The 205,266-nt window shown below is 73.6% G+C and carries 200 protein-coding genes, 3 pseudogenes and 2 riboswitches (1 of these 205 running past the window's edge); of the genes and pseudogenes, 120 read left to right on the top strand and 83 right to left on the bottom strand.

Annotation, left to right across the window (positions count from 1 at the left end; translation table 11 throughout):
* Positions 1-1,037, top strand: a 1,037-nt coding sequence (locus AB0H28_RS02930) for an SRPBCC family protein (RefSeq protein WP_358033259.1), incomplete at its 5' end; no start/stop codon positions are given.
* Positions 1,038-1,104: 67 nt separating this feature from the next.
* On the opposite strand, the gene AB0H28_RS02925 is transcribed toward AB0H28_RS02930, so the two are convergent.
* Genes AB0H28_RS02925 through AB0H28_RS02900 form a run of 6 tightly spaced genes read right to left on the bottom strand, consistent with a single transcriptional unit; the run spans position 1,105 to position 7,376 of the window.
* A complete protein-coding gene (locus AB0H28_RS02925) occupies positions 1,105-1,635 on the bottom strand; it encodes a hypothetical protein (RefSeq protein ID WP_358033257.1) in 531 nt (176 codons plus the stop codon).
* Between the two features lie 44 nt (positions 1,636-1,679).
* On the bottom strand, positions 1,680-2,441 hold the full coding sequence (locus AB0H28_RS02920) for an ATP/GTP-binding protein (RefSeq protein WP_358033254.1): 762 nt from the start codon (positions 2,439-2,441) through the stop codon (positions 1,680-1,682).
* Positions 2,419-2,868: a DUF742 domain-containing protein gene (locus tag AB0H28_RS02915; RefSeq protein WP_358033252.1), complete on the bottom strand. Its 450-nt coding sequence runs from the start codon at positions 2,866-2,868 to the stop codon at positions 2,419-2,421. Before AB0H28_RS02915 ends, AB0H28_RS02920 begins: the two co-directional genes overlap by 23 nt.
* Entirely contained in the window at positions 2,865-3,329 is a 465-nt protein-coding gene (locus tag AB0H28_RS02910; RefSeq protein ID WP_358033249.1) for a roadblock/LC7 domain-containing protein, read from the bottom strand. Before AB0H28_RS02910 ends, AB0H28_RS02915 begins: the two co-directional genes overlap by 4 nt.
* Positions 3,326-6,238, bottom strand: coding sequence for an ATP-binding protein (locus tag AB0H28_RS02905; RefSeq protein ID WP_358033246.1), 2,913 nt, complete (start codon positions 6,236-6,238; stop codon positions 3,326-3,328). Before AB0H28_RS02905 ends, AB0H28_RS02910 begins: the two co-directional genes overlap by 4 nt.
* Positions 6,225-7,376: a hypothetical protein gene (locus tag AB0H28_RS02900; protein WP_358033243.1), complete on the bottom strand. Its 1,152-nt coding sequence runs from the start codon at positions 7,374-7,376 to the stop codon at positions 6,225-6,227. The genes AB0H28_RS02905 and AB0H28_RS02900 overlap by 14 nt, the downstream gene beginning before the upstream one ends.
* 373 nt (positions 7,377-7,749) lie before the next feature.
* Here AB0H28_RS02900 and AB0H28_RS02895 point away from each other — a divergent pair, with 373 nt between their 5' ends.
* From AB0H28_RS02895 to AB0H28_RS02885, 3 genes are all read left to right on the top strand, one after another.
* The gene (locus AB0H28_RS02895; RefSeq protein WP_358033241.1) at positions 7,750-10,620 is read left to right on the top strand and encodes an alpha/beta fold hydrolase; all 2,871 of its coding nucleotides are present in this window, start codon (positions 7,750-7,752) and stop codon (positions 10,618-10,620) included.
* Positions 10,620-11,504: an ABC transporter permease subunit gene (locus AB0H28_RS02890; protein ID WP_358033237.1), complete on the top strand. Its 885-nt coding sequence runs from the start codon at positions 10,620-10,622 to the stop codon at positions 11,502-11,504. The genes AB0H28_RS02895 and AB0H28_RS02890 overlap by 1 nt, the downstream gene beginning before the upstream one ends.
* Positions 11,505-11,681: 177 nt before the next feature.
* Positions 11,682-12,131 carry a DoxX family protein gene (locus tag AB0H28_RS02885; RefSeq protein ID WP_358033233.1) on the top strand — a complete coding sequence of 150 codons (450 nt, stop codon included), beginning with the start codon at positions 11,682-11,684 and terminating at the stop codon, positions 12,129-12,131.
* 56 nt (positions 12,132-12,187) lie between these two features.
* Here the strand turns inward: AB0H28_RS02885 and AB0H28_RS02880 are convergent, their stop codons facing one another.
* Positions 12,188-12,829: a hypothetical protein gene (locus tag AB0H28_RS02880; protein WP_358033231.1), complete on the bottom strand. Its 642-nt coding sequence runs from the start codon at positions 12,827-12,829 to the stop codon at positions 12,188-12,190.
* 598 nt (positions 12,830-13,427) lie between these two features.
* Positions 13,428-13,561, top strand: a riboswitch (SAM riboswitch).
* Between the two features lie 12 nt (positions 13,562-13,573).
* Here AB0H28_RS02880 and thrC point away from each other — a divergent pair.
* The 3 genes from thrC to paaN all read left to right on the top strand — a co-directional run bounded on the left by thrC (position 13,574) and on the right by paaN (position 17,859).
* Entirely contained in the window at positions 13,574-14,863 is a 1,290-nt protein-coding gene (gene thrC, locus AB0H28_RS02875) for a threonine synthase (RefSeq protein WP_358033228.1), read from the top strand.
* 97 nt (positions 14,864-14,960) lie between these two features.
* Entirely contained in the window at positions 14,961-16,133 is a 1,173-nt protein-coding gene (locus tag AB0H28_RS02870; protein ID WP_358033225.1) for a GNAT family N-acetyltransferase, read from the top strand.
* Positions 16,134-16,185: 52 nt separating this feature from the next.
* Positions 16,186-17,859: a phenylacetic acid degradation protein PaaN gene (gene paaN / locus AB0H28_RS02865; RefSeq protein ID WP_358033223.1), complete on the top strand. Its 1,674-nt coding sequence runs from the start codon at positions 16,186-16,188 to the stop codon at positions 17,857-17,859.
* 63 nt (positions 17,860-17,922) lie between these two features.
* Here paaN and AB0H28_RS02860 read toward each other — a convergent pair whose 3' ends face one another.
* Positions 17,923-18,438 carry a GNAT family N-acetyltransferase gene (locus AB0H28_RS02860; RefSeq protein ID WP_358033220.1) on the bottom strand — a complete coding sequence of 172 codons (516 nt, stop codon included), beginning with the start codon at positions 18,436-18,438 and terminating at the stop codon, positions 17,923-17,925.
* 223 nt (positions 18,439-18,661) lie between these two features.
* Between AB0H28_RS02860 and AB0H28_RS02855 the strand changes: the two genes are divergently transcribed.
* From AB0H28_RS02855 to groL, 3 genes are all read left to right on the top strand, one after another.
* Positions 18,662-18,865, top strand: a complete 204-nt coding sequence (locus tag AB0H28_RS02855; RefSeq protein WP_013288855.1) for a cold-shock protein — start codon at positions 18,662-18,664, stop codon at positions 18,863-18,865.
* Positions 18,866-18,973: 108 nt separating this feature from the next.
* Positions 18,974-20,113, top strand: a complete 1,140-nt coding sequence (locus AB0H28_RS02850; RefSeq protein ID WP_358033218.1) for a hypothetical protein — start codon at positions 18,974-18,976, stop codon at positions 20,111-20,113.
* Between the two features lie 275 nt (positions 20,114-20,388).
* Entirely contained in the window at positions 20,389-22,011 is a 1,623-nt protein-coding gene (groL, locus tag AB0H28_RS02845) for a chaperonin GroEL (protein ID WP_358033215.1), read from the top strand.
* A 68-nt stretch (positions 22,012-22,079) separates the two neighbouring features.
* On the opposite strand, the gene AB0H28_RS02840 is transcribed toward groL, so the two are convergent.
* The 3 genes from AB0H28_RS02840 to AB0H28_RS02830 form a co-directional block, all read right to left on the bottom strand.
* Positions 22,080-22,286, bottom strand: coding sequence for a hypothetical protein (locus tag AB0H28_RS02840; RefSeq protein ID WP_358033211.1), 207 nt, complete (start codon positions 22,284-22,286; stop codon positions 22,080-22,082).
* Positions 22,287-22,347: 61 nt separating this feature from the next.
* Entirely contained in the window at positions 22,348-23,268 is a 921-nt protein-coding gene (locus tag AB0H28_RS02835) for a GNAT family N-acetyltransferase (protein ID WP_358033208.1), read from the bottom strand.
* Positions 23,269-23,301: 33 nt separating this feature from the next.
* Positions 23,302-25,716 carry a S8 family serine peptidase gene (locus AB0H28_RS02830; RefSeq protein WP_358033205.1) on the bottom strand — a complete coding sequence of 805 codons (2,415 nt, stop codon included), beginning with the start codon at positions 25,714-25,716 and terminating at the stop codon, positions 23,302-23,304.
* Between the two features lie 53 nt (positions 25,717-25,769).
* Between AB0H28_RS02830 and AB0H28_RS02825 the strand changes: the two genes are divergently transcribed.
* Together AB0H28_RS02825 and AB0H28_RS02820 are read left to right on the top strand one after the other, a co-directional pair.
* Positions 25,770-27,587 (top strand): glycerol-3-phosphate dehydrogenase/oxidase, encoded by a 1,818-nt coding sequence (locus AB0H28_RS02825; protein ID WP_358033202.1) that lies wholly within the window; start codon positions 25,770-25,772, stop codon positions 27,585-27,587.
* A gap of 68 nt (positions 27,588-27,655) precedes the next feature.
* Entirely contained in the window at positions 27,656-28,165 is a 510-nt protein-coding gene (locus tag AB0H28_RS02820) for a hypothetical protein (RefSeq protein ID WP_358033199.1), read from the top strand.
* A gap of 1 nt (position 28,166) precedes the next feature.
* Here AB0H28_RS02820 and AB0H28_RS02815 read toward each other — a convergent pair whose 3' ends face one another.
* The gene (locus AB0H28_RS02815) at positions 28,167-29,567 is read right to left on the bottom strand and encodes an FAD-linked oxidase C-terminal domain-containing protein (RefSeq protein ID WP_358033196.1); all 1,401 of its coding nucleotides are present in this window, start codon (positions 29,565-29,567) and stop codon (positions 28,167-28,169) included.
* A 33-nt stretch (positions 29,568-29,600) separates the two neighbouring features.
* Here AB0H28_RS02815 and AB0H28_RS02810 point away from each other — a divergent pair, with 33 nt between their 5' ends.
* Positions 29,601-29,933 (top strand): DUF4031 domain-containing protein, encoded by a 333-nt coding sequence (locus AB0H28_RS02810; protein ID WP_358033194.1) that lies wholly within the window; start codon positions 29,601-29,603, stop codon positions 29,931-29,933.
* On the opposite strand, the gene AB0H28_RS02805 is transcribed toward AB0H28_RS02810, so the two are convergent.
* Positions 29,859-30,494 carry a metal-dependent phosphohydrolase gene (locus AB0H28_RS02805; protein ID WP_358033191.1) on the bottom strand — a complete coding sequence of 212 codons (636 nt, stop codon included), beginning with the start codon at positions 30,492-30,494 and terminating at the stop codon, positions 29,859-29,861. The two genes, AB0H28_RS02810 and AB0H28_RS02805, sit on opposite strands and share 75 nt — an antisense overlap.
* A 69-nt stretch (positions 30,495-30,563) precedes the next feature.
* On the opposite strand from AB0H28_RS02805, the gene AB0H28_RS02800 reads away from it, so the two are divergent.
* Positions 30,564-31,778, top strand: coding sequence for an FUSC family protein (locus tag AB0H28_RS02800; protein WP_358033189.1), 1,215 nt, complete (start codon positions 30,564-30,566; stop codon positions 31,776-31,778).
* A 96-nt stretch (positions 31,779-31,874) separates the two neighbouring features.
* On the opposite strand, the gene AB0H28_RS02795 is transcribed toward AB0H28_RS02800, so the two are convergent.
* On the bottom strand, positions 31,875-33,167 hold the full coding sequence (locus tag AB0H28_RS02795; protein WP_358033186.1) for an aminotransferase class V-fold PLP-dependent enzyme: 1,293 nt from the start codon (positions 33,165-33,167) through the stop codon (positions 31,875-31,877).
* Positions 33,168-33,213: 46 nt separating this feature from the next.
* A riboswitch (SAM riboswitch) is annotated at positions 33,214-33,336 on the bottom strand.
* A 23-nt stretch (positions 33,337-33,359) separates the two neighbouring features.
* Here AB0H28_RS02795 and AB0H28_RS02790 point away from each other — a divergent pair.
* Positions 33,360-34,799: a PrsW family intramembrane metalloprotease gene (locus AB0H28_RS02790; protein ID WP_358033846.1), complete on the top strand. Its 1,440-nt coding sequence runs from the start codon at positions 33,360-33,362 to the stop codon at positions 34,797-34,799.
* A gap of 4 nt (positions 34,800-34,803) precedes the next feature.
* On the opposite strand, the gene AB0H28_RS02785 is transcribed toward AB0H28_RS02790, so the two are convergent.
* Positions 34,804-34,971, bottom strand: coding sequence for a hypothetical protein (locus AB0H28_RS02785; protein ID WP_358033183.1), 168 nt, complete (start codon positions 34,969-34,971; stop codon positions 34,804-34,806).
* Between the two features lie 80 nt (positions 34,972-35,051).
* On the bottom strand, positions 35,052-35,399 hold the full coding sequence (locus AB0H28_RS02780; RefSeq protein ID WP_358033181.1) for a co-chaperone GroES: 348 nt from the start codon (positions 35,397-35,399) through the stop codon (positions 35,052-35,054).
* Between the two features lie 154 nt (positions 35,400-35,553).
* On the opposite strand from AB0H28_RS02780, the gene AB0H28_RS02775 reads away from it, so the two are divergent.
* Entirely contained in the window at positions 35,554-36,855 is a 1,302-nt protein-coding gene (locus tag AB0H28_RS02775; RefSeq protein ID WP_358033178.1) for an AI-2E family transporter, read from the top strand.
* A 54-nt stretch (positions 36,856-36,909) separates the two neighbouring features.
* Here AB0H28_RS02775 and AB0H28_RS02770 read toward each other — a convergent pair whose 3' ends face one another.
* Positions 36,910-39,045: an ATP-dependent DNA helicase gene (locus AB0H28_RS02770; RefSeq protein ID WP_358033175.1), complete on the bottom strand. Its 2,136-nt coding sequence runs from the start codon at positions 39,043-39,045 to the stop codon at positions 36,910-36,912.
* Positions 39,046-39,168: 123 nt separating this feature from the next.
* Between AB0H28_RS02770 and AB0H28_RS02765 the strand changes: the two genes are divergently transcribed.
* From AB0H28_RS02765 to AB0H28_RS02750, 4 genes are all read left to right on the top strand, one after another.
* Positions 39,169-39,675: a DUF402 domain-containing protein gene (locus tag AB0H28_RS02765; protein ID WP_358033173.1), complete on the top strand. Its 507-nt coding sequence runs from the start codon at positions 39,169-39,171 to the stop codon at positions 39,673-39,675.
* Between the two features lie 126 nt (positions 39,676-39,801).
* On the top strand, positions 39,802-40,782 hold the full coding sequence (locus tag AB0H28_RS02760) for a PPK2 family polyphosphate kinase (protein ID WP_358033170.1): 981 nt from the start codon (positions 39,802-39,804) through the stop codon (positions 40,780-40,782).
* A 121-nt stretch (positions 40,783-40,903) separates the two neighbouring features.
* Positions 40,904-41,530 carry a DUF47 family protein gene (locus AB0H28_RS02755; RefSeq protein WP_089157475.1) on the top strand — a complete coding sequence of 209 codons (627 nt, stop codon included), beginning with the start codon at positions 40,904-40,906 and terminating at the stop codon, positions 41,528-41,530.
* A 4-nt stretch (positions 41,531-41,534) separates the two neighbouring features.
* Positions 41,535-42,539 (top strand): inorganic phosphate transporter, encoded by a 1,005-nt coding sequence (locus tag AB0H28_RS02750; RefSeq protein WP_358033167.1) that lies wholly within the window; start codon positions 41,535-41,537, stop codon positions 42,537-42,539.
* A gap of 76 nt (positions 42,540-42,615) precedes the next feature.
* Here the strand turns inward: AB0H28_RS02750 and AB0H28_RS02745 are convergent, their stop codons facing one another.
* From AB0H28_RS02745 to AB0H28_RS02735, 3 genes are read right to left on the bottom strand one after another with little or no spacing between them, the layout of a single operon-like run.
* On the bottom strand, positions 42,616-43,587 hold the full coding sequence (locus tag AB0H28_RS02745) for a Gfo/Idh/MocA family oxidoreductase (protein ID WP_358033164.1): 972 nt from the start codon (positions 43,585-43,587) through the stop codon (positions 42,616-42,618).
* A gap of 58 nt (positions 43,588-43,645) precedes the next feature.
* Entirely contained in the window at positions 43,646-43,837 is a 192-nt protein-coding gene (locus tag AB0H28_RS02740) for a DUF397 domain-containing protein (protein WP_358033161.1), read from the bottom strand.
* Complete coding sequence (locus AB0H28_RS02735; RefSeq protein WP_358033158.1) at positions 43,828-44,595, bottom strand: helix-turn-helix transcriptional regulator; 768 nt, start codon at positions 44,593-44,595, stop codon at positions 43,828-43,830. The genes AB0H28_RS02740 and AB0H28_RS02735 overlap by 10 nt, the downstream gene beginning before the upstream one ends.
* Positions 44,596-45,001: 406 nt before the next feature.
* Here AB0H28_RS02735 and AB0H28_RS02730 point away from each other — a divergent pair, with 406 nt between their 5' ends.
* Genes AB0H28_RS02730 through AB0H28_RS02720 form a run of 3 tightly spaced genes read left to right on the top strand, consistent with a single transcriptional unit; the run spans position 45,002 to position 46,267 of the window.
* Positions 45,002-45,187: a hypothetical protein gene (locus tag AB0H28_RS02730; RefSeq protein ID WP_358033155.1), complete on the top strand. Its 186-nt coding sequence runs from the start codon at positions 45,002-45,004 to the stop codon at positions 45,185-45,187.
* A gap of 55 nt (positions 45,188-45,242) precedes the next feature.
* The gene (locus AB0H28_RS02725) at positions 45,243-45,443 is read left to right on the top strand and encodes a hypothetical protein (protein ID WP_358033153.1); all 201 of its coding nucleotides are present in this window, start codon (positions 45,243-45,245) and stop codon (positions 45,441-45,443) included.
* Entirely contained in the window at positions 45,440-46,267 is an 828-nt protein-coding gene (locus AB0H28_RS02720; RefSeq protein WP_358033151.1) for an NUDIX hydrolase, read from the top strand. Before AB0H28_RS02725 ends, AB0H28_RS02720 begins: the two co-directional genes overlap by 4 nt.
* A 60-nt stretch (positions 46,268-46,327) precedes the next feature.
* Here the strand turns inward: AB0H28_RS02720 and pstB are convergent, their stop codons facing one another.
* The 7 genes from pstB to AB0H28_RS02685 form a co-directional block, all read right to left on the bottom strand.
* The gene (gene pstB, locus AB0H28_RS02715; RefSeq protein WP_358033148.1) at positions 46,328-47,104 is read right to left on the bottom strand and encodes a phosphate ABC transporter ATP-binding protein PstB; all 777 of its coding nucleotides are present in this window, start codon (positions 47,102-47,104) and stop codon (positions 46,328-46,330) included.
* Between the two features lie 20 nt (positions 47,105-47,124).
* The gene (gene pstA / locus AB0H28_RS02710) at positions 47,125-48,213 is read right to left on the bottom strand and encodes a phosphate ABC transporter permease PstA (RefSeq protein ID WP_358033145.1); all 1,089 of its coding nucleotides are present in this window, start codon (positions 48,211-48,213) and stop codon (positions 47,125-47,127) included.
* A complete protein-coding gene (gene pstC / locus AB0H28_RS02705) occupies positions 48,210-49,301 on the bottom strand; it encodes a phosphate ABC transporter permease subunit PstC (protein WP_358033142.1) in 1,092 nt (363 codons plus the stop codon). The genes pstA and pstC overlap by 4 nt, the downstream gene beginning before the upstream one ends.
* A 48-nt stretch (positions 49,302-49,349) precedes the next feature.
* The gene (pstS, locus tag AB0H28_RS02700; protein ID WP_358033138.1) at positions 49,350-50,450 is read right to left on the bottom strand and encodes a phosphate ABC transporter substrate-binding protein PstS; all 1,101 of its coding nucleotides are present in this window, start codon (positions 50,448-50,450) and stop codon (positions 49,350-49,352) included.
* 287 nt (positions 50,451-50,737) lie between these two features.
* Positions 50,738-51,682, bottom strand: coding sequence for a mycothiol synthase (gene mshD / locus AB0H28_RS02695; protein WP_358033135.1), 945 nt, complete (start codon positions 51,680-51,682; stop codon positions 50,738-50,740).
* Between the two features lie 67 nt (positions 51,683-51,749).
* A complete protein-coding gene (locus tag AB0H28_RS02690; RefSeq protein WP_358033133.1) occupies positions 51,750-52,607 on the bottom strand; it encodes a polysaccharide deacetylase family protein in 858 nt (285 codons plus the stop codon).
* Positions 52,608-52,756: 149 nt separating this feature from the next.
* Positions 52,757-53,476: a response regulator transcription factor gene (locus AB0H28_RS02685; RefSeq protein WP_358033129.1), complete on the bottom strand. Its 720-nt coding sequence runs from the start codon at positions 53,474-53,476 to the stop codon at positions 52,757-52,759.
* Between the two features lie 246 nt (positions 53,477-53,722).
* Here AB0H28_RS02685 and AB0H28_RS02680 point away from each other — a divergent pair, with 246 nt between their 5' ends.
* The 6 genes from AB0H28_RS02680 (at position 53,723) to AB0H28_RS02655 (ending at position 58,313) form a co-directional block, all read left to right on the top strand.
* Entirely contained in the window at positions 53,723-54,772 is a 1,050-nt protein-coding gene (locus tag AB0H28_RS02680; protein ID WP_358033127.1) for a hypothetical protein, read from the top strand.
* An 82-nt stretch (positions 54,773-54,854) separates the two neighbouring features.
* A complete protein-coding gene (locus AB0H28_RS02675; RefSeq protein ID WP_358033124.1) occupies positions 54,855-55,637 on the top strand; it encodes a DUF2993 domain-containing protein in 783 nt (260 codons plus the stop codon).
* A gap of 72 nt (positions 55,638-55,709) precedes the next feature.
* Positions 55,710-55,817, top strand: a complete 108-nt coding sequence (locus AB0H28_RS02670; RefSeq protein ID WP_358033121.1) for an Ms5788A family Cys-rich leader peptide — start codon at positions 55,710-55,712, stop codon at positions 55,815-55,817.
* 193 nt (positions 55,818-56,010) lie between these two features.
* Positions 56,011-56,859: a sulfurtransferase gene (locus AB0H28_RS02665; RefSeq protein ID WP_358033119.1), complete on the top strand. Its 849-nt coding sequence runs from the start codon at positions 56,011-56,013 to the stop codon at positions 56,857-56,859.
* 2 nt (positions 56,860-56,861) lie between these two features.
* The gene (locus tag AB0H28_RS02660) at positions 56,862-57,194 is read left to right on the top strand and encodes a DUF1416 domain-containing protein (RefSeq protein WP_358033116.1); all 333 of its coding nucleotides are present in this window, start codon (positions 56,862-56,864) and stop codon (positions 57,192-57,194) included.
* Between the two features lie 267 nt (positions 57,195-57,461).
* Entirely contained in the window at positions 57,462-58,313 is an 852-nt protein-coding gene (locus AB0H28_RS02655; protein ID WP_358033113.1) for a hypothetical protein, read from the top strand.
* 11 nt (positions 58,314-58,324) lie between these two features.
* Here the strand turns inward: AB0H28_RS02655 and AB0H28_RS02650 are convergent, their stop codons facing one another.
* From AB0H28_RS02650 to AB0H28_RS02640, 3 genes are all read right to left on the bottom strand, one after another.
* Complete coding sequence (locus AB0H28_RS02650; protein ID WP_358033110.1) at positions 58,325-60,379, bottom strand: glycogen debranching N-terminal domain-containing protein; 2,055 nt, start codon at positions 60,377-60,379, stop codon at positions 58,325-58,327.
* Positions 60,376-60,759, bottom strand: coding sequence for an SCP2 sterol-binding domain-containing protein (locus AB0H28_RS02645; RefSeq protein WP_358033107.1), 384 nt, complete (start codon positions 60,757-60,759; stop codon positions 60,376-60,378). The genes AB0H28_RS02650 and AB0H28_RS02645 overlap by 4 nt, the downstream gene beginning before the upstream one ends.
* Positions 60,760-60,840: 81 nt before the next feature.
* Positions 60,841-61,215: a DsrE family protein gene (locus AB0H28_RS02640; RefSeq protein WP_358033105.1), complete on the bottom strand. Its 375-nt coding sequence runs from the start codon at positions 61,213-61,215 to the stop codon at positions 60,841-60,843.
* Positions 61,216-61,227: 12 nt separating this feature from the next.
* Here AB0H28_RS02640 and mtfM point away from each other — a divergent pair, with 12 nt between their 5' ends.
* The 6 genes from mtfM to AB0H28_RS02610 all read left to right on the top strand — a co-directional run bounded on the left by mtfM (position 61,228) and on the right by AB0H28_RS02610 (position 65,479).
* Positions 61,228-61,332: a small membrane protein MtfM gene (gene mtfM, locus AB0H28_RS02635; RefSeq protein WP_013288813.1), complete on the top strand. Its 105-nt coding sequence runs from the start codon at positions 61,228-61,230 to the stop codon at positions 61,330-61,332.
* 4 nt (positions 61,333-61,336) lie between these two features.
* On the top strand, positions 61,337-61,924 hold the full coding sequence (locus tag AB0H28_RS02630) for an FABP family protein (protein ID WP_358033103.1): 588 nt from the start codon (positions 61,337-61,339) through the stop codon (positions 61,922-61,924).
* A gap of 59 nt (positions 61,925-61,983) precedes the next feature.
* A complete protein-coding gene (locus AB0H28_RS02625; RefSeq protein ID WP_358033843.1) occupies positions 61,984-62,391 on the top strand; it encodes a Fur family transcriptional regulator in 408 nt (135 codons plus the stop codon).
* Positions 62,388-63,497, top strand: a complete 1,110-nt coding sequence (locus AB0H28_RS02620) for a folate-binding protein (RefSeq protein WP_358033101.1) — start codon at positions 62,388-62,390, stop codon at positions 63,495-63,497. Before AB0H28_RS02625 ends, AB0H28_RS02620 begins: the two co-directional genes overlap by 4 nt.
* 100 nt (positions 63,498-63,597) lie before the next feature.
* Positions 63,598-64,425 (top strand): 3-keto-5-aminohexanoate cleavage protein, encoded by an 828-nt coding sequence (locus AB0H28_RS02615; protein WP_358033099.1) that lies wholly within the window; start codon positions 63,598-63,600, stop codon positions 64,423-64,425.
* Positions 64,426-64,519: 94 nt separating this feature from the next.
* The gene (locus AB0H28_RS02610; protein ID WP_358033096.1) at positions 64,520-65,479 is read left to right on the top strand and encodes an asparaginase; all 960 of its coding nucleotides are present in this window, start codon (positions 64,520-64,522) and stop codon (positions 65,477-65,479) included.
* Between the two features lie 27 nt (positions 65,480-65,506).
* On the opposite strand, the gene AB0H28_RS02605 is transcribed toward AB0H28_RS02610, so the two are convergent.
* Complete coding sequence (locus tag AB0H28_RS02605; RefSeq protein WP_358033841.1) at positions 65,507-66,298, bottom strand: alpha/beta hydrolase; 792 nt, start codon at positions 66,296-66,298, stop codon at positions 65,507-65,509.
* 118 nt (positions 66,299-66,416) lie between these two features.
* Here AB0H28_RS02605 and AB0H28_RS02600 point away from each other — a divergent pair, with 118 nt between their 5' ends.
* From AB0H28_RS02600 to AB0H28_RS02580, 5 genes are all read left to right on the top strand, one after another.
* Positions 66,417-67,037 (top strand): helix-turn-helix transcriptional regulator, encoded by a 621-nt coding sequence (locus AB0H28_RS02600; protein WP_358033094.1) that lies wholly within the window; start codon positions 66,417-66,419, stop codon positions 67,035-67,037.
* Positions 67,034-67,672 carry a hypothetical protein gene (locus AB0H28_RS02595; protein WP_358033092.1) on the top strand — a complete coding sequence of 213 codons (639 nt, stop codon included), beginning with the start codon at positions 67,034-67,036 and terminating at the stop codon, positions 67,670-67,672. The genes AB0H28_RS02600 and AB0H28_RS02595 overlap by 4 nt, the downstream gene beginning before the upstream one ends.
* 72 nt (positions 67,673-67,744) lie before the next feature.
* Positions 67,745-68,059: a DUF2516 family protein gene (locus AB0H28_RS02590; protein WP_181570570.1), complete on the top strand. Its 315-nt coding sequence runs from the start codon at positions 67,745-67,747 to the stop codon at positions 68,057-68,059.
* On the top strand, positions 68,056-68,943 hold the full coding sequence (locus AB0H28_RS02585; protein WP_358033089.1) for an alpha/beta hydrolase: 888 nt from the start codon (positions 68,056-68,058) through the stop codon (positions 68,941-68,943). The genes AB0H28_RS02590 and AB0H28_RS02585 overlap by 4 nt, the downstream gene beginning before the upstream one ends.
* An 11-nt stretch (positions 68,944-68,954) precedes the next feature.
* The gene (locus tag AB0H28_RS02580) at positions 68,955-69,692 is read left to right on the top strand and encodes an alanyl-tRNA editing protein (protein ID WP_358033087.1); all 738 of its coding nucleotides are present in this window, start codon (positions 68,955-68,957) and stop codon (positions 69,690-69,692) included.
* A gap of 1 nt (position 69,693) precedes the next feature.
* Here AB0H28_RS02580 and AB0H28_RS02575 read toward each other — a convergent pair whose 3' ends face one another.
* Positions 69,694-70,383, bottom strand: coding sequence for a nucleotidyltransferase domain-containing protein (locus tag AB0H28_RS02575; protein ID WP_358033839.1), 690 nt, complete (start codon positions 70,381-70,383; stop codon positions 69,694-69,696).
* A 57-nt stretch (positions 70,384-70,440) separates the two neighbouring features.
* Between AB0H28_RS02575 and AB0H28_RS02570 the strand changes: the two genes are divergently transcribed.
* Positions 70,441-71,355: an SDR family oxidoreductase gene (locus tag AB0H28_RS02570; RefSeq protein ID WP_358033085.1), complete on the top strand. Its 915-nt coding sequence runs from the start codon at positions 70,441-70,443 to the stop codon at positions 71,353-71,355.
* 101 nt (positions 71,356-71,456) lie between these two features.
* On the opposite strand, the pseudogene AB0H28_RS02565 reads toward AB0H28_RS02570, so the two are convergent.
* Positions 71,457-71,939, bottom strand: a pseudogene (locus tag AB0H28_RS02565) (HTH domain-containing protein); the annotation flags it as partial.
* Positions 71,940-72,093: 154 nt separating this feature from the next.
* On the opposite strand from AB0H28_RS02565, the gene AB0H28_RS02560 reads away from it, so the two are divergent.
* Both AB0H28_RS02560 and AB0H28_RS02555 read left to right on the top strand, forming a co-directional pair.
* Positions 72,094-72,885 (top strand): EI24 domain-containing protein, encoded by a 792-nt coding sequence (locus tag AB0H28_RS02560; RefSeq protein ID WP_358033082.1) that lies wholly within the window; start codon positions 72,094-72,096, stop codon positions 72,883-72,885.
* A 1-nt stretch (position 72,886) separates the two neighbouring features.
* Complete coding sequence (locus tag AB0H28_RS02555; RefSeq protein WP_358033079.1) at positions 72,887-73,408, top strand: O-acetyl-ADP-ribose deacetylase; 522 nt, start codon at positions 72,887-72,889, stop codon at positions 73,406-73,408.
* Here the strand turns inward: AB0H28_RS02555 and AB0H28_RS02550 are convergent.
* The 7 genes from AB0H28_RS02550 to AB0H28_RS02520 form a co-directional block, all read right to left on the bottom strand.
* Entirely contained in the window at positions 73,401-74,306 is a 906-nt protein-coding gene (locus AB0H28_RS02550) for a GNAT family N-acetyltransferase (RefSeq protein ID WP_358033076.1), read from the bottom strand. The two genes, AB0H28_RS02555 and AB0H28_RS02550, sit on opposite strands and share 8 nt — an antisense overlap.
* Before the next feature lie 93 nt (positions 74,307-74,399).
* A complete protein-coding gene (locus AB0H28_RS02545) occupies positions 74,400-75,407 on the bottom strand; it encodes a LacI family DNA-binding transcriptional regulator (protein WP_358033074.1) in 1,008 nt (335 codons plus the stop codon).
* 19 nt (positions 75,408-75,426) lie between these two features.
* Complete coding sequence (locus AB0H28_RS02540) at positions 75,427-76,794, bottom strand: GH1 family beta-glucosidase (RefSeq protein ID WP_358033072.1); 1,368 nt, start codon at positions 76,792-76,794, stop codon at positions 75,427-75,429.
* Positions 76,791-77,624 (bottom strand): carbohydrate ABC transporter permease, encoded by an 834-nt coding sequence (locus AB0H28_RS02535; protein ID WP_358033069.1) that lies wholly within the window; start codon positions 77,622-77,624, stop codon positions 76,791-76,793. Before AB0H28_RS02535 ends, AB0H28_RS02540 begins: the two co-directional genes overlap by 4 nt.
* The gene (locus AB0H28_RS02530; protein ID WP_358033067.1) at positions 77,621-78,610 is read right to left on the bottom strand and encodes a sugar ABC transporter permease; all 990 of its coding nucleotides are present in this window, start codon (positions 78,608-78,610) and stop codon (positions 77,621-77,623) included. Before AB0H28_RS02530 ends, AB0H28_RS02535 begins: the two co-directional genes overlap by 4 nt.
* Before the next feature lie 69 nt (positions 78,611-78,679).
* The gene (locus AB0H28_RS02525; protein WP_358033064.1) at positions 78,680-79,987 is read right to left on the bottom strand and encodes an extracellular solute-binding protein; all 1,308 of its coding nucleotides are present in this window, start codon (positions 79,985-79,987) and stop codon (positions 78,680-78,682) included.
* Between the two features lie 179 nt (positions 79,988-80,166).
* Positions 80,167-80,922 carry a maleylpyruvate isomerase family mycothiol-dependent enzyme gene (locus tag AB0H28_RS02520; RefSeq protein WP_358033062.1) on the bottom strand — a complete coding sequence of 252 codons (756 nt, stop codon included), beginning with the start codon at positions 80,920-80,922 and terminating at the stop codon, positions 80,167-80,169.
* Between the two features lie 70 nt (positions 80,923-80,992).
* Between AB0H28_RS02520 and AB0H28_RS02515 the strand changes: the two genes are divergently transcribed.
* Positions 80,993-82,084, top strand: a complete 1,092-nt coding sequence (locus AB0H28_RS02515; RefSeq protein ID WP_358033059.1) for a UDP-N-acetylmuramate dehydrogenase — start codon at positions 80,993-80,995, stop codon at positions 82,082-82,084.
* Positions 82,085-82,243: 159 nt separating this feature from the next.
* Here the strand turns inward: AB0H28_RS02515 and AB0H28_RS02510 are convergent, their stop codons facing one another.
* Together AB0H28_RS02510 and AB0H28_RS02505 are read right to left on the bottom strand one after the other, a co-directional pair.
* Positions 82,244-83,023 (bottom strand): class I SAM-dependent methyltransferase, encoded by a 780-nt coding sequence (locus tag AB0H28_RS02510; protein ID WP_358033056.1) that lies wholly within the window; start codon positions 83,021-83,023, stop codon positions 82,244-82,246.
* Positions 83,023-83,787, bottom strand: coding sequence for an SDR family oxidoreductase (locus tag AB0H28_RS02505; protein ID WP_358033052.1), 765 nt, complete (start codon positions 83,785-83,787; stop codon positions 83,023-83,025). The genes AB0H28_RS02510 and AB0H28_RS02505 overlap by 1 nt, the downstream gene beginning before the upstream one ends.
* A 169-nt stretch (positions 83,788-83,956) precedes the next feature.
* Between AB0H28_RS02505 and mshA the strand changes: the two genes are divergently transcribed.
* The 3 genes from mshA to AB0H28_RS02490 all read left to right on the top strand — a co-directional run bounded on the left by mshA (position 83,957) and on the right by AB0H28_RS02490 (position 87,000).
* Positions 83,957-85,318 (top strand): D-inositol-3-phosphate glycosyltransferase, encoded by a 1,362-nt coding sequence (mshA, locus tag AB0H28_RS02500; RefSeq protein ID WP_358033049.1) that lies wholly within the window; start codon positions 83,957-83,959, stop codon positions 85,316-85,318.
* Between the two features lie 45 nt (positions 85,319-85,363).
* The gene (locus tag AB0H28_RS02495; RefSeq protein ID WP_358033047.1) at positions 85,364-85,885 is read left to right on the top strand and encodes a YbjN domain-containing protein; all 522 of its coding nucleotides are present in this window, start codon (positions 85,364-85,366) and stop codon (positions 85,883-85,885) included.
* A gap of 161 nt (positions 85,886-86,046) precedes the next feature.
* Positions 86,047-87,000 (top strand): hypothetical protein, encoded by a 954-nt coding sequence (locus tag AB0H28_RS02490; RefSeq protein WP_358033836.1) that lies wholly within the window; start codon positions 86,047-86,049, stop codon positions 86,998-87,000.
* A 368-nt stretch (positions 87,001-87,368) separates the two neighbouring features.
* Here the strand turns inward: AB0H28_RS02490 and AB0H28_RS02485 are convergent, their stop codons facing one another.
* Positions 87,369-88,616: an MFS transporter gene (locus AB0H28_RS02485; protein ID WP_358033044.1), complete on the bottom strand. Its 1,248-nt coding sequence runs from the start codon at positions 88,614-88,616 to the stop codon at positions 87,369-87,371.
* Positions 88,617-88,675: 59 nt separating this feature from the next.
* A complete protein-coding gene (locus AB0H28_RS02480; RefSeq protein ID WP_358033042.1) occupies positions 88,676-89,992 on the bottom strand; it encodes an MFS transporter in 1,317 nt (438 codons plus the stop codon).
* 150 nt (positions 89,993-90,142) lie between these two features.
* Here AB0H28_RS02480 and AB0H28_RS02475 point away from each other — a divergent pair, with 150 nt between their 5' ends.
* Positions 90,143-90,910, top strand: coding sequence for a phosphoglyceromutase (locus AB0H28_RS02475; protein ID WP_358033039.1), 768 nt, complete (start codon positions 90,143-90,145; stop codon positions 90,908-90,910).
* Positions 90,911-91,008: 98 nt separating this feature from the next.
* Here the strand turns inward: AB0H28_RS02475 and phoU are convergent, their stop codons facing one another.
* Positions 91,009-91,653 (bottom strand): phosphate signaling complex protein PhoU, encoded by a 645-nt coding sequence (phoU, locus tag AB0H28_RS02470; RefSeq protein ID WP_358033036.1) that lies wholly within the window; start codon positions 91,651-91,653, stop codon positions 91,009-91,011.
* A gap of 201 nt (positions 91,654-91,854) precedes the next feature.
* Here phoU and AB0H28_RS02465 point away from each other — a divergent pair, with 201 nt between their 5' ends.
* The 3 genes from AB0H28_RS02465 to AB0H28_RS02455 all read left to right on the top strand — a co-directional run bounded on the left by AB0H28_RS02465 (position 91,855) and on the right by AB0H28_RS02455 (position 94,135).
* Positions 91,855-93,147 (top strand): ATP-binding protein, encoded by a 1,293-nt coding sequence (locus tag AB0H28_RS02465; protein WP_358033033.1) that lies wholly within the window; start codon positions 91,855-91,857, stop codon positions 93,145-93,147.
* 22 nt (positions 93,148-93,169) lie between these two features.
* Entirely contained in the window at positions 93,170-93,853 is a 684-nt protein-coding gene (locus tag AB0H28_RS02460) for a response regulator transcription factor (protein WP_358033031.1), read from the top strand.
* Positions 93,854-93,994: 141 nt separating this feature from the next.
* Positions 93,995-94,135, top strand: a complete 141-nt coding sequence (locus tag AB0H28_RS02455; protein ID WP_358033029.1) for a hypothetical protein — start codon at positions 93,995-93,997, stop codon at positions 94,133-94,135.
* A 47-nt stretch (positions 94,136-94,182) separates the two neighbouring features.
* Here the strand turns inward: AB0H28_RS02455 and AB0H28_RS02450 are convergent, their stop codons facing one another.
* Complete coding sequence (locus AB0H28_RS02450) at positions 94,183-94,836, bottom strand: NAD(P)-binding domain-containing protein (RefSeq protein ID WP_358033026.1); 654 nt, start codon at positions 94,834-94,836, stop codon at positions 94,183-94,185.
* Positions 94,837-94,974: 138 nt separating this feature from the next.
* On the opposite strand from AB0H28_RS02450, the gene AB0H28_RS02445 reads away from it, so the two are divergent.
* A complete protein-coding gene (locus AB0H28_RS02445; protein WP_358033023.1) occupies positions 94,975-95,553 on the top strand; it encodes a TetR/AcrR family transcriptional regulator in 579 nt (192 codons plus the stop codon).
* A 45-nt stretch (positions 95,554-95,598) separates the two neighbouring features.
* Here AB0H28_RS02445 and AB0H28_RS02440 read toward each other — a convergent pair whose 3' ends face one another.
* Positions 95,599-96,405 (bottom strand): hypothetical protein, encoded by an 807-nt coding sequence (locus AB0H28_RS02440; RefSeq protein ID WP_358033021.1) that lies wholly within the window; start codon positions 96,403-96,405, stop codon positions 95,599-95,601.
* A gap of 73 nt (positions 96,406-96,478) precedes the next feature.
* On the opposite strand from AB0H28_RS02440, the gene AB0H28_RS02435 reads away from it, so the two are divergent.
* Together AB0H28_RS02435 and AB0H28_RS02430 are read left to right on the top strand one after the other, a co-directional pair.
* Entirely contained in the window at positions 96,479-97,423 is a 945-nt protein-coding gene (locus AB0H28_RS02435; protein ID WP_358033018.1) for a Ppx/GppA phosphatase family protein, read from the top strand.
* Positions 97,424-97,498: 75 nt separating this feature from the next.
* The gene (locus AB0H28_RS02430) at positions 97,499-98,305 is read left to right on the top strand and encodes a sugar phosphate isomerase/epimerase (protein WP_358033014.1); all 807 of its coding nucleotides are present in this window, start codon (positions 97,499-97,501) and stop codon (positions 98,303-98,305) included.
* 16 nt (positions 98,306-98,321) lie between these two features.
* On the opposite strand, the gene AB0H28_RS02425 is transcribed toward AB0H28_RS02430, so the two are convergent.
* Positions 98,322-98,888: a CGNR zinc finger domain-containing protein gene (locus AB0H28_RS02425; RefSeq protein ID WP_358033011.1), complete on the bottom strand. Its 567-nt coding sequence runs from the start codon at positions 98,886-98,888 to the stop codon at positions 98,322-98,324.
* A 102-nt stretch (positions 98,889-98,990) separates the two neighbouring features.
* Between AB0H28_RS02425 and AB0H28_RS02420 the strand changes: the two genes are divergently transcribed.
* From AB0H28_RS02420 to AB0H28_RS02365, 12 genes are all read left to right on the top strand, one after another.
* A complete protein-coding gene (locus AB0H28_RS02420; protein WP_358033009.1) occupies positions 98,991-99,911 on the top strand; it encodes a proline dehydrogenase family protein in 921 nt (306 codons plus the stop codon).
* Positions 99,912-99,983: 72 nt separating this feature from the next.
* Positions 99,984-100,532, top strand: a complete 549-nt coding sequence (locus tag AB0H28_RS02415) for an alpha/beta fold hydrolase (RefSeq protein WP_358033006.1) — start codon at positions 99,984-99,986, stop codon at positions 100,530-100,532.
* Positions 100,511-100,777, top strand: a complete 267-nt coding sequence (locus tag AB0H28_RS02410) for an alpha/beta hydrolase (protein ID WP_358033004.1) — start codon at positions 100,511-100,513, stop codon at positions 100,775-100,777. Before AB0H28_RS02415 ends, AB0H28_RS02410 begins: the two co-directional genes overlap by 22 nt.
* Positions 100,770-101,339 (top strand): WHG domain-containing protein, encoded by a 570-nt coding sequence (locus tag AB0H28_RS02405; RefSeq protein WP_358033002.1) that lies wholly within the window; start codon positions 100,770-100,772, stop codon positions 101,337-101,339. The genes AB0H28_RS02410 and AB0H28_RS02405 overlap by 8 nt, the downstream gene beginning before the upstream one ends.
* Before the next feature lie 414 nt (positions 101,340-101,753).
* Positions 101,754-103,445 carry a hypothetical protein gene (locus AB0H28_RS02400; RefSeq protein WP_358032999.1) on the top strand — a complete coding sequence of 564 codons (1,692 nt, stop codon included), beginning with the start codon at positions 101,754-101,756 and terminating at the stop codon, positions 103,443-103,445.
* A 50-nt stretch (positions 103,446-103,495) separates the two neighbouring features.
* Positions 103,496-104,893 carry an efflux RND transporter periplasmic adaptor subunit gene (locus AB0H28_RS02395; protein WP_358032997.1) on the top strand — a complete coding sequence of 466 codons (1,398 nt, stop codon included), beginning with the start codon at positions 103,496-103,498 and terminating at the stop codon, positions 104,891-104,893.
* On the top strand, positions 104,890-105,669 hold the full coding sequence (locus AB0H28_RS02390) for an ABC transporter ATP-binding protein (RefSeq protein ID WP_358032995.1): 780 nt from the start codon (positions 104,890-104,892) through the stop codon (positions 105,667-105,669). The genes AB0H28_RS02395 and AB0H28_RS02390 overlap by 4 nt, the downstream gene beginning before the upstream one ends.
* Complete coding sequence (locus tag AB0H28_RS02385; protein ID WP_358032992.1) at positions 105,666-106,850, top strand: ABC transporter permease; 1,185 nt, start codon at positions 105,666-105,668, stop codon at positions 106,848-106,850. The genes AB0H28_RS02390 and AB0H28_RS02385 overlap by 4 nt, the downstream gene beginning before the upstream one ends.
* A 215-nt stretch (positions 106,851-107,065) precedes the next feature.
* Positions 107,066-107,275, top strand: coding sequence for a helix-turn-helix domain-containing protein (locus tag AB0H28_RS02380; protein ID WP_013288759.1), 210 nt, complete (start codon positions 107,066-107,068; stop codon positions 107,273-107,275).
* Positions 107,276-107,494: 219 nt separating this feature from the next.
* A complete protein-coding gene (locus AB0H28_RS02375) occupies positions 107,495-107,596 on the top strand; it encodes an AURKAIP1/COX24 domain-containing protein (protein WP_007465623.1) in 102 nt (33 codons plus the stop codon).
* Between the two features lie 119 nt (positions 107,597-107,715).
* The gene (locus tag AB0H28_RS02370; protein ID WP_358032990.1) at positions 107,716-108,789 is read left to right on the top strand and encodes an NAD-dependent epimerase/dehydratase family protein; all 1,074 of its coding nucleotides are present in this window, start codon (positions 107,716-107,718) and stop codon (positions 108,787-108,789) included.
* A gap of 356 nt (positions 108,790-109,145) precedes the next feature.
* Positions 109,146-109,946: a lysophospholipid acyltransferase family protein gene (locus tag AB0H28_RS02365; RefSeq protein ID WP_358033833.1), complete on the top strand. Its 801-nt coding sequence runs from the start codon at positions 109,146-109,148 to the stop codon at positions 109,944-109,946.
* Positions 109,947-109,953: 7 nt separating this feature from the next.
* Here the strand turns inward: AB0H28_RS02365 and AB0H28_RS02360 are convergent, their stop codons facing one another.
* From AB0H28_RS02360 to AB0H28_RS02345, 4 genes are all read right to left on the bottom strand, one after another.
* Positions 109,954-110,832, bottom strand: a complete 879-nt coding sequence (locus AB0H28_RS02360; protein WP_358032987.1) for an HAD-IB family hydrolase — start codon at positions 110,830-110,832, stop codon at positions 109,954-109,956.
* 100 nt (positions 110,833-110,932) lie between these two features.
* On the bottom strand, positions 110,933-111,781 hold the full coding sequence (locus AB0H28_RS02355; protein ID WP_358032984.1) for a DUF5667 domain-containing protein: 849 nt from the start codon (positions 111,779-111,781) through the stop codon (positions 110,933-110,935).
* 279 nt (positions 111,782-112,060) lie between these two features.
* Complete coding sequence (locus tag AB0H28_RS02350; protein ID WP_358032982.1) at positions 112,061-113,032, bottom strand: ECF subfamily RNA polymerase sigma factor, BldN family; 972 nt, start codon at positions 113,030-113,032, stop codon at positions 112,061-112,063.
* Entirely contained in the window at positions 113,029-113,166 is a 138-nt protein-coding gene (locus tag AB0H28_RS02345) for a hypothetical protein (RefSeq protein WP_358032980.1), read from the bottom strand. Before AB0H28_RS02345 ends, AB0H28_RS02350 begins: the two co-directional genes overlap by 4 nt.
* 493 nt (positions 113,167-113,659) lie before the next feature.
* On the opposite strand from AB0H28_RS02345, the gene AB0H28_RS02340 reads away from it, so the two are divergent.
* Both AB0H28_RS02340 and AB0H28_RS02335 read left to right on the top strand, forming a co-directional pair.
* Positions 113,660-113,914 carry a glutaredoxin family protein gene (locus AB0H28_RS02340; protein ID WP_358032978.1) on the top strand — a complete coding sequence of 85 codons (255 nt, stop codon included), beginning with the start codon at positions 113,660-113,662 and terminating at the stop codon, positions 113,912-113,914.
* Positions 113,915-113,936: 22 nt separating this feature from the next.
* Complete coding sequence (locus AB0H28_RS02335) at positions 113,937-114,575, top strand: HAD hydrolase-like protein (protein WP_358033830.1); 639 nt, start codon at positions 113,937-113,939, stop codon at positions 114,573-114,575.
* Positions 114,576-114,688: 113 nt separating this feature from the next.
* On the opposite strand, the gene AB0H28_RS02330 is transcribed toward AB0H28_RS02335, so the two are convergent.
* Positions 114,689-115,345 carry a response regulator transcription factor gene (locus AB0H28_RS02330; RefSeq protein WP_358033827.1) on the bottom strand — a complete coding sequence of 219 codons (657 nt, stop codon included), beginning with the start codon at positions 115,343-115,345 and terminating at the stop codon, positions 114,689-114,691.
* Between the two features lie 83 nt (positions 115,346-115,428).
* Positions 115,429-116,718 (bottom strand): sensor histidine kinase, encoded by a 1,290-nt coding sequence (locus tag AB0H28_RS02325; RefSeq protein WP_358032975.1) that lies wholly within the window; start codon positions 116,716-116,718, stop codon positions 115,429-115,431.
* Between the two features lie 391 nt (positions 116,719-117,109).
* On the opposite strand from AB0H28_RS02325, the gene AB0H28_RS02320 reads away from it, so the two are divergent.
* The 5 genes from AB0H28_RS02320 to hemB are packed head-to-tail and all read left to right on the top strand — an operon-like array spanning position 117,110 to position 122,774.
* Complete coding sequence (locus AB0H28_RS02320) at positions 117,110-117,865, top strand: redox-sensing transcriptional repressor Rex (protein WP_358032973.1); 756 nt, start codon at positions 117,110-117,112, stop codon at positions 117,863-117,865.
* Complete coding sequence (locus tag AB0H28_RS02315; protein ID WP_358032971.1) at positions 117,862-119,235, top strand: glutamyl-tRNA reductase; 1,374 nt, start codon at positions 117,862-117,864, stop codon at positions 119,233-119,235. Before AB0H28_RS02320 ends, AB0H28_RS02315 begins: the two co-directional genes overlap by 4 nt.
* A complete protein-coding gene (gene hemC, locus AB0H28_RS02310) occupies positions 119,232-120,200 on the top strand; it encodes a hydroxymethylbilane synthase (RefSeq protein WP_358032969.1) in 969 nt (322 codons plus the stop codon). The genes AB0H28_RS02315 and hemC overlap by 4 nt, the downstream gene beginning before the upstream one ends.
* The gene (locus AB0H28_RS02305) at positions 120,197-121,777 is read left to right on the top strand and encodes a uroporphyrinogen-III synthase (protein ID WP_358032966.1); all 1,581 of its coding nucleotides are present in this window, start codon (positions 120,197-120,199) and stop codon (positions 121,775-121,777) included. Before hemC ends, AB0H28_RS02305 begins: the two co-directional genes overlap by 4 nt.
* Before the next feature lie 13 nt (positions 121,778-121,790).
* Positions 121,791-122,774 (top strand): porphobilinogen synthase, encoded by a 984-nt coding sequence (gene hemB, locus AB0H28_RS02300; protein ID WP_358032963.1) that lies wholly within the window; start codon positions 121,791-121,793, stop codon positions 122,772-122,774.
* Here the strand turns inward: hemB and AB0H28_RS02295 are convergent.
* Complete coding sequence (locus AB0H28_RS02295; RefSeq protein WP_358032960.1) at positions 122,719-123,072, bottom strand: hypothetical protein; 354 nt, start codon at positions 123,070-123,072, stop codon at positions 122,719-122,721. The two genes, hemB and AB0H28_RS02295, sit on opposite strands and share 56 nt — an antisense overlap.
* Before the next feature lie 10 nt (positions 123,073-123,082).
* Between AB0H28_RS02295 and AB0H28_RS02290 the strand changes: the two genes are divergently transcribed.
* Entirely contained in the window at positions 123,083-123,286 is a 204-nt protein-coding gene (locus tag AB0H28_RS02290) for a MerR family DNA-binding protein (protein WP_358032958.1), read from the top strand.
* A gap of 871 nt (positions 123,287-124,157) precedes the next feature.
* Here AB0H28_RS02290 and AB0H28_RS02285 read toward each other — a convergent pair.
* The 3 genes from AB0H28_RS02285 to AB0H28_RS02275 all read right to left on the bottom strand — a co-directional run bounded on the left by AB0H28_RS02285 (position 124,158) and on the right by AB0H28_RS02275 (position 129,912).
* A complete protein-coding gene (locus tag AB0H28_RS02285) occupies positions 124,158-127,430 on the bottom strand; it encodes a lamin tail domain-containing protein (protein WP_358032956.1) in 3,273 nt (1,090 codons plus the stop codon).
* A gap of 94 nt (positions 127,431-127,524) precedes the next feature.
* A complete protein-coding gene (locus AB0H28_RS02280; protein WP_358033825.1) occupies positions 127,525-128,541 on the bottom strand; it encodes a GNAT family N-acetyltransferase in 1,017 nt (338 codons plus the stop codon).
* A gap of 72 nt (positions 128,542-128,613) precedes the next feature.
* The gene (locus tag AB0H28_RS02275) at positions 128,614-129,912 is read right to left on the bottom strand and encodes a lytic murein transglycosylase (protein ID WP_358033823.1); all 1,299 of its coding nucleotides are present in this window, start codon (positions 129,910-129,912) and stop codon (positions 128,614-128,616) included.
* A gap of 56 nt (positions 129,913-129,968) precedes the next feature.
* On the opposite strand from AB0H28_RS02275, the gene AB0H28_RS02270 reads away from it, so the two are divergent.
* Both AB0H28_RS02270 and AB0H28_RS02265 read left to right on the top strand, forming a co-directional pair.
* Complete coding sequence (locus AB0H28_RS02270) at positions 129,969-130,190, top strand: zinc ribbon domain-containing protein (RefSeq protein WP_358032953.1); 222 nt, start codon at positions 129,969-129,971, stop codon at positions 130,188-130,190.
* Between the two features lie 127 nt (positions 130,191-130,317).
* Positions 130,318-133,128: an adenylate/guanylate cyclase domain-containing protein gene (locus tag AB0H28_RS02265; protein WP_358032951.1), complete on the top strand. Its 2,811-nt coding sequence runs from the start codon at positions 130,318-130,320 to the stop codon at positions 133,126-133,128.
* Positions 133,129-133,278: 150 nt separating this feature from the next.
* Here AB0H28_RS02265 and AB0H28_RS02260 read toward each other — a convergent pair whose 3' ends face one another.
* The 3 genes from AB0H28_RS02260 to AB0H28_RS02250 all read right to left on the bottom strand — a co-directional run bounded on the left by AB0H28_RS02260 (position 133,279) and on the right by AB0H28_RS02250 (position 137,454).
* On the bottom strand, positions 133,279-133,821 hold the full coding sequence (locus AB0H28_RS02260) for a phospholipase (protein ID WP_358032949.1): 543 nt from the start codon (positions 133,819-133,821) through the stop codon (positions 133,279-133,281).
* Between the two features lie 173 nt (positions 133,822-133,994).
* Positions 133,995-135,653 carry a family 10 glycosylhydrolase gene (locus AB0H28_RS02255; protein ID WP_358032947.1) on the bottom strand — a complete coding sequence of 553 codons (1,659 nt, stop codon included), beginning with the start codon at positions 135,651-135,653 and terminating at the stop codon, positions 133,995-133,997.
* Positions 135,654-135,945: 292 nt separating this feature from the next.
* On the bottom strand, positions 135,946-137,454 hold the full coding sequence (locus AB0H28_RS02250) for an alpha-N-arabinofuranosidase (protein WP_358032945.1): 1,509 nt from the start codon (positions 137,452-137,454) through the stop codon (positions 135,946-135,948).
* A gap of 149 nt (positions 137,455-137,603) precedes the next feature.
* Here AB0H28_RS02250 and AB0H28_RS02245 point away from each other — a divergent pair, with 149 nt between their 5' ends.
* Positions 137,604-138,611 (top strand): LacI family DNA-binding transcriptional regulator, encoded by a 1,008-nt coding sequence (locus tag AB0H28_RS02245; protein WP_358032943.1) that lies wholly within the window; start codon positions 137,604-137,606, stop codon positions 138,609-138,611.
* Between the two features lie 36 nt (positions 138,612-138,647).
* Here the strand turns inward: AB0H28_RS02245 and AB0H28_RS02240 are convergent, their stop codons facing one another.
* The 3 genes from AB0H28_RS02240 to AB0H28_RS02230 form a co-directional block, all read right to left on the bottom strand.
* Positions 138,648-139,373: a methyltransferase domain-containing protein gene (locus AB0H28_RS02240; RefSeq protein WP_358032940.1), complete on the bottom strand. Its 726-nt coding sequence runs from the start codon at positions 139,371-139,373 to the stop codon at positions 138,648-138,650.
* A gap of 406 nt (positions 139,374-139,779) precedes the next feature.
* Positions 139,780-140,097, bottom strand: a complete 318-nt coding sequence (locus AB0H28_RS02235; RefSeq protein ID WP_358032938.1) for a hypothetical protein — start codon at positions 140,095-140,097, stop codon at positions 139,780-139,782.
* Positions 140,098-140,135: 38 nt separating this feature from the next.
* Positions 140,136-141,773 (bottom strand): ABC-F family ATP-binding cassette domain-containing protein, encoded by a 1,638-nt coding sequence (locus AB0H28_RS02230; protein WP_358032936.1) that lies wholly within the window; start codon positions 141,771-141,773, stop codon positions 140,136-140,138.
* A gap of 38 nt (positions 141,774-141,811) precedes the next feature.
* On the opposite strand from AB0H28_RS02230, the gene AB0H28_RS02225 reads away from it, so the two are divergent.
* The 3 genes from AB0H28_RS02225 (at position 141,812) to AB0H28_RS02215 (ending at position 143,341) form a co-directional block, all read left to right on the top strand.
* A complete protein-coding gene (locus AB0H28_RS02225) occupies positions 141,812-142,582 on the top strand; it encodes an ROK family protein (protein WP_358032933.1) in 771 nt (256 codons plus the stop codon).
* 85 nt (positions 142,583-142,667) lie between these two features.
* A complete protein-coding gene (locus AB0H28_RS02220; protein ID WP_091065485.1) occupies positions 142,668-143,030 on the top strand; it encodes a tetratricopeptide repeat protein in 363 nt (120 codons plus the stop codon).
* 56 nt (positions 143,031-143,086) lie between these two features.
* The gene (locus AB0H28_RS02215; protein ID WP_013288724.1) at positions 143,087-143,341 is read left to right on the top strand and encodes a Smr/MutS family protein; all 255 of its coding nucleotides are present in this window, start codon (positions 143,087-143,089) and stop codon (positions 143,339-143,341) included.
* 131 nt (positions 143,342-143,472) lie between these two features.
* Here AB0H28_RS02215 and AB0H28_RS02210 read toward each other — a convergent pair whose 3' ends face one another.
* Together AB0H28_RS02210 and AB0H28_RS02205 are read right to left on the bottom strand one after the other, a co-directional pair.
* Positions 143,473-143,922, bottom strand: a complete 450-nt coding sequence (locus AB0H28_RS02210) for a GNAT family N-acetyltransferase (RefSeq protein WP_358032930.1) — start codon at positions 143,920-143,922, stop codon at positions 143,473-143,475.
* Between the two features lie 44 nt (positions 143,923-143,966).
* Positions 143,967-144,698, bottom strand: coding sequence for a hypothetical protein (locus tag AB0H28_RS02205; protein ID WP_358032928.1), 732 nt, complete (start codon positions 144,696-144,698; stop codon positions 143,967-143,969).
* A gap of 138 nt (positions 144,699-144,836) precedes the next feature.
* On the opposite strand from AB0H28_RS02205, the gene AB0H28_RS02200 reads away from it, so the two are divergent.
* Positions 144,837-145,076 carry a hypothetical protein gene (locus tag AB0H28_RS02200; protein ID WP_358032925.1) on the top strand — a complete coding sequence of 80 codons (240 nt, stop codon included), beginning with the start codon at positions 144,837-144,839 and terminating at the stop codon, positions 145,074-145,076.
* A gap of 49 nt (positions 145,077-145,125) precedes the next feature.
* Here AB0H28_RS02200 and AB0H28_RS02195 read toward each other — a convergent pair whose 3' ends face one another.
* Positions 145,126-145,332, bottom strand: coding sequence for a hypothetical protein (locus AB0H28_RS02195; RefSeq protein ID WP_278109326.1), 207 nt, complete (start codon positions 145,330-145,332; stop codon positions 145,126-145,128).
* 471 nt (positions 145,333-145,803) lie between these two features.
* On the opposite strand from AB0H28_RS02195, the gene AB0H28_RS02190 reads away from it, so the two are divergent.
* On the top strand, positions 145,804-146,097 hold the full coding sequence (locus AB0H28_RS02190; protein WP_358032921.1) for a hypothetical protein: 294 nt from the start codon (positions 145,804-145,806) through the stop codon (positions 146,095-146,097).
* Here AB0H28_RS02190 and AB0H28_RS02185 read toward each other — a convergent pair.
* Both AB0H28_RS02185 and AB0H28_RS02180 read right to left on the bottom strand, forming a co-directional pair.
* On the bottom strand, positions 146,060-146,662 hold the full coding sequence (locus AB0H28_RS02185; protein WP_358032919.1) for a dihydrofolate reductase family protein: 603 nt from the start codon (positions 146,660-146,662) through the stop codon (positions 146,060-146,062). The genes AB0H28_RS02190 and AB0H28_RS02185 overlap by 38 nt on opposite strands.
* An 84-nt stretch (positions 146,663-146,746) precedes the next feature.
* Positions 146,747-149,125: a M28 family peptidase gene (locus tag AB0H28_RS02180; protein ID WP_358032917.1), complete on the bottom strand. Its 2,379-nt coding sequence runs from the start codon at positions 149,123-149,125 to the stop codon at positions 146,747-146,749.
* Between the two features lie 309 nt (positions 149,126-149,434).
* Here AB0H28_RS02180 and AB0H28_RS02175 point away from each other — a divergent pair, with 309 nt between their 5' ends.
* The 7 genes from AB0H28_RS02175 (at position 149,435) to AB0H28_RS02145 (ending at position 158,097) form a co-directional block, all read left to right on the top strand.
* On the top strand, positions 149,435-150,631 hold the full coding sequence (locus AB0H28_RS02175; protein ID WP_358033820.1) for a fused response regulator/phosphatase: 1,197 nt from the start codon (positions 149,435-149,437) through the stop codon (positions 150,629-150,631).
* 22 nt (positions 150,632-150,653) lie between these two features.
* On the top strand, positions 150,654-152,372 hold the full coding sequence (locus AB0H28_RS02170) for an ATP-binding protein (RefSeq protein ID WP_358032914.1): 1,719 nt from the start codon (positions 150,654-150,656) through the stop codon (positions 152,370-152,372).
* Positions 152,369-152,821: a response regulator gene (locus tag AB0H28_RS02165; protein WP_358032911.1), complete on the top strand. Its 453-nt coding sequence runs from the start codon at positions 152,369-152,371 to the stop codon at positions 152,819-152,821. Before AB0H28_RS02170 ends, AB0H28_RS02165 begins: the two co-directional genes overlap by 4 nt.
* Positions 152,814-153,623 carry an inositol monophosphatase family protein gene (locus AB0H28_RS02160; protein WP_358032908.1) on the top strand — a complete coding sequence of 270 codons (810 nt, stop codon included), beginning with the start codon at positions 152,814-152,816 and terminating at the stop codon, positions 153,621-153,623. Before AB0H28_RS02165 ends, AB0H28_RS02160 begins: the two co-directional genes overlap by 8 nt.
* A gap of 191 nt (positions 153,624-153,814) precedes the next feature.
* Positions 153,815-154,783, top strand: a complete 969-nt coding sequence (locus AB0H28_RS02155) for a hypothetical protein (protein WP_358033818.1) — start codon at positions 153,815-153,817, stop codon at positions 154,781-154,783.
* A gap of 36 nt (positions 154,784-154,819) precedes the next feature.
* Positions 154,820-156,373: a fused MFS/spermidine synthase gene (locus AB0H28_RS02150; protein WP_358032905.1), complete on the top strand. Its 1,554-nt coding sequence runs from the start codon at positions 154,820-154,822 to the stop codon at positions 156,371-156,373.
* Positions 156,374-156,444: 71 nt separating this feature from the next.
* Complete coding sequence (locus tag AB0H28_RS02145; protein ID WP_358032903.1) at positions 156,445-158,097, top strand: serine/threonine-protein kinase; 1,653 nt, start codon at positions 156,445-156,447, stop codon at positions 158,095-158,097.
* Between the two features lie 59 nt (positions 158,098-158,156).
* On the opposite strand, the gene AB0H28_RS02140 is transcribed toward AB0H28_RS02145, so the two are convergent.
* The gene (locus AB0H28_RS02140; RefSeq protein WP_358032901.1) at positions 158,157-158,825 is read right to left on the bottom strand and encodes a TrkA family potassium uptake protein; all 669 of its coding nucleotides are present in this window, start codon (positions 158,823-158,825) and stop codon (positions 158,157-158,159) included.
* Positions 158,815-160,149 carry a potassium transporter TrkG gene (locus tag AB0H28_RS02135; protein ID WP_358032898.1) on the bottom strand — a complete coding sequence of 445 codons (1,335 nt, stop codon included), beginning with the start codon at positions 160,147-160,149 and terminating at the stop codon, positions 158,815-158,817. The genes AB0H28_RS02140 and AB0H28_RS02135 overlap by 11 nt, the downstream gene beginning before the upstream one ends.
* A gap of 106 nt (positions 160,150-160,255) precedes the next feature.
* Here AB0H28_RS02135 and AB0H28_RS02130 point away from each other — a divergent pair, with 106 nt between their 5' ends.
* The 9 genes from AB0H28_RS02130 (at position 160,256) to AB0H28_RS02090 (ending at position 170,350) form a co-directional block, all read left to right on the top strand.
* Positions 160,256-161,371 (top strand): glycerophosphodiester phosphodiesterase, encoded by a 1,116-nt coding sequence (locus tag AB0H28_RS02130; RefSeq protein ID WP_358032895.1) that lies wholly within the window; start codon positions 160,256-160,258, stop codon positions 161,369-161,371.
* A gap of 748 nt (positions 161,372-162,119) precedes the next feature.
* Entirely contained in the window at positions 162,120-163,322 is a 1,203-nt protein-coding gene (locus AB0H28_RS02125) for a substrate-binding domain-containing protein (RefSeq protein WP_358032892.1), read from the top strand.
* A gap of 3 nt (positions 163,323-163,325) precedes the next feature.
* On the top strand, positions 163,326-164,069 hold the full coding sequence (locus AB0H28_RS02120; protein WP_358032889.1) for an ABC transporter ATP-binding protein: 744 nt from the start codon (positions 163,326-163,328) through the stop codon (positions 164,067-164,069).
* The gene (locus AB0H28_RS02115; protein ID WP_358032887.1) at positions 164,066-164,794 is read left to right on the top strand and encodes an ABC transporter ATP-binding protein; all 729 of its coding nucleotides are present in this window, start codon (positions 164,066-164,068) and stop codon (positions 164,792-164,794) included. The genes AB0H28_RS02120 and AB0H28_RS02115 overlap by 4 nt, the downstream gene beginning before the upstream one ends.
* Entirely contained in the window at positions 164,794-165,684 is an 891-nt protein-coding gene (locus tag AB0H28_RS02110; protein ID WP_358032885.1) for a branched-chain amino acid ABC transporter permease, read from the top strand. The genes AB0H28_RS02115 and AB0H28_RS02110 overlap by 1 nt, the downstream gene beginning before the upstream one ends.
* Positions 165,681-166,799 (top strand): branched-chain amino acid ABC transporter permease, encoded by a 1,119-nt coding sequence (locus tag AB0H28_RS02105; protein WP_358032882.1) that lies wholly within the window; start codon positions 165,681-165,683, stop codon positions 166,797-166,799. The genes AB0H28_RS02110 and AB0H28_RS02105 overlap by 4 nt, the downstream gene beginning before the upstream one ends.
* A 111-nt stretch (positions 166,800-166,910) precedes the next feature.
* Positions 166,911-169,028 (top strand): DEAD/DEAH box helicase, encoded by a 2,118-nt coding sequence (locus AB0H28_RS02100; protein ID WP_358032879.1) that lies wholly within the window; start codon positions 166,911-166,913, stop codon positions 169,026-169,028.
* Positions 169,029-169,155: 127 nt separating this feature from the next.
* Positions 169,156-169,386 carry a heavy-metal-associated domain-containing protein gene (locus AB0H28_RS02095; RefSeq protein ID WP_358032876.1) on the top strand — a complete coding sequence of 77 codons (231 nt, stop codon included), beginning with the start codon at positions 169,156-169,158 and terminating at the stop codon, positions 169,384-169,386.
* The gene (locus AB0H28_RS02090) at positions 169,373-170,350 is read left to right on the top strand and encodes a hypothetical protein (RefSeq protein ID WP_358032874.1); all 978 of its coding nucleotides are present in this window, start codon (positions 169,373-169,375) and stop codon (positions 170,348-170,350) included. Before AB0H28_RS02095 ends, AB0H28_RS02090 begins: the two co-directional genes overlap by 14 nt.
* A 30-nt stretch (positions 170,351-170,380) precedes the next feature.
* On the opposite strand, the gene AB0H28_RS02085 is transcribed toward AB0H28_RS02090, so the two are convergent.
* On the bottom strand, positions 170,381-170,800 hold the full coding sequence (locus tag AB0H28_RS02085; protein WP_278109355.1) for a helix-turn-helix transcriptional regulator: 420 nt from the start codon (positions 170,798-170,800) through the stop codon (positions 170,381-170,383).
* A 187-nt stretch (positions 170,801-170,987) separates the two neighbouring features.
* Here AB0H28_RS02085 and AB0H28_RS02080 point away from each other — a divergent pair, with 187 nt between their 5' ends.
* Positions 170,988-171,419, top strand: a complete 432-nt coding sequence (locus tag AB0H28_RS02080; protein WP_358032871.1) for a hypothetical protein — start codon at positions 170,988-170,990, stop codon at positions 171,417-171,419.
* Here AB0H28_RS02080 and AB0H28_RS02075 read toward each other — a convergent pair.
* The 4 genes from AB0H28_RS02075 to AB0H28_RS02060 all read right to left on the bottom strand — a co-directional run bounded on the left by AB0H28_RS02075 (position 171,416) and on the right by AB0H28_RS02060 (position 175,761).
* Positions 171,416-172,570 carry an SAM-dependent methyltransferase gene (locus tag AB0H28_RS02075; RefSeq protein ID WP_358032869.1) on the bottom strand — a complete coding sequence of 385 codons (1,155 nt, stop codon included), beginning with the start codon at positions 172,568-172,570 and terminating at the stop codon, positions 171,416-171,418. The genes AB0H28_RS02080 and AB0H28_RS02075 overlap by 4 nt on opposite strands.
* A 162-nt stretch (positions 172,571-172,732) precedes the next feature.
* On the bottom strand, positions 172,733-174,394 hold the full coding sequence (locus AB0H28_RS02070) for a DEAD/DEAH box helicase (RefSeq protein WP_358032867.1): 1,662 nt from the start codon (positions 174,392-174,394) through the stop codon (positions 172,733-172,735).
* 435 nt (positions 174,395-174,829) lie between these two features.
* Entirely contained in the window at positions 174,830-175,057 is a 228-nt protein-coding gene (locus AB0H28_RS02065; RefSeq protein WP_030502928.1) for a DUF3107 domain-containing protein, read from the bottom strand.
* 65 nt (positions 175,058-175,122) lie between these two features.
* Positions 175,123-175,761, bottom strand: coding sequence for a TetR/AcrR family transcriptional regulator (locus AB0H28_RS02060; RefSeq protein WP_358032864.1), 639 nt, complete (start codon positions 175,759-175,761; stop codon positions 175,123-175,125).
* Positions 175,762-176,683: 922 nt separating this feature from the next.
* Between AB0H28_RS02060 and AB0H28_RS02055 the strand changes: the two genes are divergently transcribed.
* The 6 genes and pseudogenes from AB0H28_RS02055 to AB0H28_RS02030 all read left to right on the top strand — a co-directional run.
* A complete protein-coding gene (locus AB0H28_RS02055; protein ID WP_358033815.1) occupies positions 176,684-178,714 on the top strand; it encodes a hypothetical protein in 2,031 nt (676 codons plus the stop codon).
* Between the two features lie 40 nt (positions 178,715-178,754).
* Positions 178,755-179,819 carry an alpha/beta hydrolase gene (locus AB0H28_RS02050; RefSeq protein ID WP_358032860.1) on the top strand — a complete coding sequence of 355 codons (1,065 nt, stop codon included), beginning with the start codon at positions 178,755-178,757 and terminating at the stop codon, positions 179,817-179,819.
* Between the two features lie 5 nt (positions 179,820-179,824).
* The gene (locus tag AB0H28_RS02045; RefSeq protein WP_358032857.1) at positions 179,825-180,679 is read left to right on the top strand and encodes a DUF3152 domain-containing protein; all 855 of its coding nucleotides are present in this window, start codon (positions 179,825-179,827) and stop codon (positions 180,677-180,679) included.
* A gap of 75 nt (positions 180,680-180,754) precedes the next feature.
* On the top strand, positions 180,755-181,558 hold the full coding sequence (locus AB0H28_RS02040) for a DUF3152 domain-containing protein (protein WP_358032854.1): 804 nt from the start codon (positions 180,755-180,757) through the stop codon (positions 181,556-181,558).
* A 41-nt stretch (positions 181,559-181,599) separates the two neighbouring features.
* Positions 181,600-182,847 (top strand): adenylyltransferase/sulfurtransferase MoeZ, encoded by a 1,248-nt coding sequence (moeZ, locus tag AB0H28_RS02035; RefSeq protein ID WP_358032851.1) that lies wholly within the window; start codon positions 181,600-181,602, stop codon positions 182,845-182,847.
* Between the two features lie 105 nt (positions 182,848-182,952).
* Positions 182,953-183,822: pseudogene (locus AB0H28_RS02030) on the top strand (hypothetical protein); the annotation flags it as partial.
* Between the two features lie 433 nt (positions 183,823-184,255).
* On the opposite strand, the gene AB0H28_RS02025 reads toward AB0H28_RS02030, so the two are convergent.
* On the bottom strand, positions 184,256-185,497 hold the full coding sequence (locus tag AB0H28_RS02025) for a glutamate-5-semialdehyde dehydrogenase (protein ID WP_358032848.1): 1,242 nt from the start codon (positions 185,495-185,497) through the stop codon (positions 184,256-184,258).
* Positions 185,498-185,571: 74 nt separating this feature from the next.
* Complete coding sequence (gene proB, locus AB0H28_RS02020; protein WP_358032845.1) at positions 185,572-186,681, bottom strand: glutamate 5-kinase; 1,110 nt, start codon at positions 186,679-186,681, stop codon at positions 185,572-185,574.
* A gap of 61 nt (positions 186,682-186,742) precedes the next feature.
* Between proB and AB0H28_RS02015 the strand changes: the two genes are divergently transcribed.
* The 3 genes from AB0H28_RS02015 to AB0H28_RS02005 are packed head-to-tail and all read left to right on the top strand — an operon-like array spanning position 186,743 to position 189,964.
* Positions 186,743-187,057 carry an MGMT family protein gene (locus tag AB0H28_RS02015; protein ID WP_358032842.1) on the top strand — a complete coding sequence of 105 codons (315 nt, stop codon included), beginning with the start codon at positions 186,743-186,745 and terminating at the stop codon, positions 187,055-187,057.
* Between the two features lie 32 nt (positions 187,058-187,089).
* A complete protein-coding gene (locus tag AB0H28_RS02010; RefSeq protein ID WP_358032839.1) occupies positions 187,090-188,439 on the top strand; it encodes an MFS transporter in 1,350 nt (449 codons plus the stop codon).
* A 46-nt stretch (positions 188,440-188,485) separates the two neighbouring features.
* Positions 188,486-189,964, top strand: coding sequence for an aminotransferase class V-fold PLP-dependent enzyme (locus tag AB0H28_RS02005; RefSeq protein ID WP_358032836.1), 1,479 nt, complete (start codon positions 188,486-188,488; stop codon positions 189,962-189,964).
* Between the two features lie 40 nt (positions 189,965-190,004).
* On the opposite strand, the gene AB0H28_RS02000 is transcribed toward AB0H28_RS02005, so the two are convergent.
* Both AB0H28_RS02000 and AB0H28_RS01995 read right to left on the bottom strand, forming a co-directional pair.
* A complete protein-coding gene (locus AB0H28_RS02000) occupies positions 190,005-191,207 on the bottom strand; it encodes a hypothetical protein (protein WP_358032833.1) in 1,203 nt (400 codons plus the stop codon).
* Positions 191,200-191,769: pseudogene (locus tag AB0H28_RS01995) on the bottom strand (SigE family RNA polymerase sigma factor). Before AB0H28_RS01995 ends, AB0H28_RS02000 begins: the two are co-directional and overlap by 8 nt.
* Positions 191,770-191,903: 134 nt before the next feature.
* Here AB0H28_RS01995 and AB0H28_RS01990 point away from each other — a divergent pair.
* On the top strand, positions 191,904-192,464 hold the full coding sequence (locus AB0H28_RS01990) for an NADH-quinone oxidoreductase subunit B family protein (protein WP_358032830.1): 561 nt from the start codon (positions 191,904-191,906) through the stop codon (positions 192,462-192,464).
* A 36-nt stretch (positions 192,465-192,500) separates the two neighbouring features.
* Positions 192,501-193,817 (top strand): DUF2252 domain-containing protein, encoded by a 1,317-nt coding sequence (locus AB0H28_RS01985; RefSeq protein WP_358032828.1) that lies wholly within the window; start codon positions 192,501-192,503, stop codon positions 193,815-193,817.
* A gap of 13 nt (positions 193,818-193,830) precedes the next feature.
* On the opposite strand, the gene AB0H28_RS01980 is transcribed toward AB0H28_RS01985, so the two are convergent.
* A complete protein-coding gene (locus tag AB0H28_RS01980; RefSeq protein ID WP_358032825.1) occupies positions 193,831-194,877 on the bottom strand; it encodes a glucose 1-dehydrogenase in 1,047 nt (348 codons plus the stop codon).
* Between the two features lie 103 nt (positions 194,878-194,980).
* Between AB0H28_RS01980 and AB0H28_RS01975 the strand changes: the two genes are divergently transcribed.
* Positions 194,981-195,724 carry an NADH-quinone oxidoreductase subunit C gene (locus tag AB0H28_RS01975; RefSeq protein ID WP_358032823.1) on the top strand — a complete coding sequence of 248 codons (744 nt, stop codon included), beginning with the start codon at positions 194,981-194,983 and terminating at the stop codon, positions 195,722-195,724.
* Complete coding sequence (locus AB0H28_RS01970) at positions 195,724-196,686, top strand: complex I subunit 1 family protein (RefSeq protein WP_358032820.1); 963 nt, start codon at positions 195,724-195,726, stop codon at positions 196,684-196,686. The genes AB0H28_RS01975 and AB0H28_RS01970 overlap by 1 nt, the downstream gene beginning before the upstream one ends.
* 135 nt (positions 196,687-196,821) lie before the next feature.
* On the opposite strand, the gene AB0H28_RS01965 is transcribed toward AB0H28_RS01970, so the two are convergent.
* Positions 196,822-197,865, bottom strand: a complete 1,044-nt coding sequence (locus tag AB0H28_RS01965) for a glutathione S-transferase C-terminal domain-containing protein (RefSeq protein WP_358032818.1) — start codon at positions 197,863-197,865, stop codon at positions 196,822-196,824.
* 95 nt (positions 197,866-197,960) lie between these two features.
* Between AB0H28_RS01965 and AB0H28_RS01960 the strand changes: the two genes are divergently transcribed.
* Positions 197,961-198,383: an ester cyclase gene (locus AB0H28_RS01960; protein WP_358032815.1), complete on the top strand. Its 423-nt coding sequence runs from the start codon at positions 197,961-197,963 to the stop codon at positions 198,381-198,383.
* Here AB0H28_RS01960 and AB0H28_RS01955 read toward each other — a convergent pair.
* Complete coding sequence (locus tag AB0H28_RS01955; RefSeq protein WP_358032813.1) at positions 198,364-198,552, bottom strand: hypothetical protein; 189 nt, start codon at positions 198,550-198,552, stop codon at positions 198,364-198,366. The genes AB0H28_RS01960 and AB0H28_RS01955 overlap by 20 nt on opposite strands.
* 104 nt (positions 198,553-198,656) lie before the next feature.
* Between AB0H28_RS01955 and AB0H28_RS01950 the strand changes: the two genes are divergently transcribed.
* The 7 genes from AB0H28_RS01950 to htpX form a co-directional block, all read left to right on the top strand.
* Positions 198,657-199,238: an NADH-quinone oxidoreductase subunit I gene (locus AB0H28_RS01950; RefSeq protein ID WP_358032810.1), complete on the top strand. Its 582-nt coding sequence runs from the start codon at positions 198,657-198,659 to the stop codon at positions 199,236-199,238.
* The gene (locus tag AB0H28_RS01945) at positions 199,235-199,768 is read left to right on the top strand and encodes an NADH-quinone oxidoreductase subunit J (protein WP_358032808.1); all 534 of its coding nucleotides are present in this window, start codon (positions 199,235-199,237) and stop codon (positions 199,766-199,768) included. The genes AB0H28_RS01950 and AB0H28_RS01945 overlap by 4 nt, the downstream gene beginning before the upstream one ends.
* Positions 199,765-200,133 (top strand): NADH-quinone oxidoreductase subunit NuoK, encoded by a 369-nt coding sequence (nuoK, locus tag AB0H28_RS01940; protein WP_358032805.1) that lies wholly within the window; start codon positions 199,765-199,767, stop codon positions 200,131-200,133. The genes AB0H28_RS01945 and nuoK overlap by 4 nt, the downstream gene beginning before the upstream one ends.
* Positions 200,130-202,055, top strand: a complete 1,926-nt coding sequence (locus tag AB0H28_RS01935) for an NADH-quinone oxidoreductase subunit L (protein WP_358032802.1) — start codon at positions 200,130-200,132, stop codon at positions 202,053-202,055. Before nuoK ends, AB0H28_RS01935 begins: the two co-directional genes overlap by 4 nt.
* Positions 202,052-203,557: an NADH-quinone oxidoreductase subunit M gene (locus AB0H28_RS01930; protein WP_358032800.1), complete on the top strand. Its 1,506-nt coding sequence runs from the start codon at positions 202,052-202,054 to the stop codon at positions 203,555-203,557. The genes AB0H28_RS01935 and AB0H28_RS01930 overlap by 4 nt, the downstream gene beginning before the upstream one ends.
* Entirely contained in the window at positions 203,554-205,017 is a 1,464-nt protein-coding gene (locus AB0H28_RS01925; protein WP_358032797.1) for a proton-conducting transporter membrane subunit, read from the top strand. The genes AB0H28_RS01930 and AB0H28_RS01925 overlap by 4 nt, the downstream gene beginning before the upstream one ends.
* Before the next feature lie 149 nt (positions 205,018-205,166).
* Positions 205,167-205,266 carry the beginning of a zinc metalloprotease HtpX gene (gene htpX / locus AB0H28_RS01920; RefSeq protein ID WP_358032794.1) on the top strand. Its footprint extends 779 nt past the window's final position, so only the first 100 of its 879 coding nucleotides appear in the window; the start codon lies at positions 205,167-205,169; its stop codon lies beyond the right edge, outside the window.

The raw sequence follows: 205,266 nt of genomic DNA, 5'->3' as shown, positions 1-205,266 counted from the left end.
GGCACCGGGCAGCCGTCGCCCGTGCGTCGGCTGCGGGGGCGGTGACCATGCCCACCGGCAGCCTCACCGACCGGGCGCGCGCCCAGATCGGCGGCGAGCTGCGCAACCTGGCCACCGCGATCGGCGACCGCGCCGTCCAGGTGGTGACCGAGCGGGTCACCGCCGCCACCGGTCGACTCAGCGAGTACGCGAAGCGGGGCGGCGGGCCCGGCCTGGTCGCCGCGGCCACCGGCGCGCAGAAGCTCGCCGACGGGCACTCCCCGCTGAAGGCGATGTTCCATGCCGGCCTGGCCGGCGGTAAGGAGAAGCTGATGTCGGCGTTCGGCGGTGGCAAGGGCGGTAAGGGCGGCGGCAAGAAGCTCAAGGTCACCAACATCGTCGAGACCATCGAGGTCGGCGTGCCGGTGCGGGTGGCCTACGACCAGTGGACCACCTTCGGTGACTTCCCGAGCTTCATGCAGAAGGTCGAGCGGGCCGACAACGACTCCGACGAGAGGATGACCTGGAAGGCGCAGGTTCTCTGGTCGCACCGCAGTTGGCAGTCGACGATCGTCCGGCAGATCCCGGACCGGCTCGTCCACTGGCGCTCCAGGGGCGACAAGGGTTCGGTCGACGGCACGGTCAGCTTCCACGAGGTCGGCCCGGAGCTGACCCGGATCCTGGTCGTCCTGGAATATCACCCGCAGGGCTTCTTCGAGCACACCGGCAATCTCTGGCGGGCGCAGGGCCGCCGGGTCCGGCTGGAGCTGAAGCACTTCGTCCGGCACGTCATGACCGAGACCGTGCTCGACCCGGAGTCGGTGGTGGGCTGGCGGGGCGAGATCCGGGACTCCCAGGTGGTCAAGGACCACCAGACCGCGTTGCGCGAGGAGCGGGAGGGTGCCGAGCCGGGGCGTGACGAGGAGCGCCCGCCTGCCGGTCGCGGCCGGCCGCCGCCGCGCCGCCCGCAGCCCGAAAAGCGCCCGACCCGCGACGAGCGCCCCCGTCGTACCCCCGATTTCCCCCGCCGGCCGACAACCCGCCGCCGGGGCGACTGACCCGCCCCGCCCACTGCGTCGATCATGAAGTTGGCGGCGATGTGGATCTCCGCTGGGATCGCCAACTTCATGATCGACCGGATTGGGGCGGGGTGGGATCGGTCAGCAGCGAGGGGTCGCGTCGGATCAGCTCGGCGAGCCGGGCCGCCGGATCGGCCGTCAGCGGGTCGTGGCCGGGCGCGGCCACCGTCTTCACCGACATCGGCCAGGCCGGCGGCGGCGTCGGCGCGGGCACCGGACCCACCGTCACCGCCGGACCCGACCAGGAGACGCGCATCGGGTACGCCTGGCCGCCCAACTCCACCCGCAGCGTCACGGCGAGCCCGGGGTGCTCGGCCACCACCCGCCGGACCGCCTCGGCGACCTCCTCTACCGGGTCGCGTCGCGGTGGTGCGGCACCGCCCCGCAGCGCCACGCCACCCCGCAGCCGGTACGCGCCGTGCCCGGACCGCTGCTCCGCCGGCTCGACCGGCTCCGGGTCGGCGGGCGTCCCCCGGTCGATCTCCCCGGCCGGTTCGTCGGGCAGCGGCACCCGGCGGCGCTGCGCCTCCTCGCGCCGCGCCAGCCGGGCCAGTGTCTCGTCCAGATCACCTCGCATCGCGTTCACCCCTTCGCAGATCACCTACCGAACCGGCGGGCGGTTCAGCGTTCCCGGGCCCGGGTCGCCCGGTCCAGCGCCCGGTCGAGGACGACCAGCAGGGCGTCCCGTACGGAGAGCCGGTCCCGGGCGTCGAACTGCACCAGCGGTACGTGTTCGGCGATCGCCAGTGCCCAGCGGATCGACGGCAGGTCCAGCGCCAGCCGTCCGTCGAAGGCGTTGACGCCCACGGCGAACGGCAGCCCGGCCCGCTCGAAGAAGTCGATCGCCGGATAGCAGTCGTCGAGCCGGGCGCTGTCCACCACCACCAGCGCGCCGAGCGCACCCCGGGCCAGGTCTTCCCACATGAAGCCGAACCGGGCCTGGCCGGGCGTGCCGAAGAGGTAGAGCTTCAGGCTGCGGTCGATGGTGACGCAGCCGAAGTCCATGGCGACCGTGGTGGTGGTCTTCCCGGCCACCCCGCCCGGGTCGTCGACGCCGATCCCGGCGGTGGTCATCTCCGCCTCGGTGGTCAGCGGCGCGATCTCGGAGATCGCGCCTACCGTGGTGGTCTTGCCGACGCCGAAACCGCCGGCGATGAGGATCTTCACCGGGATCGGCGGCCGGGGCGCGGGCACCCGGCTGACGATCGGGGCGGGTTCACCGGGCCCGCTCGGTGGTTGGTACGGCAACGGCGGCCCGGCCGGCGGGGGCGGCGTGGCCCGGCCGATCAGCGGGGCCGGGTTGCCGTAGCGGGCGGGGGCGCTGTTCGCGGCCGGCCCGCCCTGGCCGGCCGCCCGCCATTCAGGAGATCGCACGAAGTCCATCAATCACTCGCAGGATGAGGTCGGGATCGAGGGCGTCGTCGACGTCCGCGACGTGCACGTCGAGGTGGCCGGCGGCGCGCAGGTCGCCGACCAGCACCCGGGTCACCCCGAACTGCATCCGGGTCCGGGCGGAGATCTCGGCGACCGACACCGGCTCGGCGCAGATCGCGACGATCGTGGCCAGCTCCGGCGCCAGTCGGGCGGTCACCGCCCACGAACCGCTGCCCGGGCGGGCGGTCACCTGGGTTTCCAGGCCGATCGACGGGTCGCCGTCCACCCGTCCGGCGGTGAGCACGAACGGGCGTAGGCCGGGCGGCTCCTCGTCACCGTCGTCCGCTGTCGGTGCCGGGGCGGACGCGCGCAGGAAGGGGCGGATCCGGACGCCGGGTTCCGGCTCCGGGTCCCCACCGGCGGCCCCCGGGATCATTGCTGGACGGCGTTCTTCAGTTCGGCGATCAGGCGGGGGCTCAGGGCGCCACCGGCACGGCCGGCGAAGAGCGTCATCTCGTACGCCACGGTGCCCAGGTTTGCCGAGCGGTCGGCGACCACGCCCAGGACCGAGCCGCTGCTGATCGAGCTGATCAGCAGGTAGCCCTCGGCCATGTCGACGATCACGCGGTTGAGCGCGCCCAGCGCGTACCAGCTCGCGGCGCCACCGGCCAGGCTGGTCATGCCGGAGACCACGGCGGCGAGCCGTTCCGCGTTGGACCGGTCCTTGATCGCGGACATGGCCATCAGCAGCCCGTCCGAGGAGACCGCGATCGCCTCCATCACCCCGGCCGTGCTGGAGGTGAACGAGTCCAGCAGCCAGTTGAAGGTGCGCGCCTCGGGGCTGAGGTCGCCGGTGGCGCTCTGGTCGATGTTGTCGTGCAGGAACGGGCTGGTCACCGTGATGGATCCTCTTCGTAGCGGCGGTCGGGACTGACTTCGCGCAGCGCGCGGGCGACGCCCTCCTCGAACTCGGTGATGAGGTTGCGCACCTCGACGGGGTCACCGGGATCCGAGCTGGTGGGAGGTGCGGGCGGCACCGGCGAGACGGACAGGTTCGCCCCGGGCACCCGCCGGCTGAGTCGGGGTCGCTCCGGCGCCGGCGTGACATCGTCCTCGGCCCGGCGTACCCCGTCCTGGAACGCCTCCACCAGCGCGCGGACCTTGGCCGGGTCGTCGGGGATGCCGATCAGCGGCCCGATCACCGGCCCGGCGGGTGCGGCCGGCGGGCCGGCCGGCAGGTTCGCCCCGGGCACCCGCTTGCGGATCGGCCGGTTCCCGGCCGGCCCGGCCGGCGCGCCGACGGGCCCGGGGGAGGCGGGCCGGGCGGCCGGCGCGGGAGGTGACCCGGCCGGCGGGAAGCCGGCGGGCGGAATCGGCCGGGTGGGGCCGGCGGGTGGGGCCGATCGGTTCGGGCCGGCGGGTGGGGTCGACCGGGTGGGGCCGGCGGGTGGGGCCGATCGGTTCGGGCCGGTGGGTGGGGTCGACCGGGTGGGGCCGGCGGGTGGCGGGACGACGGTGGGGCCGGTCGTCGGCCCGGCGGCCGGGGGAGCGGCCGGTGCCGGGCCGACGACCGGTGTCGGCGGGGCGGTGCTCGCGGGCGGCGCCGATGGGCCGGCCGGCAGTGCGGTGGGTGCCAGGGCCGCGGGCGGCCAGGCGGGCGGCGGGCCGCCGGTGGGGAAGCGGAAGTCCTCGACCGGCGACGTGCCGGCGGCCGGTGCCGGCGGACCGGCCGGCGCGGCGTCCTGGGTGTCGTCCGGCGCGTCGGCCTGGTTGCCGAAGGCGTTCCACGAGTCACCGCTGGAGAGGCTGCGGGTCGCCCGGCTCAGCAGTTCGGCGTCGAAGCCGGCGGCCTCGGCGGACGCCGGCGCGGCGACGGCCGCGCGTTCCAGGGGCGTCGGTTCCGGCCGCCGCCCGACCGCGGGTACGGTGGCCCGCGCCACGGTCGCGCCCGCCGGGTCCGGCCGGCGGATCACCAGCGAACCGGTCGGGATCTCCACCCCGGCGGTGACGCCGCCGCCCAGCGTCGCCGACAGCTTCACGCGCCAGCCGTGCCGACGGGCCAACCGGCCCACCACGAAGAGGCCGAGCACCTCGGTCGGGGCGAGGTCGAGCCGCTCCCGTCGGGTGAGCCGGGCGTTCTCCTCGACGAGCCGCTCCTCGGTGAGGCCGATGCCGTGGTCCACCACGCTCAGCCGGGCGCCGCCGTCGGTCAGCTCGCCGGCCACCACCACCCGGGTGTGCGGTGGGGAGAAGGTGGTCGCGTTCTCCATCAGCTCGGCCAGGGCCAGCACCAGGTCGCCGGCGATCGCGGGCGCCGCCGAGACGCCGGGCGGCACCTCCACGTCGACCCGGGTGTAATCCTCGATCTCACCGAGCGCGAGGCGGACCACGTCGGCCAGCGGGACCGGTGCCACGTGGCCGTCGGAGCCGGTGGCGCCGGAGAGCACCACCAGGCTGCCGGCGTTGCGGCGCAGTCGGCTGGAGATGTGGTCCAGCCGGTAGAGGTGCTCCAGCCGCCCCGGGTCGGCCTCCTGGCGCTCCAGCCGGTCGATCAGCGCGATCTGGCGGCCGACCAGGTTCTGCGTACGCCGGCCGACGTGACCGAACATCTGCGCCACGTTGCGCCGGCCGGCCACCTGCCGCTCGACCAGCCGGGCGGCGGTGTGCTGCACCCGGTCGAAGGCACGGGCCAGGTCGCCGATCTCGTCCCGGGCGCCCACGTCCACCGGGTCGAGGCGCACCGGCGGCACCGACTCGGTCTCGTCGTCGGCCACCCGGGTCAGCTCCGCCTCGGTGACCCGGGCGACGCGCTCGGCGGAACGGGTGAGCCGGCTCAGCGGGCGGGACACCGTGCGGGCCACCGTCATGCTGAGCAGCACGACCACCAGCAGGATGACGGCCGCCGCCCCGGCGACCAGCCAGGCCGCGAAGAGCGCGTCCCGCTCCTCGGTCCGGGTCTCCGCGATGACGTCCGCGACGACCTTCTTCTCCACGAACTGACCCAGCGTGATCATCGAGCGGACCGAGGGGAAGAGCGCGTCCAGCGGCACCTGGGCGATCGCGCCGACCGGATCCCGGACACTGTCCTGGAGGAAGGTCCGGCTGGTCCGGGCCGCCACCGCCGCGTCGTCCAGCAGCGCCAGCTTCAACTGCTCCGGCGTGATCAGCTTGCGGAACCGCCGGTTGTCCACGTTCAGCGCGGCCATGCAGGCGATGTACGAGCCGGACACCCGCGGGTCGCCGGTCGCCCGGACCAGCACGATCTGGGTGGCGCAGGAACTCAACGCCTCGTCGGTGCGCAGCAGCGCGTCCAGGGCGAGCACCTGCCGCCCCGCCGAGGTGTCGGTGTCCACCCGGAACGGCAGCCGCAGCGCGTCGATCAACGCCACGTCGACCTTGGCGAAGGTGTTCAGGATCTGCTCCGGCGTGGCCCGGCCGGCGAGCGTCGCGGTGCGGACGTCGGCCAGTTGGCGTACCCCGTCGAGGGACTCCCGGACCGGCGTCGGCAGCGAGTCGGCGCGCAGGTCGGCGACCCGGTCGTCGACGGTGGCGGACTTCTGGATCAGCTCGGTGCGGGTCACCCGGCCGAGCATCAGCCCGATGGAGAGCAGGCGTTCCTGTTGGAGGTCCTGGACCAGGCTGCCGAGCCGGCTGGCCACGCGGACGGTCTCGGCGGTGTCGGCGGCCCGCTGCGCGGTGGCCACCCGGTCGAGGACCACCGGCACGGCCAGCCCCACCATGCTGAGCAGCGGGATGATGACCAGCAGGGCGAGTTTGCCCCGGATCCGCAACCTAGCGAGCAGCATCGAACGGCCTCCACCGCTCGGCCTCGACGCCCGGACCGACCCCGACGGGCAGGCGGTCGGCGTCGCGGGCGGCGGCCGGTGGGTCCGGGCGGACCGCCGGGGGCAGCGCGGCCTCGGCCGGCTTCGGGCGCGTCGTGCCGACCGCGCGCCGGACCAGCGTCACGGCCAGCCCGATGAGCAGCGCGGCGGCCATGCCGGCCGCGACCCGGGCCAGCAGCCGGTCCCGGTCGAGTGCGTCGAGCCGTTCGGTCAGCAGCGCGTCGAGCTGGTCGAGGATGACGGTGCGGAGCTGCTTGGCGGCGGCCTGAGCGGCGAGCCCGGCGGCGGTGAGCTGGTCGGGGTTGGGCGCGGCCCGACCACCGCCGGCGGCGGTGAACGCTTCGAGGGACCGCTGGTAGGCGTCCAGCGGGGTGAGCACGTTGGCCCCGAGGTCGGTGCTCTCCGAGCTGTCCACCGCCGCGCGCAGGTCGGCGACCAGATCGTTGGCCGGGCCGAACGCGGCGGCCCGCAGCTCGGCCAGTTCCAGGCCGGTCTCGGCGCGCTGGGCGGCGGGTCGGGCCGGGGCCAGCCGGACCAGGTCGGCGAGCCGGGCGGCCAGCACCGTCGCGGTGGGCAGATCCCCGCCGATGGCGTCCTGGAGGAAGAACGAATCCATCTCCGGGTCGCGGATCAGGCCGGAGCTTTCCCGTACCTTCCGGTAGAGGGCCAGCAGCAGGTCGTTCGCCTCGCCGTACGCCTGGTAGGCGGCCTCCGGGTCGGCGAGCCCGCGGTCCGGCAGCCCTTCCAGCTTCGCCCGCAGCCCGGCCCAGCGTTCGTGGCTGCGCAACTCGTCGCCGACCGCGTCGTCCACCCCGGCCACCTGTTCGATCGCGGCGTTGAGCGCGGTGCGGGAGACCGGCGCCCCGGCGACGGCGGTGGACTGGGCCTCCACCAGGGCGTCGGTCACCGGCCCGAGGACGCGCAGGTAGCGGACGCCGAGTCGTTCCCGGGTGGTCAGGTCGTGGTCGTCCGAGGTGTTCCCCTCGGCCAGCGCGAAGAGCAGACCGAGCGGGGCGACCAGCGCCAGCGCCAGCAGCAGGGGCAGCACGCGGCCCGGTACGGAGGGCCGTCGACGGACCCGCGGCGCGGGAACGGTCATGGTCTGTCTCCTCCGGCGACGGCGGGGCGGTCGGTGCGCGGAAGGTCGCCGTACGCAGTCCCGTGCACCGGACCGGAAAATTAGTCGAACCGCGCGGGGCTGGAGCCGTGGTCGTGGAGTCGGCTTCACGTCAGTTCGTCCGGGGTCACCGAACGTCGAGCTGAGAGACACCGAGCGTCCGATCGGGCCGCCGAGACGCGGCATCGAGGGTAATTTGCGACTGTAGATGTGAATGCACGTGATCCGAATACATCCCGCTGGGACGCTCTGGACCTTCTGCGGATGACTGGCGGCACGCGCCGAACGGCGCAACCGGACGGACGTACGGCGGATCTCAGGGAACGCTCAGCCGGTGGGCCGTAGCGTGTGCCGCATGAGATCACCGCTGTCCGTCGCGCGGGTCCGACGCGCCCTGTCCGGCCACCCGCGCCGGAGCGTCGCCGCCGTGGTGGTGGTCGTCCTGGTCGCCGGCGCGCTGGTCTGGGCGGCCCGCCCGCAGGGCCGGGACTTCCGGACCGAGTCGGCGCTGGTGAGCGTCCGCTCCGGACCGGCCGGCGACGAGCCGGTCGACCTGGACACCACGCTCTACCTGCCGGCCGACGCCTCCGCCGACAACCGGGTGCCGGCGGTGCTGCTGGCGCACGGCTTCGGCGGCACCAAGGAGTCGGTGCGTTCCGACGCGGAGGACCTGGTCGCCCGGGGCTACGCGGTGCTCACCTGGACCGCCCGCGGCTTCGGCCGCAGCGGCGGCCGGATCCACCTGGACAGCCCCGACTACGAGGTGCGCGACGCGCAGCGGCTGCTGGACCGGCTCGCCGCCCGCCCGGACGTCCGCCTCGACTCGGCCGGTGACCCGCGCGTCGGCGTGGTCGGCGGCTCGTACGGTGGCGGCCTGGCCCTGCTGCTCGCCGCGCAGGACCCCCGGGTCGACGCGATCGTTCCGATGATCACCTGGAACGACCTGTCCCGAGCGTTCCTGCCGGAGAACACCGGCAAGCCGCCCACCGAGGGCGTGTTCAAGAAGGGGTGGGCCGGCATCTTCTTCGGTGGCGGCGGCAGCGCCGGCTCCGGCCCGGCCGGCCTCTCCGGCACCACCGCCGCCGCGCCGGAGGGTGCGCCCGCCTCGGCCGGTCCGGCCAGCCCGGCGCCCGGCGCCGGGCCGGGCAGCGGTTCCGGCCGGGCGCCGGGTGCCGCCGCCGACCCGTCCTGCGGCCGGTTCGCCGCCGACGTCTGCGCCGCGTACCTGCGCATCGCCACCACCGGGCGGGCCGACGCCGCCGCGGTCGAGCTGCTGCGCCGCTCGTCGCCGGCCGGCGTGCTCGACCGGATCAAGGCCCCCACCCTGCTGGTGCAGGGCGAGGCGGACACGCTCTTCCCGCTCACCGAGGCGGATGCCAACGCCCGCGGCGTCGCCGCCGCCGGCACCCCGGTGCGGGTCGCCTGGTTCACCGGCGGCCACGACGGCGGCGCCGGGCCGACCTCCGACTCCGACCGGGTGAGGTTCCTGACCGCGCAGTGGCTCGACCACTACGTCAAGGGTGACGGCCCGGCGCCGGGCGAATCGTTCACGTTCTCCCGGATCGCCGGCTTCGACGCGCTCGACCGTGGCCTGGTGGCCACCGGCTACCGCACCGACGACTACCCGGGCGTGACCGGGCAGCAGCGACGCGACGTCACGCTGACCGGCCCGGCCCAGCCGGTCGCCGTGCCGCCCGGCGGCAACCCGGCGGCGATCTCCGCGGTGCCGTTCGCCGGTGCGCTCGGTTCGCTGCTGGACGGCGTGGCCGGTGACATCCCCGGCCAGCACGCCCGCTTCGAGTCGGCGCCGCTGGACGACCCGGTCGACGTGGTGGGCGCGCCGACCGTGCGGATCCGGGCCGCCTCGGCGACCGGCGAGGCGGTGCTCTTCGTCAAGCTCTACGACGTCGACCCGCAGGGCGCGTCCACGCTGCCGTCCGGCCTGGTCGCGCCGGTGCGGCTGACCGGCCTGCCGGCCAGCATCGACGCCGCGACGCCGGTGACGGTGACGTTGCCGGCGATCGTCCGCCGGGTCGAGGCCGGGCACCGGCTGCGGCTCGTGGTGGCCACGTCGGACCAGGCGTACGCCACGCCTGCCGAACCGGCGGTGCACACGGTGGCGCTCGGCGACGGCCCGCTGGTGCTGCCCACCGTGGACGCCGCGCCGATCCCCACGTCGGCCGCGATCTGGCGCTGGGTGCTTGTCGGCCTGCTCGCCGCAATCGTGGTCGGGCTCGTCGTGGTCGTCCTGCTCGCCCGCCGCCGGCACCGCCGCCAGGACCGCTCCGTGCACCCGGAGTACGCGGGCGTGCCGCTCGCCGTGCGCAACCTGCGCAAGGAGTACGCGGACGGCTTCGTCGCCGTCTCCGACGTCGACTTCGAGGTGCACCCCGGCCAGGTGGTCGGCCTGCTCGGGCCGAACGGCGCCGGCAAGACCACCACGCTGCGGGTGCTGATGGGGCTGACCCAGCCCACCGCCGGGGAGATCCACGTGTTCGGCCACCGGCTGGTGCCCGGCTCGCCGGTGCTCTCCCGGATCGGCGCGCTTGTCGAGGGGCCGGGCTTCCTGCCGCACCTGTCCGGGCTGGACAACCTGAAGGCGTACTGGCGGGCCACCGGGCGACCGTGGGCGGACGCGCACTTCGACGAGGCGCTGGAGATCGCCGGCCTGGGTGACTCGGTGCACCGGCGGACGAAGAAGTACAGCCACGGCATGCGGCAGCGGCTCGCCATCGCCCAGGCCATGCTCGGCCTGCCCGAGCTGCTGGTGCTCGACGAGCCGACGGACGGGCTCGACCCGCCGCAGATCGCCGAGATGCGCCGGGTGCTCCAGCGCTACGCCACGGACGGCCGGGCGGTGCTTGTCTCCAGCCACCTGCTGGCCGAGGTGGAGCAGACCTGCACCCACGCGGTGGTGGTGAACAAGGGGCGGATCGTGGCGTCCGGCCCGGTCGGGGAGATCGTCGGTGAGTCGCCGAGCGTGCTGTTCGAGGTGAGCGACCCGGATGCCGCGCGTACGGTGCTCGACCGGCTCGACGGCGTGCGGGTGCTGCCCGACGACGACGGCGGGCTGGTGGTCGACACCAACGGCACCGCCCGCCGCGAGGTGGTGGCCGAACTGGTCCGGGCCGGCATCGGGGTGGACCGGGTGGTGCCCCGGCGTCGCCTGGAGGACGCGTTCCTCGCCCTGGTCGGCGAGAACTCTCGGGGAAGCGGTGACCGGTGATGGCGGGTTCTCAGGTGGCGTCGAAAGGCAGTGGTGGGGCGGCGGCCGGCTACCGGCCCTCGGCCACGCTGCCGTTCGGGGCGGAGTTCCGGCGGCAGGCGTCGCGTCGGCGTACCCAGTTGGCGCTGGGGTTCATGGTGCTGCTGCCGCTGATCATCCTGATCGCGTTCCAGTTCGACTCCGGGAACGACGACGGCGGCGGGCGGGGCGAGTTCGCCAGCCTGGCCGACCTGGCCACCGCGGGCGGGCTCAACTTCACCCTGTTCTCGATCCTGGTGTCCGCGTCGTTCCTGCTGGTCGTGGTGGTAGCGCTGTTCTGCGGTGACACGGTGGCCAGCGAGGCGAGCTGGGGCAGCCTGCGCTACCTGCTGGCGGTGCCGGTGCCCCGGGCCCGGCTGCTCGCGGTGAAGCTGGTGGTCGCGCTCGCGTACTCCGGGTTGGCGTTGCTGCTCCTGGCCGGCACCGCGCTGGTCGCCGGCACGCTGCGCTACGGCTGGGAGCCGCTGAGCAGCCAGGTCTCCGCCGAACTGGCGCCCGCCGAGGGGCTGCTGCGGCTGCTCGGGGTGCTCGGCTACCTGGCGGTGGTGCTGCTGGTGGTGGCCGGCTTGGCGTTCCTGCTCTCGGTGACCACCGACGCCGCGCTCGGCGCGGTCGGCGGGGCGGTGCTGCTCTGGATCCTGTCCAGCATCCTCGACCAGATCACCGCCCTGGGCGGGCTGCGCAACCTGCTTCCGACCCACTACAGCAGCGCCTGGCTGGGGCTGCTGTCGTCGCCGACGCAGACCGACGACGTGGTCAAGGGGGCGATCTCGGCGATCGCCTACGCCACCCTGTTCTGGGGCCTGGCCTTCTGGCGCTTCACCCGCAAGGACATCACGAGCTGAGGAAAGGAGGGGCCCCCTCTTAACGCCTCCGGTAGAGGAGGGGTCCCTTGTTAACATCTCAGCTCATATCATGGGAGCGTTCCCACGTAACTGTCCCGCCAGCAAGGAATTGATTAACTTAGATCTCTTAGGCCGCCATCCTGGACGTCGTCCGTAACCCGACCCAGGAGGTACCTCATGGCCCCGGCACAGCTGAGCGGTCCCGTGCTGTCCCTGTTCCGCATCGTCGTCGGCGCGCTCTTCGTGTGCCACGGCGCAGCGTCGATCTTCGGCATCCTCGGGGGGAACCCGACCACCGGCGCCGCCATCCCGCTCGGCACCTGGCCCGGCTGGTGGGCCGCGCTGATCCAACTGGTCTGCGGCGCGCTGGTGCTCGTCGGCCTGGGCACCCGGCCGGCCGCGCTGCTCGCGTCCGGCTCGATGGCTTACGCGTACTTCGTCGTGCACCAGCAGCACGGTCTGCTGCCCATCAGCAACGGCGGCGAGGCGGCCGCCATGTTCTGCTGGTCTTTCCTGCTGGTCGCGGTGCTCGGCCCCGGCCCGTGGGCGCTGGACGTTCTGCTGTCCCGCCGCCGGACCGCCTCCGCCGAGACCCTGTCCGCCCCTCGCACGTCCGTCGCCGCCTGACTCCTGTAGATCCTGGTACGGCGTCGCCCCCGAAGGGCGGCTCCGTACCAGGATCTTCAGTGCTCGGCGGTCCCGAACAGCCCCCTCTGCCGCGGGGACCAGAATCCCCAATCACCGGGCTCGGCTCCCGTGCCTCCGAGCGCGACTCGGGAGGACTCCTCTGCCGCGTACATCAGCGCCTCCGCCGTGCCGTCGCCGTGGATGACATTGATGATCCGACACAGTTCGTACGCGGCGAATGCCCATACCAACGTCTCCGTCGGGGACACCTCAATCGGGATCTGAAGCCGGTGGCTGATGGCACTGCCGTTCTGGGCGGCCCATATGCTGCCGGCGACGACGGGAAAGCAGTCCAGGGGGAAATTCTGGATGTCCGGGTTGCCGTAGAGTTTCCGCACCAGAATGTCCGCGACGAGCTTGGTCTCGACCACTTCTCCGCGGTCGTCCGTCACCTGCAACCTGCCTCCGTTGAGAATGGCGTTGGGCAACATGATGTCGACCAACGTGATAAACGCTCCAGTCAGTTCGTGCCGCTTCGCGCGCAGTGAGCTCACGTCCGGCTGGCACTGCTCGTCCTCCTCCAGCAACAGCTCTATCAGCGTGATGGCCCCTGCCAGGTCACCGGGGATGGCCGGCCCGCCCTCGCCGACGACCAGGAGAAGCTTCTGGGCGACATCGGGACTGACGATGGCCGCCACGCGCTCTCCCCGTCTGGTCACGTGGATCATTCGGTTTCCCGACGCGACGGAGGTCAGCAACTCGGGCAACATCCCCCGTGCTTGGCGAACACCCGTGGTGCTCTCTGACACGGGCCTCAGGAAGCGAATCACCGGGCGAAGCTACCACCCTGGGCCGCCGTGTCCGTGATCCCATGTGTACACCTCGTTGTTTCCCCGTTCCGGACCACGCTGGCACCATGACGCAGCATCGTTGGGAAGGGGTTTGTGATGCCGAAAGCAGAACGGTCTTCGGCTGGCTGGGCGCGCAGGCTGCGCGTGGCATGGAACGAGAAGGGTGTGCGGGTGGATGGACTTTCCGTCTTGATCGGAGCGGCGACGTTGATCGTCGCCATATTGGCCTGGCTCTTTCCCGTCGAATAGGTCGAGCTGCCACGGGAACCCGAAGGCGGCGCCTACCGCCGGTTGTCGGGCGTGGTGGCCGTCGACGGTGGGCCGTCCGGCACGGCGGGTTCCGTGGTCGGTTCGGGGCTGCGGCGGCGGGCGCGTCGGCCCACTGCGTGGGAACCCCGGGTGGCGACGCCGTGAGCGGCGCATAGACTCGACGGCACAACTGCATACCTCATCCAGAGGGGCTGAGGGATACGGCCCGACGACGCCCCGGCAACCACCCGCACGCTCGATGGCGAGCGCCCTGCGGGCAGGTGCCAATTCCGTCCCCGCCGCACCCGGCGATGCGGGGAAAGATGAGAGGAAATCCTCGACATGACGTCGACGCTTCCCGCCGTCTCCGGCATCGACACCACCCGCAGCCCGGCCCGCGCCCTGGTCTGTCGCGCCTGTTCCGCGCGCTACCCGCTGGCCGCCCAGCACGCCTGCTACGAGTGTTTCGGCCCGCTGGAGGTCGACTACGACGCCGCCGCGCTGGCCTCCGTCACCCGGGAGCAGATCGAGGCCGGCCCGGACAGCATCTGGCGCTACGCCGCCCTGCTCCCGGCCGGTCAGGACCCGGCCACCCGGGTCACCCTCGACCCGGGGCTGACCCCGCTGGTCGCCGCCGGGGACCTCGCCGCCGAGCTGGGGATCACCGGCCCGCTCTGGGTCAAGGACGACAGCGCCAACCCCACCCACTCGTTCAAGGACCGGGTCGTGTCGGTGGCGTTGACCGCCGCCCGGGCGCTCGGCTTCACCCGCTACGCCTGCGCGTCCACCGGCAACCTGGCCAACTCCGTCGCCGCGCACGCGGCCCGCGCGGGCGTGCCGTCGGTGGTGTTCATCCCCAGCGACCTGGAGCAGGGCAAGGTCGTCACCACCGCGGTCTACGGCGGCGACCTGGTCGCCATCGACGGCTCCTACGACGACGTGAACCGGCTCTGCGGCGAGCTGGTCGAGACCGACGAGTTCGAGGACACCGCGTTCGTCAACGTGAACGTCCGGCCGTTCTACGCCGAGGGCTCCAAGACGCTCGGCTACGAGGTGGCCGAGCAACTCGGTTGGCGCATCCCGGCCCAGGTGGTCGTCCCGATGGCCTCCGGCGAGCTGCTCACCAAGATCGACAAGGCATTCACCGAGCTGGTCGAGATCGGTCTGGTCGAGGCGCCGGCCGGCGGTTGGACGGTGTTCGGCGCGCAGTCCGCCGGCTGCAACCCGATCGCCACCGCGCTGCACGACGACCGCGACACCATCGTCCCGGTCAAGCCCACCGGCATCGCCAAATCGCTGAACATCGGCGACCCGGCCGCCGGCGTCTACGCGCTGGAGGCGGTCCGCCGCACGGGCGGCTGGATGGAGTACGCCGCCGACGACGAGATCCGCGCCGGCATCCGGCTGCTGGCCCGGACCACGGGCGTGTTCGCCGAGACCGCAGGCGGCGTGACGGTGGCGGTGCTGCGCAAGCTGGTGGAGTCGGGCCGGCTCGACCCGACCGCCGAGACCGTGGTGTTCAACACCGGCGAGGGCCTCAAGACGCTGGACGCCGTCTCCGCCGAGTCCGGCCCGACCCACCGCATCAAGCCCAGCCTCCGCGCCGCCCGGGACGCCGGCCTCCTCTCCTGACCCGCCGCCGCTTCCGGGCGCTGGGTAGTCGGCGAATCGCGGTGGGTGGCAGAAAGCCGCCGGCGAGGACTTGACGGCAGGAACCGGACGGCGCAAGATGCTCGGTGCGGGAGGGCATCCGCCGGAGACTTTTCAAAGTTTTGCGACCCAACGCCGGAGGCGTTGTGCGGACGTCCCTCCCGACCAACCTCGCGCAGGGCCAGCGGAAATCCGCTGGCCCTGTCGCCGTTCCCGGGCCAGGATCGCCGCCATGGGCCTGACCGTCACTCCGCTCGATCCCGCCGACCGACCCACGCTCGACGCGGCCTACCGGATCGCGCAAGCGGCCCGGACCGTCGACGAGCCGGACCTGCCGCCCCCCTGCCGCCGGCGGTTCGAGGCGCTGCTCCGGCACCCGATGCCGGGCATCGAGGGCCGCTGGCTCGTCGCCCGCGTCGACGGGCAGCCCGTCGGGTGGCTCCGACTCCACCTGCACACGCTGGAGAACACCGACAACGCCAGCGTCGAGCTGGTGGTCGACCCGGCCCACCGCCGGCGCGGCATCGGGCGCGCGTTGCACGAGCACGGCGTGCGGCTGCTCCGGCAGCACGGCGGCAAGCGGCTGGTCGGCTCCACCGCCGCCGCGCTGCCCGGCGAGGAGCACCGGCAGGTCCCCGGTGCCGCGTTCGCCGCCGCCGTGGGCGCGAAGGCCGCGAACGCCGACGTGCGCCGCCGGCTCGACGTGACCGTGCTCGACCGGTCCCGGCTGGCCGTGCTGCTTGCCGACGCCCGCGCGGCGGCCACCGGCTACCGCCTCGTGCACTGGCGCGACCACACGCCCGACGAGTACGTCACGGACACCGCGCATCTGGAGGGCCGGCTGCTGCTCGACGCGCCGATGGGGGAGCTGGCCTGGGAACAGCAGAAGATGGACGCGCAGCGGAAGCGGGGGGTGGAGCGGGCGCTCGACGCCCGGGGCGTGCGCCGCTACAACACCGGCGCGGTGCACGGGGAGTCCGGCCGGCTGGTCGGCTGGAGCCAGCTCAGCCTCGACGCGAGCAGCACCGCGCACGCCTGGCAGCAGATCACCATCGTCGACCCCGGCCACCGCGGCCACCGGCTCGGCCTGCTCTGCAAGGCCGGCAACCTGGCGTACGCGCTGGGCCACGAGCCGGCGCTGCGGACCGTGGACACCTGGAACGCCGCCGCCAACGCCCACATGATCGCGATCAACGAGCAGCTCGGCTTCCGCCCGGCCGCCGGCTCCGTCGACTGGCAGCTGACCATCTGACTTGTGACACGCCCCTACTGATCTGGTGCCTTTCTGTTGCATGATGGCGGGCATGACGGAGACCCCGCACCCCCTGTACGACAGGCACGCCGAGACCCTCGACCGGGCGCTGACCGCGATCACGGAGCGCGGGTACTGGTCCGCCTATCCCGAGTCGCCCAGTCCCCGGGTGTACGGCGAGACCGCCGCCGCCGACGGCAAGGCCGCCTTCGAGGCGTACCTCAGCGGTGACTTCCCGCTCGACCAGGCCGGTGACGGCACCACCGTCGCCACCGAGGCCAGCCCGTTCGGCGTGCCGCTCGACGTGCGCTACCCGCACGCCACCGCCGACCAGCTCGTGGCCGCCGCCACCGCCGCGCTGCCGGCCTGGCGTGACGCCGGCCCGAAGGCCCGCGCCGGGGTGTGCCTGGAGATCCTCGACCGCCTCCACAAGAACATCTTCGAGCTGGCCAACGCGGTGCAGTTCACCAGCGGCCAGGCGTTCGTGATGGCGTTCCAGGCCGGCGGCGCGCACGCGCTGGACCGGGCCCTGGAGGCGGTCGCCTACGCGTATGCGGAGATGACCCGTCACCCGGGGACGGCCGGCTGGGAGAAGGCCGCCGGCAAGGGCGACCCGCTGCGGATGACCAAGACGTTCCACGTGGTGCCGCGCGGGGTGGCGCTGGTCGTCGGCTGCAACACGTTCCCGACCTGGAACTCGTACCCCGGGTTGTTCGCCTCGCTGGTCACCGGCAACCCGGTGGTGGTGAAGCCGCACCCGCGCGCCGTGCTGCCGCTGGCGATCACCGTGAAGTACGCCCGCCAGGTGCTCGCCGAGGCCGGCTTCGATGCGAACCTGGTGCAGCTCGCGCCCGAGGCGACCGGTGAGAAGCTCGCCTCGACGCTCGCCCTGCACCCGGCCGTGAAGATCGTCGACTTCACCGGCTCGACCGAGTACGGCGACTGGCTGGAGGCGAACGCCCGGCAGGCCGCCGTCTACACCGAGAAGGCCGGCCTGAACACGGTGGTGATCGACTCCACCGACGACTTCGCCGGGCTCTGCCGCAACCTGGGCTTCACGCTCACCCTCTACAGCGGCCAGATGTGCACCACGTCACAGAATCTGCTGATCCCCCGCGACGGCATCGACACCGACCAGGGGCACAAGAGCTTCGACGAGGTGGCCGCCGGGATCGCCGGCGCGGTCGCCAAGCTGACCGCCGACCCGGCCCGGGGCGTGGAGCTGACCGGCGCGATCGTCAACGACGGGGTGCTGGAGCGCCTCGACGAGGTCACCAAGGTCGGCGAGCCGGTGCTGGAATCCCGCACCGTCGAGCACCCGTCCTTCCCGGGCGCCGTGGTGCGTACGCCGACCGTGGTCAAGCTGGACGCCGGCGACACCGCGACCTACGCGCGGGAGTGGTTCGGGCCGATCTCGTTCGCCATCGCGACCGACTCGACCGAGCACAGCCTGCGCATCCTGCGCGAGACGGTGGGGGAGAAGGGCGCGTTGACCGCGGCCGTCTACTCCACCGACGAGGCGGTGCTGGACGCGGCCGAGGCGGCGGCGGTCGACGCCGGGGTGCACCTGTCCTGCAACCTGACCGGCGGCGTGTTCGTCAACCAGTCGGCGGCGTTCTCCGACTTCCACGGCTCCGGCGCGAACCCGGCGGCCAACTCCGCCCTGACCGACGGCGCCTACGTGGCGAACCGCTTCCGCGTCGTGCAGTCCCGCCGCCCCGCGTGAAAGGAGGGGCCCCTTCTTAACGCATCCGGTAGAGAAGGGGCCCCTTCTCAACAACGCGGCAGGTCAGGCCGGGCGGCGCATCTGGAGTTCGCGCAGGGCGGGGACCCGCGGGTGCCGGACCCGTACGCCGGTGTCGGTGAAGCCCAGCTTCTGGTAGGCCCGGTAGGCGCGGTCGTTGCCGACCACCACCTCCATCATCAGTTCGGACCGACCGCAGGCGCGGGACCAGGCCGCCACCGCCTCCACCAGCGCGGCGAGCAGCCCGCTGCCCCGCCGGGCCGGCGTCACGTAGACCGCGTACACGAGCGTCAGCCCGGGCTCGTCCGGTGCGGCCGTGCCCCCGGCGTGACCGACCAGACGACCGCCCGGGTCGGCGACGAACTGGGCGGTGTGGTCGCCCCGGGAGACCGTCGTCACCCGGGCCGCGAAGTCCGCGTGCGGCCGAGCGGCGGCCTCGGCGACGGTCTCCAGGAAGGCCAGCGGGGCGTCCGCCAGCATCTCCAGCCGGAGCGCCCGCATCCGGGCGGCGTCCTCGGGCCGGATCCGGCGGACCGTGGTCGGGATGGGCGCGCTGGTCATGCCGCATGCATACCGGACCGCTCTCCGAGCGCGCTCCAGCGGGGCCGCGGACTGCCCGGATTATGCCCGATTTGTGGTCGTGCGCCGTCGTCACGCCTCGTGTAGCGTGCGATTTCGGTCACCGAATTCAGCGGCCGTCGCCGATCGCCGAACCGGTGCGCCGCCGGTGCCGGTCCGCCGGTCCCCGGGTCTTGGAACGCCGCGCAGAGTGAGGAAGTGCACCGTGGCACAGGGCACCGTGAAGTGGTTCAACGCCGAAAAGGGCTACGGCTTCATCGCCGTCGACGGCGGGCAGGACGTCTTCGTCCACTTCTCCGCGATCGAGATGGACGGCTACAAGGCGCTGGACGACGGCCAGCGGGTCGAGTTCGAGATCGCCCAGGGGCAGAAGGGTCCGCAGGCCGAGCGGGTCCGCGTCATCGCCTGATCCCCGGCGCCGCCGGGCGTGGCCGAACCACCCCGACCGGGTCTGCGCCGGCGCCCCGCACCGTGGAAGATCATGAGCCGTTCCAGCCGTCGCCGCTGAGGAGGGCTCATGTCCGACCTGCCCCCGTCGGGTTCCGCCGAACCGGTCCCCCCGGCCGACCCGCCCAGCGCCGGTCAGCCGCCCGCCGATCCGTGGGCCGGACCGGACGCCGGCCCGTCCGGCTTCGGACCGGCAGCCGCCGGCCCGCCCAGCTTCGGGCCGGGCGGTCCGACCCAGCCCGGGTACGGCCCGCCGCCGTCCGGCTGGGGCTGGCCCGCCGGTCCGGCGTACCCCGGTCAGCCGTTCCCCGGCGCGACCTATCCCGCGCCGCCGGCGCCCGGCGGTCCGTACGGCTGGTATCCGGGCCTCGACCCGAACGATCCGCTGGTCAACCCGCCCCACGCGGGCGTCGGCGGCTGGTTCGCGCGATGTGTGGACGCGGTACGCCGGGGTTGGCGGCAACTCCTGCCGATCCTGCTGCTCACCCAGGGTGTCCCGGCGGCGGCGATCTCCGTCCTCGCGATCTTCCTCGTCCCCACCGACCAGTTCGTGACCGGCTCGGACGGCGCGCCGGTGCTGCCGGACGGCTACCTGGAGCAGATGCTGACGTTCTACGGCGCGGTCCTGCTCGCCGCCCTGGTCCTCAGCCCGCTGCAGGCCGTCGGTTGGGGCGCGGGCACCTGGGTGGTCGCCCGGCAGGCGGCCGGTGAGCCGGCGGGGGCGGGCGCCGCGCTGCGGTACGGGCTGCGCCGCTCGCCCGGTCTCTGGGGCTGGACGATCGTCGTCTCGCTGCTGATCACGGTCGGCGCCTGTCTCTGCCTGCTGCCCGGCATCTACGCCGGGTTCGTGCTCGCGCTGTTCGGGCCGGTCCAACTGTTCGAGCGGCAGGATCCGATCGGGCGGGCCTGGCGGATGTTCCACCGGCGGTTCGGCACGGTGCTGGGCCGGGTGGCGCTGGTCGTCTGCGCGCTGGTCGCGGCGAGCCTGCTGGACTTCGTGCTGAGCGCGGTGAGCGGTGCGCTGTTCGGCACCGATCCGACGGCGACGGCGGGCACCACGGCCGGTGCGGTGACGCTTGCGGTGCTCGCCGCCGTGCTGGCCGTGCCGGCCTACCTCGCGCAACTCGTCGGGCTGGTCGTCGCGTACGCCGAGCAGCGGGCCCACGAAGGCCCGGTGAACGCGGCCCGACTGGCTGCGGAACTCGGCTGAGCGGCGGCATCGTGCTTGCACTCGGCTAGGGAGAGTGCTAAACAAGTCATTGGCACTCGCGTACGGTGAGTGCCAATGGTCGGGGCGGTAGGGCCACGGCCGCGCCGGCGTCGCAGGAGGCGTCGGAGCGGAACGGGGCCGGTCGTCGCGGGCTGTCCGGCCCGACCGAGGAGGACGTCGTCGTCGCCAGGTGGCGACGTCCCCAAGGTGCGTACACCAGACGGCCCATCCGGGCATCCCGGGTGGCCCGTGAGTGTCCAGGAGGACAACGCCGTATGGCCAAGATGATCGCGTTCGACGAAGAGGCGCGCCGCGGCCTCGAGCGGGGCATGAACCAGCTCGCCGACGCCGTGAAGGTGACGCTCGGCCCGAAGGGCCGCAACGTCGTGCTCGAGAAGAAGTGGGGTGCCCCCACCATCACCAACGATGGTGTGAGCATCGCCAAGGAGATCGAGCTCGAGGACCCGTACGAGAAGATCGGCGCCGAGCTGGTCAAGGAGGTCGCGAAGAAGACCGACGACGTCGCCGGTGACGGCACGACGACGGCGACCGTCCTGGCCCAGGCCCTGGTTCGCGAGGGTCTGCGCAACGTGGCCGCCGGCGCCAACCCGATGGCCCTGAAGCGGGGCATCGAGGCCGCCGTGGCCAACGTCTCGGAGGAGCTGCTCAAGCTCGCCAAGGACGTGGAGACCAAGGAGCAGATCGCCTCCACCGCCTCCATCTCCGCCGCTGACCCCAGCGTCGGTGAGATCATCGCCGAGGCGATGGACAAGGTGGGCAAGGAAGGCGTCATCACCGTCGAGGAGAGCAACACCTTCGGCCTGGAGCTTGAGCTCACCGAGGGCATGCGCTTCGACAAGGGCTACATCTCCGCCTACTTCATGACCGACCCGGAGCGTATGGAGGCCGTCTTCGACGACCCCTACATCCTGATCGTCAACAGCAAGATCTCGTCGGTGAAGGACCTGCTCCCGATCCTGGAGAAGGTCATGCAGTCGGGCAAGCCGCTGCTGATCATCGCCGAGGACCTGGAGGGCGAGGCCCTGGCGACCCTGGTGGTCAACAAGGTCCGTGGCACCTTCAAGTCGGTCGCCGTCAAGGCTCCGGGCTTCGGTGACCGCCGCAAGGCCATGCTGACCGACATCGCCATCCTCACCGGTGGCCAGGTCATCAGCGAGGAGGTCGGCCTCAAGCTGGACGCCGTCAACCTCGACATGCTGGGCCGCGCCCGCAAGGTCGTGGTGACCAAGGACGAGACCACCGTGGTCGACGGCGCCGGTGACGCCGAGCAGATCCAGGGCCGGGTCAACCAGATCCGGGCCGAGATCGACAAGAGCGACTCCGACTACGACCGGGAGAAGCTGCAGGAGCGGCTGGCCAAGCTGGCCGGCGGTGTTGCGGTGATCAAGGTCGGCGCGGCCACCGAGGTCGAGCTGAAGGAGCGCAAGCACCGCATCGAGGACGCCGTCCGCAACGCGAAGGCCGCCGTCGAGGAGGGCATCGTCCCGGGTGGTGGCGTCGCGCTGGTGCAGGCCGGCAAGACCGCCTTCGACAAGCTGGACCTGGCCGGCGACGAGGCGACCGGCGCGCAGATCGTCAAGATCGCGCTGGACGCGCCGCTGCGGCAGATCGCCGTCAACGCCGGCCTCGAGGGTGGCGTGGTCGTCGAGCGGGTGCGCAACCTCGACCCGGGTCACGGCCTCAACGCCGCCACCGGCGATTACGTGGACCTGCTGGCCGCCGGCATCATCGACCCGGCCAAGGTGACGCGGTCCGCGCTGCAGAACGCCGCCTCGATCGCCGCGCTGTTCCTCACCACCGAGGCCGTCGTGGCGGACAAGCCGGAGAAGACCCCGGCCGCCCCGGCTGGTCCGGGTGGCGGGGAGATGGACTTCTGAGTCCAGCTCCACCAGTACGCCGGAGGGGGGCGGGCCGCGTCAGCGGTCCGCCCCCCTCCGCGTGTGCGTCAGGTGGGCAGCGGCCGTTGGTTGCGCCGCTTGTGCGCCCGGTCGTACGGGGGCACGACTCGTCTCGGCTCGTCGGCCGGTTGGCGTGGCTCCTCCTCGGGTGGCTGGTCGGTGACGGCCTGCTCGGCGTCGCCGAGGTCGCGCCGGTCGGCGGCCAACTCGCCGGCCGCGGCCGGGTCGTGGCTGCGTTCGTCCTCCGTGGGCATGCGCCGCCTCCTCTGTGCTCGACCGTAGGGTTCGGTCGATCAGTACGGAGGGCTAATGGCGTTATGCCCGTTTGATGGCTTTCCGGTAGAGGAAGAAGACGCGCTCGATCCGGGCCCCCGCCGTGCCGGAGTAGAACGGCACCGGCCCCACCCAGCCGATCTGCGCCGCGGTGATCCCGGCCGCCGCCTGGTCCCGCAGGCAGCGGCGCAGCAGCACCCCGCCGATCCCGGAGCCCTCGGCCGCCGGTGCGGTGCCCATCGGCCCGAACCAGCTCGGCCGCGCCGACCCGTACGCGGCGACGCCGAGGATCTCGCCGGCCCGCTCGGCCAGGTGCGTGCCGGCGCCCGGGCGGCCCACCGAACCGGCCAGCTCGCCGTCCCAGGTGCCGCCGAACACCGACCGGACGAAGGCGGTAAGCGCCGGCAGGTCCGCCGGAATGGCCCGGCGTACCGTCACGCCGTCGGCGGCCAGCCGCTGCTCCGCGGCCTCGGTCGGGCGCAGCGCCGGTGACCCCTCGGTCAGCGCGGCGGTCATGTTCCAGGCCGTCCGGTCCTGCCGGAAGCCGAGCCGCAGCGCGGCACAGATCGCCGGGGTGTAGCGCACGTCGATGCCCGGCCAGGCGTAGTGCGGGGGATTGCCGGCGAGCAGCAGTTCGGACGCGCCGAGCGCGGCCAGCCGCGCCTCCGCCCCGGTCAGCAGCGCCGCGCCGATCCCGCGCCGGCGCTCCGCGGGCGTCACCGCGACCAGGTCGACGTGACCGAGTCGCGGATCGGTCGCCGACAGCGACCCGACCAGGACCCCGAGCAGCGTGCCGTCGCGGACCGCGCCGAGTCGCAGCACCGGCCGGTCGGTCACCGCCCGGTCGGCCAGCGTGGCCACCACCGCCGGCGCCTCGACCGCGTCCTCCGGCAGGTCAAGAGCCCGCCGGCAGAGGTCGATGACCTCGGGCAGGCGGTCCGGGCCCAGCTCGATGATCTCCATGACCGCCGACGCTAGGCCATTCAGCAAGGTTTGTTAACCGGTGCGGGCCGCCCGCACCGCCGCGTATGCGTCGACCAGACCGGCACCGACCAGATTCCGGGTGCCGCCGCAGGCCGCGCCGGCCGGGACCGTGGCCGCCGACGCGGTCCCGGTGAGGATCCGCCGGGCCCGGTCCAGGTCCCCGACCAACGCCGGGTTCGCCGACCACATCAGCGCCACCACGCCCGCCACCTGCGGCGTGGCCATCGAGGTGCCGTCCAGGACGGCGTACCCGCCCCCGGGGAACGCCGACGGCACCGCCGCGCCGGGGGCCACCAGGTCCGGCTTCGCCACCGCGCCGGTGGGGCCCCGGCTGGAGAACTCGGTGAGCGCGCGGGACCGGTCGACGGCGCCGACCGTGAGCACGTCCGGATACGGTGCCGGCGGGTCGGCGATGGAACCGCAGTACGGGCCCTCGTTGCCGGCGGCGGCCACCACCAGGATGCCGGCGGCAGCCAGCGCGGCGGTCGCCGGACGCAGCGCCCCCGGGTCGCACCCCTCCACCGGCGGGCAGCCCCACGAGTTGGTCAGCACGTCCGGCGCGCGCTGCGGCCGGCCGTCGGTCAGCGGGTTCCCTCCCGGCGGGAACGGGGCCAGCATGAACTGGAGGCAGTCGAGATAGCGGGCCGGGCTGCCAAGGTTGCGGTCCAGGTTGACGCAGCCCACCCAGCTCGCGCCCGGGGCCACCCCGATCCCGTTCCGGCCCACCGCGCTGCCGAGCGTGTGCGTGCCGTGGCCGCCCCGGTCGGCCGGCGCGCGGCGGTGCTCCCACGGGTCGTACCAGGAGTCGTCGCCGCCCCGGAAGCCGGCGGCCAGCGCCGGGTGCCGCCCGTCCACCCCGGAGTCCGAGCTGCCCACCACCACGCCCGCACCGGTGACGCCCAGCTCGGACCAGACCCGGTCCGCGCCGATCAGCTTCACGTTCCAGGTGGGGCCGTCCGGGGCCGGCGTGTCGCCGCGGGCCGGCGGCGCCGCCGCGGGCAGCGGGCGCACCCGCTGGTCGACCAGCACCCGGCCCACCTCGGGACGGCCGGCCAGCCAGGCCCGCACCGCCGGGCCGCCGTCCGTGGAGATCGCGTTGACCAGGTAGTAGGGCGTCGGGTCGAGACCCAGCCGGGTCAGTGTGCGGCGCAGGTCGCCCTGGGTGCGGTCGGCGGTGGCGACCAGCCGCCGGTAGACCTCGGCGGCCCGCGCGTCCCGGCCGGCCCGGCCCGGCACGCCGGCCGGCAGGCCGGTCAGGTCGGCCTGCTCGCGCAGCACCACCAGCAGCCGCTCGCCGTACAGGCCCGGTTGGCCGGGGACCACGTACACCACCGCCACGGCGGCCAGCAGCGCCCCGGCGGCCAGCCCGGCCACGCCCCGGCGGGGTGCGCGGGCGCGGGGGCGGGCGAGCAGCACGCCGTACCCGACGGCGAGCAGGACCGCGACGGCGAACGCCGCGCCGGTGCCGACCGCGACCCAGAACGGCACGTCGCGGGTGCTGGCCAGGACCAGGCTGATCTCCTCCGGGTCGGTGAGGGCCAGCGGCCCGGCCAGCGCCAGGCCGACCAGCCAGCGCACCGGCACCGGCCCGGCCGTCCGCCCGCCGTGCCGGGCCGCCACCTCCAACGCGCCCAGCACGAAGCCGAGCGGCGGCAGCAGGACCAGGCCCGGCAACTGGGCGCCCGACTGCCCGGCCCCGGCGGCCAGCAGCACCAGCGTGACGCCGGCGACCAGCCCGCCGACCAGCACCAGCCGAGCCGGCCGGACCGCCGCCCCGGCGGCGAGACCGGCCCAGAACACGGGGCCGAGCAGCGCCCCGGCCAGCCCGCCGAGCGCGGCGGCGGCCAGCCCGGCGAGCACCGTCTCCAGCACGCCGCCCAGCGCACCCACCCACACCCAGGGCAGCAGGACCGCCAGCCCGGCGGCGACCGCCAGCAGCGTCACCGCGCCGGGCCGCCGCCAGCCGCGACCGGCCGCCGCCGGACCGCCGACCCGCCGGCGGCGGGGCAGCCGGGCGACGGCCAGCGCGAGCAGCGTTGCGGTCACCGCCAGCGCGGCCAGGTACGCCTCGTGGTGCACCGGCGGCAACGCCCGCAGCAGCGTCGCCGCGCCGAGCGCGACCGCGCCGCCGGCCCACGCCCGCCCGGTGGCCCGCACCGCCGCCGACCGGGGGGCCAGCGCCAGCGCCAGCGCCGGCCCGCCGACCAGCAGCGCGCTGACCACGGCGACCACCGGCCAGACCGCCGTCAGCCGGTCCAGCCCGGTGATCAGCGCCACCTGGTCGACCACCCAGCCGGTGACCTGACCGGGCACGGTGACCAGCACCGCCCAGACGCCGGTCGCCACCGCCGCGACGACCGGCCACGGCCCGGACTCGCGCGGCGGCATGGGTACGACAGGAGGGGGCGGGCCGGTCAGCATGGTCATCACGGTACGGCCGGGACGTGTCGCCGTGGCGGAGGGACGGCTACCGTGGACGGGTGCGTGACCCCAACGTCTCCCGATCCGCGGCCGGTCAGCTCTCCACCGAGCGCCGCGCCGACGACCTACGCCGGCTGCGCGCCGAGCGGTTCGACGTGCTGATCATCGGGGGTGGGGTGACCGGGGCGGGTGCCGCGCTCGACGCCGCGTCCCGCGGCCTGAAGGTCGCCCTGGTGGAGGCGCGCGACTACGCGGCCGGCACGTCCAGCCGGTCCAGCAAGCTGATCCACGGCGGCCTGCGCTACCTGGAGCAGTTGGAGTTCCACCTGGTCCACGAGGCGCTGACGGAACGCGGGCTGCTCGCCACCCGGCTCGCCCCGCACCTGGTCCGCCCGGTGCCGATCCTGGTGCCGCTGCCGACCGAGGGCGGCGTGCGCGACCTGCCCCGCCGTTTCCTCCGCCGCTCCTACTACGGCCTCGGCGTGGCCGCGTACGACGTGTTCGCCGGCGTGTTCGGCGGTGGGCGCGGGATGCCGCTGCACCGGCACCTGACCCGCGAGGGCGCCCGCCGGGTCTTCCCCAGCCTGCGACCCGACACGCTGGCCGGCGCGATCCGCTACTACGACGGCCAGGTCGACGACGCCCGCCTGGTGGTGACGCTGGCCCGGACCGCGGCCAGCCTCGGCGCGACGGTGGTCAACAGCACCCGGGCGGTCGGCCTGATCCGGCAGGCCCGCGAGGTGACCGGCGTGCGGGTGCGCGACCTGGAGGCGCCGGCCGGCTCGCCGGACGCCGAGTTCGAGGTCCGCGCCCGCACCGTGATCGCCGCGACCGGGGTGTGGAGCGACGACATGTCGCGCATGCTCAACGACGTCGGGTTGCGCCCCGGCCTGCGGGTCCGTGCCTCGAAGGGCGTGCACCTCGTGGTGCCCCGGTCGGCGATCGTCGGGGAGACCGGCCTGATCCTGCGCACCGCGACGAGCGTCCTCTTCGTCATCCCGTGGGGCGGGCACTGGATCATCGGCACCACCGACACCGACTGGCAGCTCGACCGGTCCCACCCGGCCGCCACCGCGCGCGACATCGACTACCTGCTGGAGCAGGTCAACACCGTGCTGGACCGGCCGCTGACCACCGCCGACATCGAGGGCGTCTACGCCGGGCTGCGCCCGCTGCTCTCCGGCGAGGCCGACTCCACCTCCAAGCTGTCCCGGGAGCATGCCGTGGTCGAGCCGATGCTCGGCCTGCTGCTGGTGGCCGGCGGCAAATACACCACCTACCGGGTGATGGCCGCCGACGTGGTCGACCACGCGGTGCACCGGCTCGGGCGGACCCGCCCGTCGCGCACCGCCGACCTGCCGCTGCTCGGGGCCGACGGATACGCCGCATTGTGGCGGGACCGCGCCGACCTGGCCCGCCGGCACGGGGTGCCGGTCGGGGTGGTCGAGCACCTGCTGGAGCGCTACGGCAACCTCACCCTCGACCTGCTCGCCCTGGTCGACGCCGACCCGCTGCTCGGCTCGCCGCTGGCCGGCGCGCCGGAATACCTCGCCGCCGAGGTGACCTACGCGGCCCGGGCCGAAGGCGCGTTGCACGTGGAGGACGTGCTCACCCGGCGTACCCGGATCTCCATCGAGACCAGCCACCGCGGCCTGGAGTCGGCGGAGCACGCCGCGGAGCTGATGGGCGCGGTGCTCGGCTGGGACGCGGCGACCCGGGCGCGCGAGGTGGCCAACTACCGGGCGCGGGTGGAGGCCGAGCGGGAGTCGCAGCTCATGCCGGACGACATCGCCGCCGACGCGGCGCGGCTCGGCGCGCCCGACGTGCGCGGCTTCACCGCCGACCGGGGCGCCGGGCTGCCGACCTCGCCCCGCTGAGCAAGCCGGGCCCCTACCGCCCGCTCGGTGGGTAGTGCGCGCAACCTACGGAAGTGTAGGTTTCCCGCGTGGTTCGTCCATCCTCGACGCGGGTCTGCGCACCGCTGGCCGCCGCACTGCTGGTGACCGCCCTGACCGGCTGCTCGCTCCTCGGCCGGGCCGAGAGTGCCACCACACCCGGTCAGTCGGGCCCGGCCAGCCCGACACCGGCCGGGAAGCGCGTCACCCTGCTGCAACGCCTCGGCTCGGACGGCAAGGTCCGCACCCTCGACGTGGACCCGACCGGGCGGTGGCAGTGCCGCGACTGCGCCGGCGACGGCGTCGACGCGACCGGCGCGCTCAACCCCGAGCAGACCCGGCGGTTGCAGCGGATGCTCGCCGATCCGGCGCTGGCGAAGGAGACCGACGAGGCCCGCCGCTACCGCCAGCTCTGCATCGGCGCGCTGACCTCGACGCTGCTCATCCCGCCGGAGCTGACCATCACCATCCAGGACTGCCCCGGCGAGCCGGAACCGCCGGTGGGATACGACGTGCTGCTGCTGCTCACCCAGGCCACGCCGGCCGAGGACAAGGGCTGAGTCAGATCACCTTGCCGGGGTTGAGCAGCCCCGCCGGGTCCAGCGCCGCCTTGATCGCCTGGTGCACCCGGACGCCCACCGGGCCGATCTCCCGGGCCAGCCAGTCCCGCTTGAGCAGCCCGACGCCGTGCTCCCCGGTGCAGGTGCCGCCGAGTTCCAGGCCGAGCCGCATGATCTCGTCGAAGGCCCGCCGGCCGCGGTCCAGGCTCGCCGGGTCGGCCCGGTCGACGACGATGTTGGGGTGCAGGTTGCCGTCACCGGCGTGCCCGACCACGCCGATCGGCACGTCGCACGCCTCGGCGATCCGGGCCACCCCGTCCAGCAGCTCCGCGAGCCGGCCGCGCGGCACCGCCACGTCGTCGATGACCAGGCCGCCGTTGCCGCCGGGGAACGTCTCGGCGGCGAACCGCTCCATCGCCGGGTGGGCCAGCCGCCGGGCCTGGAGCAGCGCGGCGGCCTCGGTCGCGTCGGTGGCCGCCCAGACCTCGTCGGCGCCGGCCGCGGTGCACACCTCGGCGATCCGGGCCAGGTCGTCGGCCGCCCGCCCGCCGGTGTCCACGGCCGCCAGCAGCAGCGCCTGCGCGTCGGTCCGCAACCCCATCGGCCGGTACGCCTCGATCGCCCGCAGGTGCGTCCGGTCCAGCAGTTCCAGCAGGCTCGGGGTGAGACCCCGCTCGGCGATGCCGGCCACCGCGCCGCCGGCCGCCGCCGTGGTGGGGAAGACCGCGACCAGGGTCAGCGATTCCTCGGGCGCCGGGCGCAGCGCCACGGTCACCTCGGTGATCACGCCGAGCGTGCCCTCGGAGCCGACGAAGAGCCGGGTCAGGTCGTAGCCGGCGACGCCCTTGGCGGTGCGCCGGCCGGTGCGCAGCACCTCGCCGGAGGCGAGCACCACCTCCAGGCCGAGCACGTACTCGCCGGTCACGCCGTATTTCACGCAGCACATGCCGCCGGCGTTGGTGGCGACGTTGCCACCGATCGTCGACGACTCCCAGGAGCCGGGGTCCGGCGGGTAATACAAACCGTGCTCGCGCACCGCCCCGGCCAGCGCCGCGTTGACCACGCCGGGCTGCGCCACGGCGATCCGGCCGACCGGATCGATCTCCCGGATCCGGTCCATCGCCACGGTGCTCAACACCAGCGCGCCGGACACCGCGTTCGCCGCGCCCGCCAGCCCGGTCCGCGCCCCCTGCGGCACCACCGGTACGCCGTGCCGGCCGGCCGCGCGCACGGCCGCCACCACCTGAGCGGTGTCGCGGGGGCGGACCACCACCAGCGGGGTGCCCGAGGCGCACAGGTCCGCCTCGTCCCGCTCGTGGCCGGCCAGCAGGTCCGGGTCGGTGAGCACCGCGGTCTCGCCGAGCGCGGACCGCAGTTCGTCGAGGAGGGGATGGGCGGCCATGCGGGGAAGGCTACGCGCGTACCGTGTGTCGTCATGCTCTACCTGGACCCGCCCGCGGTGCCCTGGCGCGGCCGGCTCTGGTCGCACCTGATCAGCGACGTCTCGTACGCGGAGCTGCACGCCTTCGCGGAGATGCTCGGCGTGCCCCGGCGCGGCTTCGACCGGGACCACTACGACCTGCCCGCCGAGCGGTTCCGGGTGGCCCTCTGGCTGGGCGCCACGGTGGTCCCGTCCCGGGAGATCGTCCGCCGGCTGCGCGATGCCGGCCTGCGCCGCCCGAAGCACCGCGTCTCAGGTGAGGTCGCCCAGCTCCCGGGTCAGGTTGGCGCGGGCGCGGTCCTCCCAGCGGGCGCGCGGCTCGGGTAGCCGGTAGAGCGCCGGCAGGTCGAGCAGCCGCCGCAGCACCGTCGCCCGGCCGGCACGGAAGTCCGGCTCGGTGACGTGGCCGTACTCGCGGCGGATCGCCGTGGCGTACCGGTGGTAGTCGGCCGGCTCGGCCGCGAGCACGGCCAGGTCGGCGTCGCAGAGCAGCGCGCCGTCCGGGTCGTCCGGGCCGACCACGTGGTCGGCGGTGAGCAGCACCAGCCGGCGTACCTCGTCGACCGCCGGGGCCGGCAGCCCGGCGGCGGTGAGCAGACCCTCGGCCAGGGCGGCGCTGGCCCGTTCGTTGGCGTCGCCGCCCGCGCGCGGGTCGTAGACCGCGTCGTGGCACCACGCCGCGAGCCGGACCAGGTTCCGGTGGCGGGCCCGGTCGGCGTACGTGTCGACGACGTCGAGCACGGTCCGCAGGTGGTCGATCGTATGGTGGTGCCGGTGCGGTTCCCGCCAGCAGGCCAGCAGCCGGTCACCGGCGTGCCGGACGCCGTCCGGGTCGGTGGCCCCGGCCGCCCGCGCCGTGCGCCGCCATCGTGCCGCCAGCTCGTCCATCCGGTGCAGTCTGCCCGATCCGGGGGCCGGGGCGAGGATTCACCCGGGGCGGGACGGGTAGTACCCGCCATGGCCCGGGACCGACGACCGCAGTTCCTGCGGCGAGTGACCTCCCGCGAGGGACTGGGCGACCGGGACGGGCCGCGGATCGCCGCCGCCATGGACGAGCTGCGCGACAGGGGCAGGGCCACCTTGCACGACCGGCTGCACCGGGTACGCACCGCGTTCGGCCTGGCGTTGCAGGCCGGACTCGCGGCCGGACTGGCGTATCTGGTCTCGCATCGGCTGCTGAACAATCCGCAACCGGTCTTCGCGCCGATCTCCGCGGTCGGCACGCTTGCCGCCTCGGTGGGCCAACGGTTCCGGCGCACCGTCGAGTTGATCCTCGGGGTGGCGGTCGGCGTCCTCGTCGGCGACGTGCTGATCTATTTCCTCGGCACCGGCGCCTGGCAGCTCGCGCTGGTGGTGACGGCGGCGATCCTGCTGACCATCTTCGCCGGGGCGAGCGTGGCCATCGTGATCCAGGCAGCGGCGACCGCGGTGCTGATCGTGACGCTCAGCCCGTCCACCCAGAACCTGGAGTTTCCGCGTTTCGTCGACGCCTTCGTCGGCGGCAGCATCGCGCTCGTGGTCACCGCCGTGCTGCTCCCGCTCAACCCGCTCCGGGTGATCAACCGGGCCGCGCGTCCGGCACTGGACCTGCTCGCCGACCAGCTCGACGTGTGCGCCGGGGCGTTGCGCGAACGGAACCGGGACGCGGCCCAACGGGCGCTGTTCCGGCTCCGGGAGAACAAGGAGGAGCTGGCCGCGCTCGGCGAGGCGATCCAGGGCGCCAAGGAGACCATCACCATCTCGCCGGCGCGTTGGCACCGGCGCAGCGAGCTGACCCACTACGCCGAGGCGGCCGATCCGATCGACCGGGCGATGCGCAACAGCGGCACGTTGATCCGCCGTTCGGTCACGATGATCGAGGACGAGGAGGCGATCCCCGAGCCGATGCCCGACGCGATCGGTCACCTCGCCGAGTCGGTACGCCTGCTGCGGCACGAGTTCGCCGTGGGGGAGGAGCCGCAGCAGGCCCGGGAGCGGACGCTGCGCGCGGTCAGCGAGGCCGGGCGGGCGTACGCCGAGGGGGTAAGCTTCTCCGGCAGCGTGGTCATCGCGCAGGTGCGTACCACCGCGAGCGATCTGATGGTGGCCTCCGGCATCGAGCAGGAGGAGGCGAACCGCCTGGTCCGTGGGGCCTTCCACGCCAACGACCACCCCTCACCCCCCACCCGCTGACCCCCACCCCCACCCCCACCCCACCCCCACCCCCACCCCCCGCTGATTCACGGAAAGTGGGGCTATTCGCGCCCGGACAGCCCCACTCTCCGTGAATCAGCGCGCTTCGACGGGGAGGGGGGAAGGGGGGAGGGGGAGGGGGAGGGTGGTTAGGGCGGTTAGGAGGGTGTCGATTTCGTGGGGGGTGGTGTTGAGGCCGATGCTGGCGCGTAGGGCGGTGGGGGGCAAAGCGGCGCCGGGGGTGCGGGCGGCAGCCTCGGTCAGCAGGCGGCGGGTCAGCGGGTGGGCGCAGAACAGGCCGTCCCGGACGCCGATCCGGTGCCGGGCGGCCAGGTGCGCGGCCACCTCGGCGGAGTCCCGCCCGGCGACCACGAAGCTGACGATGCCGACCCGGGGCGCCTCCGGGCCGAACGTGCGCAGCTCCACGACGTCCGGCACCGCGGCCAGGCCGGCGCGCAGCCGGGTCAGCAACGCCTGCTCCCGGGCGTGCAGCGCGGTCCGGTCCGCCGCGGTGAGCGCGGCGCAGACCGCCGCCAGCGCCACCGCGCCGAGCAGGTTCGGGGTGCCGCCCTCGTGTCGGGCCGGGCCGGTCGCCCACCGGACGTCGTGGGTGGCCGCGCCGACGTGACTGGTGGCGCCGCCGCCGGGCAGGTACGGCGGTGCGGCGTCGAGCCAGTCCGCCCGCCCGGCCAGCACGCCCGCGCCGAACGGGGCGTACAGCTTGTGGCCGGAGAGCGCGACGTAGTCCAGGTCCAGCGCGGTCACGTCGACCGGCGCGTGCGGGGCGAGCTGCGCGGCGTCCACCAGGATGCGCGCGCCGTGCCGGTGGGCCACCCGGGCCAGCTCGGCCACCGGCCAGCACTCGCCGGTCACGTTGCTCGCTCCGGTGACCGCGACCAGCACGGGCAGGCCGGGCCGGGCGTCGCGGGCCAGCTCACCCAGCGCCGCGTCGAGGGAGCGGACCGCGCCGGTCGGGCTGTCCGGCACCGGCAGCCGCACCGAGCCGCGCGGCCAGGGGACCAGGTTGGCGTGGTGTTCGCCGCCGAAGGTGACCACTGTGGTGCCGGTCGGCAGCGCCCGGGCCAGCAGGTTCACCGCGTCGGTGGTGTTCCGGGTGAAGATCACGTGATCGGTGGGGCGCGCGCCGAGGAAGTCCGCGACGGTCTGCCGGGCCCGCTCGTAGGCGAGCGTGCAGCGCCTCGACAGCGCCCCCGCGCCGCGGTGCACGCTCGCGTACCAGGGCAGCAGCTCGGCCACCGCGTCGGCCGCGGCCCGCGCGCACGGCGCGCTGGCGGCGTGGTCCAGGTTGATCTCTCCCGGTACGCCGAGCACGCCGAGCGGGTCCGGCCGGGCCGGCGCGGGCGGGGCGGGTACGAGGGTGACGGTCATGGGCGGAGCCTCCCGCACACAGGGGACCCCCGGGGTGTGGCCGACGGGTCCGCGCTTGCCCAGCACGCGGTGCGGCGCTGGGCCCGGTCATCACCCGGGGCACCCCACCGCGAACCTCGACGAGGGTTGCCGGCCAGCAAGCCGGGGCTTGACGCTGGCGCTCGTGACCTGTCCCGGAGCATAGCCGTCGTGATGCGGCCGGAACAGTGGGGCGTGGGTGACTACGCTGACCGCATGGCCGTCACCCCGCCCGGCGGAGCACTGCCGCCGCCGTCCGCGCCCGCCGTCCCGCCGACGCCGCGGATGCCGCTGCGCCGGCTCGGCTGGCGGCGCTTCCTGGCGCTGGCCGGGGTGGTGCTGCTGATCGCGGCCGGCGCGCTGTTCATGGTGTTCACGCTGGGCGAGAGCCTGGGTGCCGAGGCGCTGCTGGTCGGCGTGATCGCGGCGATCCTGCCGGTGCCGGTGCTGGTGTCGTGCTTCCTCTGGCTCGACCGCTACGAGCCCGAGCCGCTGAAATATCTGATCTTCTGCTTCGCCTGGGGGGCCTTCGTCTCCACCGCCATCTCGTTGCTGGTCAACGAGACGGGCGCGCGGCTGTTCAAGGACTGGGGGCTGCCCGCCGCGCTGACCGCGGTGCTGGTCGCGCCGTTCATCGAGGAGTTGACCAAGGCGGCCGGCCCGATCCTGCTGTTGATCTTCCGGCGTCGCGAGTTCTCCGGCATCACCGACGGCCTGGTCTACTGCGGGCTCTCCGCGGTCGGCTTCGCCATGGTCGAGAACATCCTCTACCTCGGCGGTTACGGCTACCGCACCGGCGTGGAGGAGTACGGCCCGGCCACCGGCGCGCAGCAGGTCATCGCCATCTTCATCGTGCGGATCCTGCTGTTCGGCTTCGCCCACCCGCTATTCACCTCGATGACCGGCGTCGGGCTGGGCGTCGCCGCGCGGACCGCCGACCGGCGGGTGCGGGTCCTCGCCCCGCTCGCCGGGCTGCTGCTGGCCATGATGCTGCACGGCACCTGGAACCTGATCCCCTCCCTGGCGCAGGTCACCGGGCAGCCGGTGATCGCGCTCTACGGCTACATCGGGGTGATGGTGCCGATCTTCTTCGGCATGGTCGGGCTGGCCGTCGGCCTGCGCGCCTGGGAGGGGCGGCTCACCGAGCGCACCCTGCCCGACTACGTCCGGGCGGGTTGGCTCACCCCGCCGGAGGTGGCGGCGCTGGGCAGCCTGGGCCGGCGGCACGCGGCCCGCGCCTGGGCCCGCCGGGTGGCCGGCGACGGCGGGGTGAAGGCGATGCGCGGCTACCAGTTCGCGGCGACCCGGTTGGCGCTGCTGCGCGACGGCATGCGCCGGGGGCTGGACCGCAAGCCCGCGGAGCGGGACCGGACGGCGCGGGAGGAACGGGAACTGCTGGACTCGATCGCCGCGTACCGGTCGTTCTTCGTGGGCCGCGACCCGCAGGCGCCGGTCGGGGTCTGGGACGGGCAGCGCTACCACCTGCGGTTCCCGGACGGCTCGCAGCGCCCGGTCGACGCGCCGGACGAGCCGGTGGTGCCGATCCCGGTGGTGCTGGCCCCGCCGCCCCCGCCGATCGGCCACGGCCCGCACCCGTGGCATCCGCACGGCTGAGCGGTCAGGCCACCAGGCCGGTGAGGAAGTCGCCGAGCCCCTGGGCGATGGCCATCAGCGCGGCCCCGATGCCCCGGAAGAGCTGCGCCGCGCCGTCGGGCCGGAACGCCATGAAGTAGATCAGGAACGCGAGGAATCCCCAGGCGAGGATCTTCTTGATCACTACCGGCATGGTCCCTCCCCAGGGCGCGCTGAGGTGCCTGGGCTTCCCGCCGGGCAGCGCCGCAAACGACGCCGGGACGCCGGCCGCCGTCAGAGGTAGAGGCCGGTGGAGCCGGTCGCGCCGTTGTCCACCCGCTCCGCCGCCACCGCGTGCACGTCCCGCTCGCGCAGCAGCACGTACGCCCGGCCGTGCAGTTCGACCTCGGAGCGGTCGTCCGGATCGAAGAGCACCCGGTCCCCGGCGACTATCGAGCGCACGTGCGGCCCCACGCCGACCGCGGTGGCCCAGGCCAGCCGCTTGCCGACCGCCGCGGTCGCCGGGATGACGATGCCGGCGGTGGAGCGGCGTTCCCCCTCACCGCCCTCGGTACGCACCAGCACGCGATCGTGCAGCAGGCGGATGGGCAGCCCGGCGTCGAGACTCTGGTCGGCGGTCACGCGAAGACGCTACCGCGTGCCCGGTCGCCGGTCCCGTCGTGGTTGCCGGCGGCGGCGACGGGGCAATGTGTGGCGGGACCGCCCTACGGTGGGGCGGTCGGACGTATCCTGTTTGCCCTGTGACGTGGGTGGACCAGCCTTGCGGGAGGTGCGCTTGAGCCGCTTCGAGCGGATGCGCGGACGGCTCCGCCGCGCGTACGAGTCGGGTCGGGAGAAGGCTGCCGCCGCCCGGTCGGACCCGGACCCGGCTCCCGGCGAGGTGGGTGGCGTCGCGTCTCCCGGCTCGCCCGGTCCGGCGGCGTCGCCGGCGGCGACAGTGGTGGGCGCCCAGCCGCCGGCCGCGATGCACAACTCGACGGTGAGCCGCGACGACACCGAGGTGCCGCACGCGCTGCGCATCGCCGCCGCGTGGTGCTGGCGGCTGATCGTCATCGGCATCGTCACCTGGGCGCTGCTCAAGATCATCGGCACGATCAGCATCGTGATCATCCCGCTGACCGTCGCGTTGCTGCTCTCGGCGCTGCTCGCCCCGGCGGTCGGCTGGCTGCTCAAGGCCCGCTTCCCCCGCTCGCTGGCGACCGGCGTGGTGCTGGTCGGCGGCCTCGCCGCGGTGATCGGCACGCTCACGCTCGTGGTCAACGAGTTCATCCAGGGCGTGCCGGAGCTGAGCGCCAAGTCCTCCCAGGGCGTCCGGCAGATCCAGGACTGGCTCAAGACCGGCCCGCTGCACCTGTCCGACAGCCAGCTCGACCGCTACATCGACGAGGCGCAGAACTGGATCAACGGCAACACCGAGCGGTTCACCAGCGGCGCGCTCAGCACCGCCGCCACGCTCGCCGAGGTGCTCACCGGCACCGTCCTGGTGCTCTTCGCGACGTTCTTCTTCCTTCGCGACGGCAACAACATCTGGCGGTTCCTGGTCCGGCTGCTGCCGGTCGGCGCGCGCTGGAAGGTCGACGACGCCGGCCGCGCGTCCTGGGCGACGCTCGGCGCCTACGTCCGGGCCACCGTGCTCGTCGCGTTCATCGACGCCGTCGGAATCGGCATCTTCCTGGTCGCCTTTCACATCCCGTTCGCGTTCCCGCTGGCCGCGCTGGTCTTCCTGGGCGCGTTCATCCCGATCGTCGGCGCGTTCCTGTCCGGCGTGGTGGCCGTGCTGGTGGCGCTTGTCGACAGCGGCCCGGTGACCGCCCTGATCATCCTCGGCGCGGTGATCGGCGTGCAGCAGGTCGAGGGGCACGTGCTCCAGCCGCTGATCATGGGCCGGGCGGTGGCCATCCACCCGCTCGCCGTGATCATCGGCATCGCCGCCGGCGTGGTGCTGGCCGGCATCGCCGGCGCGCTTGTCGCGGTGCCGCTGATCGCCGTGCTCAACACCGCGGTCCGGCGGCTCGCCGCGCGTACCGTGCCGGACACCCCGCCGGACGCGGTGGTGGTCGCCTCCCAGGCGCCCTGACCCGCACCCGACCTCGCTGACGCCCGCGTCACCCCGCCCGGACAGGCGCGGGCGTCAGCTCTTGGCGAGGCGCTCCAACGCGCCCCGGGCCACCTCGGGGCGGGTGGTGTACCAGAACGGGGGCAGCGAGCGGCGCAGGAACGGGCCGTAGCCGCGCGCCGTCTCCAGCCGCGAGTCGAGCACCGCCACCACGCCCCGGTCGCCGGTGGCCCGGATCAGCCGGCCGACGCCCTGCGCCAGCCGGACCGCCGCGATCGGCACGCTCACCGCCGCGAAACCGGAGCCGCCGCCCGCGTCGACCGCCGCCGCCCGCGCCGCGGCGAGCGGCTCGTCGGGCCGGGGGAACGGCAGCCGGTCGACCACCACGAGCTGGCAGGCGTCGCCCGGCACGTCCACCCCCTGCCAGAGCGACATCACCCCGAACAGGCAACTCTCCCGCTCCTGCCGGAACCGGCGCACCAGCAGCGGCAACGCCTCCTCGCCCTGAAGCAGCACGGGCAGGTCGGTCCGCGCGCGGAGCAGCTCCGCCGCCTGCTGCGCGGCCCGCCGGCTGGAGAAGAGCCCGAGGGTACGCCCACCGAGCGCGCCGACCAGCGCCAGCAGCTCCTCACCGGCCGCCGTGGGCAGCCCGGAGACGCTGGGTCGGGGCAGGTGCGCGGCGACGTAGAGGATGCCCTGCCGCGCGTAGTCGAACGGCGAGCCGACGTCGAGCGACCGCCACCCCGGGCCCTCGGTGGCCGGGACCGTGCCGACCGCCGCCCGGCTGCCCTCGGTGCTCGCCACCGGGGCCGGACCGGCACCGCGACCGGCGGCGGCCGCGGTGGCCGCCGCGGCGGCGGCCGGTGACGGCGGGGCGGGCGGCGGCGCCTCCAGCCCGAGCGCCCGGGCCACCGTGTCGAAGCGCCCGCCCAGCGCCAGCGTGGCCGAGGTGGCGACCACGGTGCGCTCGTCGTAGAGGTGGGTGGCGAGCGTGCCCGCCACCGACAACGGCGCCACCACAAGCGCACGGCGGCTGCCGTTGTCCGGCTTCTCCACCCAGGCCACGTCGTGGTCGCCCTCCTCAAGCAGCCGCTGGGTTGTGGTGGACAGCTCGTCCAGCACGGCCTTGGCCTGAGACTTGCGGACCGGGTCGGGGTCGTCGGCCTTCACGTCGCCGATGGTCTCCAGCGCGGCCCGGGTCGCCGAGTCGAGCAGCGTGCACGCCTCGCGCAGCGCGGGCGGCAGGCCGGTGGTCAGCCGGCCGGCCGGCGCCTCGGCCAAACCCACGGCCAGCGCGTCGCCGGCCTCGGTCAGCCGGTCGGCCAGGTCGGGACGGAGCAGCGGCCGGGCCCGCCGGGCGGACCTGTCGATCAGCTCGGGCACCAGCTCGGCCTGCGCCGCCGAGGAGACCCGGTCGGCCAGCTCGTGCGCCTCGTCCACGACCAGCAGCCGGTGCGGCGGCACGATGTGCCGCCCGGCGAGCATGTCCACGGCGAGCAGGCTGTGGTTGGTGACCACGAGGTCGGCCTCCCGGGCCCGGGCTCGGGACGCCTCGGCGAAGCACTCCTGCCCGAACGGGCAGCGGGACGCGCCGACGCACTCCCGCGCCGGCATGGAGACGCTGCGCCAGACCTGGTCGTCGACGCCCGGATCCAGCTCGTCGCGGTCGCCGGTGGCGGTCTCCTCCGCCCAGTCGCGCAGCCGTTGCACCTGCTTGCCCAGCCGGCCGGCCTCGCCGAGCCACTTCGTGCCGCCGCCGGGCGCGGGCGCGTCGAAGAGCGCGTCGTCCGGCTCGTCCTCGACGGAGCTGTCCAGCCGGGCCAGGCACAGGTAGTGGTGGCGGCCCTTGAGCACGGCGAAGGTGGGGCGGCGGCCCAGCACCGGCTCGACCGCGTCGGCCAGCCGGGGCAGGTCGTGGTCGACGAGTTGGGACTGCAACGCCAGGGTGGCGGTGGAGACCACCACCGGCCCGTCCACGGTCAGCGCCGGGGCCAGGTAGGCCAGGGACTTGCCGGTGCCGGTGCCGGCCTGCACCAGCAGGTGCTCGCCGGAGGCGATGCTCCGCTCGATCGCCTCGGCCATCTGCTGCTGGCCGGGCCGGGTCGCGCCGCCGGGGACCGCGCCCACCGCGGCGGCCAGCAGCTCGGCACCGCTCGGGCGGCCGCTCCGGCGCTTCTTCGGGACGGCGGTAGCGGTGCGGGACGGGCTCACCGTGCGACCGTACCCGCCGGCACCGACGCCGGTCCGGGCGCTCCGGCGGCGTGGCGTCCGGCGGGTCGCGTCCGGTTACCTGTCGATCGCGTGGTGTGGCCGGAATCGGTTAGGGTGCCAGGCATGCCGAGCGACGTGGTCCGCGTGATCTACCGCAAGTACGACGGCAGCGCCCACCGCGACTACCCGGCCCGCCGGCTCGCCGAGGACGACCTCGGTGTCTGGCTCGGCGTGCCGGCCGGCACCGAGTCGGTCTACCACGGCCGGCCCTCGGTCGAGCAGATCCCCTTCGTCCTGCTGGTGCCGCGGCAGGGCTGGTGGACGGGCATGTTCAACCCGCCGCCGCGCACCAGCGAGGTCTACTGCGACATCGCCACCCCGGCCCGCTGGGAGGGCGGGGAGACGGTCCACCTGGTCGATCTCGACCTGGACGTGGTGCGCCGCCGCGAGACCGGCGTCGTCGAGCTGCGCGACGAGGACGAGTTCGCCGAGCACCGGGCCCGGTGGGGCTATCCGGACGAGCTGGTCGCCGAGGCCGAGGCGGCGGCCGGCTGGCTGCTCGGCGCGCTCGGCGACGGCACCGAGCCGTTCGCCACGTCCTACCGGAAGTGGTTGGCCCTGGTGGTCTGAGCCGCGCCCACCAGCGCGGGCGTCCCGTCGGCGGGTGGCCCGAGTAGCGGCCCGCCTCTGGATCAAAAAGTGGGCGTACCGGACGCGCCGTACCCACGATCGGGCTCGGCGGGTGAGGATCGGGGGATGAGTGGTGTGGTCGGGCCCGAGGACGGGTCGATGCGGGAGCTGTTGCGGGTGGGGCCGGGGCCGGTGGACCTGGCGGCGATCGATCCCCGGTCGACCCCCGGGTTGCCGAGGGCGGCCGGGCGCGGGTCGGCGCGCAAGGAGTGGGCCCGCGGCCAGGTCGAGCTGATCGGCGCGGAACTGGGCCGGCAGCAGGAGATGCTGTACGCCGCCGCGCAGGTCGCCGCCGGCCCGGACAGCGCCACCAGCGCGCCCACCCAGGCCGGCGCGGGCCTGGCGGCGGGCCGGCCGCGCCGGGTGTTGCTGGTGCTCCAGGCCATGGACTGCGGCGGCAAGGACGGCACGGTCAAGCGGGTGGCCGGTGCGATGAACCCGCTCGGGCTGCACATCCGCTCCTTCGGGCCGCCGACGAAGCAGGAGTTGCGGCACGACTTCCTGTGGCGGATCCGCCGGGCGCTGCCGCCGCCCGGCTACGTGGGCGTGTTCAACCGTTCGCACTACGAGGACGTGCTGATCGCCCGGGTGGAAGGGCTCGTCGACGAGGCCACCTGGCGCTCCCGCTACGAGATCATCAACGACTTCGAGCGGGAGTTGGCCGAGCACGCGGTCACCGTGGTCAAGGTCATGCTGCACATCTCGTACGCCGAGCAGGGTGAGCGGCTGATGGAGCGGCTCACCGACCCGACGAAATACTGGAAGTACAACCCGAGCGATCTGGACACCCGGGCCCGGTGGGACGAATACCAGGCCGCGTACGCCGAGGCGATGGAGCGTTGCGGCCCGGACGCCGCGCCCTGGTTCGTGGTGCCGGCGGACCGCAAGTGGTTCCGCGACTGGGCGGTGGCCCACCTGCTGCGGGAGACGTTCGACGGTTTGGAACTGGGGTATCCGGCTGCCGATTTCGATGTCGAACGGGAGCGTGACCGGCTGCGCGACCAGGGCGGACGGCCTCAAGGTGAACAACAGGTGAACGAGCGGTGAATCGGGTCTGACCGGGGGTGGGCCGGTCGATGCCCGGTTCCACCGGGTCCCTAGCATGCCCAGAGCAGGCGCCTGCCGTAGGCGACGGCCACCCTTCCACCGACACGACGAGGTCCGTGCTGTGAAGTTTTCCTTCCGTCCCACCGAGGGCGCCTTCTACGAGCTCTTCACCAGGGCCGCGCAGAACCTGGTGAAGGGGACCGACCTGCTCAACGAGCTGGGTCTGCCCGGCGCGGACGTGCAGTCGATCAGCGAGCGGCTGACCGAGGTCGAGCACGACAGCGACCAGATCACCCACGACCTCTACAAGAAGATCAACTCCACCTTCATCACCCCGTTCGACCGGGAGGACATCTACCGGCTGGGCTCGCTGCTCGACGACGTGATGGACCACCTGGAGGCGGTCGGCAACCTGCTCTACCTCTACGGCCTGACCAAGCTCCCGTCGCTCCCGCGCGAGCTGCACGAGCTGGTCAACGTGCTCGACCAGCAGGCCAAGCTCACCGCCGAGGCGATGCCCCGGCTGAAGTCGATGAAGGACCTCGAGGACTACTGGATCGAGTGCAACCGGCTCGAGAACGACGGCGACCAGGCGTACCGGATGCTGCTCGTCCGCCTCTTCTCCGGCGAGTACGACGCGCTGACCGTGCTGAAGATGAAGGAGGTGGCCGACGAGTTGGAGGCCGCCTGCGACGCCTTCGAGCACGTCGCCAACACCGTCGAGACCATCGCGGTCAAGGAGTCCTGAGCCCGTGACACCCGAACTCATCGCCGTGCTGGCGGTGATCGCGGTCGCCATGGCGTTCGACTACACGAACGGCTTCCATGACGCGGCCAACGCGATCGCCACCAGCATCTCGACCCGGGCCCTGACCCCCCGGATCGCGCTCGCGCTGGCCGCCGTCGGCAACTTCGTCGGCGCACACTTCGGCGCCGGGGTGGCCAAGACGGTCGGCGACGGGCTGGTCACGCTCCCGACCGGCGTGGAGAGCCTCGGCGTGGTCTTCGCCGGCGTGCTCGGCGCCATCGCCTGGAACCTGATCACCTGGTACTTCGGCCTGCCGTCGTCCTCCTCGCACGCCCTCTTCGGCGGCCTGGTCGGCGCGACCCTGTTCGCCGCCGACGGCATCGTCCAGTGGGGCAACATCCTGGAGAAGGTCATCATCCCGATGGTGCTCTCCCCGGTGGTCGGCCTGATCCTCGGCTTCCTGGTGATGCTGGCGATCATGTGGCTGTTCCGGAAGGGGCAGCCGGGCAAGCTCAACCGCGGCTTCCGGATGGCACAGACCGTGTCCGCCGCCGCCATGTCGGTCGGCCACGGCATGCAGGACGCCGCAAAGACCATGGGCATCATCGTGCTGGCGCTCTACACCGGCGGTTTCCAGGACAGCAAGACGCACATCCCCGGCTGGGTGTTCTGGACCTCCGCGACGATGCTGGCGCTCGGCACGTACGCGGGCGGCTGGCGGATCATCCGGACGCTGGGCCGGAAGATCATCGACCTCGGCCCGGCGGAGGGCTTCGCGGCCGAGACCGTGGCCAGTGCGGTGCTCTACTTCAACGCCCTGGTGCTCAAGGCCCCGATCTCCACCACGCACACGATCACCTCGGCGATCATGGGTGTGGGCGCGACCAAACGGCTCTCCGCGGTCCGCTGGAACGTGGCCGGCAACATCGTGATCGCCTGGATCATCACGTTCCCGGCGGCGGCGGCCATCGCCTGCCTCGCCTACCTCCTCGTCCGCCCCCTGTTTTAAGGAGGGGCCCCTTCTTAACGCCTCCGGTAGAGAAGGGGCCCCTTCTCACACCCACGTGTTAAGAAGGGGCCCCTGCTTACACCGTGTAGGAGACGCCGATGCGGGCCTTGATGTCGTCGATCAGGGTCATGATCTCCAGCGTGGCGGCGTGCGGCACCAGCGGGCTCTCGGTCAGCCCCGCCGCCAGGCAACGCTGCACCTCGATCGCCTCGTACTGGTAGCCGCCGCCGGTCAGGTCCGCCGGGATCGTCTCCGGTTCGGCGCCGGCCCGGTGCAGCACCGCGGAGCCGGGCCGGAAGAACGGCTCCGGCAGCTCGATCCGGCCGGTGGTGCCGGTGATCGACGCGGTGATCGCGGTGGCGCCGACCATGCCGCAGCTCAGCGTCGCCACCGCGCCGGAGTCCCAGCCGAGCACGATGCCGGTGTTCTCGTCCACGCCCTCCGGGCTCAGCCGGGCCCACGCCTGCACGTGTTGCGGCGCGCCGAGCACCAGATGGGCGACGCTCAGCGGGTAGACGCCGAGGTCGAGCAGCGCGCCGCCGCCCAGCGCGGGGTTCCGCATCCGGTGCTCGGGCGGGAACGGCCCGGCCACCCCGAAGTCGGCCCGGACGTGGGTGACCGCACCGATCGCGCCGTCGGAGATCAGCTCCAGCACCCGCAGGATCAACGGGTTCGTCCGCATCCACATGGCCTCCATGAGGAAGAGCCCTCGGGCGCGCGCCGTCTCCACCAACTCGACGGTGGTGGGCAGGTCCAGCGTGCAGGGCTTCTCCACCAGCACGGCCTTGCCACCGGCCAGGCAGGCAAGCGCCGCCTCGTGGTGCGCGGCGTGCGGCGTCGCCACGTAGATCGCGTCCAGGTCCGGGTCCGCGGCGAGTTCGGCCCAGGAGGCGTACGCCCGCGGCACGTCGAACCGCCGCGCGAACGTCTCGGCGCTCTCCCGGGTCCGCGACCCGACCGCCAGCAGTTCGGCGTCCGGCACCAGCCGCAGGTCGGCGGCGAAACAGGCGGCGATGTGGCCGGTGGCCAGGATTCCCCAACGCGTCATGCCGGAACGCTATCCCGGACGCTTCGGCCGCCGGCAGGATGATCCACCCGTCGGGACGTCAGGACCGGCTGGACACCTCCGCGACGAACACCCGCCACGAGGCCGCCGGAAAGACCAGCGCCGGCCCGGTCGGGTCCTTCGAATCGCGTACGCCGACAAGCCCGCCAAGGTTGCCAGCCACCTCGACACAGGCCCCGCCGTTGCCGCTACTGCGGCTGCTCTTACGCCACTTCGCTGCGCTCAGGTCCATGTCTCCGCCACTTCCGTCAGGAGTTCGACCGACTGCCAGTGTGCGAGAGCCTCACCGCGCACGGCCTCCCACGCCGCCAGTATTGCGGCCACCTCGTCCGGCCCGCTAGCCACTTGTCCCTGCAACTGGTTGTCCAGATAACCGACGATCCGATGGTCGGCGCAGGTGGCGAGGACGAATGGACCGTTCAGTCCCGCGTATGCGCCGACGGATGCGGGAACCACGTGCACTCTGATGTGCGGCTCGGCGCATGCCGTGATGATGGCCCGGATCTGCTCGTGCATGACCTCCCGGCCGCCGACGGGCCGCCGGAGCGCGGCTTCGTCCACGACGGCCGTGAACAGGGGTGGGTCGTCACGCCGGAGGACGTTCTGGCGAGCGAGCCGGGCAGCCACGTGCCGCTCGATGTCCGCGCGGGGGATCAGGCCGGCGCCGCTGAGCACGGCACGGGCGTACGCCTCCGTCTGAAGGAGGCCGGGAAGCACCAGCGACTCGAACCAGCGGAGACCCACGGCCTCCCGTTCGATCTCCTGCCAAGGCCGGAACCAAGCGGGCTCGCGACGTCTGGATGTGTCCGGCCAAATGTCGGATGCGGATCGGCCGAGCGCTTCCGCCGCAGCGGTCCGATGGCTCGGGTGCGGAATCCGATCCTCGGTCAGCCATCGTCCTACGGTCTTTGGATCAACTCCGACCTGGGAGGCAAGCGAATCAACGGTCTGACCCGTCTGATGCAGGGCGCTGCGCAAGGCATCGTTCACGGCACCCTCCATCGGATGTCCTAGATGTCTAATCACCATATCCCTACGCGGTGTAAATGTCGCGCCACGCAGAGAACAGTTCTCCCTAGGCGGCGCGGCTGGTGGAGGCAGAGCCCGGCGGTCGCGTCGCGTGGGGCCGTCGCGGTGAGCGAACACTCGGGCGGCGGCCCCTCCCTGATCGCCCGACGAGGGGAGCGCCATGCCCGCGGAGAAGCCCGCAACACCGCCGACCGGCACCGGAGGTGCCGCACCCCGGCCCGACCCGAACCGCGCGACGAACGTCGCGCCGGAATCGCGCTGGTCTCCGCGTACCCCTTCGGGTTTGCTCTCGGCGCATGTGGCGGACGGTCCGGCCTGGGTCTGCGTGCGGTGCGGGCACGACTGGCCGTGTCCGGCGTTGAGGTCCGTGCCGACGGACGCCGCCCGCCGCGCGACGTTGATTCCGGAGTACGCCCGGCTGACCCGGCGGACCATCCGCGACCTGCGGGGGCGGGTCGACGGGCCGACTCCGCCCGAGATCGTCCGGCGATTCCTGTGGTTCCTGCCGTTGAGCGACGACGAGGCGCGGGCCATCGCGTTGCGGCTCCGGTGAGCCGGTGCCATGTCGCCCGGCGTCCCACCTGGCGCTGCGACGCCTGCGACAGTCCGTGGCCCTGCGAGGTCGCGCGCTGGCCCTGTCGGCCGAGTACGGCGACGATCGACCGGCACTCGCGGTCTACCTGGCCACCCTGCTGCTGGAGGCCACCGGGCACCTCGCCGACGCTACGCCGGCGACCCTGCGGGACCGGTTCCTCGGCTGGATCCGGCCGGGGCGGGTCGCCGCGCCGGGAACTAGGCTCGGCGCATGACGATCGACGGCTTCGCCGCACCTGCGGCCCTGGTGGAGCACGCCCGCCGGTTCCACGCCGAGGGGGGCGTGCCCGCGGTGCCCCGGGTCGCCGCCACCGTGCTGCTGCTCCGCCCGGCCGGCGACGACTTCGAGGTCTACCTGATCCGTCGGGTGGCGGCGATGACCTTCGGCGGCATGTACGCCTTCCCCGGCGGTGGAGTGGACCGGTCCGACTCGGAGACGCACCTCGGCTGGGCCGGGCCGGAGCCGGCGGCCTGGGGGGAGCGGTTCCGGCTCGACCCGGCGGACGCGCAGGCCGTGGTGTGCGCCGCCGCCCGCGAGGTCTTCGAGGAGGCGGGGGTGCTGCTGGCCGGCCCGGACGCCGACACCGTGGTCGGTGACGTCAGCGGCGACGACTGGGAGGCGGCCCGGCAGGATCTGGTGGGTCGGCGCACCGGCTTCGCCGACCTGCTGGCCGGGCGCGGGCTCACGCTCCGGTCCGACCTGCTGCTGCCCTGGACCCGGTGGATCACGCCGGAGTTCGAGCCGCGCCGCTTCGACACGTACTTTTTCGTCGCCCTGCTGCCGGCGGGGCAGCGGACCCGCGACGTCTCCGGGGAGGCCGACCACACGCTGTGGCTGCGCCCCGCGGATGCGCTGGCCCGAGCCGAGGCGGGCGAGCTGACCATGCTGCCGCCGACGATGGTCACCCTCGCCGAGATCGCCGCCGCCGGCGACCTCGCGGGCGTGGCCCGCGCGGCGGCGGAACGAGACCCGGGTACGCCGATCGTCCCGCACATCGAGGACCTGGACGGGGCACAGCCGCGCTTCGTGCTGCGCTGACGCGTTAGGAGGGGCCCCTTGTTATGCAGAATGCGTTAACAGGGGGCCCCGCCTTACACCTCAGCCGAAGCGGCCGGTGATGTAGTCCTCGGTCTTCTTCTGGGTGGGGTTGCTGAAGATCTTCTGAGTGTTGTCGTACTCGATCAGGCGGCCCGGGTCGCCGGTCTTCTCGATCGAGAAGAAGGCGGTCCGGTCGGACACCCGCGCGGCCTGCTGCATGTTGTGCGTGACGATGATGATGGTGAACTTGTCCTTGAGCTGGAACATCAGATCCTCGATCGCCAGCGTGGAGATCGGGTCCAGCGCCGAGCACGGCTCGTCCATCAGCACCACCTGCGGCTCGACCGCGATGGTGCGGGCGATGCAGAGCCGCTGCTGCTGACCGCCGGAGAGACCGGCGCCGGGCTTGCCGAGCCGGTCCTTGACCTCGTCCCACAGGTTCGCCGAGCGGAGCGCCTTCTCGGCGGCCTCCTCCAGGATCGACTTCTTCCGGACGCCGTTGAGCTTCAGCCCGGCCACCACGTTGTCGAAGATCGACATGGTGGGGAACGGGTTCGGCCGCTGGAAGACCATGCCGATTGTCCGGCGGACCGCCGTGACGTCGACGTCCCGGTCGTAGATGTCCTGCTCGTCGATGGTCAGGCTGCCCTCGACCCGGGCCCCCGGCAGCACCTCGTGCATCCGGTTGATCGACCGCAGGAAGGTCGACTTGCCGCACCCCGACGGGCCGATGAGGGCGGTGACCGTCTTCGGCTCGACGGTGAGGTTGATGTTCTCGATCGCCTTGAAGTTGCCGTAGTAGGCGGTGACGTTCGAGGCTTCGACGCGCTTGGCCATGGTGGCGGTACCTCCGGTGATCATCGGCTGAGCCGGTTTCGGCGGGCGATCAGCTTCGCCGCGATCGTCAGGATCAGGACGAGGGCGACCAGGGTGAGGGCGGCGGTCCAGGCCCGGGCCGGGGAGTACTTGGACGCGTCGCCGGCCTGCTGGTAGACGAAGAGCGCCAACGAGGACTGGTTGTTCTCGAAGGGGTTGAAGTTGATGGCCGCGGTGCCTCCGGCCACCAGCAGCACGGGCGCGGTCTCACCGGCCGCCCGGGCGATGGCGAGCATGACGCCGGTGACGATGCCGGGCAGCGCCGTGGGCAGCACCACCCGCACGATTGTCTTCCACTTGGGCACGCCCAGCGCGTACGAGCCTTCCCGCAGCGGCGCGGGCACCAGTCGCAGCATCTCCTCGGTGGAGCGGACCACAAGCGGCAGCATCAGCACGCTGAGCGCGAGAGCGGCGGCGAAGCCGGAATAGCCCGGCCGGCCGGTGGCGGTCAGGTGCGGGGACACGATCAGCACCCAGAAGGCCAGGACGAACAGGCCGGCGACGATCGACGGGATGCCGGTCATCACGTCGACGAAGAAGCGAATCGCGGCGGCGAACCGGCCCCGGCCGTACTCGACGATGTAGATGGCGCACAGGAGTCCGAGCGGCACGGTGATCAGCGCGGCGATGCCCACCTGCTCCAGCGTGCCGACGATGGCGTGGTAAGCGCCGCCCTCGGCGTCGCGGGGGCCGATGTTGTTCATCGACGTGTTGAAGAAGTTGCCGTCGAAGCGTTCGGCGCCCTTGCTCAGCAGCGTCCAGGCCACGGACACCAGCGGCAGCGCGGCCAGCACGAAGGCCGAGTAGACCAGCACCGTCCAGGTGCGGTTTCGGGCATACCGTGGGCCCTCCACGCGGCTGCTCACCGCGTACGTGCCGGTCAGGAAGAACACCAGGCCGAGCACGATCACCAGGACGGTGCCGCCGATGTCGAAGCCGTAGACCACGGCGGCGGCGAGCGCCAGCGCGCCGGCCGCGATGCCGACCAGCGCGACCGCCGGGAGACGCTTCGCACGCAGGCTGGCCGGCTGTGCCGGCGGTCGGGTGCGGTGCGAGGTGACGGCGCTCATGCGGCGGACTCCGTGAATTCCCGGCGGCGGTAGATGATCGCCCGCGCGGTCATGTTGACGATCAGGGTGATGACGAAGAGCACCAAGCCGGACGCGATCAGGGCACCGCGCCCGGTGTCGTCCGCCTCGCCGAACTTCACCGCGATGTTCGCGGCGATCGAGTTGCCGCCGTTCTCCAGGATGTTGAAGGAGATGTTGTAGGCGAAGCTCAGCGTCAGCGCGAGGGCGATCGTCTCGCCCAGCGCCCGGCCCAGGCCCAGCATCACCGCGCCGATCACACCCGGCCGACCGTAGGGGAGTACGGAGGTGCGGATCATCTCCCAGCGGGTGGCGCCGAGCGCCAGGGCGGCTTCCTCGTTCGCGGTCGGCGTCTGGAGGAAGACCTCGCGGGAGAGCGAGGTGACGATCGGCAGCACCATGATCGCCAGCACCAGTGACCCGAGCAGGACCGACCGGCCGAAGGGGCCGTCGCCGCCGAAGATCGGGATCCAGCCGAAGTACTTGTTCAGCCAGAGCGACAGGTCGGTGACCGGGCCGACGAAGTAGTCCCGGCCCCAGAGGCCGAAGACGACGCTGGGCACGGCGGCCAGCAGGTCGATCAGGAAGCCCAGGCTGGTCCCCAGCCGGCGGGGCGCGTAGTGGGTGAGGAACAGGGCGATGCCCAGCGCCACCGGCACCGCCACCAGCAGCGCGATCGCGGATGACAGCACGGTGCCGAAGGCGAGCGCTCCGATGCCGAACTTCGGATCGCTGCCGTTGGGCGACCACCCCTCGTAGGTGAAGAAGTTGGCGGTGTTGTCGCGCAGCGCCGGCACGGCCTTGGTGATCAGGAAGGTGGCGATCGCCACGATGACGATCAGCACCATCGAGCCAGCGGCCATGGTCAGCAGGCGGAAGATCGTTTCCGCGCCGAACCTCTGCCGGCGGGGCAGGGCCCCGCCGCCGCCGGCTCCGCCCTGGGGAACACCGCCGGTCGGCGTCGCTGGAATATCGGCCGGACGCGCCGAACCGGCGGGCCGGACGTGACTGGTGGTCACGCCCGGGCCGCCGGTTCCGCCGTCGACCGAGCGGGGTGGGTAATCGCCCATCTGCGCGCTCGCTCCGTTACGAAGGGGTTAGGTGTCCGAAGTGGTGGTTCAGGACATCTTGCTGACGGCGTCGGCCACCTTGCCGCGGACCGACTCCGGAAGCGGGGCGTAGCCCAGCTCCGTCAGGGCCTGCTGGCCCTCCTCGCTCGCGGTGTAGCCGAGGAAACCCTTGACCGCCTTGAGCTTGTCGGCGTCCATGCCCTTGTCGCAGACGATCTCGTAGGTCACCAGGACCAGCGGGTAGGCGCCCGCCTCCTTGGTGTTGTAGTCGATCGACAGCGCGAGGTCGTCACCCTGGCCGACCACCTCGGCGCCCGCGACGGCCTTGCCGGCGTTCTCCGGGGTCAGCTCGGCGAACTCGCCGGCACCGTTCTGGATCTTGGCCATGTTGAGGCCGGCGTTCTCGGCGAACGACAGCTCGGTGTAGGTGATGGAGCCCGGGGTGCTCTTGACGAAGCCGGTGACGCCGTCGGAGCCCTTCTGGCCGGTGCCGCCCGGAGCCTTCCACTCCTTGGCCTTGCCGAACGTCCAGTCGGCCTCGGCCGTCTTCGACAGGTAGTTGGTGAAGTTGTCGGTGGTCCCCGACGAGTCGTTGCGGTGCACGGTGCTGATCGTGCTGGACGGCAGCTTGGCGTCCGGGTTGTCGGCCTTGATCGCGGCGTCGTCCCACTTGGTGATCTTGCCAGCGAAGATCTTGGCCAGGGTGGCGGGCTTGAGCTGCAGGCCGTCCACGCCCTCGACGTTGTAGGCGACGGCGATCGGGCCGGTCACCATCGGCAGGTCGACGGCCTGGCCGCCGGTGCAGCGCGCGTCGGCCTTCGGCTTCTCCTCCGGCTTGAGGGCCGAGTCGGAGCCGGCGAAGTCGGCGGTGCCGGCGATGAACGCCTCGATGCCCGCGCCGGAGCCGGTGGGCTCGTAGTTGATGGTCAGGCCCGAGCACTTCTGCTGATAGTTCTTGATCCACTCGGCCATCGCGTTCTTCTGCGCCGAGGAGCCCTGCGCGTTGATGGTGCCGGTGCCGCAGTCGGCGGCGGCGGAACCGGAGGCCGAGGGCGTGTCCGACTCGTTGTTGTCCGAGCCGCAGGCGCTGAGGCCGAGAACCGCGGTAAGAGCGAGACAGGCGATGGCACCGTGCCGCTGGAGCTTCACTGAAAGGTTTCCCTTCACGTCTTCTGTCAGGTCGCCCGGGGTGTCCGGGGCCGGACTGGCCGGCTGACGTGAAAGTTAGGAGGGCCAGGTGGACGGTTCGCCGGTCAGAAGTTAACGCAGGGTGAACAAGCTCGATCCGCTCGCCGACGGGAAGCTGTAAGTGTGTTGTCCATTACATGAACTCCCGAGGTCAAGTCCCTCTTATCATCATTTATCCGGTCGGGCGTGACCTGGCCGCCACCGGGCCGTGACGGCACCGTGATGCTTTCCGATGCCGCCCCGACGGGTCACGCCGCCTGGTAGTTGACGTGCCCGCACCAGCGGGCGAAACCGGCCCGCTCGTAGAGCGCGACCGCGCCGGTGTTGCTCTCGTCGACGTAGAGCATCACCCGGTCCAGCCCTCGACGGTCGCGCAGGTAGGTCAGGCCGGCGGTGGTCAGCGCCCGGCCCAGCCCACCCCGGTGCGCGGACGGGTCGACGCCGAGCACGTAGACCTCGCCGATCCGGGCGGACCCGGACCGCTCGTGCACCTTCGTCCAGTGGAAGCCGAGCAGCCGGCCGGTGCCGGAGTCGACCGCGAGCAGGAAGCCGGCCGGGTCGAACCACGGCTCGTCGAGGCGCACGCGCAGGTCGTCCAGCGTCCACCGGCCCTGCTCGGGGTGCTGGGCGAAGGCGGCGTTGTTGACCCCCAGCCAGGCCTCGTCGTCCTCGCCCGGGCGGAACGCGCGCAGCGCCACGCCCTCGGGCAGGACCGGCTCGGGCAGCACGGCGGTCAACGGCCGGCGTAGCTGCCACAGCACCCGGGCCCGGGTGAGGCCCAGGTCGACCGCGAGCGCGGCGGCGGACGGGTGGTCGCCGTGGGCCCAGGCACGCACCGGCCCGGGGGCGGCGGCCAGCACCGCCCGGGCCAGCGCCCGACCGGTGCCCCGACGCCGGTGCGCCGGATGCACGACCAGTTCCGCGCCGACGCCGTCGGCCGGGGCGCCGGTGTCGAGGTGCGCATACCCGGTCAGGACGCCGTCGGGCGCCCGGGCGACGAGGTGTACGGCCGGGGCCTCCGGGTCACGCAGCCGCAGCAGCACGTGCTCGTCGAACGGATCGGCGCCGTCGGCGTCGCCGGCGGCGCGGGCCAGCGCCAGCACCTCGGTGATCTCGTCCGGCGCCAGCCGGTCCGCCCGGGCGACCTCGGCCGCGCCCCGCCCTGCGTCGCTCGTCGGTTCAGTGATGCTCATCCCTGTCACGGTAGCGGCCGGCGGGCCGCGGTTCGCCCCCGAGCCGGGCGGGTGTCGGTGGCGCGGGTCACGGGACGCGGACGGGCAGCGGTTCCAGCTCGAACCGGGCCAGCAGTTCGGGCAGCAGGCGCTGCAACGCGGCCACGGTGCCCGAGCGGTCGCCGCCCGCGTCGTGCATGAGCACTATCGCGCCGGGCCCGGTCTGCGTGCGGACGCTCGTCTCGATGGTGGTCGCGCCCGGCGCCTTCCAGTCCGAGGGGTCGACGCTCCAGTGCAGCGGAGTGAGCCCCAGCCCCGCGCAGACCGACACCACCGGAGCGGTCCAGACCCCGCCCGGCTGGCGGTAGTAGGCGATGTGCGCGTCGGGCGCGGCGGCCAGGATCGCGTCGTTGGTGCGCAGCAGGTCGGCGCGGATCGCGTCGGGCGACCGCTTGCCCAGGTTGACGTCGTGCCGCCAGGAGTGGTTGCAGAGGGTGTGTCCCTCGGCCACGATCGACCGGACCAAATCCGGGTGGCTCGCCACGTTCTCGCCGACGACGCAGAACGTGGCCTTCACCCCGTACTGGCTCAGCAGGGCGAGCACCTGCGGGGTCCATCGCGGGTCGGGGCCGTCGTCGAAGGTGAGCGCGACGCGGGCGGAGCCGGTGGCGGTCTGGGCGCCGAACGGTCCCGGACCGTCGTCGTCGCCGACCGGGCCGGCGTCCGGGGACGCCTCGGGGATCGGTCGTCCCGGTGCCGGCGCAGCCGGCAGTTCCGTGCTCGGTGGCTGGTCGGCGTAGTGCGGCCCCGCGGTGGCGCCGGCGAGCCCGGTGGTCGTCGGCCGCTGGTCCGGCACCAGGCTGCGTCCCAGCACGAACGCCGAGGCCAGCAGCGCGGCCAGCACGACGGTCACCACGCCGGTCGCGCGCGCGGTCGCGCCCGACATCAGTGGTACCGGCCGTTCGTCGCCCCCGTGGTCACCGCGCGCACCATCGCCCCCTTTGCCCGGCAAATCCGGCAGTCAGGATATGACTGACCGATAGGGCAAAAAGGGCATTCGGTAAAAGTACTCCCCGGTCGGGGGAACGGGAACGGTCAGACCGGCAGCGCGGCGGGCTCCGGCTCCGGCAGCGCGCGGGACGGCGGCACGACGAACTTGTAGCCCACCTGGCGGACCGTGCCGATCATCGACTCGTACTCCGAACCGAGCTTCGCGCGCAGCCGCCGGACGTGCACGTCGACAGTGCGGGTGCCGCCGAAGTAGTCGTAGCCCCAGACCTCGCGCAGCAACTGGTCCCGGGTGAAGACGCGCCCCGGGTGCTGGGCGAGGAACTTCAGCAGCTCGAACTCCTTGTAGGTCAGGTCGAGCGGCCGGCCCTTCAGCTTCGCGGCGTAGGTGTCCGGGTCGATGTTCAGCTCGCCGGCCCGGATCGAACCGCCGGCGCCGGCGACGGCGTTGCTCAGCCGGCCGACCGCGAGCCGCAGCCGCGCCTCCACCTCGGCCGGGCCGGCCCCGGCGAGGATCACGTCGTCCACGCCCCAGTCGGCGTTCAGCGCGATCAGGCCGGCCTCGGTGACCACCGCGACCAGCGGCACGCCGAGCCCGGTGGCGTGCAGCATCCGGCAGGTGGCCCGGGCCTCGCTCAACTCGGAGCGGGCATCCACCAGGACGGCGTCCGGGGTCGGGCCGGACACCAGGGTGCGCACGTCGCGGGGCGCGGTGCGCACCGAGTGCGGCAGCAGGTCGAGCGCCGGCAGCACCGCCGAGGGCTCACCCGCCCGTGCGGTCACGAGAAGCAGGAGCTCCACGATCACCTCCGTCCCGGCGGCCCTTCGGCCGCGCGCGACCAGCGGCACGCCCGGGTGGGGGCGGCGCTGTGAACTTGCGTGGGTCCCGGCGTCGCTGACGGGCGGGGTAACGGGTTGAGCGTAACCGATGGTCCGGTCGTCACCTTCGCGCCTTTTCCCGTTTGCCCTTTCTGCCCTCGATCGCGGCGCAGGTTTTAACGTTGCCGAAACCGCGACCTCCGCCGAGCCGCCCGGGTCTGGCACGATCGGGGCGTGTTTCCCTCCACCTCGCGCGACGCCGGTCGTGACCCGTGGGCCGACGACCCGTCCGCCGGGCCGTCCGGCCCCGCCCGTGGCTATCCGCCCGCCCCCCGCACCGGCCCGGCCGAGGCGGAGGGGGAGCGGCGGGAACGCACCGGCCCGCGCCGGCTCCGCAAGGGCGGCCCCGGCCGGCGCTCCGACGACTCCTCGGACGCCTCGCCCGAGGAGGAGACGCCGCCGGTGGAGTTCCGCCGCCCGCTGGCGCTGACCGTGGCCGGCTTCGCCGCGTTGCTCGGCGTCGGCCTGGTGCTCGGGGCGCAGACCTCCGGCCCGGGGCACCGGCTGCCGTTCGCGGTCGTCATCTTCGGCGTCCAACTGCTCTACGTGCTCGCCTGGACGATGGCCATGCGCCCGCCCGCGCTGCTGGTCGTCGCGCTGGTCAGCGCCGGCACGGCGGCGATCGCCGACGCCGCCGCCGTGCAGTCGGACATCGCCGGCCTGGCCCCGCTCGGATACGCCGCGGTCGCCGGCCTCCTGCTCGGCGTGCTCGGGCAGCTCGTCCGCCGGGTGGACCGGGTCCGGGTCACCGACTCGCTGGGCGGCACGCTGCTCATCGTGGTGGGCGTGGTCGCGTTCGCCTCGCTGATCGTGCTCAGCCGGATCCCCAAGGGCACCCAGGCGATCACCGTCTGCCTCACCGCCGCCGGGGTGGCCCTGCTGGTGGCGCGGCTGACCGACGCGGTGGCGCCGTGGCCCCGGCTCGCCCCGCAGGTGCCCCGCGGCGCGGCCGGCGTGGTCGTCGGCGCCATGCTCGGCACCCTGACCAGCGCCGTGCTCGGCAGCTACCTGGTCGGCTTCACCCCGACCAGCGGCGCGCTGGTCGGCGTGGTCACCGCGGCCACCGCCGTGCTGGCCGACCTCGCCGTGGGCTACGCCGAGGCGGGCCGGCTGATGGCCGGTGAGCCGCCGACCATGTGGGCGGCCCGGCACATGCAGGGGCCGCTGGGCGGCTTCGCGCTCGCCGCGCCCGCCGCGTACGCCATGTGTGTGCTCTTCCTCTGAGCGCCCGGTTGGAGAAGTCTCGCCCCGGGTAAGTACGGTTGCGCCGCGAGACGCGGTGACGGCGGCGAGGACTGGAGGCGGCGTGGCAGAGGCGAACCCGGCGGAGGGCCGGCCCCGTCGCCGGGGCCGGAAGGTGCTGATCGGTTTCGTCGTCCTGCTGCTGGTGCTGGGCGGGCTGCTCGTCGTCGCCGACCGGGTGGCGGCCGGGGTCGCCGAGCGGGCCATCGCCGACCAGGTGCGGCAGGAACTCGCCAAGCAGGACGCGCGATCCGCCGCGCCCGAGGTCGAGGTCGGTGGCTTCCCGTTCCTCGACCAGGTGCTGGCCGGGAAGTACGAGCACATCTCGATCCAGTTGACCGACGTGCAGGGCAACGTGCAGGGCGGCGCGGTGGAGCTGCCCCGGCTGGACGTGGACGCCCGCAACGTGACCGCCTCGCTTGACACGCTCCGCTCCGGCCGGGGCGACGTGGTGGCCGAGAGCGTCGACGGGCGGGGCACCGTCACCTACGACAGCCTGGCGAAGCTGCTGAACCGCCCCGGCCTGAAGCTCGGCGAGCGGGACGGCAAGCTGACGGTGACCGCCCCGGTGGACATCCTCGGCATCAAGCTGACCGTCAACGGCACCGCCGACCTGACCGTGAACGACGGCAAGGTGGCGCTGCGCTTCAACGACCTCACCGCCGACGGCCTGCCGAACGTGGCACCGGCGCGGACGCTGCTGTCCAACTACGCCAAGAGCATCTCGATCGACGTGCCGCTGCCGGAGCTGCCGTTCCAGCTCAACCTGCGCAAGGTGGAGCCGACGCCGGACGGCCTGGTGGTCGCCGGTGACGCCGAGAACGTCCCGATCAACTCCGCCGGCTGAAAGCCGGCCGGCAGGATCAACTCCGCCGGCTGACGTTTCTCGCATCTCGCATGCTGGTCGGGCCGGTGGCGGATGCCGGTCCGGCTGGTAGTGTCCCACCCCATGGGGACCCTCCTCACCAAACGGCGCGCGGTCGACCTGTGCCGCGTGGCCACCTGCCTGTGTCGCCCCGCCCTCTGACGGCGAGGCTGTCTCCGGCCGCCTGAGCGGCCACCGGCACCAAGGGTCCGAACACCCCTGAACGCCCGGCAGCGGCGCCGTCGCACGTACCCGTGATCCGTTCCTAGCTCTGGGTCCCGCGCGTGGTGCGACAACCACCGACTTCGATCTCCGCGCGCAGGCTCACCACCCATCCTCACCAGGGAGTGATCTGATGAGTCGCGACACCGCACTCGTCTCGGCCGAGTGGGCCGAGAAGAACCTCGACACCCCGGGCGTCGTCTTCGTCGAGGTCGACGAGGACACCTCGGCCTACGACACCGGCCACATCGCCGGCGCGATCAAGCTCGACTGGAAGACCGACCTGCAGGACCAGGTCCGCCGGGACTTCGTCAACCAGGAGCAGTTCGCGGCGCTGCTCTCCGAGCGGGGCATCGCCAACGACGACACCGTCATCCTCTACGGCGGCAACAACAACTGGTTCGCCGCGTACGCGTACTGGTATTTCAAGCTCTACGGCCACCGCGACGTCAAGCTGCTCGACGGCGGCCGGAAGAAGTGGGAGCTGGACGCCCGTCCGCTGGTCACCGACGCGGTGACCCGCCCGGCGACGCAATACTCCGCGCAGGCGCCGGACACCTCCATCCGCGCGTTCCGCGACGAGGTGGTCGCCGCCATCGGCACCAAGAACCTCGTCGACGTGCGCAGCCCCGACGAGTACGCTGGCCGGCTGCTCGCCCCGGCCCACCTCCCGCAGGAGCAGGCGCAGCGGGCCGGGCACGTGCCGACCGCGATCAGCGTGCCGTGGTCCAAGGCGGCGAACGAGGACGGCACGTTCAAGTCCGACGACGAGTTGCGCAAGATCTACGCCGCCGCCGGGCTGGACGACGGCAAGGAGACCATCGCCTACTGCCGGATCGGCGAGCGCTCGTCGCACACCTGGTTCGTGCTCCAGGAGCTGCTCGGGCACCGGAACGTGAAGAACTACGACGGGTCCTGGACCGAGTACGGCTCGCTGGTCGGTGTGCCGGTGGCCCTCGGCGACGAGCCCGGGGAGGCGTGACCATGACCGCTCCGACCGCTCCCACCGCCGCCGGCTGCGCCGCGCCGGACCAGGCCGCCCCGCTGCCGGCCAGCCTGGACCTGGAGAAGGAAACCGTCATCACCGGCCAGGTGCGGTCCGAGTCCGGCGAGGCCGTGCCGGGCGCGTACGTCCGGCTGCTCGATTCGACAGGTGAGTTCACCGCCGAGGTGGTGACCTCGGCGGCCGGCCAGTTCCGGTTCTTCGCCGCGCCCGGCTCGTGGACGCTGCGGGCCCTCTCCCGCCAGGGCAACGGCGACACCGCCGTGACCGCCGCCCGCGGCATCAACGAGGTCACCGTCACGGTCAAGGTGTAAGGAGGGGCCCCGGTCGACGCCTCCGGTACAGGCGGGGCCCCCGGTTGACACCTCCGCATCGCGCGCATCGGCTCGGGCCGGCCGCCCCGCACCAGGGGTGGCCGGCCCGAGCCGTGGCGGCATCCCCGCCCGGCGGAGACCGCCACGTCGCCGAGCTGGCGTCCGGCCACCCTCGGCATCCACGTCACCCAGCCGCTCCGGAGCGCCGTGCGACACGGAAAGAGGGCAACAAGAGGCGGGTCGCGGGGGCATGACACGATGAATTGCGTGACCGGTGCCGCCCACCCGGGGTACGCCCCGCCGACCCGTCCCGACCAGCCCGGTTCCGGCCGGCGCCGGCAGCGCTGGCTGGTGGCCGCCACCGTGGTGTGGGCTGTGCTGCTCGCCGGGCTGACCTGGTGGTCGGTGCGCACCGATCCGCCCACCGTCAAGGAGCAGCGGTCGCTGAGCCAGGCCGGTCCGGTGGTGGATCGGGCGATAGGTGAGCTGAGCGCCGCGATTCCGGCGGCCGGCGTGCCGGCGCTCCTGCCGGACCGGCTGGACCGGGGTTGCCGGGTGACCCCGCTGGACGCCGGGGTGAGCCTGGAACGCGGCATCGAGGTGGCTACCGCCGACGCGGACACCCGCGACGTGCTGCGCCAGGTGGCCGACCGGCTGCCGTCGCGGTGGCGGGCCGGTGTCTCGACGTTCGACGGCGAGCCGCTGCTGCGCGCCGACGCCGGCGACTTCGTGGCCGTCGAGGGCCGGGCCGACGGGCCCGGCCGGGTGCTGCTCACCGCCGCCACCGGATGTCGTCCGGTCGGCGACGGTTACCGGCCCCCGGCCGTGGACGCGGCCGGCGAGTCCGCCGCGCTGACCCGCGCGCTGGGTCGCTGGGGCGGAGCGATCGGGGTGGTCCAGGTGCTCGGCGCGCCCTGCCCGGGCGGCGGGACCGCCCGGACCGCCCGGGGCGAGGCCGCCGTGGCGGCGGACCAGCCGCTGGCCGCCGCGTTCGGCGCCGGCGCCGCACCGGTGGTGGACTCCGCCGACCGGTACGCCCGCCCGGGCGACCCGGCGGTGCTCGCCGAACGGGTCGACGAGCGGGTACGGGTGGCCGTCACCAGCCCCTGCCCGGCCTGACCCGGCGGGGCTCAGTGCCGGTGGTTCTCGCCGTGCGGGGTGCGGCTGCGGCCCAGCGCGTCCACCCGGCCCCACCGGCCCGGGATGTCGAGCAGTTCCACCCGGCCCATGCCCGGCGGCACCGCCGGGTCGATGATCAGGTGCCCGTCCTGCGGCTCCAGGCCCAGCATCACCCGCAGCAGCAGCAGTGGGGTGCCGGCGGACCAGGCCTGCGGGCTGCACGCGGTCGGATACTCCACCGGATATTCGGTGAGGCCGCGTTCGTAGCCGGCGAACACCTCGGGGAGTCGCCCGTTGAAGTAGCGGGACGCGCTGAGCATCGTGTCGCAGATGTGGCCGGCCTCGTCCCGGAAGCCGTACTTCCACAGGCCCCAGGCGATGATCGAGTTGTCGAACGGCCACACCGTGCCGACGTGGTAGCCGATCGGGTTGTAGCGGCCCTGGTCGTCGGCGAGCGTCCGCACCCCCCAGCCGGAGAAGAGACGCGGTCCGAGCAGGTGCGCGGCGACCGCCGGCGCGCGGGACTCGTCGACGATGCCGCTCCACAGCAGGTGACCGATGTTGGAGGTGAGCGCGTCCACGTGCCGCCCCTGCGGGTCGAGGGCCAGCGCGTAGTACTCCCGTTCCGGGATCCAGAAGTCCCGGTTGAACCGTTCCTTCAGCGCCGCCGCCTCGCGTTCCAGCCGATCCGCGTACGCCGGGTCGCCCCACAGTTCGCGGGCCATCCGGGCGCCGCGTCGCTTGGCGTCGTAGGCGTAGCCCTGTAGTTCGCAGGTGGCCCGGGGGAACGGCGGCAGCCGGCCGTCGGCGTAGGAGATGGCGTCCGGGGAGTCCTTCCAGCACTGGTTCGGCAGCCCGCTCTCCGGGTTGCGGCTCAGGTACCAGACGTAGCCGGTGCCGAGCAGGTCCCCGTACGTGTCGAGCCAGGTCAGCGCCGCCCGGGTCTCGTGTTCGAGCTGGCGCACCAGCGTCGAGTCCCCGGTCCACCGCTCGTACTCGTCGAGCAGGATCACGAAGAGCGCGGTGGTGTCGGCCGCGCCGTAGTACGGCGAGTGGGGTTGCTCCTCGAAGCCGGCGGTCTCGCCGTACCGCAGCTCGTGCAGGATCTTGCCGGGCTCCTCGTCCCGGAAGTCGTCGACCCGCCCGCCCTGCAACCCGGCCAGCATGAGGAGGGTCGGCTGGATCAGCGTGGGCAGGAACGGCAGGATCTGCAGCGCGGTGAAGATGCTGTCCCGCCCGAACAGGGTCATGAACCAGGGCAGGCCGGCGGCGATCAGTCGCACGCCGAGCGTGATCGACTCGTACCGGAGGGCGGCCAGGTCGTTGAGGCTGCGCCGGTACGCCCCGGCCAGCGGCTGACAGTCGCAGGCCAGCGTCGGGGCGCGCTCGATCAGCGCGTTCTGCTCGGCCTCGATGGCCGCGGCCGAGCGGCTCCCGCCCAGCGGCAGGGTGGCCCGGATGTCCTCGCCCCGGGCCCCGTAGATCACGGTGTCGACGTGCAGCCGGGTGGTCCACTCGCCGTGTGCCGCGACGCGGATCCGGAACGTCATCCCGTCCGGATAGACCTCGACCGGCGCGCTGCTGGTCACCTTCGTCTCCCGGTGGAATCCCTGCCGGCGGTAGGTGAGCCGCAGTCCCCGCTCCTGCACCGTCGGCGTGGTCACGCCCTTCTTCTCCCGCCGGTGCTTGATCTCGAAGAGGTCGGCGAAGTCGCAGCCGATGTCGAGTCGCAGCCGGAACTCCTTCTCCTGGTCGGCGTGGTTGAGCAGGGTCAGCTCCTCGTCGAAGCTGCCGCCGATCGAGCGGCTGCGGATCACCGAGACGTCCGCGTCCAGGTAGTGCGTCGGTTCGCCGGGGACCGTGAAGAACCGGCTCTTGTAGGAGAGCGAGTCGTCGATGGAGAGCGCGTGCAGCAGTTGGCCGTCGAGGGAGAGGATCCAGGTCGAGAGGAACCGGGTGTCGAAGGAGAACAGCCCGGTGGGGAAGTCGTACGACGGCTCGATGTTGCCGCGCTGGTCGCTGACCAGGAACATGTTGCCGTCGAGGATGCTGACCCGCTGCTTCACGCCGACCGCCGGGCGTGCTCGCGGGCGGTCTTCCGCGGGTCCCGCGTCCCGGGCGGGTCGGGCAGGAAGCGGCGGAGCGCCAGGAGCAGCACGACGCGCCCGCCGAACGTGGCCTCGTTGCGCAGCACGACCGCCAGCGCCGCCTCGCGGCCGGTGACGAGGGCCTCGAAGAGCGGGGTGCCGATGGTCAGGACGGCGTCCGCCGGGCGCTCCTCCTGCCGGCTCACCCGGGCCGATCCGGGCGCCAACGTCACGTACCAGTGCCGGGTGTGGTTGCCGTCGGTCAGGTCGATCTGGAGGGTGCCGCCGGTCGGGCCGCGCAGCAGGGCGGGGGCGCGTGCCGGCAACGACGCGAAGAACCGTTCGATCGCCTCACTCACAGTCGAATGGTAGGCAGAAGAACGGCATATCGGGTCAGGATCGCCTCACCGGGCAGAATGGACAACCCGGGCGGCCGGGTTTCAGTAGACCAGGGCCTGCGCGCCCTCGGCCATCGCTTCCTCGACGAACACCGCCGCGCCGGCGATCCGGACGCCCGGGATCACGTCGTCCGTGCCGATGTCCCGCCGGGCGGCGCACTGGGTGCAGGCGGTCACCCGGCCGGTGGTGAGGATCACGTGCAGCAGTTCGCCAAGCGGCGCCGAGTGCGGCAACTCGAACGACTCCGCCCGCCCGGGCAGCGCGAACCAGGTCGACTCGCCGGTCAGCCAGAGCGACACGTCCACCCCGGCCGCCGCCGCGGTGGCGGCGACGGTGAAAGCCTGGGCGCAGCGCTCGGGGGCGTCCGCCCCGGCGGTGGCCTTGACGACGAGAGTGCGCGTCATGCCGCCCAGCATAGGATGGCCCGGATGGTTACCGAGATCGGGTTCGTCAGCCTGCTGGTCGCCGGTCTGGGCGCGCTCGCCGGTGGCTTGGTCTACGTCGCAGTGCGAATCGCTAGAGGTAAGTGGTGAATCTGTGAGTGAGAATCCGCTTCAGCCGCCGTGGCTGAACGCGCCCCCGGTCGAGGAATACCCGTACGAGGAGAGCCACGACCTGCGCGTCGGCCCGAAGCTGCACCCGAGCCTGGACGGGCTGCTGCCGTACATCGGGGTGTGGCGGGGCCGGGGCCGGGGCGGCTTCCCGACGATCGAGGACTTCGACTTCGCCCAGGAGATCCGGATCAGCCACGACGGCCGGCCGTTCCTGCTCTACGAGTCGCGGGCCTGGATCCTGGACGAGCAGAGCCGCCCGGTCCGCCCGGCCGGTCGCGAGGTGGGCTGGTGGCGTCCGGTGCTGGACGGTGAGCGGGTCACCGACGAGATCGAGGCGCTGATGAGCGTGCCGACCGGCGTGATGGAGCTGCACATCGGCAAGCGCAAGGGCACCCAGATCGAGTTCTCCACCGACGCGGTGGTGCGTACCGCCACGGCCAAGGAGGTCACGGCCGGCGCCCGCCTGTTCGGCATCGTCGAGGGTGCCCTGCTCTACGCCCAGGAGATGGCCGCGATGGGTCACCCGCTCAGCCCGCACCTCTCCGCCCGGCTGGTCCGGGTGGCCGGCTGACCGGGCCGGCGCCGCTGCCGAACTATGATCGGAGGGTGTCCGAATCCTCCCTCGCGGAAATGCTCCGCTCGCGCGGGCTGCGGCTGACGGCGCAGCGGCAGTTGGTCCTGCGGGCCGTCCTGGAGCTGGGGCACGCCACCCCGGAACAGGTGCACACGGCAGTCCGTGAGGTCGCGGCCGGAGTCAACATCACCACCATCTACCGCACGCTGGAGCTGCTGGAACGGCTCGGCCTGGTCACCCACACCCACCTGTCGCACGGCTCGCCGACCTACCACGCGGCCGGCGAACACCAGCACGTGCACCTGGTGTGCCGCGACTGCGGCGCGATCGACGAGATCTCCCCGGAGATGCTCCGGCCACTCGCCGACCAGCTCGCCGGGCAGCGCGGCTTCCAGGTCGACATCGGGCACGTGGCGCTCTTCGGGGTCTGCGGTCGGTGCGCACAGGACGGGGAACCCACATGATCGACATTGCCGGCGCGGTGACCACCGACGCCATCGACGAACAGACCCGGGACCAGCCCGCGCCGGCCCACCGCGCGGCCGGCGTCGCCCCGGTGGCCGCCCACTACGGCGACCCGATGCGCGAGCAGCGCGTCCTGGCGACCGGCGTGGGCCTGGTCGACCGGTCGCACCGGGGCGTGGTCGCGGTGCCGGGCGAGGAGCGGATCGGCTGGCTGCACACGCTGACCAGCCAGCACCTGGCCGGGTTGGCCCCGTGGCAGGGCACCGAGCTGCTGGTGCTCTCCCCGAACGGGCACGTCGAGCAGCACGCGCTGGTGGCCGAGGACGGCGAGACGACCTGGCTGGACACCGAGCCGGGGATGACCGCCGGGCTCCTGGCCTACCTGGAGAAGATGCGGTTCTTCAGCAAGGTCGACCCGCGCGACGTCACCGCCGAGCACGCGGTGCTCTCGCTGGTCGGGCCGGAGGCGACCGGTGCGCTCGCCGCGCTCGGCGTCGCCGAGCTGGCCGCGCCCGACCTGGTCGGGGTGCCGGGCCCGAAGTTCCGCTCCGGCGAGCTGCCCCCGCGCCCCTCCGTGGTATACGACGTCAAGCCGCTGCCGGCCGGCGGTTGGGCCCGGCGGGTGGCGCTCGGCGTCGACCTGCTGGTGCCCCGTGCCGCCATGGCCGAGGTGGTGCGGCGGCTGCGCGGCGCGGGCGTGCCGGTGGCCGGGCTGTGGGCGTACGAGGCGATCCGGGTGGCCGCCCGCCGGGCCCGGGCCGGAGTGGACACCGACCACCGGACCATTCCCGCCGAGGTGGACCTGATCGCCCCGGCCGTGCACCTGGACAAGGGTTGCTATCGGGGGCAGGAGACGGTGGCCCGGGTGCACAACCTGGGCAAGCCGCCGCGCCGGCTCACGCTGCTGCACCTGGACGGCGTGACCAGCGACCAGCCGCCGGCCGCCGGCACGCCGGTGACGCTGGACGGCCGGACGGTCGGGTTCGTCGGCAGCGCGGTGCACCACTACGAGCTGGGTCAGATCGCGCTCGCCGTGCTCAAGCGCAACACCCCCGACGACGCCCGCCTGATGATCGGCGACACCGCCGCCGCCATCGACAGTTAAGGAAGGGCCCCTTCTTAACGCCTCCTGCATAGGAAGGGTCCCCGCTTAACACCCCTCACGCGGGAAGACTTGCGGTCGGGGAGCGGTCTAGGATCCGGGCATGACGACAGGGACGTTGATCACGGTTGCCCCCACCGGCGCGGAGTCGGCGAAGGCGGAGGTGCCGGCGCTGCCGGTGACGCTCGACGAGCTGCTGCTGACCGCCAAGGAGTGCGCGGCGCTCGGCGCGGCCGTGATCCACGTCCACATCCGCGACGACGACGCGCGACCCACGCTCGACCAGGGGCGGCTGCGGGACACCGTGTCGGCGCTGCGGGAGAGCACCGACCTGATCGTGCAGCTCTCCTCCGGTGGCGCGGTGACCGACCCGGAGGAGCACCGGCTCGCCGTGCTCGACGCCGCGCCGGACATGGCCTCCTGCACCATGGGGACTGTCAACTTCGGTGACGACGTGTTCCTCAACCGCTGGGAGTTCATCGTCGACCTGCACACCCGGATGCAGGAGCGGGGCGTCGTCCCCGAGTACGAGATCTTCGAGCTGGGCCACCTGACCGCGTTGCAGCGGCTGCTCGGCAAGTACGGCCTGCCGCACGGCGGGCACGTCCACGTCGACTTCGTGATGGGCGTGCCGGGCGGCATGCCGGGCACCACCGCCACCCTGGTCGCCGCCCAGCAGATGCTGCGCGACCTGCCGGCGGGCACCACGTTCTCGGCCACCGGCATCGGGCGCAGCACGATTCCGGTGATGCTGGCCTCGCTGTCGGCCGGTGGTCACCTGCGGGTCGGGATGGAGGACACGGTCACCTATGCCAAGGGTCGCCCGGTGGAGTCCAACATGCAGCTCGTGGCGCGGGCGGTCGGCTTCGCCCAGCTCGCCCAGCGCCCGCCGCTGACCACCGCGGAGGCCCGGGCGCTGCTCGGCCTGTAAGCGGCGCACGGGCAACCACCCTTGTACGGGCGAGGCTGACGGCGCAGGTCACCCCGCTGCGGGTCGGCTGCGTGCCGTCGGTACCGTCCATCGCGTGGGAAAGACGTACGAGGGTGGCGTGCCGCTCGCCGAGGTGGTCCGCTCCGGGTTCGTGGAGGGCGTCCACCGTGGCTCCGTGGCGGTGCTCGACGCCGCCGGCTCGCCGGCCGCCGGGGCGGGCGATGTCGTCTCGCCGATTTTTCCCCGCTCGTCGAACAAGCCGATGCAGGCGATCGGCATGCTCCGGGCCGGGCTGCCGCTGACCGAGCCGGCCGACGTGGCGCTGGTCGCGGCGAGCCACGCGGGCGAGGAGTTCCACGTCGAGCGGGTCGTCGCGCTGCTCCGGGGGGCCGGGCTGGGCGAGGACGCGCTGCACTGCCCGGCGGACCTGCCGTTCGGCGAGGCCGCCCGGGAGGCGGTGCTGCGGGCCGGTGGTGGGCCGTCGCGGGTGTCGATGAACTGCTCGGGCAAGCACACCGGCATGCTGCTCACCTGTCTGGCCGCCGGCTGGCCGTTGGACGGCTACTGGCGGCCGGAGCACCCGCTCCAGCAGCGACTGACCGCCACCGTCGAGGAGTTCACCGGGGAGCGGGCGGCGGCGATCGGGGTGGACGGGTGCGGCGCGCCGGTGCACGCCGTCTCGCTGACCGGCCTGGCGCGCGCCTTCCTGCGGCTGGTCACCGCGGAGCCGGGCACCGTGGAGCGGACCGTGGCGGACGCGATGCGGGCGTACCCGGAGATGGTCGGTGGCACCCAGGCCGACGACACCCGGCTGATGCGCGGCGTACCCGGGCTGCTGGGCAAGATCGGCGCGGAGGGGGTGATGGCGGCGGCGGTCCCGGACGTCGGCGCGGTCGCCCTGAAGGTCGACGACGGCGCGGCGCGACCGAGGATGCCGGTCCTGGCCGCGGCCCTGGCCCGCCTCGACGTGCGCGCCCCGATCCTCACCGAGTACGCCGAACTGCCCCTGCTCGGCGGCGGCCTGCCGGTCGGAGCCGTCCGTCCCCTCTGGTGACCTCGCCTGCCGCCCGGCCGGGGCGGTTCAGGCGAGCAGGTCGAGCAGGGCGGTGTTGACGGCGGCGGGGCGCTCCAGGGGGAGCAGGTGGGCGGCGTCGGGGACGTCGGGGAGGCGTCGGCCGTGCGGGGCCTCGGCGGCGATGCGGTCGGCCAGGCGGCGGATGTCCGGGAGGTCGTCGGCGCCGGCGGCGGTGAGCACCGGCATCCGCAGCTCGTGCAGGCGGTCCACGGCCGGCGGGTCCAGCTCGCCCACCTCGATCGCGCTGAGCGCCTGCTCGGCCGCGAGCGCCCGGCGGTCCATCTCCTCGGCGAACCGGATCAGTTCCGGGTCGACGTCGGCCGGTTGCCGGGTCGGCCCGACCACCCAGAAGCGCACCTCGCCCGCGGCGGTGGCCGCGAAGTCCTCCGGGTCGACGTCGCCGACCAGGTCCGCCCAGAGCCGCTCGGTCTCCTCGGACCACTCGTGACCGGAGACCGGAGCGCCGAACAACGCCAGCGCGCTCACCCGATCCGGGTGGGCCAGCGCGGTGTCCACCGCTACCCGGCCGCCGAACGAGCAGCCGACCAGCGCGGCCCGCTCGACGCCGAGCGCGTCGAGCAGCCCGATCACGTCGTCGTGGTGGGCGAACGGGGCGGGTGGCAGCTCCGAGTCGCCGTAGCCGCGCAGATCAGGAACGAGCACCCGGTGCCGCTCGGCGAGCGCCGGCACCTGCGCGCGCCACATCCGCCGGTCCGCGATGCCGGCGTGCAGCAGCACCACGGCGCTGCCGTCGCCGGCCTCGTCGTGTGCGAGGCGGGCACCGTTGATCTCGATCATCGTCACGCTGGGACGGTACGGAGCGGACACCGGGCACGCAACCGGGTTTGTGGTGACCTCGCTAACTCTGGCTAGCGTTTCGCTTGCAGCAGCTAGCAGGCCGCGTTACGGTCGAACCATGGCCACCAGCAAGGATCTTCCCGATGTCGGCGGGTTCATTCGCGACCTGCGGCGCAACGCGAAGATCTCGCTGCGTCAGCTCGCCGAGCAGGCAGGTGTCAGCAATCCCTACCTGAGCCAGATCGAACGTGGGCTGCGCAAGCCGAGCGCCGAGGTGCTCCAGCAACTCGCCAGCGCGCTGCGCGTCTCCACCCCGGCCATGTACCTGCGGGCCGGCCTGCTGGACGACAAGGAGGGCCAGGGCGTGCTCGCGGCCATCGCGGTCGACAGCGAGCTGACCATGGCCCAGAAGCAGTCACTCACCCAGATCTACGAGACGTTCCGCCGCGAGAACGCGCGCCTCGCCGAGGCGACCGGCGCCACCGCAGCGGCGGAGCCGGCCGCCGCGCCGGCGGAGCCCAGCGGGCCGGACACCGCGCCCGAGGCCCCGGCCACCGTCGCGCCGGCCGCGACCGGCCCCGTGACGACCGACGGCACCCCGACCGAGGCCGTCCTCGAGTCGGTCGCTGTCACCGAAGCGGGCACCGCGCCCGCACCGACCACCGCCGCCCGTACAGGCACGACCGGCCGCCGGGCGGCCCGGAAGGCCGCCGGTGCGGCCGAAGAGGAGCAGTCATGACCCAGCCGAAGACCAACCGCATCCCCGCCCCCCTCTACGCCGCCGCCGGCGCCGGCGAGCTGGCCCTGGAGCAGCTCCGCAAGCTGCCCACCGTGGTCAGCGGTCTCGGCACCCGGGTCGTCACCGACCTCGGCGGCAAGGCCGTCGGCACCGGCTACGAGCTGCGCCAGAAGGCCACCGAGACCGCCACCGGGCTGCGCTCGACCGACCTCGACCAGCTCCGCCAGGCGGCCAACCTGGACAAGCTCCGCGAGGCCGCCACCCGCAACGCCGCCGCCGTGGTGGCCGGTGCCTACGCCGCGCAGGAGCGCGCTCTGGCCGCGTACGCCGAGCTGGTCGCCCGCGGTGAGCGGGTCGTCGGCGCCGGTGTGCTGGAGGCCGCCGACACGGTGAACGCCGACATCGAGGCGACCGAGGAGACCGCCCCGGCCGCCGAGGCCCCGAAGACCGAGGCGCCGAAGACCGAGGCGCCCAGCCCGGTCGAGGTGGCCGAGGCGGTGGCCGCCAAGCCGGCCGCCGTGAAGCGGACCCGGGCCACCAAGGCGACCGCCACCAAGGCCGCCGCCCACACGCCGGCCACGCCGTCGGCGAAGCTGCCGAAGGCCACGAAGCGGACCCGCCCGGCCGCCGAGTGACCCGACTCCCCACCGAGACCCCGGACAGCGTCCTGTCGGACGTTTCCGGGGTCTCGGCATAAGCTTGCCGACATGGCCTACGCCGCGCCGATCTTCGCGTTCGAAGTACGCTCCGTGATTCAGCTCATCCTGCTCGTCTTCGCCCTGGTCATCCAGGGGGTGGCCCTGGTGCACGCGATCACCCAGCGCGGCGACGGATTCGCCGCGATCGGCACGCTGCCCAAGGGCGGCTGGGTCGCCATCCTGGCGGTCTGCATGCTGCTCACCCTGCTCGGCTTCGGCCCGATCAGCCTGTTCGGACTGGTCGGCATCGCCGCCGGCCTCATCTACCTGCTCGACGTGCGGCCCGGCCTGCGGGACCTGCACGACGGTCGAGGGTCCTGGTGAGAGGTTTCCGCTGGCCACCGCCGCCGGACGGCGGTCCCCGCACCTGGGGGCCCGGCCCCGGCGGGCCGCGCACCGGCCGACCGGCGCTGCCCGAGCCGGAGACGGAACTGGTCGCCACCCCGCACGGGGTGAGCCTGGAACGCCTGGTCACCGGCGTCGGTGACCCGGTCACCGTGTTCGCGCACGGGCTGGGCAACGGCATCGCCACCACCCGGCCGTTCGGCAGCGGCGTCACCGGCCGCCGGATCTTCTTCCAGTTCCGCGGGCACGGCCGCTCCGACTCGCCGGCCGGGCCGTGGACCTACCTCGACCTCGCCCGTGACCTGCGCGCCGTCGCCGACCTGGGCGGCGCCACCCGCGCGTTCGGCGCCAGTCTCGGCGCGGGCGCGCTGTGCCGGCTGCTGGCAGAGAGCCCGGAACGCTTCGAGAAGCTGGTCTTCTTCCTGCCCGCCGTGCTGGACACCCCGCGTGGCGAGGCGGCCCGGTCCCGCCTCGCCGGCCTGCTCGACGCGGTGGCCGACGGCGACGCGCACGCGCTCGCCGAGGTGGTGTCGCTGGAACTGCCCCCGTCGGTCCGCAACACCCCGGCCGGCTGGGCCTACCTGCGGCAGCGGCTCGACCAACTGCTCCGCGACGGGCTCGCGCCCGGCCTGGCCGGTCTGCCCGAGCAGGCCGCGCTGGACGACGCCGCCGCGCTCGCCGCGGTCACCGCACCGGCCCTGGTGATCGGCTGCGCCGACGACGACCTGCACCCCGTCGCGGTCGCCGAGCGGCTCGCCGCCGTGCTGCCGGCGGCCACCCTGCACGTGTACGACCGGCCCGGCGTCCTCTGGACCGAACGCGCCGACCTGCGGGAGCGCATCTCGTCGTTCCTGAACGGGTAACGTCGCTGCGCATGGGTGTCACACATCACGGCCGTACGCACCGCCTCGACCTCGCCGACCCCACGCTGCGTGAGTGGACCTGCCGGGTGCTCGCGGCCGATCCCGAGCAGGGCATCGTGCTGGACCGGTCCGCGTTCTACCCGGGCGGCGGCGGACAGCCGCCAGACCACGGCGTGCTGCTCTGGCAGGGCGTGCAGACCCGGATCGCGGGCACCCGCAAGGCCGACGACCTCTGGCTGATCCCGGTCGACGGTGACCCGCTGCCGCCGGTCGGCACCGAGGTCACCGGCGCGGTGGAGGACGCCCGGCGGACCATGCTGATGCGGACCCACTCCGGGCTGCACGTGCTCTGCGGCGTGGTCTTCCGGGACTTCGGCGCGCTGGTCACCGGCGGCAACATGGAACCCGGCGAGGCCCGGATGGACTTCAACCTCCCCGAGGTGCCGCCGGACTTCAAGGCCCGCATCGAAGAGCTGGTCAACGCCGAGGTGGTCGCCGACCGCTCGGTCGCCGTCCGGGTGCTGCCGCGCGCCGAGGCGCTGGCCCTGCCCGACATCATCTGCACCCAGTCCAACCTGATCCCGCCGAGCGAGCAGGAGGTGCGGATCGTCGACATCGTCGGGCTGGACGTGCAGGCCGACGGCGGCACCCACGTCGCGTCCACCGCCCAGATCGGCAAGGTCCAGGTGGTCAAGGTGGAGAGCAAGGGGCGGGCCAACCGCCGGGTCCGGGTCCGGCTCGCGGACTGAGTCAGCGGGGCAGGTACGCCGCCCGTACGTCGAGCAGCCACCGCTCCACGGCCTCCTCGTCCGGGCGCTCGGGCAACGGCGAACGGGTCCGGTCGAACTCCGCCTCGGCGTCCGCCACCAGCGCCTGCGCCTCGGCCAGCGCACCGCCGGCCACCCGCTCGCCGAACGCGCGGAACCAGCCCGGTTCGGCCAGCCGGATCTCCAGCGCCCCGGTCGCGTACAGCAGCCGGCCCTGGTGCAGCAGCCGGGCCAGATGCCGGGCGTGCTTCGCCGAGCGCCGCCGGCCGCCGGTGTCCGGCGGCGCGCCGGCGAGCTTGCGGAACTGTCGCGAGGCGTACCCGAGGTAGGCGTCGCGGACCCGGGGCGCGCTGAGGAACGCCGACCGGATGCCGATCAGCCGCTCGCCGAACTCGGTGCGGGTCTCGTAGCAGTCGTCCGGCAGCCACATCAACTCGATGGCGGTCGGGTTGCCGCTCAGCGCCAGCAGCGCGTACTTCCGGGCCTCGTGCAGCGTGACGTCCGGGTCGGTGGTGACCACCGACTCGCGGGGCGGGCGCAGGCCGTGGAACGCGACGGTGGGCGCGGCGAAGACACCGAGCCGGTCGGTGTCCGAGCCGGGGCCGGCCAGCCCGTACGCGACCGAGCCGACGATCCCGGAGAGCAGCAGGTGCATGCCCTCATGATCGCCGATCCGACTCCGTCGGAAAACCGGACTTCGGCTGTCAGGTATCGGTGACACGGTGGGTCCATGAATTCACCACTCACCGGAAAGGTGGCGCTCGTCGCGGGCGCGACCCGCGGCGCCGGCCGGCAGATCGCCGTCCAGCTCGGCGCCGCCGGAGCCACCGTCTACGCCACCGGCCGCACCACCCGCGACCGCCGCTCGGAGATGGACCGCCCGGAAACCATCGAGGAGACCGCCGAGCTGGTCACCGCCGCCGGCGGCACCGGCGTCGCGGTCGCCGTCGACCACCTCGACCCCGAGCAGGTACGCACGCTGGTCGAGCGGATCGACGCCGAACAGGGCCGCCTCGACGTGCTGGTCAATGACATCTGGGGCGCCGACCCGCTGATCACCTGGGAGAAGCCGGTCTGGGAGCAGCCGCTCGACGCCGGCTTCCGCACGCTGCGCCTGGCCGTCGACACCCACATCATCACCAGCCACTTCGCGCTGCCGCTGCTGATTCGCAACCCGGGCGGGCTGGTCGTCGAGATCGGCGACGGCACCAAGGCGTACAACGACGCCACCTACCGCCTCTCCGTCTTCTACGACCTGGCCAAGGTGTCGGTGAACCGGCTGGGCTTCACCCAGGCGCACGAGCTGGCGCCGCACGGTTGCACGGCGGTCGCGCTCACCCCCGGCTGGCTGCGTTCCGAGGCGATGCTGGAGCACTTCGGCGTCACGGAGGCCAACTGGCGCGACGGGGCGAAGACCGACCCGCACTTCGTCATGTCCGAGACGCCGGCCTTCGTCGGGCGCGCGGTCGTCGCCCTGGCCGCCGACCCGGACCGGCACCGCTGGAACGGGCGGTCGCTGGACAGCGGCGGGCTGGCCCAGGAGTACGGCTTCACCGACCTCGACGGCACCCGGCCGCACTGGTCCCGCTACCACGACGAGGTGGTCGCGCCGGGCCTCCCGGCCGACGACACCGGCTACCGCTGACCGGTGCCCTGCGGCGGGCCGGCGTCTGCGGGCGGGCCGGCGTAGAGCGCCGCCGCGCGGCGGGCCGCCTCGGCGAACCGGGCCCGCAGCTCCGGCGGGGGCCCGTTCTTCAGCACCAACCCGTACGGCGCGAGCGCGCGGGTCACCTCCCGACCGCCGCGCCGGTAGCGCAGCTCCACCATCCGGTCCCGCCACACCGCCCGGGCCAGCTCCGCCAGCCGGGGCGGGGGCGCGGACTCCCGGAACCAGCCCGGCACGTCCAGGTGGAACCGCTGCCCGGTACGCGCCGGCGCGTCCCGCAGGCTCGGCGGCAGCGCGGCCAGCACCTTCAACTCGGCGGCGGCAACCGCGTCGGCCAGCCCCATGTCACCGGCCGGCCCCGGCAGCCCGGCCAGGAACAACGCCTCGGCCTCGTCGCGGCTCAGCCCGGTCAGCCGGGTCCGGTAGCCGCCGAGCAACCGGTATCCGCCGGTCCGGCCCCGGTCGGCGTAGACCGGGACGCCGGCGGCGGAGAGCGCCAGCACGTCCCGGTAGACGGTGCGTTCGGAGACTTCCAGCTCACCGGCCAGCTCGGCCGCCGTCATCGTCTCCTGGGACTGGAGCAGCAGCACCAACGAGATCAGCCGAGACGCACGCACCCCCCATTGTGTAAGGAGGGGCCCCCGCTTAACGCATACGGATTGGCGGGGGCCCCTCCTAACAGCCGGGCGGCGGGCGCGAGCGCACTAGGCTGCCGTCGTGAACGCCTCCCGTACCGTCGCGCCGGTGACCGGCGCGGTCACCCGCTTCCTCGGCGGCGCCGGCCTGCTGCTGCGCGGCTTCGGCATGTACGTCCGCAGCCCCCGGATGATGCTGCTCGGCGTCGTGCCGGCGCTGATCTCCGGCGTGCTCTACCTGGCGCTCTTCGCCACCCTGCTGTATTTCGTGGACGATCTGGCCGCCTGGTTCACCCCGTTCGCCGACGACTGGTCGTCGACCGCCCGCAAGCTGCTGCGGGTCGCCGCCGGGCTGGCCGTCGTCGGGGTGGCCGCGCTGGTCGGGGTGCTCACCTTCACCGCGGTCACCCTTGCCGTCGGCGACCCGTTCTACGAGGCCATCTCCGAGCGGGTCGAGGACCGCCTCGGCGGCACCCCGGGGAAGGTGGACGTGCCGTTCTGGGCCTCGCTGCGGCGCAGCGTCGCCGACTCGGTGCGCCTGGTGGCCGTCACCGTGCTGGTCGGCGTACCCCTCTTCGCGGCCGGCTTCATCCCGGTGGTGGGCCAGACGGTGGTCCCGGTGGTCGGTGCCCTGGTGGGTGGCTGGTTCCTGGCCCTGGAACTGGTCGGCGCGCCGTTCTACCGGCGCGGGATGCGGCTGCCCGACCGGCGGGCGCGGCTGCGGGCCGACCGGCCGACCGCGCTCGGTTTCGGGGTGGCGGTATTCCTGTGTTTCCTGATCCCGCTCGGCGCGGTGCTGGTCATGCCGGCCGCCGTCGCCGGGGCCGCGCTGCTGGCCCGCCGGTCGCTGGGCCAGCACGTCAAGGAGCGATGAGATGGACACGGTGTTGATCGAGGGTGACATCACCGCCCAGCAGGTCGACGCGATCGTCAACGCGGCGAACTCGTCGCTGCTCGGCGGCGGGGGAGTGGACGGTGCGATCCACGCCCGGGGCGGGCCGGCGATCCTGGCGGAGTGCCGGGCGCTGCGGGCCTCCCGATACGAGCGGGGGCTGCCGACCGGGCAGGCGGTCGCCACCACGGCCGGCGACCTGCCGGCACGCTGGGTGGTGCACACCGTCGGGCCGGTCTTCGCGCCGGGCGAGGACCGGTCGGCGCTGCTGCGCGACTGCTACGCCAACAGCCTGCGGGTCGCCGACGAACTGGGCGCGACCCGGATCGCGTTCCCGCTGATCTCGGCCGGGATCTACGGCTGGCCGGTCGAGGACGCGGTGGCGCAGGCGTTGGCCGTGCTGCACGCGGCCACCCCGGCGCACGTGGTCGAGGCCCGGCTGGTGCTGTTCGGCGCGGACACCTATGCGACGGCGGTGCGGATCGCCGCCGGCCGGCTCAGCTGAGCGTGCGCCGGCACGACCACTGGCTGTCGACCGGCCGGTAGCCGAGGGCCTCGTTGATCGCCAGCATCGGCGCGTTCGCCTCGTCGTTCGAGGTGTACGCGGTCCGCACCCCGCGTGCCGCGGCGGCGTGCAGCGCGGCCTGCTTGGCGAGCCGGGCAAACCCCCGGCCCCGGTACGCGGGCAGCGTGGCGGTGAAGTCCGACCACATGCGGTCGCCGTCGCGCTGCACCAGGCTGATCGCCACCAGCTCCCCGTCCACCTCGGCGGCCGTGCTGGCGTCCCGGTCGAAGCCCGGGTTGTCCCAGATCTCGTGCCGCCAGAGGTCGAAGTCGAACGAGTCGATCGGCACGTCGCCCGGTTCGTCGGGGGACGCCTCCGCATCCACCCGGTGGACCCGGCGCGGGTCGAGCCCGTCGACCGGCAGCAGCCGGACGCCTGGCGGCGGCTCCGGCATCGGCGGGGCGGTGCGCAGGTCGAGCGCGGAGTAGCGCAGTTCCCGGCTGGCGGTGAAGCCGTGCCGCTGCGCGAACGGCAGCGAGTCGGTGCGGGCGTAGGTGAGCGCCCGTGTCGACCCGAGCGTGCGCAGATGGTCGAGTGCGACGTCGAGCAGCGCGGTGCCGGCGCCCCGGCCGCGGTGGTCGGGGTGGACGTGCAGGGTGGAGATGTCGCCGACCCCGGGCGTCGAGGTCTGCGTGTTGCGATGTGCCGCCGCCCAGCCGACCACCCGACCGCCCGCCTCGGCGACCCAGGCGGCCCAGTCCTCCCCGGGCGGCGGCTGCTCGATCATCCGGCGGGTCGACTCGACACCCCGGACCAGGTAGGGAAAGACCAGCGCGCGCAGCGCCACCACGGCGGGCGCGTCGTCGGCGCGGGCGCGACGGATCTCGGCTTCGCTCACCCGGGCGACCCTAGCCACGCCGTGCGGTCACCGCGAGCGGTTTGTTAAGCGGGGCCCCCTCCTCTACCGAATGCGTTAACAGGGGGCCCCTCCTTACGCCGAATCGCGGAGGATGAGCTCGGTGGGGAGCAGCAGCGCCTGCTCGACCGGCTCGCCGGCGGCGATGCGCAGGAGCTGGCGGGTCATCGCCCGGCCCAGCTCCACTATCGGTTGCCGCACGGTGGTCAGCGGCGGCTCGGTGTAGGCGGCCGTCTCGATGTCGTCGAACCCGATCACCGCGACGTCCTCGGGCACCCGCCGCCCGGCCTCCCGCAGGGCCCGCAGGGCCGCGTGCGCCATCAGGTCGGAGGCGGCGAACACCGCGTCCAGCTGGGGGTCGGCGGCGAGCAGCTCGCGCATCGCCGCGGTGCCGGACTCCCGGGTGAAGTCGCCGTACGCGACCAGCTCCGGTAGCCCGGCGGTGGTGAGCGCGGCCCGGTAGCCGATCAGCCGCTCGATGCCGGCCACCATGTCCTGCGGCCCGGCGATGGTGGCGACGCGCCGCCGGCCGGCCGCGATCAGGTGCTCCACCGCCCGGGTGACGCCGCCGGTGTGGTCGACGTCGACGTACGGTACGTCGGCGCCGTCGAGCGGCCGGCCGCTGCACACGACCGGGATGCCGAGCCGGGCCAGCCGGCCGGGCAGCGGGTCCTCCCCGTGCAGCGACGCGAAGAGCACCCCGTCGACGTGCCGCCCGGTGGTGTACCGCTCGACCCGTTCGTGCCCGGCCGGCGAGCCGGCCAGCATCAGCACGAGTTGCTTGTCCGCCGCCTCCAGTTCCTGGGCGGCGCCGCGGATGATGCCGGGGAAGACCTGGTCGTCGGAGAAGACCCGGGTGGCCGCCTCGGGCAGGACCAGCGCGACCGAGTCGGTGCGCTGGGTGACCAGGCTGCGGGCGGCGAGGTTCGGGACGTACCCGAGTTCCTCGACCGCCCGGCGCACCGCCTGCTGGATCGACTCGGCGACGGTGGTGGAGCCGTTGACCACCCGGGAGACCGTGGCCCGGGACACGCCGGCCCGCCGGGCCACCGCCTCCAGGGTCGGCCGCTGTGCCGTCGTCATCCCCGTTACCACCACCTCGTCACAGCCCGTTCCGGGCGATCACCTCCTGGTACCAGCGGGCGCTCTGCTTGGGTGTGCGCCGCTGGGTCAGGTAGTCGACGTGGACGATCCCGAACCGCTTCCGGTATCCCTCGGCCCATTCGAAGTTGTCCAGCAACGACCATACGAGATAGCCGCGCAGGTCGACCCCGCGGGCGATGGCCTCGTGCGCGGCGCGCAGGTGGCCGTCGAGGTAGGCGGTCCGGTCGGCGTCGGCGACCCGGCCGGTGGAGTCGAGCGTGGCGTCCGGGAACGCGCCACCGTTCTCGGTGATCATGAGCGGCAGCCCGGGGTGGTCGGCGGCCACCCGCTGCAGCAGCCGGGTGAGCCCGGCGGGCTCGATCGTCCAGCCCATGTCGGTGACCGGGTCGGTGGCCGGCCGGAACTCGACCGCGCCGGCGGTGCCCGGGTAGGCGCTGCTGCCCTCGCCGTCCGCCCGTCCGGCGACGTAGGTGGGTGAGTAGTAGTTGAGGCCGAGCAGGTCCAGCGGCGCGGCGATGATTTTCTCGTCGCCGTCCCGGACGAAGTCCGTCGGCACGATCCGGTTGACGTGCGCCAGCACGTCCGCCGGGTAGCCGGCGCCGGTGAGCGGGTCCAGGAAGATCCGGTTGTGCAGGCCGTCGACCAGCCGCACCGCCTCGGCGTCCGCGGCGCTGCCGGCGTCCGCCGGCTGCACGTCGGCCAGGTTGAGCGTGATCCCCAGCGTCTCCGCGCCGGCCGCGCGCAGCGCCCGGGCGGCCAGGCCGTGGCCGAGCAGCAGATGGTGTACGGCCCGGAACGCGTCCCCGGCGTCGTGCCGGCCGGGTGCGTGCACCCCGTTGCCGTAGCCGAGGTAGGCCGAGCACCACGGCTCGTTGAGCGTGGTCCAGGTGTGCACCCGGTCGCCGAGTCGGCGGTGCACCGCGAGCGCGTAGTCGGCGAAGTGCTCGGCGGTCGCCCGGACGGTCCAACCGCCCCGGTCCTCAAGCGCCTGCGGCAGGTCCCAGTGGTAGAGCGTGACGATCGGGTCGATGCCGTGCGTCAGCAGCGCGTCGGTGAGCCGGTCGTAGAAGTCGAGCCCGCGTGGCTCGACCGGGCCGGTGCCGTCCGGCCGGACCCGGGGCCAGGCGACCGAGAACCGGTACGCCCGCAGCCCCAGCTCGGCCATCAGCGCGACGTCCTCGGCGTACCGGTGGTAGTGGTCGCAGGCGACGTCGCCGCTCTGGCCCTGGAACACCGCCCCCGGCGTACGGCTGAAGGTGTCCCAGATCGACGGGCCGCGTCCGTCCTCGCGGGCGGCGCCCTCGATCTGGTAGGCGGCGGTGGCCGCCCCCCAGACGAAGCCCTCGGGGAACCTGAGTTCCGTCATGCCTTCACCGCACCTTCCATGATCCCGCCGATGATCTGGCGGCCGAACAGGACGAACACCAGCAGCAGCGGCAGCGTGGCGATGGCCGTTCCGGTGAACACCTGGGACATGTCCTGGTAGTACCCGTCGGAGAGCGCCCGTAGCGAGAGCTGCACGGTCGGGTTCTCCGGATCGTTGAGCACCGCGTACGGCCAGAGGAAGTCGTTCCAGGTGGTCATGAACGTGAGCAGGCCGAGCACGGCGGCGGCCGGGCGCAGCGCGGGCAGCACCACGTTCCAGTAGATCCGGGCGGTGTTGCAGCCGTCCATCCGGGCCGCCTCGATCAGCTCGGAGCTGACCGCCTGGCCGGCGTACTGGCGCATCATGAACACGCCGAAGCCGGTGACCAGCGCCGGCACGATCACGGCGGGCAGCCGGTCGTTCCAGTTCAGCTTCGTCATCAGCAGATAGAGCGGGATCACGCCGAGCTGGGTGGGGACCATCATTGTCGCGACGATCGCCAGCAGCAGCGCGTTGCGGCCACGGAACCGCAGCTTGGCGAACGCGAACCCGGCCAGGGTGGAGAAGAGGACCACCGAGAACGTCACGGTGACCGCCACGATCGCCGAGTTGATCAGGCCGGTGAGGAAGTAGGCGTCGGTGTTGTCGAACAGCCGGGCGATGTTGGCGCCGAGGTTGCCGCCGGGGGTCAGCGGCGGTGGCACCTGCCCCATGGCGTCGCTGGTGCGGCTGGCCACCACGAACATCCAGTAGATCGGGAAGACCGACAGCAGCGCGGAGAGGGCCAGCGCCAGGTAGGTGAGCCGGCTGGCCGACCAGAGGCGGGTCATCGGGAGACCTCCTTGCGGGAACCGCCGCCGAGCCGGCGCAGGAACAGGACGTTTATCGCCGCGACCACCGCGATCAGCGCGAAGAGCAGCCAGGCGATGGCCGAGCCGTAGCCGAAGTTGTAGTGCGGCGCGAAGGCGTTCTCGAACATGTACATGGTCACCGTCTGCGACTCGCGCAGCGGCCCGCCCCGGATCGCGTTGGTGCCGGAGTTGAACATCCGCGGCTCGGTGAAGAGCTGGAGGCCGCCGATGGTGGAGATGATGACCGCGAAGACGATCGTCGGCTTGAGCAGCGGCACGGTGATGGACCAGAACTGCCGGGCCCGGCCGGCGCCGTCGATCGCCGCCGACTCGTACAGGTCGCGGGGGATGGCCTGCATGGCGGCCAGGAAGATAAGCGCGTTGTAGCCGGTCCACCGCCAGTCGACCATGGTGGAGATGGCGACCCAGGCGGCGAACCTGTTGGCCTTCCAGTCGATCGCGCTGATCCCGACGTGGTCGAGCAGCCAGTTGATCATGCCGAAGTCGCGGCCGAACAGCACCGCGAACACGATCGCCACCGCGGCGGTCGAGGTGACGTTCGGGACCAGCACGGCCATCCGCCAGGTGGTGCGGGCGCGGAGCCGGCGGTTGAGCAGGTTCGCCAGCCAGAGCGCGGCCAGGAGTTGGGGGACCGTCGAGATGACGAAGATGCCCAGCGTGTTGACCACGGAGTGCCAGAAGTCCGGGTCGGCGAGCAGTTGGCTGTAGTTGTCCAGGCCGATGAACGGGTGCTCGGCGCCGAGCAGGTCCCAGTCGTGCAGCGAGACCCAGAACGTGTACGCCAGCGGGTAGGCCCCGAAGACGCCGAACAGCAGGAAGAACGGGGCGATGTAGAGGTAGGGCGAGTATTTCGTGTCGAACCGGCTGAGCCGGGCGCCCCGGAGGGGACGGCTGTGCCGGGGGGCCGGTGCGACCGGCGGGCGGGCGTCGAGCTGGACGGCCATGGCCTGAGAACTCCTCTCCGCCGTGCGGGCGGCACCCGTCGCCGGGTCCGCCCGCACGCGCTGCTCGGGTTACTTGGCGGCGGCCTTCTCGGCGTTGGAGACCGCGTCGGTCCAGCCCTGCTGCGGGGAGCGCTTGCCCAGTTCCACGGTGCGCACGGCGTTCTCCACCTCGGTGCGGACGGCCTGGTTCTTCGGGCCCATGTAGACCGGCTTCAGGTTCTTGGCGCCCTCGGCGAAGATCTTGCCGACCGGGGCCTCGGAGAAGTAGGCGTTCTTCGAGTCGAGGATCGCCGGGTCGGCCAGCGCCTGCGGGGACGAGGGCAGCGGGCCCTTGAGCTTGAACGCGCCGATCTGGCCCTTGGCGCTGGTCAGGAACTTGGCCAGCTCGATCGCCTCGGCCTGGTGCTTGCTCTGCTTCGGCACGGCGAGGAAGGAGCCGCCCCAGTTGCCCCCGTCGCCGGGGATCTGGGCGATGTCCCACTTGCCCTTGGCGCCCGGGCCGGCGTTGCCCTCGATCACCCCGGTCATCCAGGCCGGGCAGGCGATGGTGGCGAACTTCGACTGCTTGAACGCCGACACCCACTCCTCGGACCAGGAGCCGTACTTGCCGGACAGGCCGGAGTCGATGATGTCCATCGTGGTGTCGTACGCCTGCTTCACCGCCGGGTTGCTGCCGACGACCAGGTTGTTGCCGGTGTCGTAGTAGCTGTAGCCGCTGCTGTTGCCGGCGGTCTGGAGCAGGATCGTGTTGAAGGTGTTCGTCGCCGCGTCGAGGAACGAGGCGCCGGTCTTCTTCGCGGTGAACTGCTCGCCGACCTTGATGTAGTCCTGCCAGGTGGGCCAGAGCCCGGACACGGCCTCCCGGTCGGTGGGCAGGCCCGCCTTGGCGAACAGGTCCTTGCGGTAGCACATGGCCATGCCGCCGACGTCGGTGCCGAGGCCGATGAGCTGCTTGCCGTCGGCGGTGAGCCCCTGGTTCCACTTCCAGTCGAGGAAGTTGCCCTTGAGGTCGGCCGCGCCATGGTCGAGCAGGTTGACGAAGTTCTGCGGGTCGGCCTTGTATTCGACGAGCAGTCCCTCCTCGATGGCGACGACGTCGCCGGCGCCCTTGCCGGCGGCGAGCCACTGGGTGAGCTTCGGCGAGTACTCGTCGAGGTTGCTGCCGGTGCCCCGCTCGACGATCTTCACGTCGGGGTGGCTGGCCATGTACTCCTGGTAGAGGTCCGCGTAACCGAACTGGCCGAAGACGTCGACGGTGAGCGTGACCGGTCCGTCGGCGGTGGCCTCGTCGCCGCCGCCGCAGCCGGTGGTGCCGAGCAGTGCGGTAACGGCGACCACGGCAACCGCCGCCAGTCGACGGCGCGTGAAGGTGAGCATGCTGTCCTGACCTCTCGGGGTCGTATCGGGTGGTGGAAGGCGGTTCCGGTACTAAGAGAGCGCTCTCCGGACAGCTTTGTGGGTGGTTCGGGACGCTGTCAAGAGAGCGCTCTCAGCGCGTCCGAAAAAAGCGGAGAGGGGCGGTCACCGCCCCTCTCCGCCCGGTATCGGGTGCTGTGTCAGCCCACCCGCAGCCCGTCCAGCAGGCTCCGGTCACCGGCCACGCCCAGCGTGTCGAAGCTGATCCGGCCCATCAACGCCAGCAGCAGGTCGCTCGCCGTGCCGGTCACCTGCGCCCGGGCCCGGTGGTCGTCGTGATCCAGGATCGTCGCGGTGTCCAGCAACGCCACCCCCTCGCCGCGCAGCCGCAGATACCACTCCTGGGCGGCGTCGGTCGCGGTCAACTGGACCACCCCGTGCCACGGGCCGGGCCGGAGCCGCCGGCCCGCCGGCAGCCAGGTGTCCAGTACCTCGCTCACCCCGTCGGCCGCGAGCTTGGACTCGATCGGATCGCCCGCGCCGATGGCGAGCTGGGCGTCCCAGCGGTGCACCGCGGTCTCGTGCGCCACCCGGCGCGGCCAGAAACCGGCCTTCTTCGGCTGCGGGGCGAAGTTCCACGCCGGGGCCTCCGGGTCCAGGCCCTCCAGGAGCGCGGTGAGCCGCTCGTACTCCTGGGCGAACCACTGCGCCGGGGTGACACCGGCCGGCGGCTCCGGGTCGTGGCGCTCCGGGCGGGTGGTGCTGCCGGCGGACAGCACGGTGCCCACCCACACGTAGGTCCGGGTCAGGTGATGGGCGAGGTCGGTCACCGTCCAGCCGGGACAGGACAGCACCGGTGTCTCCGGAGGAGCCTCCGACACGGCCGCGGCGAACGCGGGACCCTCAGTCCGCAACGCGCCGATCCAGAAGTCCTTCGTGTGGTGCAGTCTGCTCATCGCCATCCTCCCGGGGGTGACCGGGCCACCAGTGGGTGCCACGGCTACCCGTCAGCCTAGGGTGAAAGGCGTGTCAGACGTCTACGCCGAACCGACGACCGCCACCGGGCCGACCGACCCGGGCACCCTGGCGCGCTACACCACACTACGCCTCGGCGGCCCGGCCGGCCGACTGGAGATCGCCGACGACGCCGCCGGCATCGTCCGCAAGGTCCAGGAGGCGGAGGCCCGCGAACAGGCGGTGCTGGTGCTCGCCGGCGGCAGCAACGTGGTGATCGGCGACCAGGGCTTCCCCGGCACCGTCGTGCTCGTCCGCTCCCGGGGGTTCGAGGTCGTCGCCGCGGACGGCGACGCCGTCACCGTACGGGTGGCCGCCGGTGAGCCGTGGGACGACCTGGTCGCCGCCACCGTCGAACGCGGCTGGGCGGGACTGGAATGCCTCTCCGGCATCCCCGGCTCGGCCGGCGCGACGCCGATCCAGAACGTCGGCGCGTACGGCCAGGAGGTGGCCGAGACGATCGTCGCGGTCGAGGCGTACGACCGGACCCGCCGCGAGGTGGTCCGGATCCCGGCCGCGGACTGTGGCTTCGCCTACCGGGGCAGCGTCTTCAAGTACAGCGACCGCTGGGTGGTGCTCTCGGTCGACTTCCGGCTCACCCGCTCGCCGCTCTCCGGCCCGGTCCGTTACGCCGAACTGGCCCGCGCGCTCGGCGTCGAGGTCGGTGACCGGGTGCCACTGGCCGAGGCCCGGGCCACCGTGCGCCGGCTGCGGGCCGGCAAGGGCATGGTGCTCGACGCCGCCGACCCGGACACCTGGTCGGTGGGCTCGTTCTTCACCAACCCGGTGCTCGACCGCGAGGCGTACGAGCTGCTCCGGGAGCGCGCCGCCGACCTGGGCGAGCCGCCGCACTGGCCGGGGGCCGGTGACGTGGTGAAGGTCAGCGCGGCCTGGCTGATCGACAGGGCCGGCTTCGGCAAGGGGTACGCCGGCCCGCCGGGGGTGGCCATCTCGACCAAGCACACGCTCGCGCTCACCAACCGGTCCGGCACCGCCAGCACGGCCGCCCTGGTGGCCCTGGCCCGGGAGATCCGCGACGGCGTGCACGCCCGGTTCGGCGTCCCCCTGCACCCCGAACCCGTCCTGGTCAACTGCACCATCTGACCTGCCCTGATCTCGTTCCGCCGTCCGCGCTCCAGCTCGGAGGTGGCGGCATCGAGCGGCCCCCGACGCCGCCACCTCCCCGAGCTGGCGTCGCATCGGGCCGTTGTCGCCGGGTGACCAAGGCCGGCCCAGGTGGGCGGGGCGCGGCGGGGGCGGAGTTCAGGTGGGCGCGACGGCGGGCCAGGGGAGGGTCAGGTAGCCGTGGCGCCAAGCGGTGGGGCGGTCCCGGACCGGCCAGCCGGCCTCCTTCAGCGCCGTCACCGCCCGCACCCAGCGCTGGCGGGGGCCGAACGGGGCGTAGCCGGCGGCGGCGTGCCAGCCGTGCTCCAGCGCCTCGAACAGCTCGTGCACGCGCTCACCCGGCACGTTGCGGTGGATCAGCGCCTTGGGCAGCCGCTCGGCCAGCGTCGCCGGGCTCGCCAGCGTGGTCAGCTTCGCGGCCAGCGTGAGCGTGCGCGGGCCGGTGGCGTCCAGCAGCACCCAGGCGCCGAGCCGACCCAACTCGTCGCAGGTCCCCTCGACCAGCAGCCCGCCGGGCGCCAGCCGTTCGATGATCGTGCGCCAGGCGTCGGCGACGTCGCCCTCGTCGTACTGGCGGAGCACGTTGAACGCCCGGACCAGGGCGGGGCGCAGGCCGGCCAGCTCGAAGCCGCCCCGGGCGAACGTCAGGCCGGGCGGGTCGGCGGCCGGCTGGGCGGCGGCCACGCGTACCGGATCGATCTCCAGCCCGACCACCCGGACGTCCGCGCGGACGCCGGCCGCGAGCCGGGCCCGCAGCTCGACCGGGGTGACCGGGGTGGCACCGTAACCCAGGTCCACCACGAGCGGGTCGGCGGCGGCGCGGAGCGTGTCGCCGCAGGCCCCGACGATCCAGTTGTCCACCCGCCGGAGCCGGTTGGGGTTCGTCGTGCCTCGGGTGACGACGCCCAGGGGCTTCATCAGCTCTGCCGGTGCACCTTGTGCTGGGCGGCCTGGGCCAGCGGGCGGACCACGAGTTGGTCGACGTTGACGTGGTGCGGGCGGGTGGCGCACCAGGCCACGCAGTCGGCCACGTCGTCGGCGACGAGCGGCTCGGCCACCCCGGCGTAGACCGCCTCGGCCCGGTCCGCGTCGCCGCCGAAGCGGACCAGCCCGAACTCCTCGGTCCGCACCATGCCCGGATCGATCTCGACCACCCGGATCGGCCGGCCGGACAGTTCCAGGCGGAGCGTGCCGGCGATCGCGGTCTGCGCGTGCTTGGCCGCCGTGTAACCGCCGCCGCCCTCGTAGACCACCCGCCCGGCGGTCGAGCTGACGATCACCACGGTGCCGGCGCCGGAGCGCTCCAACGCGGGCAGCAGTGCCTTGGTGACCCGCAGCGTGCCGAGCACGTTGACGTCGTACATCCACTGCCAGTCGCCGACGTCGGCGGTCTCGACCGGGTCCAGGCCGCGGGCGCCGCCGGCGTTGTTGACCAGCAGGGTGACCGGGCCGGGCGCGGCGTCCGCCGCGGTGACCAGGCCGGCGACCGACTCGTCCGAGGTCACGTCGCAGGCCACCGCGGTCGCCGCGCCGCCGGCCGCCTCGATCTCGGCGACCAGCGCGGCCAACCGGTCGGTACGCCGCGCCGCGGCGAGCACGTGGAAACCCTCGGTGGCCAGCCGGCGGGCGGTGGCCGCGCCGATCCCGCTGGACGCTCCGGTGACGATGGCGACTGAGCTCATCCGGACATTCTCCCCGCCGCCTCCACCCCGCGGCGATGAGGTCCGTCACGCCGGGGAACCCGCCGCAGGCATTTCCGAACCCCGATGGGGAAGATGACACCCGGCGTACGGGTTGACCGAGAAGCGCCGGTCGTGCGGGACGGCATCAACCGTGACAGAGGGAGCGGACGTGGCGGAGTTGCACACCGGTGTCGGTCGTCAGCGAGGTGCCCTGCCGTGGCCCCGGCCGCGCCGCATCGCCACGCTCTCGGTGCACACGTCGCCGCTGCACCAGCCTGGCACGGGCGACGCCGGCGGCATGAACGTCTATATCCTGGAGGTCGCCCGGCGGCTGGCCGAGGCCGACGTCGAGGTGGAGATCTTCACCCGGGCCACCGCCGGCGACCTGCCCCCGGTGGTGGAGATGGCGCCCGGGGTGAGCGTCCGGCACGTCACCGCCGGCCCGCTGGAGGGGCTGACGAAGGAGGAGCTGCCCGGTCAGCTCTGCGCCTTCACCGCCGGCGTGTTGCGCGCCGAGGCGGCCCGCCCGCCCGGCCACTACGACCTGATCCACTCGCACTACTGGCTCTCCGGCCAGGTCGGCTGGCTCGCCAAGGAACGCTGGGGAGTGCCGCTGGTGCACACCGCGCACACCCTCGCCAAGGTCAAGAACGCCCGGCTCGCCGCCGGGGACCGGCCCGAGCCGAAGGCCCGGGTGATCGGCGAGGAGCAGGTGGTCGCCGAGGCCGACCGGCTGGTCGCCAACACCCGGGTGGAGGCCCGCGACCTGCTCGACCGGTACGCGGCCGATCCCGGCCGGGTGGCCGTGGTGGAGCCCGGCGTGGACCTGGACCGGTTCCGCCCGGCGCCCGGCGACCGGGAGTCCGCGACCCGCGCGGCCCGCCGCCGCCTCGGGCTGCCGGCGCACGGCTACGTGGTCGCGTTCGTCGGCCGGATCCAGCCGCTCAAGGCGCCGGACGTGCTGGTCCGCGCGGTCGCCGCGCTGCGCGAACGGGACCCCGCGCTCGCCGACGAGCTGACCGTGGTGATCTGCGGCGGCCCGAGCGGCAGCGGGCTGGACCGGCCCACCGCCCTGATCGAACTGGCCCACTCGCTCGGCGTGGCCGACCGGGTCCGTTTCCTCCCGCCGCAGACCGGCGAGGACCTGCCCGCGCTCTACCGCGCCGCCGACCTGGTGGCGGTGCCCTCGCACAACGAGTCGTTCGGGCTGGTCGCATTGGAGGCGCAGGCATGCGGCACGCCGGTGCTGGCCGCCGCCGTCGGCGGTCTGGTCACCGCCGTACGCGACGGTGTCAGCGGCATGCTCATCGACGGGCACGATCCGGTCGACTGGGCGCGGGCGCTGGCCGGCCTGCTGCCCGAGCGGGCGCGGCGGGCGGCCCTGGCCGCCGGGGCCGAGCGGCACGCCCGCGACTTCTCCTGGCACCGGACCGCCGCCGGGCTGCTCACCGTCTACCGGGAGGCGATCACCGAACACCGGGCCCGGCTGGCCGGCCGGCTCGGCGACCCGGCGCTCGCCTGCTCGTGGTGATTCGTCGCCGGGCGACGGTCGGCGGGCGACCGTAGAGTGGGTGCGATGAGCCGCACGAGTGAGGTCGCCGCGTTGATCGAGGCCGTCTGCGCGGAGCGCGAGCTTCAGTGGGAGTCCACCGGCGAGGCGTCGTACGCGGTGACCCTGCCGGGCACCCACAAGCTCAAGACGATCTGCAACCTGATCGTCGGCGAGCACGCGCTGCGGATCGAGGCGTTCGTGATGCGCCAGCCGGACGAGCGCCGCGAGGAGCTGTGGGCCTGGCTGCTGCAACGCAACGCGCGGATGTACGGCGTCTCGTTCTCCATCGACGCGGCCGGCGACGTCTACCTGACCGGCCGGGTCAACCTGGCCGGCCTCGACGCCGACGAGTTGGACCGGCTGTTCGGCTCCGTGCTGACCTATGCCGACGAGTCGTTCGACAGCATGCTGGAGATCGGCTTCGGCACCGCCATCCGGCGGGAGTGGGAGTGGCGGGTCAAGCGGGGCGAGTCGACCGCCAACCTGGCCGCGTTCGCCCACCTCTTCGAACCCTCGACGCCGGCCGGAGGTTCGGAGCGCCCCTGACGGGTATGCCGCACCGCGCGGTGCGGAGCACTGGGACCCACCGCGGGCCGAGGACGGACTGTCGAGGAGCGTGTCCCATGGCTCAGCGCAACAGCTCAGGTCGCGGCACGACTGCGACCCGGACCAAGCGGCAAACCGGCAACCAGACCCCGAACACCCCGATGGTGTCGGAGTCCGAGATCTCCCGGATGAAGATCGACGACATCCGGGGCCAGCTCCGCCGGCGCGGGATCTCCGGGATCTCCGCGCTGCGTAAGCCGGAGCTGGTGAAGACGCTCGCGCGCACGATGCGTGCGGAGGGGCGCGGCGCGGCGCGGCGCAGCACCGGCCCAGGCGGCCGGCCGGCCGCCACCCGCGGCTCCGCGTCCGCGAAGAAGACCACGGCGGCGCGGCGGGGCACCGCGACGAAGCGGACCACGTCGCCGCCGGCCAAGTCCGCGCCGGCTGCCCGGGCCACCGGCGCCAGGGCCAAGGCGACGGGTACGCGCAAGGCGGCCCCCGCCCGGGCGAAGGCGGCCCCGTCGCGGGCGAAGGCCACCGCGTCCCGGGCGAAGGCGACCCCGTCCCGGGCGAAGGCCACCGCGTCGCCGGCGAAGGCGACCGCGTCGCGGGCGAAGGCCGCATCGGGTCGGGCCAAGGCCGCACCGTCGCGGGCGAAGGTCACGTCCTCCCGGATCAAGGCCGCGCCGTCGAAGGCGAAGGCGGTGCCGGCGCGGAAGGAGACGGCGGCTCGCGCGCAGTCCGCGCCGACCCGTGGGCCCGCGTCCAGCCGGTCGATCGGATCCTCCCAGCTCATCACGTCCATCGCGGATCGTCCGGAACGTCCGGGCCGCAGCCTGGTGACTCGCGACCACGAGGTGATCCAGCGCTGGGCGCGGGCCCGGGGCGCGAAGCCGGCCACCATCGCCGGCACCGAGCGCGGCGACCGGCCCGGCGTGCTGACCTTCAACATGCCGGGTTACCGGGAGAGCAGCCGGATCCGGGAGGTCACCTGGGACGACTGGTTCCGGACGTTCGAGTCGCGGCGACTGAACCTGATCTACCAGGAGCAGATGCGGGACGGCCGGCAGAGCAACTTCTTCCGGACTGAGAATCCGAATCGCGAGGACGGCTGAGGTTTACGGGAATGGTCGACGGGAATCCGACGTTGGCCATCGCGGAGACCACAGCCGGGAGCGCCGGATTCCCGACCCGGGTGCTGTGACGGGCAAGACAGTGATCTGGGTTGAATCCAGAATCCGGGCGAACTAACTTTATTGCACCGCGTCACGCTTGTTTTCGTTCGGGGGAGCGGCGGATCGATCAGATCCGCGCAAGCGAGATGCGAAGATCGGGTGGAGCACACCGTTGGGGGACGGTGCCACCCGTGGTAACCGGCGGCGCGCGCGGGCGACGCTTACGGGGGTGAGTGTCGCCCGCCGCCGCCGGGCGTACGGTACGAGCGCCCATCTCGACGGGGGTCGGGGTGGGCGCTCTGCCGTTCTCACCGGCGAACCCGCTCCGGCCGGCGGGCGGCGGCCCGCAACGCGGCGATCCGGCGTTCCCGCGGACCACCGGCGAGCAGGTGACCGGCCGCGGCGCACAGGCCCAGCCCGCCCACCACCAGCCAGTGCCGCTCGCCGAGACGCTCCAGGCTGAGCCCGCCGAGCGCCGGCGCCACGAAGGACGCCGCCGGGAACGTCAGGTAGAACACCGACTGATAGCGGGCCCGCAGCTCCGGCGGGGCGAGGTCCGCGTTGATCTGTGCGTTCGGCGGCGCGGCCAGCATCTGCCCGGCCGTCCAGACCACCGCCGCGCCGAAGTAGAGCGGCAACCCGTCGGCGACGGTCAGCGTGCCGAACCCGAGCGCCATCAGCCCGGTGGAGACGGCCAGCACGGTCGAGGGCCGGTACGGCGCGATCAGCCGGGGCACGAAGAGTTGCCCGGCCACGATCAGCGCCCCGCCGAGCGCCACCACCAGCCCGTACGCGGTCGGCCGCAGACCGTCCGCGCGCATCGCCAACGGCATGATCGTCGACGTCTGCATGGTCAGCACGGCGAGCAGGAAGGTCAACCCGACGAAGGCGAGGAAGGTGCGATCGGTGAGCGCGGTGTGCAGCCCGGGCCGCCGCCCCAGCACCGTCCGCGGGGTGACCGCCCGGCGGCCGAGCGTCTCCGGCACCTTGAGCGCGACGACCACGGCCGCGGTCAGGGTGGCCCCGGCGTCGACCAGGAACAGCGCCCGGAAGCTCGCTTCGGCGAGCACCCCGGCCAGCAACGAAGCGATAGCCATGCCCAGGTTGAACGCCCAGAACTGAAGGTTGAACGCGCGGGACCGGCGGGCCTCCGGCACCACGTCCACGATCGCCGCCACGAACGCCGGGCCGGGCATCGAGTGCGCCACCCCGACCAGCGCGGCCAGCACCGCGATCACCGCCAGGTGCCGGCTGAACGCCAGCGCGGTCATCAGCCCGGCCGCGGCCAGGTGGGCGGCGAGCAGGGTGGACCGCCGGCCCCACCGGTCGGCGAGCACGCCGCCGAGCAGCGTGCCGGCCGCGCCGCCGGCCCCGTACGCGCCGACGACGAGCCCGGCCAGCGACACCGAGGCGCCCCGCGCGGCGGTCAGGTAGAGCGACAGGAACAGCAGCGCGAACGCGCCGGCCCGGTTGATCAGCAGCCCGGACCACAGGTACCAGAAGGTGGCGGGCAGTCCGCCGGCCGTGTCGTCCCACAAGCGTCGCAGGCCGCGCACCCGTCCTCCAGGAAAGTTTCCTTACCGTTTCGCCCCCGTACCGTACCCAGCCGGCGTACTCAGGAGCCGACCCGGGCCGGCGCGGCGGGTGAGGTGGCCGCCGCCTCGGCCGCCGCGGGCGCCGGGGTGCGGGCCAGGGTGACCGGGGTGCCGGCGGCGCGGAGCTGGGTGGCGCGCCGCTCCCGGGCCGGGCCGGAGACCAGGTGGGCGAGCGCCGTCACGACGCCGATGCCGGCGCAGGCCAGCCACAGCTCGGTGTTGCCGCCGTGCTCCCGCAGCAGGCCGCCGAGGATCGGTGCGGAGGCCCCGGCGAGCTGCCAGGACAGGGAGAACACGCCCTGGTAGCGCCCGCGCAGGGCGGCCGGGGACAGCTCGGCGATCAGGGTGGCGTTGGAGGGCGAGTTGAGCATCTCGCCCAACGTCCAGATCAGCACGGTCAGGCCGTAGAGCCAGATCGTGTCGGCGAACGCGGTGAGCCCGAACCCGACGCCCATGATCAGCGCGGCGAGCGCCAGCACGTGCGACCGGCTCCGGCCGGCGATGAGCCGGGGGACGAAGAGTTGCCCGATCACGATCAGCAGGCCGTTGAGCGCGATCACCGAGCCGTAGGTGGCCGCGCTGAGCCCGGAGTCGACCATGGCGATCGGCAGCATCGAGATGTGCTGGAGGAAGACCAGCGCGGCGAACAGGTTGAGCGCCACGAAGCCGAGGAAGACCCGGTCGCGCAGGATGGTGCGCAGCGCGCCGGCCGGCGCCGCCGCGCCCTTGTCGGCCGGACCGGTCGGGCGGTGCAGGGTCTCCCGGACCCGGGTGAAGATGATCAGCGCGGTGACCAGCGTGGTGGTCGCGTCCACCAGGAAGAGGAGCAGGTAACCGGCTTCGGCGGCGAGCCCGGCCAGCACTGCGGCGCAGGCGAAGCCGAGGTTGATCGCCCAGTAGTTCAGCGAGAACGCGCGGAGCCGGTCCTTCTCCGGCACCACGTCGATCATCATCGCCCCGAAGGCCGGACGGGCCGCCTCGGCGAACGTGCCGAGCAGCAGCGCGCCCACCGCCACCGCCCAGAGCGGCCGGGCCAGCCCGAGCGCGACCATCATGGTCGCCGCGCCGAGGTGCGCGGTGAGCAGCGTCGGACGCCGCCCCCAGCGGTCGGTGAGCGTGCCGCCGACGGTGGTGCCGACCGCGCCGCCCACGCCCCAGAGCCCGATCACCAGGCCGGCCTGCGCGGCCGAGAAGCCCCGTTCCCGGGTCAGGTAGATGGCGAGGAAGATCAGGACGAACGAGCCGAGCCGGTTGATCAGCGTGCCGGTCCAGAGGTACCAGAAGGAACGCGGCAGCCCGCCCGCGGTGTCCCGGAACCAACCCCGCACCGTACGCATCCCGACGCCCCCGTCCGGTAATGACCGATCAATCTCAGACGCCTTACAACCTAGTGTCGTGCCGGAGTCCCGGTCATCCGCGTTTCCACGTGGTGGTCGTCACCACCGGTCCCCGCGTGTCCACCCGGCCGGTACGGCAGGATGATCCGCATGACTGCGAGCGAAGGACCCACCGTCGGGACGCTGGTCCTGCTGCGGCACGGCGAGAGCGACTGGAACGCCAAGAACCTCTTCACCGGCTGGGTGGACGTCGACCTGACCGCCAAGGGGGAGACCGAGGCGCGGCGCGGCGGCGAGCTGCTCCGCGAACACGACCTGCTCCCGGACGTGGTGCACACCAGCGTGATGCGCCGGGCGATCCGCACCGCCGAGCTGGCGTTGAACGCCGCCGACCGGCACTGGATCGCGGTGCGCCGCTCCTGGCGGCTCAACGAGCGTCACTACGGCGCCCTGCAGGGCAAGAACAAGAAGCAGACCCTCGACGAGTACGGCGAGGAGCAGTTCATGCTCTGGCGGCGGTCGTACGACACGCCGCCTCCCCCGATCGACGACAACGACGAGTGGTCACAGGTCGGCGACCCGCGGTACGCGCTGCTGCCGACCGAGCTGATGCCGCGCACCGAGTGCCTGAAGGACGTCGTCGAGCGGATGCTGCCCTACTGGTACGACTCGATCGTGCCGGACCTCCTGGCCGGCCGGACGGTGCTGGTGGCCGCGCACGGCAACTCGCTGCGCGCGCTGGTCAAGCACCTCGACCAGATCTCCGACTCCGCGATCGCCAAGCTGAACATCCCGACCGGCATCCCGCTGCGCTACGACCTGGACGCCGACCTGCGCCCGCAGGTGCTCGGCGGCACCTACCTCGACCCCGAGGCCGCCAAGGCGGCTGCCGCCGCCGTAGCCAACCAGGGCCGCTGAGATGTAAGGCGGGGCCCCCTCTTAACGCTTCTGGTAGAGGAGGGGCCCCTTCTTAACACTCCCCTGTCAAGAAGGGGCCCCTGCTTACCCCCGGTGGGTCAGGCCGACGGCGTGCCGGTGATCAGGTAGACCACGTGCTCGCCGGCGTTCACCGCGTGATCGGCGAAGCGCTCGTAGAAGCGGCCGAGCAGAGTGGCGTCGATCGCCGTCTCCACCCCGTACGGCCAGTCGTCGCCGAGCAGCACGCCGAACAGGCTCTTGTGCCTGTCGTCCATCGCGTCGTCGTCCCGGTCCAGCTCGGCGGCCACGTCGGCGTCCGGCTTGGCCAGCACCGCGCCGATCTTCTCCGCCATCCGGTCGGCGATGCCGGCCATGTCGGTGAAGACCGGCCGCAACTCGGCCGGCACCGCCGGGGACGGATGGCGACGCAGTGCCGTCTTGGCCACGTGGTCGGCCAGGTCACCCATCCGCTCCAGGTCGGCGGCGACGTGCAGCGCAGTGATCATGGCGCGCAGGTCGGAGGCGACCGGCGCCTGCCGGGCCAGCAGGTCGCAGACCCGCTCCTCCACGTGCCGGTACAGCTCGTCGATCTCGGCGTCCCGCGCGATCACCGTTTCGGCCGCCGCGCGGTCGGCGGTGAGCAGCCCTCTGGTGGCCTGCCGCATGGCCGCGCGCACCGCCTCGGCCATGTCCACCAGCAGCTGGCTGACAATCTGCAGGTCGGCCCGGAACTCGTCGCGCATCGTCACTTCCTGGGGTCGGTGGCCGTTGCCCGGGACGGGTACGGCGTGAGCAGGTGCGCGCCCCACGGTAGGCCGGGCGACCGGCACCAGGGTGAACGCGGATGAACGACGCGGGGCCCGTAGGTGAACATTCCCGGAAGCGAGAGTGGTTCGTCCCTTTGTGACCGATCCCTGGGTTAACAATGACCCTACGATCGCCAGGTGGAATGGGCGGTGGCCATCGCGGTGGCCGTGGCGCTGGTGACCGGACTGGTCGCCGGGTCGATGCTGTCCGGCCCGGTGGAGGAATGGCGGCGCCACCGGGCGTCGCCGGGCGGCGGACCCTCCCGTCGTGACGCAGGGAGGCCGACGATTCCGGACGAAGCGCAGGGGGGCCTCTCCGGGCTCGGCCGCAAGACGATCGACTCGTTGCGCGCCGGCGTGGTGGTGCTCGACTCCGACGACGTGCCGGTGCTGGTCAACCCGGCCGCCCGGGCGATGGGCCTGCTCCGTGCCGGGGCGGCGCCCGGCGCCATCGCGGCGCACCCGCTGATCCGTACCCTCGCCGGCCAGGTCCGCCGCACGGGTGTGCGTCGCGAGATCGAGCTCGACCTGCCCCGGGGTCGCGACAGCGCCGGTGACAACCCGCTCGGGGTGCACCTGCGGGCGATGGGGCTGGGTGCCGGCTACATCTCGATCGAGGCGGTCGACGTCACCGAGTCGCACCGCCTGGCCCGGGTACGCCGCGACTTCGTGGCCAACGTGAGCCACGAGTTGAAGACCCCGATCGGCGCCCTCCAACTGCTCGCCGAGGCGCTGGTGGACGCGACCGAGCCGGCCGGCGACGGCGCACCCGACCTGTCCGAGGACCTGGTCGCCGCGCGCCGTTTCGCCGAGCGCATCCAGCACGAGTCGACCCGGCTCGGCCGGCTGGTGCAGGAACTGCTGGAACTCACCCGACTCCAGGGCGCCGAGCCGCAGCCCGCACCCGAGCCGGTCGCGGTGGACTGGGTGCTCGCCGAGGTGGTCGACCGCACCCGCACCGCGGCCACCGCCCGGCGCGTGGCGATCGTCGTCGGCGGGCAGCGGGGCCTGACCGTGTACGGCAGCGACAGCCAACTCGCTACCGCGGTGGCGAACCTGGTGGAGAACGCGGTGAACTACTCGGCCGAGGACACCACGGTCCGGGTGACCGCGCGGGGCACCGACGAGCACGTCGAGATCGCGGTGGCCGACCAGGGGATCGGCATCGCCCCAAACGAGGTCGACCGGATCTTCGAGCGCTTCTACCGCGCCGACCAGGCCCGCTCCCGCTCGACCGGGGGCACCGGGCTGGGGTTGGCCATCGTCAAGCACATCGCCAGCAACCATGGCGGCCGGGTGGATGTGTCGAGCACCCTTGGGGGTGGGTCGACGTTCACCCTCCGGCTGCCTGCCCGCCCCCCGGACGACCTGGAGGCGACACTCGCCTCCGCTGGGATCGAGGCCGGCCCGGCCGAGCTCCGGCAGGTCTGACCACAGGAAAGGAAACACCCCGTTGAGCCGCGTACTGGTGGTCGAGGACGAGGAGTCGTTCTCCGACGCCCTGTCCTACATGCTCCGCAAGGAGGGGTTCGAGGTCTCCGTCGCCGCGACCGGCACCTCCGCTCTCACCGAGTTCGACCGGACCGGCGCGGACATCGTGCTGCTCGACCTGATGCTGCCGGAGATGTCGGGCACCGAGGTGTGCCGCCAGCTCCGCCAGCGGTCGCACGTCCCGATCATCATGGTCACCGCCCGGGACAGCGAGATCGACAAGGTGGTCGGCCTGGAGATCGGGGCCGACGACTACGTCACCAAGCCGTACTCGCCGCGTGAGCTTGTCGCCCGGATCCGGGCGGTGCTGCGCCGGCAGAGCCCCGAGGCGAACGAGGCGGGTGTGCCGACCCTGGCCGCCGGCCCGGTGCGGATGGACATCGAACGGCACGTGGTGACCGTGGACGGGACCGGCGTGCAACTCCCGCTCAAGGAGTTCGAGCTGCTGGAGCTGCTGCTGCGTAACGCCGGGCGGGTGCTCACCCGTGGCCAGCTCATCGACCGCGTCTGGGGTGCCGACTACGTGGGCGACACCAAGACGCTGGACGTGCACGTGAAGCGGTTGCGCTCCAAGATCGAGCCGGAGCCGTCCACGCCGCGCTACATCGTCACGGTGCGAGGTCTGGGCTACAAGTTCGAGCCGTGACCGGTCCGGCCCCGGGCGTGGCAGTTTGTCCGGTCCCACCCCGTGCCACCAACCGCTCTCCTGCCGGCTCGTGGTCGTCCTGAGAGAGATGACGTGAGTGGCACGTGGTGGTTGTCTACGAGCACCTGAGGGGTGCATGGCGTGCCACTCGCCGGCCTGTTCGGCGGCGGGTGGAACGCGGTGGTTGCCTGGCCGGTCCTGGGGGCGTTTCGCCGATTGGGTGGGGTGTCCCAGTGGGAGCAGCAGGCCACCGACCTCGTCAACCAGCACTGGAACAGCTGACACCGCGAAGGCCGGCACCCCGAGAGGGTGCCGGCCTTCGACGTGTCTCAGCGCACGACCTTGACGTTGAACAGGGGAGTGCCCAGCCGGCCGTAGAGACGAAGCCAGATCGGCAGCAGCATCTCGGTGCCGCGCGCCGTGGTGATGTCGCCCAGGTCGATCACGTCGGTGTGGCCGAAGCTGGTGAGCAGTTCGGTGACGACCCTCTTGGCGTCGGCGTCGTCGCCCGACACGAAGACGCTGTGGTCGCCGTCGGCGAGCTGCTGGGGGTGGGTCATCAGCTCGGCGGTCAGCGTGTTGAGCGCCTTCACCACCCGGGTACGCGGGAACGCCCGCTGGATCCGCTCGCCGAGTGAGTCGTCGTTGAGCACGGACAGGGTGGGCGGGAAGCCCTGGCTGAAGTCGAGTGGGTTGGCGATGTCGAGCAGGACCTTGCCGGCGAGGTTGTCCGCGCCCGCCGCGTCGAGGGCGGGGAGGGCACCGTCGCCGCTTGTCGCGTTCACCACCAGCTCTGCCCCGGCGGTGGCGTCGGCGTAACCGGACAGGGTGATGCCCGGGTGGCCGGCGGACCACTCACCCCAGTCTCCGCCGCGGGTGGTGGCGGCGTCACGGGTGCCGACGATCACCTCGTGGCCCAGTTCGGCCGCGCGGGCGGCGATGGCGCGGCCCACCGTGCCGGTGCCCAGTACTGCTATGCGCATGTCGAATCCGTTCTCCGGTTGCGGCGCGACATCGATGATCGCGCCCGGTTCGATCGACACTAACAGACAGGTCTGTCTGTTGGAAGGGTGGCGAGACGAACCGGTCTGTAGACTCCACGGACATCCGAGGGAGGAACCATGGCCCGCACGCCCGCCGGCACCGCCCGGGACCGCATCCTGGAGACCGCGTTCCGGCTGTTCTACGCGTACGGGCCGCGCGGCGTCGGCGTGGACACGGTGATCGCCGAGTCGGGCGTCGCCAAGGCCACCCTCTACAAGCACTTCCCGAGCAAGGACGACCTGGTCCTGGCGTACCTGGACAAGGTCGACCGGGCCTGGTCCGATGCGCTGCGAGCCGCGGCGCGGGCCGCCGGTGCCGACCCCCGCGACCAGCTCGTCGGGATGTTCGACGCGCTCACCGGCGCCTGCCTCCGGGAGGGCTATCACGGCTGCGCGTTCATCAACACCGCGGCCGAGTCACCTCCCGGCAGTCCGGTGCACACCCGTACGGTCGCGCACAAGAACGAGGTGCGGGCCTGGGTGACCGAGCTGGCGCGGCAGGCCGGGGCGGCCGAGCCGGAGCTGCTAGCCCGCCAGCTCACCCTGTTGCTCGACGGCGGCCTGGCCGGCGGTGTGCTCGACGGCGACCCGGCGATCGCCGAGGCGGCCGGGCGAAGCGCCCGCGCCCTGGTCGACGCGGCGCTTCCGCAGCGTTAACCGGGGGCCCCTGCTCTACCGGAGGCGTTAACCGGGGGCCCTTCCTTACTCGCTGGCGGGGTGGGGGGCGATCTGGCCCTGGCGTTGGCGGGCGGCGCAGAGTTCGGCCAGCTTCGCGTACGCGGGCACGCCGATCAGCGCGGTCAGCTCCGGGCCGTAGGAGACGTACATCGGGTCGGCGCCGACGTGCGCGTCGGTGGAGGAGGTGCACCACCAGTCCAAATCGTGGCCGCCGGCGCCCCAGCCGCGCCTGTCGAACTCGGCAAGCGTGGAGACGAGCACCTTGGTGTCGTCCGGTCGCTTGTGCCACTCCTGGTCCCGGCGGACCGGCAGTTGCCAGCAGACGTCCGGCTTGTATTCCAGCGGGTGCACGCCGTCGCGCAGCGCCTGGGCGTGCAGCGCGCAGCCGCCGCCGGCCGGGAAGTCGGCGTCGTTGAGGAACACGCAGGGCGCGTCCACGTCGCGGGTGGCGGTGCGCCGGGCCGGCGTCTTGCCGTCGATCGTGTCGTTCTCGGTCCAGTTCTTGAAACCGCGGCGAAAGTGCTGCCAGGTCTCCGGCGTGAGCCGCTTGACCGCCGCCCGTACCCGCTTCTCGTCGTCGGAGTCGGTGAAGAACGCGCCGTGCGAGCAGCACCCGTCGGCCGCCCGCCCGGCCACGATGCCGTGACAGCCCCGGCCGAAGATGCAGGTCCACCGGGACAGCAGCCAGGTCAGGTCGGCCCGGACGACGTGCTTCGGGTCGGCCGGGTCGGCGAACTCGATCCACTCCCGGGGAAAGTCCAGCCCGACCTCGCGGCTGCGCGGGTCGTCCGGGTCGTCGACCAGCACGTGAAGCTCGATCTGCCCTGTCACCCGGACCAGCGTACGCGCGCTCCCCCCGCGCGGCCGGCGAGCCGACGAAACGTGTTGCCCCTAGGGTGCTTCCATGCGACTGGGTGTCCTCGACGTCGGTTCCAACACGGTGCATCTGCTGGTGGTCGACGCCCACCACGGCGCGCATCCCTGGCCGGCGCACTCGGAGAAGGTGGTGCTGCGCCTGGCCGAGCAGATCGGCCCGGACGGCGCGTTGACCGACGCCGGCGCGGACGGGCTGGTCAAGGCGGTCGGGATGGCTCGGGCGGCGGCCGACGGGCTGGGCGCGGAGGATCTGCTGGCGTTCGCCACCAGCGCGGTTCGCGACGCCACCAACGCCGCCGAGGTGCTGGCCCGGGTCCGCGACGAGACCGGCGTACGCCTGGAGGTGCTCTCCGGCGCGGACGAGGCGCGGATGACGTTCCTCGCGGTGCGGCGGTGGTTCGGCTGGTCCGCGGGCCGGCTGCTGGCGATGGACATCGGCGGCGGCTCGCTGGAGCTGGCCGCCGGCATCGACGAGCACCCGGACGTCGCGGTCTCGCTGCCGCTCGGCGCGGGCCGGCTCAGCCGGGAGCGGCTGGCGGTCGATCCGGCCGGATTGATGCCGCCGTCCGCCGAGGCCGTGGAGACTCTCCGGGAGCACGTGGACGCGCAGCTCGATCCGGTGGTGAAGCAGTTGACCGAGGTGGGCTGGGAGCGTCCGGTGGCCACCTCGAAGACGTTCCGCTCGCTGGCCCGACTGGCCGGCGCGGCACCGTCGGGCGCGGGTCTGTGGGCCCGGCGCAGCCTGACCCGCACCGGGCTGCGGCAGGTGCTCGGGTTCGTCCGGCACATCCCGCCGGCGCATCTGCCCGAGTTGGAGGGGGTCAGCGCGCAGCGGGCACACCAGCTCCTGGCGGGCGCGGTGGTGGCCGAGGCGGTGATGCGCCGGTTGGACGTGGACTCGCTGGACGTCTGCCCCTGGGCGTTGCGCGAGGGGGTCATCCTGCGCCGGTTGGATCAGCTCGCGCCGATGTGATCCGAGCCGTCGCTCTGGGCGCTTTGCAGCTGCTCGTCCCGATGCTCACGGTCGGGTGCGGCTACCCTGAGGGGTGTGACTTCCCGCGTGCCGGTGCTCCTGTCCACGTCCTCGGTCTTCCCCGAACGGACCGCGGCGGCGTTTCAGCTCGCCGCCGCGCTCGGGTACGACGGCGTCGAGGTGATGGTCTGGACCGACCCGGTGAGCCAGGACCCGGGCGCGCTGCGGGGGCTGTCCGAGCACTACGACGTGCCGGTGCTCTCGGTGCACGCGCCCTGCCTGCTGGTCACCCAGCGGGTGTGGAGCGCGGACCCGTGGGAGCGGCTGCGGCGGGCCGCCGAGCTGGCCGAGACGCTTGAGGCGCCGACCGTGGTGGTGCACCCGCCGTTCACCTGGCAGCGCGACTACGCGCGCACGTTCGCCGACGGGCTGGACGCCATCGCCGGGCAGTTCGGCGGCCTCCGCTTCGCGGTGGAGAACATGTTCCCGGTGCGGATGGCCGGCCGGCAGTTCGTGCCGTACGTGCCGGGGTGGGATCCGACCGACACCGGCTACGCCTCCTACACCCTGGACCTGTCGCACTGCGCGGCGTCGCACACCGACGCGCTGGCGATGGCCGACCGGATGGGCGCCGGCCTGGCGCACGTGCACCTGGGCGACGGCACCGGCGAGGGGCGCGACGAGCACCTGGTGCCCGGTCGGGGCGGTCAGCCCTGCGCGGAGCTGCTCCGGTCGCTGGCCGGGCGGGGGTTCACCGGCTCGGTCGCGGTGGAGGTGACCACCCGGGGCGCGAAGGGGCGCGGGGCCCGCGAGGCGGATCTGCGCGAGTCGCTGGAGTTCGCCCGCGCCAACCTGACCGCGCCCTCGCCGGTCGACGTCTGAGCCGCTCCGCCCGCGGTCAGCTCACCGGGGCGAGCGGCTGGGCCGGCACCGCCTGTTCGCCGACCGCGGCGCGCTTGCGGGCCCGGTGCGCCGCGACGTGCGAGCGGGTGGCGCAGCGCTCCGAGCAGAACCGCCGGCAGCAGTTGGACGAGGTGTCCAGGTAGACGTTGCCGCAACGCTCGTCCGCGCAGACGCCGAAGCGGGCGCTGCCGTACTCGCAGAGCCACACGGACAGGCCCCAGACCGCGCCGGCCAGGTATTCCGCGGAGACCGACGCGCCCCGGCTGGTCACGTGCATGTGCCAGTCGGAGGAGTCGTGGCCGGAGATGCGTGGCTGCACCGGGAACGACTCCAACAGCGCGTTCAGCTCGGTCACCGCGTCGGCGTCCCGCCCCGAGGTGCCGTACTCGAAGACGTCCCGCAGGCGCTTCTGCGCGCGGCGGAAGATCGCCAGGTCCCGTTCCGCGACCTCGTCGCGCATCCAGGCGTTCTCGTCCGGGAAGAGGGCCCGCAGGCCGTCCAGGTCGTCCAGCCGGGCGTTGACGAGCTCGACCCCGGTCCGGGCGTACGCGTCGAAGTTCACGACACCAACGGTAGACGACTCGGCGCGGGCGTGGCGCGTCGATGTGGTGGGGTGGGCGGCCGTGCCCGGCGCGGGGACGCGGGCGGGCGTTACGCTCGGCTCATGCTCCGTTCCGTCATCCTCGCCGCCTCCCGGTCATCCCAGGTGGAGCGGCTCGTCGCGACGGCCCCGTTCACCCGGGACGTCGTCCGCCGGTTCGTCGCCGGCGCCGGCACCGACGACGCGCTGCGCGCGACCCGCGCACTTGTCGCCGACGGCCAGGCGGTCACCCTCGACTACCTGGGCGAGGACACCACCACCGGTGAGCAGGCGAACGCCACCCGGGACGAATACCTCAAGCTGCTGCGCCTGCTCGGCGCCGCCGGGCTCACCCCGGCCGCCGAGGTCAGCGTGAAGCTGTCCGCGCTCGGCCAGGCGTTCGACGAGCAGTTCGCGTACGAGAACGTCCGGGCGATCTGCGCGGCGGCCGACGCCGTCGGCACCACGGTCACCCTGGACATGGAGGACCACACCACCACCGACTCGACGCTCGACGTCCTGACCAAGCTGCGCAAGGACCACCCGTCGACCGGCGCGGTGCTTCAGGCGTACCTGCGGCGGACCGAGTCGGACTGCCGGGAGTTGGCTTCCGCCGGCTCCCGGGTGCGGCTGTGCAAGGGCGCCTACCGGGAGCCGGAGTCGGTGGCCTACCAGTCTGCCCGCGAGGTGGACAAGTCGTACGTGCGCTGCCTGAACGTGCTGATGGCGGGCGACGGTTATCCGATGCTGGCCACCCACGACCCGCGCCTGATCGCCATCGGCGAGGACCGGGCGCGCTGGTTCGACCGTGACCCGGGCCGGTTCGAGTTCCAGATGCTCTACGGCATCCGTCCGGAGGAGCAGAAGCGCCTGGTCGGCGAGGGCTACACGGTGCGCACCTACGTCCCCTACGGCGACCAGTGGTACGGCTACCTGATGCGGCGGCTCGCCGAGCGCCCGGCGAACCTGGCGTTCTTCGGTCGCGCGGTGATGTCGAAGAAGTGAAACGGGTCAGTCCGGCCGGCCCGTCGAGGTCGACGCTTGACCCCTAAAGCTAATGGTATTAGCTTTAGGGCTATGACTATTAGCCAGGTGGCGCGGGACGGCGGGACCATCGCGTACGAGGTGCACGGCGCCGGACCTCTCGTGGTGCTCGCCCACGGCATGGGGGAGAACCGGGCGGCCTTCCGGCACCTGACGCCGCTGCTGGTGGCGGCCGGCTACCGGGTCGCCTCGATCGACGTACGCGGCCACGGCGACTCCAGCCCGCACTGGCCCACGTACGCCCCGGCCGAGGTCGGTGGCGACCTGCTCGCCGTGGTGCGGGCGCTGGGCGGTGGGCCGGCCACGTTGGTCGGCAGCTCGTCCAGCGGGGCGGGCGTCGTCTTCGCCGCCGCCGAGTCGCCGGACCTGGTCGGCGGCATCGTGCAGATCAGCCCGTTCGTCGGCCAGCCGAAGCCGAACCCGCTGATGCGGGTGCTCCAGGCCGCCGTGCTGCGCAGCCCCCGCCTGTTCGGGCTGTTCCACCGCACGCTTTTTCCTGCGGCCGGCCGGCCGACGACGCCGCGTACCGCAAGGAACTGGTCGCCAAGCTGCGCGGCCGGATGGACGCGGTGCGCGGCGTGATCGCGCCGGTGGACCCGCACTGGACCGCGCGGGCCGCCCAGGTGCGGCAACCGGTGCTGGTGCTGATGGGCACGAAGGACCCGGACTTCCCCGACCCGGGCGCCGAGGCCCGGGCCGCCCGACGGCAGTTCGCCGTCGCGGAGGCGCGCATGATCGCCGACTCCGGCCACTACCCGCACGCCGACCAGCCCGCCGCCACCGCCGCCGCGCTGGTCGAGTTCCTGACGGTGACCGCGAGTGCCTAGGGCCGGCCTGACCCCGACGACGGTGGTCCGGGAGGCCGCCGTGCTCGCCGACGAGGTCGGGCACGACCGGCTGACCCTGGCCGCGCTCGCCGGCCGGCTCGGCGTCGCGCTGCCCAGCCTCTACAAGCACGTGCGTGGCGTCGACGCCCTGCACCAGAAGCTCGCCGTGCTGGCCACCGCCGAGATCGCCGACGTGCTGACCGCCGCCGCCGCGGGCCGGTCCGGCGGCGCCGCCCTGCGCGCCGTCGCCGCCGCCTACCGGGCGTACGCCCACCGGCATCCCGGCCGCTACCCGGCCACCCAGCGGGCACCCGACCCCACCGACCCCGAACACCTGGCCGCCGCCGAACGCGCGGTCGGCGCGGTCTTCGCGATCCTGCGCGGGTACGGCGTCGAGGGCGACGCGGCCGTCGACGCCACCCGGATGTTCCGGGCCACCGTGCACGGGTTCGTCACGCTGGAGGCGGCGGGCGGATTCGGGCTGCCCCGCGACGTCGACCGCTCCTTCGACCGGATGATCGACGGGCTCGACCTCGCGTACCGCGGCTGGGGGCCCGGATGAGGACCGGGCCGGATGGTCCGGCACGTGCCGGCGCGGGCCGGCTCGGGGCGTCGCCGTCGGGGCCGGGCGGCGCGACGAAGGCCGCGCTGCTGGGCGTCGTCTGCCTGCCGGCCCTGCCCGGCCACCCGCTGGCCGGCGCGGCCCTGGTGCTGCTCTGGTCCCTCGACAAGGCGTTCCTGACCCGCGCCGGCACCCCGATCTGCCCCGCCCCGCCCCGTCCCCTGTCCGCGCCGGATCCTGGTGTGGGCACGACCCCGGAGGGGCGGATCCGCACCATGATCTCGGTGGACGCCACTTTCCGGAAGGATCTTGGAAGCGGAGGGCCGATTCGTTCCAAGATCTGGTGCGGCGTGCGGGAAGGGATTACTCGCCGGACTCTTTCCCGGAAAGCCCGATTGGTCGTACCCTTCGCCGGTGACCGACGGCGACGAGGAGCCCCCCGGCCGGGTAGCCGACGGCGACCCGCCACCCGCCGGGAGCAACGACGAGGGGCAGCGCCCCCGCGCCGAGGTCGGTGAGGTGATGCCGCCTCCGGCCCCGGTGGGCACCCCGTCGACCACGGCAGTCCCCACGCCGGCGGCGGGCACGAGCGAGGCGAGCGCGTCCGTCCCCGCCGCCGTGACGGCGGCCCTACCCGAGCCGAACGCGGCTGCCCCCGCCACACCGCAGGCGAGCCCGCCCCTGCCTACCCGGGCTCCGACCGCACCGGCTCCGACCGCACCGGCTCCGACCGCACCGGCTCCGGCCGCGCCAGCTCCGGCCGCGCCGGGGTCGAACGGGGCGGTGGCTGGCGCGTGCCCGCCGGCGGTGGTCACGACGGTGCCGGAGCCGACCGGCACCCTCGTGCCCGCGCCGGCGCCCGCGCGGAAGCGGCGGTGGCCGCTCTGGACCGCGCTCGGGCTGGCGCTCGGCCTGGTGGCGGGCGCGGTTCCCGGCGTACTCCTGCGGGAGCTGGCACCGGACGCGGCCGGTCGGCCGGCGGCGGTCCCGGCCGACCGGGGCACGGCCGCCGAGCGGCAGCTCGCCGCGCGGATGGTCGGGCAGCTCGACCGGCAGGGCGCCGCGTTGCTCGGCGGCGACCGGGCCGGCTTCCTCGCGGTCGCGGAGCCGGCCGCCCGGCCGGCGCTGACCAGACGGTACGCGGCGCTGCGGGCGCTGCGGGTCACCGTGTGGCGGCCCGCCGCCGACGGCGTGCCGGTGGCGGTCGACGGGCGGCCCGGACAGTGGCGGCTGACCGTGTCGGTGGGCTACTGCTTCGTGGTGCCGGGTTGCGTGCCGAGCACGACCGGGCTGGCCACCCGGTGGCGGCTGGTGGGCGGGCAGCCGTGGCTGCTCGCGGTGGAGCCGTCGCGGACCGACCCGACCGGGGTGCGCCCCTGGGCGGTGGACGACCTGGCCGTGGCCGTCGGGAAGCGGGCGCTGGTGGCCACCACGCCGGCGCAGCGGGCCAAGCTGCCCGGCCTGCTCGCCCAGGCCGAGGCCGCCGCCCGGGTCGCCGACCGGTACGCGGTCGGCCCGCCGCCCGACAGGTACCTGGTCTACTACGCCGGCCGCGCCGAGTGGCAGCGCTGGTACGGCGGTGGCCGGCCGAAGTGGACCGCCGGGTACGCGGTCGGGGTCGGCGGTGGCCGCCACGACGTCGTGCTCAACGCGCGGAGCCTCGCCCCCAGCGGCACCGACGACCTGCTCCGGCACGAGCTGACGCACGCCTCCTCGCTGCCCGACCAGGGCTACGCGGACCACGCGGACTGGTGGCTGGTGGAGGGACTCGCCGAGTACGCCGGCACCGACGGCCAGCCGGTGGACCGCTACGAGGGCCTGGCCGAGGTGCGCAAGCTGGTCCGCGGCGACTGGGCCGGCCGGCTCGACGCGGTGGCCCCGGCCGACGACGCCACCGACGACCGGGTCGGCGGCGCCTACGGGGTCGGCTACCTGGCCGTGCGGCACCTGGTCGACAGGTACGGCGAGCAGCGGGTGCTGGACTTCTTCCGGGCGGTGGTGCACCAGCGGCGGCCCCTGGCCGAGGCCGCCGACGAGGTGTTCGGCGACCCGTGGCCGATGCTGCACGACGACTGCGTCGCCTACGTCCGGTCGGCCGCCGGCTGAGCGCCGTCCGCCATGCGCCGGAGCGTCGACGCCGGTCGACGGGTCGTAGCATGGGCCGGGTGGCCCGCACTCCCTCGCCGCGGCTGCGCCAAGCCACGCGGCCCCGCCTGCTCACCGCCCTCCTCGCCGCCGTCGCGCTGACCGGCACCACGGCCGCGAGCTGCGGTGACGACGCCCCGGCGGTCACCGTCGCGCCGGTCGGCCGGGCGCCGGTCACCGAGGTGATCGACGCGCCGGCCACGGTGACCGCCCGCGCCGCGGCCACCCTCACCGCCCCCGCCGACGGCACCCTGGCGAGCCTGCGTGTCCAACCCGGACAGCGGGTCGCCCGGGGGCAGGTGCTCGCGGTGGTCGACTCGCCGTCCGCGCGGGAGCGGCTGGCCCAGGCGCGGGACGCGCTGCGCGCGGCGAAGCGGGCCGGCCGGGGCGTCGGCGTCGGTGACCTGGGCGGCAACCGTCGCGGCACCGACCGGGCCGCCGACGAGGCGTTCGCCGCCGCCCGCGCCGCCGCCGGCAAGGTCGGCGACCCGCACGCGCGTGCCGCGTTGCTGCTCCAGGTCGAGTCGGCGCAGCGGCAGTACGCCTCGGCCGCCCGCGCCGCCGACCGCGCGGTCACCGCCGTGCAGCGCGGTGTGGCCGGCCTGAACAGCGCCGTCAGCGCGTTGTCGGCCGCGCAGCGCCTCCAGGCCCAGCAGGCGTACGACCTGGCGAAGGCGACCGTCGACGCGCTGACGCTGCGCGCCCCGATCGCGGGCGTGGTGCAACCCGGTGGGGTCCGGGCGGCGGCGCCGACCGACCTGGCCGGGCTGTTCGGCGCGGCCGGTGGTGGGGTGCCGCCCGGTCTGGACCCGTCGGCGTTGGGCGCGGCCGGCTCGGGCGGACCGCCGGCCGGGGTCGACGACGCGGTGCCGGCCGGTGGCCGGGTCACCGCCGGCACGCCGGTGCTCACCGTGGTGGACACCGGCCGGCTCGGCCTGCTCGCCGAGGTGGACGAGACGGATGTGCTGCTGGTCCGCGCCGGGGTGCCCGCCTCGGTGGAGTTGGACGCGGTGACCGGTGCGACGTACGACGCGACAGTCCGCTCGGTCGACGTGCTGCCCACCAGTTCGGCCCGGGGTGGGGTCACCTACCGGGTGCGGCTCGACCTGGGCGCGGGTCGACTCGACGGGGCGCAGGCCGCTCCGGTGCCCCGCCCCGGCATGAACGCCGTGGTCCGGCTGCGGGTGCGGGAGGCGGCCGACGCGCTGGCCGTACCGGCCTCGGCGGTCTTCTCCGCCGACGGGCGGGACGCGGTCTGGGTGCTGCGCGACGGCCGGGCGGACCGGGTGCCGGTGACGGTCGGCGTGCAGGGGCAGGATCTGGTGCAGATCGTCGACGGGGTGCGGGCCGGCGACCGGGTGGTGGTGCGCGGCGCCGACCAGGTCCGCGACGGTCAGGAACTTCCGTGACCGTCGCCGCGATCGAGGCGGTCGACGTCTGGCGGACGTACGAGCTGGACGGGGTGTCGGTGTCCGCGCTGCGCGGGGTGTCGCTCACCATCGACCAGGGCGAGTACGTGGCGGTGATCGGTCCCTCCGGGTCGGGCAAGTCCACGCTGATGCACCTGCTCGGCGGGCTGGACCGGCCCAGCGGCGGCCGGCTGGTGATCGGTGGGCGGGACGTGGCCTCGCTGACCGCGCCGGAGCTGGCGACGCTGCGCAACCAGACGATCGGCTTCGTCTTCCAGGCGTTCCACCTGCTGGCCCGGACGTCGGCCGTGGACAACGTGGCGTTGCCGCTGGTCTACCGCGGCGTCGGGGCGCGGCAGCGGCGGGAGCGGGCGGCGGCGATGCTCGGCCGGGTCGGGCTGGGGCACCGCCTGCACCACCGGCCCAACCAGCTCTCCGGTGGCGAGCAGCAGCGGGTGGCGATCGCCCGGGCGTTGGTCACCGAACCGGCGGTGCTGCTGGCCGACGAGCCCACCGGCAACCTGGACAGCGTCACCGGCGAGGCGGTGCTGGAGCTGCTGGAGCGGCTGAACGCCGAATCGGGGGTGGCGTTGGTGATGGTGACGCACGACCAGGAGGTGGCGGCCCGCGCGCGCCGGCGGATCGCGGTCCGGGACGGGTTGATCCGGTCCGACAGCCGCCATGATCGACCGGGACCGGACGGCGCGGCCGTACCTGCGACACTGGATCCCGCTCCCAGCGCGGAGCCCCGCTCCGCTCTCGGCGGCGCCGGATGAGGGTGGCCGAGGCCTGGCGGGTGGCGTCGGACGCGCTGCGGGCCAACCGGATGCGCAGCCTGCTGACCATGCTCGGCGTGATCATCGGGGTCGCCTCGGTGGTCATCCTGGTGGCTATCGGCACCGGCACCAAGCAGCAGGTGGAGCAGCAGGTCGAAGGGCTCGGGTCGAACCTGCTCCTGGTGGTGCCGGGCAAGATCGAGGTGGGCACCGCACCGGTGGTCTCCCCGCTGGACCTCCGGGACGTCGACGCCGTCTCCCGGGTGGTCGGTGATCCGGCTCGGGTGGCCGTGACGGTGGCGTCCGGTGCGACCGCGCGGGCCGGCAACCGGTCCGACTTCACCACCGTGCAGGGCGTGCTGGAGACCACCCCGTCGGTGTTCACCCGGTCGTTGGCCCGGGGCCGCTATCTGACCGGGGCGGACGTCGACACCAGTCGCCGGGTGGCGGTGCTGGGCGCGTCGGTGGCCCGGACGCTCTTTCCCGACCGGGACCCGCTCGGCCAGCAGGTCACGCTGGCCGGCGTGCGGTTCCGGGTGATCGGGGTGTTCGCGCCGCTGGGGCAGAGCCTCGGCGTGGACCGGGACGACGAGGTGCACGTCCCGGTGACCGCCGCGCAGCGGCTGTGGGGCACGCAGCGGATCGACGGCATCGCGGTCAAGGCGCCGGACCGGGAGCGGATCGACCAACTCGGCGAGCGGATCGTCGCGGAGTTGTCCCGCCGGCACCCGGACACCGAGTTCAGCGCCGTCACCCAGCAGCAGATCCTCGGCGTGCTCGGCGACATCCTGGGGGTGCTCACCGGCGTGCTGGCCGCCATCGCCGGCATCTCGCTGCTGGTCGGCGGCGTCGGTGTCTCCAACATCATGCTGGTCTCGGTGCGCGAGCGGACCCGCGAGATCGGTCTGCGCAAGGCGGTCGGCGCCCGCCCCCGGGACATCGGGGTGCAGTTCCTGCTGGAGGCGGTGCTGCTCACCTCGATCGGCGGCCTGACCGGGATGGCGCTCGGGGTGGGCACCGCGCTGCTGGTCGACGCGTTCTCGCCGATTCCGGCCGCGATCACCTGGTGGTCGCTGGCGCTCGCCTTCGGGGTGTCGGCGGCGGTCGGCATCGTGTTCGGGGTGGTGCCGGCACAGCGGGCCGGCCGGCTCGATCCGGTGGTCGCGTTGCGCGCCGAGTAGCCGTACCGGTCGGCGGGACCGGGACGAGCCACCCGTCCGGGCGAAAAGCCCTGGTGGACGCAGGGTGAACGGGTGTCCCGCCATGATCAAAGATGAGAAGGGATCGCGCAGGTCACAGCCGTCCCGCTACCGTACTGGTTACACGCGCGTCGCTCGTCGAGGCGGGAGCACCTGCCCGGTGGCACGCGCCGGGCACGGGAATGGGTCGGTGAGCCATGGCCGGGTCGCAGTCCGATGCACGGCTGTCGGATGTCAGGTTCTTGACCGTCGCCGAGGTGGCGACGGTCATGCGGGTCTCCAAGATGACGGTCTACCGCCTCGTGCACAGCGGTGAGTTGACCGCGGTGCGGGTCGGTCGCTCGTTCCGGGTGCCCGAGCACGCCGTGCACGAATATCTCCGGGGCGCCTTCCAGGAGTCCGCCTGACCCTCGGCGGCCCGCCGCCGAGTGCGACGAAAAGGGGCATCGACGGGGGCGCGTTGGTCCTGCTGACGCACTCCGGCTACCCTGGAGCCCGACCGAGATCGCACCCTGGTGTGCCCTGCCCACCTCGCTGGTCCGGTCCGTTGTCCGCAAGCGGGCACGGCGCCACCGTGCGGTGGCGCCTGCCGGTCCGCCCCGCACGTTGCATCGAAAGGCTGTCGTATGGGCTCGGTGGTCAAGAAGCGCCGCAAGCGCATGGCTAAGAAGAAGCACCGCAAGCTGCTGCGCAAGACCCGCGTCCAGCGTCGCCGTCTCGGCAAGTGACCGGGGCCGGGCGCTGACCCGGCACCGGCACCACTTGCCAACTGTCGACCCTCGGAGGCTCAGGTGATCAGGCCGCAGACGTCTCGGCTCGATCCTGCCTGCCGCGCAAGGCGCACGACATGACCTTCGGTGGCACCTCCGGTGCCCCGGGGGTCGTCGTCGTCACCGGAGTCGGCCGTTTCCTCGGCGCCAACGTCGCCGCCCGGCTCGCCGCCGATCCACGCATCGACCGGGTCCTCGGGGTCGACCCGGCCGCACCCAACCCGGAGCTGGCCGACCTGCTCTCCGACGTCGAGCTGATCCGCCTCGACCTGGATTCGCTCGGCGGCCTCCTGACCGACCTCGACGTCGACGCCGTGGTGCACCTGGCGCTGGTCACCGCCCCCGACGGGCAGCAGGGCGGCCGGGCGGCGATGAAGGAACAGAACGTCATCGGCACCATGCAACTGCTCGCCGCCTGCCAGCGTGCGCCCCGGCTGCGCCGGCTCGTGGTCCGCTCGTCGACCGCCGCCTACGGGGTGTCGTTCCGCGACCCGGCCGTCTTCACCGAGGAGACCGAGCCGCGCGAGGTGCCGCGCGGCGGGTTCGGCCGCGACATCCTCGACATCGAGGGTTACGTGCGCGGTTTCCGCCGCCGCCGTCCCGAGGTCACCGCGACCGTGCTGCGTTTCGCCCCGTTCATCGGCTACACCGCCGACACCACGCTCACCCGCTACTTCGCGCAGCCGGTGGTGCCCACCATCTTCGGCCGCGACCCGCGCCTGCAGTTCCTGCACATCGACGACGCGCTGGAGGTGCTGCACCGCGCGGTCGCCGAGGAGCACCCGGGGACCTACAACGTGGCCGGGCCGGGGGTGTTGTCGCTGTCGCAGGCCATCCGCCGGGCCGGCCGGGTGGCCGTGCCGGTGCTGGAGCCGGGCCTGGCCGGGGTGGCCGCGATCGCCCGCACCATGGGTTTCGGCCGTTACGGCTTGGACCAGGTCGACCTCTTCGTGCACGGTCGGGTGGTGGACACCACCCGCCTCGAGCAGGAGTTCGGCTTCACCCCCCGATCGACGGCCGCCGCTTTCGACGACTTCGTCCGCGCCCACCACGGCGGGGTGGTGGTGACCCGGGATCAGCTCGCCGCCGCCGAGCAACTGGTGCTGGAGAGCATCCGCCAGGTCCGCTCGACCGTTCGGGAGCGCTCGTGAGCAGCTCGCCGGAGCGGCGTGACGCGCGGTTCGACGTATCCCCGGCCGGGCCCGGGCCGGACGCGGAGCCGGCGCGGCGCAACGGGCACCGCCCGGTCACCGCGCCGGCCGCCCGCCCGACGGCGCCGACCGACGAGCCGGACACCTCCGCCGACGAGCCCGCCGCGCCGGCCGGCGACGAACCCGCCGCGCCGAAGCCGGTCGCGAAGAAGGCCGTCGCGAAGAAGGCCGTCGCGAAGAAGGCGGTCGCCAGCAAGGCCGCGCCGGCGCCGACCGACGCCGCCCCGGCCGGGCCGGCGGCGACCCATCGGCCGGGGGACCAGTGGGACCGCCGCGTCGCGCGGGGGCTCGCCTTCCTGCGGCGCCGGCTCTCCGGTGACTACGAGGTGGACGAGTTCGGCTTCGACCCCGACCTCACCGACGCGGTCTTCCACCCGCTGGTCCGGCTGCTCTATCGGGACTGGTTCCGCACCGAGGTCGGCGGCCTGGAACACGTGCCGGCCGACGGCGCCGGGCTGGTGGTGGGCAACCACTCCGGCACCGTGGCGCTGGACGCGCTGATCCTCTCCGCCGCGCTGCACGACCGGCACCCGGCGCACCGCTACCTGCGCCTGCTCGGCGCCGACCTCGTCTTCCGGATGCCGGTGGTCTCCGAACTGGCCCGCAAGACCGGCGGCACGGTCGCCTGCAACCCGGACGCGGAACGGCTGCTCGGCAACGGCGAGCTGGTCGGCGTGTTCCCGGAGGGCTTCAAGGGCATCGGCAAGCTCTACTCCGACCGCTACAAGCTCCAACGGTTCGGCCGGGGTGGCTTCGTCTCGGCCGCGCTGCGCACCGGCACGCCGATCGTGCCGGTGGCGATCGTCGGCGGCGAGGAGATCTATCCGATGCTCGCCGACATCAAACCGCTGGCCCGCCTGCTCAAGCTGCCCTACTTCCCGGTGACGCCGACGTTCCCCTGGCTGGGGCCGCTGGGCATGGTGCCGCTGCCGAGCAAGTGGCTGATCGAGTTCTGCCCGCCGATCCCGACCGCGCACCTGCGCGACTCGGCGGACGACCCGCTGGTCGTGTTCAACCTCGCCGACCAGGTGCGGGAGACCATCCAGCAGACCCTGCACAAGCTGCTCGAACGCCGGCCGGACCCGTTCGGCCCGTGAGCCGCCCTCAGGCGGTGCGCTGGCGGCGGCGGTGCAGCGCCAGGCCGGCGGTGACCGCGCCGGCGAGCAGGCCGGCGGCGGCGGTCGAGGGCACGGCGATGCGTACGGCCCGGCGGCCGGTGCGGAAGTCGCGGACCTCCCAGCCCCGCTCGCGGGCCCGCCGCAGCAGCGCCGGATCGGGGTTGACCGCCACCGCGCGGCCCACCGCGGACAGCATCGGCAGATCGTTTGTGGAGTCGCTGTAGGCCGCGCACCGGGCCAGGTCCAGCCCCTGCACGGCGGCGAGCTGGGTGACCGCCTCGGCCTTCGCCGGCCCGTGCATCAGGTCGCCGACCAGCCGGCCGGTGTAGGCGCCGTCGACCACCTCGGCGACCGTGCCGACCGCGCCGGTCAGGCCGAGCCGGGCGGCGATAACCCGGCCGATCTCCACCGGGGCGGCACTGACCAGCCAGACCCGCTCACCCGCGTCGAGGTGCGTCTGGGCCAGCCGGCGGGTGCCGGCCCAGATGCGCGGCGCCATCAGCTCGTCGAAGATCTCCTCGGTGAGGCGTTCCACGTCGTCGACCCGCCAGCCCCGCACGAAGGCGAGCGCGGCCTCCTTCGCCTGGGCCATGGTGCCCACGTGCTCGGTGGCGAGCAGCCGGAACCGGGCCTGCTGCCAGGCGAAGCGGGCCAGGTCACCGGCGGTGAAGTAGTTGCGGGCGGCCAGCCCGCGGGCGAACCAGTAGATCGACGCGCCCTGCATCATGGTGTTGTCCACGTCGAAGAAAGCGGCGGCGGTCGGATCCGGCGTGACATTGGTGGCGGGCGCCGCCGGGGTCTCCGCCCAGCCGGCGGTGTGTCCGTGTGCGTCGGTGCTGACGGTCACCTTGCGGGACTCGGTCACGGCGGCCCCCTCCCTCGACGACCGCGTACGGGCTCCACGTCGAGCGTATCCGGCTCGCCGTGACGCTCCGGTGTCCGCCGGGCGAAGTGTGGTCGCGGGCTCAGCGGTCGCCGGGGCAGGCGCTCGGCGCCGGCCCGAGGGTGTCGCTGGCCGTCGGTGCGGGCAGCCCGCAGGCGATCGCCTCGCGCAGCGCGTCGGCGCGCCGGCCGGCGGCGTCGAGCAGCGCCAGCGAGCGGCGGGTGCGGTCCCGGTCGGCGTGCTCGGGCCGGTCGAGCAGGCCGCTGACCACCCGGCGCTGGCCGGCGAGGAAGGTGTCCACCGCGTCCAGCGCCGCCGGGTCGGAGCGCTGCGCCGCCGCCGTGGTCAGCAGGCGTACGCCCTGGCGGGTGTCCGCGTCCATGTCGTCCAGGACGGCGCTGAAGCCGAGCGGGTCGCGCCGGACCGAGGCGGCCTCGTCGAGCCGGGTCCGGGCGAAGTCGAGGAAGAGTTGCCCACGACTGATGTCCGAGTTGGCCAGCGCCAACTGGGCGCGTTCGGTGGACCGCTTCATGCCGTACAGCGCGTCGCCGGGCAGCGCGTTCTCGCTGGCGGCGGAGATGCCGGAGAGCGCGATGGCGCCGGCGGCCACGCCGACCAGGATCGCGCCCCGGGCCCGGGCCCGCCGGCCGGTGATGGCGGGCAGCAACGCGCCGCGGAGGCCGGAACCGGCCGCGGCGGTGACGCCCTCGCGCTCGGCGGTGGCCACGAGCATCGCCCGCAGACCGGTGCGGAACTCGGGGTCCACGTCGACGGTGGGCCGCTCGGCGGTGAGCCGCCGGCCGACCTCGACGAGCGTGGTGAGCTCGCCGTCGGCCCGGGACCTGACGTGGTGTCGGCGTCCGCCGTTGGCCTCGTCGAGGAGTTGCGCGAAGCGCTCGGCTCGCCGACCGGAGAAGAGGTCGCTGTCCACCGCGGGCACCCCCTTCCGCTGGTCACGGCCGGGCGGCCGTCATCGTCACCAGCGACCCGTGGCAGCGTGTGGCCGTGGGTCGACCGCTGGGGCCGACCTGACCTGCCGGACCGGGTGGCCCGGGGGACGCCGGGACAACCACTGGTCGCACCCGGAGAAACGGTTCGCGCCGGTCGCCGGTTACGGCCCGATCAGCGACGAAATCACCGGGTGTGATCGGTGTCGGAGACACGCCGACCACCGGCGCCTGCGCCGGTGGTGCGGACGGGTCGGGCCGGGTCAGCCGTGGAAGCCGTCGGGCAGCAGCCGGGCCAGGGCCCGGACCGCCCGGTACTGCAGGGCCTTGATGGCACCCTCGTTCTTGCCCATGGCGCGGGCCGTCTCGGCCACCGAGAAGCCCTGGAGGAACCGGAGCACGATGCATTCCTGCTGCTCCGGGTTGAGTTGCTTCACGGCGGTGAGCAGTGCGACGTTTGTGATGTGCTCGACCACCGCAGCTTCCGGGCTGCCTTCCGGGCCGCGGTCCTCCCGGTCGGCGTCGAGGACGTCGCCGGTGGTCACCTCCAGCCGGTAGCGGCCGGACTTGAAGTGGTCGGCGACCAGGTTGCGGGCGATCGTGACCAACCAGGCGCCCAGGTCGCGGCCCTGCCAGGTGAAGCTGCCGATCCGCTTGAGCGCCCGCAGGAACGTGTCGGAGGTGAGGTCCTCGGCGAGTTGGCGGTTGCCGACCCGGAAGTAGACGAACCGGAAGACGGTGTCGACGTACCGGTCGTAGATCAGGCCGAACGCCTCGGCCTCGCCGGCCTGCGCCCGTTCGACGAGCGCCCACACCTCGGTGGCCGGGTCGGAGGGGTCGGGGCGGCTGGGGAAGCCGGTGGCCGTCGCGGCGGCCGGGACGGCCGGCAGCACGGCGGTGTCACCGGCGGTCACCGCGGGCAGCACGGCGGTCTCGGCGGCGGACGGCTCGGCGCTGGTCGCCGCCTCGCCCCGGCGGACCTGCGGCGGCGGGCCGGGCCTAAGCGGCGCGCCGAGCCGGCCGCCGGCGGGCTTGGCATTGTTGCCGGGCAGCGCCGGGCGCAGCGGCGCCTCGTTGCCGTGGTGCGTGCGGCTGCGCGTGCGCCGGGCCGCCTCGCTGCGCGCGGCGAGCAGGCCGTCGACGCGGGGGGCCGGGTCGGCGCGCTCGTTGAGGGGGTTCCGCTGGGTCGGGCCGGTGAGTCCGGCCGGACGGTCTGCGTAACCGAAGGTGGTCACCGTGCCTCCCCGATCCAGGTGGACAGCGACCGCGCCGGCACCGCGTGGCCGGGTACGACCCGGTCGGGCACGGCCGGTCCGGGACGTGCCGGCGGGCGGCAGATCCCCTTGAGGTGCTGGTCCAATGCGCTCACGGGCACGGGGGCCTCCTCGGGCTGAGGGGTGTCGACTCACGGCAAATGGGGTGAGCCGACCCGAGTGATGATAGGCCCAACGTCACCCGCGCGTGGCAAGTCCGTTACACAGGGCGGAAGTATTTCCCGTCCGGGGAAACCGTCGGCGGACCGGTTGTCCGTCGCCCGTGGTTGACTTTCCCGCGGCAACCTGGGCGGGAATATAAGTCCAGGTAGGACCCGATTTTCTTTTCGCCGGGCGTGTCGCGGCAGCGATCCGGGCGCCCGGGTTCGGCGGCTCGTCCGTCGACCGGGGGAGGGCCAGATCCCATCTTCGGGAATCCCACGCTACGTCATTCGCGGTCCCGTGCGGCGGACCCGTCGGCGCTCGGGCGTGGTCCCGGCGGACGCGGCTGCCGGTCGCGGAACTGTCCGCTGTCCGCTCACCGCGCGCGTAACCTGGCCCGGTGCACGTGCCCGACCGCCGTCGACCGAGATCCGCACGGAGGTACCGATGTCCACTGACCCGCGGCTCATCCTGATCACCCGACCCGGCTGCCACCTCTGCGACGACGCGAAGGCGGCGCTCGACCGGGTGGTGGCGGTGACCGGTGACCGCTGGGTGGAGAGGGACGTGACCGGCGACGTGGAGCTGGAGCGCGACTACGGCGACCGGCTGCCGGTGGTGCTCCTCGACGGCAAGGAGCACGGCTACTGGCGGGTCGAGGAGGACCGGCTGCTGCGGGACCTGACCACCCCGCAGCTTTAGCTATGGTGCTCGGGTGACGAGGATGCGCCACCTGGTGTGGGACTGGAACGGGACCCTGCTGGACGACCTCGACCTGGTGGTGCGGGCGACGAACGTGGCGTTCGCCAGCGCCGGCGGTCCGGCGGTCGGCGCCGACGAGCACCGGGCCCGGTTCCGCCGGCCGATCGCCGACTACTACGCCGAGATGCTCGGCCGGGCGGTCGACGCCGAGGCGTTCGGCGCGCTCGACCGGATCTTCCACGACGCGTACCGGGTGGGGCTGACCAGTTGCGCCCTGGCCGCCGACGCCACCGCCGCGATCGCCGCCTGGCCGGGCGGCCAGTCGCTGCTGTCCATGTGGTTCCACGACGAGTTGGTGCCCACCGTGCACACCTATGGGTTGACCGCGCACTTCCGCCGGGTGGACGGGCTGCGCGCCGCGGTCGGCGGCGGCCCGAAGGCGGAGTGGCTGGAGAAGCACCTGGCCGAGCTGGGGCTCGACGGCGCCGACGTGGTGCTGATCGGCGACTCGCTCGACGACGCGGACGCGGCCGTCTCGGTCGGCGGCGCCGCCGTGCTCTACACCGGCGGGCTCTCCGACCCGGCCCGCCTGCGGGCCAGCGGTCACCCGGTGGCCGACACCCTGACCGAGGCGGTGGCCCTGGCCCGCGCCCTGCCCTGAGGCGCCCGCCACGATCGACACCACTTCGCCGAGCTGGCGCTGTCCCGCTCATCCGGATGCCCCCACCTCCCGAGGTGGAGTGGATCAACGACCGGAGATCGCCGGCCGGCCGGTCAGGCGCGCAGGTGGGCCAGGACGGCCAGCACCCGGCGATGGTGGGTGGTGGCGTCCGGGGGCAGGTCGAGCTTGGTGAAGATGTTGCGCACGTGCTTCTCGACCGCGCCGTCGCTCACCACGAGGAGGCGGGCGATGGCGGTGTTGGACCGCCCCTCGGCCATCAGCGCCAGCACCTCGCGCTCGCGCGGGGTCAGCGCCGCCAGCGGGTCGTCGCGCCGCCGCCGCACCAGCAGTTGGCTGATCACCTCCGGGTCGAGGACCGTGCCGCCGGCGGCCACCCGGGCCAGGCCGTCCAGAAACTCGTCGATCGCGGCCACCCGGTCCTTGAGCAGGTAGCCGATGCCGCCACCGGCGCCGCCGGCGGTGTCCAGCAGATCGTCGGCGTAGGACACCTCGACGTACTGGGACAGCACCAGGATCGGTGTGCCCGGCACCCGGCGGCGGGCCTCCACCGCCGCGCGCAGCCCCTCGTCGGTGTGCGACGGCGGCATCCGCACGTCCACCACCGAGATGTCCGGCCGGTGCGCGACCACCGCCTCGACCAGGGAGTCCCCGTCGCCGACGGCCGCCACCACCTCGTGCCCGGACTCGGTCAGCAGCCGGATCAGCCCCTCCCGGAGCAGTACGGCGTCATCCGCGATCACCACCCGCATGGGTCCGGTGTCTATCACGTCCGGGTCCCACGACGCGGCCTCCGCCGGACCCGCGTCGAACGACGGCGTGTTTCCGGCCGTCGTCACCGGGGCAGCTCGGCGTGGACCCGGGTGGGCCCGCCGGCCGGACTGTCCACCGCCAGCGTGCCGCCGGCCGCCCGCACCCGGTCGGCGATGCCGTTGAGCCCGTGCCCCTTGGCCAGGTGCGCGCCGCCGATCCCGTCGTCGCCGACGGTGATCTCCAGCCGGCCCACCTTCCGGGCCACCTCGACGCGACAGGCGGTGGCCCGGCTGTGCTTCGCCACGTTGGTCAGCGCCTCGGCCACCACGAAGTAGGCGGTGCTCTCCAGACCCGGGTCGAGCCGGCCGCCGGCGGTGCCCAACTCGTCGTCGACCACCAGCTCGGTCGGCACCAGGGCCCGGGCGGCGAGCGCGGCGAGCGCGCTGGGCAGGCCCCGGTCGACCAGGATCGGCGGCGCGATGCCCCGGGAGAGGGCGCGCAGCTCGTCGAGCGTCTCCCGGGTCTGGGCGACCGCCTCGTCCAGAGTGCGCCGGGCCGCCTCCGGGTCGGCGGCGAGCTGCTGGCGGGCCCGGCCGAGGTCCATGGCGAGCCGCACCAGGCGCTGCTGCGGACCGTCGTGGATGTCGCGCTCCAGCCGGCGCAGCGCGGACGCCTCGGCCGACACGGCGGCCCGTTTCTGCTCCTCCAGCGTGGTGATCCGCTGCCGCATCTCGGCCACGCCGGTGAGCAGGGAGTATGCCAGGGCAGCCTGGATCCGGGCCAGGGCGCGGGCCACCAGGGGCAGGGTGAGCAGGGCGAACAGCCCGATCGCGGTGTTCAGCGCGATCCGCGCGCCGGCCCCGTCGCCCATCCCGAGGAGCTGACTCAGGTCCTGGTCGTCCGGGCCGCGTGGGATGGCCCAGTCGTACGCGCCGTAGAGCGTGCCGGTCAGCGCCAGCGCCCACCACACCAGCATCAGCACGAACGTGGGCAACGCCACCACGAGCCGGAGGAACGCGTGCAGGAGGTCGAGCCAGGACTGCGGGTCGCGCATCGGGGTGAACACCCGCCGCCAGAACCGGGCGCCGTGCCGGGGGGTCAGGTAGACCGGGCGGACCCGGGGCCGGCCGAGCACACCGGGGAGCCGGAGCCGTTCCAGGTCGGCCAGCCCGCGGGCGGCGTAGAGGACACCGGCGAGGACCGGCAGGCCGAGCGTGGTGACCAGCAGTCCGGCGGCGAGTGAGATCCCCGCCACGGCGAGCACGAAGCCGATCACCCCCAGCGGGAGGCTGACGAGCACGTAGCCGGAGTCGCGGGCGAGGCGACGCAGGAGGCCCCGGACGGGGGAGAAGGCGGCGGGTGCGGCGGTCATGAACCGAGGCTATGGGCGCGGATCGGCCCGGCCCATCCCGCGCGCCGGCCTGTTGCGGGTGGGGTTCTCCCTACTCCGGCACGTGAGCCTCGCCTCGTCCCGCCGGTCACGGAGCGCTACCGGTCGCGCGCGATTGGTCAGAGAAGTCTGGATTGAGCAATAATCGCCACGGCCCGCCGAGGGAGCGCGGTTGATCGATCTTGTGGGAATGGAGGGGCAGGTGGAGCCGCGTCGCGAGGCACCAAGATCGCGATTTGTGCACGTCTTCACAAGCGCCTACTCTGTAGTTCCGACGCGCCCTGCTAGCACAGCCGGCAACATCGGTCGCCAGCGGGAGTCCCGAAACGGCCGGCCCCCGTCGCCGGTCGAGGATCGCACCGCACGGAGTCTCATGAGTCAGCACCGTCCTTCTGGCGCGCCCGGCCGCACCGGTGCCGTACCGGCGCTTCCGGACCTGCCCGAGGCGACCGTGTCCCGGCTCCCGGAATACCTGCGCGCGCTGCACGCGCTCGCCGACGCCGGCCACGAGACCGTGTCCAGCGAGGGCCTGGCCAGCGCCGTCGGGGTCAACTCCGCCAAGCTCCGCAAGGACCTGTCCCACCTCGGCTCGTACGGCACCCGGGGCGTCGGCTACGACGTGGCACTGCTGATCGACCAGATCTCCTCGGTGCTCGGGCTCACCCAGTGCCGGGCCGTCGCGCTGGTCGGCGTGGGTAACCTCGGTCACGCCCTGGCCGGCTACGACGGGTTCGCCAGTCGCGGGTTCCGGATCGCCGCGCTCCTCGACGCGGACCGGTCCCGGGTCGGCGAGCAGATCAACGGGCTGATGGTCCGGCACGTCGACGAGCTGCCCCGGGTGGTCGCCGAGGAGTCGATCTCGATCGGCGTCATCGCCACCCCGGCACCGGCCGCCCAGGCGGTCGCCGACCAGCTCGTCGCCGTCGGCGTGACCAGCATCCTCAACTTCGCGCCGTGCGTACTCTCGGTTCCGGAGGGGGTCGACGTGCGCAAGGTCGACCTCGCGATCGAGTTGCAGATCCTGTCCTTCCACGAGCACCGCAAGGCGTCCCTGACCGGCGGGACCGCCCTCACCGCCCTGCCCGGCGGGCTCGCGACCCCCGACACCCAGGAGGCGATCGGCACGTGAAACTCCTCGTCGTCGGCGCGTCCTACCGCACCGCCCCGGTCGCCGCCCTGGAACGACTGGCCGTCCCGCCCGCGGACCTCACCCGCACGCTGGACCGGCTCGTCGCCCAGCCGTACGTCGCCGAGGCGGTCCTCGTCTCCACCTGCAACCGGGTGGAGGTCTACGCCGCCGTCTCCGGTTTCCACGGTGGGCTGGGTGACATCTGCGCGGTCCTGGCCGAACAGGCCGACCGCCCGCCGTCGGCGCTCGCCGGTCACCTCTACGTGCACTACGACGCCGCCGCCGTCGACCACGTCTTCCGGGTCGCCGCCGGGCTCGACTCCATGGTGGTCGGCGAGGCGCAGATCCTCGGCCAACTTCGTGACGCCTACCACTGCGCCGGCGGCGCCGACTCGGCCGGTCGGCTGCTGCACGAGCTGATGCAGCAGGCGCTGCGGGTCGGCAAGCGCGCACACGCCGAGACCACCATCGACCGGGCCGGGCAGAGTGTGGTCACCGCCGCGCTCGACCTCGCCGCCGACCTGCTCCACGGCGACCTGACCGGGCGACCCGCCATGGTGGTCGGCGCCGGGGCGATGGGCTCGCTGGGCGTGGCCACCCTGTCCCGGCTGGGCGCCGGCCCGCTCACCGTCACCAACCGGGGCGCCGCCCGCGCTGTCCGGCTCGCCGAGTCGTACGGCGCGATCGCCGTGCCGATGGCCGACCTGGTCGAGGCGCTCTCCACGGTGGACATCGTGGTCGCCGCCACGGCCGCCACCGAGGCGGTGCTCACCCGCGACGTGGTGAGCCGGGCACTGGCCCGCCGGGACGCCGACCGGGGCCCGCTGGTCCTGCTCGACCTGGCCGTGCCGCGCGACGTCGAGGCGGGCGTCGCCGAGCTGCCCGGCGTCGAGGTGATCGACATCGACCGGATGGCCGCCGTCCTCGCCGACGGGCCGGCCGCGGCCGGGGCCGCCGAGGTCGGCCGGATCGTCGCCGACGAGGTCGAGGCGTTCCTGAGCTGGCTGCGCGGGGCCGACGTGGCGCCCACCGTCGCCGCGCTGCGCGGCCGGGCCGACGACGTGGTGACCGCCGAACTGCGCCGCCTCGGCCAGCGCCGCCCCGACCTCAGCGACGACCAGCGGGCCGAGGTGGCCCGCACCGTGCACCGGGTCGTGCAGCGGCTGCTGCACCAGCCGACCGTCCGGGTCCGTCAGCTCGCCGCCGAACCCGGCGGCGACCAGTACGCGGCCCTGCTGCGCGAGCTGTTCGACCTGGAGGTGCCGCAGACGTCCCCGGTCGACACCGTCCCCGACGTGGTCGCCGCCGACACCGACGGCCGGCCGTCGTTCGACGCCGCCGACGTCCCGTCCACCGGAGGTGCGCGATGACCGCCCCCCTGCGCCTCGGCACCCGGGGCAGCACCCTGGCGATGGCCCAGTCCGGCCACGTCGCCGAGGCCCTCACCGCGGCCACCGGCCGCCCGGTCGAGCTGGTCGAGGTGGTGACCGCCGGTGACCGCTCCACCGCCCCGGTGCACCGGCTCGGCGTCGGCGTGTTCGTCTCCGCGTTGCGCGACGCGCTGACCGCCGGCGAGATCGACTTCGCCGTCCACTCGTACAAGGACCTGCCCACCGCGGCAGCGCCCGGCCTGCACATCGGGGCCGTGCCGCCCCGGCAGGACCCGCGGGACGCGCTTGTCGCCACCGGGGGCCGCACGCTCGCCGAGCTGCCGCCCGGTGCGCGGATCGGCACCGGCGCGCTGCGCCGGATCGCCCAGCTGCACGCGCTGGGCATGCAGTTCGAGGTCATCCCGATCCGGGGCAACGTCGACACCCGGCTCGGTCGGGTGCTCGGCCCGGACGCCGACCTCGACGCCGTCGTGCTGGCCCGGGCCGGGCTCACCCGGATCGGTCGCGCCGACGTCATCACCGAGACGCTCGACCCGATGCTCATGCTGCCCGCGCCCGCCCAGGGCGCGCTGGCGGTGGAGTGCCGCGCCGACGATCACGACCTGATCGAGCTGCTGGCACGGCTCGATCACGCACCGTCCCGGGCCGCGGTCACCGCGGAACGGGCGCTGCTGGCCACCCTGGAGGCCGGGTGCAGCGCACCGGTGGCCGCCTACGGCGAACTCGCCGAGGGTGATGCCGGTGAGGAGATATACCTGCGCGGTGCGGTGATCAGCCCGGACGGTTCCCGTGACCTCCGACTGTCCCGCACCGGAACGCCCGCCGACGCGGCGGAGATCGGCAAGGCACTCGCCGCCGAACTCCTCGAACTCGGCGCCGACTCGATCCTCGGCCTAGACGGACACGCCGGCCCGGGGACCCAGCAACTTGGGAGCACAGAATGACCCGCACCCGTAAGCCCGTAGGCCGGATCGCTTTCGTCGGGGCCGGCCCCGGCGACCCGGGCCTGCTGACCCGCCGGGCGCTCGACGCCCTGGTCGAGGCCGACCACGTGGTATACGACCGGGGAGTCCCCGAGTCGCTGCTCACCCACGTCCGTGCCCAGGCCAGGTCCGACGCCGAGTTCAGCCCCGCCGAGGGCGTGCCCGGAGACGTGGCGAAGGTGCTGATCTCCGCGGCCCGCTCCGGCCAGAACGCGGTGCACCTGGTGGCCGGGGACCCGTTCGGCCACGACTCGGTGGTCAAGGAGGTGCAGGCGGTGGCGCGCACCGCCGCGCACTTCGAGGTGGTGCCGGGCGTCGGACAGGCCGAGGGTGTCGCCACGTACGCGGGCGTCCCGCTGCCGGGCGTCCGCACCGCCGCCGACGTCGAGGACGTCACCACGCTGGACTTCGAGGCGCTCGCCGCGGCCGTGAACCGGGGGTCGCTGGCGCTCGCGGTGGACGCCGGCGACCTGGCCGCGGTCCGGGACGGGCTGCTGGCCGCCGGCGTCGACGGCGCCACCGGCGTCGGGGTGACCGGCGACGGCACCGGCGAGACGCAGTACACCACCACGTCGAGCGTGGACTCCTTCGTCGCGGCGGCGCTCGGCTTCACCGGCCGCGTCGTGCTCACCGTCGGCGCGGGCGTCGCCGACCGCGACAAGCTGAGCTGGTGGGAGAACCGCCCGCTGTACGGCTGGAAGGTGCTGGTGCCCCGCACCAAGGAGCAGGCCGGCGCGATGAGTGCGCGGCTGCGCGCGTACGGGGCGATCCCGTGCGAGGTGCCGACGATCGCGGTCGAGCCGCCGCGTACCCCGGCCCAGATGGAGCGGGCGGTCAAGGGCCTGGTCGACGGCAGGTACGCCTGGGTGATCTTCACCTCGGTGAACGCGGTCCGGGCGGTGTGGGAAAAGTTCGCCGAGCACGGCCTGGACGCCCGGCACTTCGGTGGTGTCAAGATCGCGTGTATCGGCGAGGCGACCGCGGAGGCGGTCCGCGCGTTCGGCATCCAGCCGGAGTTGGTCCCCACCGGGGAGCAGTCCTCCGAGGGACTGCTGGCCGAGTTCTCGCCGCACGACGAGATCCTCGACCCGGTCGGCCGGGTGCTGCTGCCCCGCGCCGACATCGCCACCGAGACGCTTGCCGCCGGCCTCACCGAGCGGGGCTGGGAGGTCGACGACGTGACCGCATACCGGACGGTGCGGGCGGCGCCGCCGCCGGCCGAGATCCGCGACGCGATCAAGTCGGGCGGGTTCGACGCGGTGCTGTTCACCTCGTCCTCCACGGTCCGGAACCTGGTCGGCATCGCCGGGAAGCCGCACGCGCGTACCGTTGTTGCGGTTATCGGGCCCAAGACGGCGGAGACCGCGACGGAGTTCGGCCTGCGGGTCGACGTGCAGCCGCCGCACGCCTCGGTGCCCGACCTGGTGGAGGCGCTCGCCGCCTACGCCGTCGAGCTGCGCGAGAAGCTCGCCGCCATGCCGGTGAAGCAGCGCCGCGGTTCGAAGGTGCAGGGCCCGACCGCCCTGAGGTTCCGCTGACAGGAGGCGCACGATGCCGTACCCCGAGATCCGGCCCCGCCGGTTGCGCCGCAACGCGGCCGTGCGTCGGCTGGTCTCCGAGACCCGCGTCGCGCCGGCCGAGTTGGTCGTGCCGATGTTCGTCAAGGAGGGGCTGACCGAGCCGCGGGCCGTCGCGTCGCTCCCGGGGGTGTTCCAGCACTCCCGGGACTCGCTGCGTAAGGCGGCCGTCGAGGCGGTCCAGGCCGGGGTCGGCGGGATCATGCTCTTCGGGGTGCCGGCCACGCGGGACGAGAGCGGCTCCGGCGGCCTCGACCCGGCCGGTATCCTCAACGTGGCCATCCGGGACGTGATCGCCGAGGTCGGTGACTCGACAGTGGTGATGAGCGACCTCTGCCTGGACGAGTTCACCTCGCACGGGCACTGCGGCCTGCTCACCCCGGACGGCGGCGTGGACAACGACGCCACGCTCGCCGCGTACGCCGAGATGGCGCTGGCCCAGGCCGCCGCCGGGGTCCACGTGGTCGGGCCGTCCGGGATGATGGACGGCCAGGTCGGTGTGGTCCGCAGGGCGCTGGACGCCGCCGGGCACCAGGACGTCTCGGTGCTCGCGTACGCCGCCAAGTACGCCTCCGCGTTCTTCGGCCCGTTCCGGGACGCGGTGGAGTCGGCGCTGGACGGCGACCGGCGGGCCTACCAGCAGGACCCGGCCAACCTGCGGGAGTCGCTGCGCGAGGTCGAGCTGGACGTGGCCGAGGGCGCCGACATGGTGATGGTCAAGCCGGCGCTGCCCTATCTCGACGTGGTGTCGGCGGTCCGGGCCGCGGTCGACGTCCCGGTCGCCGCCTACCAGGTCTCGGGGGAGTACGCGACTGTCGAGGCCGCCGCCGCGAACGGCTGGATCGACCGGGAGCGGACGATGCTGGAGACGCTCACCTCGATCCGCCGGGCCGGCGCCCAGATCATCCTGACCTACTGGGCGGTCGAGGCGGCCCAGATGCTCCGCGAGCGCTACTGACCGTACGGCCGGCGGCGTCGTGCGCTGCGCAGCGCCTCGCCCACCAGCTCAGCTCGTCGAGTGTCGCGTCGGCGGCCCGGCCCAGCGGTTCGTCGGCGACCAGCCGGCCCTGCCGGTCGAGGCGTTCCCACGGCATGCTGAGCACCACGCCGCTGCGGGTGGTGGTGGCGTGCAGTTCGGCGTAGACCAGCCGTAGCTGCTCGACCGCGCGGATCCCGCCGGAGCCGGCGCCGTAGGAGACGAACCTCATCGAGGCCACCCGCACCAGCGGCAACCAGCGGCGGTTCGGCCCAGACACGGCATGCCGGGTGCGGGTCGCCCGGGTGGCGCAGCGGATCGGCCTGAGCGTCGGTGAGATTCGGGATCTGCTCGCCGCCCTGCCGCCGGGCCCGGGCCCGGCCGACTGGCAACGACTGCACGACCGGCTCACCGCCGAAGCGGAACGGCGCATCGCCGAGCTGCACACCGCCTTGGACGACATCCGCTCCGGTCGCCGCCTCTGCGACCTGTGACTCCGAGGCCGTCCGGACTCGCCCCTCCTGCGCGGCGTACGAGATGTCGCGGACGGTCGGCGCGAACCTGCCCTCCGTCCCGCCTCAGCGCTCGGCCCGCCGCCCTCCGACCGCCGCCCTTTGCCCTTTGCCCGCCGCCCGGCGTGCCGGCTCCGATGCCACGCCGTCCCGCCTCCGGCGAGCCCTTGGCGGACGCCCTTCGTAGCGGAGCGTCACATTTCCGCCCTCGACAACCCATGCCCCTCGTTGCCTTTGCTCTGCGGCCACGGACGCAGCAGCCACGTTCTGTGAACGCTACTTCGATGGCTGCAGAGCAAAGGCGGCAACGGGTGTCGTCGCCGCCCCCGCCGCTGCGGGGCATTTGCCCGTTTAGCAGGTCTATGTGCGCGACCGGCGAGGGGTGTGAAAGCGAGCGGCGTTACGCACGGTAAGGATGACGCTGCGTGGTCGTTCTGATTGGTGCAGCCGGTGCGGCGGCCCCAGCCGACCCCGACGTATGCCGGGTTTTCCACAGCCGGGAGGCGGGGGGTTGCCGGTCTGCCGGGCAGACGCGAGCGTGACGGGATGACCAGCACCAACGACGACGCCGCGCCGACGGCGCGGAGCGGCGATACCCGTCCCACCTCGACGTCGTCACCGACCCCCAGCCGGGGGAGTGGTGGGCCGACATCTACGGCCTGGCCCGACCGCCGGAGACGTTCTACCGCGACCGGGCCGTCCGGGACGCGCTGCGGCGGCGCAGCCAGTGGGAGGTCCGGGTCGCCAAATACCGCAACGTGCCCCCACCGAAGGATCCGCAGCGCTGCGGATACCGCGGCGGCCCGCCGATCCGCTGGTGAGCGGAGCGACGGGCCGCCGGAGGCCAGGCAGATCAGTCGTCGTTGAGGATCGTCCCGACGGCCGACGGGTCGGCGAGCCGGAGCCCCGGCACGCCGGCCACGTACAACCTGAGCCGCTCGTCCGCCTCCCGCTTGCGGTCCCCGCGCACGGTGACCGGGAATGCCAGCGACGTCCGACCCGCGGCCAGCACCCGGCAACCCACGTACGGGTCGTAGTCCGACCCGGCCTGCGCCGTGGTGCCGTAGGTGGCGGCACACAGCAGGGCGGGCTCGGAGAGCGGCCGGGACACGGTGACCGTGAACGTCATCGTGCTGGTGCCCTTGTCGCCCTCGACCACCGAGGCGTCAGCCACCCGCAGCGCCGCGCGGGAGTGGAACCGGGCCACCGTCGGATCGTGGTCGCTGGCGCCCCGGTCACCCAGCTCCGGAGCGTCGGTGGGGTAGTCGGCGTTGATGTGCGCCGTCCGCACCTGCACCAGATCCTCGTGCATCGGATCGTTGACGAACATGTTGTCGAGCGTCTGTGCCTGCCCGCTGAAGGTGTACGAGTAGGCCGCCGCCGGCGCGTCGGCGACCAGGTCGTCCCAGAGATTGTGCAGACCGGCCTCGTAGAGCGGGGCGAGCTGATCCGACGGGGTCGGGTTCTGCCCGGTCGCGATCGGGTCGTCGGGACGGGGAAAGACGTTCAGGTCGCCGCCGTAGACCACCCGCGCGTCCGGGTCGGTCGCCTCGACCGCCCGCACCAGCGCCGCCCCGTATGCGGCCTGCTCGCGGCGCTGCCCGACCCGGCTGTCCGGGCCGGACGAGAAGTGGTTGGCCACGGCCCAGAGCGTGAACCGCTCGCCCGAGCCGGGCGCCGCCCGGACGGTGAACCGGGCCAGTTGCGCCGCCCGGGTGTAGACGTTGCTGCCGTCCACACCTGTCGACCGGTCCACGTCGTCCGGCAGTACCGCGTTGAACGCCTTCGGGTTCTGCACGTCCGTGTTGGACGGCAACGCGGCCGAACGGTACTGGACGGTCGGCGCGGCGCCCAGCAGCGGGTCCGCGGCGGTCGCCTGGGCCAGCGTCAGCCGGTCGGTGCGGTAGAGGAAGGCCGACGCGATGCCCCGGGCGTCCGCGCCGGTCCGGTCGTACGCGGCGGCGTAGGCCGGGCCGCCGGCTGCCGCGACGGCCAGCGCCAACTCCTGCACCGTGTCCGGCGCACCGTCGGCGTCGTTGCTGCCGCCGCAGGCCAGGCTGCCGTCGACCACCGAGCAGATGTCCTGGTCCTCGGCCTCCTGCACCAGGATCAGATCCGGGCTGTGCAACGAGTTGACGATCTGTCGCGCCTGGGTGGCCAGCTTGGCGGCGTACGCCTCCGGGTTGGCCGGCACGTAGTCGAACGGCGGGCTGACGCCGGGGCAGCCGCTGTTGCCGGCGAAGTCGCAGCCGTCGAACGGGTCGTCCCGGTAGTCGTACAGGTTCTCCACGTTGTAGGTGGCGACCGCGACCTCGCTGTTCCGGTCGGCCGGCAGCGGCGGGTGGTTCTCCGCCGGGTCCGCGCCACCGGTCAGGGTGAGCTGCTCGGGCTGCACGCTGTACTTGCTGAAGGCGTACGAGACGGAACCGAAGGCGTCCTCGGTCAGCGTGTCGAAGGTGCGAGCCTCGGGCAGCAGCGCGCCGGAGTCACCGGCGGTCGCCTTCACGCCGCCGGCGCCCAGCAGGATCCGCTGGTTGTTGCCGTTGTCGAAGAGCGTGCCCGGGATGTCGTCCAGCGGGTGGGCGTCGCGGAACACCCGGCGGGCGTACGGGTCGGACCGCTTCATGATCGGGTCCTCGCGGTCCAGCACGTAGATCTCCGAGTCCGCGGTGGAGGCGTAGATGTGCCGGGGCGCGGAGACGCCGCTGCCGGCCCGCACGCGCATCCGCTCGCCCTCGTGCCGCTCCCAGAACAGGTCGGCGGCGTCCGCCTCGGCGGGCGGGACCGCGTCGACGGTCCGGACCGCCGTGTCCACGTCGAGCCCGGAGTCGAGCTTGCGGACCAGCGAGGCACCGGAGAGCTGGGTCTGGTTGAAGTATTCCGAAACCCGTCCGCGGAGCACCACCTCGTCCCCGACGGTGGGGGCGTAGCCGCCGATCAGCGTGGTGAACGAGCCCATGAAGACGAAGAGGCCGTCCGAGGTGAGCGGGTCGCCGTCCTCGCTGCCGAGCCGGCTCTGCAGGTAGAAGCCCCACTGGTCGGCCCCGGACGAGCTGCGGGTCAGCGACCTGCTGGTGATCACGCCGCGGACGTCGTACAGCGTCGTGCTGGTGCCGTTGCCGGTGGCCGGCGCGAGCGGCGACCGGTCGGTGCGGGCGGCCTCGTCGTCGCCGGTGCGACCCTGCACCTCACCGACGGACAGCATGCTTGTCGCCTGCACGGCGAGCGTGCAGGTGGCGGTGCCGCCCTCGGCGTCGGTCGAGGTCACGGTGACGGTATAGCCGCCGGCCGGCAGGCCGGTCGCGGTGAGCGTCGCGCGGGCGGTGCCGCCGGCCGCGGTGGCCGGAGTGAACGCGGTACGGGTGATCGAGCCGCTCGCCGGCGCCGGGGCGACCGCGGTGACCACGAGATCGGTGACCGTGTCGTCGGCGTCGGTCGCGGTCACCTCGCGGGTCGCCGTGGCGCCCGCCTCCAGGGTGAGCGCGCCGCCGCAGGTAAGCGTCGGCGGCTGATCCACCGGGCCGCCGCCGTCGACGGTGTGGCTGCCCAGCCCGTCGAATGTGTCGGTGACGAAGCCGGCCCACTGCGCGGCCGGGTCGAACCCGTCCGCCGGGTCGGTGTCGCCGGCGCTCACCGACGGCAGCCGGCGCAACGTGTTGTCGGCGGTGCTGGTGAGCCCGCTGCCCCACTCGCTGCCCGGGTCCACGCCCACCTGACCGATGGAATCGACCACCGTCCCGCCCCGGCTCAGCACGATCGCGTCGTCGCCGTTGAACAGCGAGCCGCCGTACGTCTGGTCGGCCTGGGCGAGGATCGCCGGCGCGGCCGACGCGGCGGCGAAGACGAACGCGTCCCCGGCCGCGACGGTGCCGCTCAGCGCCACGTTCGTCGAGGTGGTGGCACCGTTGAAGAAGAGTTGGAGCTGGTAGCCGCCGGCGGTCAGGTCGACCGGGACGCCGGTGCCGTTGAACAGCTCGACGGCCTTGTTGTTGGACGACCCCTCGACGTATTCGGAGATGAACAGGTCGGTGGGCGCGGCGCTGGCCGCGGGGGGTGCGACGCCGATGGCCGTGACGGTGACGGCGGCGGTGGTCGCGAGCGCGGCCAGTGTGCGGCGCGGGCGCATGGAGCCTCCACGATGGGTGGGCGGGAACTAACGCACGTTAAGGGTCGTGGCCGTCCGTCGTCCATCCCCCGGGCAGCCGTTTGGTGAACAGGGGTCAGCGATGGCTGTCCAACCGGTGCACCAGCTCGGCGACGTCCACGCTGTATTCGCACCAGTCCCGGTCGGGCCGGTAACCCAACTCCGCGTTGACCTTGAGCATCGACTCGTTGGCCTGCGCGTTCCAGGTCTGCACCTCGGCCACCTCGGGCTCCGCCGAGCGCAACTCCAGCAGCATCCGCGCCTTGATGGCCCGGTCGATGCCGTGGCCCCGGTGGTCGCGGACCACGATGGTGTCGTACTGGTCGGCCCGGGTCGGGTGCTGCGCCGGCACCACCACCTCGGTCAACCCGGCCACCTCACCGCTCTGCTCGTGCAGGGCCAGCACGATGTACGGCTTCATGCCCCGTCGGTGCAGCGTGGCGAGACTGTCGCGGAGCCGCTCCGGATCGTAGGAGCTGGGACGCAGCTCGCCGTCGTCCATGTCGCGCACCTCGGCCTTCGCCCGCGCGTACGCCTCGATGAGCTCGTCCGGCGGCCCGCCCGGGCAGAACTCGACGTGGTAGCCCGCGCCCACCCCGGTGTCCATCTCGGTCAACGCCGGCCAGTCCACCGCGCCGAGGTCGAGCACACTGCGGGTTTCGACGTATTCCCGGGTGAAGCCCAGCGCCTCGTAGAACGCGACGGCCGGGGTGTCGCCGACCACCTCGACGCCGATCGACTGGAACCCCTCGTCCCAGGCCCGGCGGGCGGCCACCCGCACCAGTTCGCGGCCGATCCCGGTGCGCCGCCGCGCCGGGTGCGTCAGCACCTCGAGCACGCCGATGCCGCCGAGCAGCAGCACGTGCACGTGCCCGACGATCGCCCCGGGGGCGCCGTCGGGCGCCGGGTCTTCCTGGGCGATCCAGGAGATCCGTCGTTCGCCGGGCATCACCTCGGACAGGTATTCCCGCAGGGAGTTCGCCCGCCAGGGTGGATCCTGCGGAAGATCAGCCGCCAGGACCGCGTTCAGCGTGTCCAGCAACGACGCGATCTCGGCGGACGACGCGGTCCGAGGGTCCCACTCGCGCACCATCACCCGTCTAGCTTGCCGTCAACCGCAGCTCGGGGGAAGGGTTGAGTCCGCGAATGTACGCGCGCCGTCACGTCACGTGCCGCTGGTGCGCCCGTACTCGTCGGCCTTCGCGAAGACGTCCTGAGCGTAGCGCCGCACATCGTTGTAGGAGAGGATCGCGCCCCACCAGTCGCCCGGGATGGTCAGGTTCCGGCCGCCCTTGCACAGGTATTCGCCGGCGGCCAGCGCCGCGTCGTCGATGTCGTGCGGGTTCTTCACGCCGTCGTTGTCGGCATCCGCACCGATCTCCTCCCAGGTGCTCGGGATGAACTGCATCGGCCCGAGCGCCCGGTCGTAGGTCGTGTCGCCGTCGAGCCGGCCCTGGTCGGTGTCGAGGATCCGCGAGCGGCCGCCCTGCCCGTCGAGCGGCGCCCCGAGGATCTCCTTCGAGGTCAGGCCGCTGGGCAGCAGCGTCGCCCCGCCGAACGAGCCGTGCCGGGACTCCACGTGGCCGATCGCGGCGAGCGTGGTCCAGCTCAGCTGGCAGCTGCGGTGGGTCTGCGCCAGCACCAGCTCGGCGTAGCCGTACGCCTGCACCGCCACGGCCGGGATGCCGGTGGCGGCGCCGACCCGTTGCGCCCACCCGCTCAGCGCGTCGGCGGGCCGGCCGGTCGGTAGGACCGGGTCGGCGGTGGCGCCACCGGCCGGCGGCGTGCCGGTCGGGCCGACGGCGCCGGGCCGGCCCGGCAGGCCGGTGGGGCCGGGCACCGCGGTCAGCCCCGGCACCGCAGTCAGTCCCGGCACGCCACCGGTCTGCGGTACGCCCAGGACCGGCGCGGCGCTGGTGGCCTCGACCGCGACCCGCTCCGGCTTGCGCACCGCGGCCGGCACGAGCACCGCGCCGGCCGCGACGGCGGCCCCGACCAGGACGAGCAGGAACAGTGCCGGCAGCGTGGTGCGTCCGCTCGGCCGCCGCGACCAGGCCCGGGTGGCCCGGGCGGCGCCCCCGGCGAGCTGCCGCGGCCGAATCCGGCCGGCGTGCGCGAACGGCATCCGCCGGCGGCCGGCCCTCGGGCCGCCGCCGGCCGCCTTCGGCTCGGCGTCGGTGCCGTCGTTCGTCGTCGGATCCGGCTCGGCGCCGTCGGTCGGCTCACGGTCCGGCTTCGGGTCGGTGACGGTGGCGCCGGTCTCCCGCTTCGTGGGGGCGTCGGGCCGGTCCTCCGCCGCCGCAGCGGGTGCGGCGGCCGGGCCGGTGGCGGGCTCCGGAGTGGACGTCGGCGCGGGGGTGGCGGGCCCACCGCGTCGGGGTCGGGGAACCGGCGCGGCGTCGCCGTCGGGCGGCGCCGCGGGTCGCAGGGGTCGGACCGTCGGTCGCCGTTCGCCGTCCACCACCCGACGAGTATCACCCATCCGTGCGACGACGTCAGGTCCGGCCGTACGCTGGCGGCATGCCCCGGTACGAGTTCCGTTGCCGCGCCTGCGGCGACACCTTCGAGGTCAACCGCCCGATGGCCGAGGCCGGCCGACCCGCCACCTGCCCGCAGGGCCACGCCGACACGATGAAGCTGCTCTCCACTGTCGCGTTCACCGGCCGGGGCGGCGCCGGGCCGTCCGGTGGCGCGCCGGCCCCGACCGGCGGTGGCTGCTGCGGTGGCGCCTGCGGCTGCTGAACCGGGCAGCGGACGCACGCCGTCCGTGGGAACGTTTGGTGGTAATCTGCCCGACCGTTCTCACGATGCGTGACGACGCGATCATAGGGCAGCATGAACCCGACGTCAGCGGGCGGAGGTTCGACGTATGTCGCCACTGATCCACCTCCCGAGCGGGTGGGTGACCTTCGTGTTCACCGACATCGAGGGCTCGACCCGGTTGGCCCGCATGCTCGGCCCGGTCTACCGGCCGGTGCTGACGGAGCACCGCCGGCTGCTGCGCGACACGCTCACCGGCACCGACGGGGCGGAGCTGCTGACCGAGGGTGACTCGTTCTTCCTCGCCTTTCCGGACGCGGCTGCCGCGGTGCGCGCCTGCCTGACCGCGCAGCGCGCGCTCGCCGCGCACGAGTGGCCGAATCCCGACGCCACGCCCCGGGTCCGGATGGGCCTGCACACCGGTTACGCGGAGCCCCGCGACGGTGAGTACGCCAGCCCGGAGGTGCACCGGGCGGCCCGGGTGGCCGCCGCCGCGCACGGCGGTCAGGTGCTCTGCTCGGCCGCCACCGCCCGGCACGCGGATCCGCTGCCCGACGGTGCGTCCCTGCTCGATCTCGGCCTGCACCGGCTGCGCGGCTTCGACGACCGGGAGCGGCTGTTCCAGCTCGTCGCGCCCGGCCTGGAGCGGCGCTTCCCGCGTCCGCGCACCGCCGACGCGGCGGCGCACAACCTGCCCACCCAGGTCACCTCGTTCGTCGGCCGGCACTTCGAGCGGGCCGAGTTGGGCCGGCTGGTGGAGACGTACCGGCTGGTGACCGTGCTGGGCGCGGGCGGCGCGGGCAAGACCCGGCTGGCCGTGGAGCTGGCGTCCGGGATCGTCGAGAACTACCCGGACGGGGTGTGGTTCGTCGACATCGCCGCGGTCACCGACCCGGGGCTTGTCGCGTTCGAGATCGCCGCCGTGCTGGGCCTGCGCCCGGAGCCGGGCCGGCCGATGGTCGACACCCTGGTCGAGTACGCGGCGCCGCGCCGGATGCTCGTGGTGCTGGACACCTGCGACGCTCAGCCGGCCGCGTCGGCCGAAGTGATCACCCGGCTGCTGGCCGGCGGCCGGGGGGTGCGGGTGCTGGCGACCAGCCGGGAGTCGTTCGGGGTGCCGGGTGAGGTGGTGTGGCGGATCCCGCCGCTCTCGGTGGACGAGGGCCCGGGGGTCGGCGGGAGCGACGCGGTGGCCCTGCTCCTGGACCGTACGGCCGCGGCCCGGGGTGGCCGGCCGCCGGACCCCACCGAGCAGGACGACCTGCGCCGGGTGGTGCGCCGGCTGGATGGGTTGCCGCTCGCCATCGAGCTGGCCGCGGCGCGGCTGCGGGTGCTCTCCGCCGGGCAGTTGGCCGAACGCCTCGACGACATGCTCGGCACCCTGGACGCGGGGCGGGACTCGGCGGAGCCACCGCCGGTGGAGGCCGGCTGGAGCGGTAACCAGCAGGACACCGTCGACCTGGTGGCCGCCGCGACCGGGTCGGCGCCTCCGACGCCGGCGACCCGGGCGGTGCAGCGGTCGGCCAGCGAGCGGCACCTGACCATCCAGGCCACGGTCACCTGGTCCTACCGGACGCTCGGCGCCCGCTCGTCCCGGCTGCTGCGCTGGATGTCGGTCTTCGCCGGCCCGGTGGATCTGCCGACCGTGCAGTGGCTGCTCGACGAGGACCCGTTGGATCCGTTGTCGGTGCTGGTGGACAAGTCGATGGTGCTGGCGGAGCCGCACGCCTCGGGCAGCACCTACCGGATGCTGGACCCGATCCGGGCGTACGCGGCCCGCCGGCTGGTCTCCGCGGGCGAGGAGCAGACCGCCCGGGACCGGCACGTCGCCTGGTCGCGGCACGCGCTGGACCGGGCGCACCTGGGCCCGGACGGCCGGCCGGTGACCCTGTCCCTCTACGCGCTGGACCCGCTGGCCGGGGAGTTGCGGGCCGCGTTGCGCTGGTGCGCCACCGGTGGCAGCGCCCGGTCGGGGCTCTACCTGGCCGGCGGGTTGGACCAGTGGTGGCGCGAGCGCGGGCTGGCCCGGGAGGGGCGGTTGTGGTTGTTCCGGCTCTACGGCCGGATCGCCGAGACCGGCGAGGACATCCCGGAGGCCGAGCTGGCCGCCGCCTACCACATGCATTCGCTGCACGCGGGCGCGGACGGGGAGTTCGCCGAGGAGCTGCGTTACTCGCAGCGGGCCGAGGCGGCTGCCCGGCAGGCCGGCGACCTGGGGCTGCTGGCCCGGGTGCTGGCCGGCCGCGCCGCGCCGCTGGTCGACATGGGCCAGTTCGCGGAGGCGGAGCGGGTCTGCCGGGAGGTGCTCGACTGGGCGTACGCGCAGGACGTGGTCGGCGACGCGCTGCTCGCCGTCTACAACCTGGCCGAGTTGCTCTGGCGGCGGGGCGCGCTGGACGAGGCGGCCGAGGTGCTCGGCGCGGCCCGTCCGGTGGAGGCGGCCCGCCCGGTGGAGCGGGGTCGCCGGTCGGTGGACATGCTGTTGGGCCTGGTCGCGTTGGGCCGGGGTGATCTGGTCGCGGCGCACGAGCACCTGTTGGTGGCGTTGCGGTCCCGGATGAGCCACGGCTACCTGGGTCGGGCCTGCGAGACGATCAACGCGATCGCGGTGCGGTGCGCCATGGCCGGGGACACGGTGGCCGCGGCGCGGCTCTTCGGGTCGGCGCAGGCGACCCGGGCGAGCCTGCGGGCCACGCCGGGCATCTTCGAGCCGTACTGGCTGGCCCGGCAGGCCGAGCTGCGCCGGACGCTGGGCGACGAGGCGTTCGACGCGGCGTACGGCGCGGGAGCCGGCTTGCGGTTGGACGAGGCGGCGGCGCTGGCGCTGCACGTCGAGCACCCCGACCTGACGGCCGACTCGTTCTGGTTCGGCCCGTCCAGCTCGCGCCCACCCGCCCACCCCCGCAGCACCACCGCCTGACCCACCCCACCCACCCCCACCCCCCACCCCCACCCATCTGCGCGCTGATTCACGGAAAGAGTGGCTATTCGGGGTGGAATAGCCACTCTTTCCGTGAATCAGCGGCGGTCGGTGGGGGTGGGGGGTGGGTGGGTGGGTGGGGGTGGGGGGTCAGCTTTGGAGGGCGGCGCGGTGTTCGGCGTCGGCCTTCATCTTCGCGGCGCGGTCGATGTCGGCCTGGCGGACCGCGGCGACCGAACCGAAGACGCTGACCGCCTGGTAGTAGGTCCAGGCGAGGCTGTAGCAGGCGGGTCGGACGACCGCGTTGTAGGTGGCGCAGACCCGCTTCAGGTCGGCGTAGAACGCGCTGTCCAGGCGGGACTTGTTGGCCGGGAAGATGCCCATGGCCTTGTGGTTGCGGTAGCCGAAGTCGTGCCGGTAGCAGGAGAGGTTGAAGGAGAAGCCGAGCGGATTGTCCGGGCTGGACGAGCAGTAGTCGGTGGACCAGTCGAAGCCGTACTCGGCCCAGGGCGCCTTGTTCAGCCGGGCGCTGTTCCAGGCGTTGTAGCTGCTGGCGCTGGTCTGGGTCCAGGTGGACAGCACGGAGAGTTTCTGCGCGGTGCTCACCGCCGCGGCGGCCGGCGAGGCCAGGCCGAGCACGGTGAGCAGGGCGATGATGCCGGCGGCGAGGGTGGTGGCGAGGCGTCGGGACACGAGTGGACCTCCGGGTGGTCGGCGTCGGGACGGGCGCTCCGGGATCTCCGGATTTCGAAGAGTGTCGATCAATGTGGTGACGCCGGGGGATGGCTCGGGCGGCCACTTGCTGACATCCGCCCAAACAGACGAATGCCCCCGGCCGAGATGACGGCCGGGGGCGTTCGGGTGGGTCAGCGGACGAAGCGCGGCAGGCTCGCCGGGCTCTCGTTCCACAGGCGGTCGAGCGCGGTCACGTAGTAGGTGTAGCGCGTGCCGGCGACCGCCGTCGTGTCCACCCAGGACTGGGTGGCGTCGCCGGTGGCCCGCACGGTGGCGACCAGGTGGGACGCGTCGGCGAAGTCGCAGCGACCGGCCAGGCCGAGGCCGTCGAACCGGTAGATCGCGTAAGAGGTGGCGGTGCCGAACGGGCCCTTGCCGTCAGCGGGCTGCCGCCAGCTCAGCCGCACCCCGTCCGCGTCCCGCTGGGCCCGGGTGACCACCGGGAAGAGCAGCGGCTTGCGCGGCAGGTGCGTCATGGTCGGCACCAGCGCCGGCCGCGAGTAGTGCTCGGCCGCGTAGATGTCGGTCGCGCCGAGCCGGTTCGCCCGCACCTGCACCGCCGAGAAGTGCACGTTGCCGAGCACCTCCGGGTACGACCGGTTCAACGTCAGGTGGTTCGACAGCTCCTGCGGGTTCATCCAGTACGACCCGTACGCCGGTTCGCCGCTCTTGTAGTCGGCCTGGCCGATGTAGAGCTGGACGTGGGTGCCGCGTACCTGCTCCGCCCACCACGGCACGAGCCGGGCGTAGTCGGCGGCCGGGTACTGGCCGATGTACCAGTAGAGCTGCGGCACGATGTAGTCGATCCACTCCTGCTTGACCCACTTGCGGGTGTCGGCGGAGATGATGTCGTAGGACTGCGAGCCGGTGGTGTCCGAGCCGTTCGGGTCGGCGGACGCGTTGCGCCAGATGCCAAACGGGCTGACCCCGAACTTCACCCACGGCTTGGCCGCCTTGATCTTGGCGTTCATCTCCTGGATCAGCAGGTCGATGTTGTCCCGCCGCCAGTCGGCCCGGTCGGTGAAGCCGCGGTTGTACTGCGCGAAGGCGTCGTCGTCCGGCACCTGGTAGGTGCCGCTCGGGTAGGGGTAGAAGTAGTCGTCGAAGTGCACGCCGTCGACGTCGTACCGCTTGACCGCGTCCATCATCGCGGTCTGGGCGAACTCGCGGACCGCCGGGATGCCGGGGTTGTAGTAGAGCCGGCTGCCGGCGACGCCGGCCGGCGGGTAGGCGAAGACCCAGTCCGGGTGCGCGCGGGCCGGGCTGTCCGGCGCGAGCTGCGACAGGTCGGCGCCGGCGCCGCCGGGCGCCGGCATGGACACGCGGTACGGGTTGAACCAGGCGTGGAATTCCAGGTTCCGCTTGTGCGACTCGGCGACCAGGAAGGCCAGCGGGTCCCAGCCGGGGTTCTTGCCGCGCACGCCGGTCAGGTATTCCGACCACGGCTCGTAGGGCGAGGGCCAGAACGCGTCCGCGGTCGGGCGGACCTGGACCACTACCGCGTTGTGGTTGAGCTTCTGGGCCAGGTCGAGCCAGCCCAGGTATTCCGCCTTCTGCTTGGCCACCTGGTCCGGTGCGGTCCAGGAGTCCTTGCTGGGCCAGTCGATGTTCGTCACCGAGGCGATCCACATGGCCCGGAACTGCCGCTTTGGGGTGGCCGGGTCGGTGACGCAGTCGGTGGTCGTCGAGGTTGACGTGTGGTGCGGTGCAGCCTGCGCCGGAGCGCCGGCGACCAGCGCGCCGAGCAGCGCCACGGCCAGCGCGGCAGCCCTGAGTGGAGTTGCCTTCATGCGGTGCGGTCCCTTCGTCGGGTCCGGGGTCGGACGGTGGCTACGGCAACATTCGCCGCAAACTTCAACCCACCGGTAGGAAACTTTCATCTATCCGGACCTGGCGCAAGACCCCGGCCCGGATCGATGCGCCGGCATCCACACCCGACGCGCGGCGGGCGGAACCGCCTCGCGCATGGTGACCATTCCGACACCGCACGTGCCGAGTTGGGTCGTGGAAACGGCTGGGTAGCTCCTGAGGTGTTGAGAGGGGGCCCCTTCTCTACCGGAAACGTTAAGCGGGGGCCCCTCCTTACTGCGGTACGAAGCGCAGCAGGTTCCAGGAGGTGGCGGGCAGCGCCACGGTGCAGCGACCGCCGTCGAGGGTGGGGGTGCTGAGTTCCCGGGGCGTGACCCGCTCGGGGTCGGCCTCGGTGTTCGTGGCGGCCGGGTCGTCGCCGGCCGCGAGGGTGGTGTGCGCCTCGCCGCGCAGGCCGGGCAGGCCGCGTAGGTCCAGGTCGAGCGGGAGGTTGTCCGGGCCGCGGTTCACCGCGAGGACGGCCAGATCGCCGGTCTCCTCGTCGTGCACGGCGACGGTGTCCAGCACCGGCACGTCGCCGTAGCGCTTCGTCGGGTACGTGGGGCCGACCGGCTCGGTGCGCAGCACGGTGCCGCGCGCGTAGCGGGCGGTGAGGGCGAACGGGTGGAAGATGCTCTGCCGCCAGGCGGGACCGCCGGTGCGGGTGCGGATCGGGGCGATCACGTTGGCGAGCTGCGCCTGGCAGGCCACCCCGATCCGGTCGGCGTGCCGGAGCAGGGTGATCAGCAGGTCGCCGACCACCACCGCGTCATCGGCGGTGTAGTCGTCCTCGATCAGCGCCGGCGCCTCCACCCAGCCGCGCCGGTCCAGGTCGGCCTGGAGGCGGGACTGGTACCAGACGTTCCACTCGTCGAAGGAGATCTTGAGCTTGCGCCGCTGCCGAAGCCTGGCGCCGACATGGTCGGCGGTGGCGGTGACCTCGGTGATGAAGGCGTCCATGTCGACCGCGGACGCGAGGATGCTGGCCCGGTCGCCGTCGGAGGGGTCGTAGTAGGTGTGGGCGGAGATGTAGTCGACGTGCTCGTAGGTGTGCTCCAGCACGGTCGCCTCCCAGGCGGCGAACGTGGGCATGCCCCGGCCGGAGCTGCCGCAGGCGACCAGGCTGATCGAGGGATCGATCAGCTTCATGGCGCGGGCCGTCTCGGCGGCCAGCCGGCCGTACTCGTCGGCGGTCTTGTGCCCGACCTGCCACGGCCCGTCCATCTCGTTGCCGAGGCACCACAGCCGCACCCCGTAGGGCTGCTCCGCGCCGTGCTTGCGGCGCAGGTCGGAGAGCTGGGTGCCGCCCGGGTGGTTGGCGTACTCCAGCAGGTCGCACGCCTCGGGCATGCCGCGCGTGCCGAGGTTGACCGCCATCATCGGCTCGACGCCGGCCTCACCGGCCCAGGTCATGAACTCGTCCAACCCGAACGCGTTGGTCTCGATCGTCTTCCAGGCCAGGTCGAGTCGGCGTGGCCGGTCGCCGACCGGGCCGACGCCGTCCTCCCAGCGGTAGCCGGAGACGAAGTTGCCGCCGGGGTAGCGGACCACGGAGACGCCCATCTCGCGGGTCAGGTCGAGCACGTCGCGGCGGAAACCGCGGGGGTCGGCGCCCGGGTGCCCGGGTTCGTAGATCCCGCCGTAGACGCAGCGCCCCATGTGCTCGACGAAGGAGCCGAAGATCCGGCGGTCGGCCGCGCCGACCCGAAACGCCGGGTCGACCGTGAGCTGCGCGTTCGGCACGGATGTCACCTCTCCCTCGGGGCCGCTTGACGGTGACCGCGGTCACCCTGCCCCTGATTTCTACAACGTTGTAACGGGTGTTGTAAAGAGGTCGTCACGTCGTCGTGACGCGGTAGAGTGCGCCCGGAGCGCTCGGCGGGAGGAAGTCAGTGCGGCACAGGCTCAAGGACGTCGCGGAGCGGGCCGGGGTGTCGGTGAAGACCGTCTCGAACGTGGTCAACGGCTACCAGCACGTCCGCGCCGACACCCGGGCGCGGGTCGAGGAGGCCATCGCCGAGCTTCACTACCGGCCCAACCTGTCGGCCCGCAACCTCCGCAAGGGGCGCACCGGCCTGATCGCGCTGGCCGTGCCCGAACTGGACACCCCCTACTTCGCCGAGTTGGCCCGCCACGTCGTCGCCGCCGCCGCCGAACATGACTGGACGGTGCTGATCGACCAGACCAGCGGCGGCTCGGAGCAGGAACGCAAAGCCGCCGGCGGCATCGGCGAGCACATGATCGACGGCCTGATCCTCAGCCCGCTCGCGCTCACCGCCGACGACCTCGCGAACCTCGACGGTCTGCCCATGGTGCTGCTCGGCGAACGGGTCGACCGTGGCGCCGCCGACCACGTCATGATCGACAACGTGGCCGCCGCCCGCGAGATCACCACCCACCTGGTCGGGCTCGGCCGCCGCCGGATCGCCGCGATCGGCTCCCAGCGCACCCCCGAGGGCGCCAGCGCCCGGCTGCGCCTGGCCGGCTACGCCGCCGCGCTGGCCGAGGCCGGCATCGCGTACGACGACCGCCTGGTAGCGCCCGCGCCGGCCTGGCACCGCGCGGACGGCGCCGCCGCCATGCGGCACCTGCTCACCGCCGGGGTACGCCCGGACGCCGTCTTCTGCTTCAACGACACGCTCGCCCTCGGGGCGTTGCGGGCCCTGCACGAGGCGGGCCTGCGCGTCCCCGAGGACGTCGCGGTGACCGGTTTCGACGACATCGAGGACGGCCGCTTCTCGATCCCCACGCTGAGCACCGTCGCGCCGGACAAGGAGCGCATCGCCCGCCTCGCTGTCGAACTGCTCGCCGGTCGCCTCACCACCGACCGTGACGCCCCGCCCCGCGAATTGGTCGCCCCCCACCGCCTCGCCCTCCGCGAATCCGCCCCCCTCGCCTGACTGCCACCCTCGCCGTCGGGTCGGGTGGGCGGCGGATCAGTCGAAGAAGCGGGACAGGTGGGCGGGGGACGGGGCGGGGGCGTCCGGGGGCAGCGGGGTGAGGTCGGCGAAGACGGAGGCGCCGTCGCAGCCCACGTGCAGCGGATACCAGCGTGGGGTGCCCGGCGGGCGTTGACCGCAGATGCCCTTGAACGTCTGCACGTCGAGCAGGCGGACGTGGGTCGGGTCGGCCACCGCGTTGACGTGCCGCCACCAGGGGCTCATCACGTGCAGCACACCGCCGGGCCGTAACGCCCGGTGGCACTCGTCGAACAGCGGCAGGAAGTCGATCAGGTGCTCGACGATGTGCACGGCGAAGAACACGTCGACCGAGTCGTCGCGCAGCGGCAGTGAGCCGGAGAGGTTGGCGACCGCGTCCACCCCCGCCGCCGGATAGATGTCCAGCCCCAGGTTGCCCGGCCACTGCTTGGTCGCCCCGCAGCCCAGGTCCACCACCACCGGTGGACGGCCGGCCACGCCGACCCGGCACCAGACCCCGAGCACCCCGGCCAACCGGCCGATCAGCTCCCGTACCAGCCGAAGCTCCGCCGGATCGGCCACCTCGCCGGTCAGGTGGGCCACGCCCCGGTCGAACCGCACCTCGACCTTCGTCCCGCGCAGCCGCTCGTCGTGTCGCGCCAGGTCGGTCCACGCCTCGGCGAGGAAACCGTCGGTCTGCCGGAGCCGCTCGCCCGAGAGCGCGGCCTGTCCCGTCGCCACCATGCGCCACCTCCGGCCGCGCGTTACCCCCATTCCGCCTCGATACACGCCACGTACCCACCCGCCGGGCCCGCGCCCACCCGAACTGCCCGCTCAACCGGCGGGGCCGGGACGGCCGACGCGACGAGCCGGGTTGACCAGGGAGAGTGTCGGGGGCCGCGCATGCCGTGACCCGGCCCCGAGTTCGGTCCTGGTTGCCTTTGGAGCTGATGTCACGAACGACTCACCGACGGGACCGGGCGCCCGGGGCCGCTGAGTCGTTTCTGCTCTCAGCTCCAAAGGCGCTCCGGAGTGCTCCCTGCTGCGGGCCGACCGGCTCGGACAGGTCGTCCCCCGGGAAGGAGTCGCCGATCATGCCGCTGCCGGCGGCGGATCGGGCACTCCGCGAGGCAGGCGACCGAACGAAGGGTCAGGTGGGAAGGGTTCGGCGGGTGGGGCGGGACGGGCGCATGCGCTGGCGGGGCTGCGGGGCCGCCGGCTTCGGGCGCTTGAGGTGGTAGCGGTGCAGCTCGGCGTTGCCGGACAGCGACGGGTCCTCACTCATGGCGACCAGCTCCCAGCCCTGGTCGCCGGCCCGGTTCAGGTGGGCCAGCGCGGTGTCGCCGTAGGGCGTCACGTCGACCATGGACCCGTCCGGGCCGTACCAGTGGAAGACGATCTCCCAGCCGGTGTCCGTGGTCGCGGCCTGGCGGCGGCGGACCAGCAGCGCGTACTCCCACTTGAGCATGGGGTCATTGTCACCCCGGGGAAGCGCGCCGGCACGGTTCAGTCCTCGGCGATCCGCCCGTCCGTCACGCGCAGCCGCCGGTTCACGCTCACCGCATCGAGCATCCGCCGGTCATGGGTCACCAGCAGCAGCGTGCCGGGATAGCCGGCCAGCGCCGACTCCAACTGCTCGATCGCGGCCAGGTCGAGGTGGTTCGTCGGCTCGTCGAGCACCAGCAGGTTGACCCCGCGGCCCTGGAGCAGTGCCAGCGCGGCCCGGGTCCGCTCGCCCGGGGACAGCGTCGCCGCCGGGCGCAGCACGTGATCGGCGCGCAGGCCGAACTTCGCCAGCAGCGTGCGGACGTCCGCCGGGTTCAGCTCGGGCACGGCGGCGGCGAACGCGTCGAGCAGCGGCTGGTCGCCGAGGAACAGCCCGCGGGCCTGGTCCACCTCGCCGACCACCACGCCCGGGCCGAGCGCGGCGTGCCCGCCGTCCAGCGGCAGCCGGCCCAGCAGCGCGGCCAGCAGGGTGCTCTTGCCGGAGCCGTTCGCCCCGGTGATCGCCACCCGGTCGGCCCAGTCGATCTGCAGGTCCACCGGGCCGAGCGTGAAGCCGCCCCGGCACACCACGGCGCCCCGGAGCGAGGCCACGACGGCGCCGGCGCGGGGCGCGGCAGCGATCTCCATCCGCAGCTCCCACTCCTTGCGCGGCTCCTCGACCACCTCCAGCCGCTCGATCAGCCGGGCGGTCTGCTTGGCCTTCGCGGCCTGCTTCTCGGTCGCCTCGGCCCGGAACTTGCGACCGATCTTGTCGTTGTCGGTGGCCTTGCGCCGGGCGTTCTTCACGCCCTTCTCCATCCAGGCGCGCTGGGTCCGGGCGCGCGCCTCCAGGTCGGCCTTGGTGTCCGCGTACTCCTCGAACTCCTCGCGGGCGTGCCGGCGCGCCACGGCGCGCTCCTCCAGGTAGGCCGCGTAGCCGCCGCCGTAGTGGTTGACCTGCCGCTGGTGCAGGTCCAACTCGACGATCCGGTTGACCGTGCGGGTGAGGAACTCCCGGTCGTGGCTGACCAGCACGGTGCCGGCGCGCAGCCCGGTGACGAAGCGTTCCAGCCGGTCCAGCCCGGCCAGGTCGAGATCGTTGGTGGGCTCGTCGAGCAGGAAGATGTCGTAGCGGCTGAGCAGCAGCGACGCCAACCCGGCACGGGCCGCCTGCCCGCCGGAGAGCCCGACCGTCGGATGGTCCAGGCCCACGTCGAGGCCCAACTCCGCGGCGACCTGCCCGGCCCGTTCGGCCAGGTCCGCGCCGCCCAGGTCCAACCACCGTTCCAGGGCGATCGAGTACGCGTCGTCGGCGCCGGTCGCCCCGGCGGCCAGCGACTCGGTGGCGGCGTCCAGCGCGGTCTGCGCGGCGGTCACGCCGGTGCGGCGGGCCAGGAAGTCGCCCACCGTCTCGCCCGGCCGGCGTTCCGGCTCCTGCGGCAGGTAGCCGACAGTGGCGGTGGGCGGGTTCAACGCCACCGAACCCTGCTCCCGGGGCTGGAGTCCGGCGAGCGTGCGCAGCAGCGTGGACTTGCCGGCCCCGTTCACCCCGACCAGGCCGACCACGTCGCCGGGCGCGACGACCAGGCTGAGATCTTCGAAGAGGAGGCGGTCACCGTGGCCGGCGGTGAGATCCTTGGCGATCAACGTGGCGCTCATCAGGCCACCGAGCCTACCGGTGAGGGAGACTCACAGCCGTGGTGACCACACTGGCGATCGACTGCGGGGGCGGCGGGATCAAGGCCTCCGTGCTGGACGCCGCCGGCACCATGCGGGCCCGCCCGTTGCGCGTGCCCACGCCGTACCCCCTGCCGCCGGCCTTGTTCGTCGAGACGCTGCGGCATCTCGGCGCCCGGCTGCCCGCGGCGGACCGGCTCACCGTCGGCATGCCCGGCATGATCCGGCACGGCGTGGTGGTCGCCACCCCGCACTACGTGACCCGCGCCGGGCCGCGCAGCCGGGTCGATCCGGACCTGGTCGCCCAGTGGTCCGGGTACGACGCGCGCGGTGCGCTGGCCGAGGCGTTCGGTGTGCCCGCGCTGGTGCTCAACGACGCCGAGGTGCACGGCGCCGGGGTGGTCGCCGGGGCCGGCTGCGAGCTGGTGTTGACGCTCGGCACCGGCCTGGGCAGCGCGCTCTTCGACGGTGGGGTGCTCGCCCCGCACCTGGAGTTGTCGCACGCGCCGGTGCGGTGGAACACCACCTACGACACGTACGTCGGGGAGCCGGAACGGCGACGCCTCGGCGACGCGTTCTGGTCCCGGCGGATCCGGCAGGTGGTGGACGGGCTGCGACCGGTGTTCCGCTGGGACCGGCTGTATCTCGGCGGCGGCAACTCGCGGCTGATCCGGCCGGAGCAGGTGGCGCGGATGGGGGACGACGTCGTGGTCGTCCCGAACACGGCCGGAATCGTGGGTGGTGTCCGGGCGTGGGAGCTGGTGGGCGAAAGGTACGACCCCGCGCCGTGATCTCCCCCGCCGGAACACTCGCGGTCGCGCCGGTGTTGTGCCAGCGTCGGACAAAGGGCTGACGCGACACGAGGAGGTGGGTCGAGTGGACCTTCTGGCGGAGTACCGGCGGGCGACCATGTTCTTCGACTCGGGGGACCCGACCGGGGCGGCCCGGCTGCTCGAGCCGATCATCGAGGCGGAGCCCGACAACTCCTCGGTGCGGCAGTTGCTGGCCCGGGCCTACTTCCAGTCGGCCCAGCTCAACCGGGCCGAGGAGCACCTGCGTGAACTGGTCGACCGGGACCCGAGCGACCACTACGCGCACCACGTGCTCGGCCGCACGCTGGAGCGGATGAACCGGCCGGCGGACGCGCTGCGGCACCTGCGCATCGCGGCGGCCATGCACTCCACCAACACCGACTACGCCACCGCCCTCAAGCGGGTGGAGGGCCGGGTCGGTCGGTGAACCGCGCCGAAGGGCAGCCCGGGTGGGCTGCCCTTCGGCGTACCTAGGATGGAACCGTGAAGCTGAAGCTCGACCTCCACGACATCTACAACAAGGGCCACGACATCGACCGCGCGCTGCGCGGGATCATGGACGAGGCGGTGGCGAAGAAGGCCACGCTCGTGGAGATCATCCCGGGCAAGGGCTCCGGCGCGCTCAAGAAGAAGGTGCTGCGCTTCCTCGACCAGAAGGACGTCAAGCAGCTCTACCACCGGGTCGAGAAGGACTCGAAGAACTTCGGCCGGCTGTTCGTGCACTTCCGCTGGAAGTAGCGGTCCCGCATCGGGCTAGACGCAGACCCAGCAGCAGTACAGCCGCTCGCCGGCGGTTGCCCGCCGGGCCAGACCGGCCAGCTCGATCAGGACGCGGATCATGCCAGCCGGGGCCGACACCGGGGACAGGTCTACAGCTCCCGGACGGCGACCGTCTGGCCGCCGCTGTGCTCACCCGTCGGCCGGAAGCCCAGCTTCAGGTAGAACCCCTCCGGGCCTCGCGGCCGGGGCTCCCAGGTGACGTACGCCCGGTCGCCGCCCCGGGCCCGGATCTCCGCGCACACCGCCTCGACGGCGAACCGGCCGTAGCCGTGGCCCTGTGCGTCGGCGGCGATGTTCAGCCGCCAGAGGCCGGCCCGCACGTCGTCCGGGTCGCCGCCCCACGGGATGTCGAAGAACGCCATGAGGAAGCCGACCAGCCGGTCCCCGTCGTAGATCAGTCGCGGCCAGGCGTGCTCCGGGAAGACGTACGCCTCGGCGAGCGACTTGACCACCGGCTCCACCAGGTCGTCCTGATCGGGGCGTACCGACAGGCCGAGTGCCGCCTCGTAGTTGTCCGGGGTGACCTTCTCCAGCCGCATGCGGCGCAGCCTAGCGAGCGGTCAGGGCCGCCGGGCCGCTCGGTTCAACCGGTCGCGCCGCGCAGGTCGGCGAGCAGGCGGCGATACTCGTCCGCCGTGCCGATGGCGGCCCGGTGCTGCGGGTGGGTGACGTAGTGGCTGACCACGGCGGCGAGGAACCGGGGGTCGACGCTGTTCACGGGCACGGTGGCGCGCCCGACCAGGCCACGCCGCCGCGCCAGTGCGGGCGTCGCGATCGTCAGGCGGAGACGCGGCGCCCGCTCGACGTCGCTGGGCACCGCGACGCCCGGCCCGGCCTCCCACGGCACCCTGCGCGACCCGAGGAGCCCGATCGTGCGCACGCCGGTCGGGCTCAGCAGCAGGTCGTGTCCGCGCCACGCCGCCGCGACCAGCAGCGCGATCACCCCGAGCCAGAGCGCGCCGACGACGGCGTCGAACGTGGTCCCGATGCCCGCCTCGGTGGAACGCAGGTATGCGCCGACGGTCGCGGAGGCCGACCCGAGGAGACCCAGGGTGAGAAGGGGCAGCCGCGCCGGGACCGGCGGGGCGAAGGCCGGGTGCTGAGGCAGCACCACCAGGGCGGCGGGCCGGCTGCCCAGGCTGATGATCGCCAGGGTGAGGGCGGCCAGGGTGAGGAGGAGAAGCGGGAGGAACAACGCCCGTGCCACGTCCGGCGCGTACCCCATCGCGGCGGCGTTCCCGGCCGCCACCAGCACACCCGCCACCAGGACGGGACGTCGATGCCGAACCACGGCGGCCGAGATCGCGTCTATCACGCAGGCGACCGTAGCGAGCGGGGTCCACCCTGCTGACCGAGTGGAGTTGGGTCGCGACCTCGTTGACGCACCACATCAGCTAGTGAGCGGATGGGAGCCGGCGCCCACGGAAGCCTCGCCAAGGGTGATCATGCATGGGTGGCTGGATTGATCGTGGAGGTCCACGTCCCGTTGGTGCCGGCGACCGGCCTTGCCGCCGACGCCTATCCCTTCCCCTGGATCGACGACGTCGAGACGTTCCTCGCCGAACTGGAGGGGACGATCGACGTGCTCGACGAGGGCGAGGAGTGCGGGGATGTCTACGTCTTCGCGGTCGGTGGTGCCGATGAGGCGGACGAGATCGGCCAGGGACGGCGGGTGGAACTCGGCGTGTCCTAACGCGTGGCGCAGTGTGGAGGTCCTGTCCGGCAACTTGAAGACGGGGGCCTCAGTCCTCGTCGGTGGGCCGGGGCTGGCGGTGCTCCTTGATCCACGCTTCGACGTCTTCGGCCAGCCACACTTTCATCCCACGAAGCTCCTGGTACGGCTTCGGGAAGGTGGGGTAGCGGGCAAGCTGCTGGAACCGCTGCCGCGAGACGCCGAGGCGCTGCGCGATCTCGTACGGCCCCATCAGGCGGCCTGGCCCACGGTCCACGCTTCCGAACGTAGGTAGATCGGGCCTATCCTTTTGGCTATAGCCAGTTGACTAGACCATTGGGTGGGCGGGATCGTGGACGCATGACGCGATCCGTCTCGTACGGGGAGTATCTGGCCGCCGTGGCTCTGACTCTCGCTCGTAGGCACCGACCGGTCTGGTCATGGCCGAAGTGGCGCTACGTATGCCGCTGCGGGGGCGATCTACCGTGCCGATTCAGGCACCGGGTTCCGATCAGTCGGGGTCACTGGCCGAGGGAGGGGGAGTGAGCACCCACGGTCCGGTCGTTCCCCTGTGGGTGTGCGCGGCATGTGAACGCCCCTGGCCCTGCCCTGCCCGCCGCTGGGAACTGCTCGGAGAGTACGCGGACTCACCGGGCGACCTGGCTCTCTACATGGCGGCGCACCTCACCGCCGCATCCGACGACCTGAGCTGGGCTACGCCGGGCACCCTGTGTCGCCGGTTCCTCGGATGGCTGAGGTGAAGGCCGGCGACATACTGCTCATCGGGCGCGCCGCCAGCGTGCAGTTCGTAACCCCGATCCGGTTCCGGCTCATCCGCCAACTCGACTGGACCACGTACGACGGCTGGGTGTGGCTCGACGGCTACCAACTCGACGAGCGCGGCGACGCCGTGGCGCGACGCTCGATCTTCGTCAAACGGGCGGGCCTCCGAGCCGCCCCGGTCCCTGTGGCGATCAAGGGGCCGGGGCGTCAGCGGAGGGGGATCAGACAGGACGCGGCACCCGGTAGGCCAGGTGGGTGACGCCGACCCCCTCGACCACCCGGAACGGCCCTTCCAACCGCACCGGCGCGATGCCCAGCCCGGAGAAGAACGGGATCCCGTCGCCGAGCAGCACCGGCACCAGATCCACGTGCACCTCGTCCAGCAGCCCGGCCTCCAGCACCTGCCGGGCGATCGTCCCGCCGTTCACCCCGACCTCCTTGCCGCCGGCCAGGGCGTGGGCGCGCTCGACGGCCCGCTCGATGCCGTCGGTGACGAACACGAACGACTCGCCCTCGGCGTCCCAGCCGTCCGGCACCCGGTGGGTCACCACGACCACCGGCTTGTCCATCGGGTGCCGGCCGCCCCAGCCGTTGGTGATGTCGAACAGCGTGCGGCCGACCACAAGCGCTCCGGTGCGCTCGACCAGCGCGCGGATGTGCGCGGCGCTGGCCGCCGACGTCCGGAACGTCATGTCGGCATGAGCCGTCGGCACCTCCACGTCGCCGTTGCCGTACCACTGGAAGAGGTGCTCGAACCCGCCGTGCTTCGGGTCCGCGACGTAGCCGTCCAGGGACATGGTCGCGCCGGTGGTCACCTTGCTCATCGTCTGCTCCTCGGGTCGCGTCAACCAGCTTTCACCCGAGGGTAGAAGCGGTCCGACCGTCCCTCGACATCCGGCGCAGAAAAGCTAGAGCGCGTACGTCTGGGCCACCGCGAGCATCTCCGAGCTGTGCGAGCCGACCACACCCACGCTCGCCGGCCGCTGCCGGAAGCCGGGCAGCGCGTCCAGCCCGTCGCTGGCGTCCATCGCCCGTACGTTCACCGTGTCGGCCGACGTGGTCAACGTCAGCGTCACCTCGAAGCCCTCCGGCGGCGGGGCGTGGAACACGATCCCGAAGCCCCACCTCCCCTCGCGCGCCTTCACCGGCACGTCCCGCCCGGCCACCGAGGCGGACCGCACGGTCGCCGTGCGCGTGTCGACGTGCAGCGTGAGCAGCCGCACCTGCCGCTGCGGGGTGACCCGCACCCGCAGCACGCGCTGGTCGCCGTCGCGGGTGTCGGAGAGCGTCTCCAGCTTCGGCGCGGGCAGCGAGGCGGCGGGGGCCGGCCCGGCCCGCAGCTCGCCGTCGCCCAGGCCGGGGAAGTCGTCGGCCACCGAGATGGTCCGGTCGACGTAACCGTCGGTCCACGGCTGCGGGACCTCCTCGTGGCTGAGCCAGGCGGCCTTCTTCGTGCCGGCGTCCAGCGCGTACATCAGGTGGGTGGGCACCGGGTGGTCGGCGTCGAAACGGTCGACGGCCAGGCCCACGCCGGCGAGCACCACCGTCGCGAGCGCGGCGGCCCCGGCGGGCAGCGCGCCGAGACGGCGGGCGCGCAGCGCCAGCAGGCCGCGTTGGCCGCCGGCGCGCGGGTGTAGCAGGTCCACCACCGGCAGCAGGGCCAGGCCGAGCAGCACCGCGACCAGCGCGGCCACCGCACCCATGCCCATGCCGAGCGCCGGGAAGAGCAGCACCACCGGGGGCAGCAGGACCACCACGGCCACCGCGCCGGCCAGCGTCACCGCGACCACCGGCCATGGCCCGTCCAGCCGGGTGGCCAGCGCCGCGAGGCCGGCGACCGCGCCGGCCAGCGCCGGCAGGGTGGTCAGGTACGCGCCGCCGGGCACCAGCACGGCGAGCAGCACGCCGAACAGGGCCAGCCAGAGCAGGCCGCCGAACGCCAGCGCGGCCGGGCCGACCCGGCGGCGGGACAGGGCGTACCAGCAGAGCAGCACCGCGGCGGCCAGCGCCACCAGGGCGAGGCGGTACCAGACCGGGCGGTACGGGTCGAGCAGTTCGGCGTACCCGGGCCGGATCGTGGTGATCGCGGCCCAGAGCAGCCACGCGCCCAGCGGGGCCACGACGACCGGCGCCAGGGCCAGCCCGGCGCCGGCGGCGAGCGTGCCGACGGTGGTCCGGCCCCGGCGGCGCAGCAGCCAGCCCAGCGCCCCGACGGCGAGCAGCGCGGCGACGGCCAGCGGCAGGGTCAGCCAACCGGGGTAGCGGGCCAGCCCGCCGAGCACCGGAAAGTAGGTGTCGTCGTGGTCGGAGCGCAGGTCGCCGAGGTCGGTGCGGCCGAACTCGCGGGCCAGGCCGAGCGCGTTGTCGCCGTGCATCTGGAGGCTGCCCCGGTCCATCCGGGCCGGCACGTCCAGCGGGGTGTGGTAGATCGCGCCGCCGTCGATGTAGGCGGAGTTCAGGCCCACGAAGCGAGCGCCGCCGAACGCGGTGAAGTCGGTGTCGTTGGGCAGCGCCCGGTAGATCTCCACGGCGAACGACGTGCCCACCGGGTGCGGCGCGGCCCGGCCGAACACGTCCACCAGCTTCGCGTTGTTCCGCGACGTCTCGAACATGATCACCGGGCCGGTCGAACCGCGCGCCTCCAGGTTGAGCACCACCCCGCCGTCGGCGGCGAGCGGATGGTCGGCGGCGAAGCCGGCGGCGCCGCACAGGCATGCCTCCTCCGCGTCGGTGAGCACGAAGACCACGTCGTTGCGGGGGCGCGGGCCGGCGGTCAGCGCCCGGGCCACCTCCAGGACGGTGGCCGTGCCGGCCGCGTCGTCGTTGCCGCCCGGCCCGGTCTGCACCGAGTCGTAGTGCGCGACCAGGAAGACCCGGCCGGTCGGGTCGGTGCCGGGCAGCCGGGCCACCACGTTGCGGACCCGGGCCAACGTCGCCCCGCCGGCCGCGCCGGACAACTGCCCGGCCTCGGGCGCCACCGCGTCCTGCACCTCGGTCTCCAGGCCCAGGCCGCGCAGCAAGTCGACCAGGTGCTCGCGCACCCGGTCGTTGGCCGCGCTGCCGGCCACGTGCGGACGGGCCGCGATCACCTCGACGTCCCGGTACGCCCGGGCGGCACTGAACTCGCCGGCCGGCGCGCTCGCCTCGCGCGGCGCCGGGGTGGCGAGGCCGACCAGGACGCCCGCCCCGACGGCGAGCAGCGCGACCAGCGCGGCGACGGCGGCGAGCAGGCGGCGGCGGGGCTTGGCGAAGGCCCGGTCGGCGGGGCGGGTGGGGGGTGCGCCCACGGGAACTCCTCGGGGTGGATCTACGGGGGTGGCCATCATCCTGCACCCCCGCAGGCCGCGGCGGCACTCCCGGTCGGTGCGCTGCCGGGTCGGCGGCAGTCCCGCGTAACATCGTTGGTCGGCCGCGTCGCTGTCCGGGTGGACGGGGCACCCACCCGCCACGCGGCGGGGTTCCTGTTGTGTGCGACCGTTGTCTCCGCCAGCATCAGCAAGGGCATTCGGAAGGAGCCCGCCATCACCAGCGAACTCCCGCGCCTCGCGGCGGTGGCCCGGCCGCACCGGGGGGCCGACGCGCCGGGCGTCCCCGCCGTGCAGCCCCGGGCCGGGTCGGGGTCGCCCGGCGGCCTCCCGCCGGGCGAACGGCTGCGGGTGCTGCTGGTCGAGGACGACGAGGGCGACGCCTTCCTGGTCGGCGAGCTGCTCGCCGAGACCAACTCGATGATCGACCTGCTGGTCGCCACCAGCCTCAGCGAGGCCCGCCAGCGGGTGATGGGCGTCGACTGCGTCCTGCTCGACCTGGGTCTGCCGGACGCGCAGGGCCTGGACGGGTTGCGCCGGGTGCTGGAGATGGCCAGCGGCGCCGCGGTCTGCGTGTTGACCGGCCGCTCCGACGAACACCTGGGCATCGTGGCGGTCGCCGAGGGTGCGCAGGACTACCTGGTCAAGGGGCAGGTCGACGGCGTCCTGCTGACCCGGGCGCTGCGCTACGCGGTGGAGCGCAAGCGGGCCGACGAGAACGCCCGCCGGCTGCGCGAGGTGGAGCTGCGCCAGGCCGAGTCGGCCCGCCTGGAGCGCGGCCTGCTGCCGCAGCCGCTGATGACCACCGACGAGGTGTCGGTGCACACGTTCTACCGGCCCGGCCGGCACGCGGCGCTGATCGGCGGCGACTTCTACGACGTGGTGCAGACCCGCCCGGGTCGGATCGACCTGATCGTCGGCGACGTCTGCGGCCACGGCGTGGACGAGGCGGCGCTCGGCGTCGAGCTGCGCGTCGCCTGGCGGGCACTCGTGCTGGCCGGGGTGCCGGACGACGAGGTGCTGCCCGCGCTGGAGCAGGTGCTGATGAGCGAGCGCCGGCTCCAGGAGATCTTCGCGACGGTGGCCACCGTCCGGCTCGAGCTGGTGTCCGGCCGGGCCACCGTGCGACTCGCCGGGCACCCGCCGCCGTTGCTGCTCAGCGGCGGTAAGGTCGCCCCGGTGCCGGCCAAGGGCGGGTTGCTGCTCGGCGTGCGGCCCCGCCGCCCCGTCGCCTTCGACCTGGAGTTCGACGCCGATGACTGGTCCCTGCTGATGTACACCGACGGTCTCATCGAGGGTCGGGTCGACGGCGGCGACGAACGGCTCGACGTGCCGGGGCTGACCGGCCTGCTCGCCGAACCGGCCAACCGCGCGGTGCCGCTCGCCGAACTGCCCGCCTGGCTGGTCGGCCGCGCCGAGCAGATCAACGGCGGTCCACTCGCCGACGACGTGGCGATGCTGCTGGTCACCCGGGGCGGCGGCCGGTGACGGCTGGAATGGAAGAGGCGTGATGAAGGCGTACCAGCAGGGGTGGACGCTGCGGCGGCGGGTGGTCGCGCTGCTCGGCGTGGTCCTGGCGCTGCTGCTCGGGCTGGCCGGCGCGGAGGCGGCGGTCGCCGCGAAGAACCGGCAGAACATCGACGTGGTCCTGCTGCGGACCGGCCCGCTGCGCGTGCAGGCGCAGGAGCTGATGAGCGCCCTGCTGGACCAGGAGACCGCGGTGCGGGGGTACGCGGTGAACGGCGACCGCAGCGACCTGCTGCCCTATCAGGAGGGCCTGCGGCGCGAACAGAGCCTGGTCGCCTCGATGCGGGCGCTCGCCGCCGACTATCCGGGGGTGCGCCGCGAGCTGGACGTGATCGAGGGGCAGGCGGCGCAGTGGCGGGCCCAGGTGGCCGAGCCGGTGGTGTCGACCACCCAGCGCAGCGGCCCGGCCGCCGGCCGGGCGTTGATCACCGACCAGACCCGGCGGCAGTTCGACGGCATCCGGGCGTCGGTGGACACGCTCCAGGACGAGATCCTCACCGTCCGGCAGGCCGCCGCCGGCCGGGTCAACACCACGAGCGGCGTGCTCGTCGTGCTGCTGATCGTCGCGGCCCTGGTGGTGGCCGTGGCCGGCGTGGTGATGCTGCTGTCGCTCGACCGGATGCTGATCCGCCCGCTCGCCGTCCTGGTGGGGCAGGTGCGGGAGGTCGCCGACGGCGACTACCAGCACCGCATCGCCGGGTCCGGGCCGCCGGAGTTCCGCCAGCTCGCCGACGACATCGACCTGATGCGGCAGAAGATCGCCCAGGATCTCCACGAGGTACGCCAGGCCCGGGAACGGATCGAGTGGGTCAACGACCAGCTCCAGAAGCAGGCCGAGGAGCTGACCCGCTCCAACCGTGACCTGGAGCAGTTCGCGTACGTGGCCTCGCACGACCTGCAGGAGCCGCTGCGCAAGGTGGCCAGCTTCTGCCAGCTCCTGCAGCGCCGTTACGCCGGCCAGCTCGACGAGCGGGCCGACCAGTACATCGCGTTCGCGGTGGACGGCGCGCAGCGGATGCAGCGCCTCATCAACGACCTGCTGGCGTTCTCCCGGATCGGCCGGCTCACCACCGGGTTCATCGACGTCGACCTGAACCGGGTGATGGGCGAGGTGGCCGGGCAGACCGAGGCGGCCCGGCAGTACGCCGACGCGGAGCTGACCTGGGGTGAGATGCCGACCATCCGCGGCGAGGAGCCGCTGCTGACCAACCTGCTGGTCAACCTGGTCAGCAACTCGGTGAAGTTCCGCCGGCCGGACGTGCCGTCGAAGGTGCACGTCTCGGCCCGGCTGGTCGACGGCGAGTGGGAGATCAGCTGCCGGGACAACGGCATCGGGATCGAGCCGGAGTTCGCCGACAAGATCTTCGTGATCTTCCAGCGGCTGCACTCCAAGGACGCGTACCCGGGCACCGGCATCGGGCTCGCCATCGTCAAGAAGATCGTGGAATACCACGGGGGCCGGGTCTGGGTGGACACCGAGGCCGAGGAGGGCACCACGATCCGGTTCACGCTGCCGGCGCGGGAGGCCGACATCGAGGCGGCGAAGGCGGAGCCGGTCGAGCCGGCCGGGCCACCTGAGGACGCGGCCGAGGACGCCCGGGCGGACGACGCGGCACAGCCGGACGACGCGACCCGGGACGAGCCGCCCGCGGGCGCGGACCGACAGGATACGAACGGTGGCATGAGGGAGACGGTGGGATGACCGCGCCGGCGGACGGAAAGAGCCCGATCGAGGTCCTGCTCGTCGAGGACGACCCGGGTGACGTGCTGATGACCCAGGAGGCGTTCGAGGAGCACAAGCTCCGCAACCGGCTGACGGTCGTCTCCGACGGCGCCGAGGCGTTGGCCTACCTGCGCCGCGAGGGCCCGTACCCGGACGCGGTCACGCCCGACCTCATCCTGCTCGACCTGAACCTGCCCCGCCGGGACGGCCGGGAGGTGCTGGAGGAGATCAAGAAGGACAAGCAGCTCCGCCGGATCCCGGTCGTCGTGCTCACCACGTCGCAGGCCGACGAGGACATCCTGCGCAGCTACCAGTTGCACGCCAACGCCTACGTGACGAAGCCGGTGGACTTCGAGCGCTTCATCTCGGTGGTCCGCCAGATCGACGAGTTCTTCGTCAGCGTGGTCAAGCTGCCGCCGCGTGGCTGATCCGCTGCTGGACGACGTCGCCGCGCTGCTGCGGGAGGCCGCGGCCGAGGTCGTCGTGCCGATGTTCCGCCGGCTCGACCCGTCGGACATCTCCGAGAAGGCGCCCGGCGAGGTGGTCACCGTCGCCGACCGCGAGGCCGAGAAGGTGATCGCCGACGGTCTGCGGCGGCTGCGTCCCGGTTCGGTGGTGGTCGGCGAGGAAGCCGTCGCCGAAGACCCGGACCTGCTGCGGCACCTGCGGGGCAGCGGCGACGTCTGGCTGGTCGACCCGGTCGACGGCACTTCCAACTTCGCCGCCGGCAAGCGGCCGTTCGCGCTGATGGCGGCGCTGCTGACGGACGGGGCGCCGGTGGCGTCCTGGGTCTACGATCCGCTGGACGGCGTGCTGGCCGCCGGCCGGCTCGGCGTGGGCGCCAGCCTGGACGGCACGCCGGTGCGGACCGACCGGTCGGCGCCGGCGGTGGGTGCGCTGCGCGGCACCGCGATGACGAAGTTCCTGCCCACCGACTTCCGCCGCGACGTCGAGGCCGGCGGCCGTCGGATCGGCGAGCTGCTCCCCGGCCAGCACTGCGCCGGCCGGGAATACCTGGACCTGCTCACCGGGGCGCAGCAGTTCGTGCTGTTCTGGCGCACGCTGCCGTGGGACCACACCCCCGGCACGCTGCTGGTCCGGGAGGCCGGCGGGGTGGCCCGCCGCTTCGACGGCACCGACTACCATCCCGCCGACGAGGGCCGAGGGTTGCTGGTCGCGGCCAGCGCGCAGATCTGGGACGAGGTCCACGCGGCGCTGCTGGCGAACTGAACAGCCCAGCGCGACGGTCGCGACACGCCGTGTCGACGATCCGCCTCGTCGGCGGTCACGAATCTGGCGCGACGCGCCTGGTCCGGTATCGTGACCGCGGTTGACGGAAGGACCATCACGTGCCCAGGACCAGGCTCACCGGCCGGCGCGTCCGCCGGTCGCTGCTCGCGCTGCTCGCCGCGACGGCCGTGCTGCTCGGCGCCGGCCTCGCCACGGTCGGCCCGGCCGCCGCCGCGCCCAGCCCGAACGCCCCCGACGAGGGCGACAGCAAGCAGTTGCGGGCGGCGCTGGAGGCCGCGGCGAAGGGCCACATCGACGCCCGGAACAAGCTGGACAACTCGAAGCGCCGCCAGCAGGCGCTGGCCGTCCAGCTCAAGGACATCGAGGCGCGCCTCGTCGGGTTGACCGCCCAGGCCGGTGAGGTGGCCGTGCAGTCCTACCGGCAGGGCCGGCTGACCCCGGTGTCGATGCTGCTGGCCAGCTCGGGGCCGAACGACTTCCTGCACCGGGCCGCCGAGCTGGACATGATGGCGCAGCGCGACAGCAAGCGCCTCGGTGACCTGGCCGCCGCGAAGGCGCAGGCCGCCGAGTCGAAGCTGGCCCTCGACGCCGAGGTGCGGGAGCAGGCGAAGCAGGTTGCGGTGCTGGCCCGGAAGAAGAAGGACGCCGAGGTGGCGCTGGCCAAGGTCAGCTCCGGCGCCGGCGCCGGCTTCAGCGGCAGCTCCTCGTCGGCCAAGCCGGCCCCGCGCAACTCGGACGGCTCGTGGCCGTCGGAGTCCTGCTCGGTGAACGACCCGACACCGGCCAGCGGCTGCATCACACCGCGCACCCTGCACATGCTCCAGCAGGCCAAGGCCGCGAGCTTCACCCGCTACGCCTCCTGCCACCGTAGCGGCGGCGGTGGTGAGCACCCCAAGGGGCGAGCCTGCGACTTCTCGGCCGCCAGCGGGGGCTTCGAGGACCGCAGCGCCACCGGCGGCGACAAGTCGTACGGCGACCGCCTCGCCAGTTGGGCGAAGAACAACGCGAACCGGCTCGGCATCATGTACGTGATCTGGTATCGGCAGATCTGGATGCCGAACACCGGTTGGCGGGCGTACAGCGGTGGTGGCAGCCCGGCCGCAGACCACACAAACCATGTTCACATCTCGATGTACTGACCCGGACGGCCAGGAACGCCGCGTACCCTCGCCACGGTGAGCAGCACATCGTCCGACATCGCCACCGGGCCGGCGACCGACGCGCCGGCCGCGCCGCGCGCCCTGCCGAACGGGCTGGCCGCCTTCCTGGTCTTCCTCTCCAGCGGGGCGGTGCTGGTGCTGGAGACCGTCTCGCTGCGCCTGGTCGGCCCGTACGTCGGGGTGACCCTCCAGGTGACCAGCTCGGTCATCGGCATGGCGCTGGCCGCCATCGCGTACGGGGCGTGGATGGGTGGGTGGCTCGCCGACCGGCGGGACCCGCGCCTCCTGCTCGCCCCGGCCCTGGTGCTGGCCGGCATCGCCACCGCGATCACCCTGCCCATCGTCCGCTACGCCGGTGAGGTGCTGCGCGGCGGCGCGGCCAGCGCGGTGCTCCTGCTGACCGCGTTGACCGTGCTGCTGCCCGCGGCGCTGCTCGCCGGCATCACCCCGCTTGTGGTGAAGCTCCAACTCGCCGACCTGCGCCGCACCGGCCAGGTGGTGGGCAAGCTCTCCAGCATCGGCACGCTGGGCGGCATCACCGCCACCCTGGGCACCGGCTTCATCCTGGTGGCAGCGCTGCCCAGCTCGGTGATCGTGCTGGCGTTGGCCGCGGTGCTCGGCGTGACCGGGCTGGCGCTGGGGTTCTGGCTGCGGCGACGTTCCGGCTCCGGGCTGCCGACGCCGGGCCGGGCCAAGGCGGCCCTCGCGCTGCTCGGCCTCTCCGCCGCCGGGCTCACCGCCGCCGCGCCGAACCCGTGCGACGTGGAGACCGCCTACCACTGCGCCCGGGTGGAGGCGGACCCCGGCTCGCCGGACGGGCGCACGCTCTTCCTCAACTCGGCGCAGCACTCCTACGTCGACCTGACCGATCCGACCCACCTGGAATACTCGTACACCCAGTGGATCGGCCTGGTCGCGGACCTGGCGCGGCCGGCGGGGCAGCCGATGGACGCGCTGCACCTGGGCGGCGGTGGCTTCACCGTGCCCGGCTACCTGGCGGCGACCCGGCCCGGCACCGACAACCTCGTCTTCGAGGTCGACGGCGGCCTGGTCGAGCTGGACCGGCGGGAGCTGGGCCTGCGCACCGGGCCGCGGCTGCGCGCCCAGATCGGCGACGCGCGGGTGCTGCTCGGCGGCGAGCCGACCGACAGCCGGGACTTCATCGTCGGCGACGCGTTCGGTCATCTGGTGGTGCCCTGGCACCTGGCCACCCGGGAGATGGCCGCGGACATCCGGCGGGTGCTGCGCCCGGACGGGATCTACGTGCAGAACGTGATCGACTATCCGCCGGGCCGGTTCGTCCGGGCCGAGCTGGCCACCGTCTCGGCCGTGTTCGCGCACGTCGCGTTGATCGCCCCGCCGGGTGCGATCGCCGGCCGGCAGGGGGCGAACTTCGTCATCGTCGCCTCGGACGTGCCGCTGCCGCTGGCCGGGATTCCCGCCGGGCTCAGGGGTCTTCCCGAGCCGGCCGAGTTGCTCGACGAGGCGAGGACGGCCGCGTGGGTCGGTGACGCCCGGGTGCTCACCGACGACTTCGCCCCGGTGGACCAACTCCTGGCGACCGCCTGAACGGGTGACTTTCCTGACCGATTACGACCGGACAGGTGTAGCGGGGACCACTTCGGGCAACTGCACCGACCATGGGTGCAGCGGTCAGGAACGGCGTGCAGCTGCTGGGTGAGCGCTACCGCCTGGTCGAGCAGCTGGGCGCGGGCGGCATGTCGGTGGTCTGGCGCGGCTACGACGAGGTGCTCGGCCGGCAGGTGGCGGTCAAGGTGCTCGCCTCCCGGCTCGCCACCGACAAGGCGTTTCGGCACCGGATCCGCGTCGAGGCGCAGGCCGCCGCGCGACTCTGCCACCCCAACATCACGAACGTGTACGACTACGGCGAGTCGGTCCAGGTCGGGCTGACCGTGCCGTACGTGGTCATGGAACTGGTCGACGGCGGCCCGCTCAGCGGCCGGCTCGGCCGTGACGGGCAGCTCCCGTGGCGGGAGGCGCTCACCATCGGCGCGGAGGTCGCCTCGGCGCTGGCCACCGCGCACGCCCGGGGCGTGGTGCACCGGGACGTGACCCCCGGCAACGTCATGCTCACCCCGACCGGGGTGAAGGTCGTCGACTTCGGCATCTCGGCGCTGGTGGGGGAGAGCGACAAGGGGCCGGACGGGGCGCTGCTGGGCACGCCCGCCTACCTCGCCCCGGAGCGGCTCAACAACGGTCACGTCTCGCCGGCCACCGACGTCTACGCGGTCGGCCTGCTGCTCTACCGGATGCTCACCGGCCGGCTGCCGTGGCAGGCCAGCACCACCACCGAGATGCTGCGCGCGCACATGTACCGCGACCCGGACCCGATGCCGCCGGTGCCGGGGCTGCCCGGTGAGGTCGCCGAGCTGGTCGGGCGGTGCCTGGCCAAGCGCCCCGAGGACCGCCCGCCCACCACCGAGCTGGCCCGTACGCTCGCCGAGGCGGTCGGGATCGCGTCGATCGTGCCGGTGTCACCGGCGTTCGGCGCCGTCGACCCGGCGCTGGCGGAGAACGCCGACACCACGATCCTGCCCTGGTCGGCGGCGACCGACGCGCTGCCGTACTCGGCGATCCGCACCCGGACCCGACGGTCGGCGGCGCGGCGGCGCAAGGTGGAGGCCGGGGTGGCCGCCGCCGGGCTGATCGCGGTCACCGCCGCGATGTGGGGGGTGACGTCGAGGAGCCCGGCCAGCGGCGGCGTGGAGCCGACCGAAGCGCGGATGGGGCTGCCCGAGCCGGCGCCCTGCGCGGTCGACTACTCGCTGCGCCGCGACACCGGCAAGGACTTCTCGGCCGAGTTGACGCTCACCAACACCGGCACCCGGGAGCTGCGCGACTGGACCATGAGTTTCAGCTTCCCCGGCAAGCAGGCGGTCACCACGGCCCAGCCCCCGGCACGTCAGGTGGGGCGGACCGTGTCGGTGGCGGCCCCGGCGGCCGACCCGGCGCTGGCGCCGGGCGCGTCGACGAAGCTCACGCTGGCCGGGCGCTACACCGGGAGCAACACGCTTCCGGTGGAGTTCAAGGTCGGCGGCAGCGCGTGCGGGGTGCAGGTGTCCGGCATCGCCGGGTCGGTGCCGACCACCACCGCGCCGAAGACCACGGCACCGGCCAAGCCGCCCGCCAAGACCACGAACACGAACACGAGCACCACGAAGACCTCGAAGACCTCGGCCGGGAGCGGGCCGGCGAAGGCCAAGCCGGCACCGAAACCCAAACCGCCGAAACCCGCCAAGGCGAAGGACGGTCCGAAGGGAAAAGCAAAGTAGCGCAACCGAAGGGGGGTGGGCACGGCAAGGGGAAGGGCAAGGGGCCGATGGGCTGACGGTCAGGTCAGCGCCGCGAAGCGTTGCACCTGGGTGATGCTGCCCTCCACGATGAGCACGCTTTCCGGCGCCAGCACCGTGTCCGGCCCGGCGTAGCGGAACGGCTCACCGGGCCGCTTCGCGCCGACCACCATCACCCCGTACCGCTCCCGCGGGGCCAGGTCGCCTAGCGCGCGTCCGACAAGCGGCGCCGGCACCCGGACCTTGGCGATCGCGAAGTCGTCGCCGAACTCGATGAAGTCGAGCATCCGGCTGACGATCAGGTGCGCGACCCGCTCGCCGGTCTCCGCCTCCGGGAACACCACGTGGTGCGCGCCGACCGAGTGCAGGATCTTGGCGTGCTTCTCCGAGGTGGCCCGCGCCCAGATCTGCGGAACGCCCAGCTCGTTGAGGGCCAGCACGGTGAGCACGCTGGCCTCGACCGACGCGCCGATGGCGACCACCACCCGGGCGAAGTCGGCCACGCCGAGCTGACGCAGCGCCATCTCCTCGGTGGCGTCGGCCTGGACCACCCGATCCAGCTCGGCGGCCCAACGCTGGACCCGCGCCGGGTCCCGGTCGATGGCGAGCACCTGGTGGTCGAGACGGGCCAGCGCACCGGCCAGGTGGTAGCCGAACCGGCCCAGGCCGATCACGACGACGCCGGTGTCGTCCGAGTGTCTAGCCGACAATGGGTTGCTCCTCCGGATAGCGGTACAGCCGTCGCCGGGTGTTCAACGCGAGTGCGGACCCGAGGGTGAGCGGTCCGATCCGGCCGACGTACATGAGGGCGATCAGCACGTACTGGCCGGACGGCGGCAGTTGCTGGGTGAGGCCGACGGTGAGACCGGTGGTGCTGAACGCGGAGGTGACCTCGAAGAGCGCGGCGGAGAAGCGTACGTTCGCGGTCAACGCGATCAACCCGACCGTGCCGGCGGTGACCAACGCGACGCTGAGCAGGGCGACAGTCAGCGCCTGCCGCTGGCTGGCCGGGGCCACCCGGCGGTGCCCCACCGTGATGTCCGGCTCGCCGCGCAGCTCCGCCCAGATGACGAAGCCGAGCAGGAAGAACGTGGAGACCTTGATGCCGCCGGCCGTGCTGGCGCTGCCGCCGCCGATGAACATCAGGCCGACGAACATCGGATAGCTCTCCGCGGCGAGCCGGTCCACGTTGATCAGGTCGAAGCCACCGGTCCGGCTCAGCGCGATCTGGCCGAAGGACGCGAGCACCTTGCCCGGCGCGTCGTAGGTGCCGATCGTGTACGGGTTGCCCCACTCGGCGAGCAGCAGGTAGCCGGAGCCGGCGACGATGAGCACCAGGCTGCCCCAGACGGTCAGCTTGGTGGCGATCGCCCAGCGCGACGGCCGCCGCCACTCCCGGGCCGCCTCGAACAGCGCCGGGAAGCCCAGGCCACCGATGATGGCGCCAGCGCTGAGCGACAGCGTCACCCAGGGGTCGCGGGCGAAGGCGACCAGACCGTCGGTGTAGAGCGTGAAGCCGCCGTTGTTGAACGCCTGGACCGAGTGGAACACGGCGGACCAGATCGCCTGGGCCGGGGCGTAGTCGTAGACCAGCCACAGCCGCCCGCCGACCACGGCGGCGACCAGCGCCTCGGTGACGAAGACGGTGGCCGCGATGCGCAGCAGCAGCCGGCGCAGGTCACCGAGGCCGAACTCGGCGGTCTCGGCCTGGACGAGCAACCGGTTGCGCAGGCCGAGCTGGCGGGAGACGGCGAGGATCACCAGTGACGCGCCGGTCAGGATGCCGAGGCCACCGAGCTGCGTGAGCGCGGTGATCGTCACCAACCCGAAGTGGTTCCAGTAGTTCGGCGTGTCGGTCAGGGTCATGCCGGTCACCGACACCGCCGACGTGGCGGTGAACAGCGCGGTCTCGAACGAGGTGTAGCGCCGCTCGCTCGTGGCCCAGGGCAGCATGAGCAACCCGGTGCCGGCCAGGATCACCACCAGGAACCCGAGCGGCACCAGCCGAACGGGCTTGCGGAGCAGGCGGCGCACCACGTCATCTTCCGTCCGGAGATTCACCGGCAGGTCAGGAACCGACCAACTGGCGGTCAACCGGGACCGGTCTGCTGTGCGTACCCATCGACGACAGGAGACTGCGTTGCGACGTACCCTTTCCGCTCTCGGCATGGCCGGCGCGCTGCTCGCGGCGGCCGTGGTGGTGCCGGCAGTGGCCGCCCAGGCCGGCCCGGACCCCCGCGCCGAGCGTCCCCGCGCGGCCCAGCGACCGATCGTGATCGGCCACCGTGGCGCGAGCGGCTACCGCCCGGAGCACACGCTGGAGTCCTACCGGCTGGCGATCCGGCTGGGCGCCGACTTCGTCGAGCCGGACCTGGTCTCGACGAAGGACGGCGTCCTGGTCGCCCGACACGAGAACGAGATCTCGGGTACGACCGACGTGGCGGCGCACCCTGAGTTCGCCGCCCGCCGGGCCACGAAGACCATCGACGGCGTGGCGGTGACCGGTTGGTTCACCGAGGACTTCACGCTGGCGGAGCTGAGGACGCTGCGGGCCAAGGAGCGGCTGCCGCAGGTGCGGGCGACCAACACCGTGTTCGACGGGCAGTTCCAGGTCCCCACCTTCCAGGAGGTCATCGACCTGGCCCGGGCCGAGTCGAAGGCGCGCGGCCGGACCATCGGGGTCTACCCGGAGACGAAGCACCCGAGCTACTTCGCCTCGATCGGGCTGGCCCTGGAGGAGCCGCTGGTCGCGGTGCTGCGCCGGAACCGGCTGACCCATCGCAACGACCCGGTCTTCATCCAGAGCTTCGAGACCGCCAACCTGCGCAAGCTCGACCGGATGATCGACGTGCGGCTGGTCCAGTTGATGGACGCGACCGGCGCGCCCTACGACTTCACCGCCGGCGGCGACCGGCGGACCTATGCCGACCTGGCCACCGCCGCCGGTCTGGCCTGGGTGGCCCGGTACGCCGACGGCGTCGGCCTGAACAAGAACCTGATCGTGCCCCGCGACGTCGCCGGCCGGCTGCTCGCGCCGACCTCGGTGATCCGGGACGCGCACCGGCTGAGGCTCGTGGTGCACGCCTGGACCTTCCGGGCCGAGAACCAGTTCCTGCCGGTGGACTTCCGCCTCGGCGCCGACCCGAACGCGCGCGGCGACATCACGTCCGAGTACGAGCTCTTCTTCGGCCTCGGCCTGGACGGCGCGTTCGCCGACCAGCCGGACACGGCGGTCGCCGCCCGCGCCGGCCGCTGACGTCGGCTCGCTCCCGGGGTGTCCGCGCTCGCGCGGGCACCCCGACGGCGGTGTCCGCGTTCGTGCGGGCACCCCGACGGCGCGTCCACCGCGGCCCGCTCGTGCGTGGCCGGCCGCACCGACACCAGCGCGTGCGTTTTTCTCCGCCGCTCGGGCCGAGGCGGCTGTTCCTCCGAGCGCCTTTAGAGCTGATATCAGATTCGACTCACGCCGTGCCGGCCGCCCGGCATCCGCCCCACGCCTCACGCCCGCTGCGCGGTTCCGGGGTCGGCTCATGCCGTCCGACCGTCGGGTGGTGGCCGGTGGGCCCCCCGATGATCGACTCCACTACGCCGGAGTGGTGGTTTCCCGGCACCCGGGACCCCGCCACTCCGCCGAGCCGGCGGCGCACGGGACCGGCGCGGCGTGGCCCGTGGGGTGCCGCGGCCGGTGGGGCGGCGGCGAGTCGAAGCTGATATCAGCTCTAAAGGCAGTCGGGAGGGAGTTGTCCTTCTCGGCGACTCGGGACTGGTGCACGCCGGGGACGTACCGGGCGGGACGGCGATGGCCCGGCCCGACATTCCGGCCGTGCCCCGCGTGGTGGGGCGGGCCACCCCGGGTCGGCCGGGTTACGCGGTGATGTCCGGCCTTGTAACCTGCGGCCATCCCGCTCCGGGGACTTGTGTGCGCCGACCACATAGCCCGTGGGTGACGTCACTTCTAGCGTGAGCCGACAACTGACATTCCCCTGTCCTCACCTGGAGTCGCAATGACGATCCGGCACACGCGACGGGTGTTCCTTTCCGCCGCCACGATGACCGCGGCCGCGCTGGTCGCCACGGCCTGTGGCAGCCCGCAGGACACCGCCTCCGGCGGCGGTGACGCCGCCCCGGTCAAGGTCGGGCTGGTCTACTCCCAGTCCGGGCCGCTGGCCAGCTACGGCAAGCAGTACATCGAGGGGTTCAAGGCCGGCCTCGACTACGCCACCAAGGGCACCGGCAAGGTCGGTGACCGCACGATCGAGGTGACCGAGGCCGACGACGCGGGCGACCCGGCCAAGGCGGTGTCCGCCGCCAAGGACATGATCGGCAAGGGCACGAAGATCATCGCCGGTTCCACCTCCTCCGGGGTGGCGCTCCAGGTGGCCCCGATCGCCGCGCAGAACAAGGTGTTGTTCATCTCCGGCCCGGCCGCCACCGACGCGGTCACCGGTGCGAACAAGTACACCTTCCGTTCCGGCCGGCAGTCGTGGCAGGACGTGACGACCGCCAAGTCGTTCATCGGCGACGCGGCCGGCAAGAAGGTCGTCGTCTTCGCCCAGGACGGCGCCTTCGGCGACGCGAACGAGGCCGCCGTCAAGGCCGTGATCGGCGGCGCCGGCGCGACCGTGAGCAGCGTCCGCGCGCCGGCCAGCGCCACCGAGTTCACCCCGTTCGCCAGCCAGATCAAGGCCGCCAAGCCGGACCTGCTCTTCGTCGCCTGGGCCGGCACCACCGCCGGCGCGATGTGGCAGACGCTCGACCAGCAGGGCGTGCTCGCCTCCACCACCGTCGTCACCGGCCTGGACATCCGCGCCTCCTGGCCGACGTTCGGCGCGGCCGGCAGCAAGATCTCGTTCCTCTCGCACTACTTCGACGGGGCGAGCGACACCGAGGCGGCCAAGGCCGCCAAGGCGAAGATCCCCGGCGGCACCCTCGACCTGTTCCACCCGGACGGGTTCGCCGCCGCGCAGATGATCGTCCGGGCCGTGCAGGAGGGCGGGGACGACGTGGAGAAGATGGTCACCGCGCTGGAGGGCTGGGAGTTCGAGGGCGTCAAGGGCACCATGAAGATCCGCGCCGAGGACCACGCGCTGCTCCAGCCGATGTACCAGGCCAAGCTCTCCGGCAGCGGCACCAGCATGACGGCGACCGCGCAGAAGACGCTCACCGGTGACGAGACCGCACCGCCGGTCGCGCAGATGAAGGGCTGACCCGTGCTCGCCACCCGCGGTCTGACCTGGCGGATCGGTGAGGTCGCCATCGTCGACTCCGTCTACCTCGACCTGCGACCGGGAGAGTTCCTCGGCGTGATCGGGCCCAACGGCGCCGGCAAGACCTCCCTGTTCAACCTGATCACCGGTCTGCGCCGGCCCACCGAGGGCAAGGTGCTGCTGGACGGGGCGGACGTCACCACGCTCCCGGCGCACCGGCGGGCCCGGCTCGGTCTGGGGCGTACCTTCCAGGCGTCCTCGGTCTTCGGCTCGCTGACCGTGCGGGAGAACGTCCGGCTCGCCGTACAGGCACACCGGGGTGGCTCGATGAAGCTGTGGCGGCGGGCGGCGGCCGACCGGGAGGTGGCCGCCGCCGCCGACGCGGCGCTCGACCGGGTCGGCCTGCACCACCGGGGTACGGCGCTGGCCGGCACGCTCGCCCACGGCGAGAAGCGCAAGCTGGAGATCGCCCTGCTGCTCGCCGGGGAACCCCGGGTGATGTTGCTGGACGAGCCGATGGCCGGGGTGAGCGCCGAGGACGTGCCCGAGCTGGTCCGCGTGATCAAGACACTGACCGGGGACAGCAGCCGGGCGGTGCTCATGGTGGAGCACCACATGGACGTGATCCTGGAGCTGGCCGACCGGATCGCCGTGATGCACCACGGCGCGCTGCTGGCCTGCGACACCCCGGACACGGTGATGGCCAACGCCACCGTGCAGGAGGCGTACCTGGGGGAGTCGCTATGAGTGAGCCGATCCTGTCGGTGGCGGACCTGTCCGTGCGGATCGCCGGGCTGCACATCCTCCAGGGCGTGTCGTTCGAGGTGGCGCCGACCGGCGTCACCGTGCTGCTCGGGCGCAACGGCGTCGGCAAGACCACCACGTTGCGGGCGATCGTCGGGTTGACCCCGCGCAACGGCGAGGTGCGCGGCACCGTGCGGATGGGCGCGCAGAGCCTGCTCGCCCGCCCCACCCACCGGCTGGTCCGCGGCGGCCTCGGCTACGTGCCGGAGGACCGGGACGTCTTCGCCGGGCTCACCGTCGCGGAGAACCTGCGGCTGGCGGAGCGGCGGGGCGCCACCCCGGCGTACGACAAGGTCTATGCGCTCTTCCCCGAGCTGGACCGGCGCGGACGGCAACGGGCCGGGTCGCTCTCCGGCGGGCAGCAGCAGATGCTCGCCATCGGCCGGGTCCTGCTCAACGACAACCGGCTGCTGCTGGTCGACGAGCCGACCAAGGGGTTGGCGCCGAAGGTGGTGACCGAGGTGGCCGAGGTGCTGGAGCGGGTCGCGGAATCCGTGCCGGTGCTGCTGGTGGAGCAGAACCTGGCCGTGGTGCGGCGGCTGGCGTCCGACGCGGTGGTGCTCTCCGCCGGCCGGGTGGCCTGGACCGGCGACGCCCGGGAGTTGCTGCTGGAGACCGCGCTGACCAAGTCGCTGCTGGGTGTCGGCTCCGGGGAGGTGCACGCCTGATGAACACGGTGGTCCTGTTGACGTTGACCGGGCTGGGCCTGGCGGCGCTCTACTTCCTGGTCGCCTCCGGCCTGTCCCTGGTCTTCGGCCTTGCCGACGTGCTCAACTTCGCGCACGGGCTGTTCCTCGGCGTCGGCGCGTACGCGACCTGGTGGGCGGCGGGAAACCTGCCCGGCGCCGGGTCCGACGGCCTCGGCTTCGTGGTGGCGGTGCTCTTCGGGGTGCTGGCCGGCTCGCTGGTCGCGGTGCTCGTCGAGCTGGTGCTGATCCGGCCGCTCTACTCCCGCACCATCGAGCAGGTGCTGGTCACCGTCGGCCTGTCGCTGGCCGGCGTGGCGCTGCTCCAGGCCACCTGGGGCGCGGACCCGCGGACGTTCCCGCGGCCCGACTGGAGCCGGCAGGTGACAGCGGTGTTCGGTGCGCAGGTGCCGAACGCCGGGCTGCTGCTGATCGTCGCCGCCGTGCTGGTGCTCGGCGCGCTGCTGGCGTTCCTGCGCTGGACCCGGTACGGGCTGATCATTCGGGCCGGGGTGGAGAACCGGGAGATGGTGACCGCGCTCGGCATCGACGTGCGCAAGGCGTTCACGCTGGTCTTCGCGATCGGCGGGGCCGCCGCCGCGCTGGCCGGCGCGCTCGGCGGCGTCTACTTCGGCACCGTCTCGCCCGGCCAGGGCGGCTCGCTGCTGATCTTCGCCTTCATCGTGGTGGTGATCGGCGGGATGGGCTCGGTGGTCGGGTCCGCGTACGCGGCGGTCGCGGTGGGGCTGCTGCAACAGTTCGTCAACTACTACGGCACGTCCGGGCTGGGTGACCTGTGCGTGGTCGGCCTGCTCGCCGTGGTGCTGCTGCTGCGTCCGCAGGGCCTGGCCGGAAAGGTGGCTCACGCATGACCGAGGTCAAGAGTGCCGAGGTGTCCGCGCCGCCGGCCACGGTGCCCGACGAGCTGACCCCCGACCGGGGCCGCTGGTACGGGCTGCGCCCGTACCTGCCGCTGGTCGCGTTGGTGGTGGCCGCGATCCTGCCCTACTCGACGCTGAACCTGCCCGGGATCTTCGAAGGGCCGCTGAACTCTCCCGGCACGCTGCAACTGCTCGCCATCTGCCTGGTCTTCGGCGGGCTGGCGGCCGGCTACGACCTGCTGTTCGGGCGCACCGGGATGCTCTCCTTCGGGCACGCGCTCTACTTCGCCGCCGGCGTCTACGGCACCGACATCCTGGTCACCAAGGCGGGGCTGCCGCTGTGGCAGGCCGCGGTGCTGACCGTGCTCGGCGGCACCACCCTCGCCGCGTTGCTCGGGGCGGTGGCGCTGCGCACCGTGGGCATCGCGTTCGCCATGGTGACGCTGGCCTTCGCGCAGGTCGGGGCGATCCTGGTGGCCCGGGACTTCGGCGGGCTGACCGGTGGCGAGGAAGGGTTGCCGCTGGACGTCTCCGGGCTGCCGGCGGCGCTTGTCGGTGTCACCAACACGGTGAACCTCTACTGGCTGGCGTTGGCCTACCTGGCGCTGGTGGTCCTGGTGGTGCACCGGGTCAGCGGCTCGCCGACCGGGCGGGTGCTGGCCGGGCTGCGCGACGACGAGCGGCGGATCGGGGTGCTCGGGCTCGACCCGTACCGGTTCAAGCTTGTCGCGTTCACCCTGGCCGGGGGCCTGGCGAGCGCCGGCGGGGTGGTCTACGTGCTGATCGTGGGTGGCGCCAGCCCGCACATCACCTCGTCCGAGCTGACCCTGTCGCTGCTGGTGATGGTGGTGCTCGGCGGCCCGGGTACGCGGTGGGGGCCGGTGCTGGGCGGCATCCTCTACATGTATTTGGACCACCGGCTCACCGCGTTCGGCAGCAGCGACGCGGTGAACAGCCTGCCGGCGTTCCTGAGCCACCCGCTGTCCCAGCCCCTGTTCGTCCTGGGCACGGTCTTCATCCTGGCGGTCTACTTCTTCCCCGGCGGCCTGGCCGGCCTCAGTTCCCGCCTGGCCCCCCTGATCACCGCCCTGCGCCACCGCCGCTGACCAAGTTGATTATGAAGTTGGCGGCACGCCACGCCGGGACCGGTGCCGTCAACTTCATGATCGACGAGGCGAGCCGCCGGTCCCGGACGCCGCCCCTGGTAGAAATGCCGGATGAGTCAGGAGCGGACGGCCGTGCGGGACCGGGCCGAGGCGGTGCTGCGGCGGCTCGCCGGAGACCACGCCCGGCTGCGCGAGGACCAGTGGCGGGCCATCGAGGCGCTTGTCGTCGACCGGCGACGGGTGCTCTGCGTCCAGCGCACCGGCTGGGGCAAGTCGGCCGTCTACTTCGTGGCCACCGCGCTGCTGCGGTCCGGCGGCGAGCACGGACCGACGGTGATCGTGTCGCCGCTGCTGGCGTTGATGCGCAACCAGGTCGACGCCGCCGGCCGCGCCGGCATCCGGGCCCGCACCATCAACTCGGCCAACCTCGACGAGTGGGACCAGATCACCGCCGAGATCACCGCCGGCGCCGTCGACGTGCTGCTGATCAGCCCGGAACGCCTGAACAACCCGGACTTCCGCGACGGCGTGCTGCCGAAGCTCGCCGCCACCACCGGGCTGCTGGTGGTGGACGAGGCGCACTGCGTCTCCGACTGGGGGCACGACTTCCGCCCCGACTACCGGCGGTTGCGGACGTTCCTGGCCAACCTGCCCGAGCGCACGCCGGTGCTCGCCACCACCGCCACCGCCAACGCCCGGGTCACCCGCGACGTGGCGGAGCAGTTGGGCGACGCCCTGGTGCTGCGCGGCACGCTGGACCGGGAGTCCCTGCGCCTCGGCGTACTCGAACTGCCGAGCCCGGCCCACCGGCTGGCCTGGCTGGCCGACCACCTCGACCGGCTGCCCGGCTCGGGGATCGTCTACACGCTGACCGTGGCCGCGGCCACCGAGACGGCCGATTTCCTCCGCGGCCGGGGCTGGTCGGTGGCGTCCTACACCGGGCAGGCCGAGGACGCCGACCGCCGCGCCGCCGAGCAGGACCTGCTGGACAACAAGATCAAGGCGCTGGTGGCGACCAGCGCGCTCGGCATGGGTTTCGACAAGCCCGACCTCGGCTTCGTGGTCCACCTCGGCGCGCCGCCGTCGCCGATCGCCTACTACCAGCAGGTGGGCCGCGCCGGCCGGGCCGTCGACCAGGCCGAAGTGCTGCTCCTGCCGGGCGCGGAGGACGCCGCCATCTGGCGCTACTTCGCCTCGCTCGCCTTCCCGCCCGAGGAGCAGGTCCGCACGGTGCTCGCCGCGCTGGACACCGACCGGCCGATCTCCACCCAGGCCCTCGAACCGGTCGTCGACCTGCGCCGCGCCCGGCTGGAGCTGATGCTCAAGGTGCTCGACGTGGACGGCGCGGTCCGTCGGGTACGCGGCGGCTGGCTCGCCACCGGCGAACCCTGGGTCTACGACGAGGCCCGCCTGCGGCGCGTCGCCGACGCACGCGCCGCCGAGCAGCGGGCCATGCTCCAGTACGCGGCCACCTCCGGCTGCCGGATGCGCTACCTGCGGGAAGGGCTCGACGACACCGGCGCGGCGGACTGCGGCCGGTGCGACAACTGCACCGGCCCGCGCTTCGGCGCCGACGTCTCCGCCGAGGCGCTCACCGCCGCGCAGACCTTCCTCGGCCGCCCCGGCGTCCAGATCGCGCCGAAGAAGCTCTGGCCGACCGGGCTGGACGCGGTCGGCGTACCCCTGAAGGGCCGCATCCCACCGGCGGAGCAGGCGCTGCCCGGGCGGGCCGTGGGCCGCCTGTCCGACCTGGGGTGGGGCGGGCGGCTGCGGGGCCTGGTCGGGCCGGAGGCGCCGGACGGCCCGGTGCCCGACGACGTGGCCGCGGCCGTGGTCGAGGTGCTGAAGGCGTGGGCGCACGGCGACGACCCCTGGCCGCGCCGCCCGGCCGCCGTGGTCGCGGTCGGCTCCCGGACCAGGCCGCAACTCATCGGCTCGCTGGCCGAGCGGATCGCCGCGGTCGGCCGGCTGCCGGTGCTCGGCGTGGTCGTCCCGACCGATCGGGCCGGCGCCGGCGGGCCGCGCGGCAACAGCGCCCAGCGGGTACGCGCGCTGCACGACGCGTTCCGCCTGCCGGACGAGCTGGCCGGCACGCTGCCCACGCTGGCCGGGCCGGTGCTGCTCGTCGACGACCTGGTCGACTCGGGCTGGACGATGGGTGTGGTGGCGCGACTGCTGCGCCGCGCCGGCACCCCGGACGTGCTGCCGCTCGCACTCGCCCTGGCGTAAGGAGGGGCCCCCTGTTAACGCCTCCGGTAGAGAAACGAGCCCCTGTTGAGACGCGGCGGGTGCGAGCGGCACCACCGTCCGCGCGGGCGTCGTCGGCGGGCGGCCCCGCCGGCGGTACCGTGGGGCCATGACCGAGCAGCGACCCGTCGTCCAGACGTTCACCGTGACCGGGATGACCTGCGAACACTGCGTCCGGGCGGTGACCGAGGAGCTGTCCGCGCTGCCGGGCGTCGACGAGGTCCGGATCGACCTGAGCCGGGGGACGGCCACGGTCACCAGCGCGGCCCGGCTGCCGGTGGAGTCCGTCCGCGCCGCCGTCGACGAGGCGGGTTACGAGCTGGTCGGTGGCGTTGCCTGAGTCGGAAGCGTCGGCGGGCCCGGTGGCGGTGGACCGGGAGACCCTGCGGCTGGCCCTGGTGGTCGGCGGCTTGGTGCTGGCCGTCCTGCTCGGCTTCGGGCTCGGCCGGCTGAACCCGGCCGCGAGCCCGGCCGGGGCCGCCGGGGCCACCCCGGTCCCGGCCGGCGGTGCCGCACCGGCCGGCGGAGACCACTCACACCCGCCCGGCACCGGCGCGCACTCGCACGACGGCGCCACGGTCACTCAGGGCGGTGGCGACGGCGCGACCGGCCTGTCGATCAGTTCGGCCGGCTACACGCTCGTCCCGTCGGCCCGGGAGCTGGCCGTTGGCCGCGCCGCTGAGCTGCGGTTCCAGATCCGCGACGACAGGCGCCGGGCGGTCACCCGGTTCGCCGTCGTGCACGACAAGCCGATGCACGTGATCGTGGTGCGCCGCGACCTCACCGGCTACCGGCACCTGCACCCCACGATGTCCGCCGACGGCACCTGGTCGGTGCCGTTGACGCCGTCCGACCCGGGCGCCTGGCGGATGTACGCGGACTTCACCGCGGTCGCCGACGACGGCCGGCAGGTCGCCGCCGTGCTCGGCGCCGACCTGGCGGTGCCCGGCGGGTACGCGCCCCGCCCGTTGCCCGCCCCGGCCCGGTCGGCCACGGTCGACGGGTTCAGCGCCGCCTACACCGGCACGCCCGACGTGGGTCGCTCGGCGCCGCTGCGGTTCCGGGTCACCGGGGCCGACGGCGGCGCCGCGCCGCTGGAGCCCTACCTCGGCGCGTACGGGCACCTGGTCGCGCTGCGCGAGGGCGACCTCGGCTACCTGCACGTGCACCCGGAGCCGGTGCCAGACGGTGACGCGGTGACGTTCTGGTTGACCGCGCCCGGGCCGGGCCGCTACCGGATGTTCCTGGACTTCCAGGTCGGCGGCGTGGTGCGGACCGCCGCATTCACGCTGACCGTCGACTGACCCCGGGAGCGGGTCGCCGGGTGGTCGACGTCAACCGGCCCGGCGGACCGGACGGCGCGCCAGGTAGCGGAGCAGGTCGCGGATGTGGTGCTTCTCCTCGGCGGGGACGTTCGGGTCGGCCAGCCGGTCCAGGATCACCCGCACGTCGGCCTCGACCGGGCCGTCCTCGGCGCCGCGGCGGCGGGGCACGGACCCGGCGTCGGGCAGGCCCAGCGCGCGGAACGCGGCGGCCACCGGCAGGTCGAGAGCGGCGCAGAAGCCGCGCACCTTGGCGAGTTCGGGATAGTCCTGCCAGTCGCCGGCCAGCCAGCGGAACACGGTGGAGCGGCCGACGCCGGTGTGGGTCGCGAGGTCGGTCACCGTCCAACCGCGTTCTTCGCGCGCGTCGTCGATGGCCCGTCGCACGAAGCGCGCGAAGGCCATCTGCGGCGAAACCTCGGTGGAACCCATCCCTGCGGAATCGTCCCTTCCGCCGGTGCGCCCGGCCTCTGCGCACCGAGCCTAGTACGCCCGCGCGAAGAAACAACTGACTGATCGGTCGGATGGTCCCGTGGGTGGGACCAACGCAGCGTGAACAGTTGCGAACTGTCAACTAAGCTGGACGAAACCTCCCCGGCAGCTAATCCAGAGGAGCAGCATGGCCGAGCCGGACCGTCCCGTCCCACACCGCCCCGGCGCGGTGAGCCTCTTCTTCGTGGCCAAGGCCGGCGTCTTCGCGCTCGGCTTCTGGATCTGGCTGCTGGTGCTGGCGGCACAGGGCGATCCGGCGGAGGGCCGGCATCTCGTCGCCGCGACCGGCGCGGTCTGCACCACGCTGGTCGGTGTGGTGCTGGGCGTGCGGCTGGCGCTCCAGCGCAACGCCGCCGACCGGCACGCCGAGCTGAAGCGGCTGTTGGTGGACATCTCCTGGAACGCCTTCGCCGCCGCCGGCAACGCCGAGCAGCCGGCGAAGGTGGTGCCGTTCCCGAGCCCGCCGCAGGACACGGAACGATCCATCAACCGCGGCCCGGGCGAGCGGGTGTCGGCGCTGGACCGGGGCGACCGCAACCGGGGCGAGCGCCGCCGTTAGCGCGGTGCCGGGTCCGCGAGCAGCGTCTCCAGCCGGGGCGTGACGTCCCACCGCTCCACCAGCTCCCGATATTCCGACCGGTTGTCGTCGCTCGGCGCGCCCGCGGTGCGTCGCGCGCGGATCAGCAGATTGCGTGGCGTGTGCCGGGAGTCGACGAACTCCACCACCTCGGCGCGGTAGCCGTGCAGCCGGAGCAGCCCGGCCCGCAGCGCGTCGGTGAGCACGTCGGCGAACCGCTCGCGCAGGATGCCCTGCCGGGTCAGCAGCTCGTCCGGCCCCGGAGTCGGACGGGCCCGCAACTGCGCGGCCAGATCGTGGTGGCAGCACGGGGCGGCGAGCACCCAGCGGGCGCCCCAGCGCACCGCCCGGGCCAGCGCCTCGTCGGTCGCGGTGTCGCAGGCGTGCAGCGCCAGCACCAGGTCCGGGGCCGGTTCGACAGGCGCCTCGGCGATGGTGCCGGCCGCGAAGCTGACCCGGTCGGCCCAGCCCAGCCGCTCGGCCAGCTCGGTGTTACGGCGACGCTGGTCCTCGCGGACGTCGACGCCGACCAGCGTCACGTCCAGGCCGCGCCGGGTCAGGTACCGGTGCGCGGCGAAGGTCAGGTAAGCGTTTCCGCAGCCCAGGTCCACCACCCGCAGCGGGCCGGTGAGGTCGTCCGGCAGGGTGGCGGCGAGCGCCCGGAGGAACGCATCGACCTGTCGGCGCTTGGCTGCCGATCCGCCGATCGCGTCGAACAGCGGGTCACCGGGGTCGAGCAGCCAGTCCTTGGCCCGGTCGTGCCCGGCCGGCGCGCCGGCCGGGCGGCTGGCCGCGGCGCGGTGCACCTGCGCCTCGCCGGACTTGGTCACCCGGAATTGGAGCGTGGCGGTGGCGGTCTCCACGTGCCAGTTGCCGAACGGCTCGGCGAGCAGCTCGTCGACGGCCGCGTCGGCCTCCGCGCCGGGGGCGACGTTGCGAGTGTGCGGCCGGGCGCCGTCCGAGGTGGCGATCTGGAGCCGGGGGCCGGCCTTGAGGGTGACCGGGCGCAGTTCCGCGCGGACCACCGAGGGCAGCTGCCCCCGCCGCCGACCGGCGGCCACGGCCCGGGTCAGGCCAGGACCGAGCAGCAGCGCGCGTACCTCCCGCAACGCCGCGTCCAACGGTTCCGCCATGGCGTACCCCTTCCTTCTCCTGCCCCCGGCCGGGCTGGTCGATCATGAGGTTGGCGGCGGCGTCCGCGGCGTGTCGCGCGGCCAACCTCATGATCGACGCCGTCGGCGTCGGGCAGGGAACGGCCCCCGGAACTGGTGGTCCGGGGGCCGTGGTGTCTCTGGTCAGTCGGTGGTGGTGCTGGTGGCCTCGGCGGGCGTGCCGGAGCTGCCGGCACGGCGGCGACGGCGACGGCGTGGCCTCGGGGCGGTCCCGCCCTCGTCGGTGGCCGCGACGGCCGGCTCCGCGTCGCCCGCGGCGGTGACCACGCCGCTCGGCTGCTCGCCGGCCACCGTCTCGCCGGCCCGGCGACGACGTCGGCGGCGCGGGGTGCGGGTGCCCTCGTCCGCCCCGGTGTCGGTCGCTTCGCTCCCGGCGGCGGGTGCGCCGTCGGTCTCGCCTCTGTGCCCGCGCCTGCGGTCTCCGCCCCGGCCGCGGCTGTCCCCACCTCGGCCGCGGCTGTCACCGCGCCGGGACCGGCCGCCGCCCAGGTCCTCCTCGACCTCGGCCGACAGACCGGCGCGGGTGCGCTCGGCGGTCGGCAGCGTGCCGCTGACGTCCCGGGAGATGTCCAGGTCGGTGTAGAGATGCGGGGAGGTGTGGTAGGTCTCCGGCGGCTCGGGCATGTCCAGCCCGAGGGTCTTGTCGATGATGCGCCAGCGGGGCACGTCGTCCCAGTCGACGAACGTCACCGCAACACCGGTCGCCCCGGCGCGGCCGGTGCGGCCGATACGGTGGGTGTAGGTGTCCTGGTCCTCGGGGCAGTCGTAGTTGATCACGTGGGTGACGCCGGTGACGTCGATGCCCCGGGCCGCCACGTCGGTGGCGACGAGCGTATCGATCTTGCCGGCGCGGAACGCCCGCAGGGCCCGCTCCCGGGCGCCCTGACCCAGGTCGCCGTGCACCGCCGCCACCGCGAAGCCGCGGAAGTCGAGATCCTCGGCGACCCGGTCGGCGGCCCGCTTGGTGCGGGTGAAGATCATCGTCAGCCCGCGGCCCTCGGCCTGCAGGATCCGCGCCACGATCTCGACCTTGTTCATCGAGTGGGTGCGGTAGGCGAGCTGCTGGGTCTGCGGTGACGGGCCCGTCTCGGCGGTGTGCCCGGCGTGGATCGTCACCGGCCGACGCAGGAAGCGCCGGGACAGCGCGACGATCGGATCCGGCATGGTGGCCGAGAAGAGCATGGTCTGCCGGTCCTCCGGCAGCATCGCGAGGATCTTCTCGACGTCGTCCAGGAAGCCCAGGTCGAGCATCCGGTCGGCCTCGTCGAGGACGAGCGCGCGCACCCGGTCGAGCCGCAGGTGCTTCTGCTTCTGCAGGTCGAGCAGGCGGCCGGGCGTGCCGACCAGGATCTCGACGCCCCTGCGTAGTGCCTCGATCTGCGGCTCGTAGGCGACGCCGCCGTAGATCGGCAGCACCCGCACGCCCCGGGTGCGACCCGCGGCGTCGAGGTCCTTGGCGACCTGGATGCCCAGCTCGCGGGTGGGGACGACGACAAGCGCCTGGGGCACGCCGTCGCTCCCCTCGGACGGGGCGAAGACGCGCTCGAGCAGCGGGATGCCGAAGCCGAGCGTCTTGCCGGTGCCGGTCGGGGCCTGGCCGATGAGGTCGACGCCGCGCAGGCCGATCGGCAGCGCGTATTCCTGGATGGCGAAGGCGCGGGTGATGCCCGCGGCGGCGAGCGCTTCGACGGTCTCCTGACGGGCGCCGAGCGCGGCGAACGTGGGTGCCTCCGGCGGTACCGGAGCTGTGGGGGCCAGTGGCTGGCCGGTAATCTGCTCACTCATGTGGATGTGGGGGTGCCCTCTCGTGGTGCGCCCCTCATGTCCTCAGGGCGCGGACGGTTTGGCGCGGGCCACGCGGTCGGCGGCGGTTTCGCCGAGCCGGACCGGGCCGCACGCGCTCCGGGGACCGGTGCTGATCAGCGAAGCTGACCTGGTCGGTGCCCACGGCAACTCTTTCATCGTACCTGAACAGCCCCTGAGTCGTCCCGATTCCGGGTGTCGGCCCCGCATCCAGGGGGTGCCTCATGTGACTTGAGTCACATGAGGTGGGGTTGCCGAACGGGTGGGCGACCGGAACGACCGAGCGGGCCGGAAGGCAGAGCAAGGCCGGAAGGCGGAGCGGGCCGGAAGGCGGAGCGGGCCGCAAGGCGGAGCGGGCCGGAAAGACTGAGCCGCCGCGGCGGGTGGGCCCCGCCACGGCGACCGGTGCGACGCGGATCAGCGGACGGTGAACCCGACGGCGCGGGGTGAGGCCTCCGCGATCTCGACGTAGGCGACCTTGCCGACCGGCACGATGACCCGACGGCCCTTCTCATCGGTCAGGGAGAGCGTGCCCTCGCTCCTGGCGAAGGCGTCGGTCACGATCTGCTCGATCTCGGCCGGCGACTGCGCGCTCTCCAGGACCAGCTCCCGCGGCGCGTACTGCACGCCGATCTTGACCTCCACTGTGCCTCCTCAACTGGGGCGAAAAAGCCACCGTGGGAAGGCTATCCGATCGGGCGGCGCGATGTTCAGGCTGACTCGCCTTGCAGCGGGAAGCTGGCGATGCCCCGCCAGGACAGCGCCGCGACCAGCGCCTCCGCCTCCGGCTTGGCCACCTGCCGGCCGCCGGCCAGCCAGAACTGCGCGGCCGTCTCCGCCGCGCCGACCAGCCCGGACGCGAGCAGCTCGGCGTGCGCCCGGCTGACGCCGGTGTCCGAGATGATGGTGTCGGTGATCGCCGCGATGCAGCCCTGCTCGACCCGCTCCACCCGCTGCCGCACCGCCGGGTCGTTGCGCAGGTCGGACTCGAAGACCAGCCGGAACGCCTCGCTCTCGTGGTCGACGAAGTCGAAGTAGGCCCGCACCGCCGCGCCGACCCGCTCCTTGTTGTCGTGTGTGCCGCGCATCGCGTCGTGCACCTTCGCGACGATGGCGTCACAGTGCGTGTCCAGCAGCGCGAGGTAGAGCTCCATCTTCCCGGGGAAGTGCTGGTAGAGAACCGGCTTGGAGACCCCGGCCCGCTCCGCGATGTCGTCCATCGCGGCGGCGTGGTAGCCGTGCGCGACGAACACCTCCTGGGCGGCGGCCAGCAGCTGCTTACGGCGCGCCGAGCGGGGCAGGCGGGTGGGCCGGCCGGCCGTCTGGGCACCGTTCCCGACTGCGGTCATGGGAACCTCCGAGTATCTGCGTCGAGCCGGCACGTATCACCCGAACCGGGCCGGGTTCGTGAACCCGTCGCGGAATTGGCCCGCCGCTGTAACTTATCGCCACTGTCACCACACGGTAGCCTCAGCGGGGGCGACCAAGGAGCGCGCGGTGAGTGAAACAGGGCAACCCGGAGCCGCCACCCCGGGAGAGCACGGCGACGGGACGGGTCAGCAGGACGACCCGGCCCGCACCGGCGGCGGTTGGGCGCCCCCGGCGGGCGGCTGGTCCCGAGGCGCCCCGGCGCCCGGCGGCTGGCCCTACGGCGATCTGGGCGGCGGCTGGGCCGCCTCGTCGCCCCGGCACGGTGACCTGCCGGCCCCGTTGCCCGGTCACCCGGCCGAGGCGCCGCCGGCCCACGTCAACGGCCGGCACGTCAACGGCGTGCGGCACGCCGGGGAGGAGCCGCCCGTGACCCGCCAGGCGCCGGTGAGCGCCCCGCCCGTGGGCGATCCGCCGCGGGGGACCGACGGCGAACGGCTGGCCGTGCCGGCCCCGCGACCCGCACCCACCATCGAGCAGCAGCCCGACGCCGCCGGCTCCCGGCACGTCCCGGACGACACCGTCGCCGGGCCGGTCCCCCGCTGGGCCGAGAGCCCTCCGACCTCCGCGCCGCCGGCGCTCCAGGTGCCGCCGGTCGGCGCCGCCGCCTCCGGTTTCGAGGTGCCGCCGGGGTTCCACGCGCCTACCGTCGACCCGGCCACCCCGTCGTCGCACCGAAGCTGGGCCGAGCGGGGGCCGGGTGAGCCGACCGCCGCCGCCGACCGGGCCGAGCAGTCCCCGGCCGAGCCGTCGGCACACCGTCCAGCCGAGCCGTCGGCACACCGTCCGGCCGAGCCCGAGCCGCCGCGCGGCCCCGCCGAGATCCAGGCGAACGATTCCGGCGTGGGTGTCTCGCCGGGCTGGTCCGGCCCGTCCTGGAACCGCCCGAGTTGGGGCGACGGCTGGGCCCCGCCGTGGGCCCGCACGGAGGAGCCGGCCGGGCATCGGGCGGCCGGCGACGACGAGCCCACCGACCGGGCGTCCCACGACGACGAGTCCACCGGCCGGCGCGCCGCCCGCGAGGACCGCGCCGCCGCCGAGTGGGCGCCGGACCCGGTGCGGCCGTACGAGCCGGCCCGCGTCGATCCGCCCACCGGATACGAGCCACCCCGGCCCGAGCCGATCCGGCCGTACGGGCCGGTGCGGGCGGAGTCGGCGGCCGGGCCGGAGTCGCCGCACCACCCCGAGCCGACCCGGCCGTTCCGACTGCCCCGTGCGGACGCCGACCCGCGCCCGGTTCACGAGCCGGCCGTCCAGCGGCCCTCCTGGGCCGGCCCGCCGGTGCCGGTGACCCCGTTCGGCACGCGCCCCGAGCCGCCCGCCGCGCCGCCGGCCGTGCACGAGACGCCGGCCGGTCCACCGCCGGCCGCGTACGCTCCCGCGCAGCCCGCCCGGGCCGCCGGTGAGCCGGCCGACGAGCCCCGGCGTGCGTCGGAGCAGCCGCCCGCCGAGCCGGCCGGAGTGTCGCCCGTCTCCGCGGCACCGGCGTCGTTCGACAGCTACCGGGCGTCCCGCCCGACGAGCGCCCCGCCCTACGCGGCCCGCCGGTCCGCGCCCGAGCCGCCGGCCGCCGGTGAGCCCGCCGCCGGGTCCCCGCCGGCGGAGCCGGCCCCGGCGGTGCTGCCGCAGCGCGTCCCCGCCGAGCCGGACGTGCCGGTGGTGCCGGAACCACCGGCCGTGGAACCGTCCGCCGAGACTCCCGAGCTGGCCCGCATCGCGACCCACCTGCGCCGGGACGACGAACCCGCCCCGCTGCGCGAACGGCCGGAGGGCTTCGACGTCAACGCCATCCTGGATGCGGTCCGCGAGGTGGCCGGCGTCCGCGACGCCGCGCTGCGTCGCACCCCGGCCGGCGCGCACAGCCTCCGGCTGGACCTGGCCGACGGCGCCGACCCGGCCGACGTGAGCCGCCTGGTGGCCCGCCTGCTCCAGGAGCGGATGGGTCTGGCCGCCGCACCGCAGAACCTGCCCGGCGCCCCGGCGCTGCCCCCGCCGCCGGTCCGCCGCCGGTCCGCCGCGGCGCGCGCCGACCGCTTCGCCGACCTGCCGCCGGCCGAACCCCGGTCCGGTACGCCCCGGTCGCGCGTCGACGAGGCGACGGACGCCCCGGCGCGGGCCGTCACCGGGTCCGGCCCCGCCGAGGAGGACCCGGCGGCGAAGGCTGGGGTGGGGCGGCCGGCGCCGAACCGTCCGGCGGAGAACCGCTCCGGCGAGGGCCGGTTCGGCGGGACCGAGTCGCGCGCCGGCCGGCTCGCCGACGCGCCGGGCGAGGCCGGCGAGCCGCCGCGCCGACGCCGGCAGTCCACCCACCGGGGCCGGGCCACTGTGGACGAGACGTCGCTGGCCGCCGCGCCGAGCGGCATGCCCACCGGCAGCCCGGTCACGCTCGGCACGTCATACTCCGGCGGGCAGATGACCACGACGGAGACCGCGCCGTCGCGACCGCTCGACCCGGGCGGCGCGCCGGGGCCCCGGGTGGTGATCGACCACGTCCTGGTGAGCACGTTCGGGCTGGACGCGACCACCGAGGTCCGCCTGCTCGCCGGCGACCGGGCGGCCGAGGGGCACGCGACCGGGCCGGCGGTCGACGGCTACGTGCTGCGGCTCTGCGCGGTGGCCGCGGCGGCCGCGGTGGACGAACTGCTCGCCGGCGGGGACGCCCCGCCGGGCGGGCGGGGTCGCTGCTTCGTCGAGCACGCCGCGGTGGTGCCGTTCGGCAACTGCGAGGTGGCGACCGTGGTGGCGTTGCTGGTCTGCGACGGGTGGGTGGAGCAGTTGGCCGGTTCGGCGCTGGTGGCCGGCGATCCGCGACAGGCCGTGGTCCGGGCCACCCTGGCCGCGGTGAACCGCCGCTTGGAGGCGCTGCTCGCCTGAGCGTTGTGCGGTCGGGGCCGGCGCGGGGAACACTGGAGACATGAAGCGTGCCGCACTCTGGCCGGATCATTTCCTCCCCGCGCACCGCGTCCCGCCGCCCTGGCCCGGTCGGCACGTGCCGCTCGACGGCACGCTCGTCCACGTCCGGGACACCCCGGCCACCGCCCCCGACGCCGAGCCGGCGCTGTACGTGCACGGCCTCGGCGGCTCCGCGCAGAACTGGACCGACCTGGCCGGGCTGCTCGCCGGGCGGCTCGACGGCCAGGCGATCGACCTGCCCGGTTTCGGGCGCAGCGAGCCGGGGCGGCGCTACACGATCCCGGCCTTCGCCGATCGGGTGGTCCGTTGGATCGAGCACAGCGACCGGGGGCCGGTGCACCTGTTCGGCAACTCGCTCGGCGGCGCTGTCGCGGTGCGGGTGGCGGCGCTGCGGCCGGAGTTGGTCCGCACGCTCACGCTGATCTCGCCGGCCCTGCCGTTCCTTGACTTTCGGCGTTCGTTGCAGGGGCGGATGCTGCCGCTGCTGGCGATCCCCCGGGGCGAGCGGCTGGCCGCCTGGCGGCTGGCGCAGCTCGCCCCGGAGGTGATGGCGCAGCAGGTGATGGAGTCGTGCGTGGCGGACCTGACCCGGATCAGCGAGCAGCGCCGGCAGGAAGCGATCGAGGAGATCCGGATCCGGTACGAGGCGGCGCACTACGCCGCCGCCTACGTGCGGACGTTCCGGGGTCTGGTCGGCAGTTTCCTGCGGTCGTACCTGCCGGGGCAGGGCGCGCTCTGGCGGCAGGCGGCGTCGGTGCGGGTGCCAACGCTGGTGGTGGGTGGGCGGCAGGATCGCCTGGTCGACGTGCGGGTCGCCCCGCAGACCGCCCGGGTGATCCCGGACAGCCGGCTGTTGCTGCTCGACGGCGTCGGGCACGTGGCCCAGCTCGAGGTGCCCCGGACCGTGGCTCGGGCGGTGCTGGCGCTGCTCGCCGAGGCGGCGCCGGCGCCGGGTGGGTCGCCGGAGGTCGTCGCCAGGCGCGGGTCGGTGGAGCGGAAACCGCAGGCCACGGCCCTGATCACCGGAACGGGGGAGAGCGCGGGCGCGGGTGACGTGGCAGGCTGAACCGGATGCCCAGCTTCCGTCTTCCGCGTGCCGCGCGGTCCCTGCCTCTTGCCCGCCGGTGGCGTTCCGCGGTGGTGGTCTGCGCGTTCCTCGCCGCCGCCGGGGTGGGCGTCGGCGTCGCGTTGCGACTGTCACCGGCCGGCGCGGAGGAGTTGGCCGAGGGCGGGCTCGCCGGGCAGCCGCCGGCGTCGAGCGTCCCGCCGTCGTCCGCCGTGCCGTCGTCCGCCGTGCCCCGCTCGCCGGCGGCGCCCGTGCTGGCCCTGCCCGGTCCGGTGCCCGCGCACGGTCGGGGCAGCTTCGGCTACGACGACCGGGCCGGTGGCGTGCTGGGTCGAGCCGGCGTGGTGCGCCGTTTCCGGGTGGCGGTGGAGAACGGCTCCGGTGAGCAGGCGGGTGCCTTCGGTGACGCGGTGCAGCGGGCCCTGGCCGGGCCGGGCAGCTGGGTGGACGGCGGCCGGTTGCGGTTGCAGCGGGTCGCGCCGGGCGGCCGGTACGACTTCACGATCTATCTGGCCACCCGGGACACCGCCGCCCGGCTGTGCGGAACGGGCGGGATCGACATCCGCAAGGGCGGCGTGCCGTACACGTCCTGCCGGGTGCCCGGCAAGGTCGTGATCAACCTGGATCGGTGGCGTACCTCGGTGCCGCACCTGGTCGCCGCGCGGATGCCGCTGGACGCCTATCGGCTCTACGTGGTCAACCACGAGGTGGGGCACCAGCTCGGGCACCACCACGAGGGGTGCCCCGGCGCGGGCCGACCCGCGCCGGTGATGCAGCAGCAGACGCTGTTCCTCGACGGCTGCCGACCGAACCCGTGGCCGTACCTGGCCGGAAAGCGGTACGCCGGCCCGTCGCTGTGAACCGATCGCGAAAGATATTCGCGGCATAAGCGGTAAAAGCAGCTAAATGCCCGAATTGCGTGGCACGCTGGTGTCATGACGTCGTCGTCCCCCTACGACCCGCCCGAACGGCCCGGGCTGCGCCGGATGCGCCGCCGCCGCCGACGCTCGATGCTGCTGCTGGCGATGCTTGTCGCGGCCACCGGCGGCGCGGTGGGGATCACCCGGTTGAGCGAGCCGCCACGACCCGCGCGGGTCCCGCTGGCCGCCGCGCCCACGCTGATGCCGGACGCCGACACTGCCCTTCCGGCGTCGCCGACCGGCTATCCCACCGCCGGCCCCGGCACGTTCGCGGTGGCGTCGGGGCGATCACCGGTACGCGGCCACGACGGCCCGCTGCGCCGCTACCGGGTGGAGGTCGAGCAGGGCGCCGGGCAGGACACCGACGCCTTCGCCGCCGCCGTCGACGCGGTGCTCGGCGACCCGCGTAGCTGGATCGCCTCCGGCCGGCTGCGGGTGCAGCGGGTGCCCGAGGCGGCCACCGCCGACTTCACCGTCTACCTGGCCACGCCGGCCACCTCGGAACGGATGTGCGCCGAGGGGGGCCTGCGCACCGAGCGGTACACCTCCTGTCGCCTGCCGGGCCGGGTCGTGCTCAACCTGGCCCGCTGGATGACGGCGGTGCCCGACTACGGTGCCCCGCTCGACGTCTACCGGACCTACGTGATCAACCACGAGGTCGGGCACGAGTTCGGCGAGTCGCACCAGGGCTGTCCCCGCCCCGGCGCCCCCGCCCCGGTGATGCAGCAGCAGACGTACGGGCTGGACGGCTGCGTGCCGAACGCCTGGCCGTACGTCGACGGGATGCGCTACTCCGGCGAGCCGACCGACGGCGTCTGAGTTATTCCCGGTCCCGCAGTTCGGGCCGGGTGTCCCTCGTCATGGCCGATTCCCACCCGAGCGAGCGACAATGGCGCGGTCCCACCGCCGATCCCGGGGAGTCCACCGTGTCGTTGCCCCCGCTCGTCGAGCCCGCCGCCGAGCTGACCGTAGACGAGATCCGCCGCTACTCGCGCCACCTGATCATCCCGGACGTCGGGGTCGAGGGGCAGAAGCGGCTGAAGAACGCCCGGGTGCTCTGCGTCGGCGCCGGCGGTCTCGGCTCGCCCGCGCTGATGTACCTCGCCGCGGCCGGCGTCGGCACGCTCGGCATCATCGACTTCGACACCGTCGACGAGTCGAACCTCCAGCGCCAGATCATCCACGGTGTCTCCGACGTCGGCCGCTCCAAGGCCGAGTCCGCCGCCGCCTCGATCCGCGAGATCAACCCGCTGGTCAACGTGAAGATCCACAACACCGCGCTGGACCGGGAGAACGTCCGGGACATCTTCTCCCGGTACGACCTGATCGTCGACGGCACCGACAACTTCGCCACCCGCTACCTGGTCAACGACGCGGCCGTGCTGCTCGGCAAGCCGTACGTCTGGGGTTCGATCTACCGCTTCGACGGCCAGGCGTCGGTGTTCTGGGCCGAGCACGGGCCCTGCTACCGCTGCCTCTACCCGGAGCCGCCGCCGCCCGGCATGGTGCCGTCCTGCGCCGAGGGCGGCGTGCTCGGCGTGCTCTGCGCGTCGATCGGGTCGATCCAGGTCAACGAGGCGATCAAGCTGCTCGCCGGCATCGGTGAGCCGCTGGTCGGCCGGCTCATGGTCTACGACGCCCTGGAGATGAGCTACCGCAAGATCAAGGTGCGTAAGGACCCGAACTGCGCGCTCTGCGGCGAGAACCCCACGGTCACCGACCTGCTGGAAGACTACGAGGACTTCTGCGGCGCGGTCTCCGAGGAGGCCCAGGAGGCGGTGGTCGACTCCACCATCACCGCCCTGGAGCTGAAGGAGTGGCAGGACGCCGGCAAGGACATCTTCCTGGTCGACGTCCGCGAGCCCGCCGAGTACGAGATCGTCCGGATCCCCGGCTCGACGCTGATCCCCAAGGGCGAGATCCTCTCCGGTGAGGCGCTGGCGAAACTCCCGCAGGACCGGCAGATCGTGCTGCACTGCAAGTCCGGCGTCCGGTCGGCCGAGGCGCTGGCCGCGCTGAAGGCGGCCGGATTCTCCGACTCGGTGCACGTGCAGGGCGGCGTGCTCTCCTGGGTCAAGCAGGTCGACCCGTCGCTGCCCGCGTACTGAGTCGCCTGTCGCTCGGCGGCCCCATCACTCCGGGCACATTCACGCCCGTGAGTGATGGGGCTTTCGCGCCTTGTGCCCCGGCCACCCGGCGGTCCGGGCCAAACCCTGGCCGAGCTACCGAGGCGTAACGGCGTCGGCGCAGGTAGCGTCACCGCCGTGGTCGATTTGGACGCGGCGATCGGGTTCGTCGTGGCACACGGGGACGCGGTGGACCGTGCCCGCCTCTCCCGGTTGCGCTCCGGCGCTCCGGTGTCGCCGGAACTACTCGACGCGGCGGAGTCCGGCCGGACCCCCGGCGGCGGCTGGCCCGCCGTGCTCGACGGCGAGGTCGCCTCGGTCGACGCGACCTGCTTCCGCCTGTCCGAGCTGGACGACCTCGGCGCGTTGGGCCGCCCCGCCGCCCGGCACGCGCTGGACTGGCTGGCCAGCGGTCAGCTCGCCGACGGCGGCTGGGACGAGCACCGGTCGCTGGCCGGGTTCGCGCCGGAATGGGCCACCCCCGGCGACCCGGAGGCCCGGTTCTACCTGACCGCCGGCGCCGGATTCTGGCTCACCGTGGCCGGGCTGGACGCCCGCGCCGCCGGCCCGCTCGACCACCGGGTCGGTGGGGCGTACGCCGGGGTGGTGCAGGCGGCGGCGCACGCCCTGGCCGCGCAGCTCGCGCCGGACGGCACCTGGCCGTCGTTCCTGCCGGCCGGGTGGCTGGCCGCGGCCGTGCTGCACCGGCAGCAGATGTTCCTGGAGTCGGCCCGGATCCAGGCGGTCCTCGCCGACCGGATCCCGGAGATGTCCCCGGCCGACGTGGCCTGGCTCGCCGCCACGCTGCGGCGGGTGGAGGTGGGCGAGGAACAGTGGCTGCTGGTCTCGGCGCGGCGGCGGCTCGCCGAGACGCAGCGCAGCGACGGCGGCTGGGACAGCGACGACGGTCACCAGTTCGACGTGCACACCACGCTGCGGGCGATCCGGGCCTGCCGCCCCAACGCCCCCGAGGCGCCGCGCTCCGGCGCGCCGTTCGTGGTGCCGCGCACCGTCGCGCTACCCACCCCACCCTCCCCGCGCCCCGCCCCCGACGCGCCCTCGCCCCGGACCCCGTCCCCGGACACCGGTCCCGACCCGGCCGCGCGTTCCGTTTCGGGGCCGTCCGCCGGTTCCGGTCCCGGCCCGGCTGCGCGTTCCGTTCCCGGCCTGTCCGCCGGGTCCGTTCCGAGCCGGGCCTCGGGCCCTGTTCCTGGGCCGGCCCCGCTCCCGCCGGCGGTCGGCGCCGGCTGGCCCGGCCCGCCCCCGATCGATCCGCCCGCGACGTCCACCGGCGACCCTCTCCAGGTGGCGTAGCCGGGGCCGTTTCCACCCAGACTTTCCTGCGAGGCGTGCTGGCTGGCGGGCGCCGGGCCGCCACCGGGCGGGTGGGCTAGCGGATGTGGCCGTCGCCGGTGACCACGTACTTCGTGCTGGTCAGCTCCGGCAGGCCCATCGGGCCGCGGGCGTGCAGCTTCTGCGTGGAGATGCCGATCTCCGCGCCGAACCCGAACTCGCCGCCGTCGGTGAACCGGGTCGACGCGTTGACCATCACCGCGGCGGCGTCCACCCGGGCCACGAACTCCCGGGCCGCCCGCTGCGAGTCGGTGACGATCGCCTCGGTGTGACCGGTGCCGTAGCGCCGGATGTGCGCGACCGCCGCGTCGAGCGAGTCGACCACGGCCACCGAGATGTCGGCGGAGAGGTATTCGGTGGCGAAGTCCTCCTCGGTGGCCGGCACCACGGCGGCGGAGTGGGCGGCCACCTCACCGCTGCCGTGCACGGTCACCCCGGCCTCGGCGAACGCGGCCAGCACGGCCGGCAGGAAGGCGTCCGCGACATCCCGGTGGATCAGCAGCGACTCGGCCGTGTTGCAGGTGGACAGGCGCTGGGTCTTGGCGTTCAGCGTGATCGCGAGCGCCTTGTCGAGGTCGGCGGCGGCGTCGACGTACACGTGGCAGTTGCCCACCCCGGTCTCGATCACCGGGACGGTCGACTCCTCGACGACGGTGCGGATCAGCGACGCGCCGCCGCGCGGGATCAGCACGTCGACCAGGCCCCGGGCCCGCATCAGCTCCTTCACCGAGTCACGTGAGCCGGCGTCGACGAGCTGCACCGCGTCGGCCGGCAGACCGGCCGTGGTAATCGCGTCGCGGAGCACCGCGACCAGGGCCGCGTTGGAGTGCGCCGCCGACGACGAGCCGCGCAGCAGCGCCGCGTTGCCGGACTTCAGGCAGATCCCGGCGGCGTCGACCGTCACGTTCGGCCGGCCCTCGTAGACGATGCCGACCACCCCGAACGGCACCCGCACCTGGCGCAGTTCCAGCCCGTTCGGCAGGGTGGAGCCGCGTACCACCTCGCCGACCGGGTCGGGCAGCGCGGCCATCTCGCGCAACGCCTCGGCGATGGCGGCGACCCGGTCCTCGTCGAGGGCGAGCCGGTCCAGCACGGCCGCGGTCAGCCCGGCGTCGCGCCCGGCCGCCAGGTCCGTCGCGTTCCCCGCCAGGACCTCCGGGGTACGCGCCACCAGCGCGTCGGCCATCGCGTGCAGCGCGGCGTCCTTGGTGGTACGGGTGGCCGCGGCGAGATCCTCCGCCGCGTCCCGGGCCCGCCGGGCCTGCTCGACGACGCTCATCGTGCGCTCTCCTTCTCCGCGGGTGTTAGGAGGGGCCCCTTGTTATGCAGAATGCGTTAACAGGGGGCCCCTGCTTACAACAGGACGAGGTCGTCTCGGTGGACTACCTCGCGTTCGTAGGCCGGGCCCAGCGCCGCGGCGAGTTCCGACGTGGAGCGGCCGAGCAGGCCGGGCAGCTCTACCGCGTCGTAGTTGACCAGGCCGCGGGCCACCGGCGCGCCGGCGGTGTCGACCAGGTCCACCGGGTCCCCGGCGGTGAACGCGCCGTCGACCGCGGTGATGCCGGCCGGCAGCAGCGACTTGCGCCGGCCCACCACGGCCTGCACCGCGCCCGGGTCGAGGTGCAGCCGGCCGCGCGGCGCCGTGGCGTGCGCCAGCCAGAACAGCCGGGCGGCGGGGCGGCGGGTGCTGGCGTGGAAGAACGTGCCGACCGGGTCGCCGGCCAGCGCCGGGCCGGCCAGCGGCGCGGCGGTGAGCACCACCGGGATGCCGAAGCCGGTGGCGATCCGGGCCGCCTCGACCTTGGTCACCATGCCGCCGGTGCCCACCCCGGCCCGGCCGGCCCCGCCGACGTCGACGCCGGCCAGGTCGCCCTCGCCGTGCACCTCGCTGATCCGGGTGCTGCCGGGGCGGGCCGGGTCGCCGGTCCAGAGCGCGTCCACGTCGGAGAGCAGCACCAGCAGGTCGGCGTCGACGAGCGCGGCGACCAGCGCGGCGAGGCGGTCGTTGTCGCCGAACCGGATCTCCTCGGTAGCCACCGTGTCGTTCTCGTTGACGATCGGCACGGCCCGCAGGTCGAGCAGCTTGCGCAGGGTCCGGTAGGCGTTGCGGTAGTGCGCCCGCCGGGTCACGTCGTCGACGGTGAGCAGCACCTGCCCGACGGTGTGCCCGTGCCGGGCGAACGCGGTCGCGTACCGCCCGATGAGCAGGCCCTGGCCGACGCTGGCGGCGGCCTGCTGGGTGGCCAGGTCGCGGGGGCGTCGGGTCAGCCGCAGCGGGGCGAGGCCGGCGGCGATCGCGCCGGAGGAGACCAGCACCACCTCGCGGCCCTCGGCGGTCAGCGCGCCGAGCGTGTCGACGAGCGCGTCGACCCGGGCGTCGTCGAGGCCGCCCGTCGCGGTGGTCAGCGAGGACGAACCGATCTTGACCACGATCCGGCGGGCCGAGGTGACTGCTTCGCGCACCCGCCCATTCTGCGGGTTGCGGTCCGCGCCACCGGCGCGCGTTCCCATATCGTGACAGCTCGTGACACCTGACGAGTACGTCGAGGCGGTGCTGGCGCTGGTCGAGCGGATCCCGCCGGGGCGGGCGATGTCCTACGGCGCGGTGGCCGACGCGTTGGCCGAGCGGTCGGGGCGGGCGTCGGCGCGGCTGGTCGGTTCGATCATGGCGCGGCACGGCGGTGGGGTGCCGTGGCACCGGGTGGTGAACGCGGCCGGCCGGCTGCCGCCGGGGCACGAGCTTCAGGCCCGGGCCCGGTTGCGCGCCGAGGGGTGCCCGTTGCGCGGGGACGGGGTGGACCTGGCGGTTGCCGCGTGGTCGCCGGAGGAGGGGATGTGACGGCGGCCATAACGTGAGTAGCATTCGGCTCCATGACAGCTTCGGGCCTGCCCCGCCGGGTGCACCTCGGATACGCGTCGGGTTCCCTGGTCACCGGCGCGTTCGGGACCGTGCCCGGGCTGCTCCTGCTGCCCTACCTCACCGACACGCTCGGTGTCGCGGCCGGGCTGGCCGCCCTGCTGGTGCTCCTGCCGAAGGCGTGGGACGTGCTGGTCAACCCCGTCGCCGGGCGGATCTCCGACCGGACCCGCTCCCGCTGGGGCGCCCGCCGGCCCTACCTGCTCGGCGGCGGGCTGGCGCTGGCGGCGCTGTTCGCCTCGATCTTCGCCGCGCCGTTCGACCGGGGGCCGGCCGCCGCCGGCTACGTGGCGCTGGCGTTCCTGGCCACCGCCACCGCGTTCGCGTTCTTCCAGGTGCCGTACGTGGCCATGCCGGCCGAGCTGACCGCCGACCCGGCGGAGCGTACCCGGATGATGACCTGGCGGATCGCGGTGCTGGCGCTGGCCATCCTGGTCTCCGGCGCGGTCGCCCCGGCGGTGGTGGCCGCCGGCGGCGACGGGGTGCCCGGCCACCGGTGGATGGGCCTGTTCGTCGCGGCGCTGATCGTCGTCGGCACGCTCGGCGCGTTCCTCGGCACCCGGTCCACGCCAGCCGGGACGGTGACGGAGAGCGAGCCGAGCCTGCGCGCCCAGCTCGCGGTCGCCGGCGGCAACCGGCCGTTCCGGGTGCTGCTGGTCTGCTTCGTGATCCAGTCCGCCGGGGTGGCGACCGTGCTGGCCGGCGTGAAGTACTTCGCCGACCAGGTGCTGCACGCGCCGGACAGCGGGCCCACGCTGCTGTTCGCCTGTTTCGTCGCGCCGGCCCTGCTGGTCATGCCGCTGTGGAGCCGGGCCGGCGCCCGGCTGGGCAAGCGGGCCGCCCTGGTCGCCGCGTCGCTGCTCTTCGCGGCCGGCGCGCTCGCCCTGGTCACCGCGCCCGCCCTGCCGGCCGCCGGGGTGTACGCGGTGGTCGCGCTGATCGGCGTCGGCTACGCCGGCCAGCAGGTCTTCGCGTTGGCCATGCTGCCCGACTGCATCGCCCACGACACCGCGCGCACCGGTCGCCGCCAGGCCGGGGTGTTCACCGGCCTGTGGACCGCCGGGGAGACGTTCGGGCTGGCCCTGGGCCCGGGCATCTACGGCCTGGTGCTCCAGCTCTCCGGCTACGTCTCCTCGTCGACCGGGTCCGCCGCCGCTCAACCGGGCACCGCCCGGCTCGGGGTGCTGCTCGGCTTCACCGTCCTGCCGGCCCTGCTCGTGGCCGCCCCGGTGGTGCTGCTGCGCGGCTACCCGCTCACCCCGGCCCAGCCGGCCACCGAGGTCGCCCCGGCGGCGCGGGCGTGATCCGCCCGCCGACCGCCGGACCGTCACGAGAGGAACCCCCGAAGCGATGACCGACACGGCAGGGACGGGCGCGCTGCCCGCCGAAGGGCTGCCCGCCGCCCGGGTGCTGGACGAGATCCGGGCGTTGCGGGCGGCCGACCGCCCGACCCACGGCGGCCGGCTGTTCGCCTACGTCTACGACCCGGGCGTGGCCGGGCTGGACGAGCTGGCCCAGGCCGCGTACGCGGAGAGCGCGCACGTCAACGGCCTCGACCCGACCGCCTTCCCGTCGCTGCTGGCGATGGAGAACGCCCTGGTCGCCGCCGCCGCCCGGCTGCTCGGCGGCGGCCCCGGCACGAGCGCGCCGGACGTGGTCGGCAGCGTCACCGGCGGCGGCACCGAGTCGCTGCTGCTCGCGGTCAAGGCGGCCCGGGACGCCCGGCCCGACCTCGCCGAGCCGCGGATCGTGGTGCCGGCCAGTGGGCACGCCGCGTTCGCCAAGGCCGCCCACTACCTGCGGGTGGCGCTGGACCCGGTGCCGGTCGACCCGGTGACGCTGCGCCCGGCGGTGGCCGACGTGGCCGCCGCGATCCGGCCGGAGACCGTGCTGGTGGTGGCGTCCGCCCCGTCGTACGCGCACGGCGTCGTCGACCCGGTCGCCGGGATCGCCGCCGTCGCGGCGGACGCGGGGGTGCGCTGCCACGTGGACGCCTGCTTCGGCGGCTGGGCGCTGCCCTGGCTGCGCCGCCTCGGCGCGCCGGTGCCGCCGTTCGACTTCGCCGTGCCCGGGGTCACCTCGATCTCGGTCGACCTGCACAAGTACGCGTACGCCCCGAAGGGCGTGTCGGTGCTGCTGCACCGCGACCCGGCGCTGCGCGCGCCGCAGTACTTCGCGTACGCGGACTGGCCCGGCTACACGATGGTCAACCCGGTGATCGCCTCGACCCGCTCCGGTGGCCCGATCGCCGCCGCCTACGCCACCCTGCGCCACCTCGGCGAGGACGGCTACCTGCGGCTGGCCGCGTCGACCCGGGACGCGGTGGCCGGGCTGGCCGCCGCCGTGCGGGCGACCGACGGCCTGCGGCTGATGGCCGAACCGGAGTCCACTGTGGTCTGCTTCACCGCCGACGACCCGAAGCTGGACCTGTTCGTCCTCGTCGACGAGCTGACCGCGCGTGGCTGGCACACCCAGCCCCAGCTCCGGCACGCCGACCTGCCGGCCAGCGTGCACCTCACGGTGACCGCGTCGGTGGCGCCCCGGGTGGCCGAGTTCGGCCCGGCGCTGGCCGACGCGGTGGCGGCGGTCCGGGCCGCCGGCCCGGTCGTGCTGCCGCCGGAGCTGGTGGCGCTGGCCGGCGGCCTCGCCCCGGAGGCGCTCACCCCGGAGCTGGTGGCCGGCCTGGCCGACGGGCTCGGTCTGGGCGGCGACACCGGCGTGCCGGAGCGGATGGCGGTGGTCAACACGCTGCTCGACGCCGCCCCGGCGGCGGTGCGGGAGCGACTACTGGCGGAGTTCGTCGGGCTGCTCCAGCGCCCGGCGTGGTGAGCACGACGAGGCCGTCCGTCGCCACCGTGACGCGGCGGGTCTAGCCGACCGTGTGCAGCTCCACCTCGTTGTCCTTGACCTTCAGGTCGTTCCACCACCGCTCCTGCTGGTCGTAGTGGATGACCTGCAGGCTCGGCCGCATGCCGGCGAGATCCGGCGGTTCGTAGCGGAACGCGAAGGTGTACGCCTTCCGCTCGCCGGCCGGCAGGGCGTCGAGGGCGCAGACGTAAGTCCCGTCCGACCGCACCGTCCGACACCGGCTCAGATCCCCGCCCGTCGGCTCGCCGATGGTGCCGAAGTCGGAGAAGCCCAGCAGGGGCACGTCCACCGGTCCCTTGTTGGTCACCGTGACGGTCACCGTGGCGGTGCGGATGCCCTTCGCGTCCGCCGGGCCGACGACCAGGTCACCGGCGGTGAGGGAGAGGTCGGTCAGGCGGGGGTCGGTTCCGAACCTCGTCGGCCCCGCCGTCTGGGTGAACCGCTCGCCGGTCCAGGCGTACGTCCGCCACTGCCGCTGCGGCGACCACTCCGGGGTGCTGCAACAGGGCTGGATGTCGGCCACGTACGCCCGGATCTTCCCGTCGCCCTGCACCGAGAAGTCGGTGATGTCGTCCATCCCCTCCTGGGTGGCGACCACCTGGCCCATGGTGACGATCCGGCCGGTCTCGTCCCGGTCGAAGGCCACCACCTGCTTCCCCGAGGCCTCGCCGTAGCGGCAGGCGACCAGGGCCACCGTCTCGGTCGCGCCGTCGTCGTCGAGGTCGCCGTAGCGGGGGTCGGCCAGCAGCCTCGGCACGGAGTCCGTCTCCGACGCGGACCGGAGCCGGACGTCGTCGCGGACGCAGGTCTTCGGGGCGTTGTCGTACCAGGCCGGCAGGTCCAGCCGGGCGGCGAGCAGTTGGGACCGGGCGATCCGTCCGTCCGGGGCCGCCGGGGTGGGGTCGGCCGTGCTCGGCGTCGGTGGCGGCGGGGTCGGCGAGGCGGCCGTCTCCGACGGGCTCGGGGTGGCGGTCTGCGCCGGCCCCGGTCTCGGGTCGGTACGCCGGTGCAGAGCGGCGTTCGCGCCCACCGGAACGGCCACGGCGAGCACCACGGCCGCCGCGGTGAACACCGCGGTACGGCGGCGCCGGCGGCGGACGGTGTCCCGTACCGCCGTCGTCCCGGTCGGGTGTACCGCCGGGGCGTACGCCTCGCGGAACGCGGCGAACTCGCCGCTGACCAGGATCTCCTCGTGCTCAGTCATGGTGGTTCACCTCGTTCGTGGTGGCGAGCTGGGCCGCCAGCGCGGCCCGGCCCCGGTGCAGCCAGGACTTGACGGTGCCCTCGGGCACGCCCTCCTGTCGCGCGATCTGCAGGACCGTGAGATCGGCCAGGTAGTGCAGCACCACGGCGCGGCGCTGGACGGCCGGCAGTTGGGCCAGCGCGGCGGTAAGCGCCACCCGGTCCGGGCCCGGACCCGGCACGTGTTCCTCGCGCTGCCGGTGCAGCCAGGACTGCGCCGTGCGCAGCCGCCGCCACCGGCTCGTGGCCAGGTTCCAGGCGACCCGGCGTACCCAGGACACCGGATCGTCGTAGCGGGACACCCGCGACCAGCGGGCGAACGCCCGGCAGAACGCCTCCTGCACCAGGTCCTGCGCCTACGTCAGGTCACCGCAGTAGGCGGCGAGCTGAAGGGTCAGGGACCGGAAGTGCGCATGGTAGAACCCGTCGAAGTCGATCGCCTCGCCCCGGTCCGAGCGTGCCGGCTGGCCCGCTGTCCTCCCGGGTGGCGGCTCGCCGAGCCGTGGCTCCCTCGTCACCGTCATCTGTCCTCCCCGTGCGCGTGCCGCCGGCGCGGTCACGTCCGTCACACGTTCTGACGCCGGCTCCGGTTGCACGGGTTGCCGTTGCCGGTGCTGTGGTTGACTGTCAACTCGACGATAGGTGAGAGGGGGCCGAGGTGCAGTTGCCGGGCGTGCTCGGCGAGCCGATCCGGTTCGTGCTGAACTGGGGCCGCCGCTATTCGCTCTGGGTGTTCAACTTCGGTCTGGCCTGCTGCGCCATCGAGTTCATCGCGACCAGCATGGGTCGGCACGACTTCATGCGGCTCGGCGTGATCCCGTTCGCCCACGGTCCCCGGCAGGCCGACCTCATGGTGGTCAGCGGCACGGTCACCGACAAGATGGCCCCGGCGGTCAAGCGGCTCTACGACCAGATGCCCGAACCGAAGTACGTGATCTCGTTCGGCGCCTGCTCCAACTGCGGCGGCCCGTACTGGGACTCGTACTCGGTGACCAAGGGCGTCGACCAGCTCATCCCGGTCGACGTCTACGTGCCCGGCTGCCCGCCGCGCCCGGAGGCGCTGCTGCACGGCATCCTGCGCCTTCAGGAGAAGATCGCCGCCGAGCAGTCCGGCGTGGGCGGTGTGCCCCGGCCGGACCGGCTCGCCTCCCCGGCGGACGTGGTCCCCCGGCCGGTGGAGGCGTTGACCGCGCCGCCGGTGCGTCCGCCGGCCGACTGATCCGCCGGGTGGCGGGGCGGCGCTAGCCTGCGGGCCATGACCGACTCCCCGGACAAGCGCTCCGCCTTCATCGTCGACGTGCTGACCGACGAGTTCGGCGCGTCCATGGCGGTCGACCCGGCGGCGTTCCGCCGGAAGTTCCGCAAGATGGCCGCCTCGCCGTTCGCCTTCTACCGGGGCAGCGCCGCGCTGTTCTACGCCGACCAGCGCGGCGACTTCGCCAGCGACCGCTATCTCGACGACCGCACCAGCCGGGTGTGGATCCACGGTGACCTGCACGCGGAGAACTTCGGCACCTACATGAACGCCTCCGGCCGGCTCGTGTTCAACGTCAACGACTTCGACGAGGCGTACGTCGGGCCGTTCACCTGGGACCTGAAGCGCTTCGCCGCCAGCGTCGCCCTGCTCGGCTACGCCAAGGCGCTCTCCGACCGGGTGATCGGCGACCTGGTCACCGGCTTCGCCCGGTCCTACCTGGCCGAGCTGCGGGCCATCGCGGCCGGCGGGGACGACGCGATCGGCTCGATCACGTTGGCGAACGCCGACGGCGTGCTGCGCCGGGTGCTCCAGCAGGCGCGGTTGAGCACCCGGGTGGACCTGCTCGCCGCCCAGACCACCGTCGACGACTACGAGCGCCGGTTCTCCCTCGGCGACGGCGTGCACGAGATCGACGCGGCGACCCGCGAGCAGGTCTGCGCCGCGTTCGCCGACTACCTTCACACGCTGCCCGAGTCGACCACCCGGCACCGCCCGGTGGCGGCCGGCATCAAGGACGTGGTGCTGCGCAAGGGCGTCGGCATCGGCTCGGCCGGGCTACCGTCGTACAACCTCCTGCTGGAGGGGCACACCGAGGCGCTGGAGAACGACGTCGTCATCTACATGAAGCAGGCGCAGGTGCCGGCGGTGGCGCGGCACGTCGACGACGAGCGGGTCCGGTCGTACTTCCGGCACCAGGGGCACCGCACCGCCGAGTCGCAGCGGGCGTTGCAGGCGCACGCCGACCCGTGGCTGGGCTTCACCGAGCTGGACGGCGTCGGCCAGCTCGTCGCCGAGGTCTCCCCGTACGCGGCGGACCTCGACTGGGCCGACGTGAACGAGTTCGAGGAGTTGGCCGGGGTGCTCACCGACCTGGGCCGGGCGGTGGCCCGGATGCACTCGGTGGCCGACGACGAGTCCAGCCACGACCTGGTCGACTACTCGACCGAGGAGTCGATCGTGGCGGCCGTGGACGGCGACGCCGACGGGTTCACCGGCTACCTGGTGGACTTCGCGCACCGGTACGGGATCCGGGCCCGGGAGGACCACCAGCTTTTTGTGGACCTGTTCCGCAACGGCCGGCTGCCCGGCATCTGAGCCGCCGCCCGGCTCACTGCGTGAAGTCCAGCACCACCTTGATGTCGTCGCCGGTCGACGCGTACGCCTCGCGGTAGGCGGAGACCGGCACCCGGCGGGTGACAAGCGCGTTCAGCCAGGACCGGTCGGCCTGGGCGAGCGCCTCGCCGGCCAGCTCCCAGTGCCGCCGGCCGGCGTTGACGGAGCCGAACACCACGTTGTTCTCCAGCACCAGCTCCCGGTTGAGCGCGCCCGCGTCGAAGTTGATGGTCCGTCCGCCGCTGGACACGCCGGTGAGGCAGACGATGCCGTTCGGGCCGGCCTTGCACATCGCGTCCAGCACCACCGTCGGCGCGCCGGTGCACTCGACCACCACGTCCGGTTCGAGGTCCAGCTCGGTCACCGTCGAGGTGTGGTAGGTCGCTCCGAGCGCCCGGACCAGGTCCGGCTTCGGGCCGGTGGTGTTGCGGTCGAGCACGTGCACGGACAGCTCGCGTTGGCTGGCCAGCAGCGCGGCCAGCAGGCCGATCGGGCCGGCGCCGGTGATCAGCGCGGTCTTCGGCTTCCACTCGGCCCGGCGGCCGATCCGCTCGATGTGGTCCCACGCCTTCGCCACCACGCTCGTCGGTTCCAGCAGCATGCCCACCGACGCGAGCGCCGGGTCCAGGCCGACGGCGAACTTGGGTTGCAGCCGCCAGCGGTCCCGGGCGAAGCCGTTCAGCCCCTTGATGCCGTGTTCGGTGTACTGCCCGTTGCGGCACATGTCCCACTCGTCCACGGCACAGTTCGCGCAGGGCACCGGGTCGGGGCGGCGGACCACGCCGGCCACCAGGTCGCCGGGGTGCAGGGTGCCGGTCGGGTCCTCCAGCACCCGGCCCAGCGACTCGTGGCCGAGCACCAGCCGTTCCTGGCCCGGCGGCGCCTCGCCGTACTCCCCGGCGATGATTTCCTGGTCGGTGCCGCAGACGCCCACCGCCAGCGCCTCGACGAGGATCGCGCCCTCCTCGGGCGCCGGTTCAGGCCAGTCCTCGACGAGTCGTAGCGAGTCGGGGACGTTGGGGGTCACAGTCACAGCGCGCACGAGCCTCATCTTTCCCCGCCGGCCGCCCACCCGCTGGGCAACGCGACGATCCGGGCCGGGACGGCCCGACCCGGGCCGGCGCCGTCGGCCATAGGATCAGCGCATGACTCCGGAAGAGGTAGGCCGGCGGGTGGTCGAGCTGCTCGCGCCCGTCGAGGCCACCGCGTCGGTCTCCGGCGGTCAGGGGTACGCCCGCGCCACCGTCGACGTAGCGCCGGCGAGCTGGGCGGACGCGGTGCGTGCGGCGCGCGACGACGCCGAGCTGGGGTGCGACTTCCTCGACTGGCTGTCGGCGGTGGACGAGCTGGCCGACGGCTTCGACGTGGTGGCGCATCTCTGGTCGGTCCGGCGCCGGCACGGGCTGCTGCTGCGCACCCGGGTGCCCCGGGATGCGCCGGTCGTCGCGTCGGTGGTCGACGTCTTCCCCGGCGCGGCGTGGCACGAGCGGGAGACCCACGAGATGTTCGGCATCGACTTCACCGGCCACGGCGAGCTGCGGCCGCTGCTGCTGCCGCCGGAGTTCGAGGGGCACCCGCTGCGCAAGGAGTTCGTGCTGGCCTCCCGGGTGGCCAAGCCGTGGCCGGGCGCGAAGGAGCCGGGTGAGTCGGAGGCGGGCGGCGGGCGTCGCCCGATCCGGCCGCCGGGCGTCCCGGCACCGGGGGAGTGGGGGACGACGCCCACCCCGGCCGGCGCGGCCGGCGTCGGCGAGGGCCCCCGAGGGGGCACGCCGGCCCGCCCGGCCCGCGAGCGTCCCGCGCGTCCGGCTCCCGGCGAGCGTCCCGCGCGTCCGGCCTCGGCCGGGCGCCCGGCGCGCGTGGAGCCGGAACCCGAGGCGGGGGAGGGCTGATGCCGGAGTGGTTGGAGCTGGTTCTGCGGGTGGCCGGCGTGCTTGTCGCGTTCCTCACCCTGCCGTTGGTCGTCGGCCAGGCCGAGCACAAGGTGATGGCCCACATGCAGGGCCGGCTGGGCCCGATGTACGCCGGCGGCTTCCACGGCTGGGCGCAGCTCGTGGCCGACGGGGTCAAGTTCGTGCAGAAGGAGGACGTCACGCCGCGCGACGCGGACCGGCAGGTGTTCCGGTTGGCGCCGGCCGTGGCGCTGATGCCCTACCTGCTGGTGCTGCTGGTGATCCCGCTCGGGCCGGGCGATCTGGTCGCCCAGCCGCTGGACATCGGCCTGTTCTTCGTGCTCGCCGTGGTGGGCGTCGGGGTGTTGGCGGTGCTCATGTCGGCCTGGGCGTCGGCCAACAAGTACAGCCTGCTCGGCGGGCTGCGCGGCGCCGCCCAGCTGCTCGGCTACGAGCTGCCGCTGGTGCTGGCCGCCGCCTCGGTGGCGATGGCGGCGGGCACGCTCAGCCTGCCCGGCATCGTGGAGGCGTGGCGGCCGTGGTGGCTGCTCTGGCAGGCGCCGGCCATGGTGATCTTCTTCGTGGCCGGGTTGGCCGAGATCCGCCGCCCGCCGTTCGACATGCCGGTGGCCGACTCCGAGCTGGTCTTCGGCTACATGACCGAATACACCGGCCTGCGGTTCGCGTTCTTCCTGCTGGCCGAGTACGTGGGCATCGTGGTGATCGCGGCGCTGACCACTGTGCTTTTCCTGGGCGGCTGGCAGGGTCCGTTCGCCGACGCCCAGCTCGGCTGGCTGTGGACGCTGCTCAAGGTGTTCGCCGTGGCCTTCGTGATCATCTGGCTCCGGGTGAGCTATCCGCGCCTGCGCGAGGACCAGCTCCAGCGCCTCTGCTGGCTGGTCCTGGTCCCCCTGGCCCTGGCCCAGCTCGTCCTCACGGTAGCCGTCCGCCTCGCCCTCTAACCTCCGCCCCGCCCCGCCCCGCCCCGCCCCGCCCCGCCCACTTTCACGGAAAGAGTGGCTATCGCGCCCCGAATAGCCACTCTTTCGGTGAAAGTGCAAGATCGCGAGGGGCGGCGGGCGGCGGGGCGAGGCGGGTCAGCGCAGCGGGGTGTGGGTGGGGTCGACCCGCTCCTCGGGGGCGGGGGCCGGGGGTGGGGTGCCGTCGCCGAAGGGGCGTCCGCCCAACTCCTCCCGGTGGTGCGGGGTGAGCCAGTTCGACAGGTCCGGGCCGAGCGGCACCACGCCGGTCGGGTTGATGTCGCGGTGCACCTCGTAGTAGTGCCGCTTGATGTGGTCGAAGTCGATGGTGTCGCCGAAACCCGGCGTCTGGAACAGGTCCCGGGCGTACGCCCACAGCACCGGCATCTCGGCGAGCTTCTGCCGGTTGCACTTGAAGTGCCCGTGGTAGACCGGATCGAAGCGGACCAGCGTGGTGAACAGCCGCACGTCCGCCTCGGTGATCGTGTCGCCGACCAGGTAACGCTGCTCGGCCAGCCGTTCGCTCAGCCAGTCGAGGCGGTCGAAGAGCCGGTGGTACGCCCGCTCGTACGCCTCCTGACCGCCGGCGAAGCCGCACCGGTAGACGCCGTTGTTGACGTCGGCGAAGACCACGGCGTTGACCTCGTCGATCTCGCCGCGCAGCCGCTCCGGGTACAGCTTTGGCGCGCCCGGCCGGTGGTACGCGGTCCACTCGGTCGACAGGTCCAGGCTCATCTGCGCGTAGTCGTTCGTCACCACCTGCCCGGTCGGCACGTCCACCAGCGCCGGCACGGTGATGCCGCGGTCGTAGCCGGGGAAACGGGCGAAGTAGGCGTCGGCGAGCCGCTCGATGCCCAGCACCGGGTCCCGGCCGCCCGGGTCCAGGTCGAACGTCCAGCTCCGCTTGTCGTGGGTGGGACCGGCCACCGCCTGCGAGATGGCGCCCTCCAGCCCGAGCAGCCGGCGGACGATGATCAGCCGGTTGGCCCACGGGCAGGCCCGGCTGACCGCCAGCCGGTAGCGGCCCGGCTCCACCGGCCAGCCGTCGCGGGCGTCCGCGGTGATCCGGGTGGCGATGTAGCGCTGGTCCCGGGTGAACTCGCCGCCCGGTTCCACGTATTTGCCGCCGGTCCGGTCGAGGACCTCGTCGTTGCCGCCCACGCCCACCTCCCGAATAGGGGTTCCGCTCCCATCATGGCCGCTCGGGCCGGTCCCGGCAGGTCGAGCGGCGCAGCGGTCGGCATAGGCTGCCGGTCGTGACCGATGTGGAGGCGGCGGCCCGACGCTTCGTCGCCGACGTGTGGAACGCCGGCCGCGAGGAGAGCGCCTACGAGCTGGTGGCTCCGGAGTGCCCCGGGCTGGGCGGTGCGGGGCCGGCGGCGGTGCTGGCCTGGCACCGGGACCGGCGGGCGTCGTTCCCCGACCTGCGCTACAAGATCGTCGAGGTGGTGGCCGGCAGCGGGCGGGTCGCGGTGCGCTGGCGTGCGGCCGGCACCCAGGCCGGGCAGTTCGGTCCGGTGCCGCCGACCGGGCGGGTGGCCAGCTATTCCGGGGCGTCGTTCCTGCGCTTCGACGACGCCGGGCGGATCGTGGACGTGTGGAGCGTCAACGAGCTGTTCCAGGTGCTCCAGCAGCTCGGCGTGCAGATGCTGCCTCCGCTTACCGGCCCCGAGGCGTGATCCGAGCCAGCGGAATGTCGATCTCCCACGGCTCCGGCAGCAGGGGCGACATGACCAGGTTTCCGTCCAGGATCTCGAAGCGGCGACGGCCGTCGTCCGGCAACTGGTCGAGGTCGTCGGTCGTCCACCCGCCCTCGGGCGAGCGGAAACTCTCCGGTGCGGCGGTCATCGACAGGTCCTTCCCGGTGTGTCGTTCTCCCCGCGCTCACGATACCGCCGCCATAAGTCGGGTGGTGGTCGCGCGCGCCGGGGGCACAGGGCAGGATGGGCGGCATGAGCGAGCACGGTGGAGTGCCCGGCGGCGGGCTGGTGAAGGGCCTGGCGGTCACCTTGAAGACGATGACCCGCCGCTCGACCACCCAGCAGTACCCGGACGTCGCGCCCGAGCTGCCGCCCCGCTCCCGGGGCGTGATCGCGCTGCTGGAGGAGAACTGCACCGTCTGCATGCTGTGCGCCCGCGAGTGCCCGGACTGGTGCATCTACATCGACTCGCACAAGGAGGAGGTGGCGGTGCCCGGCGCCGCCCGCCCCCGCCAGCGCAACGTGCTCGACAAGTTCGACATCGACTTCTCGCTCTGCATGTACTGCGGCATCTGCATCGAGGTCTGCCCGTTCGACGCGCTCTACTGGTCGCCCGAGTTCGAGTACGCCGAGTACGACATCAGGGACCTGCTGCACGACAAGGGCCACCTGGGCGAGTGGATGGGCACCGTGCCGCCGCCGCCGCCCCACGACCCGCTCGGTGACCCCTCGAAGGAGGAGACCACCGCCGCCCGCAAGGCCGCCGCGCCCGCCGCCCGGCCGACCCGGGTACGCTCCGACGCCGCCGAGCCGGGCGGAGGCGCGGCCTCATGACCGGTGCGGACGTGCTGCTGCTCGCGCTCGGCGCGGTGGCGGTGGGCGCGGGCGCGCTGGTGGTGGCCACCCGCCATCTGGTGCGGGCCGGCCTGTGGCTGGTGGTCTGCCTGGGCGCGCTGGCCGGCGACTACCTGGTGCTCACCGCCGAGCTGGTGGCCTGGGTGCAGGTGCTGATCTACGTGGGCGCGGTGGTGGTGCTGCTGCTGTTCGCGGTGATGCTGACCCGGGCCCCGATCGGCCCCTCGGACGACCTGGACCGGCCCGGCTGGCCGGCCGCGCTGGTCGGCGCCGGCAGCGGCCTGGGCCTGGCCGTGCTGCTGGTCGACGCGTTCCGGTGGTCGCGCGTGGAGCTGCCCGCCGCGGGCACCGCCGAGCGGCTCGGCGAGCAGGTGTTCCGCGCCTGGGTGCTGCCGTTCGAGGTGCTGTCGGTGCTGCTGCTCGCCGCGCTCGTCGGCGCGATCGTGCTGTCCCGCCCGGACATCGGCCGCCCGGCCCCGGCCGCCGTCGACGAGGGCGGGCGCCGGTGAGGCCGGTCATCCCGTACGTCACCGCCGCGCTGCTGTTCGGCCTCGGCGGCTACGGCGTGCTGCGCCGCCGCAACGCGGTGCTGGTGCTGATGGCAGTGGAGCTGATGCTCAACGCGGTCAATCTGGTGCTGGTCACCGCGGACACCACGGTCCGGGCCGCGCTGCCGCACTCGGGCCAGGTGTTCGCGCTGTTCGTGATCGTGCTGGCCGCCGCCGAGATCGGCGTCGGGCTGGCCATCGTGCTCCAGCTCTACCGGCTGCGGGCCAGCGTCACGATCGACGACGTCCCGCTGACCGAGCGCCCGACCGCGGTCCCGGCGGGCGACGCGCCGGCGTCGGCCGCTGCGCCGGGGGCGGCCCGATGAGCACGTCGACGCTGTGGCTCGCGGCGGTGCTGCCGGGCGCGCCGCTGGTGGCCGGCCTACTCGGGCTGCTGTTGCCGCCCGCGTCGCACGGCGACCGGGCGCCGGCCCGCAAGCTGGCGGTCGCGTTGGGCGTGGCCGGCGCGGCGGTGGCGCTGCTGGCCACGCTGGCGTTGCTGCTCCGCGTGGACGGGCCGGTGGAGGCGGCCACCACCTGGGTCGAGCTGGGCGGGCTGCGGGTCACGCTGGGCCTGCGGCTGGACGGGGTGGCGGTGCTTGTCGCCACCGCGGTGACCGTGGTGGCGCTGGCCGTGCAGGTCTACTCGACCGGCTACCTGCGTCGTGGCGTGCACGACGACGTCGACGTGGATCACCGCTACCCGCCGTACGCGGCGCAGCTCAGCCTCTTCACCGCCGCCATGCTGACCGTGGTGGTGTCCGGTGACCTGATCATGCTGCTGGTCGGCTGGGAGGTGATGGGCATCTGCTCGTACCTGCTCATCGCCCACGACCGGCGGCTGCCGGAGGCGCCCGGCGCCGCGGTCAAGGCGTTCCTCGTGACCCGCGTGGGTGACGTCGGTTTCCTGCTCGGCATCGCGCTGCTCGGGGTGGGCGCGGGCAGTTTCCGGATCGCCGACGTGCTGGCGCACGACTGGTCCACCGGCACGCTTACCGCCGCCTGCCTGCTGCTGCTGGCCGGGGTGGCCGGCAAGAGCGCCCAGTTCCCGCTGCACACCTGGCTGCCGGACGCGATGGCCGGCCCGACGCCGGTCTCCGCGCTGATCCACGCGGCGACCATGGTGGCCGCCGGGGTCTACGCGGTGGCCCGGCTGTTCCCGCTCTTCGCGCAGGCCCCGGCGGCGCTCGCGGTGCTCGGGGTGCTGGCGGCGATCACCATCCTGCTCGGCGCGTTCGCGGCCACCGCGCAGGACGACATCAAGCGGGTGCTGGCCTGGTCGACGGTGTCCCAGATCGGCTACATGACCGGCGCGCTCGCGGTCGGCGCGCCCGCCGCCGCGCTGTTCCACCTGCTCACCCACGCCGCGTTCAAGGCGTTGCTGTTCCTCGCCGCCGGCGCGGTGATCCACGCGGTGGGCACCACGCTGATGTCCCGGATGGGCGGGCTGCGCGCCGGCATGCCTGTCACGTTCTGGTGCATGCTGGTGGGGCTCGGCGCGCTGGGCGGGGTGCCGCCGCTGTCCGGCTTCTGGAGCAAGGACGGCGTGCTCGCCGCCGCCGAGGCCGCCGCGCTGGACGACGCCGGCCCGACCGCGAACTGGGTGGGCTGGCTGGTCTGGCTGGCCGGGCTGCTCGGCGTCGCGGTCACCGCCTGGTACGCGACCCGCCTGCTGCTGCGCACGTTCTTCGGCGTTGCCCGCACGCCGCTGGTCCGCCCGCACGACCCGCCGGCGTCGCTGCGCCTGCCGGTGCTGCTGCTCGCGATCCCGGCCGCGCTGCTCGGGTTGGCCGCGTTCGCACCCTGGTTCGCCGACCGGCTGCGGGTGCCGGCGGACGCCACCGGCGAGGCGGTGGAGCTGGTCCACCTGGCGCCGAACCTGATCCTGCCGTTGGTGCTGCTGCTGGCCGGCGCGGGCGTGGCCTGGGCCGGCTGGCGTCGGGATCCGGCCGCCGACCCGGCCCGCTTCCTGGGTCCGCTGCGGCAGGTGTTCGCCCGGGCGTTCCGGCTCGACGACGTCCAGCACGCTCTCGTCGTACGCCCGACCGGCGCGTTGGCGCGGGCCGTGCGGGCCGGCGACGAGCTGGGGGTGGACGGCCTGGTCGAGGGCACCGGCCGGGCGGCGGTGGAGGCGGGCGGCGGGCTGGCCGCGGCGCACCGGGCGGCGTTGCCGCGCGCGGCGGCCGGGGTGCTGGCCGGCGCGTTGCTGATCGGCCTGGCGGTCGCGCTGATCGGAGTCACCTCATGACGTTCGGGCAGGTCCTGTTGGTCGCGGTGGTCGCGGTCCCGGCGCTGGGCGCGGTCGCCACGGCGGCGGTCCCGGGCGACCGCGCCGGCCGGCTGGTCGGCACGGTGGCGGCGGCGCTGACGCTGCTGGCGACGCTTCCGCTGGTCGGCGGTGAGCACGGCTGGTTCGGGTACGGCCCCCGCCCGGCGGTGCAGCCGTGGCACCAGCTCGACCTGACCTGGGTGCCCGGGCTGGACCTGCGGTTCCATCTCGGGGTGGACGGCATCTCCTGGCCGCTCGTGGTGCTGACCGCGCTGCTCACGCTGCTGTGCTGCGGCTACACGCTCTGGCGGGTGCCGGCCGGCGGCGGCAGCGGCCGGGCGCTGGTGGCGTTGCTGCTGGTGGTCGAGGTGGGCATCCTCGGCACGTTCCTGGCGCTCGACCTGGTGCTGTTCTTCGGCTTCTTCGAAGTCGTCCTGCTGCCGATGTACGCGATCATCGCCGGCTGGGGTGGCGACGACCGGCGGCGGGCGGCCCGCAAGTTCGCGCTCTACACGCTGTTCGGCTCGGTGCTGCTGCTGGTCGGCGTCTACCTGGTGGTGACCGCCGCGGGCACCGCCGACCTGGTCACGCTGACCGGCGGCGCCGGCCTGTCCCGCTCCACCCAGCTCGCCGCGTTCACGCTGTTGGCGTTGGCGTTCGCGGTGAAGAGCCCGCTCTGGCCGCTGCACTCGTGGCTGCCCGACGCGCACACCCAGGCGCCCACCGTGGGCAGCGTGATCCTCGCCGGGGTGCTGCTGAAGATGGGCACGTACGGGCTGATCCGGGTGGCGGTGGGGGTGGCCCCGGAGGGGGCCCGCTGGGCATCGCCGGTGCTCGGCGCGCTCGCCGTGGCGGCGATCGGAATCGGCGGCCTGGTCTGCCTGGCACAGCGCGAGCTGAAGCGGCTGATCGCCTACTCCAGCGTGGGCCACATGGGGTTCGTGCTGCTCGGGGTGGCCACGCTCACCGCCACCGGCCTGCAGGCGGCGTTGATCGGCAACATCGCCCACGGGGTGATCACCGGGCTGCTGTTCTTCCTGGCCGGGGCGATCAAGGACCGGACGCACACCGGCTCGCTGGCGGAGCTGTCCGGGTTGCGGGAGACCGCGCCCCGGCTGGCCGGGCTGCTCGGCTTCGCGGCGGTGGCCTCGCTGGGGTTGCCCGGCCTGGCCGGGTTCTGGGGCGAGGCGTTCGCGGTGGTGGCGGCCGTGCGGCGGGGCGGGCCGTTGTGGCTGACGCTGGCCGTGCTGGCGGCGCTGGGCGGCGCGCTCACCGCCGCGTACCTGCTGCGGTTGCTGCGCCGGGTCAGTCACGGCCGGCCCAGCGCGGCGGTGGCCCCGCTCGGGCCGGGGCTGGCCGGGGCGGAGCTGACCGCCTGGGCGCCGCTTGTGGTGCTCGCGCTCGCGGTCGGCCTGGCGCCGGCGCTGGTCCTGTCCTACGCCTCCGGCCCGGTGGAGGCCCTGCTGGGGGTCGTGCCATGAGTGTGGTGCAGCGTGTCGACAACGTGGCGCTGCTGCCGGGTTACCTGGCCGCCGGCACGGCCGTGCTGGTGCTCCTGGTCGACCTGGTGGTGGCCCGCCGGGCGGTGACGGTGGCGGTGTCGGCGCTCGGCGCGGCCGGCACCGCGCTGGGCGCGGCGCTGGTCGGCGCGGCCGGCATCCGGCGCACGTTCTGCGTGGGCGCGGACTGCTCCTGGGTGTGGAACGGTCGGGCCGCGCTGGTCGGGGTGGTGATCGCGCTGCTCACCCTCGGCGTGCTGGCGATCTCCGGTCCGCTGCTGCGGGCCGGGCGCACCCCGGCCGGCGAATACTGCTTCCTGCTCGCCTGCGCGATGACCGGCGGTGTGGTGCTCGGCGCGGCCGGCGACCTGATCACCCTGGTCGTGGCGCTGGAGACGTTGACGCTGCCGCTGTACGTGCTGGTCGGGCTGCGCCGGGGCAGCCTGGCCGGCGCCGAGGCGGCGGTGACGTTCTTCGTGGTCAGCGTGGTGGCCACCACTGTGACGTTGTTGGGCGCGGCGCTGCTCTACGCGGTCACCGGCAGCCTGCACCTGGACCGGCTGGGCGGCACCCTGGCCGCCCGTGACGACCTGCGCGACCTGCCGCTCACCACGGTCGCGGTGGCGCTCGTGGTGGCCGGGTTGGCGTTCAAGGTCGCCGCGGTGCCGTTCCACGCCTGGGCGCCGGCCACCTACGACGGCGCGCCGCTGCCGGTGGCCGCCTACCTGTCGACCGCGTCGAAGCTGGGCGGGCTGGTGGCGTTGCTGGCGGTGGTGCAGCGGGCGCTGCCGGCGGGGGTGACCGGTCCGGTGCTGGCCGGGCTCGCCGCGCTGACCATGACCGTCGGCAATCTGGTGGCGCTGCGCCAGCGGCGTACCGTCCGGTTGTTGGCCTGGTCGTCGGTGGCACAGGCGGGCTACCTGCTGGCCCCGCTGGGCGCGTTGGCGCTGGCGGCGGGGCGCACCCCCGACGCGCGGGACGGGGCCTACGCGGCGGCCGTCGCGTACGCCGTCTTCTTCGTGCTGCTGGAGTTGGCCGCGTTCGCCGCGGTGGTGGCGTTGCGGCCGGCGGACGGCGACGGCGGCACGCTGGCCGACCTGCGTGGCGCGGCGCGGCGGCACCCGTGGGTGGGTGGCGCGTTCGCGTTGGCGCTGATCGGGCTGGCCGGCCTGCCGCCGGGGTTGGCCGGGTTGTTCGCGAAGGTGACCGTGGTCCGGTCGCTGCTGGCCGGGCACGCCGGCTGGTTGGCCCTGGTGGTGGCGCTCAACGCGGTGCTCGGCCTGGCCTACTACCTGCGGGTGGCCGCGACGCTCTACGGCCCGTCGGCGGCCGGTGGCGCGCGTCCCGCCCGTGGTGTGGTGTGGGCGCTCGGGGCGGCCACCGTGGCGGCCGTGGTGATCGGTTTCGCACCGCAGCTCGTGCTCGACGTCGCGGCGCGCTGACCCGTTCGTGCCCGGTTGGGCGGCTGGTTCAGCGGGCACACAGGTATCCCCAGCCAACTTTCAGCCATGAGCCGGATGGTTGACGGGTACCGGTGTGTTGAACCGGTCAGCGGGACACCCGCGTGGGCCCGCGCACCGAAGGAGCGATCGTGCATCACAACCGTCTCAAGACCGCAGCGCTGCTCGGCCTGTTGACCTCGCTGATCCTCGCGGTCGGCTACTGGTTCGGCGGTAGCGGTGGTCTCGTCA

This window comes from Micromonospora sp. NPDC050980 (assembly GCF_040653835.1).
Lineage (GTDB): Bacteria > Actinomycetota > Actinomycetes > Mycobacteriales > Micromonosporaceae > Micromonospora.
Note: the sequence above shows the minus strand (reverse complement) of the source record. Positions and strands in the feature narration are given on the sequence as shown.

Bases quoted from the DNA above. Each gene is read 5' to 3' on its own strand.
- AB0H28_RS01945 (WP_358032808.1), top strand. From the start codon at position 199,235: ATGACCGGTGCGGACGTGCTGCTGCTCGCGCTCGGCGCGGTGGCGGTG.
- groL (WP_358033215.1), top strand. From the start codon at position 20,389: ATGGCCAAGATGATCGCGTTCGACGAAGAGGCGCGCCGCGGCCTCGAG.
- AB0H28_RS02380 (WP_013288759.1), top strand. From the start codon at position 107,066: ATGGCCGGGTCGCAGTCCGATGCACGGCTGTCGGATGTCAGGTTCTTG.
- AB0H28_RS02085 (WP_278109355.1), bottom strand. From the start codon at position 170,800: ATGGGTTCCACCGAGGTTTCGCCGCAGATGGCCTTCGCGCGCTTCGTG.
- AB0H28_RS02625 (WP_358033843.1), top strand. From the start codon at position 61,984: ATGCTCCGCTCGCGCGGGCTGCGGCTGACGGCGCAGCGGCAGTTGGTC.
- AB0H28_RS02170 (WP_358032914.1), top strand. From the start codon at position 150,654: ATGAAGGCGTACCAGCAGGGGTGGACGCTGCGGCGGCGGGTGGTCGCG.
- mshD (WP_358033135.1), bottom strand. From the start codon at position 51,682: ATGAGCATCACTGAACCGACGAGCGACGCAGGGCGGGGCGCGGCCGAG.
- AB0H28_RS02805 (WP_358033191.1), bottom strand. From the start codon at position 30,494: ATGGACGAGCTGGCGGCACGATGGCGGCGCACGGCGCGGGCGGCCGGG.
- AB0H28_RS02230 (WP_358032936.1), bottom strand. From the start codon at position 141,773: ATGAGCGCCACGTTGATCGCCAAGGATCTCACCGCCGGCCACGGTGAC.
- AB0H28_RS02920 (WP_358033254.1), bottom strand. From the start codon at position 2,441: ATGGACTTCGTGCGATCTCCTGAATGGCGGGCGGCCGGCCAGGGCGGG.
- AB0H28_RS02325 (WP_358032975.1), bottom strand. From the start codon at position 116,718: ATGACCGCCGCACCCGCCGCCTTCTCCCCCGTCCGGGGCCTCCTGCGT.
- AB0H28_RS02100 (WP_358032879.1), top strand. From the start codon at position 166,911: ATGAGTCAGGAGCGGACGGCCGTGCGGGACCGGGCCGAGGCGGTGCTG.
- AB0H28_RS02255 (WP_358032947.1), bottom strand. From the start codon at position 135,653: ATGAAGGCAACTCCACTCAGGGCTGCCGCGCTGGCCGTGGCGCTGCTC.
- AB0H28_RS02795 (WP_358033186.1), bottom strand. From the start codon at position 33,167: ATGACCGTCACCCTCGTACCCGCCCCGCCCGCGCCGGCCCGGCCGGAC.
- AB0H28_RS02330 (WP_358033827.1), bottom strand. From the start codon at position 115,345: ATGCGGGTGGTGATCGCGGATGACGCCGTACTGCTCCGGGAGGGGCTG.
- AB0H28_RS02540 (WP_358033072.1), bottom strand. From the start codon at position 76,794: ATGACGGAACTCAGGTTCCCCGAGGGCTTCGTCTGGGGGGCGGCCACC.
- AB0H28_RS02025 (WP_358032848.1), bottom strand. From the start codon at position 185,497: ATGAGCGTCGTCGAGCAGGCCCGGCGGGCCCGGGACGCGGCGGAGGAT.
- AB0H28_RS02765 (WP_358033173.1), top strand. From the start codon at position 39,169: ATGCCGAGCGACGTGGTCCGCGTGATCTACCGCAAGTACGACGGCAGC.
- AB0H28_RS02525 (WP_358033064.1), bottom strand. From the start codon at position 79,987: ATGCTCACCTTCACGCGCCGTCGACTGGCGGCGGTTGCCGTGGTCGCC.
- AB0H28_RS02000 (WP_358032833.1), bottom strand. From the start codon at position 191,207: ATGACTGAGCACGAGGAGATCCTGGTCAGCGGCGAGTTCGCCGCGTTC.
- AB0H28_RS02010 (WP_358032839.1), top strand. From the start codon at position 187,090: ATGACAGCTTCGGGCCTGCCCCGCCGGGTGCACCTCGGATACGCGTCG.
- AB0H28_RS02165 (WP_358032911.1), top strand. From the start codon at position 152,369: ATGACCGCGCCGGCGGACGGAAAGAGCCCGATCGAGGTCCTGCTCGTC.
- AB0H28_RS02415 (WP_358033006.1), top strand. From the start codon at position 99,984: ATGACTATTAGCCAGGTGGCGCGGGACGGCGGGACCATCGCGTACGAG.
- AB0H28_RS02520 (WP_358033062.1), bottom strand. From the start codon at position 80,922: ATGAGCAGACTGCACCACACGAAGGACTTCTGGATCGGCGCGTTGCGG.
- AB0H28_RS02385 (WP_358032992.1), top strand. From the start codon at position 105,666: ATGAGGGTGGCCGAGGCCTGGCGGGTGGCGTCGGACGCGCTGCGGGCC.
- AB0H28_RS02420 (WP_358033009.1), top strand. From the start codon at position 98,991: ATGCTCCGTTCCGTCATCCTCGCCGCCTCCCGGTCATCCCAGGTGGAG.
- AB0H28_RS02070 (WP_358032867.1), bottom strand. From the start codon at position 174,394: ATGAGTGAGCAGATTACCGGCCAGCCACTGGCCCCCACAGCTCCGGTA.
- AB0H28_RS02870 (WP_358033225.1), top strand. From the start codon at position 14,961: ATGCTCGGTGCGGGAGGGCATCCGCCGGAGACTTTTCAAAGTTTTGCG.
- AB0H28_RS02050 (WP_358032860.1), top strand. From the start codon at position 178,755: ATGAAGCGTGCCGCACTCTGGCCGGATCATTTCCTCCCCGCGCACCGC.
- AB0H28_RS02450 (WP_358033026.1), bottom strand. From the start codon at position 94,836: ATGCGCATAGCAGTACTGGGCACCGGCACGGTGGGCCGCGCCATCGCC.
- AB0H28_RS02435 (WP_358033018.1), top strand. From the start codon at position 96,479: ATGCGACTGGGTGTCCTCGACGTCGGTTCCAACACGGTGCATCTGCTG.
- AB0H28_RS02850 (WP_358033218.1), top strand. From the start codon at position 18,974: ATGTCCGACCTGCCCCCGTCGGGTTCCGCCGAACCGGTCCCCCCGGCC.
- AB0H28_RS02890 (WP_358033237.1), top strand. From the start codon at position 10,620: ATGGCGGGTTCTCAGGTGGCGTCGAAAGGCAGTGGTGGGGCGGCGGCC.
- AB0H28_RS01955 (WP_358032813.1), bottom strand. From the start codon at position 198,552: ATGACCGCCGCACCGGAGAGTTTCCGCTCGCCCGAGGGCGGGTGGACG.
- AB0H28_RS02145 (WP_358032903.1), top strand. From the start codon at position 156,445: ATGGGTGCAGCGGTCAGGAACGGCGTGCAGCTGCTGGGTGAGCGCTAC.
- AB0H28_RS02835 (WP_358033208.1), bottom strand. From the start codon at position 23,268: ATGGAGATCATCGAGCTGGGCCCGGACCGCCTGCCCGAGGTCATCGAC.
- AB0H28_RS02740 (WP_358033161.1), bottom strand. From the start codon at position 43,837: ATGGACCTGAGCGCAGCGAAGTGGCGTAAGAGCAGCCGCAGTAGCGGC.
- AB0H28_RS02305 (WP_358032966.1), top strand. From the start codon at position 120,197: ATGACCCGCACCCGTAAGCCCGTAGGCCGGATCGCTTTCGTCGGGGCC.
- pstB (WP_358033148.1), bottom strand. From the start codon at position 47,104: ATGGCCAAGCGCGTCGAAGCCTCGAACGTCACCGCCTACTACGGCAAC.
- hemC (WP_358032969.1), top strand. From the start codon at position 119,232: ATGACCGCCCCCCTGCGCCTCGGCACCCGGGGCAGCACCCTGGCGATG.
- AB0H28_RS02555 (WP_358033079.1), top strand. From the start codon at position 72,887: ATGGACACGGTGTTGATCGAGGGTGACATCACCGCCCAGCAGGTCGAC.
- AB0H28_RS02060 (WP_358032864.1), bottom strand. From the start codon at position 175,761: ATGACCGCAGTCGGGAACGGTGCCCAGACGGCCGGCCGGCCCACCCGC.
- AB0H28_RS02495 (WP_358033047.1), top strand. From the start codon at position 85,364: ATGAGCCGCACGAGTGAGGTCGCCGCGTTGATCGAGGCCGTCTGCGCG.
- phoU (WP_358033036.1), bottom strand. From the start codon at position 91,653: ATGCGCGACGAGTTCCGGGCCGACCTGCAGATTGTCAGCCAGCTGCTG.
- AB0H28_RS02505 (WP_358033052.1), bottom strand. From the start codon at position 83,787: ATGAGCTCAGTCGCCATCGTCACCGGAGCGTCCAGCGGGATCGGCGCG.
- AB0H28_RS02510 (WP_358033056.1), bottom strand. From the start codon at position 83,023: ATGAAGCCCCTGGGCGTCGTCACCCGAGGCACGACGAACCCCAACCGG.
- AB0H28_RS02790 (WP_358033846.1), top strand. From the start codon at position 33,360: ATGCGGCCGGAACAGTGGGGCGTGGGTGACTACGCTGACCGCATGGCC.
- AB0H28_RS02915 (WP_358033252.1), bottom strand. From the start codon at position 2,868: ATGATCCCGGGGGCCGCCGGTGGGGACCCGGAGCCGGAACCCGGCGTC.
- AB0H28_RS02530 (WP_358033067.1), bottom strand. From the start codon at position 78,610: ATGGCCGTCCAGCTCGACGCCCGCCCGCCGGTCGCACCGGCCCCCCGG.
- AB0H28_RS01975 (WP_358032823.1), top strand. From the start codon at position 194,981: ATGACTCCGGAAGAGGTAGGCCGGCGGGTGGTCGAGCTGCTCGCGCCC.
- mtfM (WP_013288813.1), top strand. From the start codon at position 61,228: ATGGTTACCGAGATCGGGTTCGTCAGCCTGCTGGTCGCCGGTCTGGGC.
- AB0H28_RS02395 (WP_358032997.1), top strand. From the start codon at position 103,496: ATGGGCCGGGTGGCCCGCACTCCCTCGCCGCGGCTGCGCCAAGCCACG.
- AB0H28_RS02320 (WP_358032973.1), top strand. From the start codon at position 117,110: ATGAGTCAGCACCGTCCTTCTGGCGCGCCCGGCCGCACCGGTGCCGTA.
- AB0H28_RS02840 (WP_358033211.1), bottom strand. From the start codon at position 22,286: ATGCCCACGGAGGACGAACGCAGCCACGACCCGGCCGCGGCCGGCGAG.
- thrC (WP_358033228.1), top strand. From the start codon at position 13,574: ATGACGTCGACGCTTCCCGCCGTCTCCGGCATCGACACCACCCGCAGC.
- AB0H28_RS02895 (WP_358033241.1), top strand. From the start codon at position 7,750: ATGAGATCACCGCTGTCCGTCGCGCGGGTCCGACGCGCCCTGTCCGGC.
- AB0H28_RS02665 (WP_358033119.1), top strand. From the start codon at position 56,011: ATGAGTCGCGACACCGCACTCGTCTCGGCCGAGTGGGCCGAGAAGAAC.
- AB0H28_RS02375 (WP_007465623.1), top strand. From the start codon at position 107,495: ATGGGCTCGGTGGTCAAGAAGCGCCGCAAGCGCATGGCTAAGAAGAAG.
- AB0H28_RS02640 (WP_358033105.1), bottom strand. From the start codon at position 61,215: ATGCTGGGCGGCATGACGCGCACTCTCGTCGTCAAGGCCACCGCCGGG.
- AB0H28_RS02125 (WP_358032892.1), top strand. From the start codon at position 162,120: ATGACGATCCGGCACACGCGACGGGTGTTCCTTTCCGCCGCCACGATG.
- AB0H28_RS02095 (WP_358032876.1), top strand. From the start codon at position 169,156: ATGACCGAGCAGCGACCCGTCGTCCAGACGTTCACCGTGACCGGGATG.
- AB0H28_RS02905 (WP_358033246.1), bottom strand. From the start codon at position 6,238: ATGCTGCTCGCTAGGTTGCGGATCCGGGGCAAACTCGCCCTGCTGGTC.
- AB0H28_RS02600 (WP_358033094.1), top strand. From the start codon at position 66,417: ATGGCCACCAGCAAGGATCTTCCCGATGTCGGCGGGTTCATTCGCGAC.
- AB0H28_RS02670 (WP_358033121.1), top strand. From the start codon at position 55,710: ATGCCGGTCCGGCTGGTAGTGTCCCACCCCATGGGGACCCTCCTCACC.
- AB0H28_RS02235 (WP_358032938.1), bottom strand. From the start codon at position 140,097: ATGCTCAAGTGGGAGTACGCGCTGCTGGTCCGCCGCCGCCAGGCCGCG.
- AB0H28_RS02545 (WP_358033074.1), bottom strand. From the start codon at position 75,407: ATGACGACGGCACAGCGGCCGACCCTGGAGGCGGTGGCCCGGCGGGCC.
- AB0H28_RS02110 (WP_358032885.1), top strand. From the start codon at position 164,794: ATGAACACGGTGGTCCTGTTGACGTTGACCGGGCTGGGCCTGGCGGCG.
- AB0H28_RS02615 (WP_358033099.1), top strand. From the start codon at position 63,598: ATGACGACAGGGACGTTGATCACGGTTGCCCCCACCGGCGCGGAGTCG.
- AB0H28_RS02810 (WP_358033194.1), top strand. From the start codon at position 29,601: ATGCTCTACCTGGACCCGCCCGCGGTGCCCTGGCGCGGCCGGCTCTGG.
- AB0H28_RS01970 (WP_358032820.1), top strand. From the start codon at position 195,724: ATGCCGGAGTGGTTGGAGCTGGTTCTGCGGGTGGCCGGCGTGCTTGTC.
- AB0H28_RS02490 (WP_358033836.1), top strand. From the start codon at position 86,047: ATGGTGTCGGAGTCCGAGATCTCCCGGATGAAGATCGACGACATCCGG.
- hemB (WP_358032963.1), top strand. From the start codon at position 121,791: ATGCCGTACCCCGAGATCCGGCCCCGCCGGTTGCGCCGCAACGCGGCC.
- AB0H28_RS02370 (WP_358032990.1), top strand. From the start codon at position 107,716: ATGACCTTCGGTGGCACCTCCGGTGCCCCGGGGGTCGTCGTCGTCACC.
- AB0H28_RS02760 (WP_358033170.1), top strand. From the start codon at position 39,802: ATGAGTGGTGTGGTCGGGCCCGAGGACGGGTCGATGCGGGAGCTGTTG.
- AB0H28_RS02480 (WP_358033042.1), bottom strand. From the start codon at position 89,992: ATGCGTACGGTGCGGGGTTGGTTCCGGGACACCGCGGGCGGGCTGCCG.
- AB0H28_RS02240 (WP_358032940.1), bottom strand. From the start codon at position 139,373: ATGGTGGCGACGGGACAGGCCGCGCTCTCGGGCGAGCGGCTCCGGCAG.
- AB0H28_RS02860 (WP_358033220.1), bottom strand. From the start codon at position 18,438: ATGACCAGCGCGCCCATCCCGACCACGGTCCGCCGGATCCGGCCCGAG.
- AB0H28_RS01925 (WP_358032797.1), top strand. From the start codon at position 203,554: ATGAGTGTGGTGCAGCGTGTCGACAACGTGGCGCTGCTGCCGGGTTAC.
- AB0H28_RS02115 (WP_358032887.1), top strand. From the start codon at position 164,066: ATGAGTGAGCCGATCCTGTCGGTGGCGGACCTGTCCGTGCGGATCGCC.
- AB0H28_RS02265 (WP_358032951.1), top strand. From the start codon at position 130,318: ATGTCGCCACTGATCCACCTCCCGAGCGGGTGGGTGACCTTCGTGTTC.
- AB0H28_RS02445 (WP_358033023.1), top strand. From the start codon at position 94,975: ATGGCCCGCACGCCCGCCGGCACCGCCCGGGACCGCATCCTGGAGACC.
- AB0H28_RS02475 (WP_358033039.1), top strand. From the start codon at position 90,143: ATGACTGCGAGCGAAGGACCCACCGTCGGGACGCTGGTCCTGCTGCGG.
- AB0H28_RS02595 (WP_358033092.1), top strand. From the start codon at position 67,034: ATGACCCAGCCGAAGACCAACCGCATCCCCGCCCCCCTCTACGCCGCC.
- AB0H28_RS02690 (WP_358033133.1), bottom strand. From the start codon at position 52,607: ATGTCGGGCGCGACCGCGCGCGCGACCGGCGTGGTGACCGTCGTGCTG.
- AB0H28_RS02605 (WP_358033841.1), bottom strand. From the start codon at position 66,298: ATGATCGAGATCAACGGTGCCCGCCTCGCACACGACGAGGCCGGCGAC.
- pstA (WP_358033145.1), bottom strand. From the start codon at position 48,213: ATGAGCGCCGTCACCTCGCACCGCACCCGACCGCCGGCACAGCCGGCC.
- AB0H28_RS02005 (WP_358032836.1), top strand. From the start codon at position 188,486: ATGACCGACACGGCAGGGACGGGCGCGCTGCCCGCCGAAGGGCTGCCC.
- AB0H28_RS02045 (WP_358032857.1), top strand. From the start codon at position 179,825: ATGCCCAGCTTCCGTCTTCCGCGTGCCGCGCGGTCCCTGCCTCTTGCC.
- AB0H28_RS01985 (WP_358032828.1), top strand. From the start codon at position 192,501: ATGACCGACTCCCCGGACAAGCGCTCCGCCTTCATCGTCGACGTGCTG.
- AB0H28_RS02210 (WP_358032930.1), bottom strand. From the start codon at position 143,922: ATGCGGCTGGAGAAGGTCACCCCGGACAACTACGAGGCGGCACTCGGC.
- AB0H28_RS01930 (WP_358032800.1), top strand. From the start codon at position 202,052: ATGACGTTCGGGCAGGTCCTGTTGGTCGCGGTGGTCGCGGTCCCGGCG.
- AB0H28_RS02075 (WP_358032869.1), bottom strand. From the start codon at position 172,570: ATGGCGGAACCGTTGGACGCGGCGTTGCGGGAGGTACGCGCGCTGCTG.
- AB0H28_RS02105 (WP_358032882.1), top strand. From the start codon at position 165,681: ATGACCGAGGTCAAGAGTGCCGAGGTGTCCGCGCCGCCGGCCACGGTG.
- AB0H28_RS02620 (WP_358033101.1), top strand. From the start codon at position 62,388: ATGATCGACATTGCCGGCGCGGTGACCACCGACGCCATCGACGAACAG.
- AB0H28_RS02040 (WP_358032854.1), top strand. From the start codon at position 180,755: ATGACGTCGTCGTCCCCCTACGACCCGCCCGAACGGCCCGGGCTGCGC.
- AB0H28_RS02340 (WP_358032978.1), top strand. From the start codon at position 113,660: ATGTCCACTGACCCGCGGCTCATCCTGATCACCCGACCCGGCTGCCAC.
- AB0H28_RS02080 (WP_358032871.1), top strand. From the start codon at position 170,988: ATGGCCGAGCCGGACCGTCCCGTCCCACACCGCCCCGGCGCGGTGAGC.
- AB0H28_RS02285 (WP_358032956.1), bottom strand. From the start codon at position 127,430: ATGCGCCCGCGCCGCACACTGGCCGCGCTCGCGACCACCGCCGCCGTC.
- AB0H28_RS02190 (WP_358032921.1), top strand. From the start codon at position 145,804: ATGGCTGAGGTGAAGGCCGGCGACATACTGCTCATCGGGCGCGCCGCC.
- AB0H28_RS01950 (WP_358032810.1), top strand. From the start codon at position 198,657: ATGAGCGAGCACGGTGGAGTGCCCGGCGGCGGGCTGGTGAAGGGCCTG.
- AB0H28_RS02925 (WP_358033257.1), bottom strand. From the start codon at position 1,635: ATGCGAGGTGATCTGGACGAGACACTGGCCCGGCTGGCGCGGCGCGAG.
- AB0H28_RS02280 (WP_358033825.1), bottom strand. From the start codon at position 128,541: ATGGTGCGCGAGTGGGACCCTCGGACCGCGTCGTCCGCCGAGATCGCG.
- AB0H28_RS02830 (WP_358033205.1), bottom strand. From the start codon at position 25,716: ATGACCATGCTGACCGGCCCGCCCCCTCCTGTCGTACCCATGCCGCCG.
- AB0H28_RS02815 (WP_358033196.1), bottom strand. From the start codon at position 29,567: ATGGCCGCCCATCCCCTCCTCGACGAACTGCGGTCCGCGCTCGGCGAG.
- AB0H28_RS01935 (WP_358032802.1), top strand. From the start codon at position 200,130: ATGAGCACGTCGACGCTGTGGCTCGCGGCGGTGCTGCCGGGCGCGCCG.
- AB0H28_RS02900 (WP_358033243.1), bottom strand. From the start codon at position 7,376: ATGACCGTTCCCGCGCCGCGGGTCCGTCGACGGCCCTCCGTACCGGGC.
- AB0H28_RS02660 (WP_358033116.1), top strand. From the start codon at position 56,862: ATGACCGCTCCGACCGCTCCCACCGCCGCCGGCTGCGCCGCGCCGGAC.
- AB0H28_RS02580 (WP_358033087.1), top strand. From the start codon at position 68,955: ATGGGTGTCACACATCACGGCCGTACGCACCGCCTCGACCTCGCCGAC.
- AB0H28_RS02745 (WP_358033164.1), bottom strand. From the start codon at position 43,587: ATGACGCGTTGGGGAATCCTGGCCACCGGCCACATCGCCGCCTGTTTC.
- AB0H28_RS02335 (WP_358033830.1), top strand. From the start codon at position 113,937: ATGCGCCACCTGGTGTGGGACTGGAACGGGACCCTGCTGGACGACCTC.
- AB0H28_RS02185 (WP_358032919.1), bottom strand. From the start codon at position 146,662: ATGAGCAAGGTGACCACCGGCGCGACCATGTCCCTGGACGGCTACGTC.
- moeZ (WP_358032851.1), top strand. From the start codon at position 181,600: ATGGCCGATTCCCACCCGAGCGAGCGACAATGGCGCGGTCCCACCGCC.
- AB0H28_RS02410 (WP_358033004.1), top strand. From the start codon at position 100,511: ATGGACGCGGTGCGCGGCGTGATCGCGCCGGTGGACCCGCACTGGACC.
- paaN (WP_358033223.1), top strand. From the start codon at position 16,186: ATGACGGAGACCCCGCACCCCCTGTACGACAGGCACGCCGAGACCCTC.
- AB0H28_RS02590 (WP_181570570.1), top strand. From the start codon at position 67,745: ATGGCCTACGCCGCGCCGATCTTCGCGTTCGAAGTACGCTCCGTGATT.
- AB0H28_RS02800 (WP_358033189.1), top strand. From the start codon at position 30,564: ATGGCCCGGGACCGACGACCGCAGTTCCTGCGGCGAGTGACCTCCCGC.
- AB0H28_RS02885 (WP_358033233.1), top strand. From the start codon at position 11,682: ATGGCCCCGGCACAGCTGAGCGGTCCCGTGCTGTCCCTGTTCCGCATC.
- pstC (WP_358033142.1), bottom strand. From the start codon at position 49,301: ATGGGCGATTACCCACCCCGCTCGGTCGACGGCGGAACCGGCGGCCCG.
- AB0H28_RS02270 (WP_358032953.1), top strand. From the start codon at position 129,969: ATGCCCCGGTACGAGTTCCGTTGCCGCGCCTGCGGCGACACCTTCGAG.
- AB0H28_RS02535 (WP_358033069.1), bottom strand. From the start codon at position 77,624: ATGACCCGCCTCTGGTCGGCCAGCCGGCTCACCTACCTGGCGCTGGCC.
- AB0H28_RS02785 (WP_358033183.1), bottom strand. From the start codon at position 34,971: ATGCCGGTAGTGATCAAGAAGATCCTCGCCTGGGGATTCCTCGCGTTC.
- AB0H28_RS02720 (WP_358033151.1), top strand. From the start codon at position 45,440: ATGACGATCGACGGCTTCGCCGCACCTGCGGCCCTGGTGGAGCACGCC.
- AB0H28_RS02570 (WP_358033085.1), top strand. From the start codon at position 70,441: ATGAATTCACCACTCACCGGAAAGGTGGCGCTCGTCGCGGGCGCGACC.